The organism is Bacillus sp. (in: firmicutes) (assembly GCF_031983925.1).
Lineage (GTDB): Bacteria > Bacillota > Bacilli > Bacillales > Bacillaceae_G > Bacillus_A > Bacillus_A pacificus.
Genome location: NZ_DALYZR010000003.1, coordinates 1 through 230,686, shown reverse-complemented (window position 1 = coordinate 230,686; position 230,686 = coordinate 1). Strand labels below are relative to the sequence as shown.

Sequence of the window (230,686 nt, the reverse complement as noted above, 5' to 3'; positions counted from 1 at the left end):
TGTACCAACTTTAATTTTAATATCTTCTGAAGTACGTTCTCCAATTAATAGCTTATACTTACGTTTAATGTAGTTTAAGATCTCCATATCAAACTTATCGCCAGCCATTTTGATAGAGGAAGAGGTAACAATATCACCCATAGATAGTACAGCGATATCTGTTGTACCTCCACCAATATCAACAACCATGTTACCGCTTGGTTGGAAGATTTCCATACCAGCACCAACTGCGGCTACTTTTGGTTCTTCTTCTAAAAATACTGTTTTACCACCTGAACGTTCAGCAGCCTCACGAATTGCTTTTTGTTCTACTGATGTGATATTTGTTGGACAACAAATTAAAATGCGAGGTTTTGAAAAGAAGCTCTTTACGTCCAATTTGTTAATGAAATACTTTAACATTGCTTCTGTAATTTCGAAATCTGCGATTACACCATCTTTTAGTGGACGAATGGCTACAATATTACCAGGCGTACGTCCCACCATACTTCTTGCTTCTTCACCTACTGCTAATACTTTACCTGTGTTACGATCAATAGCAACAACAGATGGCTCATTTAATACAATACCCTTACCTTTAACATGGATTAATACGTTAGCCGTACCTAGGTCAATTCCGATATCTCGCGCAAACATTCCCGTTTTTTCCTCCTCGATATTCAAAATCAGGTTACACCCGAATTCTTTTACACCTAATTTCTGATTTTATCATAAATTTAACAGAAACGTAATATTCGCAAAAAGAATTCTTCTGAAAAATATTACCGAATTGAAACGGAATGTTTGCGATCGCATATTTATTGACGTACCGGCTTTTCTACATCTTCTTTTCTATACTTTTGTTTTGTTGCTTCTCCGCCTCTTAAATGACGAATAGACTTATGATAATCAAGAATTTCTTTCACTTCATTTGCGAGCTCTGGATTAATTTCTGGTAGACGTTCCGTTAAATCTTTATGGACTGTACTCTTTGATACCCCAAATTCCTTTGCAATGACACGCACTGTCTTTCTTGTCTCCACGATATACTTACCAATCTTGATAGTTCTCTCTTTGATGTAATCGTGCACACCACTCGCCTCCCTAAATTGGATGTGAGAAGGGTGAAATGAGCCTCGCTGCATACGACTAAGAAGTAAGTGTGAGTGCTGTTTGTAAGCGTTAAACATTCTTGGATTTATAATGAAATGATTCACGATTTCTCACCTCAAACACTCTCTTTGCTTTGGTTTATACCATTGTATTGCCCGCACTACTGATATATGCTACATGTTCACTATTTTTGCGGACTAAGTTAAGAAAAATTACATTTTTTTGTGAGAAATACGTTAACAGTGACTATTTTGGCGAAAAAAATGACACCTTGTATACAAGGCGTCATTCTTCTCCTTCTAATTCTTCTTCTAACAATTGATGGTGGGGAACCTCTTTCTTACTGGCAATGTAATAATATAAAGTGAATAAAACAAACAATAAAATAATAGCAGTCGACAGAACAAACAAAAATGACACAGTATCCCCTCCCTTTTGTAATATATATTCGAGAATCTCGTCATTTTTCCTTGTTATTGCAACTTTTTTCTCGAAATTGAGTATTTTTATATGAAAATAAAAAAATCAGCTCTCCTAGTGAGAACTGATTTTTTCACTTTCTTATTCTTGTGAAGAAGAACTGTTAGATGATTCTGTAGAACCATTTGTTGATTTTTCTTCTTTCTTCGGTTCTTCTTTTTTGTCACTAGTTGAACCGCTAGTTGATTTCTCTTCTTTTTGAGACTTGTCTTCTGTTTTACTTTCTGGTTTCGTGCTCGTTGACTTTTCTTCTTTTTGAGATTTGTCATCAGCTTTTTTACCAGAAGCGTTCGTTGCCTTTGCAGCACCTGCATCAGCTTTAATTTCTGCTACTGACTTATTTAAGTAGCGCTCAGGGTTCACAGCCACATTGTCTTTACGTACTTCAAAGTGAACGTGAGAACCTGCTTCTTTATTCATTGCACTTAGACCGGATTTTCCTAATACTTCACCTTGTACAACTCGTGCACCTTTTTCTACTTTCACACTGCCTAAGCTTTGATAAGAAGCTGCTACACCATTTCCGCTATCAACTGTTACAACATAACCAAGAAGTGAATCTTTTTCAGCTTTCGTTACTGTACCACTTAAAGCAGCTGTAACATTGAATTCTTTTCCATTCTTCGCAGCAATGTCAATTCCTTTGTTCGGGGAATATGTGTTGTTATAAAAGACAAGTGCTTTTTCTTGTTCCGCCTCAGTTGCTGCATCTTCATAGAACTTCTTCTGTACAACTACTTCCGCATTAGCAGGAGCTGGCATTTTCACTACTTCTGAAGACTTCGTTACTGGTACTGCTGGATCTTCCGTTTGTGTATACGGCGTTGCTTGATCTTGGTTCGGAGTCTTCTTCGGATTAGCTCCTTGGAACCATAGCGCAACCATTAAAATTACCGCTGCACAAGCAATGTATAGTGCCGGAAATACCCATCTTTTTTGAAATAAATGTACTACCTTTTGCGACTTTTTATTATTTCTTCCTCGCATTCCATCATCACCTCAGCAATCATTTTGAACAATATTCACGCATCCTATACAACCTATAACTAATTACTTTTCGACAAAATATGTAAAAATATGTATAAGAATTGTAAAATTTCCGAGGAAATGATAGAAAAAAGAAAAAACTGAGCGTTTTGGCTCAGTTTTTAGTCCATTTGTTTCTTTTTGTAAACTACAATACAAAGAATAATGGAAAGCACACACCAAATTATAATATTGATTAAATCACCACTAACAGTCGAAAATCCTTTTCCAGCCAGCAATTTCGGCATTGCGTCCGCAAGATGCTTCGTTGGAAGGAAATCGATTGCCTTTTTTACAAACTCACTTTTAATAAATCCGCCTAACATTGGAGCTAGAAAAAAAACAAATAGAATCGGCATACCTACTACTGATGTTGACGCCGTTGTTTTAGCTATTAATCCAATCCCCGTACCTAACATAAGGAAGAAAAATATACTAACAAGTAAAAATAGAGCAATTAAAACCATATTCCCCTTTATTACACCTAAAATCGCAAAGTTACTAATACAAATTACGAATGTAATAAGAGCTGTTAATGCGCTTTTTCCTAGCAATACTTCTAACGTTGATGCTGGAGATAACATCATTACACGTAGCGTTTGTTTTTCTTTTTCCTCCGCAATTAAAGCTGCTTGAACAAAGCTTCCTACCATTGTTAAAGCCATTAAAGTTACCATATTAGCGATTTGCTCTTTCGGTCCATCCATCTGTTGATAAACAAAAGAAAATACGAGTGGCAGTGCCGCCATTACGAGTACAGATGCATTTGCTTTAATATCCTGTACCTCTTTCCGAAAAATAGCTGAAAATCTTCTCATTGAAAATGTCATTATAATCCCCTCCCAGTAACTTCAATAAAGATATCGCCTAGCGTTGGTTCGTGTGAATGAATGGATAGTAATTCACCTTTTTTCATCCATTCTGAAATACGTTTTGCACCTAATTCATCTTTTTGCACCACTTCTTTTTGCTTATCTTTTAATACGACTTGTATTTGATCTTTCGCGTATTGTAAGCGAAGGTTCTCCGGTGTATCAAGCGCTACAATTTCTCCGCCACATAGAAAGGCGATGCGGTTACAAAGCGTCTCTGCTTCTTCCATATTGTGAGTCGTTAAGAAAATCGTCGTTCCTTCTTTATTTAAATCTTTTAAGACTTTATGAATGTTTTGTACGTTAACTGGATCGAGTGCAGATGTTGGTTCGTCTAAGAAGAGGATATCTGGTTTATGAAGGATTGCTCTAGCTAATGTAACGCGCTGCTTCATTCCCTTTGATAGTTTCTTTACTAATGTTTTTTTATCATCTAATAAGTTTACTTGCGCTAGTACTTCATCGATTCGTTCTTTTTTGCAATCGTATAAGTCACAAAATAATAGTAGATTATCATAAATGCTAAGTCTCTCATATAAACCGCTGTTGTCTGTTAAAATACCAATTCGTTTATAATCGATGCTGCTTGGCCCTGTAATATCTTTCCCTAATACTTTTACCGTTCCAACGCTATGAAGTAATTGAGAAGTTAAAATTTTTACTGTTGTCGTTTTCCCAGAGCCACTCGGTCCGAGGAATCCGAAAATCTCTCCTTGCTTCACCTCAATATTTACATTTCGAAGTGCTGTTTTTTCGTTGAAACTTTTCATTACATCTTTCATTTCAATTGCCAATGTCATCTCGTCATCCCCTTTGTTTTTTCTTTTATAGATGAAAGTCGCTTTAGCGCTTTTCGTTTGTTTGTTTCGCTTTTCTTGACTCAATCATATGAAAATCAAAGGGTTTACGCAGTAAAATACCGGTAAAAGGAGTATTTTTACCGGTGAATGGATCGTATTTTGAGCTTATTGGAGCACTTTTTATAGCCCAATTACACCTTTCAACTCATCCATTCGTCCTTTCGAAAGCGGAATTGAACTTTTTCTTTCGTCGTCTAAAATTAAGCTGAAACTGTTACGAGTCCAAGTAATTACTTCTCGTACTCTTTGCAAATTCACAAGATACGAGCGATGACATCTAAAGAAACCAAAACCTGTTAATCTTGATTCTAGTTCACTTAATGTTAATGCGCATACGAAATCACCTTCACGAACGTGAATATGGGTTACTCCGTTTTGCGTTTCAATGAAATGGATTTCCATTGGGTCTAATAAGATGATTTTATCGTTTACTTTCGCTGGTATTCTTTCTAACTTCATTTGCGGAATCAATTGAACGACTTTTTCTTCATCGACCTCTTCTGCTTCCTCTTGTTCAATTTCTACTTTTTTCACACCATCATTGTTTAATATGTATACATCTTCTGTTAACGAAAGAGCGTCCGATAGGAAAGATGATGTAATAAAAATCGCCTTTCCTTGCTCTTTCATTTTCATAATTGCTTTTCGAATCACAATCGTACTCTCTGTATCTACATTTTGCTCTGGTTCTTCCAAAATAACTAAATCCGGATTATGAATCATAACTCGCCCAATATGAAGACGACGTTTCTCTGAAAATGATAGTTTTTCTATTTTAACGTTTAATTTATCTAAAAGGCCGACATATTGTACAACTTCTTCTATACTCATATTCGATTCATAGAGCCCTATTAAAAACTTAAAGTATTCCTTCACCTTCAAACGATCATATGCCTCATCTTTCAAAAAACAAAAGCCGATGCGAGAATAGTTTTTCTTTCCAATCGACTCTCCCTCAAATAGCACATTGCCAGTTGAAGCTTCTTCCGCACCAATAATAATACGGTGTAACACTTTAGCTGTATGGTTATTACATTGCAAAACAACACATTGCCCCTTCTCAACCTTCAGTTCAACTGCCGGTAACTGGTTCGTCTTACCTAATTGTTTCAACTCCAGTAACGCCATTTTGTCTCCCCCAAATACTTTTTATCCTATTATACCAAACAATTAATGGAAAATTATGATATTTTAAACAAAAAGCAGGTGCCAGGAGACCCTGACACCTACTTCTTCACCATCAACTTACCTTCATAATCGTTCATCGTCTTTATTTCAACGCCTTTATAGTAATGAGCGACGATATCTGTATATTTCTTACCTTCCGCCGCCATGCCATTCGCGCCGTATTGGCTCATACCAACGCCGTGGCCGAAGCCTTTCGTCGTAACAATGATTTTATCTCCATCTTGTTTCCACGTGAAGTCAGAAGAGCGTAACTCCAATTTGTCACGTACATCTCTTCCGGTTAATGTTTTCCCTTGAAACGCTACTTCTTTTACACGTTTTCCTTCTGTACGCCCTTTAATATCACCAACTTTTCCGTCTGCTAGCACTTTCACACCGAGACGTTTTTGAAAATCAGCTACGGTAAAGGTTTGCTCGCTCGTAAATTTCGGAGAAGCTTGATCCCACGGGCTATCTACACTCTTTAAGTACGGATAATCATTTCCCCAGTAATCGGCTGCATTTTCTGTCCGGCCATTACTCGTTGAGAAGAATGATGCTGAGATTGGCTTTCCGTCATACGTTAAAACTTGTCCTGCGGTTTTCGAAACAGCTTCTTCGATTTTCTTCAAATTATTTTCGTAGTTATTGCCCCATTGTTTTTTCAATTCTTCTTTGCTTTTGTACACTTGATCTTTCACCGTATCTGTCACGTCCGCATTGTTTTTCTTACCTCCGCTTAGCATACGCTGCACGACAAATGTTCTCGCTGCTAATGCCTGCGCCTTTAGCGCCTCTATTTCAAAACTGGCATTCATCTCAGAAGCTACTACACCGGTCACATACTCCTCCATAGGTAATGACTCTACCTTCTTTTGTTTCTCGCGATATACAGCAACTTGAACCGCTGTATCCACTTTTCCTGGAGCTGGTATACTTTCTATCGCTGGAGGAGTTTTAGAAGCTGCTTTTCCCTCTACTTTTGCTTTCGCAAACGGAATCACAAGAGCAGCAGGTACAATGATAACGAGCGCTATGAGAAGCGCTACTGTAATAAAAAGTGGCTTTGAAAATTTCATCTTATTTCCCCCAATATAAAGTGAAACTTTAATCAGTGGGGGTTTCCTTCATCCCCCACTGATTATTAGTTGAACCAATCGGGCTTTTATGGGCAGTTGATCCCCCACCTAACTTCTTTGCTTTTGCTGAATTTTGAGGTGGGGGTCTTACTGCCCATTAAAGCGGGATAAAAAAAGCTTTACTCCATTCATTCTTATGGAACAACTCTTTCTTTTAGAACATACTTAAGGGGGCCAATTTAAAACAAAAATTTTCTAAATATTTTTACTGGTACGTGCATAAGTATAGAATTTCTTGACTATAACAGTAATAAGCCCAAAAAAATAGCCCCTATGTCAAAAGACATAGAGACTATTTCAATTAAGCATGAAGATCAGAAACTTCTTGTTCTTTCACTTCTTCTACTTTTTCGTTTACACGTTCAATAGTTGCACCTAATGCAGCTAATTTCTTATGGAAGTTTACATAGCCACGGTCAAGATGTTTTAACTCAGTTACACGAGTGTAACCTTCTGATACTAAACCAGCTAAGATTAATGCAGCTGCAGCACGTAAATCAGTTGCTGCTACTTCAGCACCTTGTAAGCTGTTTGGACCGTTCATAATAACAGAACGACCTTCGATTTTAATATCAGCATTCATACGACGGAATTCTTCAACGTGCATAAAGCGGTTTTCGAATACCGTTTCTGTAATCATACTTGTTCCATCAGCTTGTAGTAATAATGCCATCATTTGTGATTGCATGTCTGTTGGGAAACCTGGGTGAGGCATAGTTTTAATATCAACCGCTTTTAACTTATCTGGGCCGATAACACGTACACCTTCATTTTCCTCAATAATTTTAACACCCATTTCTTCCATTTTCGCTGTAATTGAGCGTAAATGTTCAGGCACAGCATTTTCAATTAAGATGTCTCCACCAGTAATTGCCGCTGCAACCATGAATGTTCCCGCTTCAATACGGTCAGGAATAATAGAGTGGTTTGCACCATATAATTTATCAACGCCTTCGATACGAATCGTTCCAGTTCCAGCTCCGCGTACTTTCGCTCCCATCGCATTTAAGAAGTTAGCTAAGTCAACGATTTCTGGTTCTTTCGCTGCGTTTTCAAGGATTGTTGTCCCTTTTGCTAATGTAGCTGCAGACATAATGTTTTCTGTCGCGCCCACGCTTGGGAAGTCTAAATAAATTTTAGCTCCTTTTAGTTCTCCCTCAACGTATGCCTCAACAAAACCGTTACCAACCTGTACTTTTGCTCCCATTGCTTCGAAGCCTTTTAAATGTTGGTCAATTGGACGTGAACCAATTGCACATCCACCAGGAAGTGCAATACGAGCACGACCGTTACGTGCTAATAAAGGTCCCATTACTTGAACAGATGCACGCATTTTACGTACATATTCAAATGGTGCTTCAATGTTTAGCTCTTTAGAAGCATCGATTGTTACTTGGTTATTTTCAAATACGACTTCAGCATTTAAATGACGTAATACCTCATTAATTGTGTATACATCAGACAAAACTGGTACTTCAGATAGTACATTCTTTCCATCACTCGCTAATAGGGCTGCAGCGATTATAGGTAATACAGCATTTTTTGCGCCCTCAACACGCACTGTGCCGTTTAACCGCTTTCCGCCACGGACGATGATCTTTTCCAAATTATTCCCCTCCGTGTCCTTTTTTCAGTATCTATTCACTCAATACTCAGAAGTTATGATCGGTGTGCCAACCACAATTGTATCTTTGTTGTCTGTAGAACGTATTGCTATTTGCACATTTATTTTCTCTCTATTTGTTGAAAGAGCGTCATCCCACTTTTTATTGTATGCGGAGACTGACACAAATGCTCTTTCTTCTATCTGTTCGATCGCTCTTGCTGAAAGATCTTTCAAAACCTGATTGGTTTTATTTTGCAAAACACCTTCAATCTTATCATTCAGTGCACCTTGAACACAAGTGTAAATTATAGGTTTTTCACTAAAAATTTTATTCGTTTTCTGAATGTACTTCGGGTCCCATTTTGCCCCGCTCACTTCAAAAATAATGAAAGTGTTTTCTTTAGTATTTTCCTTACTCCAAGTTACTACTACTCGTTCTTCATAAGAAGAAAACTTTTTATAGGATGTAGCTTTATATCCATCTGGAGATTGCTCTAATTCCCACTTTTGAATATTTGCCTTGTCCTTCACATCGTTTAACAACTTTTGAAACGTATGTATATTAGAAATCGTTTTTGTTTCTCGCGCTAGCCATGACCATTTCTCTACTTTAGCATCATTTTTCTCTACAGCTGCGATCATGCTCTCCATCTTCTGTTCATCGCTCATTGGTTTCATCTCTCTATACCCAACCAAAAATAAAACAACACTTAATGCAACAATAAGAATGGCTTTAAGCTTCAATTTCATCCCCTCCTATCCCCATTGTTAACGGAGATATGAGGTTCTATACACTTACTTTACTAAATACGTTAAACTCTTTGAATAGCCTAAATAATCAAGGAAAAAGTTACTTACAGATGTCCCAATTGCAATTGTAATTAAGATGAGTAATACTCTCGTCTGCATCACCTTTCCAGGCTTCATTAAACGCTCAATGTGAATACCTTGTAAGGCCCACCACGTAATGGTAATAAACAATAAATGCGAAACGATGGCAATCAGTGCTTGTTGCCCTAAAAGATGTGCCAAAAAACCGACTCCTTTTTACCTAGCTACTACTTACGAAATCATATAAAAACGATACCATAATAAGTAGGAGCCACACTTTTTCAAATACAAATAAGCATCTTACATTTTACATCGTAATTTTCTCTTTAAAAGCGTATACTTATATGCATTTTCAATCGTAGTTCACACAAAATAAAAAGCGCAGAGTAACGACTCCACACCTTTTATTTTCACTATTGTACCACGTTCCCTAAGAAGAAGAAATCTTTCATTAATGGAAAATATTCATAAAAGAAATTGTACCCAATCATCGGCATAATCCCTAGTATTACAATCGAAATTGCGCAAAGGCTCATCACAACCTTTATGTTGAGTGGCAAACGAATTTTCTCTTCTACTTCTCCTGTACGGAAAAACATTTGCTGTAAAATACGGAAATAATATACGAATGAAATGACTGTCGTCCCCATCATAATAGAAGCTAGTACGTAATGAGCTGGCTCTACATGAAGGGCCCCTAAAAAGATGTTAATTTTCCCAATGAAACCAGCTGTTCCTGGTATCCCCGCTAGCGATAAAATAAAAATCGTCATCACGATTGCTGTAAATGGCGACCTTTTATATAATCCGGTGAAAATGGTGATGTTTTCTTTGTCGCTTTGTAAGATTAAGCCGTGGATAATTGCAAACGCGCCTATATTCATAAGCATATACGCAAGCATGTAAAACCACATGCTATCCATCGTAAATGGTGATAATGCGACAAGCGGTACGAGTAAATATCCTGCATGCGCGATTCCTGAATAAGCAAATAGGCGTTTTACGTTATATTGCTTTAATGCGACTACATTTCCAATAATCATCGTAATACTAGCTAACACAGCGATGTATATGCTCATACGTCCGTATAGAGATTGCGTGTCTCCTTGCACCGATACACTTGCAAAAACCATGAGGAACAAACGAATAATGAGTAAGAACCCCGCAATTTTAGAAATCGTTCCAAGAAAAGCAGTAACAGGTGTAGCCGCTCCCTCATATACATCAGGCGCCCACATATGAAACGGCACTGTCGCAATTTTGAATGAGAGCCCAACGAGTAATAATAGAAATGCAAGAGCTAGCAATAACTGAATGCCACCAGCCAGTTCCCCAGCAAATACCTTTTGCATATCCACGATATTAGTTGATCCTGTAATGCCGTATAAATAACTCATTCCAAAGAGCGTAATTGCCGTTCCAATTCCTCCATTAATGACATATTTCATTGCTGCCTCATTTGATGTAAGGTTCTTTTTTCGTATTCCTACTAAAATGTAGGAAGAAAGTGAAAGCAATTCTAAACCGACGAAAAGTGTAATGAAATCAACGCTAGAAGCCATAAACATCGCCCCAAGAAGCGCCATTAAAAATAAATAATAATATTCTCCCTTATCTTCAATTGGATTTTTCTTATCATCGCTCATTGCGATGCATAAAATGAGGGCCGCCCCACCTAACAACAACGTTTTAAATCCTTTTGAAAATCCATCTAACACAAACGATCCATTTAAAATATCTCCCGTTGGTTCGCTATATAGCGTAATTAGCGACACGATTGCTAACACGACCGACGCGATTGCACCAAGTGCTACGTATCTATGGTTCAGCTTAAAAAACAAATCACATATGGAAAGAAGGATGGCAGCCCCGAGAATAATGAATTCTGGCACCATGAGATGCCACGATAAGCTAAGTAACGTATTCATATCCATCCTACTTCACCCCCAATGTTTTCAACGTATTTTGAAGCGGATCCCCTAGTATTTCTGGTATTACGCCAATTGCAATAATGCAAAAGATAAGTAGCAATATAGGAACATACTCCCAACCGTGTATATCAGCTTTCGCTTCCCACTCTTTCTTACCAAATGTTACTTGCAGCGTTGCTCTTAATACGTATACAGCGGTTAAAATGATGCCAAGTACTCCGGCCGCTGCAATAACTGGCTCTCCTTGGAATAAACCGAGAAAGGCAAGAAATTCGCTAACAAATCCGGACATCCCCGGCAATCCAAGCGATGCCATTCCTCCCGCTAAGAAGAATCCGCTAAGTACCGGTACACTTTTTGCAAGTCCGCCAAGCGCTGTAATATCCGACGTTCCAAAGCGTTGTTCTATAACACCAAGTAAGAAAAAGAGTAAGGCCGCAATTAAACCGTGCGAAACAACTTGGAATAGAGCGCCTTGTGTACCTGGTGCATTTAACGCCCCAAGGCCCATTAATACAATACCCATATGTGAAATACTAGAGTAAGCAAGCACCTTCCGGAAGTCCGTTTGAATGAGCGCTAAGAAGGCTCCGTACAATAAATTGATGACTCCTAAAATCGCAATGAGCGTTGCAAACTCGCGAAAGTATTCCGGGAATAGTCCCTGTCCGAAGCGGATTATACCGTATGCTCCAATCTTCAGTAAAACACCTGCATGAAGCATAACTACAGCCGGATGTGCTTCAATATGCACATTGACCATCCAGCGATGTAACGGGAAAACGGGTAGTTTAATCGCAAAAGCGATCATTATGCTAAGAAACAAGCCGAACTGTAAGCTATTTGGGACAGCCATTCCTCCGCCAGCACCTACACTCGTTAATATTTCTTTAAGCTCTGTAATATTGGTTGTACCTGTTTTCGCAAATAAAACCGAGAAAACGATGAGCAAAATCGCGGAGCCAATACCGTTATATATTAAATAACTATAAGCAGCCTTTTCACTCGACAATTTCCCCCACTTCCCAATTAATAAAAACATCGGTGGCAATGTAATTTCAAAGAAGATAAAGAACAACATTAAATTTTGAGCAGCGAAGACACCGAGCATCCCTATTTCTAACATGAGTAACAGCATATAAAATGCTTTCAAGTTTCTTTTAATAGTGAATGCTGCAATTGCTGCAAGCATCGCTAGAAGGGCCGTCAGTACCATCATAACGAGCGATAAACCATCAATACCGAGCTCGTAATAAATGGAAAACCACCTTTTATCCACCGCTGCAAAATCCCCAAATGTAATCCATTTCACTTTTTCATCAAATAGAGACAAACTCTTTCCAGAAGCATATGTACAAGCGAGGACGATAGCGATTCCGAATGGAAGCGCTGTTCCAAATAAACCGAGCGCTCGCACTGTACGCGATTCTTTTTTCGGTGTGAATGTAAGTAAGAGAATTCCTAAAAGCGGGGAAAAAATGAAGAACGTTAATAACAAATCATTCATCGTAAATCCCCTCCCGTATAGAGCAAAATAATGAAGAGTACTGCAAGTGAAACAGCTGTTACAGTCCCGTACACTTGTACATTTCCGTTTTGGAGTCTAGAGCCAATTGTACTTATCCCTTTCACTAAACTCCCTATTAAAATGGCAATTCCTTCGACTACATACACTTCAAATAGGCGAAGCACATGAGCGATTCCTTTCGTAATAGGGAGCACCGTCATATTGTATAGTTCATCCACATAATATTTTTCTTTCAAAAGTTTATAAAGAGGCGAGTCCTCGCCACCAGCCCAATCTCTAGAAATAGATTTCTTGCCATATATGACATATGCAAGAGCAATCCCTGTCAAAGAAACGAGCGTCGCAACAATCATAATCCAAACTGGCCCGTGCCCCTCTCGCACTTTAAACGCTACATCTTTCGTAAGCCAATCTCCGAGAAACGTTCCAAACCACGGTGTATTTATATAGCCTGCCACGACTGCAAGAACGCCAAGGACAATCATCGGATACGTCATGATGCGGGGCGATTCATGCACATCTTCCTTCGTCTTCGCTTCCCCCGTAAAGACAAGAAAGTATAGGCGGAACATGTAGAACGCTGTTAGGAATGCTGCAATTATCGCTAAGACGAATAAAACGTAATTGCCGTTCATCCAAGCTGCCGCTAAAATTTCATCTTTACTAAAGAAGCCGGAAAGGAGTGGCACACCACTAATTGCAAGTGTACCGATTAAAAATAAGGCACCCGTTACTTTCATCTTCTTCTGTAAGCCGCCCATTTTATTAATGTTTTGCGTATGCACTGCATGAATGACACTTCCTGCTGTCAAAAATAGTAATGCTTTAAAAAAAGCGTGTGTCGTTAAATGGAACACACCAGCTACATAACCGGCAGATCCTAGTGCAAGCATCATATACCCGAGCTGGCTAACTGTAGAATACGCAAGTACTCTCTTTATATCCGTTTGTACAAGACCGATGGAAGCTGCAAAGATTGCAGTGAAAGCTCCAACAATTGCTACCGTCTGCATCGCCACCGCACTTGCTGAAAATAGCGGAAACATCGTTGCCACTAAATATACGCCAGCTGCGACCATCGTCGCCGCATGAATAAGTGCCGAAACAGGCGTCGGCCCTTCCATCGCATCCGGTAACCACGTATGAAGCGGGAACTGACCTGATTTCCCCATAGCCCCGATAAAAATTAATATCGCCGTTATTGTAATCATTGTCGGAGTCAGATCACCCGTATGAATCGCTCTAAATATTGCGTCATATTCAAAACTACCTGCATGCCAGAAAATTAAGATCATCCCAATAAATAAACCGACATCTCCAATACGTGTCATAATAAAAGCTTTTTTCGCAGCAGCCTTCGCTTCTTCTTTAAAGAAATAAAAACCGATGAGTAAGAACGAACCAAGGCCGACTAACTCCCAAAATATATAAAGCTGTAATAAATTCGGTGATATAACAAGCCCGAGCATCGCAAATGTAAAGAGTCCTAAATAGGCATAAAAGGTTGGTAATCTTTCCTCACCTTTCATATACCCTTTCGAATACACGTGTACAAGTAAACTCACAAGTGTAACGATAAACAACATTAAAGCCCCTAATGCTGTCACTTCAAAGCCAAATGATATATCAATATCTCCAGCTCTAAGCCATACCCACTTATGCTTCACTGGTACTGTCGAAAACCGTTCTATTAATACAAGTACCGCAAATATAAAGGAGAGAAAGACGAAGAAAATACTAAGTACACTGCTTCCTTCTCTAATTTTCTTCCCGAATATAATTAATAACAAAAACGAAACAAGCGGGAAAAGCGGTATGAGCCATGCATAATCGATCATTGTTTCCTTCCCCCTTTTCGGTCACAATGTTATCCTTTAAGCGTATCCATTTCATCTACATGAACTGTCGTACGATTACGATATAAAGCAATTAAAATGGCGAGTCCTACCGCCGCCTCCGCTGCTGCTACGGCCATCGTAAACAGAGAGAAAATTTGCCCTGTTAAATTTGGGAACAAACCTAATTTACTAAACGCTACTAAATTTAAATTGGCTGCGTTCAGCATTAATTCAATACAAACTAATACAATCACTGTATTGCGCTTCGTTAAAGCTCCAAACAAACCGATGCAAAACAAAATAATCGCAAGCGTTAAATATGCAGAAGCAGGAACGCTACTCATTGGAATCCTCCTCTTTCTCATCCTTCTTCGCAAGAATAATTGCGCCAACAAGTGCTACAAGTAAAATAACTGAGGTTAGCTCAAATGGAATAATATATTTTGAATAGAGAAGTGTACCGATTTGAAGTGTGTTTTTTTCATGGAGAGGTAAACTTCCTTGTGTGCTTTCATTTGCAAAATCAATATTGTTAACAGCGAAATACATAACTGCCCCAAATGCTACAACCGCAAAGAAGATAATCCATTTTCGAAGAGTAAGACGTGATTCATTTTCTGCGTTATGTTTCGTTAACATAATGCCAAAAATCATAATAATTGTGATCGCACCCGAGTAAAGTAAAATTTGCGCAACCCCGATAAATTCAGCTGATAACAGAAAGTACAAACCTGCAATGCTGAGAAATGTTAGAACGAGAGCTAGCATCATATGCATGACCTTCGTTAAATTCAACATAAGAACGCCGCCGATAATTGCAGACAAGGATAGTATAAAGAATGCTATAAACTCGCCATTCATGCTTTATTCTCCTTCCTGACGTTTTCGTCGTTTTCATCAAGCCACTGCAAATTTTTGAATAAGTCATCCCGTGAATATTCCGCGAGTTCAAAGTTATTTGTCATAACGATCGCCTCTGTCGGACAAACTTCTGTACATAAATCACAAAGAATACAAATTTCAAAATTAATATCGTACGTATCGATAATTTTTCCTTTTTTCGTAGGATCCGGATGTTTTTTCCCCGTTAACTGAATACAGTCTGTCGGACAAATATTGGAGCACTGATTACAAACAATACACTTTTCTGGATAAAACTTTTGAATCCCTCGAAAACGATCTGGCAATGGCAACGGTTGATTAGGATAATCATACGTCACCTTCTTTTTACTCAAATTGCTTAATGTATATTTTAGTCCTTTAAATAGCCCTTTCATCTCTTACTGGCACCCCCCTCATAGATTAGAAGAATAACTCCTTAATCAATGCCGTTAAGAAAATATTTGCAAGTGCAATTGGCAATAATACTTTCCAGCCAAACTCCATTAACTGATCACCTCTTATACGCGGAAACGTAACGCGGAACCAAATTAATAGAAAAACTACACTGCTAAACTTTAAAGCAAACCATACGGCACCTGGGATGAATCCAAGGAACATAACTGGATTCCATCCGCCTAAAAAGAGCACAGTAATTAAAGATGCCATCCCGAAGAAATATACGTACTCTGAAAGCATGAAAAACGCCCAGCGAAACCCTGAGTATTCCGTATGATATCCAGAAACAAGCTCCGACTCAGCTTCTGGTAAATCAAACGGCGTCCTATTTAACTCTGCTACCGCTGCGATTAAAAATACGACGAAACCGATTGGCTGCACGAAAATGTACCAAACATTCTCCTGCGCTGCTACGATTTCATTTAAATTTAGGCTACCAGCTAACAAAACGATCCCGATTACACTCATTACGAGCGGAATTTCATAAGAAATCATTTGCGCCGCTGCACGCATCCCTCCTAAAAGGGAATATTTATTATTCGATGCCCATCCTCCGGTTACGACACCAATCGTCGTAATGCCAGAAACAGCAATGTAATACAGTAAGCCTACGCCAATATCTGCGAACTGAAATTTATCAGTAAACGGGATAACTGCAAGAACCATAAATGCTGGCGCAAATGCAATGACAGGCGCTAATATAAACAACGGTTTATCTGCCGCCTTCGGAATACTATCTTCTTTCAATAATAGTTTTAAAACATCGGCTACCGTTTGCAGTAAACCGAACCGGCCCCCGACTTGGTTTGGCCCAATCCGCCCCTGCATAAAACCCATCACTTTCCGCTCTGCCAAAATACCATATGTAACAAAGCCAAGGACCGCAAATAGTAGCAGCACCGCTAACCCGAAAAAAATGAAGAAATTCGTCCAGCTTGAAGGTGATTGTAAGAGCGTTTCAATCATCAGCCATCAACCTCCCCAAGTACAATATCAACTCCACCTAAAATCGTAATTAAATTGGCGATGTTTTCACCTTTCAATAACTTCGGTAAAATTTGCAAATTGTAAAAAGACGGCCTGCGAAACTTCAAGCGGTACGGCTCTTTCTTTCCGTCACTAGCAATATAGCAACCAATCTCTCCTCGCGGCGACTCTATACGGACGAATGCTTCCCCTTTAGGAGCCTTAATAATCTTCGGTACTTTCGCAAGTACTGCTCCTTCTTTCGGGAACTGCTGGACAGCTTGCTCGACAATTTTTAACGACTCCTCAATTTCCTTCATGCGGCAAACATAGCGATCCCAAGCATCCCCCACGCTCCCAACAGGAATATCGAAATCAAAACGGTCGTAAATGGAGTACGGTTCATCCTTGCGAAGATCCCAGTTTACTCCGGTGCACCGCAAATTCGCTCCGCTTAAAGAATACGAAATTGCATCTTCTTCGCTATATATACCAACGCCTTTTACACGATTTAAGAAAATCTCATTGCCACTAACGAGATCATGGTAACCCGCCAATTGCTCTCTCATATACGGAACAAATTCTTCCACTTTTTCAATCCAACCGTCCGGCGCATCCCACTTTACACCGCCGACTCTCATATAGTTAAAAGTAAGCCGGGCACCGCATAATTCGTTTAATAAATTAATAATCATCTCCCGCTCACGGAACGCGTATAAAAACGGGCTGACCGCTCCTATATCGAGAAGATTTGTCCCCCACCAAACGAGATGACTCGCAATCCTTCCAAGTTCCATTGCAAGTACTCGCAAGTATTCAGCTCGCTCTGGGATTTCAAGCCCCATCATCGTCTCTACAGCGTGGCAAATGACGTAATTATTCGTCATAGCCGATAAATAGTCCATCCGATCTGTATAAGGGATAATTTGCGTATACTGTAAGCTCTCTGCAATCTTTTCGGTCCCGCGATGCAAATATCCAATAACCGGTGTAGCTTCTTTAATAATTTCCCCGTCAATTTTAATAACAAGCCTGAACACACCGTGTGTACTCGGATGCTGAGGACCTACATTCAAAAGCATTTCTTCCGTACGGATCATTTAGCTACACCTCCACATCATACGGTTCATAATCTTTTCTAAGCGGATGTCCTATCCAATCATCGGGCATTAAAATACGCGATAAATTCGGATGTCCCTTAAATACAATGCCGAGCAAATCATACGCTTCCCGCTCTGGCCAGTCCGCCCCTTTCCAAAGCGGCGTCACCGATTCTACTTGCGGCGCTTCCCGATCCAGCTTCACCTTTACCGCTACTGACTGTTTCTTTCCATATGAAAATAAATGAACATACACTTCCATATGTGTCACAAAATCCGTCGCATGTAACTCTGACATATAATCAAATGCAAGTTCCTCATGGGATCGCAGTAACTCCATTACTTCATAATATTTTGAGGGCTCCACTACAAGAGTTGGTACATCTTTGGAAAGTTTATTAATGTAGCAATCTACTAAAGCATCCTCTCCTACTTTTCCCTTAATAACTTCAACATACTGATTTAAATACGGTTGATTCACGGATGGCTCTTCCTGCTTCGCTTCCTCTTCCTTCTTACCTTCAGCACCCTCCATCTTCGCCCTTGCAGCCGCTGCCGCTTTCGCCTTCGCTGCTGCAATTGCCTTCGCCTTTTCATCTCCCGAATCCCCATCACCTTGCGAAGCTTTCTGCTTTGCTAGCGCCGCTGCTTTTGCCTTTGCGGCCGCCACAGCCTTCGCTTTCGCCTTGGCCTTTTCTTCTTCTGTTCCTTCTTCCATTCCTTCTCTTTTTTGTTTTGCTAACGCCGCCGCTTTCGCTTTTGCGGCTGCTGCCGCCTTCGCCTTTGCTTTGGCCCTTTCCTCTTCCGTCACTTCTTCTGTTCCTTCTCTTTTTTGTTTTGCTAACGCCGCCGCTTTTGCTTTTGCGGCTGCTGCCGCCTTCGCCTTTGCTTTGGCCCTTTCCTCTTCCGTCACTTCTTCTGTTCCTTCTCTTTTTTGTTTTGCTAACGCCGCCGCTTTTGCTTTTGCGGCTGCTGCTGCCTTCGCCTTTGCTTTTGCCTTTTCTTCTTCTGTTCCTTCTTCCATTCCTTCTCTTTTTTGTTTCGCTAGCGCCGCCGCTTTTGCTTTTGCGGCTGCTGCTGCCTTCGCCTTCTCTTCTTCTGTTCCTTCTTCCATTCCTTCTCTTTTTTGTTTCGCTAGCGCCGCCGCTTTCGCTTTCGCGGCCGCTGCTGCCTTTGCTTTCGCCTTGGCCTTTTCTTCTTCTGTTCCTTCTCCTTTTTGTTTTGCTAGCACCGCCGCTTTCACTTTTGCGGCTGCTGCAGCACGGCGTTTCGCTTCTTCCACAGTCATACCATCATTTTTTGATAGCGCTTTCTCTTTTTCTTGATTTTCTTCCTCAAGTTTACTTATTTCCGCATTATGTTTCGCAACGAGACGCTTTCTCGCCTCTTCTTTCGCCCGCCTAGCCGCTTCTCTTTTCAAATCCTCTAAATCTTTGTTTGGATCACTCATTTATTCGTCACCTGCTTCCCCGTCTTTGCCTCGTAACGAATTTTTTCTTTTAATTTATTAATGCCATAAATTAAAGCAGCGGGATTTGGTGGGCAACCAGGGATATACACGTCAACTGGTACAATTTGATCTACACCTTTTACAACAGCATATGAATTTACATACGGGCCCCCTGCTGTCGCACAAGATCCCATTGCAATAACCCATTTCGGTTCAGGCATTTGATCATATAAGCGCCGAACAATAGGAGCCATCTTCTTCGTTACCGTTCCCGACACAATCATAACGTCCGATTGCCTTGGTGAAGTCCGAAAAAATGACCCAAATCGATCTAAATCATAATGTGATGAACCTACTCCCATCATTTCAATTGCGCAACATGCCAGTCCAAATGTCATTGGCCATAAAGAATTACTTCGCGCCCATCCCTTCAACTGTTCCAATGTAGAAAAAAAGATATTTCGTTCTAATTCCGCTCGCTCATTTGGATGTAATTCCTCAAAATTTATAACCATTGTAACACCTTCTTTTTCCAAGCATACGCTAACCCAACTAGCAACATTACAACAAAAATGAACATTTCAATCAGTGCAAATAAACCGAGCTTGTCATATGCAACAGCCCATGGATATAAAAATAAAGTTTCTACATCAAAGATGACAAACAATAAAGCAAAAATATAGTAACGAGCATGAAACCGAATATTTGCATCATGAAAAGGCTCAATCCCACTCTCATACGTCGTCGCTTTCGCTGCACTTGGTTTACTCGGGCGCAGCATCCTTCCTAATGTAAGAGCCACTACCGGAAGCAATATGCCTAATAGCAAGAAAATCAAAACGATCATATAACTATTTTCATATACACTTGCCATTGTGAAACCCTCCCCCCTAAATTAAGAACAAGTTCACTTAGTAAACAATATGTCCTAGTTGCAGTAATTATTATTTTTAAATTTTTCTAAATAATGCAACTATTTTAATCATTATAGCAAACTTCAAATTCCCATGTCGATATGTTGGGGACAGAAACGAGAATTATTAAAATCTATTTTTATAACTGGCTATACCTGTGCAAAATAAGTATAGAAACTATAAAAAATAAAAAGAGGAATTTATATGTATATACCGTGGGTGAGATAAATGAAAAAACAAACACATGTAAGCATTCTTATAAGCATTATATTGTTGTCTATAATGATTCATTACGTGACAATGCCTTTTCTATATGAATACTCATTTCCTTTTCAAATATTAATTGGTATGAGTACATTATTCATTGATATTATCGCTTGTAGTTATATACTTTATTTTTCAAACATGAAAGAAGGGTTACCTCGTTTATTTTGGACCATTTTATGTGTTGGAACCCTCTCTTATTTCATTGGCGATATCATCGTTGCCTATCAACGTTTAATTTTAAAGGACTACTATACATTCGTTGATCCGTCTGATTTTTTTTATCTACTTTTTTTAATTAGCTTTGCATTTGCCTTTCTATATGAAATCATTTATAACCGAGATTTATTAGAAAAGCTTTTTATGATATGTGATATTTGTATTATTGTTACAGCACAGTTCACTTTAAGTTACTACTTACTTATTGAACGAACCATTTACATTTCTTCAACATCCTATATCGACATATTTGTTCAACTTACCTATCCAATGACCGATTTACTCTTTTTTCTCATAGGAATTAACCTTTTATTCAAACCACTTTCCTTATTACCGAAAAAAGTCGGTGCGCTCCTTGGTAGTGCTTTAATTTTGTATGCGACTACAGATGCGATTTATGCTTATATCAAATACTTCACGCCCGAATATTCTATGTTTACAATTACTCCTCTCTATCAAGTAACTTTAGTGCTAGTAGCAATCGCCTGTATTCTTCATACAAAAGAACCTGAAAAACAAGAACAAGTGCTATTAACACCTAAACTTGGGGAAGCGATCAGATTATCATTACCTTATATTTCTGTCGTAATGCTTATTGTTTTCATATTAGTCGAATATGTTTTTGCACCTATTGTAGTAATCGGGCTTATGATAACTTTCTCCTTCGTTCTCATTCGCCATAGTTTAGTTCGAAAACAAAATAAAATATTATTATTAGCCCAAATGCAATTCAACTCAGAACTCGAAAAACAAATTGAACTGCGTACAGAAGATTTAGTAGAACAAAAAAATGAACTATATCATAACCAACAAATGTTTAAATCTTTATACGAGCATCATCCAGATCCCATTTTCACATTAGATTTATACGGTAATTTTCTTAAAGTGAATAACGCTGGTACGACTTTACTCGGTTATCAAACGAATGAATTATTAAATCAACCTTACTATTCACTTACGTATGAAGAAGATTTGGAAGAAATCATCAATGCCTTCCATCGCGTAAAAAAGGGGAAATCTATTTCTTTAGAAATACGGGCATATCATAAAAATAGAGATATTTACTACTTGCATGTGACAGCTGTTCCTATCTTTTTAAAGGATCATATTTCTGGAGTTTATTTAATGATTAAAGATATTACGGAAAGCAAACAACAACAGGAACAAATTAATTTTCTAGCATATCATGATACACTAACAGAGCTTGCAAATCGACGTGCATTTCATCAATATGTAGAACAAGCAATTGCGCGATCCAAAATATCAAAAATGCCTTTTGCTGTTATGTTTCTTGACCTAGATCGCTTTAAAGTTATTAACGATACCCTCGGTCATAGGGTAGGCGACCTTCTATTAATTGCAGTAGCAAAAAGACTCGAAAGTATAGCGACACCAAATATGAAGCTTGCCCGATTAGCTGGAGATGAGTTCACAATCCTTATCGAAAATTATAAAAAGAGGCCAGATGTAAAAAAAATAGCTGATACAATTGTAGCAGCCATGAACGAACCATTCGAAATTGAAAATCAACATTTACAAATCTCACCTAGCATCGGGATAGCAATATACCCTGAAGCAGGTGAAGATCCGTTATCGATTTTACAACATGCTGATATGGCCATGTACGAAGCAAAAAATAAAGGGAAAAATGGTAGCTCTCTGTACACGAAAGAATTGTATAAAAAAATGGAACGAAAAGCTCGAATTGAAAAAGATTTACCACTCGCTTTAGTAAACGAAGAATTTTATCTCGTCTATCAACCACAAATTGATATTACGAAGAAAAAGATCATTGGTGCCGAAGCATTGCTACGCTGGAAACACCCACTCCTAGGTGACATTCCGCCATGTGAGTTCATTCCAATTGTAGAGGAAACTCCCCAAGTCATTCCACTTGGTCATTGGGTATTAAATGAATCTTGTCGTCAGCTAAAAATATGGCATACTTTTGGCTACAAAGATTTAAAAATAAGTGTTAACTTATCAGCTAAAGAGTTCCAGCAAAATAATTTAATTGAGAACATTTTACAAATAATAACAGACGTTAAAGTCGATCCAAAAGATGTAACACTTGAGTTAACAGAACGAATTGCAATGATCGATGAAAAAGAAACGTTATCCAAGCTAAAGCAATTAAAGGAATATGGTATTCAAACGTCCATTGATGACTTCGGAACCGGCTATTCTTCTCTTGCTTATTTATCCATTTTCCCTATTGATACATTAAAAGTACCGAGAGAATTTACACAACTCGCCGATCATCGCCCTGAAGAAAGGGCCATCGTTTCCACTATCCTTTCTCTTGCAAATACGTTAAACCTATCTGTCGTTGCTGAAGGAATTGAAACAGAAAAACAACTTAAGTTTCTACAAAAGAACAACTGTAAATATATGCAAGGTTACTATTTCAGTAAACCACTTACTAGTCATCAATTTATAAAATTTCTACAAAAAACACCCAGTATGAATCAATAGCTCATACTGGGTGTTTTATAAAACGAATCATCAATGTGGGATGCCCCACTTTATAGTGTCGGAATTGTTTTCTCGTAATATTCCTCTGCAATCTCTTCATAAAAGGCTGCTGACGTCGTATAAAAATATGGAATTAGCCATAAGAATCCAATCCCGAGTGTAATACAACTTAATATAAACCAACCAATAAAGCTCAGACATAAAATGAAATACTCCATCTTATGCCCATCCATCATACGACGGCTTTCTGTAATCGCTTGATTTATAGAATACTCAGGGTGATCATTTATTATAAAGTACGTCATCGCATAAGAAAATGATTTAATAATGCCTGGGATAATGAACAGTAACGTCCATAAGAAAAGATAAAAATTTACTAATAAATATAATAAAAATGATTTTAAAAATCTCTTTCCCTCTGAAAACCAAATGAACACATTACCGATACTAGCTTGCTTTTCACGAAGGATATTTAAAGCAAGATAATATCCACCTAAAGTTAAAGGCCCAGTAACAAAAAATGTAATGATATTTATTGAAATTGAATTTTTCGTTTCTTTCCAATCAAAAATTGAAGAAAATACCCACTCAATACTAAAACTAAAGGTCGTAAGAAGAATCGAAATCAGTAATGTTGCCCCGACAGCTAATCCCCATTTCCCTTCTAATGAGTCCAGTGCTTCTCCTTTTAAATCACTAATCATGTTTAGCCTCGCCTCCTATACACAATAATTCTATTAGTATAGCATATTCCTACTGCAATTCACCCTTTGAAATGTAGCGATAAAAATGCGCTGTCGTTGTACTCACATACGGACTAAGCCATAGAAAACCTATTCCAAGTGTAAAAATTGCTAAAATAGCCCAACCGATAAAGCTTAGCCATAAAAGAAATAGATCTAATTTGTGCCCCTTCATCAGATTCTTACTTTCTTTCATTGCCTGCGAAACACTATATTCTGGTTTTTCAACCATCACATAATATGTCATCGAATATGAAAAATACAAAATAGCCATTACAACAAACGAAATAGCTAATAAAACAAAGAAAACGATTATGAATGATGGGTTTGCACTCTCATCAAAGAATCCTAATATCCCACATACAATCGTTCCTAGCATTGGAACCCATGTACCTGTATATAACAAAATTGCAAGCATAGCCCACATTGTTTTCATCATTCTTTTAAAACCACGAAACCCTTCAAATAAATAATCAACTCTAGCATCTTCTCGTTTACTTATTTGTAGAAACAAATTTGTATAACCGTATGAGGTAATGCCATAAGCCGCATAACTTAAAATTATCATAAGGCAGTAAAAAAGCCCAAACGTAATAGCAGCTCCAATTGCCATCGTGTCTTCTTCAATGGAACCAGTTGAAATAGACAATAAAAGAACTATTATAACTACTGGAATTAATAGTATAAGCATTACAGCCATTGAAACAACATAACTTAAAATAAAATATAAAATCGTTGATCCAACACCTAGTCCCCATTTTCCTTTTAAAGATTGCAATGCTTCTCGTTTCATTTCACCAATCATTTATTCATCTCCTTTATAAATTGTTGTACATTCTCTACTTATACGAGCGCTGATATAATTATACCATTTTTGTAAAATTATCCATAAAATCCACAAAAAAATTCGTAAAGGCAAAGCCTTTACGAATTTTTTATTTCATATCGGAAACGTTTAAACGGTTCACAGCACGTTGTAATGCCATTTCTGCACGTTTAAAGTCAACATGTGCTTGTTTATCTTGCAGACGTTGCTCAGCACGACGCTTCGCTTCATTTGCACGATGGATATCGATATGGTTTGCTTCTTCAGCAGATGATGATAATACAGTTACTTTATCTGGACGAACTTCGATAAAGCCACCACTTACTGCTACATAATCAGTGTGCCCACCATTTTTCAGACGAACTGCACTAATCTTTAATGGTGCAACAGTTGGAATGTGACCTGGTAAAATCCCCATTTCCCCACTCTCTGCTTTTACACTTACCATTTCTACTTCTTTTTCGTAAACCGGTCCATCAGGAGTTACAATACTGACTGGAAATGTCTTCATACTTCGTCCCTCCTAAGGCCTTACGCCATCATTTTCTTCGCGTTTTCAATAACTTCTTCAATGCCACCAACTAAGCGGAATGCATCTTCTGGAAGGTCATCATATTTTCCTTCTAGAATTTCTTTGAAACCACGAACTGTGTCTTTTACAGGTACGTAAGAACCTTTTTGACCTGTAAACTGCTCCGCTACGTGGAAGTTTTGAGATAAGAAGAATTGAATACGACGAGCACGATGTACAACTAACTTATCTTCTTCAGATAACTCATCCATACCTAAGATAGCGATGATATCTTGAAGCTCTTTGTAACGTTGTAAAGTTTGCTGTACTTGACGAGCCACTTCATAATGCTCTTCTCCTACGATTTCTGGAGAAAGTGCACGAGATGTAGATGCTAATGGATCTACGGCTGGGTAAATACCCATTTGTGTTAAACGACGCTCTAAGTTTGTTGTTGCATCTAAGTGAGCGAACGTTGTAGCTGGTGCTGGGTCAGTATAGTCATCGGCTGGTACATATACCGCTTGGATAGACGTGATAGACCCTTTATTTGTAGATGTAATACGCTCTTGTAATTGACCCATTTCTGTTGCAAGTGTTGGTTGGTAACCTACCGCAGATGGCATACGGCCAAGAAGGGCAGATACTTCAGAACCTGCTTGCGTGAAACGGAAGATATTATCGATGAACAGAAGTACGTCTTGTCCTTGCTCATCACGGAAATATTCAGCCATTGTTAAGCCTGTTAATGCAACACGTTGACGTGCTCCAGGTGGCTCGTTCATTTGTCCGAATACCATCGCAGTTTTCTTAATTACGCCAGAATCGCTCATTTCGTGGTATAAGTCATTACCCTCACGAGTACGCTCACCTACACCAGCGAATACAGAGATACCACCGTGCTCTTGTGCGATGTTGTTGATTAACTCCTGAATTAATACTGTTTTACCTACACCGGCACCACCGAATAGACCGATCTTACCACCCTTAATGTAAGGAGCAAGTAAGTCTACTACTTTAATACCAGTTTCAAGAATTTCTACTTTAGTAGATAACTCTTCGAATGCAGGTGCTTGACGGTGAATTGGATCACGGCGTACATCCGCAGGAACCTCACCATCTAAGTCAATAGCATCACCTAATACGTTAAATACGCGACCAAGTGTTGCATCACCAACTGGTACAGAGATTGCTTTACCAGTATCTTCTACTTCTGTGCCACGAACAAGTCCATCTGTGGAAGACATCGCAACTGTACGAACTGTATCATCACCTAAATGAAGTGCAACTTCAAATGTTAAGTTAAGTTCACCGTTTTCGTTGCTCTGTTTTACCGTAAGGGCGTTGTAGATTTCTGGTAGCTTTCCGCCATCAAACTTAACGTCTACAACCGGACCCATGATTTGCGTAACGCGCCCTTTATTCATCGGGTTCCCTCCTAGCTTTCTTTTAATTAGCCAACTTTCTACGAGCAGCTAGCTTTTAATTTTTTATTGGTTTATAAGCTTACGCGGCTCTTTTGAATGAGCCGCTTCCGCTTTTTATTGAATCGAGCTCCGGTGGCTAGAAGGGTCGGCCATTTCACTCCTTCCTACGAGGCAAAGAACGCCTCTTTGTCAGGAGTTCCAATGCCCTCCCCTTCTGGACAAGCCACCTACGCTTTTTATTACTACTCTAACGCTGCTGCTCCACCAACGATTTCCGTAATTTCTTGCGTAATCGCTGCCTGACGCGCACGGTTGAATGAAAGTGTAAGTGAATCGATAACTTCCATTGCGTTGTCTGTAGCACTCTTCATTGCTGTCATACGCGCTGCGTGCTCACTTGCTTTACCGTCTAGTAATGCACCGTACACTAAGCTTTCTGCGTATTGTGGCAATAGTACTTTTAAAATTTCTTCTTCAGAAGGTTCGAATTCATAAGCTGTCGTCGGTTTATCAGACGCCACATCAGTAAGCGGTAAAATTTTATTTTCCGTTACTTCTTGTGAAATTTTACTTACGTAATGGTTGTAGTAAATATACAGCTCATCATAAGCACCATCTGCGAACATCGCAATTGCTCGAGAAGCAAGGTCTTTAATATCAGTGAATGATGGGTGATCAGATAATCCAACTACTTCATCAATGATGTTAAAGCCGCGACGTTTTAAATAATCACGTCCTAGTCGTCCAAGCACAATAATTGAATATTGGTTTGAATCCATATTATGACGTTCACGAATTACGTTACTTACTGTACGTAATACGTTACTGTTATAACCACCTGCTAGTCCGCGATCAGATGTAATAACGATGTATCCTGTACGCTTTACAGGACGCGCATTTAGCATTGGATGATTAATTCCTTTACTTCCTTGCGCAATGCTCGCTACTACTTCTTGAATCTTTTCCATATACGGAACGAAAGATTTAGCATTTTGCTCTGCACGGTTTAACTTAGATGCAGATACCATCTCCATCGCTTTCGTAATTTGACTCGTTTTCTTTGTCGAGTTAATCTTCGCTTTTATATCGCGTAAAGATGCCACAGGTTTTCACCACCTTTTTTCCGGAAGTTGGCACGATTAGTAAGAATCCTCTTCCTAATCTACGTTGCAAGATATTCTTGCTCATGATTGAAGGAAAAGAATAGGTGCACCTACTCTTTTCCTTTCACAACCGTCGGCAATCCCAAAGCCCGAGATGCCTTTATATTATCTAGCTCCAGCGGCTTGAATGCTCGGTGGCTTCACTTCTTCCTACGAGGCAAAGACCGCCTCTTCGTCAGAAGCTCCATCCCCCTCACATTCAGGACGAGCCGCTTCCGCTTTTATTTATTATTCAGAAGCTACGAATACTTTTTTAAATCCATTAATTGCTGCTGCAAATTTGTCATCATCCGCAAGTTTCTTAGTTGTGCGGATTTCTTCTAATAAGTCAGTCGCATTAGAATCTAACCAAGCATGGAATTCTTCTTCGAAACGAGTGATATCTACTACTGGGATATCATCTAGGAATCCACGTGTTAAAGCGTAAAGAATGATAACTTGTTTCTCTACACGTAACGGTTTGTGTAATCCTTGTTTTAATACCTCAACAGTACGAGCACCACGGTTTAGTTTCGCTTGAGTTGCTTTATCTAGGTCAGAACCGAACTGAGCGAACGCTTCTAACTCACGGTAAGATGCAAGGTCAAGACGAAGTGTACCTGATACTTTACTCATTGCTTTAATCTGAGCAGATCCACCTACACGAGATACAGAAGTACCCGCATCGATCGCTGGACGTACGCCAGAGAAGAATAGGTCAGATTGTAAGAAGATTTGTCCATCCGTAATCGAGATTACGTTTGTTGGGATGTAAGCTGATACGTCCCCTGCTTGTGTTTCGATGAAAGGTAGTGCAGTTAAAGAACCGCCGCCTTTTGCATCACTTAATTTTGCTGCACGCTCTAATAAGCGAGAATGTAAGTAGAATACATCCCCTGGGTAAGCTTCACGACCTGGAGGACGACGTAATAGTAATGACAGCTCACGGTAAGCTGCTGCTTGTTTTGATAAGTCATCATATACTACTAATACGTGTTTACCATTGTACATGAACTCTTCACCCATTGTTACACCAGCGTAAGGAGCTAGGTATAATAATGGAGCTGGTTGAGAAGCAGATGCAGTTACAACGATTGTGTACTCTAATGCACCATGCTTACGTAGTGTTTCTACTACGTTACGTACAGTTGATTCTTTTTGTCCGATAGCTACGTAAATACAAATCATATCTTCATCTTTTTGGTTAATGATTGTATCTAGTGCAACTGCTGTTTTACCTGTTTGACGGTCACCGATGATTAACTCACGTTGACCACGGCCAATTGGTACAAGAGCGTCGATCGCTTTAATACCTGTTTGAAGTGGCTCATGAACAGATTTACGATCCATTACACCTGGTGCTGGACTTTCGATTGGACGAGTGTTTGTTGTATTGATTGGGCCTAAACCATCAACTGGTTGACCTAATGGGTTTACAACACGACCAATTAGTTCTTTTCCTACTGGTACTTGCATGATGCGACCAGTACGACGAACTTCGTCACCTTCACGGATTTCTGTGTAAGGTCCTAAAATGATAATACCTACGTTGTTTTCCTCTAAATTTTGTGCTAGTCCCATAACGCCGTTAGAGAACTCTACAAGTTCACCAGCCATAACGTTATCAAGACCATGAGCACGCGCGATACCGTCACCAACTTGGATAACTGTACCAACATCACTAACTTCGATTTCAGACTGATAGTTCTCGATTTGTTGCTTTATCAGTGCGCTAATTTCTTCAGCTCTGATGCTCATGTGCTTCACCCCTATCTATTCTTCATTAATTCACGCTGAATACGTGCTAATTTTCCTTGTAAACTTCCGTCATAAATGCGATTTCCAATACGTACTTTAATGCCGCCTAGTAAATCTTCATCTACAACATTTTTTACGCGAATTGCATCTTTTCCTGTTCTCTTTGCAAATGCTTCTGCAATGTTAAGCTTCTCTTCTTCTGATAGAAGACGAGTAGAATATACAGTTGCGTCCGCTACGTTACGTTCTTCATTAGCAAGAACAACATATTCATCTGCAATTTCAGGTAAGATATCAATGCGCTTGTTATCAATTAAAATATATAACGTATTTAAAATAGATTCAGAAACAGACCCGAATACGTTTGCAAGAAACGTTTTCTTTTGTTCCTTTGAAATGTTCGGTTGCGTTAAAAAGCTATGTAGTTCTCCGTTCTTTACATAAACGTTTTGTACAAGGCGTAATTCCTCTTCAAACATTTCTAATACGTGTTTTTCTTTAGCAATTTTAAAAAGAGCGACAGCATAACGTTTTGCTACAATCCCATTGCTCATCGCGCTTCTCCTACTTCTTTAATATAATCGCGAATTAACTTCACTTGATCTTCTTCTTTTAATTCTTTTTCAATTACTTTAGAAGCAATTTGAACAGATAAAGAAGCAACTTGTTCTTGTAAAGCAGCAATCGCTTGCTCTTTTTCGCGTTGAATTTCTTGTACAGCAGATGCTTTAATTGATTCTGCTTCTTCTTTCGCAGCAGCAACAATAGCATCTTTTTGATCTACAGCTTGTTTTTTCGCTCTTTCGATTAACTCTTGTGCTTCAACACGTGATTGTTTTAACATTTCACGTTGTTCTTCTACTAACTTCTTCGCTTCAGCGTTACTTCTTTCTGCAGCGTCGATTTCATTAGTAACATGCTCTTCACGTTCTTTCATAATCCCCATTAAAGGACCCCACGCGAATTTGCGTAGCATTACTAATAGAAGTAAGAAAATGAACAATGTATAAGCAATCGTTCCAAATGGAATGGCAGCCCCTAATAATAAAGTTGGCACAAGGATTCACTCCCTTCAAAATATCTAAATTGATCATATGAAAAAAAAAGACATACGTTTCGTTCATAAAGCAATGGCGAAGAAAGTTCGGAAAAACACTCTTCGCCATCTATGTAAGGGGAGTCTCCCTTATTTGTTCATTACGATGAATGCAATAACTACACCGATGATTGGAAGTGCCTCAACTAAAGCAACCCCGATGAACATAATTGTTTGAAGTGCGCCTTTTAATTCTGGTTGACGAGCAACACCTTCGATTGTACGTGATACGATAAGACCGTTACCAATACCTGCACCTAATGCTGATAAACCAATTGCAATTGCAGCTGCGATTACACCTAAACTCATTTAATTTGTCCTCCTTTGTATTATAAAAAAATAAATTTTTTCTTACTTAAATTATATTAATGGTCATGACTTACTTTATGAGCCATATAAACCATCGTTAACATAACGAAAATAAATGCTTGGATTGATCCAACGAATACACTGAATCCCATCCATGCTAACATCGGTACAAGTGCACCTAATGCTCCAAGGAATGATGCTCCGCCCAACTTAGCAAGTAATCCTAATAAGATCTCACCTGCATAAATGTTACCAAATAAACGAAGACCTAACGTTAATGTGTTAGCAAACTCCTCAATAACCTTTAATGGGAATAAGAATTTCATAGGTTGGAAATAACCTTTTACGTATTCTTTCGTACCCTTCATCTTAATTCCATAATAATGGGTGAGGGTAACTACCATCACGGCTAATGTTAATGTAACTGCTGGATCAGACGTTGGTGATCTCCACCATGCAATATGTTCGCCAGCTTCAGTTGCTGAATACATGAATGGTAAACCAAGGAAGTTCGATACGATGATAAACATGATAAGCGTAACGCCAAGCGTTAAGAAACGTCCACCTGTTTTCCAGTCCATCGTACTATTGATAATCCCTTTCACGAAGTCAAACACCCATTCCATGAAGTTTTGCATTCCTGTTGGGCGAAGGGCTAAGCTGCGAGTTCCGATAACAGCGATTAAGAAAACAATAACTGCTGCTACAGTAACCATCATAACTGATGACAAATCGAACGTTAAACCTAGAAATTCAACTAATTTACCGTGTTCCACTAGTAATTCACCTCTCTTCCCTGCTCTTATACTCTAAATAAAGAAAATCTATGATCATGACAAGGTATCCTGTCAGCAATCCTACACCTAAGCCCCACATCGCAATTAACTCTTGATATTTGGCTGCAAATAAAATTAATAACCCAATCGTGGCGAATCTTGAATATGTACTTACCGCTGTCGCCTTAAACTTCACGTTTTCTCCATTTGTCACGCGATCCAACAGCTTGTCTGTTCTACGTGCAATGATGCGCAAACTAAGAAAACTGAAAATCGTCCCGATAATCAGTCCAAGAAATACATCCTTGTAAGAGGTGAATCCCCATCCTAGCACTAGAAGCGCAAGCAAGTAGTACATATATTTCTTTTGTCTTTGGACAAGTCCATGTACGTCTATCATCATTGCTCTCCCGAATAGTAATGTCGAATGAGTCGAATCATTGCGTATACCCCTGTTCCTAATCCGAGTAATAACCCTATAATAAGAAACAATGGAAACGTTCCAACCTTATTATCAATCCACTGCCCACCAAAGATCCCAACAAGAATAGAACCGACTAACTGAGCAAGAATACCTGACATTAAAGCATAAGCTTTTATATGGCTGCGATCGTTTTTTTGCAAGGATTCATCCCTCCAATATGTAACCCTCATTCACGATGTGTTAATAATAACTCATTTTTTTGCATAAATCCTATACAAAATAAAAAGTTTACATTTTCGTCACGGAATAGATGTATTTTTGTCACTGAAAGCCCTACCATCTATCCCCGTTGTTAGCATACAATAGGGTATTAACAGTGTCAACGAGAAATCGTAAAAAATCAAAAAATTTGAGTATTAGTCATTTCCTCCCAAAAATGAAAACGTTCCCCTTCTAAATACTGGTTAGAGATATGCAATTTCTAACAGTTTTCTCTTTATAATAGAAGGAAATGTTCACAAGTTTGTCACTATTATATTTTTACGATATAACGCTTTCCTTCCATAATATAGTGCTCTTTAGACGTAAGACTTCTATATTATATGTGATGTGTATGCAACTTATGTTGTATATACTATGTATATTTATCCTCTCCCCTCCCCCTACTTGCTTACATCAAAAAAAGACGAGCTGAGGAATCCCCCTGCTCGTCAGTTGTCTTACTTCGTTCCGAATAAACGGTCACCAGCATCACCAAGACCTGGTACTACATATCCGTGGTCATTTAATTTCTCATCTAATGCTGCTACATAAATATCAACATCAGGATGTTCTTCTTGTACTACTTTTACTCCTTCTGGAGCTGCAACGATACACATTAATTTAATTTGTTTTGCGCCGCGCTTTTTCAGAGAGTTAATTGCTTCAGCTGCAGAACCACCTGTTGCTAGCATCGGATCTAGTACGATAAAGTCACGCTCTTCTACATCCGTTGGAAGTTTCACATAGTATTCTACCGGTTGCAATGTTTTAGGGTCGCGGTATAAGCCAACGTGTCCTACTTTTGCTGCTGGAATTAATTTCAGAATTCCATCAACCATTCCTAAACCTGCACGTAAAATCGGAATTAAACCAAGTTTTTTACCAGCGATCACTTTTGTTGTCGCTTTGCTTACAGGCGTCTCAATTTCAATGTCTTTAAGTGGAAGGTCGCGAGTAATTTCAAAAGCCATTAAGCTTGCTACTTCGTCCACTAATTCACGAAAATCTTTCGTACCTGTATTCTTGTCGCGAATATATGTAATCTTATGTTGAATTAACGGGTGATCAAATACATACAGTTTTCCCATGTGAATCTCTCCTTTAGATGATATTCATGCGTTTGCACGCTTTTTTACACTATTTACGATTGTAAAGAAAACGCTACTAATATTCAAGGGCAAATTTGGAAAAGTCATGATTTCCGATGAATCTATCTAGTATCTTTACCAATTATGGGAGCTGTATCCTTCATTATATCGCCAAAATTTATTCATCATTTGTATACATACTTAAAGAACAATATATGTCCACAAAAAAGACTGCTAAAACAATTACGTCTCAGCAGCCTTCTTCAATCTATTATAGATCTGTGTACATTGGGAATTTGCTCGTTAACGCTTCTACACGCTTACGTGCTTCTTCTAATGCAGCTTCATTTTCATGATTTTTTAATGTGTAAGCAATAAGTGACGCAATTTCATCCATTTCTTCTAAACCGAAACCACGAGATGTTACAGCTGCTGTACCGATACGTACACCACTTGTTACAAATGGGCTTGCTGTTTCAAATGGAATTGTATTTTTGTTCACTGTAATACCAACTTCGTCCAATACGTGCTCTGCTACTTTACCTGTGATTTCTAGGTTACGAACATCAATTAGGATTAAGTGATTGTCTGTTCCACCAGAAACAAGTGTAAGTCCTTCTTTTTGAAGACCTTCAGCTAAGCGGTTCGCATTGTTAATGATATTTTGTGCATATGTTTTGAAATCATCTTGAAGTGCCTCACCAAACGCAACAGCTTTTGCAGCGATTACGTGCATAAGTGGACCACCTTGAATACCAGGGAAGATTGATTTATCAATTTGTTTTGCAAATTGCTCTTCACATAAAATCATACCACCACGTGGACCACGTAATGTTTTATGTGTTGTTGTTGTAACGAAATGTGCATGTGGCACTGGATTTGGATGTAAACCAGCCGCTACTAAACCTGCGATATGTGCCATATCAACCATTAAGTATGCGCCCACTTCATCTGCAATCTCACGGAATCGTTTGAAATCGATAACACGAGGGTACGCACTTGCACCTGCAACGATTAATTTTGGTTTATGTTCTTTCGCTTTTGCTAATACATCATCGTAATTAATACGGTGAGATTCAGCATCCACGCCATATTCTACGAAATTATATTGTACTCCACTGAAGTTAACAGGGCTTCCGTGTGTTAAGTGACCACCATGAGATAAATTCATACCAAGTACTGTATCGCCTTGCTCTAAAATCGTGAAGTATACTGCCATGTTCGCTTGTGCACCAGAATGCGGTTGAACATTTACGTGCTCTGCGCCGAAAATTTCTTTCACGCGATCACGTGCGATATCTTCTACTACGTCTACATGTTCACAACCACCATAGTAACGTTTCCCAGGATATCCTTCAGCATACTTATTCGTTAAAACAGAACCTTGCGCCTCCATTACTGCTTCACTTACGAAGTTTTCCGAAGCAATTAACTCAATCTTCGAACGCTGTCTTCCTAGTTCTGCCTCAATTGCAGCAAATACCTTTTCATCTTGACGTTTTAAATGATCCACCAAAATCCCCCTTTTCTGAACGAATTACATCGATTCCCAACAGTTTTTTCTTATTTATTCAGAAAAAACGAAAATTCAGGTTGTAATTCTTTCGAACCTTCATGTTTTCAACTACATTCTAACATGACTTTCTATATCATAAAAGAAAAAAAAGACCGATTTTCGGTCTTTTCTTTCTTCTATAATAAAGTCAGACAACATACCTTATTCATAACTTTAACGGCAAGTGATAGTCTCTTCCTTCGCCGCATAAACAGCACGTGCTCCACCAATTAGCTTTCCACGTGTTGTTGCCATCGTTACATGTGCACTTCCAATTTCCTTCACACTAGTACGAACCGGAACAGCTACGTGCTTTAAATGCATACCGATAAATGTATCACCAATATCCATTCCCGCATCTGCTTTAATAAACTCAATTACTACCGGATCTTTCAAATTGTGATAAGCATATGTTGCTAATGCACCACCTGCTGATCTAACAGGCGTAACTGTTACAATTTCAAATTGATATTTCATCGCCAACTCTTTCTCAACTACTAAAGCACGGTTTAAATGCTCACAACATTGAAACGCCAACTCAATACCTGTTTGTTCTTGAAATTGTTTTAACTCAGAAAAAATCGCCTCTGCTACTTCCATCGTTCCTGATGTCCCAATTCTTTCTCCTAGCACTTCGCTCGTACTACACCCCACTACAAAAATTTGACCACTTTGTAATGAAGCTTGTTCTTGGAAATCAGAAAGCGAAATTTGTAGCTGTTCTCTTACCTTTACGATTTCTGTCATTACGCCTCTTCCTTTCACAGGTTGGTTCACCAAATTATATTTCCTACTGCTTCTAGTTAGAATCTATTACTTTGCTTCGTATGTTTTAATTTTTCCTACGCGGTTTTCGTGACGGCCGCCTTCAAATTCAGTTGTTAACCAAATTTTTGCGATGTCACGTGCTAGACCAGCCCCAATTACACGCTCGCCCATTGCTAACATGTTTGTATCGTTATGCTCTCTCGTTGCTCTCGCACTGAAAGTATCATGAACTAACGCACAACGAATACCATTTACTTTGTTTGCAGCAATTGACATACCGATGCCTGTCCCACAAACTAAAATACCACGATCTACTTCGCCATTTGCTACCATTTCCGCTGCTGGAAACGCAAAATCAGGGTAATCAACAGAACCAGCTTCACATTCACAACCTAAATCAATATATTCAATATTTAACTCTTCTAATAAACTTACAAGTTCTTTACGGATATTCATACCGCCGTGATCAGATGCTACTACTACTTTCATTTTTACCCCTCCAAAGTTTCAATCCATTATCTTCATTCTCACTTAATCCTTTAATGGGACGAAGTGATCTCCAATATCGTATTATACACGAAACATCAACCTTCTGAATGTTTTTTCAGTAAAGTTTGTACAAGTTTTTCCATCTCTTCTAATGTTTCTTTATAAATAGAGAGAGATCCGCCGAATGGATCTGAAATATCCTTACTCATCCCCTCAGTTAGTCCATATAATGTATCTACTTTCCCTTCAACACTCGGATAATGCCCAAGGATAATTTCCTTATGGTTTTCCGTCATTGTTACTATAATATCTGCCCAATCAATTAAGGCTTCGTTTACCTGCTGTGAAGCATGATCGATTGCAATTCCCTTTTCAGCTAAAGCTTCTTTTGCATGTACCGACGCATCACTTCCAGGATAGGCGAAAACACCAGCAGATTGCACTTCAAACTTACCTTCTCCATAATGGCGCAGTAACGCCTCAGCCATCGGACTACGGCATGTATTTCCAGTGCAAACAAATAATACTCGTTTCATCTAAACCCACCCCTTTTCTCTATTTCCTTCCTTTTATCATAGCGTACATTACAATAGAACAAAAGAAATGTGAATATACGAAAGGCGCATTTCTCTTATATTTTTTCTAAGAAAAATGCGCCTTATCCACATATATGTGAAACCCTATTTCCAAGTGCCCAAAGTATTTTACCATATATAAGGAACAGACTACAAAACAAAATAAGGAATCCATTTCATACGAAACGGATTCCTTTCATGTGATAATTATTTCATTGTAACTTTCATTACTTCTGTTGAACCTTTTGTAGCAGTTACACCTACAGTTGTCTTAATAGACTCAGCTGCATCTGTGTTTGTAATAACGATTGGAGTAATTGTGCTTTTCGCTTTTTCACGAATTAATTCTAAGTCGAATGAGATTAATTTATCTCCAGCTTTTACAGCTTGTCCTTCAGAAACGTGAGCTTCGAAACCTTCACCTTCCATTTTTACAGTTTCTAATCCAACGTGGATTAAAATTTCTGTACCGTTTTTCGCTTTAATTCCAATTGCATGTTTCGTGTGGAATAATTGTACGATTTCGCCATCAACTGGAGATACAACTACACCTTCAGTAGGATCGATTGCAACACCGTCACCCATCATACGACCAGCGAATACTGGATCTGGTACTTCTTCAATATTTTTCACTGCTCCAGTTAATGGAGCTACGATTGTTTCTTCATTTGTTTTTGAACCAAGACCGAATAATTTTTTAAACATAGGATAGTCCTCCTTATAATTTACCTAAAAGTTTATAGGGCAATCTCTATTAAAGATCAGAATAAACGTAAGACCTCATACTTCGAATATTATACTGTAAAAACGCTTTCGAAATAAATTACGTCATTACTACTAGACTCTTATTGTAGCGTCTCACAAAATTCCAGTCAATTCTGATTGTCTGAATAACAATAAGAAGTTAACTTCTACTTATATTTTCTCTTTTTTTACCCAACTTGTCTAGAGGTCTTTACTACATTTTATTTTTTGTTGTTAATTTGTAAAATTTTTTTCAAACTTTTTTCGAAATCCACTTGACTAAAGTAAGTAACTATTTTATTATTACTTACGTAAGGTAAGTTAATAACTTTTAGGAGGTTTTCAAAAATGATGGATTTCGGTCTTCTTATTATTCGTCTTATTATAGGTATTACATTCATGGGTCATGGTGCTCAAAAATTATTTGGTTGGTTCGGCGGTTACGGTTTAAAAGGAACAGGTGGCTGGATGGAATCAATCGGTTTACGCCCTGGTGTATTTATGGCATTTATGGCTGGCGCAACTGAATTATTAGGTGGTTTCTTATTCGCATCAGGTATTTTCACTGCAATCGGTTCATTATTTATCGTTGGAACAATGTTAATGGCGATATTCACTGTTCATGGAAAAAACGGTTACTGGGTAACTCAAAATGGATATGAATATAACTTAATGTTAATCGCTGTTGCTATCGGTGTAGCTTTAATCGGTCCTGGCGCATACGTTTTACTATAATTTTTATCTTGAATTCGAGATTATTTAGGTGGAACTTACTTCATTGTGGTTGAAGTAAGTTCTTTTTATGTAATAAAAATATTATTTTCAGCAGGAGTTTTCCACTAACATCTTGTAAACAAACAATAAGTCGTCATATTTAGAAAGGGGATTTCAATCATGTTATCCATTAATCCAAATGAACAATCGGAAAAAGAGAATTACAAATTATTAACGGGAAGTATCATCCCACGCCCTGTCGCATTTGTTACTTCTGTAACAAAAGACGGCGTATTAAACGGCGCACCATATAGTTACTTCAACATCGTTGCTGCAAATCCACCACTTATTTCAGTTTCTGTACAACGAAAAGCTGGAGAAAGAAAGGACACTTCCCGAAACGCAATTGAAAAAGGGGAATTTGTCGTACATATCTCTGATGAATCATACGTAGCGGCAATTAACGAAACAGCAGCTAATCTCCCTCCAAATGAAAGTGAAATTGAACTAGCAAAATTAACACCAATTGAAAGTGATGTCATCTCCGTTCCAGGTGTAAAAGAAGCAAATATTCGAATGGAATGCGTACTAGAACGCGCAATCCCTCTCGGCGGAACAGAAGACTCACCAGCTTGCGATTTACTAATCGGACGCGTCGTTCGTTTCCACGTCGCAGAACACCTATACGAAAATGGACGCATTCATGCAGAAGGACTAAAACCAGTAAGCCGCCTAGCAGGACACAACTACGCAAAACTAGGAGAACAATTTGAATTAGTAAGGCCAGTTTAAAAGCGGAAGCGGCTCGCTTAGAATCGCAGGACATTGGAACTCTCGACCTTGAAGCGCTTTTTGCTTCGAGCGAGAGAGTGGAATGGCCGGAGATTCTAGCCGCTGGAGCTGGATAATAGCTAAAAGTGGAGGCGACTCGTTCAGCTCTGACCAGTTAAGGTTCTTAGATGCGAAGATCTGGCCACTGGAACTGGATAGGAAGCGTCCCCTCAGAATGGAAGTAACAATAATATAAAAAGGTGTACCAAATTAATTTGGTACACCCCTTTCATAGAAGAAGAAAAATAATTTTTCAGTATTGGTCATCGACCTCTTTTACCATTATTGGTCATCGGTAAAAAGTAACAGTGTGATCGGTTATTGGATGATTGGTTGTCCTTTGGCCATCACAAATCTCATTTTTACAAAAGTGGTCTTCTTCTATGCCTTGAAGCAGAGTCTCACCACTTCAAGGTTTAAAAGTATTTTTCACCATCAAAGTCTAGTTCAATGGCATAGTTTTTCGCATTAATTAAGTTAGATAACCTATTAGCTTGTCTCTCTAACTCTAAACCTTTTACACGATATACTTCTGGATCAAACATGGCTACTTTTACAAGCGATGATGTTTCACCGTAAGAATATACATGTTCTTCTTTCTTACTCACGCCAAACTCTTTACACTTTCGAGCTTTTGCACGTAACTGCGTTGCAAGTTCTATCGCTTCAACAATCGTTATATTCTCTCCGTTGAAATTCACTTCATTTCGGATATTTGCTTCATACATTAATTTATCTAAAAGACGAAAATCAGCGCGAACTTCATCTAGTTCCTGTTCAACTTGTACCAATGTACGCGTCTGTTTTGGAAGTGTATCACCTTTTTCAATTTCAACAAATCCAATTTGGTTCATCTCTTCTTCTAATTCATGTATTCTTTTCGATAATACACTTTTTAATTTTACAGCTTCTGCCAAAGAAATGTTAGACATAGTATCCCCCTTATATCTCTTCTTTCTGCTCCTCTAAAGTAGGTACTTTCTCTTTTTTCGGTTTCCCAAGCTTAATTACGAAGAAGTAAAGGGAAAGCAATGTAATAAGAAAAACAATTAAAAACGGGTATGGAGAATAAAAAGCACGCGCTGCCTCCGTTTTCCCCGCAACAAACTTCAATGACTCAATATCTAAAAACTCAGCAAACATTTGTACACCGAGCATACTAAACCAAAAAACAAAAAAACTAATAATAACACCAAAAACTTGCTTCAACCTCGTCATCCATCTCATCCTTTCTATATTGTAATTTTTTAGCGCAATCAGTATAGTACAAACAAAACTATGCACAGAAAGGAACTATCCTATCATTCGCGAATTAATTTAATCCAACCTAAAACTGAAATTTGTAAAATAATACCCCAAATAATAAGCAGTCGTAACCATCTCGGAAAAAAAGTTACAAATCGAATATACCATTCCAATAACTTGTTCATAACGCCCTCCCCCTAAAATTATATAGGAAAAAGGAGATATAATCCAAATCCAACCAAAATGATACCACCTACTATCTCGCCATATGTACCGAGCATATCTTTCGCATGTCTCCCAATGAATAGACCAATCCACGCTAATAACATACTAACAAATCCAAAAAGTAATATCGTAATAATTGTCTGCGCCCCATAAATACCAAGACTAAGACCTACTGAAAAACTGTCTATACTAACCCCAAATGCAAATACGAATAAACTAATTCCAATAGGGGCCGTTCGAGTCTCTTCATTCTCCAAGATAGATGAATATACAATATAAAATCCTAATCCGATTAATAAAATAGCACCAGCAAAATGTGCAATGTCTCCATACTGTTCTGATAAAAAACGACCTAATACCATCCCTATAAATGGCATGATAATATGAAATATCCCTATCGTCACACCGATATACAGGATTTGTCTTATCTTTAAGGTCATCATTCCCATCCCAAGACTTACCGAGAACGCATCCATCCCTAAGGCGAATGCCATAATTATTAAAGGTATTAGCTGTTCAAACGTCATTCATGTCCCTCCTCGGACGTGCTACTTCAAAATATGCTTATCCGAGGAGAAATATTCTGTTTGCTAATCGTACCTTATCATTCGGTAATAATTTGATGTCCTGCCGCTTTTGTTAATCGATTCATAATAGCATTCCCTATTCCTTCATTCGGGAATGATTCACTAAAAATAACATCCACTTCACTTGCATCAAACGTTCTAAGTACATCATATAATTTAGTCGCAACGCTAGCTAAATCGCTTCGAACACCACAAGACAATACAACATCCGCGTTATATACGTGCTGATACTCTTCTGTCGTTAATACACCGACTTTGAATCCTTCTTCCTTCTTCTCATCCGCAAGGCGTTGAATAAATTCACGTGAACCTTCAACAATACTTAGCGGCGCTTTCGGTGCATAATGTGTATATTTCATTCCAGGTGATTTCGGTTTTTCCTTCTCATCCTTTAAAGCCGGATCTAAAGAAACCGTGCCGATTACCGATTCTAATTGTTCTTTCGTAATCCCACCTGGGCGTAATATCGTTGGAACAGCGCTCGTACAATCAATTACAGTCGATTCAACACCTACTCCGGTTGCACCACCATCTACAATACCTGCGATTTTCTCATTTAAATCTTCATATACGTGAGATGCTAACGTCGGACTTGGACGACCTGAACGATTTGCACTAGGTGCTGCAACAGGTACATTTGCCTCTTCAATAAGAGCAAGAGCTACTGGATGATCAGGCATTCTTACTCCAACCGTATTAAGTCCTGCCGTTACCTTCTCTGAAATCCCTTCTTTTCTAGGTAAAATAATTGTTAAAGGGCCCGGCCAAAAATGCTCCATTAACTTTTCTGCAACTGGCGGAATTTCCTTCACAATCCCATCTAACTGCGATTTTGTACCGATGTGGACAATAAGTGGATTATCACTCGGTCTTCCTTTCGCCTCAAAAATTTTCGCAATCGCTTCATCATTCATCGCGTTTGCACCTAGTCCATATACCGTTTCTGTAGGGAAGGCAATCGCCTCATTTTCCCTTAATAATTTTGCTGCTTCTTGTAACTGTGGATAATATTTTTTTCTTTCCACAACATTATCCACAACCCACATATTTGTATGCATTTTTTCCCACGTCCTTTTCTACCCTGAAATACTTGTCTATTTTTAGTTTACTATGAGATTTATCCAAAAGACAAACAAGGTTTATCCACAAAATGTGGATAAACCTAATTAATCCGTGGATAACTTTGTGAATAGCTGACAATTTAGTATTATTGCATTTGGCTCTTTTATATTTTTACAAAAGTGTTCTAACTGTCGAATTCCCTCTGGTACGTTCTCTTTCTCTATCGTAACAAAGTCAAAAAACTGAAAGATCGTTATAGATTGTGGATGATTTGTTAGTAAGTACAATTGTCGAATATTTTTTTCTTTCATATACTGCAAAAACATTTCAAAAAAATATAAGAAAGTCTGTTTATCCACATTAGGTGTGAATAAACAAGAACGAATAAGTGCGTTTTCTTCACTTTGTTCATATCCAATGACTGCCCGTATTTCTTCCGCCTCTTCCAAAATCATAAACTGCGCGTACAACTCATTTATTTTATCATCTTTTTTATTAGCTTGTCCGAAAAAAGAATGCAATCTTTCCACATCTGCCTTCGTCGCAAAATATACCTTCTTCATAATAAATCCCTCCTCTTTTTTATATATGAGAAGGGATTTACAAATAGTACTATTTAGAGAATAAAGATGTAAAAGCTTCTACAATAAATAACTTAACTTCCAGCTTCTCTTCTTCCTCCTCTACTTTTACATACTCATTTCGCTTTTCTTGTTTTTGTTCCACAGGTTTCTCCACTTTTTCCACAGCTTTTGTTTCCTCTTTACTTACAGGTTGTTCTTCTACTTTCGTTTCATTTTTTACTACTTTCTTTTCAGAAGCTGTTACTTTTTTTGCGACTTCCTGCTTTACAACTTTCTTTTCCTTCACCTCATCCCCTTTTTTCTCTTCTGCATTTACTACTTCTTCATCATCTATTTGTTTCACTTGCTCCTCTTCAGGAGATTCAGCCTTCACAACATGTTCTTCTTTCCTTACAGCTGTACCACTTGAAAAATCTAAGAAACACATCGGTGGAAATAGTACACACCACCAGTTTGCCCCTTCACCTTCCCCAATTGTAATTAAGACTGCTTCATATTCCCCTGCCGGATAAATAAAATTCCCATATACCTTTGTAGGAAACTTTACATTTTTACTGAATTTCACTTGAAATGAATCTTTACTTCCTTCTTTTTTCAACGTATTTGCTACTGTTTTTTCGATTTCTGGAATATGACTTTGAATGACCTTGCGTGCCTCTTCAAATGAAGTTAAATCAGCTACCCATCCATCAATTTGTGCTTTTACTTCATCACGCACTTTACGCTTTAACGCCTGGTCTTTATCTGAATCACTATTTGCTAAAATCCGTAATCGAACGGCCTCTTTCGGAATAACTGAAGGCCCTTTCGCATCAGCTTTCATATATCCAAACTGCACAAGTAACTGTGCACCAATTAATAATAGAAGAAGATAAGCAATAACTTGTTTTTTCATTTCCTCCACCGTCCCTTCTACAAACAGTGTGGACAGACTTTCATCTTTCTAAACTATTAAATTCAAAATCTATATGAATTTTTCCACAAAAAAATAGAGTAAGGTGTAAACCTTACTCCATCTCCGCAAATACCATACGATCTTTTCCATTAATATCAAAAACAACCTCAACATGAGCATGTGGAAATGCTTGTTGTAACAGCCCTTTCACGTCCTCACCTTGCCCTACTCCAATTTCAAATGCGACAATTGCTTTCTTCTGCAACACATTCGGCAACTCTTCCATAAAGCGGCGATAGAAATCTAGTCCGTCTTCACCACCAACAAGCGCTCTCTTTGGCTCATGCTCTTTCACCACGGGAGAAAGACCACGCCAATCTTCTTCCGGTATATATGGAGGATTTGAAACAACAACATCTAACTTTTGACCCGTTTCATAAAATGGTGATAATAAATCACCATGATAGAACGTTACTTCTGCGCCCAAAGTTTTCGCATTTTCTTGTGCAACTTCAATCGACTCCTGCGCAATATCTACCGTATACACATGAAGATTTTTATTTTCCAAAGCAAGCGTAATCGAAATCGCTCCACTACCTGTACCGATATCTGCTACATGTAGTTTCTCATCACCAAAATGACGCTCGATTCTTTCTAACACTCCTACTATAAGCTCTTCTGTTTCTGGTCTTGGTATTAATACTTCTTCATTCACAAAGAACGATCTTCCATAAAACATTTCATGACCAATCATATATTGAATAGGAATACCTTCTACATGCTTGTGGATAAACTCTGTAAAACTTTTTTCTTGTTCCGCAGTTATTTCTTCACGCATGTTCATCAATATTCCTGTTCTATTCGTCTTTAATACATGACAAAGGACAATTTCTCCCGCATTTTCATCTCGTCCATTCTCCTGTAAAAAAGAAGAAGCCCATTTCAGGGCTTCATAGACACGCATTACTCAGCTGCCTCCATCCTTTGAGCCTGATCTTCCATTACTAAGGCATTGATGAAATCATCTAACTTACCTTGTAAGATTTGATCTAACTTTTGAATCGTTAAACCGATTCGATGGTCTGTAACACGGTTTTGCGGGAAGTTATACGTACGAATACGCTCTGAACGATCACCCGTACCAACAGCTTGTTTACGGTTTTGATCATACTCAGCTTGTGCTTCTTGTCTAAACTTATCATAAACACGTGCGCGTAATACTTTCATCGCTTTTTCTTTATTCTTAATTTGTGATTTCTCATCCTGACATGATACAACTACACCAGTCGGTAAATGCGTTAAACGTACCGCTGACATCGTTGTATTAACGCTCTGTCCACCAGGTCCACTAGAAGCGAATGTATCAACACGAACATCTTTCTCATGAATATCAATTTCTACTTCTTCTGCCTCTGGTAATACAGCTACAGTTGCTGTAGATGTATGGATACGTCCACCAGATTCCGTTTCAGGAACACGTTGTACACGGTGAGCGCCATTCTCGAATTTCAGCTTCGCGAAAGCACCTTTACCGTTAATCATAAAGATAATCTCTTTATATCCACCTAACTCTGTATAGCTAGCCTCGATAATCTCCGTTTTCCAACCTTGCACCTCAGCGTAACGGCTATACATACGGTATAAGTCACCAGCAAATAAAGCGGCCTCGTCGCCACCAGCAGCTCCACGAACCTCAACGATAACGTTCTTATCATCGTTAGGGTCTTTTGGTACAAGTAAAATTTTCAGACGCTCTGATAATGTTTTTTCTTGTGATTCTAACTCAGAAACCTCTTCTTTTACCATTTCACGCATTTCTGCGTCTAACTTATCTTCTAACATTGCTTTCGCATCTTTTAATTGCTCACGAACATCCTTATACTCACGATACACCTCTACCGTTTCCTGTATATCAGACTGTTCCTTTGAATATTCACGAAGCTTATTTGAATCACTAATAATTGCTGGGTCGCTTAGCAATTCATTTAACTTCTCATAACGATTTTCTACAGCTTGCAAACGATCTAACACATCATTCACCTCTACATCCTAGTATCTAATACAAATAGTATATGGTACTTACTCAAAAAAACGCAAATTATATTTAAAAGCGTAAGCGGCTTGCTCAGAATTGTAGGCCATTGGAACTCTCAACCTTGAAGCGCTTTTTGCTTCAAGCGAGAGAGTGAAATGGCTGGAGATTCTAGCCGCTGGAGCTAGATATCACAACTTAAAGCGCAAGTGGCTCACACCACTCACACTCTCTATTCTGAAAAAAACCCGCCTTGCGCAGCGAGTTTTACTTATCTTTGTTTGTAGGAACTGCATGACAATGACGACAGCGTGGTTCATACGATTCTGAAGCACCAACTAAAATAATCGGATCATCAAATGCCGCTGGTTCTCCATCAATTAATCGTTGTGTACGACTTGCCGGAGATCCACATGCAGAACATACTGCTTGTAGTTTTGTTACATGTTCAGCAATCGCCATCAGCTGAGGAACTTGTCCAAATGGTAGACCACGGAAATCTTGGTCTAAACCAGCTACAATGACACGATAGCCACGATTTGCCAATACTTGCACCACTTCCACAATGTCCCCATCAAAGAATTGCACCTCATCGATTGCAATTACATCCATTTCTTCAGTGATATGTTCAAATATATCTTTTGAAGCTGAAACAGGAACTGCTTTTACCTTTAATCCGTTATGTGATACAACGTCTTCTTCACTATAGCGATTATCAATACATGGTTTAAATACAATTGCATGTTGTTTCGCAAATTGCGTACGACGCACACGGCGGATAAGCTCTTCTGATTTACCAGAAAACATACTACCGCAAATCACTTCAATCCAACCGTTCTGATTTATTAAGTACATGAAGCTCTCCTTTCATCTACTTTTTAATTAAAAGTAGGGTAAAGGTATAATATTTTCGCAAAAAAAACAGACAAGCGAATAGATACACTTGCCTGTTTTATGTTTTTATTACTTAAGACCGTATTTCTTATTGAAGCGGTCAACGCGTCCGTCTGCAGTAGCAAACTTCTGACGTCCAGTGTAGAATGGGTGAGAATCAGAACTGATCTCAACTTTTAGTAATGGATAAGTGTTACCATCTTCCCACTCAACAGTTTCGTTAGATCCTCTAGTAGATCCGCTTAAGAATTTGAAGCCTGTGTTTGTGTCCATGAATACAACTTTCTTGTAATCTGGGTGAATTCCTGCTTTCATTCTTTTCATCTCCTTCCGCCCTGAATCATTTTCGAAACAGAGTTTTTCATCTTCAGCTGCATACACAACTATATTGATGAAACACATATGATGAAATTATAACAAGGCTAACTTCATTTTGCAACTACCTGTTTTTGTCTTTTTAATTTTAAAAGCAGAAGCGGCTCGCTCAGAATCGCAGGGCATTGGAACTCTCGACCTTGAAGCGCTTTTTGCTTCGAGCGAGAGAGTGAAATGACCGGAGATTCTAGCCGCTGGAGCTGGATAACACCTTAAAGTGGAGGCAACTCATCCAACTAGAACTAACTAATGCCCTTCCACTCATCTCTCTTTAAGATCACCTAAAAAACATAAAAAACTCGCTTACCATAAAATAAGCGAGTCCCAATCTTTTCCCTTTACTTCGTTGTTACATATCTTTTCGAATCTGCAACAATGTTTTGTAAAAATTCTTCATTTGTCTTTGTTTGACGAAGTTTACGTAAGAAACCTTCAACAAAGTCTGGTGTATCACGCATTGTTTTACGAATACCCCATAGCTTGTCTAAATGTTCTTTCGGAATTAATAGATCCTCTTTACGTGTACCAGAACGGCGAATATCAATTGCCGGGAAGATACGACGCTCAGCTAATGAACGATCTAAGTGAAGTTCCATATTTCCAGTTCCTTTAAATTCTTCGTAAATTACATCGTCCATACGAGATCCTGTATCAACAAGCGCTGTTGCTAAAATTGTTAAGCTACCGCCTTCTTCAATATTACGTGCAGCTCCAAAGAAACGCTTCGGTCTATGGAAGGCAGCTGGGTCGATACCACCCGATAATGTTCTACCACTTGGCGGAATAACAAGGTTGTAAGCTCGCGCTAAACGGGTAATACTATCCATTAAAATGATAACATCTTTTTTGTGCTCTACAAGACGCATTGCACGTTCTAACACAAGTTCCGCCACTTTAATATGATTTTCTGGTACTTCATCAAAAGTAGAGCTTACAACATCTCCTTTAACAGAACGTTCAATATCTGTTACTTCCTCTGGACGCTCATCAATTAGAAGGACAATTAATTCAGCTTCCGGATGATTTGTTGTAACACTGTGTGCGATTTCTTTTAATAGACTAGTTTTACCAGCCTTTGGAGGCGCGACAATTAAACCACGTTGTCCAAATCCAACTGGTGCAATTAAATCCATGATGCGTGTCGGTAACTTTTTCGGTTCCGTTTCCAATTTCATTTGGCGATCTGGGTATAATGGTGTTAATGCAGGGAAATGCACACGCTCTTTTGCTGACTCTGGATCATCTCCGTTTACAGCTTCAACTTGTAATAATCCAAAGTAGCGTTCATTTTCTTTCGGAGGTCGTACTTTACCAGAAACCTTATCTCCATTACGTAAATCGAAACGACGAATTTGCGAAGCTGAGATATAAATATCTTCTGAGCTTGGAGAGTAGTTGATAGGACGTAGGAATCCAAATCCTTCTGATTGAATAATTTCTAATACGCCTTCCATGAAGAAGAAACCTTCTTTTTCTGCTCGAGCTTTTAAAATGGCGAAGATTAACTCTTTTTTCGTTAATTTGCTATAATACGAAATTTTAAATTCTTTCGCAAGCTCGTATAACTCTTTTAATTTCATGTTTTCTAATGCTGCAATTGACAAATTCATTCAGACACCACACTTTAACGTTATTCTCTTTTCACATGGGTAAAGGGAAAAAATACGGAAGGCAAATAATTAATAATGAAAGGCAATAAGTTCAAGTAGGGTAATATTCACTATTGTAACCCTTTTATCTAGTTTTAATCAATACGTTGAAACACAAATACAAGAAGCGAAGACAAGAAAATTTGTCTTCGCTTTTTATTTAATCTAGTTTCATCAGCTAGAATGGTCGGTGGCTTCACTTCTTCCCCCTCCCATTCTGAACGAGCCGCTTCCACTTTTTATTTAATAACCAAGTTCGGTTTTTTATTTAAGCTGTGACGTCCGTCTACGAAGCGTACTGTGCCTGATTTTGCGCGCATAACAAGGGATTGTGTTGTTCCTACGCTACCTTTAAATTGAACGCCGCGTAATAGTTCTCCGTCTGTTACACCTGTTGCTGCGAAGATTGCATCGTCACCTTTTACTAAGTCCTCCATGCGAAGGATGCGGTTGATGTCGTCTATGCCCATCTTTTTGCAACGCGCCAATTCAGCTTCGTTTTGTGGTAATAATTTCCCGTGAATTTCTCCACCTAAACATTTTAATGCAACTGCCGCTAACACACCCTCAGGCGCACCACCAGAGCCGAATAAAATATCTACACCTGTACGATCAAATGCTGTGTTGATTGCGCCAGCTACGTCTCCATCATTAATCAATTTAATGCGAGCACCAGCTTTACGAATTTCTTCAATAATTGCTTGATGACGTGGACGGTTTAAAACTGTCGCTACAACATCTTCAATATCTTTGTTTTTCGCTTTCGCAACTGCACGTAAGTTATCGATAATAGGCGCATCAATATCGACCGCCCCAACCGCTTCTGGGCCAACCGCGATTTTATCCATGTACATGTCAGGAGCATGTAACAAATTACCATGATCTGCAATTGCAATAACAGCAAGAGCATTCCATCCACCAGCTGCTACAATGTTTGTCCCTTCTAAAGGATCAACTGCAACGTCTACACGCGGACCATATCCTGTACCTAATTTTTCTCCGATATATAGCATTGGTGCTTCATCCATTTCACCTTCACCAATTACAACTGTACCTTTCATCGGAATTGTATCAAATACATCACGCATAGCTGATGTTGCTGCACCGTCTGCCTCATCCTTTTTCCCGCGTCCCATCCAACGCGCTGATGATAAAGCTGCAGCCTCTGTTACACGTACTAACTCCATAGATAAACTTCTTTCCACGATAATCCCTCTCCTTTAAGCCTTTATATTTCTGCCGTATTTTGTGAACCGTGTTTTTCTATAAAGTGTACTTCCGCAAGTAGTGATACTTCCCCCTCGCGGAAGTATCACTTATGCGTTCTTCATTTCTTCAATTTCTTGCTTTGTCATTTGTTCTCGCCAAATGTTTGCACCAAGCCCTTTAAGCTTGTCTACTATATTTTCATAGCCACGATCAATATGCTCAAGTCCGGTTACTTCTGTAATTCCATCCGCCATCAATCCTGCAATAACAAGGGCTGCTCCAGCTCGCAAATCACTCGCTTTCACTTTTGCACCTTGTAATAAAACAGGACCAGTTACGATAGCTGACCGACCTTCTACTTTAATTTGCGCATTCATGCGACGTAATTCATCAATATGTTTAAAACGTGCGCCATAAATCGTATCCGTTACAACACCCGTTCCATGCGCCTTTGTTAAAAGCGTTGTAAACGGCTGTTGTAAATCTGTTGGGAAACCTGGATATACAAGCGTTTTTATATCAACTACTTTTAATCTTCTATCACCGTTCACTGTAATTTGGTCATCATTCGTTTCAACTTGGACACCAGCTTCTCTTAATTTTGCGGTAACTGACTCCAAATGCTGAGGAATAACATTATCAACTGTTACTTCTCCTCCTGACGCAGCACCTAAAATCATATACGTACCCGCTTCAATACGATCTGGAATGATCGTATGATGACAACCGTGCAGTGAATCCACACCATCAATTCGGATTACATCTGTACCAGCACCTTTAATACGTGCTCCCATGCTAGTTAACAGTGTAGCTACATCAATAATCTCTGGTTCTTTCGCTGCGTTTTCAATAACAGTTCTACCTTTCGCTCGTACAGCTGCTAGCATAATATTAATCGTAGCTCCTACACTAACAACATCTAAATAAATACGTGCCCCGCGTAGTTCATCTGCTCTTAAATAGATAGCACCTTGTTCATTCGTAACATGTGCACCTAACGCTTCAAACCCTTTAATGTGCTGATCAATCGGCCTCGGTCCTAAGTGACATCCACCTGGAAGCCCAATAACAGCTTTTTTAAAACGGCCAAGCATCGCACCCATTAAATAATAAGAAGCACGCAATTTTTTCACTTTTCCATTTGGTAAAGGCATTGCAACCATGTTAGAAGGATCGACTACCATCTCTTCCTCCTGTCCATAAGTCACTCTCCCTCCAATTTCCTCTAGTAAGTCCCCTAACATTTTCACGTCCGAAATATTAGGGACACCACCAATAGTTACTGGAGTATCTGCTAAAATTGTCGCTGGAATTAGTGCAACGGCGCTGTTCTTTGCACCACTCACGCGAATTGTTCCATTTAAAGCTCTTCCGCCTTCAATTAGCAATTTTTCCATATTGAGCTCCCTTCTTGTGAATGTATTTACTTTCTATATTTTTATAGAAAGCTCCCCCTTAAGAATCTCAATTACTTTTCCATCCCAAAACTCAATAAATAGGAAACCATTATCTTCATTTCTCCTGTAATACAAAAAGATAAAGATTAACTATTTATCGAATTTACTTTATCAATTTAGATACGTTATCACATTTATTAATAGGACTATGCACATTATTTTCTATTTCAAAAACAAAATGATAAAATCTTTAGACTTGTTCACGCTTTCATTATACAACGAAAGGAAACCGTCTAAAAGAGTAGACGGTTTCCAAAACGGAATTTTATTCTTACGCTTTACCGTTAGAACCGAATTCGCGAATTTTACCAATAACAGTTGCTTTGATAGCGTCGCGGCCAGGTCCGATAAATTTACGAGGATCGTAAACTTCTTGGTCTTTGTTTAATACTTCACGAACAGCTTTTGTAAACTCAATTTGGTTCTCAGTGTTTACGTTGATTTTTGAAGTACCTAAAGAGATAGCTTTTTCGATATCAGCAGTTGGGATACCAGTACCACCGTGTAATACTAAAGGTACGCCAGTGAAGTCACGAACTTGTTCCATTTCAGCGAATCCTAAGTTAGGCTCACCTTTGTAAGGACCGTGTACAGAACCTAAAGCTGGAGCTAGGCAATCGATACCTGTTGCTTCAACAAGGTGCTTACACTCAGCTGGGTCAGCGTAAATTACGCCTTCAGCGATTACGTCGTCTTCTTGTCCGCCAACTGTTCCAAGCTCAGCTTCAACAGATACGTTACGAGCGTGTGCGTATTCTACTACTTTTTTAGTAGTTTCTACGTTTTCTTCGAATGGGTGGTGAGAAGCGTCGATCATTACAGATGTGAAACCTGCATCGATTGCTTCTTTACATTTTTCGAAGCTTGAACCATGGTCAAGGTGAATCGCTACAGGAACAGTGATGTTCATTTCTTCGATTAAAGCTTTAACCATAGCTACAACTGTTTTGAAACCAGTCATATGACGAGCTGCACCCTCAGATACACCTAGGATTACAGGAGATTTTTCTTCTTCCGCAGCAGCTAAGATAGCTTGAGTCCACTCTAAGTTGTTCATGTTGAATTGACCAACTGCGTATTTTCCTTCTAGTGCTTTGTTTAGCATTTCTTTCATAGAAACTAAAGGCATGGTGAATCCTCCTAAAAAACGTTTTTTGTATCCGATAAGTTCTTATCGCTGGTAGTATGACCAGAATAAGGTAAAATATGTATATCTACATACCGGACTTTTTTCTACACTCAATAGGATAACAACTTGTACTCAAAAACTCAACCGTATTCACCTGCACAATAGTCCATGTAAACGCTTTTTTCCATATTTTTTATAAAAAATTCATTTTTAAGCCTCTACAGCGAGCTCATTTCTCACCGCTTGACGAATTTCATCAATATCAAATGGTTTAGCAAAATGCATTAAAGCACCTAAATCTTTTGCTTCTTGGATCATATCAAGCTCTCCATAAGCAGTCATTAAAATCACTTTAATACTCTCATCAATTTCTTTTACATGCTTTAAAATCTCTATACCATCCATACCTGGAATTTTCATATCTAACACAACTAAATCTGGATTATCTTTTTTCACGATATCTAAAGCTTGAAATCCATTCGCTGCTTGGAATGTCTGATAACCTTCTTTTTGGAACACTTCATGTAATAACACACGAATGCCATATTGATCATCAACGATTAAAATTTTCCCTTCCATAACTCCCAACCTTTCTGTGTAAGTACAAGATTTAAAGCTTCTTATATCTTAACGATTAATTTTCGCTATTCTTTACCAAATTCCTTCCTATTTCTTTCTTATTTTACCGTTTCCCATTTTGTTATGCCACCTTCGATTTCACCTTTCTAAAAAAATAAACTATAATGAAAGCCGGTAAACACGTACGAAGGGAGTAACATTATGTTAAAAATTTTTTCAACCCAATTAAGCGGTTATTTCTCCAGAGTTTCTCAAAAAGAGGAAATGAATATAGAAGATAGCGCCCGTCTACTTGCTCAAGCATTAGTTGGCGAAGGTTTCATTTATTTACATGGTACAAATGAAATGGAGGGCGTTGTTGCTGAAGCGCTATTCGGTGCTGAACCAATGAAGCAAGCAAAACGACTATTTGAAAATGGTAAGGAAGTAGAAGTAACTTCTGCAGATCGTGTACTTCTTATTAGCCGTTTTTCAACAGATGAAGAAGTTGTAGCAATAGCAAAAAAACTTCAAGCAGATGGACACTCTATTGTCGGCATTTCTGCTATTCAAGAAGGCAATGAATCACTAGAACAATATACAGATGTACATATTGATACGAAATTGTTAAAAGGGCTTATTCCAGACGATGAAGGTAATCGCTACGGATTCCCAAGCTTAATGATAGCTTTATTTGCATATCACGGAATCAAATTTACAATCGATGAAATGTTAAATGAATATTAAAAAAAGCGCCCTATTTCAGGCGCTTTTTTATTACTTGCTCTCTTTATTCGTAATAGACGCTCTTACGAAGTCATGGAACAATGGTTGTGGACGGTTTGGACGAGAAACAAGTTCTGGGTGGAACTGTGCTGCTACGAACCAAGGGTGATCTTTCAATTCAACGATTTCAACTAAACGGCCGTCTGGGCTTGTACCAGAGAATACAAATCCTGCTTTTTCCATATCCGGACGGAATTGATTGTTGAACTCATAACGATGACGATGACGCTCATATACAACCGGCTCATTGTAAGCGTTGTAAGCATTTGTTTCTTCAGCAAGCTTACATGGGTATAGACCAAGACGAAGTGTACCACCTAAGTCTTCTACATCTTTTTGTTCTGGTAATAAGTCGATGATTGCATAAGGTGTGTCAGGATTGATTTCAGAAGAGTTAGCTCCTTCTAATCCTAATACGTTACGTGCGAATTCGATTGATGCAAGTTGCATACCTAAGCAAATTCCTAGGAATGGAACTTTGTTTTCACGAGCATATTGAATTGCAACGATTTTACCTTCTACACCACGATCACCGAAGCCACCTGGTACAAGGATACCATCTGTATCTCCTACTAATTCTTGTACGTTCTCTGCTGTTACGTGCTCAGCATTTACCCATTTCACTTCTACATCTGTGTCGAAAGAGTAACCTGCATGACGAAGTGCTTCTACAACAGAAATGTATGCATCTTGAAGCTCTACGTATTTACCAACAAGAGCGATTTTTGTTTTCTTAGAAAGGTTACGCACTTTTTCAACTAGCGCAGTCCACTCTGTCATATCTGCAGCTGGATTGTCTAATTTTAAGTGATCGCAAACGATTTGGTCCATATTTTGCTCTTGAAGAGATAATGGAACTGCATATAAAGTATCTGCATCGCGTGCTTCAATAACTGCTTTTGTATCAATGTCACAGAATAATGCAAGCTTGTCTTTCATATCTTGAGAAACAGGCATTTCTGTACGAACAACGATAATATTTGGTTGAATACCTAAACTGCGAAGCTCTTTAACGCTATGTTGCGTTGGTTTTGTTTTCATTTCACCCGCTGCTTTTAAGTACGGGATTAACGTACAGTGAATGTACATTACATTGTCACGACCGATGTCGCTCTTAATTTGACGGATTGCTTCTAAGAATGGTAGAGACTCAATGTCACCAACAGTTCCACCGATTTCTGTAATAACAACGTCCGCGTTTGTTTCGCGACCAGAACGGTATACGCGCTCTTTAATTTCGTTAGTAATGTGAGGAATAACTTGAACTGTTCCTCCTAGGTATTCACCACGACGCTCTTTTTGAAGAACTGAAGAGTAAATTTTACCTGTTGTTACGTTGCTGTATTTATTTAAATTGATGTCGATGAAACGCTCATAGTGACCAAGGTCTAAGTCAGTTTCTGCACCATCATCTGTTACGAATACCTCACCGTGTTGGTATGGGCTCATAGTCCCTGGGTCTACGTTAATGTATGGATCAAACTTTTGAATCGTTACGTTTAAACCACGATTTTTTAAAAGTCTTCCAAGAGATGCTGCTGTAATACCTTTTCCTAGAGACGACACTACACCGCCTGTTACAAAAATATACTTAGTCATGAAAAAGCTCCCTTCTATTTTGCTGTTATATAATCACCGTTGCAAAGCGCAACGTATGTAGATAACACTGTATCCATCTTATTGTTAGACTCTTTTTATTTTCTAAACAAAAAACAAAAAAGAAAATTGCTCCCCTCATCACATAAAGTAATAAGTAGGGAGCAATTTTCTTTTATATTTACACTTTAAAAGTATTATCGTCCTTTTTTAAAGAGCCCAAAAATGATTCTACATGGACGATAATGAAAAGTCAAGAACTACAGTTCTTCCTCTTCTTCTTCTTCAGTTTCATCATACTCAAGTTCTTCTTCAGCGAAGTCATCTTCATCTTCGTCTAAATCATCAAGATCATCGTCGTCTCCGTCTTCGTCTTCAAGAACCTTGTCCAAATCTTCTACATCATCATCTTCGTCTTCATTTCCATCTACATCATCAAAGTCATCTTCATCTTCGTCAATGTAGTCGTCAAAACCGTCTTCTTCAACTTTACGTTTCTTCTTCGGTTTTGGTTGAGGCAAGATTTCTTCATCAATTTGCTCGTATGGGTACCAGCTGCGTAGACCCCAACGATTTTCTCCTAAATTAATGAAACGTCCATCGATGTTTAAGTCTGTATAAAATTGTGCGATTTTCGCATTAACTTGCTCTTGAGATAGTCCCAGCACTTGAGCGATTTCTTGAACCAACTCGTTGAATGTCGTTGCTTGTTTTTTATCCCCTAAAACGCTATGTACAACTTCAATCATTGAACATTCTTTTAGCTCTTCTGGTGAATATTGCTTAAAATCCACTTATGCGGCACTTCCTTTCATCAAATATAACCTTATATATAACGGCCTGCTTAAAAAAATCCATACTATTCATTATAAACAAAAGTCGCACAAATATGCTACAAAAAAAACGGGAAACTTTTATAGGGTAGTATACATTCCTTATTTCGGAAGCATATGGGCCCCTTGTAATACATACCTAATTTGCATGTCTGTATATTCTTCGAGCGTATATAGCTTTTGCAGCGCCCAACGTCGAAATCCCCACATCTGTCCTTGTATAAAAATATTATGCGCAAGAAGCTGTATTTCTTTTTTATTTAATGTAAATGTTCCGTTTTCCGTACACTGTTCTAAAATATTCTCAAACATTCCTACCATTTGAAACTCCTTTTCTAATACGTACGGGAGTGATTCTTTCGGTAAGAAGCGTACCTCTTGATACATTATTAATACTTCTTCCTGCAATTCGTCCATCACTTTAAAATAATTCGTTATTGCTATCTTTAAACTTTCTACACTTCCTTTTTCCGTACAAACTACTTCCTCTAATCTTTCTTTTACATGTTCATAAATACTATCACAAACTAAATACAAAACATCATCTTTTGTACGAATGTATTCATAAAGCGTTCCAATACTAAATCCAGCTGCCTTTGCAATCTCTCTCGTTGTTGTACGCGGAAATCCTTTTTGTTTAAACAGTTGCACTGCACCTTTAATCATTTGTTCACGCCTTAACGCGACTAATTTTTCATCTTTCACTGATGCATGCACATTATGTTTAACCATCCCCTTCACCTCTCTATTATTTTTTGGAAGGAAAAAGCGTAGGAAAATACCTACGCCTTTGATCCTACTTCGTTAACATACGAGAAATTACGAGCCTTTGAATCTCTTGTGTTCCTTCATATATCTGTGTAATCTTTGCATCTCGCATGTATCGCTCTACCGGATAATCTTTCGTATAACCGTAACCACCAAATACTTGTACCGCTTCAGTCGTCACCTTCATCGCGGCATCGCCTGCAAATACTTTTGACATCGCCGACTCTTTCCCATAAGGAAGTCCTTCCGATTCCAGCCAAGCTGCTTGATATGTTAGAAGACGCGCCGCCTCCACATCCGTTGCCATATCTGCAAGTTTAAAGCCAATCCCTTGCTGCACCGCAATCGGCTTCCCAAACTGATGACGCTCTCTTGCATATTCTACGGAAGCATCTAAAGCCCCTTGTGCAATACCAACCGCTTGCGCCGCAATACCGTTACGGCCACCATCTAATGTTTGCATCGCTATCTTAAACCCTTGTCCTTCTTCCCCTAGTAAATTCTCTACAGGAATACGGCAATCTTCGAACATAATTTCAGTTGTTGGTGAAGAGCGAATCCCTAATTTACTCTCCTTCTTCCCAACTGAAAATCCTGGTGTATCACTTTCCACTATAAATGCACTCGTGCCACGCTGCTTCGATTCAGGATCAGTTAATGCGAAAACAACATAAATATCAGCAATACCACCATTAGTGATAAATATTTTTGATCCATTTAATACATAATGGTCTCCATCTCTTTTGGCGATCGTCTTCATTCCACCAGCATCCGATCCAGATCCTGGCTCCGTTAAGCCGTATGCACCAATTTTCTTTCCTTCAGCCATCGGTCGTAAAAATGTTTGCTTTTGCTCTTCTGTTCCAAATTTAAAAATTGGCCAACCAGCAAGTGAAGTATGTGCAGACAATGTTACACCTGTAGAAGCACATACGCGTGATAATTCTTCAATAGCAATTACATACGCCAAGTAATCGCTTCCAATTCCGCCGTATTCTTCAGGCCACGGAATTCCGGTTAAACCAAGCTCTGCCATTTGATCAAATAGCGCACGATCAAACCTCTCTTCTTCATCACGTTCAGCTGCTGTCGGTGCTACTTCGTTCTTAGCAAAGTCCCGAACCATTTTTCTTATCATTTCATGTTCTTCTGATAGTTTAAAATGCATGCCCGTCTCCCCCTTGTGCTTTTATAAAGCCCGGCTAATAACAAGTTTCTGTATTTCACTCGTTCCTTCATATATTTGCGTGATTTTCGCATCACGGAAAAATCTTTCTACTGGATAATCTTTCGTATAACCGTAACCACCAAATACTTGCACTGCTTCAATCGCAACTTCAACAGCCGTTTTAGAAGCGAATAATTTCGCAATAGATGCTTCTTTACCACATGGTAATCCTTGCGCTCTTAGCGATGCCGCCCTATATACAAGTAATCGCGCCGCTTCTACGCTAGTTGCCATATCTGCAAGTTTGAAGCCAATCCCTTGCTGCGCCGCAATTGGCTTTCCGAATTGCTCACGTTCTTTCGCATAATCAATCGCACATGCAAGCGCCGCTTCAGCAATACCTAATGCTTGCGCCCCAATTCCAATTCGTCCAACATCTAAATTCGCCATCGCTACCTTAAATCCTTGTCCTTCTTCACCAAGTAAATTCTCAGCCGGTACCTTCATATCCTCGAACGTAAGTTGTACAGTGCGAGAACCAAGCAGTCCCATTTTATGCTCATCTTTACCGATAATTAAGCCTGGTGTATCTTTCTCTACTATGAATGCAGAAATCCCACTCTTTCCTGCCTCTGGATTTGTAGAAGCGAATACAATATATGTACTTGCTTCACCACCATTTGTAATGAACACCTTCGATCCATTAATAATGTAATGATCGCCTTTCTTCACAGCTCTTGATTTCAAACTTCCTGCATCCGATCCTGCATTTGGTTCTGTTAGTGCAAATGCACCTAAATATTCACCAGTCGCAAGCTTAGAAACGTATTTCTCTTTCTGTTCTTCTGTTCCGAAATATAAAATCGGGTTCATTCCAACTGACGTATGTACAGCTAAAATTACACCAACCGTTGCGCTTACCTTTGAAATTTCTTCAATTGCTAAAATGTAAGAAATAAAATCCATTTCTGCACCACCGTATTTTGCAGGCGCTGGAATTCCCATTAATCCAAGCTCACCCATCTTCTGCAAAATCTCTTTTGGGAACACCCCTTGTTCCATACTAGGAACAAAGGGAGCAATTTCCTTCTGTGCAAAATCTCGAACCATTTTCCTCATCATTTGCTGCTCTTCATTAAAACGAAAGTTCATATACTCCGCCTCCATTTGCTATATAACCTTTTAACAATTTGGTAAGACCACTATTTTGTAACAAAGGGGGATTTATTCGTAAACGTAGAAACCACGACCTGTTTTACGTCCTAACCATCCTGCATTTACGTACTTACGTAGCAATGGACATGGGCGATATTTACTATCACCTAAACCTTCATGCAACACTTCCATAATGTATAAACATGTGTCTAAACCGATAAAATCAGCGAGCGTTAAAGGGCCCATCGGGTGATTCATACCAAGTTTCATTACTTCATCAATTGCTTCTTTCGTCGCTACACCTTCATATAACGTATAAATTGCTTCGTTAATCATCGGTAATAAAATACGGTTCGATACAAATCCTGGGAAATCATTTACTTCAACTGGTACTTTGCCAATTTTCTTCGTAATATCCTCAATTGTTTCGTATACCGCATCATCTGTAGCCAAACCACGAATAATTTCAACAAGTTTCATAACCGGAACTGGATTCATAAAGTGCATACCGATTACTTTTTCCGGACGTTTCGTTACCGCGGCAATTTCTGTAATTGGCAAAGATGACGTATTTGTCGCTAAAATTGCGTGTTCTGGAGCAATTTTATCTAAATTCGCAAAGATTTTCTTTTTAATATCCATTTTCTCGACAGCTGCTTCGATAATAAGATCCGCTTCCTTCACACAATCTAAATCAAGCGTTACTGCAAGACGGTTTAATGTCGCTTCCTTTTCTTCTTCCTTCATGCGCCCCTTTTCTACTTGGCGTGCTAAGTTTTTCGTAATAATAGCCAATCCTCTATCTAATTGCTCCTGTTTTAAATCTTGTACCTTCACATCGTATCCTGCCATTGCACATACTTGTGCAATTCCTGATCCCATTTGTCCTGCACCAATTACAACAATTTTTTGTACACTCATTTCTTCTTCCCCCTTAATTTCCAATAAACTATATACCGTCTAATCTTAATTAGTGAACTTCAATCATCACTGCATCACCTTGACCACCACCGCTACAAATCGAAGCAATTCCAATTCCGCCGCCGCGTTGCTTCAGTGCATGGATTAGTGTAACGATAATGCGCGCTCCGCTTGCTCCAATCGGATGCCCCATCGCCACTGCGCCGCCATTTACATTCAATTTTTCTGGATCAATTCCCGCAATCTCTGTACTTGCAATTGCTACTGCTGCAAATGCTTCATTAATCTCGAATAAATCGATGTCTTCAATTGTCTTTCCTGTTTTTTCAAGCAATGCGTTAATTGCATAACCTGGCGTTCTCGGGAAATCTTTAGACTCCACTGCAATTGCTGTATGTGCCAAAATTGTCGCTAACGGCTTTCTTCCTTCTTGCTTCGCTCTGTCTTCGCTCATTAATACAAGTGCAGCACCACCATCGTTTAAGCCTGGTGCATTACCAGCTGTCACTGTCGCTGTTTTATCAAATACAGGTTTTAATTTTGCTAACTTTTCAATTGTTGTATCCGCGCGTGGCGCCTCATCCTTTGCAACGACAATAGGATCGCCTTTTCTTTGCGGAATCGTTACTGGCACGATTTCCTCTTCAAAACGTCCTTCATTATGTGCTGAAACCGCACGTTGGTGGCTACGATATGCCCATTCATCTTGCGCTTCGCGAGAAATTCCATCTTCCTTCGCAACTTCTCCGCCATAAACACCCATGTGTATACCAGAAAATGCGCATGTTAAACCGTCAGCAATGTTTAAATCAACGACTTCGTTGTTGCCCATTCTGTATCCCCATCTTGCTCCTCGTAAAATGTAAGGACTGTTACTCATCGACTCCATACCACCAGCTACAATCAATGATTGATCGCCAGTACGAATAATTTGATCCGCTAACGTAACCGCACGAAGCCCCGACGCACAAACTTTATTCACTGTTTCCGTCTGCACTTCCCAAGGGATTCCAGCAGCCCTCGCCGCTTGGCGTGATGGAATTTGTCCCTGTCCACCTTGAATAACCGTTCCGAATATAACTTCCTCAACATCACTAGCAGAAACATTTGCTCTTTCAAGCGCCGCTTTAATTGCAATCCCTCCAAGTTCTGTTGCTTTTACATCTTTTAAAGACCCTCCAAATTTCCCAACCGGTGTTCTTGCAGCACTTAAAATAACTGTTTTACTCATGTTTCTTTCCCCCATTTCTTTTTATCACTGAGCGTGCGCTCGGTGTTCCTACGTTGAGAAGAGGTGCAATAATTGCACCTCTTTCTAAAGTTGTATGCATTCCTACAAACTAGATTGCTTCTTTCTTCTGTCCAATCACTGAGCGTTCTAAAATCTCTGTTACATCGAGAGTTTGAACTTTCTCTTCAACTTCTTTCGCTTTCGTCCCATCACTAATCATCGTTAAGCAATAAGGACATCCTGTACCGATAATGGATGGCTGTACAGCTAATGCTTGTTCTGTACGAGCAACGTTAATGCGTGAACCTGTTGTTTCCTCCATCCACATTAAGCCACCACCTGCTCCACAGCACATTCCCGTTTCACGGTTACGTGCCATTTCTACAAGGTTCACACCAGGAATCGCTTTCAAAATGTCTCGTGGCGCTTCGTATACTTCGTTGTATCTCCCTAAGTAGCAGGAATCATGGTACGTAACTGTTTCCTCAATAGCGTGAACCGGTTTTAAGCGTCCTTCTTTCACCCACTGAGCTAACAGTTCTGTATGATGATAGACTTCTGCCTGCAAGCCAAAGTCCGGATACTCATTTTTAAATGTGTTATAAGCATGAGGGTCAATCGTAACGATTTTCTTCACTCCTGCTTTTTCAAATTCCTCAATATTTTTTGTCGCCATCTCTTGGAAGACAAATTCATTTCCAAGGCGGCGCGGTGTATCTCCAGAGTTCTTCTCCTTATTACCGAGTATTGCAAATGAAATGCCTGCTTCGTTCATCAACTTCGCAAACGATATCGCAATCTTCTGACTACGATTATCATATGATCCCATTGAACCAACCCAGAATAAATATTCGAACTCCTCGCCAGCTTTCGATTTTTCTTTTACAGTTGGAACCGTTACTTCATCATCACCTTGGCGCCAAGTTTCACGCTCTTTACGGTTTAGACCCCACGGATTCCCTTGACGCTCGATGTTTGTCATCGCACGTTGCGCTTCCGCATCCATCTTTCCTTCTGTTAAAACGAGATAGCGGCGTAAATCAATAATTTTATCAACGTGCTCATTCATAACCGGACACTGATCCTCACAGTTACGACACGTTGTACAAGCCCAAATCTCTTCTTCTGTAATAACATCTCCAATTAAACTCGGATCGTAAGCGAGTGTTGTGGCTGCAGATTCTTGTTGTCCTTTCCCCGCTGCCATCATCGCTAACTGATTTCCTTGTGTATTATTAAAAGCAACTACCGGAACCCACGGTGCTTTTGATGTCACTGCAGCTCCTTTATCAGTTAAATGATCGCGAAGTTTTAAAATCAAATCCATCGGCGATAACATTTTCCCTGTTCCTGTTGCCGGACACATATTTGTACAACGACCACACTCTACGCAAGCGTATAAATCAATAAGCTGATTTTGTCTAAAGTCTTCGATTTTACCAACACCAAATGTTTCTTGTGTTTCATCTTCAAAGTCAATCTTTTCAAGTTTCCCTGGATTTGAAAGACGGCCGAAGAAAACGTTAGCTGGTCCCGCAATTAAATGCGCGTGTTTCGATTGTGGAACATAAACTAAAAACGTTAACAAAATTAGTAAATGCACCCACCAAGAGAAATAGAACACAGAAATGGCTGCGGTTTCATTTATCCCTGAGAAAACGTAAGCGATTGCAGAAGCGATTGGCTCACTCCATGAAAGCTCCTCGCCATGCCATATAATTCCCATCCCATTACCGAGTAGCACAGAAATCATTAAGCCACCGATGAAGATAAGAACAAGGCCTGATTTGAAATTACGTTTTAAACGAACTAGCTTCTCAACATAACGTCGATGAAAAGCCCAAAAGACTGCAATTAAAATAACAAGTGTGACAATTTCCTGGAAGAATGTAAATGCAGGGTATAGTGGTCCAAGTGGAAGATGTGATCCTGGTGCGAGTCCTTTCCAAACGAAGTCAATTGCTCCAAATTGGACAAGAATAAATCCGTAAAAGAACATAACGTGAATAATGCCGCTCTTTTTATCTTTCAGCAGCTTTTTCTGACCGAAAACATTGACCTTAAGGAGATCCCAACGCTCTTTAAAACGACGGTCAAATTCAATCTTTTTTCCTAACTGTATGTAGGCCATCCTCGTTCGTATAAGATACACAAACAAATATCCCGCATAAGCAATAACAGCAATGGCAGCCAGCCAATTCATGATCAGTAAGCTATTCATTTTTATGCTACCCCTCTCTTTGTAAGCCCTCTTTCTTTTTTAGAATCTTCAAAAACATATAATTTTCTGAATTTTATCCCCTACCTTCATTATATAATGAGTGAGCATTCAGTCAACAGTTTTTTGTTATACAACAACATATTTTTTAATAAAGCTGTTTATTTCGGTGAAACTATAAAGTGAAACTTTAATCAGTAGAAGTTATTTACTCCCTACTAATTATTAGCCCACAAATAACAGGATAAAATGAATGTTTGATTTATAAAAAACGAATGGTGAAAAGACCGTGAAGGAGGGAATTTACTCATGTTCTTCTTATCTCTCTTATTAATAGGTAGCACTCTCTGGATTGTAATTGATCTTTCTTATGGGAGAATTGTTCATTTAAAGCGTGTACGTTCTCGTTCTTTCCCTTTACGTCAAAGTGATTTTCACCTTTATACATACGGAAAAGATTTGTATGACGCTCTATTTACTGATATAAAACAGGCGAAACACCATGTGCACGTTTTGTTCTTCATTGTAAAAAACGATAAAATCAGCCGGGAATTTTTAAAGTTACTTATTGATAAGGCAAAGGAAGGAATTGAAGTAAGACTTCTACTCGATCGATTGGGAAGCCATCATTTATCAAATGAGGCCATTCGCTCCCTACAAAAACATGGTGTCTCTTTTTCATTTTGTCACAAAGTAAAGTTTCCCTTTCCTTTCTTTTCTGCAAATCAAAGAAACCATAGAAAAATTACAGTTATTGACGGGAAAATTGGTTATATTGGTGGATTTAATATTGGAGAAGAATATTTAGGACATAATCAAAAATTAGGATTATGGCGCGATTATCATTTACGTCTTACAGGAGAAGGAATACAAGATTTACAAAAGCAATTTTTACATGATTGGCTGGACGATACAGACCAAAATTTATTAGAGGCATCTCTTTATTTTCCTAAGCAACAACCAGGAACCATTCTGCATCGTTTTATCCCTACTGATGGGGCCTACTTGCAAAATACATTTTTATATTTAATTGAAAGCGCAGAAAAAGAACTCTTTATCGGTACACCATATTTCATTCCTGGAAGAAAAATTATGAATGCATTATTAGAAGCACGAAAACGCGGGGTTCAAATCACAATTCTCGTTCCAGAAAAAGCGGATCACCCCCTTGTTCGAGAAGCAAAATTCCCATATTGCCGAAAGTTAATACAAGCTGGCTGTAATATTTACGCATTTCAACAAGGTTTTTTTCACGCTAAAGTTATTATAGTTGATGACTACATCTGTGATATCGGAACTGCAAACTTTGATATGAGAAGTTTATATATTAACCATGAAATCAACTGCCTTTTATATGATGAACATTTTATACAAACAGTAAAAAATAAATTCCACGAAGATCTAGAAAATGCTTCATTACTTTCCTTGAAAGATGTTAGTCCGAATTCTCTCATTAATAGAGGCAAAGAATGGATAGGAACAATACTTGCTTTCTTTCTATAGGAAAGATAATGTATAAAGGAGATGTATTCATTATGATTATGCGTTTCGGATATGTCTCACATGCAATGGCACTCTGGGACTGTTCTCCGGCTAAAACGATGACATTTACAAGCTTTCAAAAGCTTAGTAAACAAGAACGAGAAGATAAATTATACGATGTTACGCGACAGAATCTTGAGCATACAATACGTATTCTTCATTACAATATAGCGCATGAAATTCCATTATATCGCTTATCTTCTTCCATCGTCCCACTTGCAACACATCCCGAAGTCGAGTTTGATTACATCGGGTTGTTCACACCGCTTTGGCGTAAAATTGGGGCATTAATTAAAGAACATAATTTACGAGTAAGTTTTCATCCAAATCAATTTACGCTATTTACAAGCGATAAGCCACACATTACAACTAACGCTATTACAGATATGACTTATCACTATAAAGTATTAGATGCAATAGGAATTGCAGATTCTTCTTATATTAACATCCATGTAGGTGGTGCCTACGGAAATAAAGAAAAAGCGGTTGAACGTTTCCATGAAAACATAAAAAAACTTCCTGCACATATAAAAAGGCAAATGACACTTGAAAATGATGATAAAACATATACAACTGCTGAAACTTTATCTATTTGCCAAAAAGAAAAGATTCCATTTGTATTTGATTATCATCATCATATGGCAAATCTTTGCGAAGAACCGTTAGAAGAGTTACTTCCTGCAATTTTTGAAACTTGGGCACATACAAATATCCTTCCTAAAGTTCATATTTCTTCCCCTAAATCAAAAAAAGAATTTAGGGCTCACGCGGAATATATTGATTTAGAGTTTATTAAACCTTTCTTACACGTTGCAAAAAAAGTCAATCATAATTTCGATATTATGATTGAAAGTAAACAGAAAGATTTAGCGATGCTGCAATTCATACATGAATTATCCGCTATAAGAGGAATAAAAAGAATAAATAGCTCAACATTACAATGGTAAATTGTAATGTTGAGCTATTTTTTTCAAAAAAAGTAATTTTTTTAGTAAAAAACACCCTATTTTATATGCTATGATTGGAATTAGCATTTTCCACCTGTGATTCAACTTTATTGAAACGGAGTCATAATATGATTAATCAAAAAAAATATGTACACTTTGTTATGATATATATAATTATATTTTCTCTTTGGATATTTCTTATTCCTAAGAACTTGAATATAAAAGAAATTGGAATTCTCTTCTTATTTTGTTTTGCTGCACTCTTTTCTTGCTATTGCTTATATAAAGCTATTAAGAAAATGAAGCGCGGTGATAAATTATTTTGGGTTTTATTACTATGCACTTGCCTATGTGGATTGACAATGGAGATAACTTTATTTCTTCATTCACTTTCTATATATGACCAAGTCATATTCTCATATACGGCATTACCCTTTTTTATCGTACAATATATTTTGCTCTTTTCTGGCTTTGCTATAAAGTTCATAAAACATTACTCTATTAGAGGCCTAGCTCAATTTTCATTCGATAGCATCTTTATCATTATTATGAATATTTATTTTACCTTAACTTTTATTTTAGACCGTTCAAGCTTTCGTATGTTAACAACAGATCATTGGGTTTTAATTGGATACTTTATTGCACAATCATTAGTCATTTACGCCGTTATTAGTCTATATAGACGAGAACAATATTCTGCTAGTAGAATCTCATTAATTATCGGCTTTACTATCATACTTGTATACGGATATATACATCTCTTTCAATTAAACGCAGGGATGAAAACTTCTTCTGAAGTCTCTTACTTAATACATACTGCTTCGATTTTATTAATTGGTTTGTCATCCATACTATATATTTTAGATAAACCAATGCAGCATGAAACGAAAACAAAATATTATCGGTTTGATTATGTGCGCTTTATATTACCTTATTTTAGTATAATCATTACTTTTTCTTTTATTATCTTTCAACCTTGGGATGATAAGTTCATGTTGATCGGTCTAGTATTATCTCTCATCTTATTGTTCTTACGACAACTTTATATGTGGAAAGATAATCAGGCACTAATCGATACATACGAGCAGTTGACTACACAACTAGAAGACAAAGTAGAAGAAGGTGCATCTGCGTTATCAAAAAGTGAACAACGTTATAAATCTTTATTCGAAGATCACCCGGATGCTGTTTTCTCTTTAAATATGTATGGTATTTTCCAACAGTCTAATACAGCTTGCGAAAGCTTATTTACTGCCTACTATTGTGAAGTAGAAAGCTATTCCCTTTTACACTTTATTGACTCAAAAGACCATGATTTACTAAAGAAAGCTTTACAACTAACGAAAAAAGGTAGACCACAAACTTTAGAAGTTCGCACAAAAGAAAAAGAAGGTTATTACTATTACCTTCACATTACGCTCATCCCTACTTTCATAAATAAAGAAGTTGTTGGGATGTTCGGCATAGCACGTGATATTACAACTTTATATGAAAAACAAAAACAAGTAGAGCATTTAGCCTTTCATGATGCACTTACTGGACTACCAAATCGCCGCAAGTTCGAAAAGGATTTAAAAAACATTTTAAATACAGCTCAAACTAGCGCAAGTGATGTTGCCGTCATGTTTCTTGATTTAGATCGATTCAAAAAAATTAACGATAGACTCGGTCATGACGTCGGAGACTTATTATTAATTGAAGTAGCAAAACGATTACGCAGTTGCCTACGTTCAAAGGATGTCGTTGCTCGTCAAGGCGGAGATGAGTTTACAATTCTATTACCAGATATGTACTCAGAAAAAAGTGCGGCTTTTATTGCTGAACAGATTTTAAATATTTTAAACAAACCATTCTTCATTCAAGGCGAAGAACTGTCTATTACACCGAGTATCGGAATTGCAATGTACCCTGATTATGGAACAGATGTAACAGCATTAATGAAAAATGCTGATATGGCTATGTATCGCGCGAAGGCAAATGGGAAAAATCGATTTGTTTTCTTCTCAAAAGAAATAAGTATTGCTCAAAATGAAATCCAATTTTTAGAAGGCGAACTTGCAAAAGCATTACAACAAAATGAATTTTTCCTTGAATACCAGCCGCAAGTAAGCACAAAAACAAAACAAATTATCGGTTTTGAAGCATTACTTCGTTGGAAACATCCAAAGCTTGGTATCGTATCCCCGGCCCAATTTATTCCTCTAGCCGAGGAAACTGGATTCATTATTGAACTTGGAAATTGGATTTTGCGTACCGCCTGCTTAGAAGCAAAAAGATGGCATAATCAAGGTTTTTCTCACTTAAAAGTCGGTGTAAATTTATCTGTTGTTCAATTTAACCATGCAAATTTAATACCTACTATTTCAAAGGTTTTAGAAGAAACAGAGTTAAAACCAGAGGCACTAGATATTGAAATTACAGAAAGTATCGCCATTAACCAAAATCAATCTGTAGTTGCAAAACTAGAACAGCTTCAAAATCTCGGTATTCAAATTTCAATTGATGACTTTGGAACTGGTTATAGTTCTTTAGCTTATTTAACAAAATATCCAATTAATACATTAAAAATTGCTCGAGAATTTATTTGCGGAATTACAACTAGTCCTTTAGAGGAAGCGATTATTTCTTCCATTATTACACTATCAAAAGAACTAAATTTAGAAGTTATCGCAGAAGGTGTAGAAACCGAAGAACAATGGAAGTTTTTATATGAGCAAAACTGTGACCACATTCAAGGATTCTTTATTAGTAAGCCCGTTTCTAGTAAAGACGTTTGGAGGTTACTCCACAAAAAAACAACCGTCTAAGTAAGACGGTTGTTTTTTTAATATTCAAAAGGTACATCTGAAGCTAATTGTACTTCTTGATCATTATGAGAAATTACTTGGTTTTTCTCTAAAGCTGTATCTCCTAATGAAATACCCCATGCCATTGCTAACGTTAACAGACTACCAATAAGTAGTTTTTTCATATTCCATCACCCGCATTTTTTTCTTTAAATATATCATGAAAATCCATCCGTATCTTATGCAATTATGCATATTTGCTTTTTAAATCTTTTTTATTTCTTCATTCTTTTTATAATTAATTCTTTTAATGTATGGTTTCCTAATATATCGAAAAAGAAGTAAGCTTTTTCGCAAGCATCTTCAATTTCTGCTCTATCACACTCTAGCTTTTCTAGGCATTCAACTTTTCGATAGTATAACTGTCCAATCAATGTCATACTATTAATTTGACACGATAATTCAATGGCTTTATTTGCATGACAAAGTGCTTCTTCGTATTGATTGTCCAAGTATAATGCTTTTGCATGATTATGTCTCACCTTTACATCAAACTCTTTATTATCATGTAATACTTCTAATTGTTTTAATATATTTTCATATAACTCAATACTCTTCTTAAAATGGCCATTTTCAGCGTAAATGTTTGCAATTGCGTTTTCAATATAAAGGTTCTGATATACGTCTATCCCTGCCAATTGTTGATTGAGCAATTTCTTTAATTCTGAAATACAATATTCGTAATCAATTTTTTTCAATATGTAAGCAGCTACATGATATTGCCATTGAAGAAACTGCTGAAGCTCAGGATGATATTCTTCCTTTTTCAACTCATTCCATACTTTATTATAAATTTCTTTATATTTCTTTTCCTTACAGAGCATAATAATTCGGTCTTTTAACTGCTTATTCCTTTCCATGTCAGAATAAATAAGTACCTCATAAAAATGGATAATGGGAACTTGTAACTTTGCTGCAATACCTTGCAATATATCCATACTTGGGTATACCGCGCCCGATTCAATTCGGCTCACTTCCGATTGGTGACATATATTCTCGGATAACTGTTTTTGTGTTAATCCCCGCATCACCCTAATTTTCTTAATTTCACTTCCTAATTTTTCTGCGTGCATACTTACTCACCATCCCACTATAACAATCTAATTTTTCGAGTTGTCATACCACTACAATAATGTGAATTCGACAATTTTTGATATGAAATAATGCATAATATATATAAAATTCGGCAAATTTTTCATGCAATTCATCTCACATCCAATAATAGATTAGGAGTATTATAGATAAATTACAGAAAACTTGCCCATACTTCCATTACACTCGGTCTTTTTTATCCTTTATCGGCAAAAACTATCCACACCCAAGAATTAGGAAAAATGAAGTAAAAGTTGAAATTGCTCAGCCTAGCTTAACAATTTGGAAATTAACACAACCTCAAAATGATATAAAAGAAAATATTGCAAAAAAGTATTTAAAAGGTGAGGTAACTGGGGCTAAGGCTCAACAAGAGCAAGTAACAACTGAAAAAATGTAGAATTTCAACCTACCGATAAAGAAAATCAAACCGAATTTCATCTTGCACAAACTTATAAAAACTATAAAGTATATGATCAAGATCTCATTATAAAAGTAGATAAAAATGGAGTAATCACAACTATTAGTGGTAAAGTTATCCAGAATTTAGACCGATAACCTAATCCTACTATAACAAATTTTTTGTCGAAAAATGAAGTAAAATCTATATGACGCAATCCCCCCCTAATTCCAGACTATATAACTGAGACGGAATTACAAAAAAAGAAGTTTACCATTCATAGGTAAACTTCTTTTCATATCCATCCCTTTTCTTCCGCAATTGTAATTGCCTCAATTCTATTTTTCGCATCAAGCTTCGTTAATACTTCAGAAATATAATTACGTACTGTACCTGGCGAAAGATAAAGTGCCTTCGCAATTTCATTTGCCGTCTTTCCTTCTTTCGCAAGTAGCAATACTTCTTTTTCGCGATCTGATAACGGATTTTGCTCCTGCCATAAGCCGAACATTAAATCTTGAGAGATCTCTCGTTTACCTTTCATTATGTTGCGAATCGATGCAGCTAAATCCTCGCTTGGGCTATCTTTTAATAAATATCCGTGCACACCAGCTTTCATTGCTCGTTCAAAATATCCAGGGCGCGCAAATGTTGTTAAAATCATTACTTTACATGCCGATTTTTCTTTCTTCAACGTTTCTGCAACATCTAATCCGCTTTGAATTGGCATTTCAATATCCATAATGCTTACATCAGGTTTTAATGATTCGATTAGTTTTAGCGCCTCTTCTCCGTTCGCTGCTTGCCCAATTACTTCAATATCATCTTCTAGATCAAGCAGGGCTCCTAACGCACCACGAAGCATTCGCTGATCTTCTGCAATAATAATTCGAATCATGCCTTCACCTCATCTTTTCCTGTTCTAATAACAACTGGAACTTTTACTGTTAATAGTGTTCCTGGATTAATCGTACCCAGTTCAACAAATCCATCAATAAGAGCGATTCGCTCCTTCATACCACGAATACCATTCCCATCGTGGTTTTGGTCCGCTAAACCGATTCCGTTATCTTCTACTGTCAAAATCAATTCACCTTGTGATTCTAGTACAGAAACTATGCAACGCGTCGCCTTACTATGCTTTACAACATTCGTAACAGCTTCGCGTAAACACATTCCTAAAATATTTTGTTCAATGGGTGATAGCGAACTTGCACTCGTTTCTTGTTTGATCTCTAATTCAACATTAGCAGCTTGTAAGATCGCTTTTATTTGCTCAAGCTCTTCTTCTACTGTAATCATGCGCATATCAGAAATTAACTCCCTTAGCTGTTTTAAAGCAGTTCGCGATGTTTGTGTAATCTCCTTCGCTTCCGCACTTGCGCGCTCGGGATTTTTTACAATTAACTTCTCCACGAGCTGACTTTTTAAAGTAATGAGTGATAGCGTATGCCCGAGCGTATCATGAAGATCTCTTGCAATTCGTTGCCGCTCCTCACGTTTCACCAAATCTTTAATTTGTTCGTTTGCTTCGTTTAATTGATTTCTTAACATCTTTTTTTGATTAAAATTACGCATTCCAAATGGTGTAAGCAGCATTAAAATAAACATCGGAACGATATTTACTAAACTTGTCGGTGTTAGTTGATTCATATTTATAAATACAAATACTCCAAGCATTACAACTAACAAACATAGTAATACCCGAAATGCTTTCTTACTTGGTGCAAATCCCATCGCACTTGCCGTGAAAAAGCCAAAAAATATCATGAAGGGATTATAAAATAAAGCAAATAAATAGATAAGCACCATCTGTATACATGCCCACAAAACAAACGTCTTCTGAACAAAATAAAGTTGACGGTATGTGATAATAAAAAGTATCAACATACCACTCCCTAGCACAAACTTCCATCCTGACACTTGCGCTAAATGGTAAATTGGAAATAATAAATACACAAGAAACATATACGGAAAGAATCCCATATGTTTCGGAAAAATCTCAATCCTCTTCTTCTCTATCATTTATACCGCTTCCTGTCTTTTTCTTATATATATTGATACTACAACAAATATAAGGAAATAGCCTCCTAATACCGCGATATTTTCCCAACCAATTGATTTTCCAGCTACAATATCCCATGCACCGCTTCCAAAATGATATGTTGGTGTCCATTCACTAATAGATCTTAATATTTTCGGGAATACTTCGATCGGCATCCATAGACCACCAAGAATTGCTAAACACATATTTAAAATATTCGCTAAGCCCGCAGCAGCATCCGCCTTCTTAATAGAACCTATTACTGTTCCTAACGCTAAAAATGGTGTCACACCTAACAACAACCATAATCCAGCACCAATCCATTGCCCTACTGTTAACTCAACATGATTAATTAATATTCCTGCGATAAAGATAACTAAGATTGAAAAAGCATTCACTACAGTTTGAGCGATAATCTTCGCTGTTATATACGCTCCCTCTGGAAGTGGTGTAATTTTTAAAAGATGTGTCCACCCCTGCCCTTTTTCTTGAGAAATTCTCACACCGAAACTAAAAAGTGCTGTCCCTACAATACTGAACGTTGCCATTGAGATTAAATAATGTGCTTTCCACGCATCTCCGTTTTGTGGCACTTGAACCACATTTGTGAAAATGTAATAAAACATAACTGGCATTAATAATGAGAAAAAGATAAACAATTTATTACGAAACGTACGTAAAATTTCTATTTTGCATTGCATCCATAAAGCTCTCATGCGATTTCCCCCTCCTGATTTGTGATAAATTTTTCAAATGCTTCATCAAGGCTTCCACGTTCAACAGAAACATCTGTTACAGGTAAGTTCTTTTCATAAATTGCTCTTAACGTTGCATCTGTATCTTCTGTTGCTAAAGTGAAGTGTCCTTCTTTTGATTGTACTTCTGTTACGTTTGGTAATTCTTTTAGTAATTTTGCAGGAATACTTTCCTTCGAATAAAACGTGATTGTTTTTCGTGAAATCGTCGCTTTCATCTCATCTGGCGTACCGTCTGCGATAACCTTTCCATTCGCAAACAATAAAATACGATTTGCTAATGCATCTGCTTCTTCTAAATAGTGCGTTGTTAAAATAATCGTTTTCCCTTCACTTGCTAACTTTCGAATTGTTTCCCAAAATGTTCTTCGAGACGTAATGTCCATTCCAACCGTCGGCTCATCTAAAAATAACAAATCTGGATTTCCTGCAAGTGCGAGTGCAAAATTTAACCTTCTCTTTTGACCTCCTGATAATTTCTCACATCTTTGCTTTCTCTCTGATTTTAAATTCGATAACTGTAGCAACGTTTCTTTCGCTATCGGATTCGTATAATAGCTACGGAATAACTCAATTGCCTCTTCCACTGTAATGCTATCGATGACACTTACTTCTTGTAACATCGCACCGAGGCTATTACGAACATCTCTATGCTTTGGACTCTTTCCGAATATAGAAACCGTTCCTTCCGTCGGATCCTTTAATCCAAGCATCATCGACATCGTCGTCGTTTTCCCTGCACCATTCGGTCCAAGCAATGCTACGATTTCTCCTTTATTCACATGAAATGAAACGTTATTTACTGCTTTTTTATGTTTAAATGTTTTAGAAACACTATTTACTTCAATAATCTTTTCCATCTCTCCACCCCCGCTGTTTCTTATATTTACATTGTATTAATTGGAAAACTTAGGAAACAGTATGATGCGTCATAACATCGATATGACAATTGTCATGTATTCTTTATGAGAGGAATCAATCCGCCATACTGCAAGCGAGTAGCAGGACGAAAATAAACATGATACAATCGGGTAAGATATATATTCGAGGAAGGACAGTGGTTTTCATGATTATTCGTAATGAACAAGATTTAGAAGGCTTACGAAAAATCGGCCGCATCGTTGCGCTTGCACGTGAAGAAATGAAAAAAGAAGCGAAGCCAGGCATGACAACGAAAGAGCTTGATTTGATCGGTAAAAAAGTATTAGATGAGCATGGTGCTATTTCTGCACCTGAAAAAGAATATGATTTCCCTGGCGTAACTTGCATCAGTGTAAACGAAGAAGTTGCTCACGGTATTCCAGGTGATCGTGTATTAAAAGAAGGCGACCTTGTAAATGTCGACGTATCTGCAGCACTTGATGGTTATTATGCAGATACAGGTATTTCATTTGTACTTGGAGAAGATGAAGCAAAAGAAAAGCTTTGCCAAGCAGCTGTTGATGCCTTTTGGGCAGCAATGAAAAAGGTGAAAGCTGGTTCAAAACAAAACCAAATTGGTCGTGCCGTTTCAAACTTTGCACATAAAAATGGATACAATGTTATTCAAAACTTAACTGGTCACGGTATTGGTCTTAGCTTACATGAAGCACCAAACCACATTTTAAGCTATTTTGATCCAATGGATAATGCGCTTCTAAAAGACGGTCTTGTTATCGCTGTAGAGCCATTTATTTCTATGAAAGCTGATCATATTATCGAACGTGGCGATGATGGTTGGACATTCGTTACACCTGATAAAAGCCTTGTTGCACAATGTGAACATACAGTTGTCGTAACACGCGGCGAACCGATAATTTTAACAGAAATATAAAAAGAACCGCTTCTTAATAGGGAGCGGTTCTTTTTACATACTATTTTGAAAAGAAGCAATACGGTTGAACTCTTTTTCATTTACGTATATAATTTTTAACGAAGGTTATTGATGATTATCTCTTATAGAAGATAATCAAGGGAGTACCTTCTTTTTTTATTTAATAACATCGATTAAAGTAATGCGTTCTATTTATTATAAAACGCTGTCTTCACTTTGATCTACGAATTGTATACTCTTTTAGATAGTACATATTTTCTTCATTCTGACCAAATTCAAGCTACATTTTATCACTACCTCAATACGAAAGAACTTTTTACAATGGGATACATTATTTTGGTTAGTATGTATCGTAAAACTCACCTTTATAACGATTCTTTACACATTACAAGAATACAAATCCTTATAAAATAGTTTAAGCATTTCACTGCATATTTTTTGTATGTACTTATTTTATAAAGAACCACATAACAACTCGTATTCTATAAAGGTCTGATATCATTCCTTATCAGCATTTCATTCGACATTTTTTGTCGAAATTTGTATATTCACTCCCTATATTATTAAAATATGCATTTGTTTTACGTTACAAGACATCGAATATGAACACTTTTCCTATAGGAGTATAAGTAGTAAAGGAGGCATCACGTAAAGCACATTGATCTATGACAAATAATCTCTTCATAAAGCATTGTTATGCAATAGAAGGATTCATAAAGGAGGCACAATGAAAAAACTTTTCAATATATGTTTAATTGTATTCGTACTATTTTCGCAACTTGCTAGTTTTCCATACAATCAAGTAAAAGCGGAAACCTTAACAGGGAATTCATTATTTGACACTGTTGAAATGAAAGATGCAACAAATCATATTATTGACGAAGCATTAAATCCTAAAAACTTAATACAAGTAGGATCAACCATTCACCTAGAATATGCTTGGTCAATAAAAGATCAACAAACAGACTCAGCAGTGCTCCAAATACCTAACGCATTAAAAGTAAAAAGTGACCAACAGGGAAATCTGATGGCAGAGCAACAAATTATTGGTCAATATTTTGTTAAAGCAAACGATAACAAAATGAAACTAGTATTTAACGACCAAGTAAAAGATTCCAAAGGTGCTAACGGAAAAATCAGTATTGATACAGTATTCAATCCAGATTTAAAATCTGGTGCAAAATCTGTTCAACTCTCTTTCCCTTTAGGTGCAACAGCTAAGTCTATTTCAGTTCCTGTTCAAGTAGATAACCCAGCTTCACCTACTACGGATAAGGATGCTGCTCAGCAACCGGCAGAAGAGCAAAAGAACGGTGAGGCTCAGCAACCGGCGGAAGAGCAAAAGAATGGTGAGGCTCAGCAACCGGCAGAAGAGCAAAAGAACGGTGAGGCTCAGCAACCGGCAGAAGAGCAAAAGAACGGTGAGGCTCAGCAACCGGCAGAAGAGCAAAAGAATGATGAGGCTCAGCAACCGGCGGGAGAGCAAAAGAATGGCGAGGCTCAGCAACCGGCGGAAGAGCAAAAGAATGGCGAGGCTCAACAACCGGCAGAAGAGCAAAAGAATGGTGAGGCTCAGCAACCTACGGATAATCCTGGTGATAACACAACAGAACAGCCTGTTGATAATCCAGATCCATCACCTAAGCAAATTACAGAAAATATTTTAACAGGTGTCACATTAACGGATAAAGACGGTAAACCATTTAATAATACGGATAATCGTCCAAATCCAGATTCTATTACCAAAATCGATTTTACATGGGAAGTTTTAGAGTCACTGAACGTCAAAAAAGATGATTACTTTATTTTCCAACTTCCAGAATACTTTATTGTCCACAATACCATTACAGAAGATTTAATAGATGGACAAGGAAACACGATTGGATCATTCGTTGTTACGCCTGATGGCAAAGTAACGATGACTTTTAACGAATATGTTGAAAATTACCCTAATATAGCTGGGCATTTAAACATTCGTACGGAGTTTAATGAAGTAAAAATTACAGGGACTACCGAAAAACAAATCCCATTCCCTATTAAAGAAAAAGACGTTATTGTTGAGCTTGATTTCAAGCCTAAAGTAAAAAAATCTATAGATAAAAAAGGTGTACCTGATAGACCAATTAATACGAATCAAATTAATTGGAAAGTAGAGATGAACAAGACAAAAGATAAGCTTACAAATGCCGTCTTTCAAGATGATATTCCAAATGGGGCTAGTCTCAACGAAGATTCTATTAAGGTTTACTATTTAGAAGTAGATATTAATGGGAAAACAACTCGTGGTGCAGAAGTTCCTAAAGAAGAATATGAATTTACTTCATCCTCTAATAAATTAAATATCGCTTTCAAAAAAGAAACGAATAAAGCATATGAAATTGAATATGCAACAAAGATTACAGATGAAAGTGTTACTAGTTTCAAAAATAACGCAAAAGTATCCAGCAAAAATCAAAAAGATGTATCTGCGAATGCAACTGTAACTGTTTCACGCGGTACACATCTAGCGAAAAATAGTAGATACAATCCAAAAACACAGACGATTGAATGGACGATTACTTTCAACGGGGACCAGAGAGATATTAAGAAAGCTGATGCGCTTTTAAAAGATGTTTTGGATAAATCTCATAAAGTTGATAAAAATTCTATCGTGGTAAAAAATGCTTCTTATGATGATGCAGGAAAACTTGTTACAGGTGACAACGCCACAAACTTTACTGTAAAGGAAACCGATGAGGGGTTTGATTTACAGTTTAACGAAGATATTAATAGTGCCTATGTGATTACGTATACATCGAAAGCTACGAATGATGTCATAAAAGATGGCGAAATCGAAAATAAAATTATTGCAGATGGTAAATGGAGTCAAACAAACAAAGTTACGTTAAAACAACAAAACATCATAAAGAAACATAATAAAAATGCAAACGATACAGATTACAATGCGAAAACAACAAAATGGACAATTATTGTCAATGATAACAACTACGTGTTAAATGATGCTGTTATCAAGGATACGTTTGACTATGGTGGCCTAACGTTACAGAAAGATAGTTTCAAAATTACAGACGGATCAAGAACGCTTGATCCAAAGTTTGATTACACACTTGATGTAACAGATACAGGATTTGAAGTGAAACTAACCGGTGATTATAAGTCTAATATGGATAAAACTTTAACTATCACATACACAACAGACTTTAATTACGAAAATCTATCCAAAGAGAAGAATAACAAATCATTCAAAAATACAGCAAATTTATCATGGATAGACATAAATGATAAAAAGAATAATAGCTCATCTGATGATACATTTGATCCTGATTACTACACAAAAGGAAATGGATTTAAATACGGCTCTTACAATGCCCAGACGAAAGAAATTAAATGGGACATAGGGTTTAACTATAATAATAGGCCGATTAAGGATCCTTCTATCGTTGATGTATTAAGAGATAACCAAAAATTAATACCGGAATCTATTGAAGTTCGACATATGAAATTAACTGGTGGTGCACATGGATTTGAAGTAGGCGATCCTGTTCCTCCTAACGAATATACGATAGAAAATCCAACAAAAGATAACAACAATACATTAACAGTTCATTTTAAAAACGAAATTAATTCTGCATATTATATTAGCTTTAAAACTTCACTTGCAGGTGAACAAATTAATAAGCGCTACGATAATTATGCCGATTTAAAAGATGGATCGAAAACTGTTACTACTATCCATGGTGCATTTGAGATTACAAACGGTGGTAGCGGTGTTACGAAGACAGCAAAGCAAAATGACAAGTATATTGATTGGAGTGTTTCTATTAACGCAAGTCAGTCAACTATTGAAAATGCTGTCGTAACAGACGAACCGACAGACAATCAAATTCTTGATGAAAAGTCCTTCCATCTATATCCGACAACAGTAGCCGTAGATGGAACTTTAACGAAAGATACAGCAAATGAATTAAAAGAAGGAACAGACTATAAACTCAAAGTAATAACAGACAACGATACAGGAAAACAACAATTTAAAGTTGAATTTCTTCATACCATTGACCGGGCTTATATTTTAGAATATCGCTCACTCATTAATGCAGACCATAATGAAAAGGTAAGTAATAAAGCGACGATTACTGGTCACCGTTTAACATTAACGAAAGTGGAAGATGTTAAGTTCGTTGAAGTTAAAGTATCTTCTGGATCTGGAGGTGGTTCTGCTAATAAAGGACGCGGAAGCCTTCAAATTATAAAGGTTGATGACAAAGATCAAACAGTAAGATTAGCTGGAGCAGAATTTACTTTATATGATCAAACAGGTACAACCGCTATTCGACCAATTACAACAGGTGATGACGGTGTCGCTAAGTTTAACAACTTACGACGTGATAAATATTTAATTAAAGAAACGAAAGCACCTACAGGTTATGTAATTAGTAAAGAATTAAGAGAAGGTATACTTGTTGAGCTAGGTTCTGAAGAAATCACAAAATATACTTTTACAAATAAAAAGTTTGTCGGGAAAGTAGTACTGACAAAGACTGATGCGAAGAGCAGGGAAAGACTTGAACATGCAGTTTTCTCTTTACTTGATCAAAACAAACAAGTTATTCCTGAACATAAAGAATTAACAACAAATGATAAAGGACAAATTACTGTAGATCATTTAAAACCAGGAACTTACTACTTACAAGAAATAAAGGCTCCTGAGCATTATAAATTAGATGATCGACTGATTGAGGTTAAAATCGCGGAAGATCAAACAACAGTAATAAACCGCACTGCAACAAACAGCTTGATTCCAGGTTCGGCCATTTTAACAAAAGTCGATAAAGATGGAAAAACTTTAGCCGGTGCGGAGTTCAGTGTACGAGATCGACATAACAATGTAATTCGTGGATATGAAAAATTAACGACAAATGATCAAGGACAAATTGAAGCAAAAGATTTACGCCCTGGAGACTATCAATTTGTCGAAGAAAAAGCACCGAAAGATTACGACATAGATAAAAAACCAATTGAGTTTACAATTGTAAAAAGTCAAAAGAAAGCAGTTACTGTTACTGCGACGAATCACCTCATTAAAGGTGGCGTCACTTTAACAAAAACTGATGATATCGATGGTACAGCTCTTGCAGGTGCTGTATTTAAAATTGTCGATGCTCATGATGAAAAGAAAGTCATTCGCGAAAATGTAAAAACTGGTGCTGACGGTAAAGTAACTGTTAAAGACTTAGAGCCTGGTACGTATAAATTTATTGAAACAGAAGCTCCTAAGGATTATGTGTTAAATACAAACCCTATCGAGTTTACAATCGATAAAAGCCAACAGTCTTTAGCTACCGTTACGGCAACAAACAGTTTAAAAACAGGCGAAGTTGAATTATTAAAAGTTGATGAATTTGGTGATAAAAAACCTCTACAAGGTGCCGTATTTAAAATTGTTGATGTAAATAATAATGATGTTCGTACTGACCTAACTACAGATGCTGATGGAAAAACAAAAGCTGATAAGTTACGTCCTGGTACGTATAAATTTATTGAAACAGCTGCTCCTGAACATTACGTTTTACGAGCAGAACCTATTGAATTTACAATCGATAGAAGTCAAAAAGAAACGCTACTTGTGAAAGCTGAAAATGCTTTAAAACCAGGAGATGTTGAATTAACGAAAGTTGATGATATCGATGGTACAGCTCTTGAAGGTGCTGTATTTAAAATTGTTGATGCTAATGATGAAAAGAAAGTCATTCGCGAAAATATAAAAACTGGTGCAGATGGTAAAGCTATCGCTACCGACTTACGCCCTGGCGATTATAAATTTATCGAAGTGACAGCACCGAAGTATTACGATAAAAATACAAATCCGATTAAATTTACGATCACAGAAAGTCAAACGACGTCGGCTACTGTTACCGCTAAAAACAGCTTAACAAAAGGCGGTATTGAATTAACAAAAGTGAATGCTGCAGATGAAAAGGAAACACTTGAAGGTGCTGTATTTAAAATTGTTAATAGAGATACGAATGAAGATGTTCGTACGGAACTTGTTACGAATAGTGAAGGAAAGTTAGTTGTAGACGACTTACGTCCTGGTAACTATAAACTTATCGAAACAAAGGCCCCAACTTATTACGATGTAAATGTAGAACCAATTGAATTTACAATCGAAAAAGGACAACAAAAACTTCTTCCACTTACATTTAAAAATAGTTTAACGAAAGGAAAAGTTAAACTTATTAAAGAAGATGATGTGGAAAGTAGTATCGCTCTTGCCGGCGCAGTGTTCACATTACAAGACGCAACTGGCAAAGAAATTGCGAAAGATTTAAAAACAAATGATTACGGAGTACTAGTTATTCCTGATTTAGCACCAGGCGATTATCAATTTATTGAAACATCAGCTCCTGAACATTATAAATTAGATCCAAAACCTATTAAGTTCACAATTAAAAAAGGTAGCAAGGATGATCTTCCAGTCCCTGTCACTGTAACAAATAGTTTACTTACAGGTGGCGTTACTTTAACAAAGGTTGATGACGTTGATGGGGCTACTCTTGAAGGCGCAGAATTTATCATTGTTGATGCTCATGATACGAAAAAGGTAGTTCGTAAAGGATTAACTACCGATGAACATGGTAAAGTTTCTGCTTCTGATTTACGTCCAGGTGACTATCAATTTATTGAAGTAAAAGCTCCAAAAGACTATGACTTAAGAAAAGATCCTATTCCGTTCACTATCGGAAAAAGTCAAAAAGAAAATATTAGCGTTACCGCTACTAACAGCTTAACGAAGGGTGGCGTCATTTTAACCAAAATCGATGACATCGATCGTACAATGCTGAAAGGTGCAATCTTTAAAGTTGTTGATATGAATGGTAACGAAGTTCGCACAAACCTTGTTACAGATGACAATGGTGAAATTTCTGTTTCTAATTTACGTCCAGGAGACTATCAGTTTATTGAAACAGCTGCTCCTGAACATTATGTGTTAGATGAGAAACCGATTCCATTTACAATTGAAAGAAGTCAAACAGAGAAAATTACTGTTACAGGTAAAAATACGTTAAAAAAAGGTAGCGTTGAATTAACAAAAATTGACGATATTGATACTGATACGAAGCTCGCTAATGCTGTATTTAATTTATTAGATGCAGACGGAGAGATAGTTGAAGAAGGCTTAAAAACAAATGATGAGGGAAAAATTGTTGTTGAAAACCTACGTCCTGGCACGTATCAATTCGTTGAGACAATAGCTCCTGAACATTACGATTTAAATAAAAAACCGATCAAATTTACAATTAAGAAAAGCCAAACTGAAACTCTTCATATTACGGCTAAAAATGCTCTAACAAAAGGTGGCGTTGAGCTTTCTAAAGTAGATGACATCGATGGTACTAAACTTGAAGGTGCAGTATTTAACATTGTTGATATGAACGGTACGGTAATTCATAAAGACCTTGTTACAAATAGTAAAGGGAACATCGAAATCGATGACCTACGTCCGGGTGATTATCAATTCATCGAAACGAAAGCTCCTAAGCATTACGTTTTAAATGAAACGCCAATCCATTTCACTATTGAAAAAGGACAGAAGAAAGCTATTTCTTTAACTGCTAAAAATAGTTTAAAACAAGGTAGTATCGAATTAATTAAAGTAGATGATTTAAACGATCAAACAAAACTTGCCGATGCTGTGTTTAATTTACTAGATCAAAACGGTACTGTAATTAAAACAGATTTAAAAACGAACGGTGAAGGAAAAATCACTGTTGAAAACTTACGTCCTGGTACGTATCAATTTGTCGAAACAACAGCTCCGAAACATTATGATTTAGATAAAAAACCAATTGTAGTTACAGTTGAAAAAAGCCAGAAAGATGTTGCTACTGTTACTATGACAAATAGTTTAACAAAAGGTGGCGTGGAACTTACTAAAGTAGACGACGTCGATGGTACTACACTTGAAGGCGCAGTATTTAACATTGTTGATATGAACGGTACGGTAATTCATAAAGACCTTGTTACAAATAGTAAAGGAAAAATTGAAATTAACGACCTACGTCCAGGTGATTATCAATTCATCGAGACAAAGGCTCCAAAACATTACGATTTAAATAAAGAACCAATTCCTTTCACTATCGAAAAAGGACAAGCTGAACCGATTTCTGTTACTGCTAAAAATAGTTTAACTAAAGGTGCGGTAGAACTTTCTAAAATGGATGATATCGACGGTACAGCTCTTGAAGGTGCGATATTTAAAATTGTTGATATGAACGGCAATGACGTTCGCACTGGCATTACGACAGATGCAAAAGGGAAAGTTTCTATTCCTGATTTACATCCTGGAGACTATCAATTTATTGAAACAACAGCTCCTAAGCACTATAAACTAGATGCTACACCAATTAAATTTACAATTGAGAAAAGCCAAGCAGAGAAGTTACAAGTCACTGCTAAGAACAGCTTAATTGAAGGTGCGGTAGAGTTAATTAAAGTGGATGATATAAATCAAGATACAAAACTTTCTGATGCAGTATTTAACATCATTGATGCGAAAGGTAAAGTTGTTCGCACAAATTTAACTACTGATAAAGACGGGAAAGTTTCTGCTTCTAATTTAAGACCAGGAGATTATCAATTCGTGGAAACGAAAGCTCCGAAAGATTATGATTTAAATAAAACACCGATTCCTTTCACTATCGAGAAAAGCCAAACAACTCACGTTTCTGTTACTGCTAAAAATGGCTTAACTAAGGGTGGCGTTGAATTAACGAAAGTTGACTCTTTAGATGCGAAAGAAACGCTAGAAGGTGCGGTATTTAAAATTACTGATATGAACGGTAATGATATTCGTACGAATTTAGTTACCAATAAAGACGGAAAAATCATCGCTAAAGACTTACAACCTGGAGACTATCAATTTATTGAAACGAAAGCTCCAAAACATTATGACTTAAATGAAGATCCTATTAAGTTCACAATTGAAAGAAGTCAGACAAAACATGTCTTCGTTACAGCTACTAACAGCTTAACGAAAGGTAGTGTGGAGTTAATTAAAGTGGATGATGTTGAAGAAAACACAACACTCGAGGGTGCGGTATTTAAAATTGTTAATAAGGATGGACACGACGTCCGTACTGATTTAACTACTGATAAAAACGGCCGCTTAGTTGTGGATGAATTACCACCAGGAGACTATGAGTTTATCGAAACAAAAGCTCCTACTCATTATGACTTAAACGAAACACCTATTAAGTTCACAGTTAAAAAAGGGCAAGAAAAAATTGCTTCCGTTACAGCTACTAATAGCTTAACGAAAGGTGCTGTGGAACTTTCTAAAGTAGATGACGTTGACGGTTCTGCTCTTAAAGATGCAGTATTTAAAATCGTTGATATGAACGGCAACAACGTTCGTTCTGATTTAACTACTAATAAAGATGGAAAAATTTCTGTTTCTGATTTACGTCCGGGTGACTATCAATTCGTTGAAACGAAGGCTCCTACTCATTACGACTTAAATCAAACTCCTATCAACTTTACTGTTGAAAAGAGTCAAACCGCTACAGCTTCTGTTATCGCTAAAAATAGCTTAACGAAGGGCGCTGTGGAATTAACAAAAGTTGATGACATCGACGGTGTTACTCTTGAAGGCGCAGTATTTAAAATCGTTGATATGAACGGCAATGACGTTCGTTCTGATTTAACTACTAATAAAGATGGAAAAATTTCTGTTTCTGATTTACGTCCGGGTGACTATCAGTTTATTGAAACGAAAGCTCCTACTGGATACGATTTAAACGCTAAGCCAATTCCTTTCACTATTACGAAAGGACAAGCTCAAGTTACTTCTGTGACTGCTTTAAATAGTTTAACAACAGGTTCAATGGAGTTAATGAAAGTTGATATGGATCACAATGGAACACTTGAGGGTGCCATCTTCAATATTTTAGATCAAGATGGAAAAGTAGTTCGAGAAGGCTTAAAAACAGATGGACATGGTAAATTAATCGTAAATGATTTGAAACCTGGTAATTATCAATTAGTGGAAACAACGGCTCCTACAGGCTATCAATTAGATGCATCACCAATAAGCTTTACAATTGAAAAAGCGCAAGCTACACCACTACAAATTACAGTTTCAAATAAAAAAATCGATTCTTCATCAGGTGGAGAGGATAAACCAGTTGCTCCTCCTAATAAAGAAGAGGAAACAGGAAAAGAAACTTCTGAAGAACTAGAAAAGGGAAATCCTGAAACACACGGTAAAGGAACTTCCGAAGAACTAGAAAAAGGTAACCCTGAAACACAAATAAACAAACAGCAAGATGACCGAAATACGGGTAAAGAACTTCCAAATACAGGTCACAAAAAAGATCCTACTCAAACAGTAGGTATCGTACTTCTACTAGCTGGATTGTTAAGTATTTTAGCTACAAAACGAAAAAAATATTATTAATAGTTTTTCACACCCCATCAAGTGAATATTTGATGGGGTGTTTTTTTATACAAAAAAGGACGATACATAGAGTATCGTCCTTTTAACGGGGTGAGGCTGTCCAAAAGTACGGAAAACCTTTGAACAGCCTCGTATTTTCATATGGATGCCTTACATATATCACTGATGATAATTATGAAATGCGGAAACATACTTATCATCACATGATTCAAACACGAGAAAAGAAACCCTACAGTGAATTCTTTTCTCTACATAATCTAAAGTTTGGGTACACTAGATTCATGCAATGTAGGAGCTTTCCAAGCAGAAAGCGAACCTTCATTTAAAATGATAGCATACATATCTCCGTCAAAAATATGTAAATATGCATATAACTTTTTTATTTCTCAATGTCAGAATATTGAAAAACTATAAAGGTAAAGGTAAAATGAAGTCGTTATCCGTCTTCTTTTGTCAGTCAGAGAGAATAGAAGAATAGGAGAGGAAGAAATGAAAAAATCTTTGAAACAAAAAATAGTAAGCTCTTTGCTTGCTGTATCACTCGCTGTTAGCTTAGCCCCGATTGGACAAGCCAAAGCTGATTCCACGTCAGAAATCACACAGACTTCATCTATTACAAAACAAGTTGATGCAAGCCGTGCTATCGAACACATCCGTTTCTTATCCGAAACAATTGGTCCTCGCCCCGGTGGAACAAAATCAGAGGAATGGGCTTCCCGCTACGTTGGTATGCAGCTTAAATCAATGGGCTATGAAGTAGAATATCAACCATTCCAAGTGCCGGATCAATACGTTGGATTTATTGAATCACCATTATCCACAAAACGTAATTGGCAAGCCGGTGCTGCCCCTAACGCACTAATTTCTACAGAGGCTGTTACAGCCCCTCTTATCTTTGTTCAAGGTGGGACAAAATTAGAGGATATCCCAAATGAAGTAAACGGAAAAATCGTTCTATTCGAAAGAGGAACAACAGTTGCAGACTATAATAAACAAGTTGAAAATGCTGTTAGCAAAGGAGCAAAAGGTGTTCTTTTATACAGCTTAATTGGTGGACGTGGAAATTACGGACAAACTTTCAATCCCCGCCTAACGAAAAAACAGTCTATCCCTGTCTTTGGTCTTGCTTATGCACAAGGAAATGCATTTAAAGAAGAAATCGCTAAAAAAGGGACAACAATCCTTTCCCTAAAAGCAAGACATGAATCTAATTTAACATCATTAAACGTCATTGCTAAAAAGAAACCAAAAAATAGTACAGGTAATGAAAAAGCTGTCGTTGTAAGTTCACACTATGATAGTGTCGTTGGAGCACCTGGAGCAAATGACAATGCTTCTGGTACAGGGTTAGTATTAGAGTTAGCACGCGCTTTTCAAAATGTAGAAACTGATAAAGAAATTCGTTTTATTGCTTTCGGTTCTGAAGAGACTGGCTTACTTGGCTCTGATCATTACGTTAATAGTCTATCCCAAAAAGAACGTGACCGGATTTTAGGTGTCTTTAACGCAGACATGGTTGCAACAAATTACGATAAGGCGAAGAATTTATATGCTATGACGCCTAACGGTTCTCCAAACCTTGTAACAGACGCGGCCTTACAAGCAGGTAAACAATTAAATAATGACCTCGTTCTTCAAGGGAAATTTGGCTCTAGTGATCACGTGCCATTTGCTGAAGTTGGGATTCCGGCCGCCCTATTCATCTGGATGGGTGTCGATAGTTGGAATCCATTAATCTATCATATTGAGAAGGTATACCATACACCTCAAGATAACGTATTGGAGAATATTTCACCTGAACGTATGAAAATGGCATTAGAAGTTATCGGAACTGGTGTTTATAACACTCTTCAAAAACCTGTTGCTCAAACCGAACAGAAAGCTGCTTAATCATTTAAAAGACCACTGATTTTTATCAGTGGTCTTTATTGAGAAAAAATATATATGCATAAAAGCATATTTTCTCCTACTCATTATCGTATACAATACTAACTGTAACGAAAATGATTACAACTAATAAGGAGGCTTTTTTACTATGAAAAAAATGATTTTAGCAGGTGCGTTAACTTTAGCAGGAATTACTGGTGCTACCGCGTTTATTGCTGAAACGAAAGTTGCTGCCGCAACTCAAGAACAGAGCTTTACAAAATTTTATTCTTTGCAAACTGGAGGTAGTTCTGAGCAAGAACCTATTTTCCTTCAAAAGGGACAAGAGCTAACAATTCAACCTAACAGCAAAACTCCTAGTTACAGTGTTTATGACTCAAATCGTAACCTTATTGGACGTTATTCTGATGGATACGGACGAATTTTCACTGCAAAAACAGATGGAAATATGTACGTTCAATTTCATGCACCTTACGTTTACTATAGTCCTGTTAGCTTTTCGGTTACGTATACAATCCGATAAAATAAAGGGCCTTTCTCATGGTCCTTTATTTTGTTTCCCAATTCACTTTTACAAAACCATCTTTTACTTTTAATCCACTTATATTCAATACATATTTTTCATTTGCTTTCAACGTAACTGTAAAAGTACCTTTTTTCGATTCACAGATCTCTTTTAACTCTCTTATACCTTCTCCTTGCCTTTCATACAAGCTAAAGCATAAATTCCCACGTTTTGCATCCGTCTCATAAGAAAATGTCACTTCTGTATCCTTTTCATACTCAAGTTCAATATCTTTCCCAGCAATATCCCATGATGAGAATTTTGCCTCGTAACTTGTCTCTCCTTGCTTCTCATTTTCTAAATATATATCTCCTGCTCTCCACGCATCATCTAACGTCTGTGCAAAAGTAAAGCCACTAAGTAATACAAACATCGTACTTGCCAATATCGCAACTAATGTTACCTTCTGCTTTTTAACAAAATTCATCCTATATTCTCCTTCAACTTTCTTTTTACTTCTTCTCACCATATATAATAAAAATCCAATAAAGAATGGTAATATAACTGCTAAAACACTCCACCCTTTACTCATTTGATGTGCTTTCGCATCTGTATATACCCATGATGCAACACATATTAAAAGTGCTATAAAAGCTAAAAGCATTGTCACTCCAGCTACTTCAAATATTACAAACGGATTAGCGAACTCTATCATGTAATTTATACTCCTTCTTTAAAAATGACTGTATGACAACATATATTGGAATGTATACGTGCATCATAATAACAACTGCTATAATAATTGGAATTTTGTTATCTAAATGAGTAACAAATTGTTCTATAACAACTGTTAATAAAACAATCCAAATGGCGTGAATACCAATCATCCACCTCTTCTCTAATTTTCGAGCATTTCGCACGCTCTGTTTCGTATGATTTATCAGCTCTTCGCTAGGAATCATCTCTCTCGCTAAACTACTTTTTATCTTTTGATTAAACTTATCTTCCTTCATAAACGAACCCCTCCAAATGTTCTCGCATTTGCTTTTTCGCATAATTAAGGCGGTATTTCACTGTACCAATCGGTATATTTAATATTTCACTCATTTCCTTATAAGAATATTGTTCATAATAGTAGAGTACGAGCACAGTTTTATACTTTTCATTCAATAACTGTATAACTTCCCGTATCATTTCTGCTTCCACTTTTTGAATAAATTCTTCTGATATATTCACTTCATCCGAGAAGTCTATTTCTCCACCATCTTCTTTATGAAACAAATCCAACATTCGATCTTTCCATCTATTTTTCTTACGATAAAAATCATAAAACGTACGAACACAAATTGTAGTAATCCACTTTTTATGATTCTCCACGTAAGAAAGTTGGTGCCGCGATGAAAAAACTTTTATCCACGTCTCTTGAAAAATATCTTCCGCGTCTTCTTTCGTCTTCGCTAATTTATAGCATAAGGAATATATTTGCCGCTTATATATATCAATTAGTTCTTCTACCTTTTCTTCCATCTTAAACCTCCTGTCATTTATATAAGACGACGCAAATTCTCCTTTTGTTTGATAAAATTTTATTTTTTATTATCTCCATACAAAAAGGCAATCACAACATCGTGTGATTGCCTTTTACTGAAAGCGAAAAATTGGCTCCGCTTTTCTCTATGTCTAGCTCTGCCTCCTAGCCCCTTCCGTCTAAGAACCTTCCCCACGAGAAGATAAAATGCATCTTCTGTGGGAAAGAACCTTAGCCTTCGGGACTAAACAGTCGGCTCCGCTTTTCTCTATTGTCCAGCTCCAGCGGCTAGAATACTCGGTGGCTTCGCGCCTTCCTCCGAGGCAAAATACGCCTCTCTGTCAGGAGCTCCATCCCCCTCCTATTCTGAACGAGCCGCTTCCGCTTTTCTTCATTACATTTTTTCTGGTGCAGATACTCCTACGATTGCTAATGCGTTTTGAAGTGTAGTGCGTACAGCTTTCATTAACTCGTAGCGAGCTTTACTTAATTCTAAGTTATCTTGGTTTAATACTTTTTCTGCATTGTAGAAGCTGTGTAATGCTGCTGCTAATTCAAATGCATAGTTTGTAATACGGTGTGGTAGACGTTTTTGTGCTGCATCCGCAACTACTGCTGGGAATTCACCAAGTTTTTTCAGTAACTCTACTTCTTTCTCAGAAGTAACAAGTTTGTAGTTCACGTCTCCGCCTGTAGCTAATCCTAATTCTTCACCTTGACGAAGGATACTGCATACGCGAGCGTGAGCGTATTGTGCATAGTATACTGGGTTTTCGTTAGATTTTGATACAGCTAAGTCCATATCGAAGTCTAAATGAGAATCACCACTACGCATTGCGAAGAAGTAACGCATTGCGTCCACGCCTACTTCTTCCATAAGCTCACGAAGTGTAACTGCTTTACCTGTACGCTTACTCATTTTCATTTTCTCACCATTTTGATACAGTTGTACCATTTGGATGATTTCTACTTCTAATGTTTCTTTATCGTAACCCAGCGCTTGAATAGCAGCTTTCATACGTGGAATGTAACCGTGGTGGTCAGCACCCCAAATGTTGATTAACTTATCGAAACCACGCTCTAATTTATCACGGTGATACGCGATATCTGGTGTTAAGTACGTGTAAGAACCGTCATTTTTAATTAATACACGGTTTTTATCATCACCGTAAGTCATTGAGCGGAACCAAGTTGCACCGTCTTCTTCAAAAATCTCGTCGCGCTCTTTTAATACAGCAAGAGCTTGATCGATTTTTCCGTTTTTGTATAATGATGTTTCTGAGAACCATACATCAAATTTAACACGGAAACTTTCTAAGTCTTTTTGAAGTTTTGCTAACTCATATTTTAAACCGTACTCACGGTAGAATTCATAACTTTCTTTTTCATCAGCTTTCGCATAACGATCGCCAAACTCTTCAGCTAAACGCTTACCAATTGCAATGATGTCCGCACCATGGTATCCGTCTTCTGGCATTTCTTTCTCTAAGCCTAAAGCTTGCATGTAACGAGCTTCAACAGAAAGAGCTAAGTTATGGATTTGGTTACCAGCATCATTAATGTAGTACTCACGAGATACATCGTATCCTGCTTTTGCTAATAAGTTACATAACGTGTCACCTACTGCTGCACCACGTGCATGTCCTAAGTGAAGGTCACCTGTTGGATTCGCAGATACGAACTCAACTTGTACTTTTTCACCTTTACCAGTACTCGTTTCACCGTAAGCTTCACCAGCATTAACGATCGTTGGGATTAAGTCTGTTAAGTAGCTATTATCCATGTAGAAGTTAATGAAACCAGGACCTGCGATTTCAATCTTTTCAATAGAAGCTTTTGCTTTATCGAAGTTTGCAACTAATTCTTCTGCGATCATACGAGGTGCTTTCTTTGCAACGCGTGCAAGTTGCATTGCCATATTTGTAGAGAAGTCACCATTTGTCTTATCTTTTGGAGATTCTAATACCACATTTGGAATCTGTTCTTCTGTCGCTAATTCTGCCTTTAATACAGCAGCTTGAATTTCTTCTTTAATTAATCCTTTTACTTGTTCTAAAGAATTCATTATTTTGCCTCCTTCAAATTAATCGTAATTGTATATCTGCCAGCTTCTTGTTCACTTAGAAGCAATGCGTACGTTAAGAAGAGTTGTCCTTTTTTCTTTTCATCCGACCATTTAAAAAGAACGTTATCAGTCTTTGTTTGCAATGCAAACGTACCAAGTTCACTCGTGTACGTACCAGTTGTCCATTCACCTTTCACATGCGTTTGACGCATAGAAACAGCACCTGAACGCATAATGAGAACTTGTTCATCTTGAATTTTAATAATTGTTTTCACTTCGCCTTGTTCGTTCGGCTCTTGGAATGTTACGTATGTACCTTGACCTTTTACATAGTATTGACCATTTGCTTCAAAAGCAACGGTTTCCTTCCTCGCCCCTTCACGGATTTCTGTTACGAAATGAACGTGTACCGGCAAGCCTGCAAGTTGTTTCTCCACGTCTTGCACACCTTTCAACTGTTATAGATATTAAATACTACTTATAATAAATCACTTTTCCTATCATATCAAAAAAAACCTCTGTCTGTCTGCTGAAAAATCAGGAAAACTCCATTTCAAAACATAATTCACTTTCACTTTATTTCATATGATAAAATATTTTTTAAATCTAAATATTCTTTCATTTAAAGGGGTGAATGAAGTGCTACCAACAAAATTGAAAAAAGGTGATGAAATTAGAGTGATATCACCATCTTGTAGTTTAAGTATTGTCTCAACTGAAAACAGGAAGCTTGCTATAAAAAAATTAAACAATATGGGCTTTCAAGTTACGTTCTCAAAACACGCTGAAGAGCTAGATCGCTTTGCTTCTTCTTCTATTTCTTCACGCGTTCAAGACCTTCACGAAGCATTTAGAGACCCGAATGTAAAAGCCATTTTGACGACACTTGGCGGATACAATTCTAATGGCTTATTAAAACATCTCGATTACGATTTAATTCGAAAAAATCCGAAATTTTTCTGTGGCTATTCAGATATTACTGCTTTAAATAATGCAATTTACACTAAAACAAGACTCGTTACATATTCAGGACCCCATTTCTCTTCATTTGGAATGGAGAAAGGTCTCGAGTATACGAACGATTACTTTTTACAATGCTTAACTTCTACTGAACCTATTGAAGTCCTACCATCTGAAACATGGAGTGATGATTCTTGGTACATTGATCAGGAAAATCGAGAGTTTATTAAGAATGAAGGATACGTTTCAATTCACGAGGGCGAAGCAACTGGAGAGATTATTGGTGGTAATATGAGCACCTTAAACTTGCTACAAGGTACACCATATATGCCAAACTTAAAGGATAAAATTTTATTTCTTGAAGAGGATAGTTTAACTGGGAGAGCTACTCTTAAAACTTTTGATCGATATTTACATTCTCTTATGCAGCAGCAAGATTTTGAACATGTAAAAGGCATCGTTATAGGAAAGATGCAAAAAGGTGCAGAATGTACGATAGAAGACATGCAAGAAATGATTGCTTCAAAGCCTGAGCTTGCACATATCCCTATCATTGCAAACGCAAGTTTCGGTCATACAACCCCGATTTTCACTTTTCCAATTGGCGGACGTGTAAAAATCATTTCTAACAAAGAAAAAACATCTATTACTATTTTAACGCACTAAAAAAGGAGCGAATGAGTCGCTCCTTTTATCGTTTTTCTATTTTTTCCAACGCTTTTTGCGGAATTGATTCTTTCGGGATTTCAGCCCATCCTTTTCCTTGCATACCTTTTGCATAAATTTTTATAAAAGCACCCGTATGCAATTCACGGTTCATCATTCTTTTAATAACCTGTAACTTTCCGTCTTCTGTATACCCTTTAAAAGTATACAAGTATTCTCCGTCTTTTTTCTCACCTTTATCTACTACCGCATAATAATCTTGTATTTCTTTATTTGAAAAGAAGTTGTCTACAAAAGCATGTACACCTTCTGTTTTTGTGTTCAAATAATACGCTGTTCCACCTAGAATAATGGCGAATACAGCTAAAACTTTAATTACCAATTTCATACATGAACCTCCTGTTTGCACTTCTTTTTCCCTAGTCATTATCTATACTTGTATTATACGAAAAATGGCATACTATACTCTATCTAAAAGTCTTACACTTTCCTTACATTATTGTAAGGGATTTTTTCTTACAGCAAGTTCCCAAGAAAAAATTTTTCCGTTTCATACACTTTTATATTATTATTGAATGATACGAATTTTTATTACAAAAATCAAAGGAGACAGTTTTCAAATGGCTATCTTGCAAGGTTTAGCACTATTACTTGTTGTACTTTGTCTATTTACACTTTTCAGTTACCGGGCGCCTTACGGAATGAAGGCGATGGGTGCTTTAGCTAATGCAGCAATCGCAAGTTTTCTTATTGAAGCATTTCATCGTTATATAGGTGGAGAAATGTTTCATAATGACTTTTTACAATCAGTAGGAGAAGCTTCCGGTAGTATGAGCGGTGTCGCAGCAGCGATTTTAGTCGCATTAGCAATCGGTGTTTCCCCCGTATATGCTGTTTTAATCGGTATCGCTACTAGTGGATTCGGTATTTTACCAGGATTTTTCGCTGGATACGTTTGTGCTTTTGTCGTGAAATTTCTCGAAAAGAAATTACCGGCTGGTGTAGAGTTTTTAGCAATTTTATTTATCGCTGCACCAATCTCACGCGGAATGGCAATGCTTATGGATCCGCTCGTTAACGCAACACTTGGTAAAATCGGTTCTATGATTTCAGTTGCAACTACAGAAAGCCCTATTATCATGGGTATTATGCTTGGTGGATTAATAACAGTTATTTCTACCTCTCCACTGAGTTCTATGGCACTCACTGCAATGCTTGGATTAACAGGTTTACCAATGGCAATTGGTAGTCTTGCCGTAGCAGCCTCAGCCCCAATGAACTTTATTTTCTTTAAACGACTAAAGATTTGTTCAAAGAAAGACACAATTGCTGTAGCAATCGAACCTTTAACACAAGCCGATGTTGTTTCAGCAAATCCAATTCCAATTTATGCGACAAACTTCGTTGGCGGTGCACTTGCTGGTATTATTACATCTCTGTTCCAGCTCGTTAATAATGCACCAGGAACAGCATCACCAATCCCAGGACTTCTTGTTTTATTCGGATTTAATGACGTTGTAAAAGTAACAATTGCTGCTATATTATGTGGAATCGTTACCACGATTGTTGGATACATCGGATCAATCGTGTTCCGTAAATATCCAATTCGCTCTGCTGATGACATTCGCGGCATTACTTCGGAAGAGAAGGTTGCATAAGAAAAAGAGCTATTCCCTTTGGTTGGGAATAGCTCTTTTTCATGTTACGTAATGGTAAATGAAATTATATCGACGATTCGACAAGACATATCGACTTACCGACACATAACGACAAAATAAGAGCCCCTAATCATATAGAGGGCTCTTATTTTATCCAGCTACAGCGGATTCCGCTTTTATTTCACCCAACCGAGCAGCATTTCCCGCACGAATTTGCTTGCTGCGACTGGTGTTTGATCACTATGGTCGTAGACAGGAGCTACTTCTACTAAGTCTGCTCCAACTACATTTATATTTGAATTTGCAATTGCTACGATGGAATCTAATAATTCTTTAGATGTGATACCACCAGCTTCTAACGTTCCTGTTCCTGGAGCGTGAGCTGGGTCTAATACATCAATGTCGATTGTGACATAGACTGGGCGTCCTGCAAGTTTCGGTAATACTTCTTTTAACGGTTCTAATACGTCAAATTTATATAAGTTCATACCTACTTCTTTTGCCCATTCAAATTCTTCCTTCATTCCAGAACGAATTCCGAAAGAATATACGTTTTCCGGACCAATTAAATCACACACTTTACGAATTGGTGTAGAGTGGGATAAAGGCTCCCCTTCATACGATTCACGTAAATCAGTATGAGCATCCATATGGATGATTGCTAAATCCGGATATTTTTTTGCCATTGCCTTAAAAATTGGCCAAGACACTAGGTGCTCACCGCCGAGACCTAGTGGAAACTTATCGGCATCTAAAAGTTTTGATACATATTCTTCAATCATGTCTAAGCTGCGCTGTGCGTTCCCGAATGGTAATGGGATATCACCCGCATCAAAATATTTTACCTCTTCTAGTTCACGATCTAAATACGGACTATATTCTTCAAGACCGATTGATACTTCACGAATACGTGCAGGGCCAAAACGAGATCCCGGACGGTAACTTACTGTCCAATCCATAGGCATCCCATAAATAACTACCTTCGACTCTTCAAAACTTGGATGACTTTTAATAAATACTTTACCTGAATAAGCTTCATCAAAACGCATATTCTTTTCCTCCTTATGTGGAACTTAAGGTATCCCAACCTTTCATTATTTCTCAAATTTGGAGCGAGTTGCTCCTCTTTCTCGATTTACCGGGTCTTCTGTTTCATAAAAAGAAGACAATTTTCTTTACAGAAGTGTAAATAGCTAGCATGTTCAAGTCTTCTGGACAAACACCTTAAATGAGCTACTTACACTTTATTTGTTCCGTGCGATTCTCTTACTTAATTAAATCACCAACAAATTTCGGTAATGCGAATGCTGCATTGTGTAATTCTTTTGTGTAGTATTTCGTTTCGATTTCGTGGAAACGCTCTTCACTTACTTCTAATGGATCATGTTTTTTAGATCCGATTGTGAACGTCCAAAGACCACTTGGGTAAGTTGGAATGTTCGCTGTGTATAAACGAGTAATTGGGAAAATCTCTTTTACGTCTTTAAACACAGTTGTAATTAGTTCTGGTGTGAACCAAGGGTTGTCCGTTTGTGCAACGAAAATACCATCTTCTTTTAACGCTTTTGAAATTCCAGCGTAGAAGCCTTTTGTAAATAAGTTTACTGCTGGTCCTACTGGCTCAGTAGAATCTACCATAATTACGTCATATTCATTTTCGCTTTCTGCGATATGTAGGAAACCGTCTCCTACTTTTACTTCTACACGCTCATTATCTAACGCGCCTGCAATTGATGGTAAGTACTGTTTAGAGTACTCAATTACTTTTCCATCGATTTCAACAAGAGTTGCTTTCTTTACGCTTGGGTGTTTTAACACTTCACGAATAACACCGCCATCGCCGCCACCTACAACTAATACGTTTTCAGGGTTTGGATGTGTAAATAAAGGTACGTGCGCTACCATTTCATGATAAACGAACTCATCTTTTTCTGTTGTCATAACCATGCCATCTAAAATAAGCATGTTTCCGAACTCTTCCGTTTCAACCATATCAAGTTTTTGGAATTCTGTTTGCTCCGTATGTAATGTGCGGTTAATACGCGCCGTAATCCCAAAATGTTTTGTTTGTTTTTCAGTGAACCATAGTTCCATCGTACAATCACGCCTTTCAATGCAAATTTATAATAGGGACATCATTAATGTCCCCTAACAAAAATAAAACAAAACATCCAAAAAGTATAGTTAAAAGTACAAAAATACCGAAAATATATTTTAGTCAGAGGGTTCTAACATATACAGATAAAGAAAACCCTTTCTTAAGAAAGGGCTTTTCTCTCTACTTCTACCGTTTTTCGAATCGGAATTAAAATCATTACACAACCAACTAATACAACAATCCCACCTACTAAAAATGGACTTTGCGGTGAAACAGTGTGGCCGATAATCCCTGATAAAATGGGGGCAATTGCGCCACCTAACCAACGAACGAAGTTATAAACACCAGATGTAACAGATCTTTCATAAGGTGAAATATCCATTACATAACTTGTAAATAATGCATTATTTAATCCTGATGCTAATCCTGATAGAACAATTAATACAATTTGTAACCACATAATTTTCACGAAGAATAGTGCAATTAAGAACAGCGCAAATACGAGTAAACTGCCTTTCAACAATGTTTTCGGCTCATATTTCCCTTCTAGCTTATGTGCTAAAATTGCAGAACCGTAAGCTAACGCGAGTCCCCATCCACAAAATACAAATCCTAATTGAATAGCAGATAAATGCATAATAAGTGGTGAATATGCTAACACAACGAAAAATCCGTAGTAGTATAACATTCCTGAAATGGCGCCTTGCATAAACGGTTTATACTTCACCAGGTTAAGTAATTCCCCTACGCCTGCCGCTTTACGCTTCACTTTTCGCTCTGGTTCTTTCACAAAGAAGAAAACTAAAATAAATGCTAAGAAAATTAAAATACTCGTCGCAAAAAATGGGTAACGCCAAGAATGTCCACCTAATATCCCGCCTAATAATGGTCCACCTGCCATTCCTAAACCGATAGCTGCTTCATATAATCCTACTGCTTCATGAACTTCTTTACTTAATGCAATCAATAAAGTCATCGCCGTTGCGAAGAACATCGCATTCCCTAATCCCCATCCAGCGCGGAAAAGAGATAACTGAGCAATCGTTTGCGATATACCGCATATAAACGCAAATACAGTCACGATCGCAAGACCGATTGTCATCATTCGTTTATCACCAAATCTCGATGCAAATATTCCAGCTGGTAACATCATAATTGCCATCGTCAAAATATATGCTGTAAATAACATCTCTACTTGCCAATGCGATGCACCAATCTTTTCAGCAATAATCGGCAAAATTGGGTCGACTACCCCTATACCTGAAAAGGCAAGGAAAGTAGCCAACACTGTAATCAATCTCCCTAGTTTTTGTTTGCTCTCCATTTTGATTACTCTCCTTTTGTATTCTCTAAAAATGTCACTGCACGATGTAAGCTGTCTTCAAGTTCTCCCTTTACACGCTGCATTTGCTCCATCTTCTCGTCTAGCGTTTGCACTTGTTTTTCAAGCATCTCTTTAATTTCTTGAATCACTTCACGATCACGGGGATTCTCACTATTTCTTCTTTGCTCCATTCTTTCTTTTAACGATAAGAAATGCTGCATTTCTTGAAGCGTAATCCCTAACACTTCTTTCGCTTCCACAATTCTTTTAATTCTAGCGATATCTTCGTCTGTATACAGGCGAATGTTCCCCTCACTACGTTCTGGGGGATGAATTAAACCAATTTCCTCATAATAACGAAGTGTACGTTTTGTTAAACCAACTTGCTTTGTAACTTCATCAATCTTATACATGTTTATTCCTCCCTTCACTCGATTATTACATTTTACGTTAACGTTAACTTTTGTGCAACTGTTAGACTTTTGTAAATGTTTGTCATATTAAATTGTATTTTTTCAAAAGCAGTTTCATAATGAAAGAAAAGACATGATAAGGAGAATTTCACATGAGTAAACCACTTATTTTCGCTCATCGCGGCGTAAAAGGAACACATCCAGAAAATACGATGATTGCCTTCCAAGAAGCTGAACGCATTGGCGCCCACGGGATTGAACTTGATGTCCACCTATCAAAAGATGGTGAACTTGTCGTGATTCACGATGAAACAGTCGATCGTACAACGAATGATGTAGGTCTTGTTTCTGAAAAAACGGTAGAAGAGTTACAAGCTTTAGATGCCGGCAGCTATAAAGATCCTTCTTTCCATGAAGCAAAAATCCCAACGTTACGAGAAGTATTTATTTGGTTATCTACAACAAGCTTACAACTCAATATTGAATTAAAAACAGACGTCATTCACTATCCAAACATTGAAGAAAAAGTTGTTGCTCTCGTTCGAGAATATCATCTTTCTAATCAAATTGTATTCTCTTCATTTAATCACGACTCTGTTTCATTATTAGCAGAAATTGCTCCTGAAATCCCAAGAGCAATTTTATATGATACACCACTTGCTGATCCTATCGCCGAAGCAAAAAATAGAGATGCAACTGGTTTACACCCAAACTTTCAACTACTAACAAAGGAATTTGTTCAACTCGCGCAAAAACAAGGGTATGTTTTCCGCCCTTATACAATTAACGAATACAAAGATTTACAAACTATGATTGATTATGGCGTGGATGTCATTATTACCGATTGGCCAGCACGTGCATTTGAGCTCCTTTCTTAATTGAAGGAGCTCTTTATTTTCGAAATTTCATTGTTTAAAATAATCGAAAACCCTCAATACTAATACAATAATGTTTGTATGAATGAGGGGCTGAAAAAGATGGATCAAACTATGAATCCGAAACTTAAAAAATATAAACGTCTTTTCTTCACCGTAATGTTTTCTTCTGTTCTTTTTTTCGTTTTTTCCTTTTTTGTTATTATTATAGTTGCAAAAATTATGGGACCTCCTCCTGTCGCTGTCCCGCAAACAAGTGTCTTTTATGCTAATGATGACACTGTTATAGGACAAAGTAATGAGATGCAAAAACGATACAATGTATCTCTCAATGAAATTTCTCCTTATGTAAAAGAGGCAACACTTTCTATCGAAGATCAAAGATTCTACAAACATCATGGCTTTGATATGAAGCGTATCGCTGGTGCCATTGTTGCTGATTTAAAAGCGATGGCAAAAGTCCAAGGCGCTAGTACGATTACACAACAGTATGCCCGTAACCTATACTTAGATCATGATAAAACGTGGAAACGTAAACTATTAGAAGCAATGTACACAATCCGTCTTGAAGTGAATTATAATAAAAATCATATTTTAGAAGGATATTTAAATACAATTTATTACGGGCATGGTGCTTATGGAATCGAAGCTGCGTCCCGTCTATATTTCGATAAAACAGCAAAAGAATTAACATTAGCGGAAGCTAGTATGCTCGCGGGTATACCAAAAGGACCTAGTGTTTACTCTCCCTTTTTAAAAAAAGATCGTGCGAAAGAACGACAATCTCTTATATTAGATGAAATGGTAGAACAAGGCTATATTACAAAGAAACAAGCAGCTTCAGCAAAGAAAGAATCACTAACTTTCGCTTCATTAGATACGAAAAAAGTCGCAGAGGTCGCGCCTTATTTCCAAGATGCTGTACAAGCTTCTCTTCTTCGTGATATCGGATTAGATGAGCAAGCCTTACAAAAAGGCGGCTTGCGTATTTATACAACGCTAGACCCGAAATTACAATCGGTTGCAGAGCAAGCTGTAAAAGACCACATACCTGACACGACAAACATACAAACTGCGCTCGTCTCTATGAATCCAAAAACAGGGGAAGTAGCTGCCCTTGTTGGTGGAACTGATTATAATACAAGTCAATTTAACAGGGCTACACAGGCCGCTCGCCAGCCTGGATCTACATTTAAGCCATTTCTATATTATGCGGCATTAGAACGAGGATTCACCCCTGCTACGCGCTTAAAAAGTGAATACACTGTGTTCACTTTAGGTGACGGTGTTTCAAAGTATAAACCGAAAAACTATAAAGACTATTATGCAGACGATTTTGTAACAATGGCGCAAGCTCTTGCGGTCTCTGATAACGTCTATGCCGTGAAAACCAATTTATTTTTAGGCGAAGACATTCTTACAAAAACGGCGAAGCAATTCGGCATTAAGAGTGCATTAAAAGACGTCCCTTCCCTTGCGCTTGGTACATCTCCTGTAAAACCAATTGAAATGGTTAACGCTTATAGCATGTTCGCAAACGGGGGAAAAGAAGTAAAACCTATTTTCATTCGCCGCATTATGGATCATGAAGGAAATATTTTATACGATGCTCATTTGGAGAGTAAACAAGTTCTTGATAAGAGCAAAGCATTTGTGATGGAAGAAATGATGACAGGCATGTTTAATAAAAAACTAAGCAGTTATGCTGCTGTAACTGGTCAATCAATGTTATCTAAACTATCAAGAACCTATGCCGGAAAATCTGGTTCTACTGAAACAGATAGTTGGATGATTGGGTTTACCCCGCAACTCGTAACGGGCGTATGGGTTGGATATGATCAACCTAAATCAATTTCAAACGTAGCAGAACAAGGCTATGCAAAAAGAATATGGACCGATACGATGGAGAAAGGCTTAGATGGACAACCTAAAAAAGAATTTAAACAACCAAGTGACGTCGTTGCAGTCGATATTAACCCTGAAAACGGGAAAATTGCTACAAAAAATTGCCCAATTTCAGTGAAAATGTATTTTGCAAAAGGTACAGAACCAACTGAATATTGTATGGATCACGTTGATGATAAAGAGGAATTTGAAAAGACAACTGAAGAAAAGAAAAAAACAAGTTGGTGGAAAAAATATCTTCCTTGGTAGAATATCCGGCTATTTCACTGAACGTGGAATAGCCTCCTAGTCGAATCGTTGATATATTTTCATACAACAAGTCAAAATAAAAAGGATGTCTCACTAGTCGATTGTTGACTAGTGAGACATCCTTTTCTTTTATTCACTTAATAAAGCACGGCGCAATTCTTCGCTAGATTCGTTCCAAATCGCTTCATTATGTTCTTTTAAGAATGTACCAAGTACTTTTTTAGATGATTCGTCCATATGGTCAACCATAATGTGTCGCTTCAATGATTTATCCATTTTGTTTACGTGCTCTGGAAGTGACTTATATCCGCGGCGAATTTCACGGTCAACTGTCATTTCACAAGCTGTTACACCTGCATAATACGCACCTGTTGCTGTTCTTTCAATCGTTACCCACACAAGCCAGTATGGTTTTCCGTTTGGAACTTCATCTTTATTTGTTAAAAACTTAATACCTTTTTCTACTGTACTACGTGCATGCATCGCACCAATATCAACAAATGCTGTTTTCTCTAGTACATCGACAAATACGGGTGAAATGTTTTCTAGGCTTAATGCCCCAACGCCAAAACCACCATGTCCATCCGTTGAATCATTTTTCACGATATTAAAACCGATTTTTTTCTTTTTCTCTGTCATATGTAAAGTCCTCCTCACTTAATGATTATAAAAGGCCAAAGATAGGCGCAATAATACTGTTTAAAAATGCAAATACATATGGAATGACAACACTAAAAATAGGTTGGATTGTGTAATTGCTAAGCGGTGTAATAACTAGAATTAACAAAGCAATTGCCCCGTATTTTTCATACTGTGTCATTTTCGCACGAATATTTGTTGGTGCTAAATCCTCCACTACGCGATATCCATCAAGTGGCGGGATTGGTAATAAGTTAAATACAAGTAAAACGATATTCAGCATAATAAAAATCTGGAAAAATTGAGCTAACGTATCTGCTACTGCAAATGGAATTGAGTCTAATACACCAAATGTTAATAAGCTATACCAAATAATTAAACCGATTGCACTTAAAATTAAGTTACTAATCGGTCCTGCAATTGAAACTAATATACCTGCAAGACGAGGTCTTTTAAAGTTATATGGGTTAACAGGAACTCGTCTCGCCCAACCAAAACCAAGAATTAATACAGCAATCATCCCGATAGGATCTAAATGTGCCATCGGCGATAAAGTTAAGCGCCCTTGTCTCTTTGCTGTATCGTCTCCAAATTTATATGCTACATATGCATGCGCAAATTCATGCACTGATAATGCGATAATAATGGCCATTGCTACCAAAGGAATTTGGTGCAACGGGTATCTAAATAACTGATCCATGCTTCATCTCCTCTTCCATATGTCAAAAAAAGAAATTATTTGTTTTTTCGATTGTTCTTCCCCATAATCCGCTATAATAAGATTGTAACTTACATAAAAGGAGCGATTATATATGCCATACGTAACAGTGAAAATGTTAGAAGGACGCACAGAGGAACAAAAGAAAGCTCTTGCTGAGAAAGTAACAGCAGCAGTAAGCGAAACAACTGGTGCTCCTGAAGAAAACATCGTTGTTTTCATCGAAGAAATGTCTAAAAACCATTATGCAGTTGGCGGAAAACGCTTAAGCGACAAATAATTTCAAGTTTTTTCATAAGAAGCAGCCATTAGCTGCTTCTTATTTTTTTCCTTCTAGTAACTCGATGATTCTCTCTTTATATTTTCCTTTTCTTCCATCTTCATAGATTAAATCATGCGGGTAGAATAGCTTTTGATCCCTTCTCTTCTTACCAGTAATCGCCTCAACAATATCCGATTCACGTGAGAGCTCTCTAAGCTCTCCATTTGGCATAAGAAGTAAGATTGGCAGACGTTCTTCTTCTTCACCAGCACGGTAAAAGTCGTACGGTAAGTCTGATGTTGAATCAACTACTAAATAGTATTCTGGATCGAGTCCAATCTTTTTAAATAAGCTACTTAATTCCATCCAATTATCTAAACCGTGCTTATCTGTAAACTCTACATATTTAAATAGGTTTCGATTCATAAAACGACGGCATAGATCGCTTAAAATTGGATCTTCTTCGTCCTGCCATACTTGGAAGTAATAATACATAACGTTCTCGTCTAACTTTAAATAATCCTCTACTGTCACTTCTTCTTCAAATAAAGAATAGAAATGAACAGGGTGATTTTTAAATGTATAATACTTCTCATGCAATGATTTTGCACGGTGTAAAATCTTCGTTAAAATAACTTCAGCACTGCGCGTTACCGGATGGAAATATACTTGCCAATACATTTGATAACGACTCATAATATAATGCTCAACAGCATGCATACCACTATTTTTAATAACTACTTGATTCCCGTACGGACGCATAACACGCAGTATACGTTCCATATCAAAGTTTCCGTATTTTACGCCAGTAAAGTACGCATCCCTTAATAAATAGTCCATGCGATCTGCATCAATTTGACTAGAAATCATGCTAATCGCTAATTTATTAGTAGATGTTTTCGCAATTACATCGGCTACCTTTTGTGGGAAATCTTTATCCACACGACTTAATACACGATTAATTTCCGTATCTCCAACGATAATCTTTTGCGTAAATTTCTCATGGTCTAATGAAAATACTTTTTCAAACGAATGAGAAAATGGACCGTGACCGACATCATGAAGCAATGCCGCACATAAACATAACAATCTATCTTCAGCATTCCAATTCGGTCTGCCATCAAACACATCATCAATCATACGACGAATAATTTCATATACACCTAACGAATGAGTAAAGCGACTATGCTCTGCACCGTGAAATGTAAAAAATGTCGTTCCAAGCTGCTTAATACGGCGCAAGCGTTGAAATTCTTTCGTTCCGATTAAATCCCAAATAACACGATCGCGCACGTGCACATATTTATGTACCGGGTCTTTAAACACTTTTGTTTCGCTGAGTTTGTCGTTTAAATATACCACTTTCCGACATCCCCCTTTCTTTACTGCATTCTTACTATATATTATAAACGAAATAGGAAACAGAAAGAAATGAAAGACTATATTAATTGCCCTTATATAAAGAAAAAAACCACTTTTACCGGAGTAAAAGTGATTTTTTTTACACATTATTTCCCTAAAACGAACTCAGCAACTTCATCTAAAATCATTTCTTTACCTAGCGGGAAGTAACCTTTGTTTAAGTCTTCGTTTTTAATTGTAAATACGTGGTTATTTTTAACAGCGTTCATATTTTTCCAAATTGATTCTTCTTGGAATTCTTTTAGACGCTGAGAACCGTCACCAGTCGTAAATACGAATAAGTAATCTGGGTTGTAATCAATTAAAGCTTCTTTTTGTACTTGTACTAACGCTTTATCAGTTGGTGTACCTTTAACCGCTGGTAATTTTAAATCTTTAAAGATTACGCTACCGTAACCGTAGTCACCATATACGCGGAAAGCGTTTGGATATGCAGCCATTTTCATGAATTTAGCATCGCCAGTTTTCGCAACGATTTTATCATGTAATTTGCTTGCTTTTTCATCATACTGTTTGAACCATTCTTTTGTTTCTTTCTCTTTACCGAAGATTTGGCCTACTTCTTCGAATTTTGGACGCCATTGGTCTAATGGAGTTTTTAACATAACTGTTGGTGCAATTTTAGATAATTGATCATAAATCTTTTCTTGACGATCGTTTACAAGAATTAAGTCTGGTTTTGCAGCAGCTACTGCTTCGATATTAATTTTATCGCCCCAAGCAGAGCCAACCGGTTTAACGTCTTTTAATTTATTTGCAATATGTGCATCAATTTTTTCTTGAGATGTATTAGCAGTAATAATTGGTTTCATACCAAAGATTAACAATTCCTCTGTTGAACCACTAAGGTCAGCAATTTTCTTTGGATTTGCAGGAATTTTAATTTCCCCTTTTGCATGTTGTACAGTGCGCTCTTCAGTCTTCGCATCTTTCGCATCTGCTTTTTTCTCTTCTTTGTTAGAACAAGCTGCAAATAGTACAGAAGTAACGACTAGTACCATTGCTAATAACGCCATTTTAAAATTCTTCATGTTTCCACTCCTTCTAGCTGTATTTCTCTTATAAGTTACAGTGAACTATAAGAAACAAGGTTAACAATTAATCAATATATATATATTGATTAATTGTTGTTTATGCCCCCGTTCTAACGGGTGTTCAACTTCCTATTTACTAATAAGAAGCTCAACATCCATTAGAAGCCCCCCTCTTTACGAGGGGGATTCTACTTATGCTTTTTTACGCAATTGATTACTAATCATCGCTAAATCATATGTTAAACAAATTGGTTTACAGTTTACTGGACATGGAACGATTTGAGCTTCAATCTCAAATACACTGCGAAGTGTTTCACTCGTCATCACTTCGTCTGGCGTTCCTTGTTTCATTAACTTACCAGCTTTTAATGCAATCATATGATCTGAGAAACGAGAAGCATGGTTTAAGTCATGGATAACCATAACAATCGTTCTACCTTCTTCTTCGTTTAACTTTTTCAATAAGTTTAATACTTCTAATTGATGAGCCATATCTAAGTACGTTGTCGGTTCATCTAATACAAGTAATTCTGTCCCTTGTGCAAGAGCCATCGCAATCCATACGCGTTGGCGTTGCCCACCTGATAACGCCTCTGCTGGACGATTTGCGAATTCTGTCATTCCCGTCACTTCAAGTGCCCAATGAATGTAGCGATAATCCTCTTCTTTCAACGTTCCAAATCCTTTTTGATGAGGAAAGCGCCCATATGAAACGAGTTCAAATACAGTAAGGCCAGTTGGCACTTCTGCAGTCTGTGGTAAAATTGCCATTTTCTTTGCGATTTCTTTCGTTGGTTGTTTCTCGATTGCTTTTCCGTCAAGATAAACAGTACCTTTTTTCGCCTTCAAAATACGAGAAGCCGTTTTTAATAATGTGGACTTCCCACAACCATTTGGTCCAATAATTGTTGTAATTTTCCCTTCCGGAATTTCAACTGTTAATCCATCAATAATTAACCCTTCATTATAGCCAACAGATACCGCATCAACCGCTAAAGTTGCCATACAAAAAGCCTCCCTTTATTTTGTCCTCATAAGTAAGTATATAAAATACGGTGCACCAATTACAGAAATAACAAGACCGACCGGTATTTCTGAAGTTGTTAACACACTTCTTGAAATTACGTCTGCGAATAAAAGTAAAAACGTCCCTATTAGTGCAGCCGTAGGCAGCATAATTTGATGTTTACCACCAACAAGGCGCCTCGCTAAATGCGGAGCCATTAAACCGATAAAACCAATTCCTCCGGCAACAGCAACAGATGCACCAGCTAAACAAACTGCAATAAATAATAATTTACGTCTTTCTTTTTCTACATTTACACCAAGGCCAACTGCTGTGGAGTCGCCTAGGTTCATTACGTTTAATATGTGAGCCTTACTAATAGCAAGTGGCAAGAAAATAACCATCCATGGAAGTACACTTAGTACAAACTTCCAATCTGTGCCCCATAGACTTCCTGCTAACCAAATCGTAGCAAAACGGAAATCGTTAGATGTCATCTTCATAGAAAAAATTAAACTAACAGCACCAAACCCGGCTGCAACAGCGATACCGACAAGTATTAATCTCGTTGATGAAACGCCGTCTTTCCATGCTAATAAATAAATAATAACAGCTGCTAATATCGCTCCAACTAGTGCGAAGAACGGAAGAATGAATACAGATAAAAATGTACCAGTTCCTACTTTACCGAAGAAAAAGTAGACAAAGATAACAACTGTTAATCCCGCTCCAGCGTTAATACCGATAATACCTGGATCAGCAAGTGGATTTCGTGATAACCCTTGCAAAATCGCACCTGACATCGCTAAAGCAGATCCAACTAGTATAGCAATGACCATACGTGGCATACGGAATTCAAATAAAATAACAGACTGATCTTCAGCCCCCAATCCAACCAATGACTTTAATACGTCCATTGGGGGTATTTTAAATGTCCCTGTATTTAAACTCACTAAAAATACAGTAACGATTAATCCTACTAAAATTGTTAAAACCGAAACGTTCTTTTTTGTTAAGACACTTGTCCTCACATTTTTCCTCTCCCTTCGTTACGTGCTAAGTAGAGGAAGAATGGAACCCCAATTAGTGCTGTAATTGCTCCAATTGGCGTTTCAAACGGCGGATTAATAACGCGAGATAACATATCTGCACATTCAATTAAAAGCCCGCCTAAGACCGCAGAACATGGAATAACCCATCTATAGTCTGAGCCTACAAGGAAACGAGTCATATGTGGGATGACAAGACCAACAAATCCAACCGATCCTGCCATAGAAACTGCCGAACCTGTTAACACAAGAACAAGTACTGTCCCGATAAATTTAATTAATGTCGTATTTTGACCAAGTCCAATCGCAATTTCTTCACCGAAGCTTAAAATTGTAATATACCTCGACATCATAATTGCAATGAAGAGACAAACTAGACCAATCGGTACTAACATATTAATACTTTCCCATTTCACGCCAGCAACTCCGCCTGCATTCCACATACTCACCTCTTGGGCAAGATTGAAATATAGCGCAATTCCAGATGAAATGGCCCCTAATAAAGCACTAATTGCTGCACCTGCTAAAGCTAATTTCACAGGTGTTAATCCACCTGGTGAAGAAGATCCAATTCCATATACAATGCTCGCTCCAAACGCAGCACCAATAAAAGATGCGATAACGAACATTAAATAAGGTGAATTAGGGAAGAATGCATACATAATTGCAATTCCAAATACAGCCCCATCTGTAATCCCCATTAACGATGGTGATGCAAGTGGATTTCGCGTCATACCTTGCATAATTGCTCCTGATACCGCTAAAAAGGCACCTGCAACTACGCCCCCTATTGCTCTAGGCATGCGAAGTTCTTGAATTACGTTATGATGCGTAATAGAACCGTCAAACTGAAATACAGCTTGCCATACAGTCTTTAAACTAATATCTGCAGCACCAAACGAAATAGACAATGCCATGCTTAAAGCTAACAAAATTGTACCTGCTACTAAAATAATAGAAGCAATGAGCGGCCTGCTCTTAATCTCTTTAACATTCACATCTTGCTGTTCTATACTCCTTGCGCTCGCTTCCATCCCTCAACCATCCTAACCAACAACATATGTTTAATTTAATGAAATGAAATTTATTCTCAAATAGCAATAAAAAAAATTAAATGAATGGCCCTTTTCTGATAATGATTCTCAGAATCAGACACCTTATATTCTACCTATCGCTTCAAAAGACTGTCAACCATTATTTTGAAATACAAATTCATATAGGTCGAGACCTTAATAAATAGATAATGCCTATCTGTCATGAACTATTATCATCACCAGTTAAGCTTTCTCAGAATAGATTCTTCCTCTTATGGGCATAAAAAAAGAAGAGTAATCTGTTCACTCTTCTTTTCCTTACTTATTTAACTTCGCTTCAATTTTTACAATTAATTCATCTTCTGTTGGCGCTGCAACTGGACGATTATTTACAAATGCGAATGATTTTTTACGGCCAGGGCCACAGTAAGACTGACATCCAACTTCAATCGTTGCACATGAATCTACTTTTTTTAGCTTTGGAATCAACGTTTTAACGTTCGTTGCCTGACAATCATCACACACACGAAATTCGTTTCCCATTATATAACACTTCCTCTATTTTAAACTTTTCTCAAGTACATTTAAAAATAAACACTAAATGGTATTTTACCGCTCTTTGAAGCTCGTTGCAAGTTTCCTTTCGACGCTCTTTCCTCATATAATGCTACATATTTATATGTTTTCCTACAGCAGCTTCCATCATTCTTGGCAAAATTTATCCCGCTTTAATGGGCAGTAAGATCCCCACCTCAAAATTCAGTGAAAGCAAAGAAGTTAGGTGGGGGATGAAGAACCTCCCCACTGATTAAAGTTTCACTTTATACCTCTCATCGAAATCTACCATATTTTTAAAAGCTTTGTATAAAAGCTCATTTTTTTGCCCATTATAAAAATAGGAAGTTCATAAAAAGAAAGGGAGTTGAATCTATGAAAGTAAGACAAGATGCTTGGACAGATGAGGATGATTTATTACTTGCTGAAACTGTACTTCGTCACGTTCGAGAAGGAAGTACCCAATTAAATGCATTTGAAGAAGTAGGAGACAGATTAAATCGTACATCGGCTGCCTGTGGTTTCCGTTGGAATGCTGTTGTTCGCTATAGCTATGAACAAGCTCTTCAACTAGCAAAAAAACATCGCAAAGATAAAATGCGTGCTGCAAGTGGTGAACAAGCGAAAAAACGTTTACTTTATACACCACCAGCTTCAGATTCGATAACTAATTATGAAGAGTTCGTACAAGAGGAATCAATTGTACAATATAAAGAAGCTACTCCATATCAAGAAACTACCGTTCCTGCTACAAAGGGCTCTATGACAATGCAAGATGTTATTTATTTTTTACAAACAGTCGGATCTTCAAATATAAAAGTGACAGCTCTTGAAAACGAGAATACGAGATTGAAACAAGAAATTAAATCACAAATCCTTCGAAATGAAGAACTAGAAAAGAAATTGGAAAAATTAGAAAAACAATCTCATACTGTACAAGAAGATTACGAAACACTCATGAATATTATGAACCGTGCTCGTAAGTTGGCAGTCATGGATGAAGAAGAACGTTCTCAAACATCTTTCCGAATGGACCGAAACGGTAATTTAGAAAAAATTGCAGAATAAAAAGGGTGCATATAATGCATCCTTTTTATTATTTCACCTTTAAACTTTCCCTTTATATGTGAGGAAACTCCATTCTTCATTTTTTGCTATAATAGAGATTGTCATTTTAAAGATAAGGGGTTAGTTATATGAGCAATTCCCGTTCCATTTTATCTCAGCCAGAGTGGCGTATTGTAGATCAGTCTAGTTTGGGACCAACATTCCATGCATTGCAGTCATTCGCAATGGACGACACATTATGCACAAGTATAGGAAATAGCCAATCAGCTACAACAATGCGCTCTTGGGTTCATCACAATACAATTGTTCTTGGCATTCAAGATTCACGCCTACCACACTTGGAACAAGGTATTTCCTTTTTAAAAGAAAACAACTTCAATGTTATCGTTCGTAATTCTGGCGGGCTTGCAGTCGTACTTGATGAAGGTGTGTTAAACGTATCACTTTTATTCCAAGAGACGGAAAAAGGTATCGATATTGATCTTGGATACGATACAATGTGGCATTTAATTCAGGAAATGTTAAAAGATTACGATGTTACAATTGAGGCAAAAGAAATCGTTGGTTCTTACTGTCCTGGTAGCTACGATTTAAGTATTCGCGATCAAAAATTTGCTGGTATTTCACAGCGCCGTATTCGCGGTGGTGTCGCTGTCCAAATTTATCTCTGTGCTACAGGAAGTGGCTCTGAACGTGCCACACTCGTTCGTGATTTCTACAACCTAGCCATTCAAGGAGAAGAAACACGCTTTACGTACCCTGAAATTGTACCGAGTACGATGGCTTCACTTTCAGAATTACTTGGCGAAACCATTACAGTACAAGATTTAATGATGCGCCTTTTAAAAACACTGCAACAATTCGCTCCAAAGTTAACACCATCTCAATTAACAATAGATGAAATACCTTTATATGAGACGAATTTACAACGTATTATTGATCGTAACAATAAAGCACTTGGCTTAGAAAAATAAAGACCGTCGCTATTTTAGCGACGGTCTTTATTTCAATTCGTTATAGAATTAAAGTGCTTGAGCTGCTGTAATTAAAGCTAACTTGTACACTTCTTCTTCGTTACATCCACGAGATAGGTCGTTTACAGGCATGTTTAAACCTTGTAAGATTGGTCCTACTGCTTCGAAGTTACCTAAACGTTGAGCGATTTTGTAGCCGATATTACCAGCTTCTAAGCTTGGGAATACGAATACGTTAGCATCACCTTTAATTGTAGAACCTGGAGCTTTTTTCTCAGCTACAGATGGTACAAATGCAGCATCGAATTGGAATTCTCCATCTAAAGTTAATTCTGGAGCCATTTCTTTTGCAATGCGAGTTGCTTCTACAACTTTTTCTGTTTCTGGAGATTTCGCAGAACCTTTTGTAGAGAAGCTTAACATAGCAACGCGTGGATCAATGCCGAATAGTTCAGCAGTTTTCGCACTTTCGATACCAATTTCAGCTAAATCTTGGCTATTTGGTGCAATGTTAATTGCGCAATCAGCGAATACATATTTCTCTTCTTCACGTACCATGATGAATACGCCAGAAGTTTTTGTAACGCCTGGTTTTGTTTTAATGATTTGAAGTGCTGGACGAACTGTATCAGCTGTAGAGTGAGCTGCACCACTTACTAAACCGTGTGCTTTGCCCATGTATACAAGCATTGTACCGAAGTAGTTTTCGTCTTTAAGGATTTTGCGAGCGTCTTCTTCAGTTGCTTTACCTTTACGGCGTTCAACGAAAGATGCTACCATTGCATCCATTTCTTCGTATGTAGCTGGATCGTAAATATCAACGCCTGCTAATGTTAAATTCATGCTAGCAGCTTTTGCGCTAATTTCTTCTTTATTACCAACTAAGATTGGTTTTACTAACTCTTCTTTTGCTAAACGCTCTGCAGCGCCTAAAATTCTTTCATCAGTTCCTTCAGGAAGTACGATAGAAATGCCTTTTCCTTGAACTTTTTCTTTTACTGTTGTAAATAAGTTGCTCACGAATAAACCCTCCTACATATGTTAAAAAAACTCTATCTTTAAGAATACTTCTTTTCCTCTATATTTTAAACTTATAGCTCCCAAAAAATAGATAAAATAAAAATGATTATATTTTCATAAAATTCAGCCGTTAAATTCACCTTGCTTAAACACTTAAATGTGACAATTTTATGCGCCAAGGTTTTATATAGATGATTTTAAAACTATATATGCTATAGTTAACGTGTAAAACTATCATTAACTGAGGTGAATAGAATGAGTGAAGCAACAACAACGTTAGATGGCTGGTATTGTTTACATGATTTACGTTCTATTGATTGGGCTGCATGGAAAACATTATCTAGCGACGAACGCGGACAAGCTGTGTCTGAATTTTTAAATGTCGTTGAAAAATGGAACGACGTAGCTGCTACAAAAAAGGGCAGTCACGCAATGTATACAGTTGTTGGCCAAAAAGCTGATATTATGCTTATGATTTTACGTCCAACAATGGAAGAGTTAAATGAAATTGAGACAGAATTGAATAAAACAACTTTAGCTGAATATATGGTTCCTGCATACTCTTACGTATCTGTTGTTGAACTAAGCAACTACCTTCCAGCTGATGAAGATCCATACCAAAATCCACAAATCTTAGCTCGCTTATATCCTGAGTTACCGAAAGCAAATCATATTTGCTTCTATCCAATGGACAAGCGTCGCCAAGGTGATGACAACTGGTACATGCTTCCGATGGAGGAACGTAAGAAAATGATGTACAGTCATAGTAAAATTGGTCGCCAGTACGCAGGTAAAGTACGCCAAGTTATTTCAGGATCTGTTGGATTCGACGATTTTGAGTGGGGCGTAACATTATTCGCTGACGATGTTCTTCAATTTAAAAAGCTTATATATGAAATGCGCTTCGATGAAGTAAGTGCTCGTTATGGTGAATTCGGAACATTTTTCGTTGGAAACATTTTACCAGACGAAAAAGTAGAGAAATTTTTACACATATAAATCGTGAAAAAGGAACGAAATTCGTTCCTTTTTTTATTCCTCTCTATATTTCTCCTCAAAAAAGTTCTTTTTTCCGCAAATTTGAACAAAAATCGACAAATTCCTTTTAAATACCTTACAAAATTGTAACCTTTCTATATCCAAATTTATGCTAAAATGGTACGAGCTATATGCTAATAACGATGCGAAGGTGATAATGTATATGAAGAAAATCTTGTCTATTTTACTAGTGTTTTTATTGTCAATTTCTTCCTTAGGAGTAACAACATCCCATGCAGAAGAAAAAATACACATTGAGGCAGCTGCTGCACTTCTATTTGATGCAGATACAGGAAAAATACTGCATGAACAAAATCCAGATGAATTACTAGCTATCGCTAGTATGTCAAAATTAATTGTTGTTTATGCTGTGTTAGAAGCAATTAAAGAAGGAAAAATCACTTGGGATACAAAGGTAAACATTTCCGATTACGCTTATGAAGTTTCACGTAATAATGAATTCTCTAACGTGCCGTTCGAAAAAGGACGTCAATATACTGTAAGAGAACTATATCATTCTATCGTTATCTTCTCTGCAAACGGATCTAGTATTGCCTTAGCAGAACTTCTTGCAGGAAGTGAGAAAAACTTCTTAAATCTTGCAAATGAACATGCAAAAAAACTAGGGTTAAAGAAATATAAATTTGTAAACGCTACTGGTTTAAATAACGCTGACTTAAAAGGAAAACATCCTGAGGGTACTGATCCAAATGCAGAAAACTCTATGTCAGCTCGCGATATGGGTATACTTTCAAAAGCAATGATTACAAAGTATCCAGAAATGCTAGAGGATACAAAACAAAGATTTAGAAACTTCCCAGATAATCATCCGAAACCAATTCGTATGGAAAACTGGAACTGGATGTTACCAGGAGCTGCTTTCGCTTATGAAGGTACTGATGGTTTAAAAACTGGAAGTTCTGATACAGCTGGATACGGATTTACTATTACTGCTAAACGTGGTGATGTACGTCTTATTTCAGTTATTATTAAAACAAAATCAATGGACGAGCGCTTCACAGAATCTCGTGAGTTAATCGAATACGGGTTTAATAACTTCGAAAAACAAAAACTAAAGGTCGATAAAAACAATACACTCTCTGTAGTACAAGGGAAAGAAGATCAAGTAACTGTTGCACCGGAAAAAGAAATAACCGTAATTGCAAAAAAAGGTAGCAAAGACCCTTATAAAGTTGGAACTGAAGCAGATAAATCACTTGCTGAAGATGGTCATTTAGTTGCTCCTATTAAGAAGGGTGCCAAAGTAGGCTCCATTACGTTAGAATCAACTGATAAATATGGTTTCTTAGACGGTAGTAAAAGTATGAAAGTTACTGCAAAAACGACAGAAGAAGTTGAAAAAGCAAATTGGTTTGTGTTAACAATGCGCTCTATCGGTGATTTCTTCTCAAACTTATGGTCTAAAGTTTTTTAATAAAAAAGCTGGCTCACGCTAGCTTTTTTTATTTTCTACTCCCAATGTAAAACTTCGTTTGGTTGTCATATCTGACTCTTTTTCCTCATACGTATGAACTAGTAATTGTTACACACTTCATCTAGAGATAAACCTCTTTCCAAAAGGTATTCCAAAAAGAGAGGTGACACATAATGGGCGTTATCGCGCATAACGAAGAAGATGTTAAATTATTAGCTAGATTGATGCGTGCTGAAGCTGAAGGAGAAGGGCAACAAGGAATGTTAATGGTTGGAAATGTTGGAGTAAATCGTGTCCGCGGGAATTGTTTAGACTTTAAAAATATTCGTAATTTACGTCAAATGGTTTATCAAAACCCTGGCGGTTTCGAAGCAACGCAAAAAGGATATTTTTATCAGCGTGCGCGTGAACAAGATATTGCTCTGGCAAGACGGACCATTCAAGGGCAGCGCTTTTGGCCTGCCAACTTTGCCTTATGGTTTTTTAGACCTGAAGGTGCATGTCCACCAACTTGGTATAACCAGCAAAACTCTGGTCGCTTCAAAAAGCACTGCTTCTTCCAGCCAAATGCTGGGGATTGCCCTAGCATATATTAAGTAATGAAAAATGAGGAGGGATTTTTGAATGGCACAGCAACAAAACCCGTATTACGGAACAGGTTTCTATCAACCATCTGGAACTTACGTACAACCGCAACAAATGACTCCACAGCAACAGCAACAACAGCAAGCAATGCAACAACAAGCTGCGCAAGCTCAATATGCTGTTTCTCAAGGTATGTTACCTCTAGAACAGTCATATATTGAAAATATTCTTCGCTTGAACAAGGGCAAGCAAGCCACAGTTGTAATGACTTATGAGCGTGGCAGTTCACTCGGTACACAATCCTATACAGGTATTATCGAAGCAGCTGGTCGTGATCATATTGTAATTAGTGAGCCAGAGTCAGGGAAACGTTATTTACTACTAATGATTTACTTAGATTATGTAGAATTCCCAGAAAGAATTACGTATTTGCCTGGTCAACAAGCAACTTATGCTCCAAGACCATAAAAAAAGCTGGCATATGCCAGCTTTTGTTTTTTATAATCCTTTTACAACTGCAGTTCCGACTAAGATCCATGCCACAATAAACGCTACACCACCAAGAGGTGTAATTGGACCAAAGAACTTAATACCCGTCGTACTTAATGCATACAAACTACCTGAAAACATAACAATCCCGGCTACCATAAGCCAGCCAGCAGTAGTTAAAAGTGATGATTGAATTTTATCCATCAATAAAGCAACTACAAATAGTCCACCTGCATGAAACATTTGATATGTAACACCTGTTTTCCAAACCTCTAACATTTTTGCAGAAACTTTATTTTCTAAACCGTGTGCTCCAAAAGCCCCTAACGCAACAGATAGCCCCGCTGCAATACAACCTAGTAAAAAGAAAATTTTCATCTTAATTCCCCTTTTTTACTTTTATCATAAGCAATTTTTTCATATAAGCCAAACGATTTATCCTCTAAAAATCAAATAAAGAATTACCGTTTGCATCACTTTCTTTTATATACACTGGCTCATCAGAAACCGGTGCAATTGGTTGCATCGTGATTGGTTGTGATCCAATTATTTGTGATTGAATTTGTGGCTCTCTATACGTAGAAGATTCAACTTGCTCATCTAATAATAAATCACATAAAGCACGCACAACTAATACATGTTCTTTTGATTTTTGTCCTTCACTACTTTTTGCCTTTGCAATTTCATTCGCCATTTTATTTAAAATTTTATCACTCGATATTTGCATTCCTCGTCACCTCTTACTTTGTAGTTCTTTCTCAAATTGTCCCAGCTTCTCTACTGAACCAAATACTATTATCATATCATGTTCTTGCAGTTTTTCCTGCCCCGTTGGATTATGTATAACATTCCCATTTCTCAAAATCGCTAAAATTGTTACATCAAATTGATTTCTCACATCACTCTCTAGTAATGATTTATTAGCTAAAATAGAGCCCTCGCCGACTGCAATTTCTTCAATTACAAATGACTGCTCCACACCATACAGTACTGTATCAATATAATGAACTGTTAACGGATTCGCAATACCTTGGTCATACATATAACTGCTATCCATAATTGCTTACGTGCATTCATATCATGTTTCAACTCTTTTCTCTATCTACAATCTTTGCCAGTGGAAATGAAATACATATATACTAGATACGGAATCTATGAAAGAGGTTGATATAATGAAAACATTTCTTTCCGCCTTACAATGGGCACTATTTATTTTAGCTGGGAGTCTTATTGTACCAATTAGCGTCGCAACTAGTTATGGTCTTGATGGCGCTGAAGCTATTGCATTCGTACAAAGAACATTATTTGTTCTTGGCTTTGCCGGTCTACTGCAAGCTATATTTGGACATAAACTTCCTATTCAAGAAGGTCCTGCTGGCCTTTGGTGGGGAATTTTCTCCCTGTATGCAAGTTTAGGTGTCGTATTATTTGGATCAAACAATGAGACACTTAAAGTTCTTCAATATGCTTTCTTATTAAGTGGTATCATTTGTATTATTCTTAGCGTTTTTGGACTTATTGATAAACTCGTTCGCTATTTTACACCGACAGTCATTGGAACGTACTTATTTCTTCTTGTTGCACAACTTAGTGGTTCCTTCTTAAAAGGAATGTTCGGTCTTGATGGAAAGCATACAGAAGTACAACCTAACGTATTTATTCTTTCACTCATTGTTATTTTACTATCCTTTTTCATCATGAAGCTACCTATTATCGGACAATATTCTGTTCTTTTCAGTATCGTTTGCGGCTGGATATTATTCGCATGCTTCGGATTATCTAATCCAATAACACCAGTGACAGACATAATCCGTTTTCCATCCTTATTTGTTTTCGGAATGCCTCGTGTTGAATGGAACATGGTAATTACGGTCATTTTCGTTACACTCTTACTTCTAACAAATATGTTAGCAAGTATTCGTGTTGTACAAAAGGTTGTCTCTAAATATGAAGAAAATGCTGCATCAGATCGTTTTAAACAGGCCGGTATTATAACGGGAATCAATCAATTACTAGGTGGCCTGTTTTCGGCTATCGGACCTGTCGCTATTTCTGGATCAGCAGGTTTTATTGCAACGACTAATATTTATAAACGCCTCCCATTTATATTAGGGTCAAGCTTTATTATTGTCGTTAGTATATTCCCAAAGATCACTTCATTCTTTGCGGCAATCCCAGTTGCAGTTGGTTATGCTGCCATTTATCCTGTATTTGCAAGCATGATCGGTCTCGCCTTTCGGGAATACGAAACGGTACAGGATAAAGAACGATTATTTAAAGTAGCGGGTCTGTCAATCTTCACAGGAATTGGGGTTATGTTCGTTCCAGCAGGAGCATATTCCACGCTTCCACCATTTCTAGCTTCATTCCTAAGTAATGGTCTCGTTCTTGGGGCTGTAATGGCAATCTTACTAGAAATACTATTTTCTCGTTCGACAGCAAAACAAGTATCGTAAATTGGAAAACTTCCATTATTGCACTCTACCTTTAGAGTTGTTACGATAAAATAAACATTTAATCATTGGGGTTTTGTCCATCCCCAATGATTATTAATTAATATGATGAGAAAAACACTCATAAAAATGAATCTACTTCTTTTTAAAGAGGTTCGATGTCTTACTATTATTCCTTACATCTCCATGAACATATATTTGATTTAAATAAAGAAAGGACTTTTCAATATGACTTATAAAATGATTGTTTTAGATTTAGATGATACTTTATTACGTGACGACCATACTATTTCACCTCGTACGAAAGAAGCTCTAATGACCGCACAAGAACAAGGTGTAAAAGTTGTACTTGCTTCCGGACGTCCAACGTTTGGTATGCGCAATGTAGCGAAAGAACTTCGTTTAGAAGAATACGGCAGTTTCATTCTATCTTTTAATGGCGCAAAAATTATTAACTGTAAAACAAACGAAGAAATCTTTAGTAGTACGCTATCTCCTGAAATCGTTCACAACCTATTTGAAATTAGTAAAACTGAAGATGTATGGATTCATACTTATATTGGCGATGATATCGTAACAGAAGAAAATAATCCTTATACTGAAATTGAGGGAGATATTACTGGTATGCCAATTGTTGTTGTAGATGACTTTAAAGCTGCTGTTAAAGAGCCAGTAGTAAAAGTATTAATGAATAAAGAAGCTGAACGCCTTGTTGAAGTAGAATCAAAACTACAAAAACAACTAGAAGGACAATTAAGCGTTATGCGTTCTAAACCATTCTTCTTAGAATTTACTGAAGCTGGTGTTACAAAAGGAACGAGCTTAAACCAACTGATTCAAAAACTTGGCATTAAGCGTGAAGAAGTTATCGCAATGGGCGATAGCTATAATGACCAAGCAATGATCGAATTCGCTGGTCTTGGTGTTGCAATGGGCAATGCACCTGATGATATTAAAGAAATTGCAAACTATGTAACAGATACAAATATGAACGATGGTGTAGCAAAGGTTGTAGAGAAGTTCGTACTAAAAAAAGAAGCACTTGTTTAATATTTTCATTCATAAAACCTATTTGAAGTCAAACACTTCAAATAGGTTTTTATTTAAATTACCATGCTTTTGTGACTATATTTTGAACTTTGCACTATTCTCGTAGTGTAAACTTTCTTTTTGTATATAATGAAACAAAATAGACTATTTTATTTTGAAAAAGAATACAAATTTACTATAAACAAGCATACGTTAAGGGAGGCCACTTTACATGTTATCTACACCAATCGGACGATTAAGAGCAATTGGACTTATTGAAGGGATTTCTTTCCTACTACTATTATTTGTAGCAATGCCATTAAAATATTTCGCAGGATTTGCAACAGCTGTTAAAATTACAGGCATGGCTCACGGTGTTTTATTTATTTTATTTATCTTCGCAGTAATTCAAGTAACAATCGTACATCGTAAATCAATTTTATGGGCACTTGGGGCATTCGTTTCATCGGTTATCCCATTTGGCACGTTTGTACTAGATGCAAAATTAAAGAACGAGCAACAATAATGAAAAGGTAGTTAACGACTGTTAACTACCTTTTTTATTTACAAATTTGGAATTTCCCAATCAATTTCCCTCTCGCCCATATTAGCTAAAATCGTATTTACTTTAGAGTATGGCTTACTTCCGAAGAAACCACGTCTTGCTGATAGTGGGCTTGGATGTACAGATTCGATAATGTGGTGCTTCGTATTTGTAATTAATTTTTTCTTCGCCTGTGCATGGCGTCCCCACAATATGAAAATAACTGGCTTTTCACGTTCATTTAATAGCTCAATTACGCGATCTGTGAAATGCTCCCATCCTTTTCCCTTATGAGAATTTGCTTCACCTTGTCGAACTGTTAATACAGTATTTAATAATAAAACGCCTTGCTCTGCCCACTTTACTAAATAACCGTTATTTGGAATATCATACCCATATTCATCTCGAAGTTCTTTATACATATTTAACAACGACGGTGGCGTTTTAATACCGGGTTGCACAGAAAAGCTTAAACCATGCGCTTGATTTGGTCCATGATATGGATCTTGTCCTAAAATAACGACCTTTGTATTTTCATAACTTGTATACTCTAGAGCGTTAAAAATATCTTCTTTCTTTGGGTAAACAACATGTGTACTGTACTCTTCTTTCAAAAAACCAGCTAGCTTACGATAATATTCTTTCTCAAATTCTGGTGCCAATAGTGGCCCCCAATCATTTTTTAAAACATTTTCCATGCTTTCACTTCCTGTCCAATTAATTCACCATATCCTGTTTTGTAAATACTACAAACGAAATAATAAGGGAAACAACTGCCCAAACCGTTAAATTCATTAAAGAAAACTCCATCGATAAACCTTGTAATGCAGGTAGTTTTCCTGATAAATAATCCGTTAATGATAAATTCACACTAAAAATATATTTCGCGCCTTCCCAAGATGTTGCGAACGAGCTTAAAATACCGCCTGCAATTAATGCAGCTAGCATAACGCCCATACCAGCTGGTGTATTACGAATTAAAACAGAGACCATAAATGATATAGTTCCGACAACGATAGCAACAAACCAAGCTAATCCATATGCCATCAAGATATATTGCCACTGCGGAATAAGATGTACAAAATTCGTATTTAACGTTTCCTTATCAATGACGAATCCTGTTAAAACAGGTAAATTCCATCCCGAGTATCCAAATACAAGCCCTGATAGTATGTAAGCAAACAAACCTACAAGAAACAGTATGAGCGAGATGAAAAATAACATCGTTACGTATTTACTAAGGAGTATTTTCCAGCGCCGAATCGGCCGCGTAAGTAACATCTTCATCGTCCCATCACTTCGTTCTCCTGAAACGATATCAATGGCGACAATCATTACGAGAAGCGGAATAAATAACGTAATCCCTTGTTCAATAAACGCTCTGACAAAAGTCGGTGCGCCCGGTGCCATCGGGTTAATATCATGATCTAAATAATATTGTTGCTGCTCAACTCTTACCTTTAACCAATCACGCCATTCTTCTGGCAACCTAGAATTGTTCAACCGGTTCTGAGAATCAACAATTTGCTGTTGTAATGAAACCTTCCAATCAGTTGTACCGAGCCTTTTCTGTGTCGTTTCTATTTCACGATACTGCGCGTACACAAAAAGTGGGATTAAAATTGCTAAAATAAGCATGACAACAAAAATACGTTTCTTGCGGTAAATCTTTTCTGATTCATTTAAAACTAGATTCGCAAATTCACGCATGCTGCTCCCCCCTTGTGAGTTCAATAAATAAATCTTCTAGCGTAAATACAAGTTCTTTAACGCTATGTACATCTATCTCGTTTTCTACAAAATGTTTATTCCAATTACTTATAGATGCGATATTCATACGGCATAGTAATCGATCACCTTCTATACTCACTTCTCTTACTTCCTCAGCATCTTCTAGCATATCTTTTGCTTTCCCAATCGGCGTAACAATCCATTCTACACGGTCACTTGCTGTTTTAATTAACTCTTCAACCTTGGCAACTGTTATCATCTTTCCTTTATGAATAATAGCAACGCGATCACATATCATTTGCACTTCACTTAGCAAATGACTGGAAATAAATACGCTCATATTTTCTTCTTTTACAAGCTTATGTATAAATTCCCTAAGCTCTCTAATTCCAGCTGGATCTAAACCGTTTGTCGGCTCATCTAATATGAGCAATTTAGGATTTCCAAGAAGCGCTTGTGCAATGCCAAGGCGCTGTTTCATACCGAGTGAGTATGTTTTTACCTTATCGTGAATTCTTTCATCCAAATGAACCATTTGAGCAATTTCCATAATACGTTCATCTGATATATCACCTAACATACGGGCAAATTGCTTTAAATTTTCCCATCCCGTTAAATATGTATACAACTCTGGGTTTTCAACGATACTCCCAATTTGACGCATCGCTTCTCTGAAATTTTCCTTAATCGAATAACCACCGATAGAAATTGTACCTTCTGTCGCCTTAATTAATCCGACTAACATTCGAATGGTAGTCGTCTTTCCAGCACCATTTGGTCCTAAGAAGCCGAACACTTCTCCTTGCGTTACATCAAAAGAAATATTCTCTACAAGAGTCTTATTTCCAATTACCTTCTTCACGTCTCGTACGGAAAGTATCGTCGTCATTTTACCCCTCCTTGTTCTAGTTTTAATTTACTTGCTACATTTTGAACTAATCGGTCCGCCATATATGTATACCCTATTTCATTCGGATGAAAATGATCGGAGTATAATAAATCTTTCCCACGGTTTTGGAACAAATCAAATGTCGGTGTAATATACACATTTTTATTATTTACCGCCAATTTTTCTAAAGATGCATTCCAGTCTATAACAATGTTTGAAGACCCCTTTAAATCTTCTACATCTTCAAAAGGATTATATAAACCTAGCCAAAAAATTGGGCTATCTGTATTTAACTTACGAATTTCTTCTATAATTTTCTTCGCTTCATTTTGGAATGTTTCCGTATCAGGACGATACGTTTCTAAATCTATCTTTCCAAGCGATTCCCAGCCTGGAAATAAATCATTTCCTCCAATCGTTAAAACGATTACATCTGCTTGTTTAATTGAATATTGAGCGCCACTACTCTCAATTTGTTTTAATAAGTCAGGCATTTTCGCACCACTAACAGCTAAGTTCGTTAAGGCAACCTTTTGCTTATAATCTTTTTGTAAATCTTCTTTCATCCGTCCAATATAGCCAATTCCTTCTTTATCACCAACACCGCGTGTTAATGAATCACCTAAACTAACGATTTGTAACGTTCCCGTTTTCTTTTTCTCCTTTGTCACTACATCGGTCTTTTTAATTAAATTTGAAGCTTTCGGATTTAATACATCATTTACACCTGAAACAAAGCCATATGCAAATAAACAGAAAGATGCAATTGTAATGAGTAGAATTACTTTAACTACTTTTGATCTCATATCAAAACCCCTTTTAGCCCTCATAGATTGTCCATAATTATACCAAACGCAATTTTGAAAAGCGATTTTCAAACCTTATCTATTATGTTGTTTCCCTATGTACTAATTGTGGCAATAACTCTACGTGCTTTATATCGATTTGCTTATCATTAATCTTTTCATATAATAATTCAAATGCCTTCACGCCAACATTTTTACTACAATATGAAATCGTCGTAATGCCTAAAATGTCTGCTACATCTTGATCATCACAACCGATAATCGTAATATCCTCTGGAATACGAATCCCTTGTTTTTTCGCTTCTGTTACCATCCCCGCTGCAATATGGTTGCAAGATACAAGAAACGCTGTTGGTTTTACTGACATAGAGGCCAATTCCCTAATTACATTACGCCCATCTTCCACCGTAAAACAGCCTTTAAACTTCCAAGCCTCTATCGGTGTTACAGCAATCTGTTGAAGCGAATCTTCATATGCTTGTTTTCTTCTTTGACTATTAATACTGTTACTTCTTCCAATGCAATACCCAATACTTGTATGGCCCGCATCTATTAAGCTCTTCATCCCGCGCGAAAACACTTTATAATAATCAATATGCACACTCGAAATGTAGTTCGAGTCTATTTCTTCACACATAACAATAGGACCAAATTTCGTATATTCTTCGAGCTTTTCCTTACTATTTGCCCGCGAACATATAATAACCCCATCAAGCTTTTTCATTTTTAACATATTCAAAATTTCTAATTCTCTTTCCTCGCTATAATTCGTCTGACAAAGCATCATATTATAATTATTCTTTGCTGTTTCCTTTGATATTCCCTCAATAATAGCACTATAATATTGGTCATTTACATGCGGTAATAAAACGCCAATGACATTCGTTTTCCCTTTCACTAAATGAATTGCATTCACATTTTGCGTATAGTTTAATTCTTCTATAATTGCTAAAATTTCTTTTCGCTTCTGTTCATTCACATATGGATGATTATTTAGTACACGTGAAACAGTTGAAACAGATACCCCAGCAAGTTCAGCAATCTTTCTTATATTCGTCATCTCATTTTCCCCTTCCCTGCAAAAATTCTCCCTTGACCTGGTAAGCTTTCCACAATATATCCTTTCCTAGCAAATACTTTTTGAAAGGATATACAACTATGCTTCGAGTCAAATTAGAACATATATTTTTCATTGGCGGTCTACTCATTCTCGCCATCGGCATTAATATGATGACGACAATTACTTCCTTTGGACTGAGCCCTTATGATTCCTTCTTTATTGCACTATATCAAAATTTTGGGATAAGTATCGGTTTTTGGATTTTCATGATTAACTTTGCTTTTACCCTTATCGTACTCTTTTGGAATAAAAAACAAATTACGATCGGTACAATTGTAACAATGGTTCTTATTTCTCTTTTTGTTGATTGGATCGGTTCCATTCCAACTATTATGGACGCTATCCGTTCTCTTCCAAAATATATAACACTTATTTGCGGAAATCTATTCGTTGGAGCTGGAATTGGTCTTTACGTCTCTACAAATCTTTGTGCAGCACCTCAGGAAGCTTTCGTTTTAACAGTTGCTGAGAAAAAGAAATGGACATTTAGAAGGACAGAAATTTCGTTAGCATTCTTATTTTTAACATTAAGCTTCTTATTAGATGGACCTATCTATTTTGGAACAATCATTTTATCCTTTACAACAGGCTGGATTATACAAGCATTTATTCAAGTTGGTACACAAATTTTAAATAGAAAAAAACCTATTAAGCAAGCTGCTTAATAGGTTTTTTTATTAGTAGAGATACTACTTAGCATCTCCTTCAATTCGGTAGTTTGCTTTCAAACAATCTATTTCTTCATACCCTTGCAACGTATGTAGAATATAATCATAATCAGCAAGAGAAGCACGATGCGTTACAATGACAATTTCAGCCTTTCCTTTCTCTTCAAGCGGCATTTGAATAATCTTTTCAAAGCTAACACCACGCTCAGAGAATAACGAAGTAATTTTTGCAAATACACCAATTTCATCTTTTACATGAAGTCTTAAAAATTTCTTTACAACAATTTCGTCTGGCTCTTTTAATACTTTTTGATATTGCGGGACTACAGCACTATTTCCTGTTACCCCTAATCTAATATTTTGCATTACAGCTACTAAATCAGAAACAACAGCTGTTGCTGTCGGTAAACTTCCTGCACCTGGTCCATAAAACATCGTTTCTCCAACTGCTTCACCATACACATATACAGCGTTATATTCGTTTTGCACGGCCGCAAGAGGATGTGTATTTGGGAGTAATGTCGGTTCAACTGTAACCTCTAATTTCTCACCATCTCGCTTCGCAAGACCGATTAATTTAATCGTGTATCCTAAACTCTTACTGTATTCAATATCTTCTTCTGTAATAGAAGTAATGCCTTTTACCTTCACATCTCCAAGCTCTACATTTGTAGAGAAACCAAGGGTAGCCAAAATTGTCATTTTTCTTGCTGCATCTAAACCTTCTACATCTGATGTTGGATCTGCTTCTGCAAATCCAAGTTGCTGAGCTTCTTTTAACACGTCGTTATATGCTCTCCCTTCATCTGACATTTTCGTCAAAATAAAATTTGTCGTTCCATTTACAATTCCCATTACTTTCGTAATAAGATCTGAAGAAAGTCCCTCTACGATACTTCGTAAAATCGGAATCCCTCCGGCTACACTTGCTTCATAAAACAAATCTGCTTTATTATCTTTTGCTACCGCTAACAGTTCCGCTCCATGTAACGCCATTAAATCTTTATTGGCAGTCACAACATGCTTCCCGCTTTGTAAAGCTTGTAAAATATGTGATTTTGCGTCATCAATGCCACCCATCACTTCGATGACAACATCAATATTTGGATTATCTAAAATTTCATTTGCATTTTGCGTTAATAGAGTAGAAGGTACCTCTACTTCTCTCTCTTTTTCAATATTTTGTACTAGCACTTTCGTTACTTTTACAGGACAACCTACTTGGTGTATCAGTCGCTCTTGGTGATCTGTAATGATACGAACCACACCGCTCCCAACTGTCCCAAGACCTAATAAGCCAACTTGAATTTCTTTCATAATACTGTCCACCCCTCAAAAATTGTGTTTAGATGAAATTATATGAGTAAAAAATCTGAAAAACAATGTTTTTAGAACATTCGAAAAAAATATAAGTTAACCATTGCAGAGAAAACGTTGCCACGTGTTACACAATCTTTTTTTATAATACATAAGGGGTTTCTTGATACACGTAATAATTTAGCCAATTAGAGAATAATAGATTTCCATGGCTTCTCCACCTTACAAGCGGCTTCTCATTTGGATTATCATGCTTAAAATAGTTTTTCGGCACATCAATATTTAACCCTTTGTCACGATCTCGTTCGTATTCTTGCTTTAACGTATCACAACTATATTCACTATGACCGAGCGCAAACACTTGTCTTCCTTCTTGCCCAATAACAAGATGAACACCCGCTTCCTCAGAGTTGGCTAATAACGTTAACTCCTTCACTTCTCTAATGTCACTCTCTCGTACTTCCGTATGACGAGAATGCGGGGCAAAAAATAATTCATCAAACCCTTGTAACAATTTCACATGTTGCTCACGAACTTCATGTTCAAATACACCAAACATTTTTTCCTTAAGAGGATACTTTTGAACACCATAATGATGATACAAACCAGCCTGTGCCCCCCAGCAAATATGAAGCGTAGATGTTACATTCGTTTTTGAATACTCCATAATACGTTTAAGCTCTTCCCAATAATCTACCTCTTCAAAAGAAAGGGTTTCAACTGGTGCTCCTGTAATAATGAGTCCATCAAATTTCTCATTCTCAATATCACGGAATGTTTTATAGAAACTCGTTAAATGTTCCTGTGCGACATTACGGGACAGGTGTGATTCCATATGAAGTAAATGTACATCTAATTGCAACGGTGTATTGCCAATTAAACGAAGTAATTGCGCTTCTGTTTCTTGCTTTGTAGGCATTAAGTTTAATATAGCAATTTTCAATGCCCGGATATCTTGTGTTTCTGCTCGCTCTTTTGTCATTACAAAAATATTTTCCTCCTGCAACACTTTGCGAGCTGGCAAATCTTTATCAATTATGATCGGCATGTTGTTTGCCTCCGACTAGCGCTGCTTCTAAATCTGCAATAATATCCGAAACATCTTCTATACCAACTGATAAACGAATTAAATCTGATGTGACGCCAGCTAAGCGCTGATCTTCGGCACTTAATTGTCTATGCGTTGTACTAGCAGGATGTATAACGCAAGTTCGCGCATCAGCCACATGCGTTACGAGAGTTGCTAGTTTTACATTTGCGATAAATTCTTTTGCTGCTTCTAATCCTCCCTTAATACCGAATGTTAAAACACCACTAGCACCTCTTTTCAAATACTTTTGTGCTAACGAGTAATTTTCATTACTATCTAATCCCGGATAGTTCACCCATTCAATACGTTCATGATCAGCAAGCCATTTAGCAACTGCAAGAGCATTTTCACTATGACGCTCCATTCGTAAATGCAATGTTTCTAAGCCGATATTGCTAATATACGCATTAAATGGGCTCATACAGTTTCCGTAGTCTCTTAATAATTGAACACGTGCCTTCACAATATAAGCTGCTGCACCAAAATTTTGAACGTAACTTACGCCGTGATAACTTGGATCCGGTTCAACTAGTTCAGGATATTTCCCGTTTGTCCAATCGAAGTTCCCTCCGTCAATAACAATGCCACCTAACGAACTTGCATGACCATCAATATATTTCGTCGTAGAATGAACGATAATATTTGCTCCATGTTCAAATGCTTGGCATAAATAAGGGGTTGCTAATGTATTATCCACGATAAAAGGTACTTCCAACTCTTTCGCTGCATCTGAAAGTTCTTTGAAATTTAAAACGTTCATCGCCGGATTTCCTAGCGATTCTGCATAAACGAGTTTCGTCTTATCATTAGCAAGGGCCACAATTTCATCAGCAGTTAAATTCGGATTAAAGAATGTAACATCGATACCAAGCTTACGCAAACTCACTCCAAATAAATTAAACGTCCCGCCATAAACTGTGGAAGAACAAAGCAAGTGGTCTCCGCTACTACAAATGTTTAAAACAGCAAGCATAATAGCAGCCTGCCCAGAAGCCGTTGCAACAGCTCCTACGCCACCCTCTAAATCTGCTAGCTTTTGCTCAAATGCAGCTAAAGTAGGATTTCCAATACGCGTATATATATATCCTTCTGCCTCTAAATTAAATAAGGCTGCTAAATCATCCGAAGTATCGTATTTATACGTTGTACTTTGATAAAGCGGTAAAACACGCGGTTCACCATTCTTTGGCGTATAGCCACCTTGCACGCAAATTGTTCCTTTCCCCCATGATTCTCCCATCTCTTATTCTCCTTTCTTTTATACAAAATAAAAAACTGCCCCTTTCCTGAAAACAAGAAAGGAGCAGTTTGAAAACACGCTCTAAAGGCTCTTTCTTATCTCTCAGGGTTTATTACCTGCAGGATTTGGCACAATTCCGTTATACGGCTGTTGCCAAGGTTTCATCGGGCCTGTCCCTCCACCTTTTCTTGATAAGACTATGCAATTACCGTTGATTTTATAGCAATAATTTCCTAATGTCAATCAGTTTTTCTGAATGTTCTAAATTAACTACAAGGAATTTAATGTACATAACAAAAGAAATATATTCTATATTCATTTGAAAAAGACCTTTTAAAACCTTCACTTAATTTACTATTACAAACGATTCGAGCAGGTGCTATCGGAAATGCATTTCTACTTCCAAAACATAATGAAACTACCAATAAAAAATAGGCAGTAGAGACGAAAGTTCCACTGCCTATTCTCATTACACATGTTGCTTCAATAACGCGTATAACTCTTCAAAATTTTGCACTTCATATGTTGGCACAATCTCGCTATTATTACATTTCTTTTCTGGATTAAACCAACAAGTATCAATTCCCGCTACATATCCACCTTTCATATCAGCGCTTAACGAATCCCCAATAATGAGCCCTTCTTCAGGAACAAAGTTAGGGATCCTTTCAAAAACATAATCAAAATACTCTTTCATCGGCTTTTGATAACCTGTATCTTCAGAAACGAAAATATCTTGAAACAAGGCATGTAACCCTGCATTACGTAATCGTTTATCTTGCGTCTTAGAAATACCGTTTGTCACTATATATAAATCGTACTCACTTTGAATTTGATTTATAAATTGTAAAGCACCTTCCATGAGCTGATTTCCTTCTTCTAAGTAACTGCGATAATTATTTTCGAATAATATCCCATCTACTTCTTCCCCGTATTCTTTAAACAAAATTGAAAATCGTGTATTTACAACTTCATCACGACTTATTTCACCTTCTTCAAAAGCAGTCCAAAGACTTTTATTAATTTTTTTATATTGCGCTTCAATTTCGCTAGTTAGAAACATCCCTTTCTCTTCAAAAAGCATACGTAATGCCGATTTTTCTGCCTTTTGAAAATCTAACAATGTATCATCTACATCGAATAATAATGTTTTATATTTTTTCATAAGCCCTTCACACTCTCTTTTCTACAAAAACAAATTTAAGTAAATCGTATCATTCTTTCTTGTAAAAATAATAGGAGATATCTCATACTAAACATGAGGTGAAAACATGAAAGTCAGCAGAAATAGCGAAGAAATCTCTCATTACATACAAACTTACAATTTCCATACTCTTTTTTCTTTTGATATCTTACCGTATGCTGAACTACATTCCTTTCAGAAAAGAGAAAAGATATGTAATGAAGGGGTCGATGTTCCTTATCTTTATTACTTAATTGCTGGGAAAGCAAAAATATATATGAGTCACAAAAACGGAAAGGTCTCCTTGATTAACTTTATTCAGGCACCTTCGTTCATTGGGGAATTAGGATTAATTGGCGTAGAATCTATTACGAAAACGGTGGAAGTAATTGAAGATTGTATATGCTTAGCGCTTCCTCTTAAGGATTGTCAGCATCTTTTGTTACAAGATGCTACCTTTCTACAGAAACTATGCAAATTTATCGGTGAGAAAACCATTACCCGAACAGAAAGTTATGCTAAAAATAATAGTTATCCGTTCGAAAATCGATTAGCGGCGTTTATTCTATTAACAGAACAAAATAACAGTTATATAGAAAAACATACCGAGGTTTCGGAATACTTAAATGTTAGCTACCGTCACCTTTTATATGTATTAAACCAATTTTGCCAACAAAATTACTTACGGAAAGATGGAAGAACCTATTACATACAAGATCGAATTCAGTTAGAAAAACTAGCTGACGAACTTAAAATATAAAAAAGTAGCATTAACGTTTATCTGTTAATGCTACTTTTTTGAGTGACGATTTTATTTTCAATTAAAATTTACTTGCTACTTTAGCTGCTTCTTCAAGACCAGCTGCAATGATTTCTTCTGCTTTATCTGGGAATTGATTATGTCCTTCAATAACTACTGTTTCCATGTTTGTTGCACCGAAGAAGCCCATCATGCTTGCTACATATTTAACAGCCATTTCTACTTCAGCTGCTGGACCTTCAGAATATACACCGCCGCGCGCGTTTAATAATGCAATCTTCTTATCACCAATTAAACCAACTGGGCCTTCTGGCGTATATTTAAATGTTTTACCAGCTCGGTTTAAATAGTCAATATATGTGTGTAATACTGCTGGAATCGTTAAGTTCCATAATGGGAAACCGAAAACGACTTTATCAGCTTCTAGGAATTGATTTAAATACTTATCAGCAACTGCTACTGCTTTTGCTTCCTCTTCAGTTAAATCAAATCCTTTACCTGCTTTGAATGTACCATTAATCATATCTACGCCTACATATGGTAATTCTTCTTTATATAAATCAAGTTCTACTACTGTATCATTTGGATGTGCTTCTTTATAGTTCGCTAAAAATGCCTCGTATAATTTCACACTAACTGCTTGTTCCGCTGGGCGGTTGTTTGCTTTTACAAATAAAACTGTTGCCATTGTTTTTCCTCCTACTACTCACTCTTATGTTGTTATATGCTTTTAAAAAGGTATCCCTTGTAATTGTTGTTTTGTTGCTTACAAACATATTTTATCTTTATATCAAGACAATTTCGTCCTCACATAGACGTATTTTTCCATAAAAAAAGTCCACCTTCTAAAGGCGAACTAGGTCTTACGACTTTCGTCTTATACAACTCCATTTTTCACTGCATATAATGCCGCTTGCGTACGATCAGATAAATTCAACTTACTCAAAATACTACTTACATGAGCTTTTACCGTTTTTTCTGTAATAACTAAAACAGAAGCGATTTCTTTATTACTCATCCCTTTCGCTAATAGCTGCAATACTTCATTTTCTCTCGCTGTTAGCACATCCACTTGAATCGAAGGCTCTTCTTCTTTTTCTTCTACAGGTAATGTTTGAGAGAGAAGAGCATTTGCTATATCAGGATGTAATTGAATATTACCTTTATATGCACTTCGAATAGCCTCAACAAGCTGATCCGGTTCTACATCTTTTAAAATATACCCGCTTGCTCCAGCCCTTAATGCTGGTAACACATGCGCCTGATCAGAAAAGCTAGTTAATACAATTACTTTCACATCAGGATATTCTTTTTTAATACATGCTGTCGCCTCAACACCATCCATTTCGGGCATATATAAATCCATTAGTACAACATCAGGATTCGTCTCCCCTACTTTTATTAGTGCCTCTTTCCCATTGCTTGCTTCTCCAACTAACTCTATATCTTCCTGTGTACTTAAGAAAAATGCTAATCCTTTTAAAACGACTGTATGATCATCCACTAACAATACTTTTATTTTCACAAACTTCCCTCATTTTCACATCATAATGGTACGTTTACTTTTACACTTGTTCTTTTTTTATCACTTACAACTTTAATTGTTCCACCGATTAATTCTACTCTTTCGCGCATCGTAGTCATGCCAAGTGATTTCTTCTCTTTTATATCCTTTTCTACAAAGCCGTTTCCTTGATCTACTATTTCTAATGATACATTCTTCTCCGTCACTTTGAAATAAATCGTCGCTTCTCTAACATTCGCATGCTTACTTACATTATTTAAAGCTTCTTGTCCAATTCTCCATAGCGCTTCCTCTACTACACGTGGTAAATCACGGACACCTGTAACTTGTTCCCGAATTTTCAATCCCAAACTTTCACCATATTGCTTTAAAGCTGGTAATAACCCTTTCTCTAAACCCGCTGGACGTAGTTGCCAAATTAACGTCCTCATTTCTTTTAAAGCTCCTTGCGCTAGTTCACGCATATCATGCAAAGATCGATCCACTTTTTCATTTTGACCTTTTAAAACTGCCTCAGCGCCTTTTGTCATAAAGGTTAACGAAAATAGCTTTTGTGAGACGGAATCATGTAAATCCCTTGCTAACCGATTTCTTTCTTCCATTCGTACAAGTTCACGCCGTTGCTCATTTAACCTTAAATTTTCTATCACGAAGGAAATATGATTTGTAATTGCTTGAAGTACATCTATCGTATTCACATCAAATTCACCATTATTTGAACTAACACATAAAACACCAAATATGTGAGTTTGAATCTGTATTGGTGTAGCAATAACCGTCCTATTAGAGGCTACCTTATGACTGACTTGATGATTTAATAACATAGGTTCACCTTTTTCTAATGCTTCTTTCGCTGCTTTTTTTATATCCTCTTGCAATTCTTCCTGGCAATAAGATGCCCGCAAGGATAATTCTTTCTCTTCCCTAATAAAGAATGCGACTTGATTCCACTGAAACACTTCACCTAATTGATCTACAACTTTTTCAGGCAATATATTAAATTGATGAATCGTTCTTAAAACTTGAATGAACCGTTCTAATTTCACATAATAATGTGCTCTTCGCTTTTCATTTTCATATAACTTTGCTCGTTTTAAAGCCGTTCCAATTTGGAAGGCAACTGATTGAAGCAATACTAATTCTTCTTCTGAAAAATGTGTTTTACCTGGGCTTGCCACATTTAACAAACCAAATTTTTCTCCTCCAGCCTTTAAAGGAACCGTAGCATGATGAAGAATTCCTTCTGTATCTCCCCAATTATATTCAATTGCATTATTAATTCTTTTACATTCAATAATATTAACAGCTCGTTCTAATTTTCCATCAACAAAGCCACGTAAACACCAACATTCCCCTTCACACATCGGACGTTTGTTTTCATATGTAAGTGCCTCTGGTAATTGATAATCAATTAATTTTGTATACCTACCATCTTCATCCGCAAGAAATATCCATCCTGTCGTTAAACCTGTTACACTCAGCAATTTTTCTAGTACTGCTTGCAATACATGATATGTATCATTTGATGTATTTAGTGTTTCTGCAATCTCTTTTAATATAACTAATTCATTTGTACGATTCTCTTGAAACATAATTCGTCTCCTACATACAAGATTTTACATAGTTCCTAACATAAATCATCTACTTTTCACTTTGTACTTATTCGTAACATTGATATAATGGTGAAAACATAGTTTTCATTATATCACCTGAGGGGGCTTTTCATAATGACATTAAATAAAGCACTTACTATCGCTGGTTCTGACACAAGTGGCGGTGCTGGTATACAAGCAGATTTAAAAACATTCCAAGAACTTGGTGTGTACGGAATGACATCTCTTACGACAATCGTAACGATGGATCCACATAACGGTTGGGCACATAACGTATTCCCAATCCCAGCTTCTACATTAAAACCACAATTAGAAACGACAATTGAGGGAGTTGGCGTAGATGCTTTAAAAACAGGTATGCTTGGATCAGTAGAAATTATTGAAATGGTTGCAGAAACAATCGAAAAACATAATTTCAAAAATGTAGTAGTTGACCCTGTTATGGTATGTAAAGGGGCTGATGAAGCATTACATCCTGAAACGAATGATTGCTTACGTGACGTTCTTGTTCCAAAGGCATTAGTTGTCACACCAAACTTATTTGAAGCTTACCAATTAAGTGGCGTAAAGATTAATTCTCTTGAAGACATGAAAGAAGCAGCGAAAAAAATCCATGCTTTAGGTGCGAAGTATGTCCTAATTAAAGGCGGTAGCAAGCTTGGTACCGAAACTGCAATCGACGTTCTATATGATGGAGAGACATTCGACATTCTAGAATCAGAAAAAATTGATACGACAAATACACACGGCGCAGGTTGCACATATTCTGCTGCAATTACAGCAGAACTTGCAAAAGGAAAACCTGTAAAAGAAGCAGTAAAAACTGCTAAAGAATTTATCACAGCTGCTATCCGTTATTCATTCAAGATCAACGAATACGTAGGCCCAACACATCACGGTGCATATCGTAAATTCGTTGCATCAAAAGAGCTTGTCTAACTTATAAATAAAAACACCCACAGAGTGTGTATTTCCCTCTCTGTGGGTGTTTTTATTTATAAGCTCTTCTGGTCATCCTATCTTTAAGATGCGGAACTAACCTGATTTCTACCATTTCTTTTGGAGTAATATAATGCATCATCGGCAGCTTGAATAAATTGCTCTGGTGATTCTTCATATACTGAAACGCCTACTGAAACTGTAATTTTTATTTTTGTTCCATTTAACAATTCGAATGAATGGTTTTCAACAGCTGTGCGAACTTTTTCCCCCGTATGCATTCCGTAAGCTAATCCCTTCTTTGGTATCAAAAGCGCGAACTCTTCTCCACCTTTTCGAAAGGACAAATTTGGGAACGGTGAAACTTCCCTTAAAATACTACCTATTTGTTTTAACACTTCATCTCCTGCAGGATGCCCATACGTATCATTTACACACTTAAAATGATCAATATCTATAAGTAGTAAACAAAGTGAATCATTTTTCATACGCTTATTACCAATATGATGATTCATTTCTAAATCAAACTGCCTTACATTTCCTAAACCTGTCAATGCATCTATCGTTGCATATTGCTTCATCTTTTGAAATAACTCATTGGATTGTAATACATAATTTGCGCTTATAAATGTTATATAGCCTGTAATAATACTAGAAACCAAATATAATCCCACTATGTGAATATCTTTGATTAACCATATATATAGTGAGGGAATTAGAATAGATAAAATATATGTATGTAACCATACCCATTTTTCTCCTAGAGAAAGTTTTAGACGCGAAATAAAGATACTACCTATCCCTATCGCAATAATTGTATAAAAAGCTACTTGAGAAGCTAATGAATAATCCATAAATACTAACCTAGTTACTAAAATCATACTAACAGCTATAGTACTCGCTATTGGGCCACCAATTATAACGGCCAGAATAACAGCTAAGTAGCGTAAATCCAATAGGATGGTACCAACATGAACACCGAAATACATTAGTAATATACCTAATATTCCAGTAAGAATACCTACTACACATTTCTGCCAAAAAGAGAACCCTTCTTCTAACGGTTTATCTCTTAAAAGCTGACCTCCAATAAAAATAAAGGAAAGAATAATGGTTGTGTTTACAAATAAGTCCTTTAACATAAAATAATCTCCCTACTTTTCTATCTATCCCTTTCCTTATTTTATTGTATACGAAATACCTATAATTCCCAAAGATTTTTATTTATTTTTTGCTGTTCCACGTGAAACAGCAAAAAATAAAAAGGACGAAAATTCGTCCTTTTCACTAACAACAGCGCGAGATTTTTCCGCCCTTTGCATTAAATCTTGCTTCTTGCGCTTCTGCAAAAAATTGTTTTTGACATACAACTTCTTCTTCTGGATGATGCTTTTTCATATGCTCTACATATGTTTCATAGCTTGGTACCCCAACAAGTAAGCTAATAAAGTGTTTCCTTTGTCCCCATACTTGCCGTAGTCTTTTAAGCATAGTTCCTCGACTCACTTTCATCTCTAGGGATATATGGTGCCTCTTTTAGCGGCATCGGCTTATTTCTTAATACTTGAATCCAAATTCGAATTGCAGAAATTAATACAGCGATTACAACGATCATAAAAATCCCACAAAGTGCCGCATCAATATAATCATTGAAAATAATTTGCTTCATTTGGGCAACATTTTTAGCTGGCGCTAACACTTTCCCTTCATCTAATGCTCCTTGAAACACCTTTGCGTGGGATAGAAATCCTATTTTAGGGTTTTCATGAAATAGTTTTTGATAACCCGCTGTCATCGTTACAATAAGCAATCCGACAGTTGGAATAAGCGTCACCCAAACATATACCTTTTTTCCCATTTTGAATAAAATTGTCGTTCCAAGTAATAATGCAATACCTGCTAACATTTGATTTGCAATACCGAAAAGTGGCCATAATGTATTAATTCCACCAAGTGGATCAACTACCCCTTGATATAAGAAATAACCCCATCCTAATACACATAACGTTGTAGCTATTACATTCGCGAATGTAGAATCCGTTTTCCCAAATGGCTTATACACATGCCCTAAAATATCTTGAATCATAAATCGGCCGACACGCGTTCCAGCATCAATTGTTGTTAAAATGAATAGTGCTTCAAAGAGAATCGCAAAATGATACCAAAATGCCATCATGGCCGTTCCACCTATTACTTGTGAGAAAATATATGCCATACCTATCGCTAACGTTGGTGCACCACCTGTACGTGATAAAATCGTTTGCTCTCCAACGTTTACAGCGAGATCTTTTAGTTCATTTGGTGTAATAGCAAATCCCCATGAGGAAATAACTTGAGCTGCCTGCGAGACATCTGTACCGATAAGTGCTGCAGGACTATTAATTGCAAAATACGTTCCCGGTGTTAATACACAAGCTGCAATCATCGCCATCGCCGCTACAAACGACTCCATTAACATTGCTCCATAACCGATTGGCTGTGCGTGTCCCTCTTGCTCAATCATCTTCGGCGTCGTACCTGATGAAACAAGAGCATGGAATCCAGACACTGCACCACAAGCAATAGTAATAAATAAGAACGGGAATAAGTTTCCAGAGAACACAGGACCAGTTCCATCAATAAATTTCGAAACTGCTGGCATTTGTAAATCTGGTGCTACAATTAAAATACCGATTGCTAATCCTACAATTGTTCCGACTTTTAAAAATGTACTTAAATAATCACGTGGTGCTAAAAGCATCCAAACTGGTAATGCCGATGCGATAAACCCATATACAATAAGCATTATAGCAATTGTTTCTCCGCTAAACGTGAACATGCTTGCAAGCGCTGGATTTTCCGCTACATACTGCCCTCCAATAAGAGACAGTATAAGTAGGATAATTCCAATTACTGACCCTTCACCAACCCGTCCAGGCCTAATGTAGCGCATATATACTCCCATTAAAATAGCAATAGGAATCGTCGCTGCTATCGTAAACATTCCCCAAGGGCTTCCGACAAGCGCCTTTACTACTACTAATGCTAATACTGCTAATAAAATAATCATAATGCCTAAAATACCAATCATTGCAATAAGTCCTGTAACAGGACCAATCTCATCTTTAATCATTTCACCGAGAGATTTACCATTACGTCTCATCGAAGCAAATAAAATGACAAAATCTTGCACAGCTCCAGCGACAACTACCCCTACAATAATCCATATTGTCCCTGGCAAATATCCCATTTGTGCCGCCAAAATCGGTCCTACTAAAGGCCCAGCCCCAGCGATTGCTGCAAAATGATGCCCAAATAATACCCATTTATTTGTCGGAACATAATCTTTTCCATCATTTAATGTATGAGCTGGCGTTTGCCGATTATTATCTAAACCGAATACCTTTCTCGCTATAAATTTACTATAAAAGCGATAAGCAACTGCATACACACATACCGCAGCTACTAAGAGCCATACAGCATTAATAGTTTCACCTTGTGATAAAGCTATTACACCAAAAGCACCGGCTCCTACTGCTGCAATAACTCCCCAAAGTAAAATTGACTTCACTGTTCTCACATACAATCCCCCCAATACTATTTCTTAGTGGGATTGTACTAAATTTTCTGAATATTTAATTTGAATCCTCCCTATCATGAAGGATTTTTAGTTTATCATGTTAAAAAATTCGCATTATCTGCTATAATTCAATTTTATTTCGAAGTCGTTTCACATAATTACGACTTACTGGAATCGGTTGCTCATCATATTTATCTAAATACAGATTATATGTGCCATTATAGTAAGGCTTTAACTCTTGTACATATGACATATTAATTAAATAACTTTTATGCACCCGTAAAAAATCATATGCATTTAGCTTATTTTCTAGCTCCTGGAGTGTATATGTTGAAATATACTGATTATTTGTTGTATAAATTGAAACTGTTTTGTTTTCCTTATTTTTGCTTACATATACAATATCTTCAGGGAAAATATACCGAATCCCCTCTTGACCTTCTATCGGTAGTTTACGCAAATAGCTCTTTGCTTTCTCACCTTGCTCTTTAGCCATTCTATATAAAAGGAATTGCAAATCTTCCTCGCGGAATGGGCGTAGTAAATAATAAACTGCTTGAAAACGAAATGCTGTAATGGACTCTTCTATATCTTCACCCATAAAAATAAATTTCGTATAACAATTTACTTCCCGTAATAAACTCGCATATTCAAAACCCGTTCCATCTAGTAATTTTGAATTTAAAAAAACAAAATCTGGTGTATGCTTCTTCATCATAAATAATGATTCTGTTCCTGTATTTGCTTCAAAACATTCTACATTCCTTATATTTTCAGTAAATTTTTCAGCTAAACTTCTTCGCTCTTCTGCATCTTCCATGATCAGTAAAATTTTCATTTCTTCAACCACCTAATTCTTTTGTCCGTATGTCCTGTTGTATACATTCGCTTTTATAAGGAACATTCCCTTTTTCTTACTATACCATTATTTATCTAAAAAAACAGAAAAAAGGGAACCATCATGGTTCCCCCTGCCCTTTTATTCCGTTATTTGTAGGCAGTAAAACCCACTGAATGAGAAAACATGAGCTCTTAGTTTTACTACTCTAAAACATAATTGGTACGGACCAATAATTGAGATCACTTACCGATTAAAGTTTAACCTTATACTAATTCTCGTTGTTTCGTTTCTTGCCCAAGTATAATTACAGCAAATACGCCTATTAAAATTGATCCACAGAAAATCGTAAATATTAGTGATAGTGAAGCCTGTGAAGCAACTAAATATCCTACTAATAGCGGTCCAAGAATACCACCAATACGACCGAATGCTGCCGCCATCCCTGCACCTGTACCACGAATAACTGTTGGGTATTGTTCAGGTGTATAAGCATATAATGCACCCCAAGCACCTAAATTAAAGAATGATAGTAACATGCCTGCTACGATTAATACCGTTAATGACTCTGCTACTCCAAATAAGTAAGCACTGCAAGCTGTACCAATTAAATACGTAACTAAAACAAACTTACGACCAAGACGTTCAATAAACCAAGCAGCTGTGAAATAACCTGGCAATTGAGCTAACGTCATAATAAGTACGTATTGGAAACTTTTTATTAAACTAAATCCTTTTAATACCATTACACTAGGTAACCAAAGGAACATGCCATAATAGGAGAAAACAACAGAAAACCATAAAATCCATAACATAATTGTTGCCTTACGATATTCCCCAGACCAAACTGACTTTATATTTTCGATAACGGATGGCCTTTTTTCAACCTTTTGGAATCTTGGAGAATCCGGTAAATTCCATCTTAAATATAAAGCATATAGCGCCGGAACCGCACTCAATATCATCGCAACTTCCCAACCATATTTCGGTATAACAAAATACGAGATAAGAGCTGCGATTAGCCATCCACCTGCCCAAAAACTTTCTAATAGCACAACTATTTTGCCACGTTCATGTGCTTCAACACTCTCCGATACTAATGTAGAAGCAACTGGAAGTTCTCCACCAAGCCCCATACCAATTAAAAATCGTAAAACAAGGAACATAGCAAGTGTCGTCGTTAAAGCCGTTAAACCACTACCGATAGAAAATAATAATAATGTAATAATAAAGACTGATTTTCGCCCTATTTTATCTGATAGTATTCCAAAAACGAGCGCCCCGACCGCCATACCAATTGAATTAATGCTGCCTATCCAGCCCATTTCTTGGGTACTTAATCCCCAATCTTTTTGCAGCGCTACCATTACAAATGAAAGCATTCCAACATCCATTGCATCAAATAACCATCCAAGCCCCGCTATACTAAGTAGCTTTCGCTTCGAAATTTCTTTCACCTTGCCCACAAGAAGTCCTCCTTACACAGCTGTCTTTACACATCATTTTACATGTGTGAATTGTATAAGTAAAATACTTTCGTGTAAAAAATTCTCCTTCATCATTCCCAAAAAGTAAAATACTTATCCGACTATTTGAGGGCAGTAAGACCCCTCACCTCAAAATTCAGCTGAAGCAAAGAGAGATAGATAAAAAAACCATGGCCATTAAACACCCGATTAGTGAGTGTCCGCAATCGGTAGTAGATGAATAAAAACGCACTTTATTAAAAATGGACAAATAAAAAAGTAGCGATAGAACGCTACTTTTTTGAACGCATGACTTCTTTTAAAAATTCCGCTAATACTAACTGACGACGCCAACGCGTTGGATTGCTACACAATCTATAAAACCACTCTAAATGGATCGCTTGAATCCATTTTGGTGCACGTTTTACCTCTCCAGCCCATACATCTAAACTTCCGCCTACTCCAACGGCCATTTTCGTTTCTAAACGATGCTTATTCGTTTGGATAAAGTTCTCTTGTCTCGGGAAACCAAGTGCAACAAGCAATAAGTCTGGTTTTGCCTTTTGAATACGAGAAACAATATTTTCTTCTTCTTCTTGTTTAAAATACCCATCTTGTATACCCACAATAGATACAGCTGAATACGTCTTCGTTAAATGATCTGCTGCAGCTTGTACAACATGCGGTTTTGCACCTAATAAGAAAACTGATACTGGTTTATTGTCTTCTGATAACGCCGCAAGTAAATTACACATTAAATCAAAACCTGCTACACGTTCCTTTACAGGTGTACCTAACATACCACTTGCTTTTACGACTCCAATACCATCAGGTGTAATTAAATCTGCATTTAATAATGTTTGATGGAATGCTTCATCCTTTTTTGCACACATAACAATTTCAGGATTTGCTGTTACTACCTGAAAAGTATGTGTTCGCTCCACTTCTAGTTGTTCTTTTAAATATTGGACCGTTTCATCCATTGTCATTGTAGAAAAAGGAACGCCTAGAATATCAACTGTTTGTACTGCCATAGTTAACTATCCTCTCTATCATTACAAGTTTTTCGCTATTAATTGCTTATATGTTTCCTTTGTATCTTCATATAGTTTTTGAAGTGAGAAGTTCATAATAGCATGCTCATAAATATGTTTCCCCATTGCTACTAATTCTCCAGTTTTCCACTTATCATACGCTTCTTCTAAAGCTAATGCTAATGCCCTTCCATCATCTGTTGGCACAATCCATCCGTACGTTTCATCTACAATTAATGGTTCAATTTCTCCAGCCCTAGTCACAATTGATGGTACGCGTTGATTTGCCGCTTCTAATAAAACTAGTGGGAACCCTTCACTATGGGAGGTTAATAAATTCACATGTGACGACGCAAATAATTGTTTTACATCTTGACGATGCCCTAAAAACTCAACTTTATTATTAATCCCTTTTTCAGTAGCCAATGACTTTAGATTTTCTTCTAACGGGCCATCGCCAACTAACAATACTTTAATTTTCTCTAATTTTGTTCGTTGTAACGCATCAAATAGAACTTCATGTCCTTTCACAGGATGCAATCGTGCTACTTGGATTGCCGTAAATACATCTTCATCAATATTGAACATTTCTTTTTTATTATAACCTTCTGCTTTTTCCTTATCGTATTCAATTCCATTATAAATAACATGCATCTTTTCATTAGAAATACCTAAAGCAGCTAAACTTTTCTTTAATCTATTTGTTACAACAAAAAATAAATCTACATTTTTTAAGGCTTTCAAATTTAATTTCGTAAAAATCCAACCTTTTAAGCCTTGTTTAGTAAAGTCTTCAAATGGATCACTATGAATAGTCGTTACCCATTTTGCCGTTATTCTCTTTTTCATTAAAGAAACATAGAAATTAGCCCTAGGACCATGCGTATGAACTATATCAAATTTTTCATTATTAATGAATTCGCTTATATTCTTTAAAATAGATAAATCATAGCGGGATTTTTGTGAAAACACATGGACTTTTATCCCTAACTCTCTTGCTTCTTTCGCAACAATTCCATCTTCAAATACCGCTAATTCTACTTCACCAGTTGGAAACTGATCGAGAAGTGAAATAATATGTGTTTTCCCTCCCCCATCTTCTGCTCCTGCATTCATATGCAATATCCTCATATTTTTTCCTCCTTTAAATCCTCGCTACATTTCCATCTATCTTTATTTTACTGTACTAAAAAATAAAAGCTAACAAAAGTTAGCTTTTATTTTGATCATTCAATTTCTAAGTCTACAATTAGATAAGCTAACACCACTACAAAATAAATCCCAACTCCTGGTGCTGTTAAAATATGTCCTGCAATATAAGCAATACCTAATGCTAACAATAAGCTTGCTGCAATCATTCCATATTTTATATTAAATATCTCTTTAAACCTTGTAATAAATACTAGTAGGATTCTTAAGCCGTAATAAATAAATGGAATCATTAGTAATGCAAAACCAATAATCCCAAAGTCATAAAACCAATCGTGGAAGTCCATTTCAATTAGCTTTGGATCTGGCTGCTTTTGTTCATTATATTTAAAATTACCTGCATAACCCATTCCTAATAACTTTTGTGACGTTGGCGCTTCTTTAAAGAACTGCTTATGTCTTTCTTCATATACTTGACGTCCGCTGAAAATAAGATTTTCTTGATTTTCTTTCTTTTGCTCTTTCTCAAGCTCTTTCTTAACTTCCTCTTCTATCTTTGCCTTTTCTTCTGGCTTTTCAACTTTATGATGATTTTCTTCTTTTGCTTTAAGTTCTTGCTCTTTTTTCAGCTTCTCTTTAATTTCTTTTTCTTTTTGACCTTGCTGTGCCACATTTTGCTCTGATAAATAGTTATTGTGAATGCCCATATTTTGTGCTAATGGCGTTTGTTTAAACGTTCCAACTACACCAGCTAATAGGACAATAGCAATTACTGCATTAAGCGCAAGGGATTTTTTGTTCGGATTTTTTCTATCAAATAATAATTGTAGTACAATGATCCCGATTGCTGCCGCTAACGTAGCACCAATTGAGCCCATTCCTACTTTCGTACCGACCTGAATTAATGAGTAAATCATTAAAAGCGATGGAATCCAATATAAAACGTGTTTCCAGCTCTTTGTTTTTTGAATAGAATATAGTACCACAATAGGGAAAATAATGGCTAAGATTGAACCTAGTTCATTCCCTGCATAGAACCAACCTCGAGAACCCACCTTCATCCATTCATAACTACCAAAGTCAGTAGATGTTGAAATAGAAATAACCATAATTGCGTTAATGATTAATGTAGAATATACAATACTATTTCGAACCTTATCACTAATATTAACTTTCTTTTTCAATGATTTTAAAGCTAAAATGTATGATCCCAGCATGATATATATATATAACGCTTTCGCAACGAATTTAACTTCTTCACCAAGTACAATAGGATTCTTAACTAGTTTGTTATTAATAAATCCTACCCCTAAAACTCCGGCTAGTAATATAAGATAAATTAAAAACTTTCTATTTCCCTTCTCTTTTGCCTGAATTAAAATGTAAATACTACCCACAGCCATAATAAGGAATCTTACTAAAATTCCAACGGTAGCACTTGACTTTAATAAAGTGATGCTAAGAGACGTTAATAAATCTAAAACAGGCTGTAAAATAATAAAAAAGAGCAAAAAACGCTCAAATCTAACCCTAGCTTGATTTGCTAACATTCCAAGACCTCCATACAAAATCTTAACATTATCTTTTAATCATAATTTTTTATCATTCAAACACACCTAGCAATTATAACATAACTCATATTCAAATCGAGAACTATTTTTCCAGCTAAAACTAGCCAGGACAAGTATTAATCAGTAATAGAAATTACTGTCCTTTCGCTATACTCCCTATTTTTACAAAGGCTATCTAACAACCATCCCCTTATTTTTGTCAGTATATACATATTTTTTTATCATTTTATATAGATGTAAACAACATACCTATAATTGTAACATTTTACCAAATAGGTAACGCCAAAAAAATGTAAAATTAATCTTTTCATATCTTTTTCAAATTACTTTATAGCTATTTTCCAAACATTTTCAAACGCTTTCTTTATGTATTTTATCCGTTTTTCTACATGTAGCGAAAAGTAATTGTTATTTCCAATACTTTAGTGTATATTTTTTCTCTGGAACATCTTTAAGAGGAAGGGATTAAGGCCATGTTATTAATCGATATATTTACGTTTCTTGGCATTATCGCCGCTGCCATTTCTGGTACATTAGTTGGTTTAAAAAAAGATTTAGATTTATTCGGTGTCCTTTGTTTAGCTGTAGCTACTGCGCTCGGCGGCGGTATTATTCGTGATATTATGATCGGTAACCTGCCTCCCGTCGCATTTGTTAAACCCATTTACTTTTTCGTAAGCGTATTATCAGCATTATTTACTTGTATGTTTTTTGAGCGTATCAATAAACTTCAAGTTGTTATTATGCTTTCTGATGCCGTTGGCTTAGGCGTTTTTACAGCTATTGGTGCAAATGCGGCAATGTCACATCATGTTGACGCCTCATTTTTAGTTGTTTCAATGGGAGTCATTACAGGTATTGGAGGCGGTATTTTGCGTGACATTTGCGCTCAAGATATCCCCTACGTATTCCGAAAAGAAATTTACGCCATCGCTTCTATTTTAGGGGCAATTAGTTTCCTAATCACATATGCAATGGGGGCACACGTATTGGCTTTCTATGTTTGTTTATTAGTAACATTCATTATTCGTGTTGTCACTGTCATATATAATGTACATTTCCCAGTTTTCTTTAAAACACATGCTAAAATTAATAAAGGTCATTAAGAGAATTCTATATGGAATTCTCTTAATTTATATACTATTCTACACACTAATATAGAGTAATTGTATATAAATATATATAATTATATTAGAACCAAAAATGAAAACGCTTTACAAACAGGGGGAAGAACGATGCTTGGGGTTTTTAAAAAACATAACAATACAACAAACGTAAGTATACTTGAATTAAGTAAGAATCAACAAATCACTTTTAACGTTCCTACTAATTCTGAACTGAAAATTCAAATGGATATGCTACATATTTCAAAAGAAGATTTACAAATCGTAAAGGTACTACAGCCTTTTATTTATGAAGAAATTGATTGGATTACTGAAAAATTCTATTCCAATATTACAAAACAGCCTAATTTAATTACGATTATCGAACGTTATAGCTCTATTCCAAAACTAAAGCAAACTTTAAAAACACATATAAAAGAATTATTTAGCGGAGATATGCATGAAAACTTTATTGAACAACGTGTTAGAATTGCAAAAAGACATGTACAAATTGGGTTACATAGAAAATGGTATACTGCCGCTTATCAAGAATTATTCCGCTCTATCATGAAGATTTTAAAAACGAAAATTACAACAATTGACGATTTTTCTTATTCTATAAACGTAATAAACAAATTACTTACTCTTGAACAAGAACTCGTTATTGCGTCTTATGAATCTGAATATGAAAGAATGCAAAAAGAACTTGAAAAAGAAAAAGAAATAACAGCTATGACCATTACGCATATTGCAACAGAACTAGCATCTGTATCTGAAAAAACAAGTGCTTCTATTCAGCAGTTAACCGCTAAATCTGAAACGATTGTAGAAATTGCTAAAATAGGTACGTCATTAGCTACAACATCAGAAGAAAAAGCAAATAAAGGTAAAGAACAATTAAATGAGCAAAATAAACGAATGGAATACATTCAAACGAACATGGAAACGATTATTACAGATACACATGAACTTCTCGATATTTCTAACAAAATTAACGAAATTATAGATATTGTAAAATCAATTGCCGAGCAAACAAATTTACTCGCACTAAACGCTGCAATTGAATCTGCGCGTGCTGGGGAATTTGGCAAAGGCTTTTCTGTTGTAGCTGGAGAAATTAGAAAGTTATCAGAGCAAACGAAAGAATCTATATTTAACGTTACAAAGCTCGTTGAAAAAACAAATGAACAGATTGTTCGTGTCTCTTCTTCCGTGAAACAAATTAGCTCTCTCGTATCTGAAGGAACTGATAGTATGTCTGCAACGGATCAATACTTCCAAGAAATCGTAAAAGACATGTCTAACTCAAAAGAACAGAATAAAAAAATTGAAAATGAGTTAGAAACCATTTCACAAGTAATGAAAGGAATTCAAGACGATTCCTCAAAAATGGCTCTAACAGCTGATAGTTTACAACTAGAACTGAACCGATAGAGCGATTACAGTAGAGATTTTTTATCTCTACTAGCTCTTAGTATTCATCTTCCATCAAAAAAAAGAATCCAATTTGGATTCTTTTTATTTTCTAAAGAATATTTTTTGACAATACACATAACTCATATAAACACCAAAGCTTTGCAAAATAAACAATGCTGGCACAATAAGATTATAATATGCCATATCGACTTGGAAGAGCTTTAACAATACGTACCCGCTAATTAACAATAAGAACAACATATATCCCTCGTTTTGTTGTTTCTTAATAAGGAAGTGTAATAGAGCTATAGTCATAAATAATGTTACCGCTATATATATCAGTTTTTCACATTTAAAAAGAATAGAATTTATTCCCTCATCTGAAAACTGATTTATCACCGGTTCTAAAAGTTTAAATCTTTCTCCCTCAATCTCTTTTAACTTTTGATCAATATGCTCTGTTACACTTTGATTTTTCGATACTTTTTCCTCACGTTGCGTTTTTCCAATTAAGACAGATTGAACATACGTCTCATTCGTAATCGTATATTGTGACAGTCCCATTGTCTTAATTCCATAATTCACACTAAAATGAGCACTATAAAACAGAATAAGTATCCCTATCGTCTTTAGTAACACTTTTTGTTTCGTTGCTGATTGAAACACTTCAATTAATAATACATATATCGTGATAAAAATAGGAAGAAATAATCCCATTGGGAAAATCATATTACTACATGCAAATAAAATCGCTGAAAACACCCACATATAAGGATGATCTAATCCTTTATATAAAAGTATGTAGCAAGCAAAATAAAATAAAAACATTGCAAGTGACTCAGGAGTTAATACGGAACTCATGAATATATTTGGAATATACAGAGCATAAAATGTGGAAGCAATACGACCGCATTCTTCTCCAAAAACCATTGCCGCAATACGATAAATAAAAAGTGCAGTTCCTGCGCAAAATAACACATTAAATAGTTGCAAAGCAAATAATGTATTACCAAATATACGAATAATTACTGACTCATATATAATAAACGGCAAATGAGTTACAGTCCCTATATTATTACCAATTGCAATCTCCTTTGCAGACTCATACATCACTTTCATATCACCAATTATTGGAGCGTCTACAAATAACAGCATACTAAGCCTCACAAGTATAGATACACTTATAAGAAAAATAAGAAATTGTTTGTCTGTAAAACGATATTGTAGAATTGATGCCACTAACAAAATGAGTATGACGAAAATTGCCAATATGATTGTTACACTTGTTGTACTTCCTCCAAAAAATTGCTTACTTGTCTCAAATGCTGTCCAACAACTATAAACAAAAAATGCGAGCATCGCACCAATCGTAATTTTATTGAAGAAAGATGAAAAATTTGTTTGTATATGATTCATATGTCCATTGCACCTCTATTTCCATTCATAACAAAACGATTCTATCATGAATGGGTACACGGCTGATAGGGAATTTCTATGACAAATATATAGTCATTACTTTTTACTTGCAATGTAAGCGAATCCTCTTTTACACTACATTTTAGATAAAATAAATTTTCTTTCAGTTACATGAATACAAATACAGAAGTTTAAATAATCCTCTTTTGGAATACGCTTTACTTTATTAAATATCTAATATGAGTAATCCACTTACACATATTATTCTGATTGAAAACAGACTATAGGGGCTGAATATATGGAAAAGAAATTCATGCGAGAATCAAAAGCAATTAAAACAACACGTGTTTTTCCTAACGATTTAAATAATCACCAAACACTTTTTGGAGGGAAATTATTAGCAGAAATTGATAGTATTGCTTCAATTGCGGCTGCAAGACATAGTCGTAAACATTGCGTAACAGCATCTATTGATTCAGTTGATTTTTTAACCCCAATTCACCAAGCTGATTCTGTTTGTTATGAAGCATTTGTATGTTATACAGGGAAATCTTCAATGGAAGTTTTCGTAAAAGTAATCGCAGAAAATTTATTAGCAGGCGAGCGTAGAATTGCCGCCACTTGCTTCATTACATTTGTGGCAATAAAAGATGGAAAACCTTCGTCCGTACCACAAGTACTTCCTGAAACTGAGGAAGAACATTGGTTACACACAACCGGTTCAGAACGCGCGGAAAATAGAAAAAAAGGACGTTTAAAAAGTAAAGAAATGGCTGAGGTTTTAACTTTAAATAAACCTTGGAATATTTAATACGATACTCTTCCATATACATGCATAGGTTCTTTCTTCCTTGCATGTATTTTTTATACAAAATATTCTCTCTTATCCTTTTATTCTCAATCTGTTCTCTTAAAACATGCACCAGCTTTTCCTTTATTTTGTTATACTGTTAATGGTATATTAAATAAAGTTCGTTTAAAAATAACCATAATATGATTAAGTATATAAGGGATGGTGCGGTAATGACTATTGAAGTACCAATTTCAATACCAAAAACGTTAATTATTATTCCAGCGTATAACGAGGAAGAAGCAATTGCAGATACATTAACAAGATTATTAAAACTAAAACAGCATTTTACTGGATTAAGCATTTGCGTTATTAATGATGGATCACACGATAAAACAGCTCAAATCGTAAAAGAATTTCCTGTTCACCTTGTGAATTTACCCTATAATCTAGGTATTGGCTCAGCTGTACAAACTGGATATAAATACGCATATGAGAATGGATATGATATTGCGATTCAGTTCGATGCTGATGGACAACATAACCCAGATGATTTATATAAAATTATAAAGCCTATCGCTGAAGATGAATGCGATATGGTACTAGGGTCACGTTTTACAGAAAAAACAGCATATAAAGGTAGTATTTCCAGAAGAATCGGTATTTTTTATTTTACTGCCCTATTGAAAGTACTAACAAAACAAACATTTATGGATCCAACTTCTGGATATCGTGCTATCAATCGAGAAGTAATTACAATTTTTGCACACAATTATCCAAAAGATTATCCAGAACCAGAAGTTCTTATTCATTTAAAAAAGAAAAAACTTCGCATTAATGAAATATCTGTAAATATGCAAGAGCGACAAGGTGGACAATCTTCTATCACACCTTTCAAATCTGCATATTACATGATTAAGGTAAGTCTTGCTATATTGATGCAAAAAATCGTGAAAGGTTGATAATAAATGCCTATAATTACCTTTTCATTCATCTTTATTTTATTATTATTATTATTAATTATTAATTCTATTCGTCGCGGAACTTTAGAAACGAAATATGCTGTTTTGTGGATTTTTGTTTGTATTGCAATGGCTATTTTAAGTTCTACCGATAAAATTATAAACTGGATTGGAAAACTATTAAAAGTAGAATATCCCCCTTCCATTTTATTTTTATTTGGATTATTATTCTGTTTCATCTTAATTTTTGACCTAACAAGAAAAATTTCTAAACAACATCATCAACTTGTAACATTAACGCAAGATTATGCGTTACTAAAGCAAAAATTAAATGCAACGGAGACAGAAAAAGAATAACCTATCATTTCAATTCTTAATACAAAAGCCTCTTACTTTCATATTAAGAATTGAAGGGCACTCCACTTGTTAGACATATTCTAACAAGTGGAGTGCATTTTTTATGGCTCAATTTTCTTCAACAGAAAAAATCCAAGTAGTGAAACAATATTTGGATGATACAGAAAGCGAAAAAATAATTGTTAAATCTATAGGAGTTACTCCATATAGCGATATAAATAATCAATAATTATATTTCTTAATCAACGCCTCCCATAATAGACTACCTATTATTCCAAGTATACAGCTCCAAACAGAATAACTACCTTTTATACACATTATAAATAATATAAAAAGTTGATTTACAAAGTTTATATGCGGTAAACTTATACAGATGTTCTTGTTCTTACTTTTAAAATTTTAGAATAAATATTTTGGTTCATTACAAAATTAAAAATATATTTAGAAGGGTTCTATTATGCAAAAATCAATTGCTAAAAATATTATATACAAAATTTTACTAAACATTTTCAATGTCATACTTCCAATTCTTGTTGGCCCCTATGCTTATCGTACACTAGGTGCCTCTTCGATGGGGAAAGTGAACTTCTCTGAAACAATTTTTACTTACTTCTTTATTTTTGCTGTATTTGGCATCCATCAATATGGATTAAGAGAAATTAGTGCCATTAAGGATAATAAAAAGAAATCTGAACAATTATTTACTAGTTTATTTATATTAAGTATCTTCACGAATTTATTAACATTTGGAGCATATTTACTATTTAGTTACTTCGGATATGCGGAAAAAGGTTTATTTTATATCCTCCTCATATTTGGATTTAACTTTATTGCAAATATTTTTTATGTAGAGTGGCTAAATGAAGCCTACGAAAATTTCGACTTTATTACATTAAAGACCATCATTGTAAAATTAATTTATGTCGTAATGCTTTTTATCTTTGTACAAACTGCTCAAGATTTTTATCAATTTACAGGACTATTAGTACTTTCTAATTTCTTAAATAATATTATTAGTTATATATATATAAGACGTACTGTAAAATTCGATTTTTCAAATATTACTATCAAAAAACATTTAAAACCATTATTATTAATCGCCATCTTCTCAAATGCGCATATACTTTATACTCACTTGGATCGCTTCTTCCTTGGAGAATACGTAGGCGAAAAATATGTTTCTTTCTATGTAATGGCTTTTCAAATTATGTCTATTATTAACTTACTCATGTTAAGCGTTATACAAGTAACCTTACCAAGGCTTTCTTACTTATCCGAAGGTGATGATGAAACAGCATATGATAAATTATTAAATACAATATCTCAACTTTATTTCATCACCTTATTCCCAGCAGCTATAGGAATTATCATTGTCTCGAATTTAATTGTTGTAATCTATGGCGGCGCACAATATGCTGCTGCTGGACCTACATTGGCTATTTTTTCTGTTTACATGGTTATATTAGGTATCCAATCCATTCTTGGAAATCAAATTATGTACATTAAACGTAAAGAACATATATTGGTACGTGCGCTATTAATATTTGGGGTTATAAATATTATACTTAAAGTAATACTGCTAAAGATCAATTTATTTACACCAACGACAGCAACTTTGACAACAACAATTGCAACGCTATTACTTGTTGTGTATATATATTTTTATATCAAAAAATATTTAAAGGTAAACTATCACCTATTTACGATGGCCAACTTTAAATATTTATTCTATTCCCTTACATTCTTTCCGATTTCTTATGCAGTTCAACTATACGTGTCAGGAACAATTCCTTTATTTCTAGCATTAGTTGTCACAAATGGACTTGCATATACTCTGTTGTTATTCCTGACAAAAGATGAAATCTTATTCATGGCTCTTTCTAAGTTAACATCTAAATTTAAAAAATCTTAAAGACGTAATAAAAAGAGACGTACCATTCACTTTTGAATAGCACGTCTCTTTTCTTATTTTTAAACTTATAAAAACTGTTCTCATTATAATATTTCAACATTGAGTTGATTCCAATTACTTCTTCAGTAAACTCTTCGCAATTATACGTGTCAGGAGGCCTTTATCCATCAATAAAATAGAACAAAATTTAGGAGAAAATAACATTTTTATATTCCATAAACCATGATTCGTTCCTTTAAGAATCATATCAAGCCATAGAAATTGGAATATTTGCTTAATATTTTTATCCTCTTTGTTAGCCTTATGATATTGTTCTTCTAATTGGCGTTTTACTTCTAATAATTCTTCTTTCGTTAATGTACCCCTTGCAAATGGTACGCGATTAAATTCAATTCCAATACGAGATAAAGCCTCTGTAGAAATCTTTGCGGCCATAACCTCTTGATCGGAGGCATTAAGACTACTTACACTTGTTTCTGACCAACGATAATTCAGTAGTGGCTCCTCTAAGTTAATTACTTTATACTTCTCACTTAATCTCTGGAACAACTCATAATCTTCAGCATGTAAGTAATTCAAATCATAATAAATGTTGTGTTCTTTTAAAAATTCCGTGCGCATCATCACAGATGGATGAATCATACAGCTTCGAACATACAAACAATTTCTTATTAATTCTGAAGAGCCTGAAATTTGCCACGGTTTTCGATTCTGACCTATAACTTTAACACCCGTTCCACAAACTGCAACATCAGGATGCTTCTCCATATACTGCAATTGAATTTCTAAACGTTTTGGATCTGCTATATCATCACAATCCATCCTAGCAATATATTCTCCTGTTGCTAAATCAATTCCCTTATTTAATGTTTTAATCAACCTTAAATTTACTTCATTTGTCACTATTCTTATTCGTGAATCACTATAAGAATTCAAAATCTCCATACTACTATCTGTTGATCCATCGTTTATAATTAATAATTCAAAATCTGTAAAAGTTTGGTTCAAAATACTATCAACAGACTCTCTTAAATATTTTTCACCATTATATACAGGCATTAGTACCGTAATTTTTGGCATTGTTGACCTCCATAAAAAGAATTTAAAATTGTTTCATATTATATAATAGATACTTTACATCATTCAAGAAAGGGCTCACCTTTCCATTTAAACCAGATCTGTCTATTTTCCACATATATAACGATATCCGGTAAAGCACTAATATAATTTTTTATTTTTTCTAGTGTATATTTCATAATTCTCTTCACTTAGTATAGCAGGTTCCCCTATTAAATATAGTACCTCTACAAATTATACAGTAACCTAATTAACTTCAACATATTTATACCTTAATTATCATTTGTTCATTTAAATTAAAAAACACCCAATAATATACATATAAAAACATAATAATCCATCCGATTTTCTGTATTTCATCTATAAAAATCCGGAAAATGAATAATGTACCTTTTTGAAATAATAGCATTATATCACAGAATTTAGTATCATGATTCAAGGTACTATTTCAAGTTGGACGGAGGATACTATGAGCTTATTAACAGTTGAAAAATTAGGACATACATTTGGCGATCGTACATTATTTAAAGATGTATCTATGCGATTACTAGCAGGTGAGCACGTTGGATTAGTTGGTGCAAACGGTGTTGGTAAATCAACATTCATGAATATCATTACTGGTCAGCTTATTCATGACCAAGGTCGTGTAGAATGGACACCGGGCACACATTACGGTTACTTAGATCAACATACGGTTTTAACGCCTGGACGTACAATTCGTGACATACTAGCGGATGCATTTTTACCGCTATTTGAAAAAGAAAAAGCTTTAAATGAAGTTACAGAAAAAATGGGAACTGCTACACCAGAAGAACTAGAAGAACTTCTTGAGCAAATGGCAGAAATACAAGATGCACTTGAAGCAGGTGGTTTCTATTTACTAGATATGAAAATTGAAGAGGCTGCACGTGGTCTTGGAATTGATGCAATTGGTTTAGATCGTGATGTTTCAGCACTAAGTGGTGGACAACGTACAAAAGTATTGCTTGCAAAGCTATTACTTGAACAACCAGAAGTATTATTACTTGATGAACCTACTAACTATTTAGACGTTGAACATATTCATTGGTTAACAAATTATTTAAAAGAATACCCACATGCATTCTTATTAATTTCTCATGATACGGAATTTATGAACAAATGTGTTGATGTTATTTTCCATCTAGAATTCACAAAAATGACACGCTATACAGCGACATATGAAAAATTCCTAGAACTAGCAGAAATCAATAAAAATCAACATATAAACGCTTATGAAAAGCAGCGCGAGTTTATCAAAAAGCAAGAAGATTTCATTGCAAAGAACAAAGCCCGTTATTCAACAACAGGTCGTGCAAAGAGTCGTCAAAAACAACTTGACCGCATGGAACTTATTGATCGCCCGGAAACAGCAATTAAACCTGAATTCTCATTTAAAGAAAGTCGTGCAAGTAGTCGCTTCGTCTTTGAAGGTGAAAATGTAGAAATTGGATATACACATCCACTACTACCAAAGCTATCAATGACAATTGAACGCGGTGAAAAAATTGCTATCGTTGGATGTAATGGTGTTGGTAAATCAACGTTACTAAAAACAATCTTAGGTAAAATTAAACCTTTAAGCGGTAAAACAAGCCTTGGGGACTTCTTAGAGCCTGCATACTTTGAGCAAGAGGTTAAAGCTGACAATATAACACCAATTGATGATGTATGGAATACATTCCCTGGCTTAGACCAGCATCAAATTCGTGCGATGTTAGCAAAATGCGGATTAAAAAATGAACATATTTCTCGCCCGTTAAGTCAATTAAGTGGTGGAGAACAAGCAAAAGTTCGTTTATGTAAACTAATGGGTGAAGAAAGTAACTGGCTACTATTTGATGAGCCGACAAACCATCTTGATGTTACAGCAAAAGCAGAACTTAAGAAGGCTATGAAAGCATATAAAGGAACAATCCTCCTTGTATGTCACGAACCAGACTTCTATGAAGATTGGATTACAAAAGTTTGGAATGTAGAAGAATGGTCTCAAAATAAAAATTAATAGATATAAGATTTTCATCCATATTTTATGCTATACTATACTTTGCGTGACAACATCTTGCTCTGTTGTCACGTTTTTTATAGAATAAGATTTTATTAATGCTGGGGGCTATATTATGCTTTTTAATTCTTTTGAATTTATGCTTTTATTCTTGCCTATAGCAGTAATTGGATATTTCCTATTGCAAAAAGTTAACAAAAATTTCGCGAAACTTTTTTTAGTAGGTATGTCCCTTTACTTTTATGCATATTTTGAGGTGAAATACCTATTGCTAATAGGAGTTTCATTATTTACAAACGCATTTATAGGCCAACAAATTATACAAAAAATCAATCAAAAAACCCGAAAAGTATTTTTAATAGTTGGTTTAGTATTTAACATCTCATTACTGGGATACTTTAAATACTCTGATTTCTTCTTAGATAATATAAATACCCTATTTGGAACTGATGTACCTTTATTAAAGTTATTACTGCCTTTAGGCATTAGTTTTATTACCTTCCAAAAGATAGGTTTTTTAGTAGATTGTTATAAGAGGGAATTAACAAAGTTTAATTTTATTGATTTTTGCTTGTTCGTAACGTTTTTCCCGCAACTTATTGCAGGACCCATTGTCCATCATAGTAAGGTCCTCCCTCAATTTCAAGATGAATCTAAAAGAAGGCCGAATATTGAAAACATTACAAAAGGACTTTACATATTCGGAATTGGTCTTACTAAAAAAGTAGTAATTGCTGATTCACTAGCACAATGGGCTGATTTTGGCTTTAGCAATGTAAATCAACTATCTACGACCGATGCATGGGTTTCATCACTTGCGTATACATTACAACTGTATTTTGATTTTAGTGGATATTGTGATATGGCAATAGGTGCAGCGTTGTTATTCAACATTATACTACCAATTAACTTCTTCTCTCCTTATAAATCTTTAAGTATTCAAGATTTTTGGAGACGTTGGCATATGACATTAGGACGATTTTTCACCCAATATGTATATATTCCATTGGGTGGGAGTCGAAAAGGGCAAATTCGTACTTATTTAAATTTATTTACAATTTTTCTTATAAGTGGAATTTGGCATGGCGCTGGATGGACGTTTGTTATTTGGGGCGTTTTACACGGATTAGCTATTGTAATACATCGATTATTTAAAAACTTAGGTGGAAAAATGCCTAAATTTATTGCTTGGATTTTAACAATGGGATTTGTACATGTAACATGGGTGTTCTTCAGAGCTACTTCTGTAGAAGATGCATTAACTATGTTAAATCGCATGTTCAACGTAAATTACTTACACATCCAAACAGCACTTATTCAATTCCGTCCAGAAACATTAACTGGTGTGTCTATAATGGATAATTTAATTTATTCAATTTGTAATTTATTCCCGTTCCAAGTGACTGGTGATCATTTTAACTTCCAAACTATTTTATACCTAGCAATTGGAATCGCTATTGTATTATTTACAAAAAATTCTATAGAAAAATTAGAATCTTTCCGTCCAAAACCGATTTATGCTCTTGCATTAGCTAGCATGTTTATACTTTCTTTGATGTATTTAAATCGTGTAAGTTCATTCTTATACTTTAATTTCTAATAACCGTAGGTGAAAAATATGTATAAACGTTTTATATGTTGGTTTATTATATTCCTTTTCATTTTATCTGGAATAGTTTGCTCTATTGTTTATAAGCTTGACCCATTGTATGTATATAAATTTAAGAAGAACGATTATTTTTATGCTACTGAACGCTATCAAATGCCTGGACTTATTAAACATATGGATTATGATACCTTATTTGTAGGAACTTCTATGGGAAGAAACTTCCTTGAACCTGACGCTAATAAATTACTTCATACTACCAGCTTTAATGGCTCTCTTCCAGGTTCAACAGCTAGGGAACAAAATATGACAGCCCAGTTAGCTACGCATTCAAAAACTGTTAAAAATATTATTTGGGAGCTTAATTTATATTCATTCTCTGGAAAACCTGAATGGGTATCAGAAGGTGCTTCACCATTTCCAACTTACATGTATGATACAAATAAGTTGAATGATATCCAATATTTAATTAGCCCGTATTCTCGAAAAATAGCATTGCAGAATATGAAGTTAAAACTAGATCCAACAAAATCTCCACAGGATCCCCACTGGCTATACAAATTTGGAGATGACGAGCCAAATTTCTCAGTAGATATAGCTAAAAGGGTTGTTGACGGAACACCTCATCAATCAATCAGCGATGGTTGGTATCATGAACAAATGCTTAAATCTTTTGATTCTAATATTATTGAATTTGTAAAACAAAACCCGGAAGTACAGTTTACATTTTTCTATGCGCCATATCCAGTAACATATCACGTAGTTATGGATAAAAACGACTCAAAGCATACAAAGGAAAATATGTTATTTAAAAAAGAAGTATACACTAAATTAGCACAACTAAAAAATGTAAAACTCTATGATTTCCAAGATCAAAAAGAAGTTACGTATAATCTTTCTAATTATATGTCTGACCAAACGCATTATTACAGATATATAAATGATTGGATTGTAAAACAATTAGCTACAACTGAACCGATTACTAATAAACGAGATTACGAACAAAGATTAACTAACTTCTCTAATGAAATACGGAATTTCGATACTTCTAAGCTAGTGAATTCAGATGAAAGACCTAAATAATAAAAAGGTAACAATGAAAACTATCATTGTTACCTTTTTATATTATAATAGCCCATAAGCCTCAAACGGAATTCTTTTAAAGTTGGATATGCCTCTAAATTGAACAACATCCCTTGGATAACCGGAATTCTTGGATTTTGCATCCTCATTTCTGCCTCCAAAACATCTAATGTAACAAGCAATTCCTCATCTTCTAATTGATCCGCTAAAGTACGTTTAAACACAATAATTTCTTTTAAAAAATGTTCCTTAACCTGCTCCTTAATAAGCTCTGATTTACAAAGAAATTCTCCAAGCCTTTCTTCATGTAACACAGGTTCTTCTGAAGATTTTACCAATCCATCTACTAAATGATCCACTCTTTTCAAAATAAAAGCCGAGACATAAGATAAGTCTATTTCTGGCGCTTGTAAAATAATTAGTTCTAAATATCCCCGGCATATGCCTTCTACCATAATGACTAAATCTAATAAATATGGCATAACCTTATCACCATAAATAGACAGTAAACTATTCCGATAAAATGCGTGAGACTCTAACTTCATCCGCATCATAAATTCTTCTACTTCTTTATTAAAAGGAATCGCATTTTCCCTTGCATGCATAATAATAAATTCTTTATGCTTTTGTATATCATTAAACTGGCAATGCAATTGTTTTGCAAATTTTTCACGTGGCAATAACGACTCTTTTTCAATATCCATCATTTTGTTTTGAATCTTGTCATAGTAATATCGAAGTGTCGCTAATAAAAGTTCCTCTTTTGATTTAAAGTATAAATAAAAGGCTCCCTTAGATATGCCACAAGCTGTCACAATTTCCTGCACTGATGTCGCATTTACACCCTTAGTCGCAAATAACTTCATAGCCATCTCTATAATTAAGCGCTCTTTTTCTTTCATATCATGTCTCTCCTAAATTTAATCTCGCATCTTATTATGAATGTATTATACCATCCCTTTTCATTGACGGCTGACCAATCAGTCAGTTATATTATGTATTAGACTGACCAGTTGGTCAATATAATACAAAGGGAGCGCAAACATGAACAAAATTATTAATTTTTCGTTAAAAAATAAGTTCGCAGTTTGGCTACTAACCATTATCGTTACCATTGCAGGTATTTATTCTGGGCTGAATATGAAGCTGGAAACAATTCCTGATATTACAACACCTGTTGTAACAGTAACCACGGTTTATCCTGGTGCTACACCAGAAGAAGTAGCTGATAAAGTTTCAAAACCGATGGAAGAGCAACTGCAAAATTTAAGTGGTGTAAACGTTGTTAGTTCATCATCTTTTCAAAATGCATCTTCCATTCAGGTAGAATATGATTTTGATAAAAATATGGAAAAGGCTGAAACAGAAATAAAAGAAGCTCTCGCAAATGTGAAACTGCCAGAAGGCGTAAAGGACCCGAAAGTTTCACGTGTGAACTTCAATGCCTTTCCTGTAATTTCATTAAGCGTAGCAAGTAAAAATGAATCTTTAGCTACCTTAACTGAAAATGTAGAAAAAAATGTTGTTCCAGGATTAAAAGGACTTGATGGGGTCGCATCTGTTCAAATTTCAGGTCAACAAGTAGATGAAGTACAACTTGTCTTCAAAAAAGATAAGATGAAAGAATTAGGTTTAAGTGAAGATACTGTAAAAAATGTAATTAAAGGATCGGACGTATCTTTACCACTTGGTTTATATACATTTAAAGACACAGAAAAGTCAGTTGTTGTAGATGGAAATATTACAACAATGAAAGCATTAAAAGAATTAAAAATCCCTGCTGTTCCTTCATCAGCAAGCGGTCAAGGTAGTCAAAATGCCGGAGCTGGTACACAAGTGCCGCAAATGAATCCAGCCGCTATGAACAACGGGATTTCGACAGTTACATTAGACGAAATTGCTGATATTAAAGAAGTCGGAAAAGCGGAATCTATTTCTCGAACAAATGGAAAAGAAGCAATTGGAATTCAAATTGTAAAAGCGGCTGACGCGAACACAGTTGATGTTGTAAATGCTGTTAAAGATAAAGTAAAAGAACTTGAGAAAAAATATAAAGACTTAGAGATTATTTCAACATTCGACCAAGGTGCACCTATTGAGAAATCAGTAGAAACAATGCTAAGTAAAGCCATTTTTGGTGCTATCTTTGCGATTGTTATTATTATGTTGTTCCTACGAAATATCCGAACAACATTAATCTCTGTCGTTTCCATACCACTTTCTTTATTAATTGCTGTATTAGTTATAAAACAAATGGATATTACGCTTAACATTATGACGCTCGGGGCAATGACAGTCGCTATCGGGCGCGTTGTGGATGACTCCATTGTTGTTATCGAAAATATTTACCGACGTATGTCGTTATCAGGAGAGAAACTACGCGGGAAAGATTTAATTCGTGAAGCTACAAAAGAAATGTTTATTCCGATTATGTCTTCTACCATTGTAACAATTGCTGTATTTTTACCGCTTGGACTAGTAAAAGGTATGATTGGTGAAATGTTCTTACCATTCGCTTTAACTATCGTCTTCGCTTTATTAGCATCGTTGCTAGTAGCAGTTACAATCGTACCGATGCTAGCTCACTCTTTATTTAAGAAAGAGAGCATGAGGGAAAAAGAAGTACATCATGAAGAAAAACCAAGTAAATTAGCAAATATTTACAAACACATACTTGCATGGGCTTTAAATCACAAAATTATTACATCAAGTATCGCTATCCTTCTATTAGTTGGTAGTCTTGCACTTGTGCCAATCATTGGTGTAAGTTTCTTACCATCTGAAGAAGAAAAAATGATCATTGCAACATACAACCCTGAACCTGGTCAAACGTTAGAAGACGTTGAAAAAATTGCAACGAAAGCTGAGAAGCACTTCCAAGATAATAAAAACGTCAAAACAATTCAATTCTCATTAGGTGGCGAAAACCCAATGAGTCCTGGTCAATCAAATCAAGCAATGTTCTTCGTACAATATGATAATGACACGAAAAACTTCGAAAAAGAGAAAGAACAAGTCGTTAAAGATTTACAGAAGATGTCTGGAAAAGGTGAATGGAAAAACCAAGACTTCGGGGCAAGTGGCGGTAGTAACGAAATCAAGTTATACGTTTACGGAGATAGCTCAGAAGACATTAAGCCTGTCGTAAAAGATATTCAAAACATAATGAAGAAAAACAAAGACTTAAAAGATATAGACTCTAGTATTGCAAAAACATACGCAGAATACACTTTAGTCGCAGATCAGGAAAAGCTAAGTAAAATGGGTCTAACGGCTGCACAAATTGGAATGGGACTTTCTAATCAACATGATCGCCCTGTTCTGACAACAATTAAAAAAGACGGTAAAGATATCAATGTATATGTAGAAGCTGAAAAACAAAATTATGAAACAATCGATGACTTAACAAATCGTAAAATTACAACGCCGCTTGGTAATGAAGTGGCTGTAAAAGATGTGATGACTGTAAAAGAAGGAGAAACTTCGAATACAGTGAAACACCGCGATGGCCGTGTTTATGCGGAAGTAAGTGCAAAACTAACATCTGATGACGTTTCAAAAGCATCAGCCGCAGTTCAAAAAGAAGTAGATAAAATGGATCTTCCTTCTGGCGTAGATGTTTCTATGGGAGGCGTTACAAAAGATATTGAAGAATCATTCAAGCAACTTGGCTTAGCGATGTTAGCTGCGATTGCTATTGTATACTTCGTTCTTGTCGTTACATTTGGCGGTGCTCTTGCACCATTCGCAATTTTATTCTCGCTACCATTTACAATCATTGGAGCTCTTGTTGCCTTATTAATCTCTGGTGAAACGTTAAGTGTCTCTGCAATGATCGGTGCCCTTATGTTAATCGGTATCGTTGTAACAAACGCAATCGTGCTTATCGACCGCGTTATTCATAAAGAAAATGAAGGTCTATCAACACGTGAAGCTTTATTAGAGGCTGGTGCAACACGCCTTCGCCCGATTTTAATGACTGCAATTGCAACAATCGGTGCTCTTATCCCGCTCGCATTAGGATTTGAAGGTAGCGGCTTAATTTCTAAAGGACTTGGTGTAACAGTAATTGGTGGATTAACAAGTTCAACATTATTAACACTTCTTATTGTTCCAATCGTTTATGAAGTATTAAGCAAGTTTAAAAAGAAAAAAGTAAAGTAACAAAAAAATAACCTCGCTAATTGCGAGGTTATTTTTTATTTCCAAACAAGATTAGGAAATCACCATAGCCTTCTTTTTCTAATTCCTCTTTTGGAATAAATCGAAGAGCTGCTGAATTTATACAATAGCGAAGTCCATTCGGTCCTGGGCCATCTGGAAATACGTGCCCGAGATGTGAATCTCCTTCCTTACTTCTCACTTCTGTACGCGTCATATTATGACTCACATCCATTTTTTCCTTCACACTAGCTGACATAACTGGCTTTGTAAAACTAGGCCATCCACATCCACTATCAAATTTATCTAGAGAAGTAAACAAAGGTTCACCTGAAACGATATCTACATAAAGACCTTCTTCTTTATGATTCCAATACTCATTTCGAAATGGTGGTTCTGTACCATTTTCCTGTGTTACATAAAATTGCATCTCATTCAGTTTTTCCTTTAAATGAGCATTATCCTTTGGCCAATGTTGCTTAATAAACGCATCTCGCCCTGAGCCCTTACGGTATAACTCGTAGCGGAATTCATTTTTCTTATGATATCCTTGGTGATATTCCTCTGCGGGATAAAACGTAGCAGCTGGCAATATTTTTGTCGCAATCGGCTTTGAAAAGCGCCCACTCCTTGCAAGCCCTTCTTTTGAAGCCTCTGCTTTTTTATGTTGTTCTTCATTATGATAAAAAATCACTGTTTCGTAAGACTGTCCGCGATCGTGGAATTGCCCACCTACATCAGTCGGATCAATTTGTCTCCAATATATATTTAATAACTCTTCATACGGCATTTTATTTGCATCAAATGTAATTTGTACTGCCTCATAATGTCCCGTCGTTTCTGAACATACTTCTTTATATGTTGGATTCTCTTTATGACCACCTGTATAGCCAGAAACAACCTTTATAATTCCTTCCATCTCTTCAAATGGCGAAACCATACACCAGAAGCACCCTCCAGCAAATGTAGCTAATTCTACCTTTTCATTTACAGCCATTCTTTCACCCCTATTCTATCTTCTCCTTACAGTATGGCATAAGAAACATCATGTTATAAAAGAAAAAGCATCGAACATCGATGCTTTTTTCTCTTCACTTTATTTTTTCCCAGCGTCCTTCTCCATTTCATCACTTGTCACATCTAAGACATCTAATAAGAAAATGAAGATTGGAATACCGATAATTAATCCCCATACACCTAAGAAGTGTTCCGAGAAGATTAATACCATAAACGTATAGAAAATTGGTAAGTTTGTTTTTTGCGACATAAACTTCGGATTTAACACGTAACTTTCAAGCGCATGAATGACTGTTACGATAACTAAAATATAAACAACGTACATAATACCACCGATATTGTAAGCAATCATACAAAGCGGGAATAACGAAATGATAACCCCAGCTACTGGAATTAAGCCAAGTAAGAAGATCATTAACGCTAAACCTAATAATTGTGGGAATCCTAATATCCATAATGCAATAACGGATAAAACGCAGTTAACAACTGCAATTAAAAATTGGGCTTCGATTACTTTTCCGAATGAACGTGCAAATTTCTTACCGAAGTACTCGATTTCAGTATAGAAAATTGCAAGTCTGCTCTCTTTAAATTTTGCAGTAAAAGCAACGATACGAGCTTTCTCCAATAAGAAAAATAAACTTAAAATTAAAGAAAGTAACACTTGAAGGCCAAATTTCCCAACATTCGTAATCGATTTATACAAAATGTCAACGCCTTGTCCTACATACTTCGAAAGTTCCATATGATTAACAGCATTAACTGCATACTTAATTAATTCACTGTCCGGTGGGTTTCTTAAAAATACGTTAAATTGATAAATCAATTGTGAAATTTGTATCGTTAATACTGGTAAATATTTAAATAGCGTAATAGCAATTCCGCCAATTAACATAACATATAGAAATGCTATAATGAGCTTTCGATTAATGGGCATAAAGTGGTCTAATTTGCGAGAAATAAACTTTTGGAATCGATCCATTAAATACGTAAGAATAAACGTAATTAATATTAAATTCAACATACTTTGCAGCCCATATAATACGAGAGCAAGTATTACTAATACGAGTAACCTCTGAAATCCTTTGCTTTGAAACAGGTTTTTTATTTGCATAATCGACGAGTACTCTCTCCTGTCCTATAAAGTAAAACGTTAATAAGTAGATTTTTCTCTCTTTTCTACTTTTAATTATTCATTCATATTAAGATTTTTATAAGCTCATTATACGCCTACCTTAGCAGATCTATAGTAGCTTACTTCTTATTTTACAATACAATGACCTAATTCAAAACGTATTCTACACAGTATTAATGAAGATTTAAGGAAACTTACATTTTTTCAAAATAGGTCTTACCACTACTGTAACATAAAAAGCAAGCTATCAGTAGAAATCTGTCCTACAAATAGCTTGCTTTTCTCATTTTTTAAGTAAGTTTTACTATCCAATGAATGGCATGAACATCGGTATGACAACTACCGTTACAACTCCAACTACTGTTACAGCAATACTTGCCATAGCTGCCTCTACTTCACCCATTTCAATTCCTACTGCCACTCCTAATGCATGACCTGCTGTTCCCAGTGCTAAACCTTTTGCAATTGGATGTTTCACTCTAAATGTTTTTAAGAATAACGCTCCTAATGCGTATACGATAACTGCGTTAAAGATTACTGCAAACGATGTAATTGCTGGTATACCACCAATACTTTCAGAGATGGGTAACGCAATTGCTGTTGTTGCCGCTTGTGGTAACATTGAATTCATTACTGCTGTATCTAGGCCAATTGCTTTTGCAACAATGAACACGACAATTACTGAACAAATAGATCCAACCACGATAGCTGATAAAATTTGCCACCAATATTTTTTCAACTTATCCACTTGTTTATATAATGGAATTGCAAACGCGATTGTTGCTGGCTCTAAGAAAAAGCTAATCATTTTTCCACCAGTATTATATTCTTCGAAAGTAAAGTTACCTACTTTTAAAAAGACAATCCCTAATACCATCGCTACGAATAATGGTGTGAATAAGAAGAACCCTTTTGAATGCTTGAATAATAATGTTCCGATTCCGTATGCGATTAATGAAACGACGATTCCGAAATATGGAGTCATTGTGCTTGCCATGTTCATTCCCTCCTAACAATATATACTAAAATGGTTACGCAACTTTTCCGTGCTTGCGTCCTTTATTTACTACTTTCAATTCTTTTGTATCTTCTGTTTCTTTTTCATCTTTTCCTAAAATAAATTGTGCAAATAATCCTGTTACAGCGAGTAAAATAACTGTCGCGACAACAATTACAGTTAAAATTTGTACAAAATATTGTCCCATTACACCAAGAGAATTAATAACCGAAATACCTGATGGGACGAAAAGGAATCCGATAATACCTGTTAAAGCTGTTCCAAGTGATTCAACTTGTTCCAATTTAATAACCTTTAAACATAATAGACTAAATAAAATGACTAACCCGATTACCGATGAAGGCATCGGAATTGGTAAATGTGTTGCAATAATATTAGAAATTAACATAATAGCTGAGAATATGAATGCTTGTGATAAGAAACTATATACTTTTTTCGTACTCATTTTGGCCACCTCTTTCGATTTGGTACCTTTATTGTATAGGATATACCCGCCTTGGTAAGCGTTTACATAACAGAACGTCAAATATACAGAATCAGTTACAAATATAAAAGGATGAAATACAAAAGCTGCTTCTTAAATACGAAGCAGCTTCTTGAGTTCTTTTGCATATGTACGACTAACAGGTACTTTTGATCCTTCTTTCATAATTAAATTATACGTAGAATTGAACCACGGCTGGATTTCAGTAATATGATTAATATTTGCAATAAAGCTACGATGTACACGCATAAAACTTGCTTGCGGCAACTTCTTTTCCAAAATCACAAGTGTATCGTGTGTTATATATGTGTCCCTCATTGTTTTTACTGTCACTTTTCCATCCACAAGCCCTACATATATAATATCTTCAATATTTACAAGTACAATTGATTCTTCAATTGGTAATGCTAATTTATGCATCTCTGCCGTTACATCTGCCCCTTTTATTTCTTGCTTCGTTTCTATTTGCGACTGCTTTTGTTTTTTATACTTCTTTAATGTTTGTACAATACGTTCTTCATCAAATGGCTTTAAAATATAGTCTAACGCATCTACTTCAAATGCTTGCAACGCGTATTGATCATAGGCAGTCGCAAATACAATGGCAGGTGGATTTTTCATCTTCTTTAATATATTCGCAATTTCAAATCCGTTATCATCAGATAACTGAATGTCTAGGAAAACAATATCTGGTTTGTTTTTCATTAGCTCTTCTAATGCATCCTCTACACAATCAGCCTCACCAATTATCTCAACTTCCTTCGTTCTTTCTAATAAATACTTTAGTTCATCGCGTGCTAACATTTCATCATCAACTACTAGTACTTTTAACAATCTGCTCTTCCTCCCCTACTTTTTTTGGGATAACAAAAGTAATCTCTGTCCCCTCATTTAATTTACTTTCGATATGAAGCATCGTTTCTTTTCCAAATAACCCAATAAGACGTTCATTAATATTATATAAAGCTGTTCCAGTCCCTTTCTTGGACGAAACTACCATCTTTCCTAATTGTTCTAAACGTTCTTCCTCAATTCCTTGCCCATTATCTTTTACTTCAAAATGAACCATACCCTCTTTTTCAAAAACATGCACTTCCACTTCGCACACTGGTTGCTTCTTCGGGAAAGCGTGTCGCAACGCATTTTCAACCAATAGTTGAAGAACAAATGGTGGTACTAAAGTTGTCTTTAGCTCATCCTCCATATACATCTTTACTTCATACTTATTTGGGAACCTTGCTTGTTCTAGCGATAGGTATGCATGTACATGGTTTAATTCTTGTTCTAGTGGAATCAGTAACTGACGTGCGCCTTGCAAATTACAACGGAAATACACGCTAAGTTGTAATAATAACTTCCTTGCCTTCTCTACATCTGTTCGGCATAAAGCTGATACTGTATTAATCGCATTAAATAAAAAGTGCGGGTTAATTTGTGCTTGTAATGCCTTTATTTCCGCATCTTGCAATAATTTACTTTGCAACTCGGCTTCCCCTAATTCAAGTTGTGTAGAGAATATTTTTGCTAATCCTTCTGCTAATTCCTCTTCCACACGACTTAACTGATTAGGATTTTTGAAATACAGTTTTAATGTCCCTATCGTATTTCCATGTGAAGTTAGCGGAATAACAATCGCCGCTTGCAAAGGGCATCCTTCATGTTGACAATTAATGACCTCACGTGATTTTGCTTTCATTATTTTCCCTGTTTGTAACACTTCTTTCGACAAACCAGTTATTAAACTATGTGAAGGAATATGGTGATCTGATGCTAATCCAACATGAGCTAATATTTTCTCTGTATCTGTTAAGGATACCGCATCTGTTCCTGTAAAACGGTGAATAATTTGTGCCACATGCTTACATGATTTTTCTGTTAAGCCTTGGCGAAAATACGGTAACGTTTTATCTGCAATACGTAATACCTTATGAGTCTGAAGTGCCTTTGCGTTCTCTTCCTGACGCAATATAGCTTGTATCATAGAGAGTAAAATAAAACTTCCAAAACTATTTACAAGGATCATTGGTATCGCAATTGTTTTCACAATACTCATTCCATCCTCTACAATTAATAAGATCATAATCATTTCTAAAGAAACGATAAACACACTTAAAACCGCTGAAAATTTAGGCGTAATTGTACGATTATACTTTTTGAAAATGTATCCAATATAACCTGTTATAACCCCCGCTAAAATTGAAGAGATTGCACAACTTAGTGCAGTCGTCCCGCCAAGCATATAACGGTGAATACCAGCAATTGATCCTACTCCAATTCCGACGATAGGGCCACCAAGCAAGCCACTAATTCCAACACCCATAATACGTGTATTCGCAATGGTACTCGATGATGAAACACCTTGTAACCAATTTTCATTCATAATCGTATTCCCAGCAATTTCAATTCCCGTGTAATTGCTTACAATTGTAAACACTGAAAAAATACAAATAAGCTTAAGCTTATCTACATACCCATCTTGCTTATGAAGAAGGCGCCTGAACGTTTTAATATGAGAAAGTAAAAACCCTAAAATAACAATAAGCCCGACACGTTCAATCATCATAAGTACTAAATTTAGCATCTGTGATTCATTCCTTTTTATATGAGTTAGTTTTATTATCGGAAAATAATGAAGTGGGCGTCAAGAAGAATGAAATATCTTTTGCAATATTTTACACATAACAATCCCCGCCCTATTTGACAATCTAATAGAAGAGTGCTAAAAATAAAGTAATATAATACAGTCCTTTAACCCAACCCCGTGAGGTTGAGAAGGAAGTCGGAATATACTATACGTATGACCTATTTTAGGAATACGTATGCTTTTTTGGCCTTCTCATCATATCAGGTGAGAAGGCCTTTTGTTATTCTTCCATAGCGACTGTAGAAGAAAATAAGGGGGAGTAATGATGGACGTCACTACTGATGTACAATCAACAACAGAGGAAACGAAAGAGAAAAGATATAAAACATTATTTGGGTCTGCGTTAGGATATGCAGCAGAAGGCTTAGATATGTTGCTCTTATCTTTCGTACTCGTCTACATTTTAAAAGAATTTCATTTAAGCCCTGTTGAAGGTGGAAACTTAACTTTAGCTACCACAATAGGAATGCTAATTGGGTCTTATTTATTTGGATTTATTGCTGATTTATTTGGGCGTATCCGTACGATGGCCTTCACAATCTTACTATTTTCACTCGCAACAGCACTTATTTATTTCGCAACAGATTATTGGCAATTATTAATTCTTCGCTTTTTAGTGGGGATGGGAGTTGGTGGTGAATTCGGGATTGGAATGGCCATCGTAACTGAAACATGGTCTAAAGAAATGCGTGCTAAGGCGACATCTGTTGTTGCACTTGGATGGCAATTTGGCGTACTAGTAGCTTCACTCCTTCCAGCATTTATCGTCCCACATTTTGGATGGAGAGCTGTTTTCCTATTTGGACTTATTCCCGCTTTATTAGCTGTTTATGTACGAAAAAGTTTAAGTGAACCGAAAATATGGGAACAAAAACAACGATACAAAAAAGAATTGTTACAAAAAGAGGTTGAAGGCAGTTTAACAACTACTGAGGCTGAACAACTAAAACAAATGAAAAAGTTCCCACTTCGAAAGCTATTTGCAAATAAAAAAGTAACAGTAACAACTATTGGCCTTATTATTATGTCATTCATCCAGAACTTCGGATATTATGGTATCTTTACATGGATGCCAACTATTTTAGCGAATAAATATAACTATACATTAGCAAAAGCTAGTGGTTGGATGTTCATCTCTACGATCGGTATGTTAATTGGAATTGCAATTTTTGGAATTCTAGCTGATAAAATTGGTCGCCGTCAAACTTTTACAATCTATTATGTCGGTGGTACTATATACTGTCTCATTTACTTCTTCTTATTCACAAATCCAACATTATTGTTATGGGGCAGCGCATTGCTTGGATTCTTCGCAAATGGCATGATGGGAGGATTCGGAGCAATTTTAGCTGAAAACTATCCTGCTGAAGCTCGCTCTACAGCAGAAAACTTTATTTTCGGTACAGGACGTGGTTTAGCTGGCTTTGGACCTGTTATTATCGGATTACTTGCTGCAGGTGGTAATTTAATGGGCGCATTATCTCTTATCTTCATTATCTATCCAATCGGTTTAATTACAATGCTACTATGTGTCCCAGAGACGAAAGATAAAGTATTAGAATAGATTGAAACTGTACAGAGTACTATCCACTTCGAGAAAAGTAGTTAAATAAATAATAAAGAGGAAGCATTTCAAATGAAATGCTTCCTCTTTTTATATAAATACAATTCTTTATTTTGATTTACTAGCTTTTTGGAACAAAAAGGAAGTTTTCTCTTCTTCTTTTACAATACCTTGTTTTAATGCTAATTCCCCTGCAACTTTAGGCGCTAGCCATAGCATTGGGAGTAACAGAATGGATACCGGGACAGCTGTTACTACGATGAATGATTGTAAGGCATTAATACTTCCCTCACCCATGTATAACAGAATTGCCGCAACTGCTCCCATAATAAGCGACCAAAAAATTCGTAAGCTAATTCTAGGATCTCCATCTCCAGTCACTGCCATCGAAATCGAATAAGCCATTGAATCTCCTGTTGTCACTACAAATAAAATTGTTAATAAAAGAAATGCCGGCCCAATAATATGAGAGAGTGGCAGTTGCTCTGTAATTGCAATCATAGCAGCTGGCATACCCGATTCACTTAATGCGCTTGAAATAGAACCAGGCTTCATTAATTCATAAAACACACCTGATCCTCCCAGAATTGTAAACCAAAATGTTGTAATAATAGGTGCAATAATTCCAATTGCAACGATGATTTCTCGAATCGTTCTTCCTCTTGAAATACGGCTCACTAAAATTGCCATCATCGGTCCATATCCAATAAACCATCCCCAGAAAAAGATTGTCCACGATCCTAACCAACCTGTATCACCGCGGTATGTGCTCATTGGAATAAATTCATTTATATAAAATCCAAACGAAGATACAAACGAATCAATAATAAATCCACCTGGTCCACATAATAATACAAATACCATTAATAAAATCGCTAATTTAACATTTAAATCGCTTATAATTTGAATCCCTTTATTAATTCCTGTTACTGCAGATATAGTAGAAACCGCAACTACACAAATAATAATTGCTAATTGAGTAGTAAAAACATCAGGAATATTAAACAATGCCTGTAGGCCATAACTTGCTTGTAAGCCTAAAAATCCGATCGGTCCAATCGTCCCTGCAGCTACCGCAATAATGGCAAATGCATCAATCATTGTTCCAAGCAAACTCTTTCGCAATTTCTCACCAAAAATAGGATATAAAAGTGTTCGAGGTTTTAACGGCATACCTTTATGATAATGCCCATACATCATAACTACCGCACTGATTGTACCTAAAATCGTCCAAGCCAAGAAACCCCAATGCATATAACTTTGTGCTAAAGCAGGCATTACTGCTTCTTTCGTTCCAGCAGATATACCTTCATGTATCGGCGGCACCGTCATCAAGTGGTACATTGGCTCTGCAGCTGCCCAAAAAACGCCACCTCCGGCAAGTAATGTCGACATAATAATAGCAAGCCACTTTGCCGTACTAATCTCAGGTTTTTCTAATCCCCCAAGTTTAACTCTTCCATATTTCGAGAATGCCATACACATTGCAACAATAAATGTACCAATTAATAAAACTTGCCAGAAGGCACCAAAATATTTAATTGAAGCTGCAAAACTGCTATTAATGACTCCCTCTACATAATTTTTATTTAAGAAAACCGCAATTACAAATAATAAAAGCGAACCACCACTAATAAGAAATACAGGCCAATCCGTTTTTCGACTCTTCATCCTCATTTACACTTCCTCCTTCCTCAGCAATCTAAAAAAACAACTTTATTATGTTTTATTGTTTACCCCCAAAACACAATGATTATATAAGTATAATAATTTATCTATTTCCTACACACTTATGTTGTCCCTAAAAATATGCTAAATCCCTTATTTAAAAGAAAATTTCTATTCCTCTTACATAAAAAAGCAAAATAAAAGACCTTATATTTCTATAAGGTCTTCGAAACAGAAATTTGATTATAACATAAGGAACTCCTTGGTTCAAAAAGCTCCTTCCAAAAATAACCGAGGGTAAAGGCTTCCATTTGCTACGTAACAGTAGTTAAAAAAAAATTATATTTTTACAGAAAATGCCCTATACTACAAACTATTTATGAAAAAAATTCGGCTTCAAAATTTCATTCGGATACGGTTTATGATAAATATGAGTGGTAGCTGGAGATAACGGCGGAATGAGCCACACCCAATTGCCCGTTACAACACGACCGCAAGCAGCTTCTTGCTTCTCAAATTGCTGAAATTGTTGCGCCGCAGTATGATGGTCAACAATACTAACTCCTTGTTTTTTAAAGGAATGTAAAACCGCCACGTTTAATTCAACTAATGCCTTATCTTTCCATAACGTACCGTTTCTCGATGTATCCAAATCCATCATTTCCGCAACTGCTGGAAGTAAATTATAGCGATCATGATCCGCTAAGTTACGTGCCCCAATCTCTGTTCCCATATACCATCCATTAAACGGAGCTGCTGTATAGGAAATACCGCCAATTTCTAAGCGCATATCTGAAATCATTGGAACTCCGTACCATTTTGCTCCAAGTGACGAAATTGGGTATTCTGGGTGTTCAATTGGCACCTCTTTTACTTCTTCTTTCGGAATTTCTTTATATATAGGCGCTTTTCCATCTATAGAAAACACAAGTGGCAATACATCGAAATTCGTACCTTCTCCTTGCCAGCCAAGTTCTTGACAAAAATCTGTAAACACAGCGGAATGAGAGTCACCAATCACTCCCATTTCTGTTTTATATCCTGCATACCGAATCAATTGGTGATTATAAATTCGTATATTATTTTCTTCACCTTGATATTGCTTAAAAATTGTAATGGTCGGTTTCACTTTTCCGTCGTTCGTTGCATATTTAATATGATGAATTAATGCATTATATACACCTTCCTCATCATTTACTTCACGTGCATCTAATATGTGCATCTTACTCCAAAATAGTCTTCCGATACATCGATTACTATTGCGCCATGCCATTCGCGATCCGTGAACAAGTTCTTCAAATGTATGTTCATACGTCCCCGTCTTCTCTATTTCAACTCGAATTTCTTTCATGCGTTCTTCTATGAATTGTTCTTTATTAAGCTCTTTATAGCAAATCGTAATAAAATGACTCGCTTCCTCTATTAATTGCTTCGTTTTACTCATAAGCGATCTCCTTCTATTTCAACAAAACGTTACTACTTTACAGTATAAGCAAAAAGAATAAGAGTCACAAACGAAAGTCGAAGTGTTACTTTTATTGTACTATCTTTCAGAAAATTAAGAGATTACTATTGACTTTCATGAAAAATAGGTGTATTTTTTACTCAGGTAAATTATTTTTACCTAGACCAACTTTTAGAGAGAAAGGAGGAAATGTCATGTCTTCATTTCAATTGCCAAAGCTTTCATATGACTATGATGAACTAGAGCCATATATCGATAGCAATACACTTTCTATTCATCATGGAAAGCACCATGCGACATACGTAAATAATTTGAATGCCGCATTAGAAAACTATTCGGAATTACATAATAAATCTTTAGAAGAGTTACTATGTAATTTAGAAGCTTTACCAAAGGAAATTGTTACAGCTGTCAGAAATAACGGTGGTGGACATTATTGTCATAGTCTTTTTTGGGAAGTAATGAGCCCACGGGGTGGCGGCGAGCCTAATGGAGACGTTGCAAAAGTAATTGATTATTATTTCAATACCTTTGACAACTTAAAAGATCAACTGTCTAAAGCAGCAATTAGCCGTTTTGGAAGTGGTTATGGATGGCTTGTCCTTGATGGTGAAGAACTTACTGTAATGAGTACACCTAATCAAGATACACCTTTGCAAGAAGGCAAAATTCCATTACTTGTCATTGATGTATGGGAACATGCCTATTATTTAAAGTACCAAAATCGTCGCCCAGAATTTGTTACCAACTGGTGGCATACAGTGAACTGGGACCGGGTAAATGAAAAGTATTTACAAGCAATTCAATCACAAAAACATTAGTCGTGCGTATAAGGTAAGTTTGGTAATGTAAAATTAGTATTGTCGAAATCCTCCAGAATCCCCCGGATTGCCACCGGGGGATTTATGATTATTTCATTGCATGTATGTAATAACATAATACTTTTTCTATTTCTATTTTCAACCCTCGGAACGGGAATCCTAATTCATTAGCTTTTCCATTATGTAATGTACAATTAGTCACTTCATTATAAGGTGCTACATGATCTCCTACTTCTTGAATGAGTGATTTTATTCCCGTATTTTCTTCTATAAAATGAATAATTTCCCGAGTAGAAACTACCCCGTTGCTACAAGCATTAATTGGCCCTTCTATGTCTTTCATCCCGCACCAAGCTAAAAATTCCCCAGCTTCTTCTTCATGTATAAACGACAATTTTCCATCTAGATGATTCACTGCGACAGGTTCTTCTCTCACAATATGTTCAACGTAAAATTGTAACCTTTTCGTATAATCGTTTTCTCCAATAACAACTGGAAAACGAACTGCAACAACTGGAAATGTTGCTTGTTGAAATACAACTGCTTCGGCTAACCTCTTTCCTTCACCATAATTGAAGTCATTCCTATCTCCATACGCAATTGCATACTCGTACGGATCGAAGTCCTCTTCTGATAAACTTAGTGCTGGTTCATAGACAGCCATTGAAGATGTCATAACGTATTTTGTCGTTTTCCCTCGTAACACTTCACATATTATCTTCGCTGCGTTTGAGCTATAGCATAAATTATCGTATACAATATCATAACTTTTATCTGCTAGACGCTCTGCTAGTTGTTTTTCATCTTCTCTATCTACAATAAGTCTTTTTACTCTACTCCCAAAAGAATCTTCCGTAATTCCTCTCGTCGCAATCGTTACATCGTGCCCATCTTGCAAAAGTGCTTCTACTAAATGTTTACCAAAAAATCTTGTTCCCCCTAGCACCAATACTTTTTTCAACTTTATCATCCCCATTTCGATAAATTGTAAAATACTACCTCTCTATTATAAATGCTAACATATAAAAAGCATGGAACTCGTTTAACGATTCCATGCTTTTCTACAAAAAATATATTAACGTACTCGATATTTATAAATACAATAACAGAAGTATAAAATAGAAATTACAGATACATAAACCCATAATTCATATACGAACCCCTCTCCCCATACTCCCATAAAATAAAAGAGTGAAGGTAACGTCAATGTTACCCATGATTGTACGAAGGCAATCCTTCCAAGATATTGATTGATGTTCTTTTTTTGTGTATTTAATACAAAGAATAAATACCAAAGTAATGCCCACATAAACCACGTTAACGCATTCACAACATCGTGGAATTGAACAAATGAAACAATCATATAAAATAAAGCAATAATTGCTACCCAAATACAAAACCAACCTAGACCGCTACTATCCATTCCTTTTATAAAAGTAACACCTACATATAAATAGGTTAATCCGAATAAAAAAGTAGCTGCATATGAATATACCGTCCAATTGCTTTGATCAGAAATCATGATTAAATAGAACGGAATAATAATTTGTAGTGCACCCACAAATAAATTAAAAACACCTGCACTTTTCATCTCTGCTTTTCCTAATATAACAAGACTATTTAAAAATAAAGCTGCACCCGAAAGTAATAATCCTACGTAACCCATATGTATTCGTGTGAAATTCTTTCTCTTTCACACTTTTAACCTCCCCACAATATAAAGTGATTCTTTATTATTTTTCTTCCTATTTCAAACTACATACATAATTTTTAATCTAAATAGGTCAGACTTCCTACCTTGAAGAACGCCAAATTTAAAACGCTTTCAATCATAAATAACCCTATCAGAACATTAATAGGATTCCTTGATTATAAACGTACTCTAACCATGACACAAGTATTGATGTTATTTTAAATATCACGTTTTTTATTTCTATAAAAATTAATAGGATAATGCACTTTTTCTATCTTATTCTACTAATTTCTAACATGGAATATTATAAAATGAGCTAGTCAGTAATACATTCATCTTTATAAGATAATCGTATACTGACCTAAACTTTCATAGTCAATATTGATAGTTTCTCATCCCTAATAATTGCTATTTATCATAAATATCATTCGGATTAATTGTAGGAATAAATCCATTTATAGAACTATATTTTTTAGATACGGTATTTGGAGTAACGGTAAACGTTACAATCTTATTACTTTGTTGTTTAAAATAGCGCATCCAATTTTGACTCCATTCATCTTTCGTAATAACTTGTTTATTGAAGTCCTCCCACAATACACCATGTATAAAATTCAAGGATGTATTTTTGATTGTGTCAAATCCCCAATTCTGTATAAGAAGCAAATCAGAATCAACACCTTTTATTTCTTTTAATAAATTTACATATGCTTCGCGAAATTTCCCTTGTGTAACTGGCTGATCATAAAAATAGTCATCAATATCACCAGCGGTATCTAAAAACACACCGTCTATTCCTTTTCCAATAACTTGCTGTTTCACTTTATTTACAACAATCCGCCGGTAATGTTCATCAGCTAAATTCATAATATATGTATCCCACTGCTCAATCTTCATTTTCTTACCGTCTCGATAATAATAGTCTGATTCAACTACTTGCGATTTATGCCACGATTCTAATTCTAAAACACTAACATACCCAAGGACTACTGTTCCGGATTTTTTTAATTGCTGAACTTGCTCTTTCGTAAATGCATATGGCTCTATAATGACCATGTCATACTTTGAAAGTCCCTCAATTACTTGCTCATTTGCTTCACCATAATAAATTTTATAACTTCGTACATTTTTTAAAACTGGTTCCACGACATTTGCTTGGGCGGATGTACTTGAGGAAAAAATAAAAGAAAATATAGCTAAAAAGTACATGGAACGTTTCCACTCCATAATAATATTACCCCCTATAAAACTGTAATTTTTTATCATTTTATATATTAATACAAGTATAGTAATACAATAACATTTTACATTTTTTCAAGCTCGATATTTAATAAAAAATCCCAATAAATACAATACATTAACAAAAATTAGAATTTATTTCACTTGAATTTACTACATCTCTGTTGATAAAATGATTTGGGCTTTATATATTTTAAAATAATTCTTTTAAATTATGTATTTTATTTCAGTGTACTATTCCTCAAAATTAAATTTGCAAACGAAAGAAGGGATTTTTTATGCACTATAGACAATCTAATTTATTACAAAAAATGATTGAACCTACGATTCTCTTTATTGCTCTATTTTTTCTCTCAATACTAACTGATTTTCTAACACCAACGTATGAATACTTCTTACTCTTATTTATTACATTAATTATTTCTAGCCGGTATGGCATATCTATCGCCCTTTTCACCTTTCTAGAAGCAATGATTTATATTTTTATAAGCGGTATATATAAAGAAGATGATATATTACTGTACTTTTATTCATTAGATTACTGGATTAATTGGATTTTCTTACTTGTTATTAGTTTATGTTGTGGACTAATGAGTACTGCACAAAAAGAACGGTATGAAGATGTACATATGATAAATAATGAGCTAAAAGCCGAAAATAAAGAATTAAAATATGTTGTGAAACAATTGGATGAAACACGTATTACACTACGTTCTCGTGTACTTGAATCAAATAATCACTTATCTAAAATGTATCATATGTTTAAAGCTTTAAATCATACACATCCTGAAATTGTACTCGATGAGGGAATAAATGTATTAAAAATGTATTTCGGAGCAAAAAAAATTGGTATCTATCACGTCGATAACAATAAACAATCACTTCGTATTAAATTAAGAGCAGAAACTGGTAAAAATACCTTACCTCAATCCATTTTTGTTAAAAATGCTTCGCTAGTCATCAAAAACGCTCTAGCGCATAATCGACCTTTTTTCCGTACAGAAGAGGATTTTCAAGACGCTCCACTTTTAGTTGGTCCCGTCCTATTCCAAGATGATGTACAATACGTCATTATATTAGACGAAATTGAATTTTCAAAAGTAACTTCTGAGCAATTCGAACTTTTCACATGGTATTTGCGCTGGATGGGTGATCGTTTACAAAACGCTTCTAATCTTTGGCTATCAAGTCAAGAGGATCGTACATTCCCTAAAACGAGTATTTATTATGAAGATGAATTTGAACATTTACTAAAAATAGAAAAGAAACGGTACGAAACATTATCTTATCCATATTCCTATTTTGAATTTACTGTTCCACAAGATTCTTTAGAAATGATAAATTCTATTTTAAAAGATCATTTGCGTGATATCGATATATTCGGTTATAGCACGACTAAACAAAAAGTTATGATTCTATTACCTGGCACTGAAGAAAAGTTTTTATTACCAGTCCAAACTCGTATACAAAACGCTCTTTCTTCTAAAGGAGTGGTATGCTAATGATTTTACTCCTTCTTTACTTTATTTATGCTATTTTGGTTTTTCTTTTATTTCGATTTACGAAAGGTTTGATTACTGAAGATAAGAAAGGAATTATTGAGTTTTGCTTGATTATCTCTCTCCTTTTCCCGCTTGTCGGACTTATTGTATCAGCAATCATGTTATTACTGAATATAAGACGCTCCAAGACCGAGTGGTTACAGCAATACTCTGAGTATGTTTCCTTTCAAGTTGATCATTATGAAGATATTTTGGCATCAGCAAAACAAGATATGGACCTAATTTCATTTTCTTCTGGATTAGAACTAGATAAGCCTGAATTACATAAACAACTCATTGTACAGTTAAGCTCCTCCCCTATTTCCAATGAAGGAGGCTTATTGAAAGAAGCCATTCATCATAAAGATCCTGAAACTGTACATTACGCAGCAACTACTATTAATTTACTAAATGAACGGTACGAAAAACAGATCGAATACTTAAATAAGCAATTTCTACAAAATCCACAAAATGAAATTGCAAAAGAGTTGGTTTCTAACTATTTAAGATATATAGACAGTGGTCTTCTTTCTAATCAGCAAAAGGAAAAAATAATCGCCGAATTTATGAATTTTATTACACAAAGTGTAGAACTATTCCCTACTGAACCTCTTTATCCTTTCCACCTTGGAAATCTGTTTCTACATACAAAACAATATGCAAAGTCTGAAGAACAATTTTTAAATCTTATTCATTTCTATCCTGAATCATATTACGGTTACGTTGGGTTACTTGAAATATATTATGAACAAAAGTTATGGGACGAGCTCTATAACTTAATCAATAATCTAGCATCTGCAAAAAGAGTTCATATACTACCGCGTAAATATCAATTATTTGTAAGGCAGTTTGGAGGCGCACACATTGAAAAAGGGGATTAATATATATATCGGAATTGTTAGTATCATTTTATTTCTCTTAATTATATCTATCCTTATATATCGAACAGAAAATTTCTATCAAAAGTTTTCTGTTCCTAAAACTAAAGAAACAGATACTGTTAAAACGCTCAAAGCAAAAGATGTAGCCCAAAATGGACAAAAAATGCAATTATACGTTTTAAAAACGGATAATACATTAGGGCAACAAGTCGAATTTAATACGAAAAAGGCAATGGATTACGCACACCTACACTATAAAGATATTACAGCTAATGAAATTAAGGGACTTACTCCCTCTCCCTATACAGGAATTATTATTACAGGTGAAATAATGGCGCAACTTCCACAAGCTGATATTCAAAATTTTGTACAAATGGGCGGAAGGATTATTATCGCAAACCGACTTGATTCAGATCCTTCCTGGAACACATTATTTGGTATTACAAAAAAAGAAGGCTTCAAAGATGTGAAAGGATTAACCTTTGAAGAAGTTTTATTCGCTGGTTATCCTGATCTCTCAAGTTCTTCTCCATTGTTCACTCATAGCTCAATGAATATTACGCTAGATGAGAATACAACTAATACTTGGATTACTGCAGAAGATACTCCCATCCTTTGGACCAATGACTACGGTGAAGGAAAAGTCTTATATTGGAATACAACAGCATTGAACGATAAATTAGGTAGAGGTATGTTCGTTCAATCACTGGGTACTATTTTCCCGACTTTCGCTACAGTACAACTTGGGGCGGAGATTATGTATATCGATGACTTCCCATCTCCAATTCCAAGTGGAGAACTAAAAAACTTAACAACAGAAAAAATTTCTGTTGAAGAATTTTATAAAAAACATTGGTGGAAAAATATGAAGGATATCTCTGAAGAGCTTGATATTAAATATACGGGGGTTGCAATTGGGACATACCAAAATAAAGTAACGCCACCTTTTGAAAATTTCACAGGCAAAAATAGAAATACCTATTTATTATTTGGGAGAGAATTATTAAGTCACGGTGGAGAAATCGGTATTCATGGCTATAACCATCAACCTTTATTATTACCACCAGACCCAGTAGATAAAGCACTTGAATATGTTCCATGGAATTCAAAAGAGGACATGGAGAGATCCTTAGATGCTTTACAAAAACTCGTGTATAACTTCTTTCCAAACGAAAAACTAAAAACCTATGTACCACCATCCAATATTATAAATACAACTGGATTAAGTGCATTAAACGACGCAGTTCCAACTATGGAAACAGTTGCTTCTCTATATGTGGGAAGTAAAAGTAACGGCAGTTTAATTCAAGAATTTGGACCAGACGAGCACAACAAAAATATTTATCACTTCCCACGTATTACGAGTGGCTATGCTATTTCAGATGAAGAACAATTTATTTTAGCTGATGTTACTGCAAATTTAGGGGTTATCTCACATTTCGTCCATCCAGATGATATCCTTGATGAAAAACGTTCGGGTAATTTAACGTGGGAAGAATTATTTAAAGCTTATAAAACGACAATTAAAGAAATACGAGAAAGATATCCTTATATAAAAAGTATGACACAAAGTGAAGCAACTGCTTCCATGAAAATTTATCAAACTGGTGATTTAGCTGTTTCTTATGAAGATGATGCTGTTCACATTGCATATAAAGGATTACCAAACCACACTGCAACGATTATACGTGTGGAAGAAGGGAAAAAATTGAAAACCGGTTCATTCCCATACGGCACAGTTACAAAGCTAGATTCACAAATTTATAGCGTTATATTAAAACAAGCTAACGCTACAATTCCAATTAAAGGGGTATAGCAGATGAGAATAGGTTTAGTCGTTGAAGGAAGTTATCCTTTTGTCAGTGGCGGAGTAGCAAGTTGGGTACAAATGATCATCCAACAATTTAAAGAACATGAATTCACCATTTTTGCGATCGTACCGCAAATAAAAACAGAAGAGGAATATCAATATGAAATTCCTAACAATGTAAAAGATATCATTATGATTCCCTTACAATCAGAAAGTGACTCAAAACATATAAAAACCAATTTAACGACTGATGAAGTACAAACACTTCAAAAATGGTTTACATTCCAAGCTAACGACACAGAAGCATTACAAATATTAGGGAACAAGCAAAAGCTAGGAACACTACATTCCTTCTTCGAAAGTCGTGAATTTTATGAAATAGTGAAAGAAAGCTATTTGTATGAAGAAAGTAGTGGTTCTTTCTTAAATTACTTTTGGATGTGGAGATCTATGTTCACACCAATCATTCAAATTTTACAAATTGATTTTCCTGAATTAGATCTTATCCATTCTGTATCTACAGGCTATGGTGGGCTTCTTGGAGCTGCAATTAGTGCCAAATCTGACATACCATTTATTCTAACAGAGCATGGTATTTATTCTCGGGAACGTGAAGAGGAAATACTCCAATCAACTTGGATACCAATCGAATACAAAAAAAGATGGGTTTCTTTCTTCCATCATTTATCTCACCAAGCATATGAACAAGCTGCTGATGTGATTACGTTATTCGGACGGAATAGTGCATATCAAAAAGAACTAGGAGCCCCGGCCCATAAACTAAAAATTGTTCCAAATGGTGTTACTTTATCTGACTATAAAGGGCTACGTAAGCCAAAACATAATTCAGATAAACTCATTATTTCTGCTATTATACGAGTTGTGCCAATTAAAGACGTAAAAACAATGATTTATGCAGCTAAATTATTATTAGAAAAAGATATTCCGTTTATCTTCTACTTATTAGGTCCTGATACAGAAGAACCAGAATATGCCCAAGAATGTCGTGATTTAATTCAGCAACTTGGATTAAAAGAACATGTAATAATGACTGGCAGAGTAAACATTAAAGATTACTTAAAACAAACGGATATTCTCGTATTAACTAGCATATCTGAAGGACAACCACTAGCTATGTTAGAAGGAATGGCATCGGGATTACCATGGGTTGTTACAGACGTTGGTTCTTGTAAGGAGTTAATTTATGGACAAGATGAAGATCCTTACGGCCAATGTGGCTTTGTTGTACCACCTGTATCTCCTGAACAAGTTGCCACCCACTTAGAATGGTATTATCGCCACCCTGAATCCATTCAACAATTCGGAAACAATGGGCGTAATCGTATTGAAGCATATTATCAATTATCAGGTGTTGTTGATAGTTATCGTAAGCTTTATTTAGAAAGGGGTGCGAAAACATGGCAGGTATAGGATTTCGATTACAAAAATTATTTCAGGAAGACTACTATTCTTCAAGGGTAAAAGCTTATGGATTTTCGTTATTTGTTACAGCTGGTCCTTGGTTAGTCGTTATTTTAGCAGTAACAACTATTCGATTCATTTTGAGTTTATTTCATTCTATTTCAATTGAAGAACAGCGCCTTTTCACTATTTCAATTTCATATTGCTTTATTTTTTCTCAAATTATTTACGGAGCATTGCAGCTCATTGTAACTAGATATGTAGCTGACCTTTTATACGAACAAAAAGCTGATAAAGTATTTTCTTCATTTTTAGGAATGACGAAGATCACACTTTTTTTAGCTATTATGTTATGGCTTTTGTTTGCATTTTTCACACCGTTAGCTTTATATTATAAAATCGTGATGCTATTTTTATTTTTAGCTTTAAATATCATCTGGATTCAGTCCATTTATTTAACAGCAGCTAAAGATTATCAATCAATTGCACTGGCATTTTTAATCGGATCCATTTTTTCCCTATTAGGAATTATCCTAGTAGCTTACTGGCACCCTACACTTGGGTTAGAACATGGATCTGCCCTATTGCTTTTAATTTCTTTTACACTCGGTACTTTCATTACACTAGTATGGTTAAGTATCGTTATTGTACGAATGTTTCCAAATAGTGATGCTACTGAACAATTTACCTTTCTGTCTTATTTAGATAAATATCCAGAATTATTTTGGTCAAGCCTCTTTTACAATGTGGGTATTTGGGTATGTAATTTTGTTATTTGGTTTGGAGACGGTCGGGGAAATATTGAAGACACATTTATTTATCATCAAATTTATGATACTTCTGTTTTCTGGGCGTATTTAAGTATTATCCCAACCTATATTTTCTTTGTAGTATCCATTGAAACGAGGTTTTATGAAAGATATAAAAAGTTCTTCGGTTCGGTAAACAATGGTGGAACATTACATACGCTTTTACAATTGAAAGATTCCATGAACTTTGTCTTAAAGCAGGAAATGGAACGTATACTTCGTAATCAAGGTATTTTTTCCTTACTTATTATTTTTATAATATGGATGTTTAGTTCGCAATCTGGAAAGACAACACTTAATTACTCTATTCTGCAATTAACTATAGTTGGTGCTTATGCAAATGGAATGGTGCTCGTTATTACATTACTACTCCTATACTTTGAGGATCGTAAAGGGGCATTTCGAACATCAGCTATTTTCTTTTTTGCAAACTTGTTATTAAGCCTTATCCTGCTTCCATTTGGATTCAATGGTTACGGCATTAGTTTCGCAGTTGGATCTTCTATTACATTCCTATATGCTATTTCTAGGCTCTTTACTTACATTAAAGATATTGATTATTATACATTTTGCCAGTCAAATATTCCTATAAAACAGCGGACCTTTTTTACCAAATTAGCTAATAAACTTAACGGGAAATAAATACAAAAATGCCCTTTGCTCATGCAAAGGGCATTTTTTGTATCTACATATTAAACTTCCAAATAGCCATTTTTATTATTTGATTGCCATCTCCAAGAATCTGCACACATTTCTTCTAATCCACGTTTTGCTTCCCATCCTAGTTCACGTTTTGCCTTTGATGCATCTGCAAAACATATTGCCACATCACCAGGACGACGCTCTGTAATTTTATAAGGAACTTTTTTTCCTGAAACCCTTTCAAATGCTTCAACCATCTCAAGTACACTATACCCTGTACCTGTGCCCAAATTATAAGCATCTACTCCTGTTGTATTCAGTACTTTCTCTAGCGCTTTTACGTGACCTTTTGCTAAGTCTACAACATGTATGTAGTCACGGATGCCTGTTCCATCTTTCGTTGGGTAGTCATTTCCAAATACACTTAATTCTTTTAACTTACCTACTGCCACTTGTGTAACATATGGCATTAAGTTATTTGGAATTCCATTTGGATCCTCTCCAATACGTCCACTTTCATGTGCACCAAATGGGTTGAAATAGCGAAGTAACGCGATACTCCATTCTCTATCTGCAAATGCTACATCACGCATAATTTGCTCAATCATTAATTTCGTTTGACCATATGGATTTGTTGCACTTAATGGAAACTCCTCTGTAATCGGTGACGTTTCCGGGATACCATATACAGTTGCGGATGAACTAAAAATCATCTTCTTTACATTATGTTTCTGCATTACTTCACATAGCACTAAAGTGCTCGTAATGTTGTTATGATAATATGTTAATGGAATTGCTACTGATTCCCCTACAGCTTTAAATCCTGCAAAGTGAATAACTGCTTCGATTGCATTTTCTTCAAAAATTGCGTCAAGTGCTTCTTGATTTAAAACATCTTCTTTATAAAACTTAAATTGTTTTCCTGTTATTTCTTTCACTCGATTTATAGATTCTACCGAGCTATTCGAAAGATTATCAACTACTATAATTTCGTAACCGCTATTTAGTAATTCTACACATGTATGACTACCAATATACCCTGCTCCACCTGTTACAAGTATTGCCATAATTATAGTCCTCCATATTTCATTCATTATAAACTTCTCAAAGTATATCACATATTTCTTATCCTATGTTTAATATGCGAACACATAAACTTACATTTTATCCCATAATAATTTTATAACATATACGATTCCAATCAAGTAATAAGAAAAATGCCACATAATTTTTGTTATGTGGCGTTTTTCTTATTAAATTACGTAACAATATACACTTAGAAAATGTGCAAGACTACCTAATAATACAAAAACGTGAAAAATTTCATGATGTCCCATATATTTAAACTCTAGCCATTTTGGCTTTGTTCCATAAATAAATCCACCAATTGTATAAAAAATGCCCCCAAGTACTAAGAAAACAATGCCTCCTGTACTTAAATTCTCAGCTAACGGTGCAAAGAATAAAACAATTAACCAACCCATCGTAATATAAATTGCTGTCGATAACCATCTTGGACAATTAAACCAAAACATTTTAAACACAATGCCACAAATCGCAGTTGCATAGACTAAACAAAATAATAACAAACCACTTGCTGAATTTAATGTAATTAAGCAAAAGGGTGCATATGTACCTGCAATTAATATAAAAATCATAGAATGATCTAGCTTCCTAAAGAAGTAAATAACACGTTCATTGGCCACAACACTATGATATACAGCTGATGCCGTATAAAGGACCATCATTCCAATCCCAAACAAAATAACAGCTGTAATTGCAGCAAATGATGGCATCTTGATAGAAACTTTCACAAGCATAGCTAATAAGGCAATAAATGATAATATCGCTCCACCTAAGTGAGTAAATGCATTAACTGGTTCCCTTACATAAGCATTCATAATAACACCCCTCATATAATTACATGTAGTTTCAATAACTACATGTAATTATATACACATTTCTTTTTAAGGTCAACATTTACAATTTATTTGTTTCGTAATACCATATTTAAGGATGTATTAGACATTAAGTTCCACTAAGTTATAAAAGTGAGGGATTCTACGTGGAAAATATAAATGAATTACTTGAGACATTGCATTTAGAAAAAAATATTAAACTTGAGGATATTCCAAATGTTGACTTATATGTAGATCAAGTTGTCCAACTATTTGAGAATACTTATGCAGATACAACGAGAACTGATGATGAAAAAGTATTAACAAAAACGATGATTAATAATTACGCAAAAGGGAAACTATTCATCCCTATCAAAAATAAAAAATATTCAAAAGAGCATATGATTTTAATTAGCCTAATTTATCAATTAAAAGGTGCTCTTTCCATTAACGACATAAAAAGTTCATTAGAAACTATAAATGACTCCTTATTAAATGATGATTCATTCGAATTAAATATGTTATACAAAAATTATCTTGCTCTTACTGAAAGCAATGTCGAAAGCTTTAAACAAGACGTAAATAACCGTGTTACAGAAGTAAATGAGATTTCTTCCTTAGAAGACACAAAGCTAGAAAAATTTCTACTACTAACATCCTTCGTGACTATGAGTAATATGTATAGACGTTTAGCGGAGCAACTAGTGGATGATTTAAAAGAATCATAAATAAAAAACTATCCACCTATTAAAGTGGATAGTTTTTATTTACTTAATTGCTTCATGAACTTTTAGTTGTTTCCCTTTAATCGTTGTAGTCTTCATGACTTTCAAGACAAGTGGTCCTTTTCCATTTAATATTTCGACGTAAGAAACATTATCTTGTATCGTAATAATACCTATATCTTCTGCTGTAACACCTTTAATTTTAGCAATTGTACCGACGAAATCTACCGCCCTAATTTTCTTTTTTTTCCCGCCATTAAAGTACAGCTTCATAATGCCTTTGTTGATGTCTGCATTTTTATCTTTCTTTATAATTGGTTTAGCATGTATCTTTTCTTCAAATGCAGCTTTCCCTTTCATAACTTCTTCTTTTGAAGGTCCAATTGCCTTTGGAATTTCAAAGCCAATATACTCCTCAATCTCTTCTAAAAATCTATTTTCATATGGTGTTATAAATGTAATAGCTTTTCCACTATTTCCAGCTCGTCCTGTTCTTCCAGTACGATGTACATAGCTTTCTTTTTCAAGTGGAATATCATAATTAATAACATGTGTAATATTATCAATATCAATTCCTCTCGCAGCTACGTCTGTTGCTACTAAATAACGGAATTTTCCTTTTCTAAAATCATCCATGACTTCAAAACGATCTTCTTGTACCATACCACCATGTATTTTGTCACAAGGATAGTTAGCTCGTTTTAATTGTCTATATACATGATCTACATTTTCTTGTGTACGGCAGAAAATAATACAGCTATCAGGATTCTCAATCGTTGTTACATCTTTAAGTAGTGAAAACTTCTCGTCTTCTATCGCCTCAAAAAGGGTATGTTCAATTTTATCCGTCGTAATCCCAGCCGCTTTAATTTCAATATGAGTTGGTGCATTCATATATGTACGTGATAACCTTTCAACATCTTCCGGTAAAGTTGCTGAAAATAACATTGTCATTCTATTTGTAGGTAATTCATCAATAATTGCCTCTACTTGATCGATAAAGCCCATGTTTAGCATTTCATCTGCTTCATCAATCACTAAATATTTTAATCGCTCTAAAGAAAGGGTCCCTTTTTCAATATGATCCAATACACGCCCTGGAGTCCCTACTACAATATGCGTCTTTTGCTTTAACTCTAATTTTTGACGTGCAAATGGGGACTTACCATAAATTGCGGCGGCTTTAATTCTTTTGAATCGCCCTATATTTGTAATATCTTCTTTCACCTGTACCGCAAGCTCTCTCGTTGGTGTTAAAACTAATGCTTGTGGTTTATTCTCTTCCCACTCCACCATCTCACAAAGTGGAATACCAAATGAAGCTGTTTTTCCACTTCCCGTCTGGGACTTCACAACAAGATCCTTCTTTTGTAATGCGACTGGAATAACCTCACCTTGTACTTCTGTTGGATGATCATACCCTAACCCAGTAAGTGCCCTTACAATTTCTTTACTTAATTTATACTCAAAAAACCCTTTTTTACTCATATATTAACCTCATTTTATTCTGTATTATTTTCTTTTTTATCTTTTGTATACGTTACTATCGCCCTACTTATTATACTTGAAACCTCACATAAAAAGATGGATTATGCCAGATTCATCTTTTTATATAGAAATAAACCTTATCATTTCATATATTGTTCAACTACTTGATAACATCTTTTGCTCGTATTGTTAGCATTAACCTTTTCATAGAATCCTACATCCACTCCAAAAAATAAAAAGAATACATACACCCTTGTATAATTATCTTAATTTTTCAACCTTTTTATAAACGAACAATACAAACAAAACAACGTTTTAAATTCGTTTTTAACGTTGTTTTTTAGATATAAAATCTACTTTTAAAAAAAACGTTAAGAAATCCTTTGACTTTTTAATGAAAACAATGTAAATTATCATATGGACGAACATTTTTGATTAATAAAAATAAAATATTCGTATTTTAGGGGTGTAAATGATGGAAAACGTATTCGACTATGAAGATATTCAATTAATTCCTGCAAAATGTATTGTGAACAGCCGCTCTGAATGTGATACAACTGTCACTTTAGGTAAACATAAATTTAAATTACCTGTCGTACCTGCAAATATGCAAACGATTATTGATGAAAGAATTGCAACTTATTTAGCTGAAAATAATTACTTCTATATCATGCATCGTTTCCAACCAGAGAAACGAATCTCATTCATTAGAGATATGCAATCACGTGGATTAATCGCTTCTATTAGCGTTGGTGTAAAAGCGGACGAGTATGAATTCGTACAACAGTTAGCTGCTGAACACCTTACACCTGAATACATCACGATTGATATCGCGCATGGACATTCTAATGCTGTAATCAACATGATTCAACATATTAAAAAGCATTTACCAGAAAGCTTCGTTATCGCTGGAAACGTTGGAACTCCAGAAGCGGTAAGAGAATTAGAAAACGCTGGTGCTGACGCAACAAAAGTTGGTATTGGACCTGGTAAAGTTTGTATTACTAAAATTAAAACAGGCTTTGGAACTGGTGGTTGGCAACTAGCTGCACTTCGCTGGTGTGCAAAAGCTGCAAGTAAACCAATTATCGCTGACGGTGGTATTCGTACACATGGCGACGTAGCTAAATCTATTCGATTTGGGGCGACTATGGTTATGATCGGTTCTCTATTCGCTGGTCATGAAGAGTCTCCAGGGGAAACAATCGAAAAAGACGGCAAACTTTATAAAGAGTACTTCGGTTCAGCTTCTGAATTCCAAAAAGGTGAGAAGAAAAACGTTGAAGGTAAGAAAATGTTCGTTGAGCATAAAGGTTCTTTAGAAGACACTTTAATCGAAATGGAACAAGATCTTCAATCTTCTATCTCTTACGCTGGTGGAACAAAATTAGACTCTATTCGTACTGTGGATTATGTAGTCGTGAAAAACTCTATTTTCAACGGTGATAAAGTATATTAATTTTTAAATTTAACTCGAAGGACAAGCAGTTTTATGCTTGTCCTTCTTTTTCATATATAGAAATGTAAAATATTTTCATTTTACTGAATTTTCTAGTATTATGTTTTTAAATACTTATAATAAGGGGGATATAGCAAATGAAAAAAACTATTGAGAAACGTCATATTCGTGCAGACGTTCCTACTGAATTAACATGGGACCTCTCTGATTTATACGAATCTGATAAAGAGTGGGAAACTGCATTACGTGTATTAACAGATGATATAAAAAAACTTGATGCGTTTAAAGGTCAATTACACACTAGTCCCACGACCTTATTACATTGCCTACTTTTAGAAGAAGAGCTTTTAATGAAGTTAACAAAATTATACTCCTACGCAAATTTAAAAGAATCTACCGACCGTACAAATCCAGTTGTTCAAGCGAACTCTTCCAAAATTTCCGCTTTATGGACGAAAGTACATACGGCGCTATCCTTTATTCATAATGAAATTCTCTCATTAGAAGAAGGAACAATTGAAAAATATTTAACTCAAGAAACAAAACTTGAACCTTTCCGTAAATCATTACTAGACATATTACAAAAAAGGCAGCACACGCTCTCTCCTGAAACTGAAGAAGCACTTGCTGCACTTGGTGAAGTACATAGTTCTCCATACAAAATTTACGGCATGACTAAATTAGCCGATATGGATTTTAATTCCATACAAGACGAACAAGGAAACGAACTCCCTGTCTCATTTGCATTATTTGAAAGTAAATATGAGTTTTCTCCAAGCGTAGACATACGCAGAAAGGCATACTCATCATTTGTATCCACCTTGAAGCGATATAAGAATACCGTGGCAACAACATATGCTACCGAGGTAAAAAAACAAGTAACACTCTCTCGTTTACGCAAATTTGAATCTGTTACTCATATGCTTTTAGAACCTCAAAAAGTTCCACTTGAAATGTATAACAATCAACTCGATATTATTTATAAAGAATTAGCACCTCATATGCGCCGTTTTGCAGATTTAAAAAAGAAAGTATTAGGACTCGATCAAATGCTGTTCTGTGACTTACATGCACCTTTAGATCCCGAATTTAATCCAGCAATTACTTACGAAGAAGCAGGAAAACTCATTCAAGAATCTTTACAAGTACTTGGCGATGAATATAGTGCCATTATCGAAAAAGGATTCAAAGAAAGATGGGTCGACCTTGCAGATAACGTAGGCAAATCAACTGGAGCATTTTGTTCAAGTCCATATGGTTCTCATCCATACATTTTAATTACATGGCAAAATACGATGCGTGGCTGCTTCACATTAGCTCATGAATTTGGGCATGCTGGTCATTTTTATTTAGCAAATAAAAACCAACGTATTATGAATGTACGTCCATCTATGTACTTCGTTGAAGCACCATCTACAATGAATGAATTACTATTAGCCCAGCATTTATTAGCGACGAATGACGATAAGAGAATGCGCAGATGGGTAATCCTGCAACTACTTGGCACATATTATCACAACTTTGTTACTCACTTACTTGAGGGAGAATATCAAAGAAGAGTATACAGCCTAGCAGAAGAAGGTGGAGCACTTACAGCTACAACTTTAACTGAAATAAAAGCAAATGTACTTTCAACATTCTGGGGAGACTCCGTAGAAATTGATGAAGGTGCTGGCTTAACCTGGATGCGTCAACCTCATTATTATATGGGCTTATATTCTTACACGTATTCCGCAGGCCTCACTGCATCTACTGCAGTAGCTCAAATGATTAAAGAAGAAGGACAACCTGCCGTTGATCGCTGGTTAGATGTACTTCGCGCTGGTGGTACGATGAAACCACTTGAATTAATGAAACATGCCGGAGTCGATATGTCAAAGCCAGACGCAATCCGCAGGGCTGTTTCTTACGTTGGTTCCTTAATTGATGAATTAGAGCGCTCTTATCAAGAATAAAAAATAAGCCCTCGCTTTATGAGGGCTTATTTCATATTTACTTTCCAAATCTTTTACGGTATCCACATTTTCTACATAGCTCTTCGACTGCCACTCTTCTCGAAAATCCATCAACAATGTTTGTTGCTCTTTCGCCTTCTATAATGTTAGAAAATGAATCATTATTAATATTTCCAAGGTTAATAATCCCTTCACCATCTAAACAACAAGGAATAACCGTTCCGTTCGCTAAAATACCTGCTTGATTTCGAAGCCCGTGACAGAATCCTTTTCCATCATCCTCTTCTTCATGTAATGCTGGCCACTGGAATTCATAGTCTTGATTAATAAAGACACGCTCCGCAATTTTTATACCTTTTCCTGGTGTAAGCTTCTCTTCAATTTGATAAGATAGATCAAACTCATTTTCAATGATGGATAATAACTCTCTATTCTTCTGAATTTCAGCATTCGTTTTATTATCCTGCGTTAAATTCCATAATCTTAGTGAAACAATTAAATCTGATTGACTTGTCGCCTCTCTAATGAAGGAAAGTATACTTCTTACATACCCCTCTTTATCTTGTGAACCTGGGTGCCCATCAAAACTATGCAGTGAAAAATTCATTTGTCTTAAAGCAGGCTTATTTAACAATCTATGCCTTCTCTTATTAATTAACGTTCCGTTCGTTGTAATATTAACTTTAAACCCTTTTTCATGGCTTAAATCTAACAATTGATCTATTTTTGGATGCAGCAACGGCTCACCCTTCACGTGCAAATAAATGTAGTCTGTGTGTGGTTTAATTTGGTCTAACCTTTTTGCAAAATCCTCCACAGAAATGAATTGCTTCTGTCTTTCCGTCGGCGGACAAAAGCTGCACGCAAGATTACATACACTCGTAATCTCCAAGTAAAATTTCTTAAACTTCTTCACCTTTAACTCCTCACTTCTATGACTACTTATACTTTTTCCTCTTCATATTACAGCATACTTTTTTAGAAATAGAAACATACTTATTTTAGGAAATATAGAAAACGGCCACATCTGTAGCCGTTTGAATGTACTATTACTATTTATGATACGGTTCCCCACGATTAATACGAAATGCTCTATACACTTGCTCAAGCAATACTAATCGCATTAATTGATGTGGTAATGTCATCTTTGAAAAAGAAAGAGATTCATTTGAACGCTTTATTACTTCTGAACTTAGTCCAAGTGATCCGCCAATTACAAAGGCAACTTTACTCTTTCCATATGTAGCAAGACGATCTAAGCTTACTGCAAATTCTTCTGATGATTTTTGCTTTCCTTCTATCGCTAACGCAATGACATGCGTATCATCAGAAATTTTATCTAGTATACGTATACCTTCTTTTTCTTTTACAATTAACATTTCTGCTTCACTTAAATTTTCTGGTGCCTTTTCATCTGGCAATTCAATTACTTCTACTTTTGCGTATGCAGATAATCGTTTTAAGTATTCTGCTATACCTTGTTTTAAATATTTTTCTTTTAATTTCCCAATTGAAATAATCGAGATATTCACACGTATTCCCCACCTTACAAACATGTTATCCACATAACTTATCCACATATCCACAATTGTTACCCACATATTGTGTGAGAATCTGTGTTCGATACAACATATGTCGCCTCATTTTGACAAAATTCACATGTTTTTTTCTCTTTTTCTGAGTTATCCACATTGTTAATAACCGGTGGCACTTCACACTCATCCACAATAATATCTAAAGCTAATTCAACATGTTCTAAACAACAAGGTAAGTTCATATTCTTCACCTCACTTTTCTACAATAGAAAACAGGAGGTAGGCCCTCCTGTTTTTAATACTTTTGAATGCCTAGTTTAACCGTTGTTGTTGCTCGTTTTGTACCACGATAAAACGTAAGAGTCATTTTATCATTAATTTTTTTATCATATAAGGCCGTACGGAATCCGATAATATCGCGAACTGGTTTCCCATCTACTGCTACAATCACATCGTGTTCTCGCAAACCAGCATCTGTACCTGGCGAAGGACTTTTCACATCTAAAATGCAAACTCCCTCTGTTACATTGCCTGGTAAATGCAATGTTTTTGACCAATAGTAGTTTGGAATTTCATTTAATGATCTCAGTTCAATTCCAACATACGGTCTTCTTACTTTTCCGTACTTCTCTAATTCATTCATAATTGGAACAGCTCTAGTAACAGGAATAGCTAGCCCAATTCCTTCTACTTCTTTTGCCGCAATTTTCATTGAGTTAATACCAATTAATTGACCCGCTGCATTTACAAGCGCACCACCACTATTACCCGGATTAATTGCTGCGTCTGTTTGCAACACTTCTACTTGCCAATCATAATGTCCATCTTGATCTAAATCTACAGGGACAATACGCTCATTAGCTGAAATAATACCTTGTGTGACAGTTCCAGAAAATTGGAGCCCGAGTGGGTTTCCAATCGCAATGACTGGTTCTCCTCTACGAACAGTATTAGAATCGCCAATCTCAATTACTTTTTTCACATGCTTTGCATCTATCTCTAGTACAGCCAAATCTGTGACTACATCGGTTCCTAATACCTTTCCTGGAACCTTCTTACCGTCACTTAAACTTACTTCAATACGATTTGCTCCAGCAACAACATGATTATTCGTTACAATATAAGCTTGACCATCTGTCTTCTTATAAATTACACCTGATCCCGTACCTGCTTCTGAATCTGCCTCTGAAAAATTATCTCGTTGAATATTAATAACTCCAACAACAGCTTCAGACGCACGATCAACAGCATCCACAAAACTAATCTGTTTAATGCCTTGAGCTTCCGCCATATTACTTCCACTTGCTTCAGCTTGCGGAAACGCGTCCGTATCATTTGAAAATAAAGGAGCTCCAAATGCAAATAACGAAGCTCCTACAATTGTTCCTGCTATGCTAGAAATAACAATACCTTTATGCTTCTTTTTCCTTGCACGTTTCATACGATAATTTTCTCCATCAATAAAGGACATATTTGTTCACCCATCTTCCTGAAAACAACTATATTCACCTTTATTGTTTACTAAAATGGAGAATTATACGTATTGAATTTTTGTAGGCATTTTTGGATCTGTATCGTGGATTTCAAAAGCTTCTCCCACTCCAAATCCCTTTTCCTCTAATACTTGCGATACTGACATTCGCGCCAGTTCTTTCATGTTATTATCTAAACTTAAATGGGCTAAATAAATATGCTTTGTCTCATCTGTAATTACATCCGCCATAGCCAATGCAGCATCTTCATTACAAACGTGCCCTACGTCACTTAAAATACGTCGCTTAATACTCCATGGATAGCGTCCCATACGAAGCATTTCCACGTCATGATTGCTTTCAAACACGAAAGCATTAGCCCCCTTAATAACACCTTTCATACGGTCACTCACGTATCCTGTATCTGTAATAAGAGCTAACTTTCTATTATTGTTATGAAAAGCATAGAACATCGGCTCTGCCGCGTCATGTGAAACTCCAAATGACTCGACCTCAATATCACCGAATGTTTTTACATCCCCAACTGAGAAAATAAACTTTTGCTCAGTTGGGATATTTCCTATTAAGTGTTCCATTGCATTCCATGTTTTCTCATTTGCATAAACAGGTAAATCATATTTACGTGCCAATACACCTAATCCTTTAATATGATCACTATGTTCATGTGTTACAAGAATACCCGATACATCGTTTATATTTAATTCTGCCTGTTTAAATAAAGCCTCAGTTGCTTTACCACTTAAACCTGCATCGACAAGTAACTTCTTTTCATCTGTTCCTACATATAGCATATTCCCTGTACTTCCACTTGCAAGTACGCTAAAATGCAATCCCATTCTTTCTCACTCCAGTATGTTCATCAACCACTTGATTTTCCTTTTCCCCTAATTCCATAACTTGTCCTTCAATTGCATTTACAAAGAAGTCCTGCTTCTGCTCCGTCTTTAAGTTCCACGTTGGAGCAAGTACTTGGTTATTAGAAGTAGATGCGGTAAGGTTGGCATAACCAATTTGCGCTTCTTTTACATGTGTATTCCCATGAATTTTATTTTTTAAATACAGATTTTCTAAAGCAGTTTGGGCAGTAATAATTTCTTGCTGTTTCGTTTTTTCACTTTCGCCCATTTCTTTTAAACCTGTTAGCATCGTCTGCGTGTACGACACAAGTTCATTTTTTTCATTTAATTCCACAACAATCATTGCCTGATCGTTATAGAAAATAGGCTTATCTTTATATTTTTGGAAGAAGTAAATTTTAGAGTCTTTCATCGCCCCAAACTCATACTTTTGTCCATCTAATACATAGTTCTTCAAAAAATCATTATACTTATCTTTGGATAAAGATTTTGTATTTAAAAAGGGCTCTTTTAGCTTACTTTCTATCTTGTACATATTTTGTATATGCGCCGTTTGATTTTTTAAAGACTGTACGTCTTCTTCTTTAAATGTCTTGTTTTCAGCCCTAATAAATGACTCTTTTTTCGGTTCTTTAGGAAAATTACCCATAGTAATTTTGTTTGCTTTTAATTCTTGATCTATCTTTGTTTCTGCAATAAGCTCCAATTGATTACTATCTTGCTTTTGAATGAATTGAAAAATGAGAAAGAGGTCCAAAACAAAAAAGGTCACAATAAATATGGTTTTAATCCGATCCCAATCCATTTAGTCCTCCCTCATTCCACTCATATATTTTTTGTTTGCCAGCTTCATCTTCAACAAACTTTACATACCAAATTGGCTGTAGTCGCGCTACTTGCCCATCTAGTGATAATTTGTATCCAATCCCAATATCTTTAATAGATCTTTTATCTACCGCGGCATTATTTTCTAAGGATGCTATTACAACATGACCTGACGGAAGAGTAACCTTCTGCTCTATACCTTTCGTATTTAAAGAAAGCAACGGTCTTTCATATTCCATTACTTCTTCCGATCCCCATACTTGTCTCAATTCAGCTAATCCATCTGTATTGAATACGGGATATCCATCTTCCTGTAAGCGGAATACTGTCTGTCCTTTATTCATATAGTCCAAACGATATGAATCCAAACTCCCACTGTGACCATTTACAAAATCAAAACTTTTTTGTAAAAGCATTAAATTATCTGGCTTTTTCTCACTTAAAACAGAAGAATTTTTATACTTTAGCATATGCTGATCGTTTTCAATCTCCATAGACCTAATACCATCTGTAAATATTTCTTTCGATCTCTCGATAATAGGGCTTAAATAACGTGGATCACTAAAAAGAGCATTCTTAAATGTATCAACCGCCAAATTAGATGAAATATATGTTATATTACTTAATTCTGTCGTTCCATCTGGTAAAAATAACTTTTTCATATCATTAATTTGATAGTCAAAATAAGGTTTCGCTGATACTATAAATTGATTTTGTGCATTTACAATATCTTTTAAATACACACCACTTAATTTTGCTTCATATATTCTAGAGTTATCACCATCAGAAACAAAATTAATTTTAATTTCTTGATCCCTACTTCTAGAAGGATCAAGAATAATTCGATTAAAGTGTTTAGGCTTAGCTATACTTTTTTCTTTCATACTAAACATAGATTTAACTGCATCAAATGGGATGTTGGTAGGGAAAATAAGTTCAATTTTCCCTTCACCATGAACATAAGAAAGGAAGTCAGCCTTAGCAATCGATATCTCTTTGAACTCATGTAATTCCCCTGCTTCCAAAGTTCTATAGATTGATTCTATATCTCCCTCTCTTTTGCTCCCGTAATGATTTTTATCTTTATGCACGATGATAGAAGTAGGGCGGACAACATCAGCGATTTTAGTTTGAGTATTTCCCTCATTCCCCTGTACAAATTTTGCATTTTGCATAGATGTGGAATCTGGCACATACGTCCATAAGTTAAAAGTAAGAAATAGACTAATTACAACTAAATTAATTAAAACTATCGTTTTAACATTCTCCATACTCATTCCCATTCGTCCTCTTCATCTGCTGCCATAGGCAATGTGAAATAAATCGTTGTCCCTTTTCCTTCCTCACTCTTTGCCCAAATCGAGCCACCATGTGCCTCAATCATTTCTTTCGCAATCGCTAATCCAAGTCCTGTACCGCCCATTTGTCTTGAACGTGCTTTATCTACGCGATAAAAACGTTCAAAGATTTTATCAACGTTTTCTTTCGGAATACCCATTCCTTGGTCACTTACACTAATCTCTAATAATTCTCCACGATCACGTAAACGATATGTTACGGTTCCACCTTCTGGCGAATACTTTAATGCATTCGAAATAATGTTATACAATACTTGCGTAATTTTATCCGTATCCATATCAATAAATCGAGATTTTTTAGAGAAAGATCGTTTGAAGCTTACGTTTTGCTCTTTAGACATTTCAAAACGATCAATAATGTTATTAAAGAAGTCAGTAAAGTCGATCCATTCTTTCATTAAACGATGTTCTGTACTATCGAGTTTAGATAGTTGCAATAACGCATTTACAAGTCTAATCATTCTTTCTGTTTCTTCTTGTGTAACTGTTAAAAATTGTGGTGCAATATTTGGATCTTGCCATGCACCGTCTGTAAGTGCCTCTAAGTAACTGCGCATTGTCGTTAATGGCGTTCTTAATTCATGAGAGACGTTTGCTACAAACTCGCGGCGTTCTCTTTCTATACGCTCCTGCTCAGTCACATCATATAATACGGCAATTAAACCATTTGCTTTCCCTGTCTCTTTTTGAATAACAGAGAAACTAGCGCGTAAAATATATGGCTCATTTCTCGTACTAAAATCTAATAAAACAGAATCCGGCTCTTCGTATAAATGATCGAGCGTAAATTCTTCTTGTATTCCCAATACTTCTAAAACAGATTGATCGAGCGCCGTTTCACGCGAAACATTTAGCATCTTTTCCGCAGGATCATTTAATAAAATAATGTCCCCTTTTCGATCAGTAGCAATTACTCCATCTGTCATATGTGATAATACGGATGACAATTTACGTCTTTCACTTTCTGTTGAAGAACGAGCTTGTTGTAATTTTTTTGATAAATTATTGAAAGATAATGCTAATTGTCCAATTTCATCATGGCTGTGCACTTTTACTTTTCTTGAATAGTTTCCTTTTGCCATTTCAATTGCTTGTCTTCGCATATCAGAGATTGGTCTCGTAATCGTTTGAGCTAACAAAATTCCAAGTACAGCTGTTACGAGTAATGCAATAACGGTTCCGGTCGCAAAGATTTGATTAATATCCTTCATCTGCTTATAAACATCTTCCATGGATGCAACAACGTAAATAGCACCAAGTGCATCTTTGTTGTTATCATCCATAATAGGAGTAATCATAACTTGTACACGGTGACCTGTACGACCATCCTTCTCAATTTTCACTTCTGGTTTTTTTTGTACCAATACCCGCTGAACAGCTATATCAGTTGACGTTCTATTTACCTTGTTTTGCTTTGACTCATCTGAAATAGCGAGCAGCTTTCTATTCGCATCAAATACACTTACCTCTTGAATATCCTTCTTTCGATCAGAGGCAAATTTTCGAATGGAAGTTTTAATCGTTTCACCTGTTGATTCTGTCTCTGCTTTTGTATAACTTTTTTTAAACTCTTGTTTCAAGTTATACGATAATAAGTTCGTTTGTTGCGTTAAAGAATCTCTAAAACCTTGTACAAGACTCTTTTCTAACTCTCTTACGAAATATACCCCAATAACTTGCATAGCTATCAATATTAATAGCATATATATGAGTACAAATTTTAAATGAATAGATTGAAAAAAACCGACTTTCTTCATATACTATTCCTGCTCTGGGTCACGCAAGTAATACCCTACTCCACGTCTAGTGACAATTAATGTAGGATGACTTGGATTATCTTCAATTTTTTCACGTAGACGACGTACTGTTACATCCACTGTACGTACATCTCCAAAATAGTCATAACCCCAAACTGTTTGCAATAAATGTTCACGTGTCATAACTTGTCCTAAATGTTTTGCTAAATAATGTAATAGCTCAAATTCACGGTGTGTAAGCTCAATATTTTCCTCACGTTTCGTTACACTATACGCATTTGGATTGATAACAATTGGTCCAATAACCATTTCCGTATTTTCTTCTTTTTCTGCCGCACCACCTTGCTGATGGCGACGTAAATTCGCCTTCACGCGAGCAAGTAATTCCCTCGTACTAAATGGCTTCGTTACATAATCATCTGCCCCAAGCTCAAGTCCTAATACTTTATCGATTTCAGAGTCCTTCGCTGTAAGCATAATAATCGGCATTTCTGAGCTTTTACGTATTTCACGGCAAACCTCTAAGCCATCCTTACCTGGTAGCATAATATCTAATAAAACCATATCTGGTTGTTCTTCAGTTGCTTTTTCAATTGCTTCATCACCATCATGCGCCATTACAATTTCAAAACCTTCTTTTTCTAGGTTGAACTTCAAAATATCTGCAATCGGCTTTTCATCATCAACTACTAAAATTTTCTTTCCCATCATCGTTTATTTCCTCCTTATAAAGTGAAGCTTTAATCAGCCCTCACCAATTGGGCTTTTACGGGCAGCCCTCCCTCCACCTAACTTCTTTGCTTTCGCTGAATTTTAAGATGGAGGCCTTACTGCCCATTAAATAGCGGGGTAAAAATATGGTCAATATCCCTAAACACATTGATGTCTACATAGTATGTCCCTATATGACCGCATCTTTTGCTTAAGTACTTTCTCCTCTATTCTCACAGACTCATGTATGATCCACTTTTACACGGAATCCTATACGATCTATAGAAAAACCTCTAGCTTCAACTGCTAGAGGCTCCTCATTCTATTTTAAAATAACTACTCAATTTTGTAAAATTACACAAATAAAAAGGATATTAAGTGGGCCCACTTAATATCCTGAGAGTGGCTCGGGACGGAATCGAACCGCCGACACGAGGATTTTCAGTCCTCTGCTCTACCGACTGAGCTACCGAGCCAAAACTATATATAAAACCACTAATGGTGGTATAAACAAAAGTGGCGGTCCCGACCGGGGTCGAACCGGCGATCTCCTGCGTGACAGGCAGGCATGTTAACCACTACACCACGGGACCAAAAATGAACATAAAAAAACATGACCCGTACGGGATTCGAACCCGTGTTACCGCCGTGAAAGGGCGGTGTCTTAACCACTTGACCAACGGGCCACGAAAAATAAAATGGTGAGCCATGAAGGACTCGAACCTTCGACCCTCTGATTAAAAGTCAGATGCTCTACCAACTGAGCTAATGGCTCATACTCACCAACGTCATATTTTCGTGACGACAAGATGTATCATAACATGCTTTATTTATTTTTTGCAATACCTTTTTTATTTTTTTATAAAAAATAAGAAAAAACTCATGCGGACATGAGTTTTTTCTTAAAAATATCAATTAAGCTTCGTATACGTTACGAACGATATTCGTTTGGTTACGATCTGGTCCAACTGAGAACATAGATAATTGAATTCCTGTTAACTCAGAAACACGTTCTACGTATTTTCTTGCATTCTCAGGAAGCTCGTCTAATGATCTTACACCAGTAATATCTTCTGTCCAACCTGGAAGCTCTTCGTATACAGGCTCACATTTCGCTAAAATGTTTAAGTTTGCTGGAACTTCATCGATAACTTCGCCATTGTATTTGTAAGCAACACAAATTTTAAGAGTTGAAATACCAGTTAGAACGTCGATAGAGTTTAATGATAAATCTGTTAAACCACTAACACGACGCGCATGTCTTACAACAACGCTATCAAACCAACCTACGCGGCGTGGACGACCAGTTGTCGTTCCATACTCACGACCAACTTCACGAATTTGATGACCAATTTCGTCATGAAGCTCAGTAGGGAATGGACCATCACCTACACGGCTTGTATATGCTTTACATACACCTACAACGCGAGTAACTTTTGCAGGACCAACTCCAGTTCCAACTGTTACACCACCAGCAATTGGGTTAGAAGATGTAACAAACGGATACGTACCGTGGTCGATATCAAGCATAACACCTTGTGCACCTTCAAATAATACACGGTGATTATTATCTAATGCATCATTTAATACAACAGACGTATCACACACATATTGCGCGATTTGTTGTCCGTACTCGAAGTACTCTTCGAAGATTTCTTCTACACTGAAACCTTCTGTATCGTACATTTTTTCAAACAAACGATTTTTTTGTGCTAAATTGCGCTCAAGCTTCTCTTTAAATGCTTCACGGTCTAAAAGATCAGCCATACGAATACCAATACGAGCAGCTTTGTCCATATATGCAGGACCGATACCTTTTTTCGTTGTACCGATTTTGTTATCACCTTTACTTGCTTCTTCTAACTCATCTTGTTTTAAGTGATAAGGCAAAATAACGTGCGCACGGTTACTTACGCGTAAATTATCAGTACTTACACCACGATCGTGTAAGTATTTTAACTCTTCAAGTAATGCTTTCGGATCTACTACTAAGCCGTTTCCGATTACACAAATTTTCTCTTTATAGAAAATACCAGATGGAATTAAGTGTAATTTATATTTAACTCCGCCAAAAACAATTGTATGTCCTGCGTTATTTCCACCTTGATATCTTGCAACTACTTCCGCATGCTCAGAAAGAAAATCAGTGATTTTACCTTTTCCTTCGTCGCCCCATTGTGTTCCTACAACTACTACTGAAGACATTATTAAAGCACCTCCGCAATTTTCAAACGATCTATTCAAACAATATAATTGTACCAAAACCGAAAAAGAAGTCAACCAAAAAACGAACATTTTTTTACCAAAAAACTTTTTCGTTCGTAAGAATTATATTTTCACACTATGAAAGCCTTATCTTTTCTATAAAAAAAAAGAAACACATCTTATTATAAGAAATGCGTTTCTTTTTTATACTATCGTTATGCCGGCGGCGCATGCCCATCTTCGAAGCGACGTTCTAAGTTAACGAACTTATTGAACTCTTTAACGAATGCGAGCTCTACTGAGCCTACTGGACCATTACGCTGCTTTGCAATAATAATTTCAATCGTATTTTTATTTTCCGTTTCTCGGTCATAGTAATCTTCACGATATAGAAAGGCTACGATATCGGCATCCTGCTCGATACTTCCCGATTCACGAATATCAGACATCATCGGACGTTTATCTTGACGAGATTCTACACCACGAGATAACTGTGACAAGGCAATAACAGGAACTTGTAATTCACGCGCAATCCCTTTTAGTGTACGAGAAATCTCAGATACTTCCTGCTGACGGTTCTCTCCTGATTTCCCACTTCCTTGAATAAGCTGTAAGTAGTCAATCAAGATCATACCAAGACCCTGTTCCTGTTTTAATCTACGACATTTTGCTCGAATCTCATTTACTTTAATCCCCGGCGTATCATCAATATAAATACCAGCATTAGAAAGGCTACCCATTGCCATCGTTAATTTCGCCCAATCATCAGAAGTTAACGATCCGGTACGAAGTCTTTGTGCATCAATATTCCCTTCTGCACAAAGCATACGCATAACAAGCTGATCAGCACCCATCTCTAGACTAAAAATCGCTACATTTTCATCCGTTTTCGTCGCTACGTTTTGTGCGATATTTAATGAAAATGCCGTTTTACCTACCGACGGACGTGCCGCCACGATGATTAAATCATTTCGTTGGAACCCTGCCGTCATCTTATCTAATTCAGTAAATCCAGTCGGTATCCCGGTCACTTCACCTTTTTGATTATGCAAAAGTTCGATTTTATCGTAAGCATCTACAAGAACGTCTTTAATATTTTGGAATGCTTTCGCATTCGTCTGATGAGATACTTCTAATATTTTTTTCTCAGCCTCATTTAAAAGACCATCCACATCATCTTCTCTCTCATATCCATCAGACACAATATGAGTCGCCGTTCGAATTAAACGACGTAACAGTGCTTTTTCAGCGATGATTCTTGCATAATACTCTACGTTAGCAGCAGTCGGAACAACTTCTGCTAATTCTGCTAAGTAAGAAACCCCACCAACTTCTTCTAGTAATCCTTGATCAGCCATCGCTGACGTCATCATTACTAAGTCAATTGGCTCCCCCTTATCAGATAGCCCAAGCATGACTTCAAAAATCTTTTGATGTTTCGTTCGATAAAATGAGTCAGGTACCAACAGTTCCGATGCTGAAGTTAATGCATCCTGATCAATCAATATAGCACCTAAGACTGCCTGCTCAGCTTCTATATTATGCGGAGGGGTACGATCAGCCATTACATCACTCATACGCAATCCTCCTTGCTTAACTTAGTTTTATTGTTCACTAACATGAACTTTTACTGTTGCTGTTACTTGCGGATGCAATTTCACAGTAACGTTTGTATAGCCTAACGCACGAATTGCATCATCCATTTCAAATTTACGCTTATCAAGTTTAATATTGTGAGATTTTTGCATTGCATCTACGATTTGTTTACTTGTGATTGAACCGAATAGACGGCCGCCTTCTCCAGATTTAGCCTTTAATTCTACAGTTAATTTCTCTAACGTTTCTTTTAATTGTTTTGCATTTTCAAGCTCTGCTGCTGCATCTTTTTCTTCTTTGCGCTTTTGAGCTTCTAAAGTTTTCATACTGCTATTTGTCGCTTCAGCAGCTAATCCCTGTTTTAGTAAGAAGTTATTTGCATAACCATCTGGTACGTTTTTTACTTCCCCTTTTTTCCCTTTACCTTTTACATCTTTTAGAAAAATTACTTTCATGATTGTGTGCCTCCCTGTAAATAGTCATCAATAACAAATCGAAGCTTCTCCTCAGCTTCATCTACTGTAACATTTTTCATTTGTGTGGCTGCATTCGTTAAATGCCCGCCACCACCTAAGTTTTCCATAATTAGCTGCACATTCACTTCACCTAAAGACCTGCCGCTAATTCCAATGAAATTCTCACCACGTTTTGCAATAACAAACGATGCAATAATTCCTGTCATTGTTAATAATGTGTCCGCTGATTGCGCAATAAGCACTTGATCGTAGTAATCATCGCTATCAACTTTTGCAATCGCAATTCCATTTGTATAAATGTACGCATTTTTAATAGCTTTTGCAACCCGTAAATACTGATTCATATCTTCTTTTAAAAGCTCTTGTACAAGTACAGTATCTGCACCGTGTGAGCGTAAATAAGAAGCCGCATCAAACGTACGAGCACCTGTCCGGAATGTAAAGCTTTTCGTATCAACAATAATACCTGCTAATAATGCTGTTGCTTCTAACATTGTCATTTTTAAATTTTTCGGTTGGTATTCAAGTAATTCCGTAACAAGCTCTGCCGTAGAAGAAGCATATGGCTCCATGTAAACAAGCAACGGATCCTCAATAAAGTCTTCTCCTCGGCGATGATGGTCAATCACAACTACATTTTCAATTTTGCGTAACAGCTTTTCTTCCATCACCATTGAAGGTTTATGCGTATCAACAACAACAAGTAAGGAATCATCATTTGCAAATTCCATCGCTTGTTCTGGTGTAATAAAGTGAGACCATAACTCTTCATTTTGTTTCACTTTATCCATTAAACGCTTAATTCCCTTATCAGAATCATTTTCATCGAGCACAATATATCCTTTGCGCTCATTTAATTGCGCTACCTTTAAAATACCAATCGCAGCACCAATTGCGTCCATATCAGGAGCCCTATGCCCCATTATAATGACATTGCTACTTTCTAATACTAAATCCTTTAATGCATGCGAAATCACTCTGGCACGTACACGAGTACGTTTTTCCACCGGATTTGTCTTACCACCATAAAACTTAACTTTACCTGTCGCTTGTTTAATAGCTACTTGATCTCCACCACGCCCAAGCGCAAGATCTAAACCTGATTGAGCCATTGCCCCAAGCTCGGATAAAGGTAAATCACCTGATCCAACACCTACACTTAATGTAAGTGGTATATTCCTTTTAGATGTTTCTTCACGTACTTGATCTAAAATGCTAAATTTCCCTTTCTCCATCTGCGCTAAAATACTTTCATTTAACACAACGAAGAATCTTTCTGAAGATGCACGTTTTAAATATGCCCCATACTTAACGGCCCACTCATTTAGTCTTGATGTTACAAGACTTGTTATATTCGTACGTAATTGATCATCCAACCCTTGTGTAACTTCATCATAATTATCTAAATAAATGACAGCTAAAACAGTACGTTGATCCTCGTACATCTTTTCAATCTCTGTTTGTTCTGTTACATCAAAGAAATAAATTAACTTTTCTTCTTTCCTTACAAAGACACGAAACTTTCGATTATTTAAAGAGACTATATCATCGGACGTTTCTCCCTTAATAAAAAGAAGTAACGTTTCTGATACATCATAAAGGTGCCATCCAGCTAATGCATGCTGCCCCAGACATGAAGATAAATAAGGATTTGCCCAATCAATCCCATAATCCTTATTGTATAACAAAATACCAATTGGCATCTGGTTAAATGCCTCATTACTCACTTTCTTTACCCTTGTAATCATATCTGTCGTATGTTTTTCAAAATTCTTTTGGAAAGTAAGTTCAAATCGTACAACAACAAAAAGGACGATACAAAAAATAAAGAAGGAGACTATCCCCATTAGTAAATGAAAATAACAGAGAATTAAAATGAGCACAAACACAAAAAATGCCAATACGTAAACAGGATATAAAAACCACTGTTTCTTATAAAATTCAGGCATGTATACAACTCCTATAAAGTAAAACTAACTTATCTTCCAGTTAGTTAAACAGATTAAAATAGTATAAGGAATATTATTTTATCCTCCTATTTTAGAACGCAATGAAATCCCTAAATCAATTATACCTAAGATTGTCACAAGAGGAAACAGCATCGGAATAAACATGCAGGCGATAAAACTAATAATAGGAACCCCTTTCGTAAAACCTTTGCTATGCGCTAGAAAAGTGATAAACGTCAGGCCTTGCAGCACTAGTAATAAAGCAAATATGACATATAGGTTAGAAAATACCATATGTAAATATGATGTCGGTTCTACTTTTATAAAAGTTGATAGCAAAATAAATATAACGTAATACCAAACAATACTCTTTGGTAATTGTATATCTTTGAACTTAGGCCAAGGTATAACATCATGCTTTAGCTTTTTTAAAGCACTACCTGATATTATTATGGTAATCCAAGAAAGACATACAGAAACCATCACAAGTATACTCGGGAATACCGTTTGTAATATATCATTCATTTGTACAAATAACTCTTTTTGCTCTTTACTAATCGGCATACCAGCAACACTTGCTATCTTTTCACTTTGCACTACGCTTTTATTAAACATATTTTGTATTTGCTTTATAAAATCTATGTTAAAAAACTTTATACTGGCAACATAAATGAGCATAATACTGATTAAGTATGCAAGTGAACCGGTTATTAAAATCTCCAATGGCTTTCTTTGTTTTTTATACATGCACCCTAAAACAATACCCATCAACCCAAATACGACCGTCTTTACTAGACCTATCGGCTGACTTACAAAAACAACAATTAAAAATGCAGCCGTAAAAATTACAAATGCATTCGATAATTTATATCTTATCGTTAACAATATAAATGGCAACGGCAATGCAAACGTTACAACTGTACCTAAAATCGGAACATACATAGATATAAACAATAACATTACATATATAGCCAACAACGCGGCTCCTTCAGTAATAAATCTCGCTTGCCTCACATTTTAACCTCTCTTTCAAAAAAGAAAAGCATAGCAAAATGCACAGTAGAGTCCGACTCTACTGTGCATTTCATACGCTATTATTCACCAACATATGGTAAAAGTGCCATTTGACGAGCACGTTTAATTGCAACTGTAAGTTTGCGTTGGTATTTTGCGCTTGTTCCTGTTACACGACGAGGTAAAATTTTACCACGCTCAGAAACGAAACGTTTTAATAAATCAACATCTTTATAATCGATGCGAGTGATGCCGTTAGCTGTGAAGAAACACACCTTACGACGTTTCGCACGTCCACCTTTGCGTCCTGCCATGTCTATTTCCCTCCATTCTTTGTTAAAACTAACAAATTTACTGTATTAGAACGGTAAATCGTCGTCGGAAATGTCGATCGGTTGACCTACATTTGAAAATGGATCGTCATTCTTCGTAAATCCAGAGTTACCTTGGTTACCTGAATTACTAGATTGACCAAATGGGTTAGAGCCTTGGTTACCGAAACCAGCTCCTGATGGTTGCTGATTAAATGAACCGCGTTGCTCCCCACCGCCATTACGCGGCTCTAAAAATTGTACGCTTTCCGCAAGAACTTCTGTTACGTATACACGTTTACCATCTTGTCCCTCGTAATTACGAGTTTGAAGACGTCCATCTACGCCTGCTAAGCTACCTTTTTTCAAATAATTTGCTACGTTTTCTGCTTGTTTACGCCATATTACACAATTAATAAAGTCAGCTTCACGCTCACCTTGTTGATTGGCAAATGCGCGATTCACAGCTAACGTAAAAGTAGCTACTGCAACACCATTGGGCGTGTAACGTAAGTCAGGGTCCTTAGTTAAACGACCAACGAGGATAACACGATTCATCAATCGAACCACTCTCCCTTATATATCAATTATTTTTCTTCTTCTTTAACAACGATATGACGAAGGATGTCTTCGTTGATCTTAGCTAAACGGTCGAATTCGTTAATCGCTTCTGCGTTAGATTTCACGTTTAAGATCATGTAGAAACCTTCACGTAAGTCGTTGATTTCGTAAGCTAAACGACGCTTACCCCACTCTTTCGTGTTAATGATTTCTGCACCATTGTTTGTTAAAACACCTGCAAAACGTTCAACTAAAGCTTTTTGAGCTTCTTCTTCAACGCCAGGACGAATGATGTACATAATTTCGTACTTTCTCATTACACTTTCACCTCCTTTTGGTCTAAACGGCCCATAATGGGCAAGGAGCAATTAATTTATAGTAATTACTCACGAGTTTAGATTATATCATAGTAAGTTAGATGAATCAACTCACCCATACATAAAAAACTTGGCAAACATATAATATATTTGCCAAGCTCATATCTTTATTTTTCCTAGGAAATATTAAATTAAACGTTAAAACGGAAGTGCATAACATCTCCGTCTTTTACGATATACTCTTTTCCTTCTAAACGAACTTTACCAGCTTCTTTTGCAGCTGTCATAGAACCATTTGTCATTAAGTCTTCGTAAGAAACTGTTTCTGCACGAATAAATCCACGCTCAAAGTCTGTATGAATTACACCAGCACATTGTGGTGCTTTCATACCTTGTTTGAATGTCCATGCACGTACTTCTTGTACACCAGCTGTGAAGTAAGTAGCAAGTCCTAATAAATCATATGCAGCACGAATTAATTGATCTAAACCAGATTCTTCAATGCCTAGTTCTTCAAGGAATACCTTTTTCTCTTCTTCGTCTAACTCAGCGATTTCTGATTCGATCTTTGCACATACAACGATTACTTCAGAGTTTTCATTCGCAGCAAATTCTTTTACCATTTGTACATATTTGTTTTCAGAAGGATCGATTACATCGTCCTCGCTTACGTTTGCTACATATAACATTTCTTTCGTTGTCAGTAAATGAAGGCCTTTAACAATCTTCATTTGTTCTTCTGTAAATTCAACAGTACGAGCCGGTTTTCCCTCTTCAAAAGCTTCTTTTAAACGAACTAAAATTTCATGCTCATATACTGCTTCTTTATCTTTTTGTCTTGCTAATTTCGCAACACGTTCGATACGTTTATCAACAGATTCTAAATCGGCTAAGATTAGTTCTAGGTTGATTGTTTCAATATCATCAATTGGATCTACTTTCCCTGAAACGTGCGTAATATTTTCGTCTTCAAAACAACGAACAACTTGGCAAATTGCATCTACTTGGCGAATGTGAGATAAGAATTTATTTCCTAAACCTTCGCCTTTACTAGCACCTTTTACGATACCTGCAATATCAGTAAACTCAAATACAGTCGGAACAGTTTTTTTCGGTTCTACTAATTCCGTTAATTTATTTAAACGCTCATCTGGTACTTCTACAATTCCTACGTTTGGATCAATTGTACAGAATGGATAGTTTGCAGATTCTGCTCCTGCTTGTGTAATTGCATTAAATAAAGTGGACTTCCCTACGTTAGGTAATCCAACAATCCCAGCCGTTAATCCCATATTTTTCACTCCTATGTCTCAATCTTTCATCATTATAGATAGTAACGAAAAAAATGACAAGTTTCCTCCAAACGAAAAAAAGTAACAGCTACCCACTGCAACTGTTACTTTCTCTCTATTCTTCGTGCTTCACAAGTATTTTTTTTACCTTACGATCAAACTCTCTTCGAGGAATCATTACTGAATGGTCACATCCCTCGCACTTAATGCGGATATCCATTCCCATACGAATAATCTTCCAACGATTCTCACCACATGGGTGGGCTTTCTTCATTTCCACAACATCATACAAGTTATACTGCTTTTGCTCCATTCTCCAAACCCCTCTCCATACTAAATTGCTTTTTCACTCACTAATTCTTCACGATTATATAAAACCATACGTGGATATGGAATTTCAATACCATGTAGATCTAGACGATTTTTAATTTCTTTACGAAGTGCTCTTGCAATAACTGCATGTTGCATTGGCTCTACTTCAGCAATAACACGTAATATCACTTCTGAAGCAGCTAATGTTTGTACACCTAACAATTGCGGTGTTGTTACCATTTTTTCGTACTTTGCAGGTAATTCTTGTAATAAGTCTTCAATGACTTGCTCTGCTTTCGCTATGTCAGCCTCATACGAAATAGATACATCAACAAATGCTACACTATTACTAACTGAATAGTTCGTAACTTGAATGATACTTCCATTTGGTAAAGTATGAATTTCACCTGTCCAACTTTTTACTTTTGTTGTACGAAGTCCAATCTCTAAAACGACTCCTTCAAACTGACCAATTTTTACGTAGTCACCGACTGAAAATTGATCTTCTAGCAAGATAAATAACCCTGTAATAACATCTTTTACTAAACTTTGAGCACCAAATCCGACTGCCAAACCAATTACCCCTGCACCGGCTAATAAACCTGATGCATTAATATCAAACACACCTAAAATCGCAATTAACATAATAAACATAACAACGTATGCCACAATATTTTCAAGTAACTTCGCTACTGTAACTGTACGACGTTCTGAAATTTGAATTGGCGAACGACTTCCCATACGAAACGCATTCCGTACAACCGCTCTTGCAATTCGTACTACAATTGCACCAATTGTTAAAATGATACATATTTTTAATGTCGCAATTCCAATATGAGCCCAACGATCAGCATCTAGTAAATACTGTTTCGTAGCATTAAACCACTTCGTTAATAAATCCATGTACCTCTACCTCTCCAGCCAAAATTTCTTTTTAGTTATCCTTCTTATTGTATCAGAAGTCTCCTAATTGCTGAAAAAATTTTATGACTTTAATTCCATTTGTTAACCTACATACAGGTATAAAATGGAACGAATATATATATACTAGTACTATTATTTCCGTTCTCACTTAAATTTTACAGCAAGTACGCACTTATAGTTTTCCATTTCACTCACCATATAACATATTTTGAAAATTTATTAAAAGGATGGGTGCTTCATGAATATTGGAAGTTTTCGCTTACCTTTTTTCGAAAAAGAAACTCAAAATGTTATGCACCAAGATTTAGAAGCCTCCGAGACAATTAGTAACTTCTTACTTTCCCATATCCCTATTAAAAACCATATACCAATTATTCTCGTTTGTATCGGAACAGATCGTTCTACAGGCGATGCACTCGGGCCATTAGTCGGTACGAAACTAGAACAAGTAGGAATTACAAACTTCCAAGTGTTCGGCACACTGGATGAACCAGTACATGCGCTAAACTTAGAAGAAAAAATTCAGAATATACAGAAAGATAATCCTGCTTCATTTATAATTGCGGTTGATGCTTGTTTAGGAAAATCTCAAAGTATCGGTTCCATCACTACCGGAATGGGACCTAGTAAACCCGGAGCTGCGATGAATAAGAAATTACCAGCAGTTGGTGACTTACATATTCATGGCATCGTAAATCTGAACGGTTTTATGGAGTTTTTCGTCCTGCAAAATACAAGATTAAGTTTAGTCATGAAAATGGCTGACGTAATTGCACAAAGCATAAAAGAAACAGACCAAAAATTATCTGTATTAAAAAAAGCAAACCATCTATAAATAATAAGATGGTTTGCTTTTTAGTTTTGCTGCGCTAATAATTCTAAAATACGATTTAAATCTTCTTTATTGAAAAATTCAATTTCGATTTTACCTTTTTCCTTTTTTGTTTCTTTAATTTTTACCTCTGTGCCAAACTTTTCTCTTAAGAACGTTTCGCGTTCTACGAAAAATATATTTCTCTCTTTTTTTACTTGTTTTGTTTCACGTGAAACGCGTTGATTAATCTCCTGAACAATTTTCTCTAATTGACGAACATTTAACCCTTCTTTTTCAATTCGTTTCAGTAAAGATTTCAACTGCTCTTCATCTTTTATCGTAAGTAAAGTTCTCCCATGAGCCATTGAAAGTTGACCATTTGCAATCATATCTTGCACAAAAGAAGGGAGGCTTAATAATCGCGTATAGTTTGCAATGTAAGGTCTACTCTTACCAAGACGTTTTGCTAATTGTTCTTGCGTCACATTTAGCTCATTCATTAACATTTGATATGCCATTGCTTCTTCCATTGGATTTAAATCTTCTCGTTGTAAGTTTTCAAGCAATGCAAACTCCATCATTTGCTGCTCATTTAATTGTCTTACAACGGCAGGTACTTTTTCGAGTCCCGCCTCTTTAGCAGCACGATATCTTCTTTCACCTGCAACAATTTCATATCCTTTAATACTCTTTCTAGCAATTAATGGTTGTAATATGCCGTGCTCTTTAATAGAGGCCGATAATTCCTGAATCGCCTCTTTATTAAAGTGTTTACGTGGTTGATATGGATTCGGTCTTAATTCAGTTATCGTAATCTCCTGAATTGTCTCTTCTTCTTTCACATCTAAATCAGGAAAAAACACATTGATTCCTCTTCCTAATCCTTTAGCCACCTGCAATCACTTCCTCTGCTAAATCTATATATACTTCTGCCCCTCTTGATTTAGCGTCATACTGCATAATTGGTTTCCCATGACTTGGTGCTTCACTCAAACGAACATTACGAGGGATAATCGAACGGTATACTTTATCTCTAAAGTATTTTTTCACTTCATCTATAACCTGAATCCCTAAATTTGTACGGGCATCTAACATTGTTAGCAATACGCCTTGAATTGCTAGATTTTTATTTAAGTGCTTTTGCACAAGTCGAACTGTATTTAATAGCTGACTTAACCCTTCTAGTGCGTAATATTCGCATTGAACAGGAATAATAACAGAATCTGCTGCAGTTAATGCATTAATCGTTAATAACCCTAAGGACGGGGGACAGTCGATAATAATATAATCATATTCATCACGAACTGGCTGTAATGCCCTTTGCAAACGTACTTCCCGGGAAATAGTCGGTACCAATTCAATTTCAGCGCCTGCTAATTGAATTGTAGCGGGTAGAACATCTAAGTTTTCAGTTGCGGTTTTCTGTATAACCCCTTGAACATCTGCATCTTCCACAAGAACATTGTAAATACATTGATCTAATTCGGATTTTTCAATTCCCACACCCGTCGTTGCATTTCCTTGAGCATCAATATCTACAAGAAGGACCTTTTTACCTACTTGTGCCAATCCAGCCCCTAAATTAACAGATGTTGTTGTTTTTCCAACGCCACCCTTTTGATTGGCTATAGCAATGATTTTTCCCATGATGTCACCTACTTTCAACCTTTCTATCTTATTCTAGTAACAATTACGTTTATTGTAACATGAAATAAAAGTTTTTCTTTTACGTCCTTATTAAACTTCAAAATTTATTTGTAAACTCCTTCTTCATCTAACAAGAAAATATAGTAAAAGAGACCTATCCAATAGGATCAGGTCTCTAACACGCCATTATTATTTTTTCTTTGGAATTTGAATTGTAATTTGATAGTACTCGTCAAACTCTTCTTCCTCAGAATTAACATTTAAACCACTGTCAGCAACCATTTGTAATGACTGCCTAATTGTATTCATGGCAATTCTCGTATCTCGACTTACTGCTTTTTGCTTTGCCTTACGCTTCGGTTTTGCTTCCTCTAGTAATTTCGCAATTCGTTCCTCTGTTTGCTTTACATTCAGTTGTTTCTCCACAATTTCCTGTAAAACCTTCAGTTGTAATTCCTCATTCTTTAAAGGGATGAGCGCACGGGCATGGCGTTCTGTAATACTTTTTTCTAATAACGCATTTTTTATTTCTTCAGGCAACTTTAACAATCGCAACTTATTTGCGATTGTGGATTGTCCTTTTCCGAGTCTTTGTGCCAATGCTTCTTGCGTTAAATTATGTAACTCAATTAGCTTTTGATATGCCACAGCTTCCTCGATTGCTGTTAATTCCTCACGTTGCAAGTTTTCAATTAAAGCCACAGAAGCTGTTTCTGTATCATTTAAGTTTTTTATAATTGCAGGAACCTTTTCCCACCCTAACTTTGTTGCTGCACGGAAACGCCTTTCTCCAGCAATAATCTCGTACTTATCATCCTCATATTGCCTCACAACAATTGGCTGAATAAGTCCGTGTGTACGAATCGTTAATGCTAGTTCCTCAATACGCGCGTCATCAAAAACTGTTCGTGGTTGATAACGGTTAGGGGTAATATTTACTATCGGAATTTCTTGTATTTCTTCATATACCTTTTTATCTATTTCTTCATGGCTTTCGTCTTGTAATTCGAATTCGCTCTCTTTATCTCCAAAGCCAAATAAACGAGAAAACGTATTTTTCATACATATTCCACCACCTTTAGGCCTATTGACTATTCTCCATAAAATGTTTCCTATGAAACATTTACGTTTTCATTTATATAATTTAATCTTACGTCTAATAAGATTTATTTTTCAATAGGTAATTTATTGGGTGTTCCCGGTTTGCGTGGATATTTCTTTGGTGTCTTGCGCTTTTTCTCGATTAATAAAATATTACGTTCACTTTCTTCAAACGGTAATTGGAACGTAGACATTTCTTTTAAATCCCCGCCTAGCACCTCTAAAGCATACTTGCCATTTTCAATTTCTTCGTTTGCTGCAGCACCTTTCATTGCAATGAATGTTCCCCCCACTTTTACAAGTGGTAAACACAGCTCACTTAATACTGAAAGACGTGCGACTGCACGTGCCATTACAATGTCGTACGCTTCACGTACACCTTCTTTTTTTCCAAATGTTTCAGCACGATCATGACAAAACGCGACGTCACTCAATTCCAACTTTTGTGCTAAATGATTTAAGAAATTAATACGTTTTTGCAATGAGTCTACAATCGTCACTTTTAAATGCGGGAAACAGATTTTTAAAGGAATACTTGGGAATCCAGCTCCTGCGCCAACATCACAAATTGAGAATGGTTTTGAAAAATCGTAATAAAAAGCAGCTGTAATGGAATCAAAAAAGTGTTTTAAATATACTTCCTCTTTTTCCGTAATAGCCGTTAAATTCATTTTTTCATTCCATTCTACTAATGTTTCGAAGTAGATTTCGAACTGCTCTAACTGTCTAGAAGAGAGGGTGATACCCTTCTCTTCTAGCATAGATTGAAATTGTTCTATGTTCATCTAACAATATCTCCTTACTATTTATTGGTTCGATACTCGCGCAATTTTTCCTTGTTCAATATACACAAGTAAAATGGAAATGTCCGCTGGATTTACGCCCGATATACGTGAAGCCTGCCCCACTGAAAGTGGACGAACATCTTTCAATTTCTGTCTAGCTTCTGATGCAAGGCTAGAAATCGCATCATAATCAATATCGACAGGAATTTTTTTACTTTCCATCTTCTTCATACGCTCTACTTGCTGTAAAGATTTTTCGATATATCCTTCGTACTTAATCTGAATTTCAACTTGTTCTGTAACTTCATCACTTAATTCTACTTCACTTGGTACTAAAAGATGGATATGCTCATATGTCATCTCTGGACGACGTAATAAGTCACTTGCACGTATTCCATCTTTCAATTCACTTCCACCAATATTGCGAATTAATTCTTGAACTTCAGGACGTGGTTTAATAATAATGCTACTTAAACGTTCCTTTTCCTGTTCAATTTGTAATTTTTTATTTGTAAATCGCTCATAGCGTTCTTCTTTAATTAATCCAATTTCATGACCAATTTCAGTTAAACGAAGATCCGCATTATCATGGCGTAATAATAGACGATACTCTGCACGAGACGTTAATAAACGATATGGTTCATTCGTCCCTTTCGTTACAAGATCATCAATTAAGACACCAATATAAGCATCCTCACGACCTAAAATAACTTCTTTTTTACCTAAAGAACGACATGCTGCATTAATTCCGGCCATAAGCCCTTGTCCTGCCGCCTCTTCGTAACCAGAAGTTCCGTTAATTTGTCCTGCTGTATATAAATTTTTAATTTTTTTCGTTTCAAGTGTTGGCCATAGTTGCGTTGGCACAATTGCATCATATTCAATTGCATAACCTGTACGCATCATTTCAACGTTTTCTAGACCAGGGATTGTTCTAAGCATATCACGCTGTACGTCTTCTGGTAAGCTTGTGGATAAACCTTGTACGTACACTTCTTGTGTGTTACGTCCTTCTGGCTCTAAGAAAATTTGATGACGTGGTTTATCATTAAATCTTACTACCTTGTCTTCAATTGAAGGACAATATCTAGGACCTGTTCCCTTAATCATACCAGAATACATAGCTGAGCGATGTAGGTTTTCATCTATTAAACGATGTGTTTCCGTACTCGTATACGTTAACCAACATGGAATTTGATCCATAATAAACTTTGTCGTTTCAAAAGAGAAAGCTCGTGGCTTATCATCACCTGGCTGAATTTCTGTTTTACTGTAATCAATCGTATTACTATTTACGCGCGGAGGTGTACCTGTTTTAAATCTAACAAGATCAAATCCAAGCTCCTCTAAATGTTCCGATAAAGTAATAGATGGTTGTTGATTATTTGGACCACTCGAATATTTTAAATCTCCCATAATAATCTCACCACGTAAAAACGTTCCAGTCGTAATTACGACTGTCTTTGCTGTATATTCAGCACCAGCTTGCGTAATTACCCCTTTACATTCGCCGTCTTCAACGATTAAACGCTCTACCATTCCTTGGAACAACGTTAAGTTTGGTGTTTCTTCAATTGTTTTCTTTAATTCATGCTGGTAAGAGAACTTATCTGCTTGTGCTCGAAGTGCACGTACAGCTGGCCCTTTACCTGTATTTAACATACGCATTTGAATATGCGTTTTATCAATGTTGCGTCCCATTTCTCCGCCTAATGCATCAATTTCACGAACAACAATCCCTTTTGCTGGTCCACCAACAGAAGGGTTACATGGCATAAACGCTACCATATCTAAGTTAATTGTTAACATTAATGTTTTGGAGCCCATTCGTGCTGCCGCAAGACCAGCTTCACATCCTGCATGACCTGCACCGATTACTATGACATCGTATGAACCGGCATTGTATCCCATTGTTTATTCCTCCTAATAATCTCTATCTTTCTGAAACATCACTATATTATTTTCCTAAACAAAATTGAGAGAACAACTGGTCAATTAAGCTTTCATGAACGGTGTCACCAGTAATTTCACCAAGTATTTCCCACGTTCTTGTTAAATCAATCTGCACCATATCAATTGGAACACCATTTTCTATCGCCTCAATTGCATCTCCAATTGTTTTTCCTGCTTGTGTTAATAATCCAATATGTCTCGCGTTAGAAACATATGTTACATCTGCAGAATCAATTGTTCCTTCAAAGAATAAATCAGCGATTGCCGTTTCAAGCTCATCTATCCCCTGTTCCTCAATTAACGACGTTGTAATAATACGATTCCCCGCTGCCAATTCTATAACACGTTCCATATCAATTGCTTGCGGTAAATCTGTCTTATTTACAATAACAATGAAATCTTTTCCTTGTACGGCACGGAATAGATCTTCATCCTCATTCGTTAAAGCTTCGCTATAATTAACGACAACTAACACTAAATCAGCTTGACTCATCATTTCTTTTGAACGCTCTACACCAATTCGTTCAACAACATCTTCTGTTTCACGAATTCCGGCTGTATCTATAAGTTTAAGTGGTACACCACGCACATTAACGTACTCTTCAATAACATCACGAGTTGTTCCTGCAATATCAGTTACAATTGCCTTTTTCTCCTGAACGAGACTATTTAATAGCGATGATTTCCCAACATTAGGTCTACCGATGATTGCAGTAGCAATACCTTCACGTAAAATCTTTCCTTGCTTCGATGTTTCTAATATTTTTGCAATTTCAGCACGAACATGTGTAGCTTTCTCAATTAAAATATTATGTGTCATTTCTTCCACGTCATCATATTCCGGGTAATCTATGTTTACCTCAACATGAGCTAACGTTTCTAATATGTCCTGACGCAAACGGCCGATTAATTTAGATAATCGACCTTCCATTTGATTAATTGCTACATTCATTGCACGATCTGTTTTTGCACGGATTAAGTCCATAACAGCTTCTGCTTGTGATAAATCAATACGGCCATTTAAAAAAGCACGTTTTGTAAATTCACCAGGTTCCGCCAATCGTACTCCTTGCGCTAAAATAAGCTGCAATACTTTATTTACTGAAACAAGTCCACCATGACAGTTAATTTCTACTATATTTTCACGTGTAAAAGTCCTTGGTGCACGCATAATGGACACCATTACTTCTTCAATAACCTGATTTGTATCTAAATCAACAATATGACCATAATGAATTGTATGAGAAGGAACCTCTGTTAAATCCTTCCCTTTAAAAATACGATTAACTTTTTCAACCGCATCATCCCCACTTACTCGAACAATGGCAATTGCACCCTCTCCAAGCGCTGTGGAAATCGCGGCAATTGTATCAAATTCCATGTCCTTTCACCTCACTTGCTTATTTATCTCTATTTCAACATGATTATTTTCTTCACTAAATTATTAGAATACCATAACGAACCTATCTACAAAAGAATAATAACTCATTTTATTATGTCCTCATGTAAAAAACACTAAACTTATTCACAGTGGATAAGTTTAGTGTTTTTAGTTATCCACACCTATTTTCCCCTCAAAAAAACCGGCACTCAATTGAGTAACCGGTCACTTGGAAGATATTACAACATGTCGATGTGGTTCTTTTCCTTCAGAAGTTGTAATGATATTTTGATGATTAGATAATGCTTGGTGGATAATCTTTCGTTCAAAAGATGGCATAGGCTCCAACACAACTCTTTTTTTCGTACTTACTACTTGTTTTGCTAATCGATAAGAAAGTGCTTCTAACGTAGCTTTTCTTTTACTACGATAATTTTCCACATCTAGTGTGATACCAATGTACTGCTTCGTATTACGATTCGCCACAAGTTTTGTTAAATACTGTAAAGAATTCAAGGTGTTTCCTCTTTTCCCAATCAAAACACCTACATTTTCGCCGTAAATTGTAAATTCAACTTCGCGTCCTTTTACAATTTTACTAATCTCAGCTTCCACACTCATATCGTGAATAACATTTTTTAAATATTCTTCACATTCTTGAATTGGATCTTTCTTCAATACAACTTCTACTACTGCAGGTCGGTTTCCAAATAAGCCTAAGAAACCTCTCTTACCCTCATCGATAATATTTATATCTACTCGGTCTTTTGAAGCATTTAATTGTCTTAAAGCATCCTCTACTGCCAGCTCGACTGTATGACCTTTAGCAGTGATTATACTCACTTGCCTGATCCCTCAGCCTTACTAGCCTTAATTTCTGGCCCTTTGATAAAATACATTTGAGCAATACCAAAGATATTACCAACAACCCAGTAAAGTGATAATGCAGCTGGGAAGTTAATTGCAAAGATTAAAATCATGATAGGCATAAGCCAAATCATCATTGCCATTTGCGGGTTTTGACCAGCAGTTCCTGCCATTGCAAGCTTTTGCTGAATAAATGTTGTGATTGCCGCAACAATCGGTAAGATATAGTACGGATCTGCATGTCCCAAATCAAACCATAAGAAACTATGCTGCTTAATTTCAGCCGTTCTCATAATCGCATGATAAAAAGCGAATAGAATTGGCATTTGAATGAAGATTGGTAAACAACCGGCTAATGGATTTACACCATTTTTTTGATATAACTGCATCATTTCCTGTTGTAATTTTTGCTGTGTCGCTTGATCTTTAGAACTATATTTCTCTTTTAACTTCACCATTTCTGGTTGTAACGATTGCATTGCTTTCGTACTCTTCGTTTGTTTAATCATTAACGGTAATAATGCAAAACGAATAATAAGAGTTGTAACAACGATTGCTAAACCGTAATTACTACCAAATAAGTTGGCAAAATACGTAATTAACTGAGAAAGCGGGTATACGAAATATTCATTCCAAATTCCAGTACTTTTCGGTGTAATCGGCTGATTGACTTCACTACAGCCAGTAGCAATTGCCATTAATGCAATAACCATGGCTAGTAAACCTATTTTCTTTTTCAAAGCCTGCTCCTCCTTGTTTCGGTATGTATATAGTGTAATTCATTTCCTTACGCTACTTTTTTATTCTTTTCATACCAGAGCGTTTAAAGACATGAATTAAGCTTTTCTTCAATTCTTCATATGTCATCTCTGCACAAGGCTTCCTTGCTATTATAACAAAATCTTTTCCAGAATCTATCTCATCTTTTAATTCTGTGATCGACTGGCGAATCATACGTTTAATTCGATTACGCACTACTGCATTTCCTATTTTCTTGCTGACAGATAGGCCAATACGAAAGTTTGGCTGTTCTTCTTTATCTAGTTGATAGACAACAAATTGACGATTTGCATTCGATTTTCCTTTTTGAAAAACCGTCTGGAATTCATCATTCTTTTTTATACGATGTTTTTTCTTCATATCAATTGACACTCCTGTAGTTCATCAGCGGAAATTCACTATTATTAGAAAAAAAGACCACTGAACGATCAGTGGTCTACGCAGATAATACTTTTCTTCCTTTACGACGACGAGCTGCTAGCACTTTACGTCCGTTCGCTGTGCTCATACGGCTGCGGAAACCATGTACTTTGCTGCGCTTACGTTTATTTGGTTGGTAAGTTCTTTTCATTATATGACACCTCCCTGAGGAATATCTGTTAAAGACAGTCTTATAAATTATAGTTAATCAACTAGGAAAATGTCAATGGTTCTAGAAATTTTCATCAAATATTCATTTTGAACCTATTCACATACTTTTTCACAGACGCTATATTTCCTTGTGGATAAATAATTTTTCTTGTTTTTTATATCCACAAACTCTTTTCGTACTTTTACACAGTATATCGTGTTGTGGACAAGTTTATTCCACAAGGTATTGATTTTGTGGATAACTTTCTTAATTTCATTGCTATAGCTACTTTTTTTTGATATTATAGTTGTGTTTTCACTTTGAATAAGTTTTCCACATCTTTATCTTATCCACAATTTGTGTATAACATGTGGACAGTTTTAATCACATGTGGGTAAATGATTATCCACATTCGCTTTTTTTGTCGAAAACCCTATCTCATATACAAACGACGTTTTTAGGTTTTAAAATACGTTTCGTATAAATATACATTTTATATTTATTTAGGTTGTACATTTGTTGCGCAACCTTATTCTTTTACCATCTTAGTAAAGGAGGGACACCTTTGGAAAACATCTCTGATTTATGGAACAGCGCCTTAAAAGAACTAGAAAAAAAGGTCAGTAAACCAAGCTATGAAACATGGTTAAAATCAACGACCGCACATAATTTAAAGAAAGATGTATTAACAATTACGGCTCCAAATGAATTCGCCCGCGATTGGCTAGAATCTCATTATTCAGAGCTAATTTCGGAAACACTTTATGATTTAACAGGGGCAAAACTAGCTATTCGCTTTATTATTCCCCAAAGTCAAGCTGAAGAGGAGATCGATCTTCCTCCTTCTAAACCGAATTCAGCACAAGATGATTCTAATCATTTACCACAGAGTATGCTAAATCCAAAATATACGTTTGATACGTTTGTTATTGGCTCTGGTAACCGTTTTGCTCACGCTGCTTCATTGGCCGTAGCCGAAGCGCCAGCTAAAGCATATAATCCCCTCTTTATTTATGGGGGAGTTGGACTTGGAAAGACCCATTTAATGCATGCAATTGGTCATTATGTAATTGAACATAACCCAAATGCCAAAGTTGTATATTTATCATCAGAAAAATTTACAAATGAATTTATTAATTCTATTCGTGATAATAAAGCAGTCGATTTTCGTAATAAATACCGCAATGTAGATGTTTTATTGATAGATGATATTCAATTTTTAGCGGGAAAAGAACAAACTCAAGAAGAGTTTTTCCATACATTCAATGCATTACACGAAGAAAGTAAACAAATTGTAATTTCCAGTGATCGGCCACCAAAAGAAATTCCAACTTTAGAAGATCGTCTTCGTTCTCGCTTTGAATGGGGACTCATTACGGATATTACGCCACCAGATTTAGAAACACGAATTGCAATTTTGCGCAAAAAAGCAAAGGCTGAAGGACTTGATATACCAAATGAGGTCATGCTTTATATTGCAAATCAAATCGATTCAAATATTCGTGAACTAGAAGGTGCACTCATCCGAGTTGTAGCTTATTCATCTTTAATTAATAAAGATATTAATGCTGATTTAGCAGCTGAAGCACTTAAAGATATTATTCCAAATTCTAAACCAAAAATTATCTCCATTTATGATATTCAAAAAGCTGTCGGAGATGTTTATCAAGTAAAATTGGAAGATTTCAAGGCGAAAAAGCGAACGAAATCAGTTGCCTTTCCTCGCCAAATTGCAATGTATTTATCACGTGAACTGACAGACTCCTCCTTACCTAAAATAGGTGAAGAATTCGGTGGACGCGATCATACAACCGTTATCCATGCTCATGAAAAAATTTCTAAGCTACTTAAGACGGACACGCAATTACAAAAGCAAGTTGAAGAAATTAACGATATTTTAAAGTAGTAGCTGAATAGTGTGAATAACTTTCCTTGTTTTACGCACAGTCTATCCACATGTAGATAGACTGTTTTTACATCCTTTAACGGGGTTATCCACATATCCACAAGCCCTATTACTATTACTACTATTTTTTATCTTTATTAATTAAATAAAATCTTATACTTACCGGAGGTTTTTCTTTATGCGTTTTACAATACAAAAAGACTATCTTGTAAGAAGTGTACAAGATGTAATGAAGGCAGTTTCTTCTCGTACAACAATTCCGATCCTTACGGGGATTAAAGTTGTCGCTACGGAAGAAGGAGTTACATTAACAGGAAGTGATGCTGATATTTCGATTGAATCTTTCATTCCAGTTGAAGAGAATGGAAAAGAAATCGTAGAAGTGAAACAATCAGGAAGTATTGTTTTACAGGCTAAATATTTTAGTGAAATTGTAAAAAAATTGCCTAAAGAAACTGTAGAAATTTCTGTGGAAAATCATTTGATGACAAAAATAACTTCTGGAAAATCAGAGTTTAATTTAAATGGTTTAGATTCTGCAGAATATCCATTGTTACCACAAATTGAAGAACATCATGTTTTTAAGATTCCAACGGATTTACTTAAACATATGATTAGACAAACTGTATTTGCAGTTTCCACTTCTGAAACAAGACCAATCTTGACAGGTGTAAACTGGAAGGTATATAACAGCGAACTAACTGGCATTGCTACAGATAGTCACAGACTAGCTCTTCGAAAAGCGAAAATCGAAGGCATTGCAGATGAGTTCCAAGCAAATGTTGTTATTCCAGGAAAAAGTTTAAATGAATTAAGTAAAATTCTAGATGAGTCTGAAGAAATGGTAGATATCGTTATTACGGAGTATCAAGTATTATTCCGTACAAAACATTTATTATTCTTCTCAAGATTGTTAGAAGGAAATTACCCTGATACAACTCGCTTAATTCCAGCGGAGAGCAAAACAGATATTTTTGTAAATACAAAAGAATTTTTACAAGCAATTGATCGTGCATCTCTTTTAGCAAGAGATGGTCGTAATAATGTTGTAAAATTATCAACTTTAGAGCAGGCAATGCTAGAAATTTCCTCGAATTCACCAGAAATCGGAAAAGTAGTAGAAGAAGTTCAATGTGAAAAAGTAGATGGGGAAGAGTTAAAAATCTCTTTTAGTGCAAAATATATGATGGATGCACTAAAAGCATTAGATAGTACTGAAATTAAGATTAGCTTTACTGGAGCAATGAGACCATTCTTAATTCGTACAGTAAATGATGAATCCATTATTCAATTAATTTTACCGGTTCGTACTTACTAAGTAAGAAATAAGGGTTGCTAGTTTTCAGATGCTAGTAGCCCTTATTTGATTTTTGGGTATTACTTTCCTAATGCTAGTTTATTTAGTACAATGAAAGAATGAACACTTTCAGAAAGTGAGCGATTTTATGAAACGTATTAAAATTTCAACAGAGTATATTACACTAGGGCAATTTTTAAAGTTAGCCGATGTAATTGATACAGGTGGCGCTGTAAAATGGTTTTTACAAGAATATGAAGTGTACGTGAATCAAGAACTTGAAAATAGAAGAGGTCGCAAACTATATGCGAACGATATTATTGAAATTCCAGGAAGCGGAAGTTTCCAAGTTCAGTCATAAAGGGGGAGCCTTTGTTTATTTCAGAAATACAATTAAAAAACTATCGCAATTATGAAAAGTTAGAGCTTTCCTTTGAAGATAAGGTAAATGTAATTATCGGCGAGAATGCGCAAGGGAAAACGAATTTGATGGAAGCTATTTATGTTTTAGCGATGGCGAAATCTCATAGAACCTCTAATGATCGCGAGCTTATCCGTTGGGATGAAGATTTCGGTCAAATTAAAGGAAAGCTACAAAAGAGAAATAGTTCTTTGTCTTTGGAATTAAATATCTCGAAAAAAGGTAAAAAGGCAAAATTAAATCAACTTGAACAACAAAAATTGAGTCAATATATTGGCGTGATGAATGTTGTCATGTTTGCCCCAGAAGATTTAAATCTTGTAAAAGGAAGCCCTCAAGTAAGAAGACGCTTTTTAGATATGGAATTAGGCCAAATAGCTCCGGTCTATTTGTATGAACTGAGTCAATATCAAAAGGTGCTCACACAACGAAATCACTTGCTAAAAAAGATGCAAGGGAATAGTAAGAATGAGGAAACGATGTTGGATGTATTTACACTTCAACTTATTGAGCATGGTACAAAAATTTTGCAAAAACGCTTTGAATTTTTGCATTTACTACAAGAATGGGCAGCTCCAATTCATCGTGGTATAAGCCGTGGGTTAGAAGAATTAGAAATTGTCTATAAACCGAGTGTAGATGTATCAGAATCAATGGATTTGTCGAAAATAAAAGAAGTATACTATGAAAGTTTTCAATCCGTGAAACAACGTGAAATTTTCCGTGGTACGACTTTAATTGGTCCTCATCGTGATGATTTACAATTCTTCGTTAATAGTAAAAATGTTCAAGTCTTTGGTTCGCAAGGACAACAACGAACGACCGCACTGTCCCTAAAATTAGCTGAAATTGAATTGATTTACTCAGAAGTTAAAGAATATCCGATTCTTCTATTAGATGATGTATTATCAGAATTAGATGATTATCGTCAATCGCATCTGTTAAATACAATTCAAGGAAAAGTGCAAACATTTGTGACAACGACGAGTGTCGACGGAATTGAACACGAAACATTAAAAGAAGCGAAAACAATTCATGTAACGAACGGCACGGTAGATTGTGAAATAGATAGGGCGTAATCCCTGTTTAAATGGAAAAGTAGGTGATCTTTGTGTCAATGGAACAAAAGCAAATGCAAGAAAATTCATATGATGAAAGTCAAATACAGGTACTTGAAGGACTAGAAGCAGTTCGAAAACGCCCTGGTATGTATATTGGATCTACAAGCGGAAAAGGACTTCACCATCTTGTATGGGAAATCGTCGATAATAGTATTGATGAGGCACTTGCAGGGTACTGTGATGAAATTAACGTTAGTATCGAAGAAGATAATAGTATTCGTGTAACGGATAATGGACGTGGTATTCCAGTTGGTATACAAGAAAAAATGGGACGTCCTGCTGTAGAAGTTATTATGACCGTTCTTCATGCTGGTGGTAAGTTTGGCGGCGGCGGTTATAAAGTTTCTGGTGGTTTGCATGGTGTTGGGGCATCTGTAGTAAATGCCCTATCAACAGAACTAGAGGTATTTGTACATCGTGAAGGTAAAATCCATTATCAAAAATACGAAAGAGGTATTCCGGTTGCGGATTTAAAAGTCATTGGTGACACAGATCAAACAGGAACGATAACTCGATTTAAACCAGATCCAGAAATTTTTCAGGAAACAACAGTATACGAATTTGATACGCTCGCAACTCGTATGCGTGAATTAGCATTTTTAAATCGTAATATTAAATTAACAATTGAAGATAAACGTGAACATAAGCAAAAGAAAGAATTCCATTATGAAGGTGGAATTAAATCATACGTCGAGCATTTAAATCGCTCAAAACAACCAATCCATGAAGAACCTGTATATGTAGAAGGATCAAAAGATGGTATTCAAGTTGAGGTTTCCTTACAGTATAACGAAGGATATACAAATAATATTTACTCATTTACGAATAACATTCATACGTATGAAGGTGGAACACATGAAGTAGGGTTTAAAACAGCTTTAACTCGTGTGATTAACGATTATGGACGTAAAAATAGTATTTTAAAAGATGCAGACAGTAACTTAACGGGTGAGGATGTTCGTGAAGGTTTAACTGCAATTGTATCAATTAAACATCCAAACCCACAATTTGAAGGACAAACGAAGACGAAACTTGGGAATAGTGAAGCAAGAACGATTACAGAGTCTGTGTTTTCAGAGGCATTTGAAAAGTTCTTACTAGAAAACCCGAATGTTGCACGAAAAATCGTAGAAAAAGGTACGATGGCAGCACGTGCACGTGTTGCAGCGAAAAAAGCGCGTGAATTGACACGCCGCAAGAGCGCATTAGAAGTTTCAAGTTTACCTGGTAAATTAGCAGATTGCTCTTCGAAAGATCCAGCAATTAGTGAAATTTACATTGTAGAGGGTGACTCTGCCGGTGGATCAGCAAAACAAGGGCGTGATCGTCACTTCCAAGCGATTTTACCGTTAAAAGGTAAAATTATTAATGTTGAAAAAGCAAGATTGGATAAAATTTTATCTAACGATGAAGTGCGTACAATTATTACTGCAATTGGTACGAACATTGGCGGCGATTTTGATATCGAGAAAGCTCGTTATCATAAAGTTATTATTATGACGGATGCCGACGTAGATGGTGCGCATATTCGTACCCTATTATTAACGTTCTTCTATCGTTATATGCGTCAAATTATTGAACATGGTTATATCTATATTGCACAGCCACCATTGTTTAAAATACAACAAGGTAAAAAAATTCAATATGCTTATAATGAAAAAGAGCTTGAAAAGATTTTAGCTGAATTACCAGCTCAACCTAAGCCTGGTATCCAACGTTACAAAGGTTTAGGAGAAATGAACCCAACCCAGCTTTGGGAAACGACAATGGACCCAGAAGTGCGTTCATTACTTCAAGTTTCCCTTCAAGATGCAATTGAAGCAGATGAAACATTTGAAATTTTAATGGGGGATAAAGTAGAGCCACGTCGTAACTTTATCCAAGAAAATGCAAAATACGTGAAAAACCTTGATATTTAAATGAGTAATGACAGGAATCTGAGTATTCCTGTCTTCTACATATAAATCAATGTATGTGTAACGGAAATGTAAGAGGAGGTGCTCGTTGATGTCAGACAATCAACAACAAGCACGAATTCGAGAAATTAATATTAGTCATGAAATGCGTACCTCATTTTTAGATTACGCAATGAGTGTTATCGTATCTCGTGCATTACCAGATGTTCGTGATGGATTAAAACCTGTGCATCGTAGGGTTTTATATGCGATGAATGATTTAGGAATTACGGCTGATAAAGCGTATAAGAAATCGGCACGTATTGTTGGTGAAGTAATCGGTAAGTATCACCCTCATGGTGATTCAGCTGTTTATGAAACAATGGTACGTATGGCGCAAGATTTCAGTCAACGTTATATGCTTGTTGATGGGCATGGTAACTTTGGATCTGTCGATGGAGATTCAGCGGCAGCAATGCGTTATACAGAAGCAAGAATGTCTAAAATCTCTATGGAATTAATACGAGATATTTCAAAAAATACGATTGATTATCAAGATAACTACGATGGTTCTGAAAGAGAGCCGATTGTATTACCAGCGCGTTTTCCTAACTTACTAGTAAATGGTACGACAGGTATTGCAGTTGGTATGGCAACGAATATTCCGCCGCATCAACTTGGCGAAGTAATTGATGGCGTATTGGCATTAAGTCATAATCCCGATATTACTATTGCAGAATTAATGGAGTGCATTCCAGGACCAGATTTCCCAACGGCAGGTTTAATTTTAGGAAGAAGTGGTATTCGTAGAGCTTATGAAACAGGACGCGGTTCTATTATACTTCGTGCTAAAGTTGAAATTGAAGAGAAGTCAAATGGCAAACAATCTATTATCGTAACGGAACTACCTTATCAAGTAAATAAGGCGCGATTAATTGAAAAAATTGCAGAATTAGTTCGCGATAAGAAAATTGAAGGTATTACAGATTTACGTGATGAATCAGATCGAAATGGTATGCGTATTGTTATGGAAGTACGTCGTGATGCCAATGCTAATGTATTATTAAATAACTTATATAAACATACAGCACTTCAAACAAGTTTCGGTATTAACATGCTGTCTCTTGTAAATGGAGAGCCGCAAGTACTGAACTTAAAACAAAATTTATATCATTACTTGGAACATCAAAAGGTAGTAATTCGTAGACGTACAGCTTATGAACTAGAAAAAGCAGAAGCGCGTGCTCATATTTTAGAAGGATTACGAATTGCCTTAGACCATCTGGATGAAGTTATTACATTAATTCGTAGTTCGAAAACAGCGGAAATTGCAAAGCAAGGTTTAATGGAACGTTTCGGCTTAAGTGAAAAACAAGCGCAAGCTATTTTAGATATGCGTTTGCAACGTTTAACAGGTTTAGAACGCGAAAAGATTGAACAAGAATATCAGGACTTAATGAAGTTAATCGCTGAATTAAAAGCAATCTTAGCAGATGAAGAAAAGGTTCTTGAGATTATTCGTGAAGAATTAACGGAAGTAAAAGAGCGCTTCAATGATAAGAGACGCACAGAAATTACAATTGGTGGTATGGAGTCTATTGAAGATGAAGACTTGATTCCAGAACAAAATATCGCCATTACGTTAACTCATAATGGTTATATTAAGAGGTTACCAGCTTCCACGTATAAAACACAGAACCGTGGTGGACGTGGTGTGCAAGGAATGGGGACAAATGATGATGATTTCGTAGAGCATTTATTAACTACTTCTACGCATGATCATATTCTATTCTTCACTAATAAGGGGAAAGTATACCGTACGAAAGGATATGAAATCCCAGAGTATAGTCGTACAGCGAAAGGTATACCTATTATTAACCTATTAGGTGTAGATAAGGGTGAATGGATTAACGCCATTATTCCAATTCGTGAATTTGGTGACGATGAATTCTTATTCTTCACAACAAAACAAGGTATCTCTAAGAGAACACCACTTTCATCATTTGCAAATATCCGTACAAATGGTTTGATTGCAATCTCTCTTCGTGAAGAGGATGAAGTAATATCTGTACGTTTAACATCTGGTGATAAGGATATTATTGTAGGAACAAGCAATGGTATGTTAATTCGTTTTAACGAGCAAGATGTGCGTTCTATGGGACGTAATGCGGCTGGTGTAAAAGCAATTACATTAGGTGAAGAGGATCAAGTTGTAGGTATGGAAATTGTCGAAGAGGATGTAAATGTTTTAATTGTAACGAAAAATGGTTATGGAAAACGTACGCCGATTGATGAGTACCGTCTACAAAGCCGTGGTGGTAAAGGTCTGAAGACTTGTAATATTACAGATAAAAACGGTAAATTAGTAGCTGTTAAATCTGTAACAGGTGAAGAAGATATCATGTTAATTACAGCGGCAGGTGTTATTATTCGTATGCCAGTTGATCAAATCTCTCAAATGGGACGTAATACACAAGGTGTTCGTCTAATTCGATTAGAGGATGAACAAGAGGTAGCGACAGTAGCAAAAGCACAAAAAGATGATGAGGAAGAAACGAGCGAAGAGGTTTCTTCAGAAGAATAAGAGGGGAGATATCTCCCCTCTTTATTTTTTTATAATAATACTTGCATAGGGAAGAGAAAGTCTATATAATAGGCAGAGTCAGCAAATGAGAGATACAAGTTATCGAAAAAACTTGTTGACGAAAATAATATACTATGATATATTATAAAAGTCGCTGAAACGCGATGTTGAACTTTGAAAACTAAACGAAACAAAC

214 protein-coding genes, 4 tRNA genes, 4 pseudogenes and 1 riboswitch (1 of these 223 cut by a window edge) are annotated in these 230,686 nt (G+C 36.2%); of the genes and pseudogenes, 58 read left to right on the top strand and 164 right to left on the bottom strand.

Going from position 1 to position 230,686, the window contains the following annotated elements; genetic code table 11:
* The 22 genes from mreB to nuoA all read right to left on the bottom strand — a co-directional run.
* On the bottom strand, positions 1-636 hold the 5' portion of the coding sequence (gene mreB, locus RTP99_RS12765) for a rod shape-determining protein (RefSeq protein ID WP_000457987.1). Its footprint begins 366 nt before the window's first position; 636 of the gene's 1,002 nt are visible here — the first part of the coding sequence; its start codon is at positions 634-636; its stop codon lies off the left edge, out of view.
* Between the two features lie 161 nt (positions 637-797).
* Positions 798-1,070, bottom strand: coding sequence for a sporulation transcriptional regulator SpoIIID (spoIIID, locus tag RTP99_RS12760; protein WP_000544012.1), 273 nt, complete (start codon positions 1,068-1,070; stop codon positions 798-800).
* 307 nt (positions 1,071-1,377) lie between these two features.
* Positions 1,378-1,512 (bottom strand): hypothetical protein, encoded by a 135-nt coding sequence (locus RTP99_RS12755; RefSeq protein ID WP_000008906.1) that lies wholly within the window; start codon positions 1,510-1,512, stop codon positions 1,378-1,380.
* A 141-nt stretch (positions 1,513-1,653) separates the two neighbouring features.
* A complete protein-coding gene (gene spoIIQ / locus RTP99_RS12750; RefSeq protein ID WP_001214941.1) occupies positions 1,654-2,559 on the bottom strand; it encodes a stage II sporulation protein SpoIIQ in 906 nt (301 codons plus the stop codon).
* Positions 2,560-2,720: 161 nt separating this feature from the next.
* Positions 2,721-3,428, bottom strand: coding sequence for an ABC transporter permease (locus tag RTP99_RS12745; protein WP_000144429.1), 708 nt, complete (start codon positions 3,426-3,428; stop codon positions 2,721-2,723).
* Entirely contained in the window at positions 3,428-4,270 is an 843-nt protein-coding gene (locus RTP99_RS12740; RefSeq protein WP_000170842.1) for an ABC transporter ATP-binding protein, read from the bottom strand. The genes RTP99_RS12745 and RTP99_RS12740 overlap by 1 nt, the downstream gene beginning before the upstream one ends.
* Before the next feature lie 180 nt (positions 4,271-4,450).
* Positions 4,451-5,458: a LytTR family transcriptional regulator DNA-binding domain-containing protein gene (locus RTP99_RS12735; RefSeq protein ID WP_001185946.1), complete on the bottom strand. Its 1,008-nt coding sequence runs from the start codon at positions 5,456-5,458 to the stop codon at positions 4,451-4,453.
* A gap of 98 nt (positions 5,459-5,556) precedes the next feature.
* Positions 5,557-6,576 carry a stage II sporulation protein D gene (spoIID, locus tag RTP99_RS12730; RefSeq protein ID WP_000672638.1) on the bottom strand — a complete coding sequence of 340 codons (1,020 nt, stop codon included), beginning with the start codon at positions 6,574-6,576 and terminating at the stop codon, positions 5,557-5,559.
* Between the two features lie 361 nt (positions 6,577-6,937).
* The gene (gene murA / locus RTP99_RS12725) at positions 6,938-8,242 is read right to left on the bottom strand and encodes a UDP-N-acetylglucosamine 1-carboxyvinyltransferase (protein WP_000411263.1); all 1,305 of its coding nucleotides are present in this window, start codon (positions 8,240-8,242) and stop codon (positions 6,938-6,940) included.
* A 39-nt stretch (positions 8,243-8,281) separates the two neighbouring features.
* On the bottom strand, positions 8,282-8,986 hold the full coding sequence (locus RTP99_RS12720; protein WP_373696331.1) for a YwmB family TATA-box binding protein: 705 nt from the start codon (positions 8,984-8,986) through the stop codon (positions 8,282-8,284).
* Between the two features lie 51 nt (positions 8,987-9,037).
* The gene (locus RTP99_RS12715) at positions 9,038-9,274 is read right to left on the bottom strand and encodes a DUF1146 family protein (RefSeq protein ID WP_000940742.1); all 237 of its coding nucleotides are present in this window, start codon (positions 9,272-9,274) and stop codon (positions 9,038-9,040) included.
* A gap of 212 nt (positions 9,275-9,486) precedes the next feature.
* Positions 9,487-11,001, bottom strand: a complete 1,515-nt coding sequence (gene nuoN, locus RTP99_RS12710) for an NADH-quinone oxidoreductase subunit NuoN (RefSeq protein WP_041184800.1) — start codon at positions 10,999-11,001, stop codon at positions 9,487-9,489.
* A 7-nt stretch (positions 11,002-11,008) separates the two neighbouring features.
* Positions 11,009-12,511, bottom strand: a complete 1,503-nt coding sequence (locus RTP99_RS12705) for an NADH-quinone oxidoreductase subunit M (protein WP_000998911.1) — start codon at positions 12,509-12,511, stop codon at positions 11,009-11,011.
* Positions 12,508-14,370: an NADH-quinone oxidoreductase subunit L gene (gene nuoL, locus RTP99_RS12700; RefSeq protein ID WP_000568203.1), complete on the bottom strand. Its 1,863-nt coding sequence runs from the start codon at positions 14,368-14,370 to the stop codon at positions 12,508-12,510. The genes RTP99_RS12705 and nuoL overlap by 4 nt, the downstream gene beginning before the upstream one ends.
* 29 nt (positions 14,371-14,399) lie before the next feature.
* On the bottom strand, positions 14,400-14,714 hold the full coding sequence (gene nuoK / locus RTP99_RS12695) for an NADH-quinone oxidoreductase subunit NuoK (protein WP_000100078.1): 315 nt from the start codon (positions 14,712-14,714) through the stop codon (positions 14,400-14,402).
* Positions 14,707-15,231, bottom strand: a complete 525-nt coding sequence (locus RTP99_RS12690; protein ID WP_001012803.1) for an NADH-quinone oxidoreductase subunit J — start codon at positions 15,229-15,231, stop codon at positions 14,707-14,709. The genes nuoK and RTP99_RS12690 overlap by 8 nt, the downstream gene beginning before the upstream one ends.
* Entirely contained in the window at positions 15,228-15,647 is a 420-nt protein-coding gene (nuoI, locus tag RTP99_RS12685) for an NADH-quinone oxidoreductase subunit NuoI (protein WP_000677191.1), read from the bottom strand. Before nuoI ends, RTP99_RS12690 begins: the two co-directional genes overlap by 4 nt.
* A gap of 25 nt (positions 15,648-15,672) precedes the next feature.
* Positions 15,673-16,674: an NADH-quinone oxidoreductase subunit NuoH gene (gene nuoH, locus RTP99_RS12680; RefSeq protein ID WP_000573430.1), complete on the bottom strand. Its 1,002-nt coding sequence runs from the start codon at positions 16,672-16,674 to the stop codon at positions 15,673-15,675.
* Positions 16,674-17,774 (bottom strand): NADH-quinone oxidoreductase subunit NuoD, encoded by a 1,101-nt coding sequence (gene nuoD, locus RTP99_RS12675; protein WP_000621448.1) that lies wholly within the window; start codon positions 17,772-17,774, stop codon positions 16,674-16,676. Before nuoD ends, nuoH begins: the two co-directional genes overlap by 1 nt.
* A gap of 4 nt (positions 17,775-17,778) precedes the next feature.
* Positions 17,779-19,224 (bottom strand): NADH-quinone oxidoreductase subunit C, encoded by a 1,446-nt coding sequence (locus tag RTP99_RS12670; RefSeq protein WP_001283215.1) that lies wholly within the window; start codon positions 19,222-19,224, stop codon positions 17,779-17,781.
* A complete protein-coding gene (gene nuoB, locus RTP99_RS12665) occupies positions 19,221-19,739 on the bottom strand; it encodes an NADH-quinone oxidoreductase subunit NuoB (RefSeq protein ID WP_000236331.1) in 519 nt (172 codons plus the stop codon). The genes RTP99_RS12670 and nuoB overlap by 4 nt, the downstream gene beginning before the upstream one ends.
* Positions 19,730-20,098, bottom strand: a complete 369-nt coding sequence (gene nuoA, locus RTP99_RS12660) for an NADH-quinone oxidoreductase subunit NuoA (RefSeq protein ID WP_000179276.1) — start codon at positions 20,096-20,098, stop codon at positions 19,730-19,732. The genes nuoB and nuoA overlap by 10 nt, the downstream gene beginning before the upstream one ends.
* 268 nt (positions 20,099-20,366) lie before the next feature.
* Between nuoA and RTP99_RS12655 the strand changes: the two genes are divergently transcribed.
* Positions 20,367-23,096 carry a putative bifunctional diguanylate cyclase/phosphodiesterase gene (locus RTP99_RS12655; protein WP_000744975.1) on the top strand — a complete coding sequence of 910 codons (2,730 nt, stop codon included), beginning with the start codon at positions 20,367-20,369 and terminating at the stop codon, positions 23,094-23,096.
* Between the two features lie 50 nt (positions 23,097-23,146).
* Here the strand turns inward: RTP99_RS12655 and RTP99_RS12650 are convergent, their stop codons facing one another.
* From RTP99_RS12650 to RTP99_RS12560, 19 genes are all read right to left on the bottom strand, one after another.
* Entirely contained in the window at positions 23,147-23,800 is a 654-nt protein-coding gene (locus tag RTP99_RS12650; RefSeq protein WP_000622475.1) for a DUF975 family protein, read from the bottom strand.
* 49 nt (positions 23,801-23,849) lie between these two features.
* Positions 23,850-24,644, bottom strand: coding sequence for a DUF975 family protein (locus RTP99_RS12645; protein ID WP_000578816.1), 795 nt, complete (start codon positions 24,642-24,644; stop codon positions 23,850-23,852).
* Positions 24,645-24,774: 130 nt separating this feature from the next.
* On the bottom strand, positions 24,775-25,176 hold the full coding sequence (atpC, locus tag RTP99_RS12640) for a F0F1 ATP synthase subunit epsilon (RefSeq protein WP_000847211.1): 402 nt from the start codon (positions 25,174-25,176) through the stop codon (positions 24,775-24,777).
* Positions 25,177-25,196: 20 nt separating this feature from the next.
* Positions 25,197-26,603 (bottom strand): F0F1 ATP synthase subunit beta, encoded by a 1,407-nt coding sequence (atpD, locus tag RTP99_RS12635; RefSeq protein ID WP_001032591.1) that lies wholly within the window; start codon positions 26,601-26,603, stop codon positions 25,197-25,199.
* A 242-nt stretch (positions 26,604-26,845) separates the two neighbouring features.
* Positions 26,846-27,706 carry a F0F1 ATP synthase subunit gamma gene (gene atpG, locus RTP99_RS12630; protein ID WP_000157696.1) on the bottom strand — a complete coding sequence of 287 codons (861 nt, stop codon included), beginning with the start codon at positions 27,704-27,706 and terminating at the stop codon, positions 26,846-26,848.
* Between the two features lie 288 nt (positions 27,707-27,994).
* Positions 27,995-29,503 carry a F0F1 ATP synthase subunit alpha gene (gene atpA / locus RTP99_RS12625; RefSeq protein ID WP_000027518.1) on the bottom strand — a complete coding sequence of 503 codons (1,509 nt, stop codon included), beginning with the start codon at positions 29,501-29,503 and terminating at the stop codon, positions 27,995-27,997.
* An 11-nt stretch (positions 29,504-29,514) separates the two neighbouring features.
* Entirely contained in the window at positions 29,515-30,057 is a 543-nt protein-coding gene (atpH, locus tag RTP99_RS12620; RefSeq protein ID WP_000064683.1) for a F0F1 ATP synthase subunit delta, read from the bottom strand.
* Complete coding sequence (gene atpF, locus RTP99_RS12615; RefSeq protein ID WP_001142617.1) at positions 30,054-30,560, bottom strand: F0F1 ATP synthase subunit B; 507 nt, start codon at positions 30,558-30,560, stop codon at positions 30,054-30,056. Before atpF ends, atpH begins: the two co-directional genes overlap by 4 nt.
* A 129-nt stretch (positions 30,561-30,689) precedes the next feature.
* Positions 30,690-30,908, bottom strand: coding sequence for a F0F1 ATP synthase subunit C (gene atpE, locus RTP99_RS12610; protein ID WP_000052064.1), 219 nt, complete (start codon positions 30,906-30,908; stop codon positions 30,690-30,692).
* 56 nt (positions 30,909-30,964) lie between these two features.
* On the bottom strand, positions 30,965-31,684 hold the full coding sequence (gene atpB / locus RTP99_RS12605; protein WP_000399870.1) for a F0F1 ATP synthase subunit A: 720 nt from the start codon (positions 31,682-31,684) through the stop codon (positions 30,965-30,967).
* A 7-nt stretch (positions 31,685-31,691) separates the two neighbouring features.
* Positions 31,692-32,084 carry an ATP synthase subunit I gene (locus RTP99_RS12600; RefSeq protein WP_000567600.1) on the bottom strand — a complete coding sequence of 131 codons (393 nt, stop codon included), beginning with the start codon at positions 32,082-32,084 and terminating at the stop codon, positions 31,692-31,694.
* Positions 32,084-32,308, bottom strand: coding sequence for an AtpZ/AtpI family protein (locus tag RTP99_RS12595; protein ID WP_001171223.1), 225 nt, complete (start codon positions 32,306-32,308; stop codon positions 32,084-32,086). The genes RTP99_RS12600 and RTP99_RS12595 overlap by 1 nt, the downstream gene beginning before the upstream one ends.
* Before the next feature lie 26 nt (positions 32,309-32,334).
* Positions 32,335-32,448, bottom strand: coding sequence for a DUF4024 domain-containing protein (locus RTP99_RS12590; protein ID WP_000232961.1), 114 nt, complete (start codon positions 32,446-32,448; stop codon positions 32,335-32,337).
* A gap of 379 nt (positions 32,449-32,827) precedes the next feature.
* Positions 32,828-33,457, bottom strand: a complete 630-nt coding sequence (gene upp, locus RTP99_RS12585) for a uracil phosphoribosyltransferase (protein WP_000517539.1) — start codon at positions 33,455-33,457, stop codon at positions 32,828-32,830.
* 271 nt (positions 33,458-33,728) lie between these two features.
* Positions 33,729-34,970 carry a serine hydroxymethyltransferase gene (gene glyA / locus RTP99_RS12580; protein ID WP_000349818.1) on the bottom strand — a complete coding sequence of 414 codons (1,242 nt, stop codon included), beginning with the start codon at positions 34,968-34,970 and terminating at the stop codon, positions 33,729-33,731.
* A 216-nt stretch (positions 34,971-35,186) separates the two neighbouring features.
* On the bottom strand, positions 35,187-35,759 hold the full coding sequence (locus RTP99_RS12575) for a TIGR01440 family protein (RefSeq protein WP_000136362.1): 573 nt from the start codon (positions 35,757-35,759) through the stop codon (positions 35,187-35,189).
* A gap of 66 nt (positions 35,760-35,825) precedes the next feature.
* Positions 35,826-36,269, bottom strand: coding sequence for a ribose 5-phosphate isomerase B (rpiB, locus tag RTP99_RS12570; protein WP_000869919.1), 444 nt, complete (start codon positions 36,267-36,269; stop codon positions 35,826-35,828).
* Between the two features lie 95 nt (positions 36,270-36,364).
* Positions 36,365-36,805, bottom strand: a complete 441-nt coding sequence (locus RTP99_RS12565) for a low molecular weight protein arginine phosphatase (RefSeq protein ID WP_000832382.1) — start codon at positions 36,803-36,805, stop codon at positions 36,365-36,367.
* Between the two features lie 246 nt (positions 36,806-37,051).
* Complete coding sequence (locus tag RTP99_RS12560) at positions 37,052-37,549, bottom strand: PTS sugar transporter subunit IIA (protein ID WP_000473666.1); 498 nt, start codon at positions 37,547-37,549, stop codon at positions 37,052-37,054.
* A gap of 387 nt (positions 37,550-37,936) precedes the next feature.
* Between RTP99_RS12560 and RTP99_RS12555 the strand changes: the two genes are divergently transcribed.
* Together RTP99_RS12555 and RTP99_RS12550 are read left to right on the top strand one after the other, a co-directional pair.
* On the top strand, positions 37,937-38,323 hold the full coding sequence (locus tag RTP99_RS12555; protein WP_000968618.1) for a DoxX family protein: 387 nt from the start codon (positions 37,937-37,939) through the stop codon (positions 38,321-38,323).
* A gap of 159 nt (positions 38,324-38,482) precedes the next feature.
* Positions 38,483-39,094, top strand: a complete 612-nt coding sequence (locus RTP99_RS12550) for a flavin reductase family protein (protein WP_000949041.1) — start codon at positions 38,483-38,485, stop codon at positions 39,092-39,094.
* Positions 39,095-39,549: 455 nt separating this feature from the next.
* On the opposite strand, the gene RTP99_RS12545 is transcribed toward RTP99_RS12550, so the two are convergent.
* From RTP99_RS12545 to spo0F, 16 genes are all read right to left on the bottom strand, one after another.
* Positions 39,550-40,065 carry a hypothetical protein gene (locus RTP99_RS12545; RefSeq protein ID WP_000065590.1) on the bottom strand — a complete coding sequence of 172 codons (516 nt, stop codon included), beginning with the start codon at positions 40,063-40,065 and terminating at the stop codon, positions 39,550-39,552.
* Between the two features lie 10 nt (positions 40,066-40,075).
* Positions 40,076-40,351 carry a DUF3935 domain-containing protein gene (locus RTP99_RS12540; RefSeq protein ID WP_000197488.1) on the bottom strand — a complete coding sequence of 92 codons (276 nt, stop codon included), beginning with the start codon at positions 40,349-40,351 and terminating at the stop codon, positions 40,076-40,078.
* A gap of 83 nt (positions 40,352-40,434) precedes the next feature.
* A complete protein-coding gene (locus RTP99_RS12535) occupies positions 40,435-40,563 on the bottom strand; it encodes a hypothetical protein (RefSeq protein WP_001037627.1) in 129 nt (42 codons plus the stop codon).
* An 18-nt stretch (positions 40,564-40,581) separates the two neighbouring features.
* Positions 40,582-41,130 carry a manganese efflux pump MntP gene (locus RTP99_RS12530; protein WP_000142479.1) on the bottom strand — a complete coding sequence of 183 codons (549 nt, stop codon included), beginning with the start codon at positions 41,128-41,130 and terminating at the stop codon, positions 40,582-40,584.
* A gap of 77 nt (positions 41,131-41,207) precedes the next feature.
* Positions 41,208-42,248: an L-threonylcarbamoyladenylate synthase gene (locus RTP99_RS12525; protein ID WP_000557342.1), complete on the bottom strand. Its 1,041-nt coding sequence runs from the start codon at positions 42,246-42,248 to the stop codon at positions 41,208-41,210.
* A 108-nt stretch (positions 42,249-42,356) separates the two neighbouring features.
* Positions 42,357-42,815 carry a GNAT family N-acetyltransferase gene (locus tag RTP99_RS12520; RefSeq protein ID WP_000758435.1) on the bottom strand — a complete coding sequence of 153 codons (459 nt, stop codon included), beginning with the start codon at positions 42,813-42,815 and terminating at the stop codon, positions 42,357-42,359.
* A 49-nt stretch (positions 42,816-42,864) separates the two neighbouring features.
* Positions 42,865-43,731, bottom strand: coding sequence for a stage II sporulation protein R (gene spoIIR / locus RTP99_RS12515; RefSeq protein ID WP_011040863.1), 867 nt, complete (start codon positions 43,729-43,731; stop codon positions 42,865-42,867).
* Positions 43,732-43,843: 112 nt separating this feature from the next.
* Complete coding sequence (prmC, locus tag RTP99_RS12510) at positions 43,844-44,695, bottom strand: peptide chain release factor N(5)-glutamine methyltransferase (RefSeq protein WP_001267029.1); 852 nt, start codon at positions 44,693-44,695, stop codon at positions 43,844-43,846.
* Complete coding sequence (prfA, locus tag RTP99_RS12505; RefSeq protein ID WP_000887065.1) at positions 44,695-45,762, bottom strand: peptide chain release factor 1; 1,068 nt, start codon at positions 45,760-45,762, stop codon at positions 44,695-44,697. The genes prmC and prfA overlap by 1 nt, the downstream gene beginning before the upstream one ends.
* A gap of 268 nt (positions 45,763-46,030) precedes the next feature.
* Positions 46,031-46,618, bottom strand: a complete 588-nt coding sequence (locus RTP99_RS12500; protein WP_000280862.1) for a thymidine kinase — start codon at positions 46,616-46,618, stop codon at positions 46,031-46,033.
* Between the two features lie 108 nt (positions 46,619-46,726).
* Positions 46,727-46,972 (bottom strand): type B 50S ribosomal protein L31, encoded by a 246-nt coding sequence (locus RTP99_RS12495; protein ID WP_000643437.1) that lies wholly within the window; start codon positions 46,970-46,972, stop codon positions 46,727-46,729.
* A gap of 398 nt (positions 46,973-47,370) precedes the next feature.
* Positions 47,371-48,642 carry a transcription termination factor Rho gene (gene rho / locus RTP99_RS12490; protein WP_001053898.1) on the bottom strand — a complete coding sequence of 424 codons (1,272 nt, stop codon included), beginning with the start codon at positions 48,640-48,642 and terminating at the stop codon, positions 47,371-47,373.
* A 278-nt stretch (positions 48,643-48,920) separates the two neighbouring features.
* The gene (glpX, locus tag RTP99_RS12485; RefSeq protein WP_000442334.1) at positions 48,921-49,886 is read right to left on the bottom strand and encodes a class II fructose-bisphosphatase; all 966 of its coding nucleotides are present in this window, start codon (positions 49,884-49,886) and stop codon (positions 48,921-48,923) included.
* 111 nt (positions 49,887-49,997) lie between these two features.
* Positions 49,998-51,287 carry a UDP-N-acetylglucosamine 1-carboxyvinyltransferase gene (gene murA, locus RTP99_RS12480; RefSeq protein WP_000413260.1) on the bottom strand — a complete coding sequence of 430 codons (1,290 nt, stop codon included), beginning with the start codon at positions 51,285-51,287 and terminating at the stop codon, positions 49,998-50,000.
* A gap of 331 nt (positions 51,288-51,618) precedes the next feature.
* Positions 51,619-52,476 carry a class II fructose-bisphosphate aldolase gene (locus RTP99_RS12475; RefSeq protein WP_001131850.1) on the bottom strand — a complete coding sequence of 286 codons (858 nt, stop codon included), beginning with the start codon at positions 52,474-52,476 and terminating at the stop codon, positions 51,619-51,621.
* 210 nt (positions 52,477-52,686) lie between these two features.
* On the bottom strand, positions 52,687-53,055 hold the full coding sequence (gene spo0F, locus RTP99_RS12470; RefSeq protein ID WP_000398594.1) for a sporulation initiation phosphotransferase Spo0F: 369 nt from the start codon (positions 53,053-53,055) through the stop codon (positions 52,687-52,689).
* 201 nt (positions 53,056-53,256) lie between these two features.
* Between spo0F and RTP99_RS12465 the strand changes: the two genes are divergently transcribed.
* Complete coding sequence (locus RTP99_RS12465) at positions 53,257-53,781, top strand: DUF2529 domain-containing protein (RefSeq protein ID WP_000912422.1); 525 nt, start codon at positions 53,257-53,259, stop codon at positions 53,779-53,781.
* A 30-nt stretch (positions 53,782-53,811) separates the two neighbouring features.
* On the opposite strand, the gene pyrG is transcribed toward RTP99_RS12465, so the two are convergent.
* From pyrG to RTP99_RS12425, 8 genes and pseudogenes are all read right to left on the bottom strand, one after another.
* Complete coding sequence (gene pyrG, locus RTP99_RS12460) at positions 53,812-55,419, bottom strand: CTP synthase (protein ID WP_000170453.1); 1,608 nt, start codon at positions 55,417-55,419, stop codon at positions 53,812-53,814.
* Between the two features lie 257 nt (positions 55,420-55,676).
* Positions 55,677-56,210, bottom strand: a complete 534-nt coding sequence (gene rpoE, locus RTP99_RS12455; RefSeq protein ID WP_000346275.1) for a DNA-directed RNA polymerase subunit delta — start codon at positions 56,208-56,210, stop codon at positions 55,677-55,679.
* A 141-nt stretch (positions 56,211-56,351) separates the two neighbouring features.
* A complete protein-coding gene (locus tag RTP99_RS12450; protein WP_000238604.1) occupies positions 56,352-56,981 on the bottom strand; it encodes a TetR/AcrR family transcriptional regulator in 630 nt (209 codons plus the stop codon).
* A 64-nt stretch (positions 56,982-57,045) separates the two neighbouring features.
* A complete protein-coding gene (gene acdA / locus RTP99_RS12445) occupies positions 57,046-58,185 on the bottom strand; it encodes an acyl-CoA dehydrogenase AcdA (RefSeq protein ID WP_000545534.1) in 1,140 nt (379 codons plus the stop codon).
* A 21-nt stretch (positions 58,186-58,206) separates the two neighbouring features.
* Positions 58,207-59,337, bottom strand: coding sequence for an acyl-CoA dehydrogenase (locus RTP99_RS12440; RefSeq protein ID WP_001011168.1), 1,131 nt, complete (start codon positions 59,335-59,337; stop codon positions 58,207-58,209).
* Positions 59,338-59,409: 72 nt separating this feature from the next.
* Positions 59,410-60,261 carry a 3-hydroxybutyryl-CoA dehydrogenase gene (locus tag RTP99_RS12435; protein ID WP_000116032.1) on the bottom strand — a complete coding sequence of 284 codons (852 nt, stop codon included), beginning with the start codon at positions 60,259-60,261 and terminating at the stop codon, positions 59,410-59,412.
* A gap of 49 nt (positions 60,262-60,310) precedes the next feature.
* Positions 60,311-61,592, bottom strand: a pseudogene (locus RTP99_RS12430) (acetyl-CoA C-acetyltransferase).
* A 9-nt stretch (positions 61,593-61,601) separates the two neighbouring features.
* Positions 61,602-63,713 carry a (Fe-S)-binding protein gene (locus tag RTP99_RS12425; RefSeq protein WP_001086788.1) on the bottom strand — a complete coding sequence of 704 codons (2,112 nt, stop codon included), beginning with the start codon at positions 63,711-63,713 and terminating at the stop codon, positions 61,602-61,604.
* A gap of 306 nt (positions 63,714-64,019) precedes the next feature.
* Between RTP99_RS12425 and cls the strand changes: the two genes are divergently transcribed.
* The 3 genes from cls to RTP99_RS12410 all read left to right on the top strand — a co-directional run bounded on the left by cls (position 64,020) and on the right by RTP99_RS12410 (position 69,006).
* Complete coding sequence (gene cls, locus RTP99_RS12420; RefSeq protein WP_000465820.1) at positions 64,020-65,213, top strand: cardiolipin synthase; 1,194 nt, start codon at positions 64,020-64,022, stop codon at positions 65,211-65,213.
* A 32-nt stretch (positions 65,214-65,245) separates the two neighbouring features.
* Complete coding sequence (uvsE, locus tag RTP99_RS12415; protein WP_000605888.1) at positions 65,246-66,199, top strand: UV DNA damage repair endonuclease UvsE; 954 nt, start codon at positions 65,246-65,248, stop codon at positions 66,197-66,199.
* 128 nt (positions 66,200-66,327) lie between these two features.
* Positions 66,328-69,006, top strand: coding sequence for a DUF4084 domain-containing protein (locus RTP99_RS12410; RefSeq protein ID WP_000609937.1), 2,679 nt, complete (start codon positions 66,328-66,330; stop codon positions 69,004-69,006).
* A 17-nt stretch (positions 69,007-69,023) separates the two neighbouring features.
* On the opposite strand, the gene papR is transcribed toward RTP99_RS12410, so the two are convergent.
* On the bottom strand, positions 69,024-69,170 hold the full coding sequence (gene papR / locus RTP99_RS12405) for a quorum-sensing peptide PapR (RefSeq protein WP_000734728.1): 147 nt from the start codon (positions 69,168-69,170) through the stop codon (positions 69,024-69,026).
* A 90-nt stretch (positions 69,171-69,260) separates the two neighbouring features.
* The gene (gene plcR / locus RTP99_RS12400) at positions 69,261-70,118 is read right to left on the bottom strand and encodes a transcriptional regulator PlcR (protein WP_000542932.1); all 858 of its coding nucleotides are present in this window, start codon (positions 70,116-70,118) and stop codon (positions 69,261-69,263) included.
* Positions 70,119-70,286: 168 nt separating this feature from the next.
* On the opposite strand from plcR, the pseudogene RTP99_RS12395 reads away from it, so the two are divergent.
* Positions 70,287-70,746: pseudogene (locus RTP99_RS12395) on the top strand (M4 family metallopeptidase); the annotation flags it as partial.
* An 86-nt stretch (positions 70,747-70,832) separates the two neighbouring features.
* On the opposite strand, the gene RTP99_RS12390 reads toward RTP99_RS12395, so the two are convergent.
* Genes RTP99_RS12390 through RTP99_RS12375 form a run of 4 tightly spaced genes read right to left on the bottom strand, consistent with a single transcriptional unit; the run spans position 70,833 to position 74,196 of the window.
* Positions 70,833-71,435 (bottom strand): response regulator transcription factor, encoded by a 603-nt coding sequence (locus RTP99_RS12390; protein WP_000619253.1) that lies wholly within the window; start codon positions 71,433-71,435, stop codon positions 70,833-70,835.
* Positions 71,432-72,562, bottom strand: a complete 1,131-nt coding sequence (locus tag RTP99_RS12385; protein WP_000570602.1) for a sensor histidine kinase — start codon at positions 72,560-72,562, stop codon at positions 71,432-71,434. The genes RTP99_RS12390 and RTP99_RS12385 overlap by 4 nt, the downstream gene beginning before the upstream one ends.
* On the bottom strand, positions 72,563-73,297 hold the full coding sequence (locus tag RTP99_RS12380; RefSeq protein ID WP_001202426.1) for an ABC transporter permease: 735 nt from the start codon (positions 73,295-73,297) through the stop codon (positions 72,563-72,565).
* Positions 73,294-74,196 (bottom strand): ABC transporter ATP-binding protein, encoded by a 903-nt coding sequence (locus RTP99_RS12375; protein WP_000411150.1) that lies wholly within the window; start codon positions 74,194-74,196, stop codon positions 73,294-73,296. Before RTP99_RS12375 ends, RTP99_RS12380 begins: the two co-directional genes overlap by 4 nt.
* Before the next feature lie 158 nt (positions 74,197-74,354).
* Here RTP99_RS12375 and map point away from each other — a divergent pair, with 158 nt between their 5' ends.
* The 4 genes from map (at position 74,355) to RTP99_RS12355 (ending at position 88,015) form a co-directional block, all read left to right on the top strand.
* Complete coding sequence (gene map / locus RTP99_RS12370) at positions 74,355-75,149, top strand: type I methionyl aminopeptidase (protein WP_002096176.1); 795 nt, start codon at positions 74,355-74,357, stop codon at positions 75,147-75,149.
* Positions 75,150-75,876: 727 nt separating this feature from the next.
* The gene (locus RTP99_RS12365) at positions 75,877-85,605 is read left to right on the top strand and encodes a SpaA isopeptide-forming pilin-related protein (protein WP_000732702.1); all 9,729 of its coding nucleotides are present in this window, start codon (positions 75,877-75,879) and stop codon (positions 85,603-85,605) included.
* Positions 85,606-86,094: 489 nt separating this feature from the next.
* The gene (locus tag RTP99_RS12360; protein WP_000749143.1) at positions 86,095-87,495 is read left to right on the top strand and encodes a M28 family metallopeptidase; all 1,401 of its coding nucleotides are present in this window, start codon (positions 86,095-86,097) and stop codon (positions 87,493-87,495) included.
* A gap of 145 nt (positions 87,496-87,640) precedes the next feature.
* Positions 87,641-88,015, top strand: coding sequence for a hypothetical protein (locus RTP99_RS12355; protein ID WP_000738213.1), 375 nt, complete (start codon positions 87,641-87,643; stop codon positions 88,013-88,015).
* Between the two features lie 25 nt (positions 88,016-88,040).
* Here RTP99_RS12355 and RTP99_RS12350 read toward each other — a convergent pair whose 3' ends face one another.
* From RTP99_RS12350 to RTP99_RS12330, 5 genes are all read right to left on the bottom strand, one after another.
* Positions 88,041-88,712, bottom strand: coding sequence for a hypothetical protein (locus RTP99_RS12350; RefSeq protein ID WP_000568888.1), 672 nt, complete (start codon positions 88,710-88,712; stop codon positions 88,041-88,043).
* On the bottom strand, positions 88,696-89,010 hold the full coding sequence (locus RTP99_RS12345; protein WP_000656692.1) for a hypothetical protein: 315 nt from the start codon (positions 89,008-89,010) through the stop codon (positions 88,696-88,698). The genes RTP99_RS12350 and RTP99_RS12345 overlap by 17 nt, the downstream gene beginning before the upstream one ends.
* Positions 88,997-89,524 carry an RNA polymerase sigma factor gene (locus RTP99_RS12340; protein ID WP_011040868.1) on the bottom strand — a complete coding sequence of 176 codons (528 nt, stop codon included), beginning with the start codon at positions 89,522-89,524 and terminating at the stop codon, positions 88,997-88,999. The genes RTP99_RS12345 and RTP99_RS12340 overlap by 14 nt, the downstream gene beginning before the upstream one ends.
* 395 nt (positions 89,525-89,919) lie before the next feature.
* Positions 89,920-91,590, bottom strand: a complete 1,671-nt coding sequence (gene argS / locus RTP99_RS12335) for an arginine--tRNA ligase (RefSeq protein WP_001086466.1) — start codon at positions 91,588-91,590, stop codon at positions 89,920-89,922.
* Positions 91,590-92,027 carry a YwiB family protein gene (locus RTP99_RS12330; RefSeq protein WP_000414867.1) on the bottom strand — a complete coding sequence of 146 codons (438 nt, stop codon included), beginning with the start codon at positions 92,025-92,027 and terminating at the stop codon, positions 91,590-91,592. The genes argS and RTP99_RS12330 overlap by 1 nt, the downstream gene beginning before the upstream one ends.
* 202 nt (positions 92,028-92,229) lie before the next feature.
* On the opposite strand from RTP99_RS12330, the gene RTP99_RS12325 reads away from it, so the two are divergent.
* Complete coding sequence (locus tag RTP99_RS12325) at positions 92,230-93,216, top strand: S66 family peptidase (RefSeq protein ID WP_000938059.1); 987 nt, start codon at positions 92,230-92,232, stop codon at positions 93,214-93,216.
* Between the two features lie 25 nt (positions 93,217-93,241).
* Here the strand turns inward: RTP99_RS12325 and RTP99_RS12320 are convergent, their stop codons facing one another.
* A complete protein-coding gene (locus tag RTP99_RS12320; RefSeq protein ID WP_000779929.1) occupies positions 93,242-93,604 on the bottom strand; it encodes a YxeA family protein in 363 nt (120 codons plus the stop codon).
* Positions 93,605-93,836: 232 nt separating this feature from the next.
* Here RTP99_RS12320 and RTP99_RS12315 point away from each other — a divergent pair, with 232 nt between their 5' ends.
* The gene (locus tag RTP99_RS12315; protein WP_000996317.1) at positions 93,837-94,874 is read left to right on the top strand and encodes a PTS sugar transporter subunit IIC; all 1,038 of its coding nucleotides are present in this window, start codon (positions 93,837-93,839) and stop codon (positions 94,872-94,874) included.
* Between the two features lie 176 nt (positions 94,875-95,050).
* Here RTP99_RS12315 and speB read toward each other — a convergent pair whose 3' ends face one another.
* The 4 genes from speB to RTP99_RS12295 form a co-directional block, all read right to left on the bottom strand.
* On the bottom strand, positions 95,051-95,923 hold the full coding sequence (gene speB / locus RTP99_RS12310) for an agmatinase (RefSeq protein ID WP_001209831.1): 873 nt from the start codon (positions 95,921-95,923) through the stop codon (positions 95,051-95,053).
* Positions 95,924-96,140: 217 nt separating this feature from the next.
* Positions 96,141-96,968 (bottom strand): polyamine aminopropyltransferase, encoded by an 828-nt coding sequence (speE, locus tag RTP99_RS12305; protein ID WP_000424696.1) that lies wholly within the window; start codon positions 96,966-96,968, stop codon positions 96,141-96,143.
* Between the two features lie 164 nt (positions 96,969-97,132).
* Entirely contained in the window at positions 97,133-98,296 is a 1,164-nt protein-coding gene (locus RTP99_RS12300) for an MFS transporter (protein ID WP_000444221.1), read from the bottom strand.
* A 5-nt stretch (positions 98,297-98,301) separates the two neighbouring features.
* Positions 98,302-98,709, bottom strand: coding sequence for a MerR family transcriptional regulator (locus RTP99_RS12295; protein ID WP_000276568.1), 408 nt, complete (start codon positions 98,707-98,709; stop codon positions 98,302-98,304).
* A gap of 152 nt (positions 98,710-98,861) precedes the next feature.
* Here RTP99_RS12295 and RTP99_RS12290 point away from each other — a divergent pair, with 152 nt between their 5' ends.
* Both RTP99_RS12290 and RTP99_RS12285 read left to right on the top strand, forming a co-directional pair.
* The gene (locus RTP99_RS12290) at positions 98,862-99,587 is read left to right on the top strand and encodes a glycerophosphodiester phosphodiesterase (RefSeq protein WP_000042762.1); all 726 of its coding nucleotides are present in this window, start codon (positions 98,862-98,864) and stop codon (positions 99,585-99,587) included.
* A gap of 99 nt (positions 99,588-99,686) precedes the next feature.
* Entirely contained in the window at positions 99,687-101,738 is a 2,052-nt protein-coding gene (locus RTP99_RS12285) for a transglycosylase domain-containing protein (RefSeq protein ID WP_000372977.1), read from the top strand.
* A gap of 129 nt (positions 101,739-101,867) precedes the next feature.
* On the opposite strand, the gene RTP99_RS12280 is transcribed toward RTP99_RS12285, so the two are convergent.
* Both RTP99_RS12280 and RTP99_RS12275 read right to left on the bottom strand, forming a co-directional pair.
* Positions 101,868-102,377, bottom strand: a complete 510-nt coding sequence (locus tag RTP99_RS12280) for a YwhD family protein (RefSeq protein WP_000136687.1) — start codon at positions 102,375-102,377, stop codon at positions 101,868-101,870.
* 25 nt (positions 102,378-102,402) lie between these two features.
* On the bottom strand, positions 102,403-103,077 hold the full coding sequence (locus RTP99_RS12275; RefSeq protein ID WP_000372464.1) for a site-2 protease family protein: 675 nt from the start codon (positions 103,075-103,077) through the stop codon (positions 102,403-102,405).
* A gap of 112 nt (positions 103,078-103,189) precedes the next feature.
* On the opposite strand from RTP99_RS12275, the gene RTP99_RS12270 reads away from it, so the two are divergent.
* Positions 103,190-103,375 (top strand): 2-hydroxymuconate tautomerase, encoded by a 186-nt coding sequence (locus tag RTP99_RS12270; RefSeq protein ID WP_001147171.1) that lies wholly within the window; start codon positions 103,190-103,192, stop codon positions 103,373-103,375.
* Positions 103,376-103,414: 39 nt separating this feature from the next.
* Here the strand turns inward: RTP99_RS12270 and RTP99_RS12265 are convergent, their stop codons facing one another.
* From RTP99_RS12265 to RTP99_RS12240, 6 genes are all read right to left on the bottom strand, one after another.
* Positions 103,415-104,719: an HD domain-containing protein gene (locus RTP99_RS12265; RefSeq protein ID WP_000262739.1), complete on the bottom strand. Its 1,305-nt coding sequence runs from the start codon at positions 104,717-104,719 to the stop codon at positions 103,415-103,417.
* A 146-nt stretch (positions 104,720-104,865) separates the two neighbouring features.
* Complete coding sequence (locus RTP99_RS12260) at positions 104,866-105,810, bottom strand: ABC transporter substrate-binding protein (RefSeq protein WP_000787735.1); 945 nt, start codon at positions 105,808-105,810, stop codon at positions 104,866-104,868.
* 195 nt (positions 105,811-106,005) lie between these two features.
* On the bottom strand, positions 106,006-106,818 hold the full coding sequence (locus tag RTP99_RS12255; protein ID WP_000212064.1) for an ABC transporter ATP-binding protein: 813 nt from the start codon (positions 106,816-106,818) through the stop codon (positions 106,006-106,008).
* Positions 106,819-106,833: 15 nt separating this feature from the next.
* Positions 106,834-107,850, bottom strand: a complete 1,017-nt coding sequence (locus RTP99_RS12250; protein ID WP_001260777.1) for a FecCD family ABC transporter permease — start codon at positions 107,848-107,850, stop codon at positions 106,834-106,836.
* Positions 107,847-108,902: a FecCD family ABC transporter permease gene (locus tag RTP99_RS12245; protein ID WP_000388276.1), complete on the bottom strand. Its 1,056-nt coding sequence runs from the start codon at positions 108,900-108,902 to the stop codon at positions 107,847-107,849. The genes RTP99_RS12250 and RTP99_RS12245 overlap by 4 nt, the downstream gene beginning before the upstream one ends.
* 318 nt (positions 108,903-109,220) lie before the next feature.
* Entirely contained in the window at positions 109,221-109,445 is a 225-nt protein-coding gene (locus RTP99_RS12240; RefSeq protein ID WP_000526077.1) for a YuzB family protein, read from the bottom strand.
* A 387-nt stretch (positions 109,446-109,832) separates the two neighbouring features.
* Here RTP99_RS12240 and RTP99_RS12235 point away from each other — a divergent pair, with 387 nt between their 5' ends.
* Positions 109,833-110,525: an RsfA family transcriptional regulator gene (locus RTP99_RS12235; RefSeq protein ID WP_000868373.1), complete on the top strand. Its 693-nt coding sequence runs from the start codon at positions 109,833-109,835 to the stop codon at positions 110,523-110,525.
* 128 nt (positions 110,526-110,653) lie between these two features.
* Complete coding sequence (lipL, locus tag RTP99_RS12230) at positions 110,654-111,499, top strand: octanoyl-[GcvH]:protein N-octanoyltransferase (RefSeq protein ID WP_000071961.1); 846 nt, start codon at positions 110,654-110,656, stop codon at positions 111,497-111,499.
* A gap of 48 nt (positions 111,500-111,547) precedes the next feature.
* On the opposite strand, the gene pta is transcribed toward lipL, so the two are convergent.
* Entirely contained in the window at positions 111,548-112,519 is a 972-nt protein-coding gene (gene pta / locus RTP99_RS12225) for a phosphate acetyltransferase (protein WP_000067215.1), read from the bottom strand.
* A 255-nt stretch (positions 112,520-112,774) separates the two neighbouring features.
* On the opposite strand from pta, the gene hemQ reads away from it, so the two are divergent.
* The 4 genes from hemQ to gerQ all read left to right on the top strand — a co-directional run bounded on the left by hemQ (position 112,775) and on the right by gerQ (position 116,045).
* A complete protein-coding gene (gene hemQ, locus RTP99_RS12220; RefSeq protein ID WP_001287588.1) occupies positions 112,775-113,518 on the top strand; it encodes a hydrogen peroxide-dependent heme synthase in 744 nt (247 codons plus the stop codon).
* 196 nt (positions 113,519-113,714) lie between these two features.
* Positions 113,715-114,992, top strand: coding sequence for a serine hydrolase (locus RTP99_RS12215; RefSeq protein WP_172656216.1), 1,278 nt, complete (start codon positions 113,715-113,717; stop codon positions 114,990-114,992).
* Positions 114,993-115,165: 173 nt separating this feature from the next.
* On the top strand, positions 115,166-115,588 hold the full coding sequence (gene cwlJ, locus RTP99_RS12210) for a cell wall hydrolase CwlJ (RefSeq protein ID WP_000538151.1): 423 nt from the start codon (positions 115,166-115,168) through the stop codon (positions 115,586-115,588).
* A gap of 28 nt (positions 115,589-115,616) precedes the next feature.
* On the top strand, positions 115,617-116,045 hold the full coding sequence (gene gerQ / locus RTP99_RS12205) for a spore coat protein GerQ (protein ID WP_000068646.1): 429 nt from the start codon (positions 115,617-115,619) through the stop codon (positions 116,043-116,045).
* A gap of 30 nt (positions 116,046-116,075) precedes the next feature.
* Here gerQ and RTP99_RS12200 read toward each other — a convergent pair whose 3' ends face one another.
* From RTP99_RS12200 to RTP99_RS12190, 3 genes and pseudogenes are all read right to left on the bottom strand, one after another.
* The gene (locus RTP99_RS12200; protein WP_000688323.1) at positions 116,076-116,444 is read right to left on the bottom strand and encodes a DUF423 domain-containing protein; all 369 of its coding nucleotides are present in this window, start codon (positions 116,442-116,444) and stop codon (positions 116,076-116,078) included.
* A gap of 64 nt (positions 116,445-116,508) precedes the next feature.
* Positions 116,509-116,793, bottom strand: a complete 285-nt coding sequence (locus RTP99_RS12195) for a YwdI family protein (RefSeq protein ID WP_001167353.1) — start codon at positions 116,791-116,793, stop codon at positions 116,509-116,511.
* A 6-nt stretch (positions 116,794-116,799) separates the two neighbouring features.
* A pseudogene (locus RTP99_RS12190) lies at positions 116,800-117,099 on the bottom strand (cation:proton antiporter regulatory subunit); the annotation flags it as partial.
* A 139-nt stretch (positions 117,100-117,238) separates the two neighbouring features.
* Between RTP99_RS12190 and RTP99_RS12185 the strand changes: the two are divergent.
* The 3 genes from RTP99_RS12185 (at position 117,239) to RTP99_RS12175 (ending at position 120,074) form a co-directional block, all read left to right on the top strand.
* A complete protein-coding gene (locus RTP99_RS12185; protein ID WP_000847022.1) occupies positions 117,239-118,522 on the top strand; it encodes a purine/pyrimidine permease in 1,284 nt (427 codons plus the stop codon).
* A gap of 225 nt (positions 118,523-118,747) precedes the next feature.
* Positions 118,748-119,569 (top strand): Cof-type HAD-IIB family hydrolase, encoded by an 822-nt coding sequence (locus RTP99_RS12180; RefSeq protein ID WP_000221377.1) that lies wholly within the window; start codon positions 118,748-118,750, stop codon positions 119,567-119,569.
* 211 nt (positions 119,570-119,780) lie between these two features.
* Positions 119,781-120,074, top strand: a complete 294-nt coding sequence (locus tag RTP99_RS12175; protein WP_000953390.1) for a DUF3817 domain-containing protein — start codon at positions 119,781-119,783, stop codon at positions 120,072-120,074.
* Positions 120,075-120,112: 38 nt separating this feature from the next.
* On the opposite strand, the gene RTP99_RS12170 is transcribed toward RTP99_RS12175, so the two are convergent.
* From RTP99_RS12170 to RTP99_RS12150, 5 genes are read right to left on the bottom strand one after another with little or no spacing between them, the layout of a single operon-like run.
* Entirely contained in the window at positions 120,113-120,790 is a 678-nt protein-coding gene (locus RTP99_RS12170; protein ID WP_000432538.1) for a uracil-DNA glycosylase, read from the bottom strand.
* Positions 120,791-120,809: 19 nt separating this feature from the next.
* The gene (locus RTP99_RS12165) at positions 120,810-121,802 is read right to left on the bottom strand and encodes an ABC transporter permease subunit (protein WP_001206473.1); all 993 of its coding nucleotides are present in this window, start codon (positions 121,800-121,802) and stop codon (positions 120,810-120,812) included.
* Positions 121,795-122,712: an ABC transporter ATP-binding protein gene (locus RTP99_RS12160; protein ID WP_000207752.1), complete on the bottom strand. Its 918-nt coding sequence runs from the start codon at positions 122,710-122,712 to the stop codon at positions 121,795-121,797. Before RTP99_RS12160 ends, RTP99_RS12165 begins: the two co-directional genes overlap by 8 nt.
* Complete coding sequence (locus tag RTP99_RS12155) at positions 122,709-123,590, bottom strand: SGNH/GDSL hydrolase family protein (RefSeq protein WP_116733336.1); 882 nt, start codon at positions 123,588-123,590, stop codon at positions 122,709-122,711. The genes RTP99_RS12160 and RTP99_RS12155 overlap by 4 nt, the downstream gene beginning before the upstream one ends.
* A 10-nt stretch (positions 123,591-123,600) precedes the next feature.
* Entirely contained in the window at positions 123,601-124,578 is a 978-nt protein-coding gene (locus tag RTP99_RS12150; RefSeq protein WP_000181973.1) for a LacI family DNA-binding transcriptional regulator, read from the bottom strand.
* Positions 124,579-124,676: 98 nt separating this feature from the next.
* Here RTP99_RS12150 and RTP99_RS12145 point away from each other — a divergent pair, with 98 nt between their 5' ends.
* Positions 124,677-125,303: a YczE/YyaS/YitT family protein gene (locus RTP99_RS12145; protein ID WP_000946664.1), complete on the top strand. Its 627-nt coding sequence runs from the start codon at positions 124,677-124,679 to the stop codon at positions 125,301-125,303.
* A gap of 24 nt (positions 125,304-125,327) precedes the next feature.
* Here the strand turns inward: RTP99_RS12145 and RTP99_RS12140 are convergent, their stop codons facing one another.
* From RTP99_RS12140 to RTP99_RS12125, 4 genes are all read right to left on the bottom strand, one after another.
* Positions 125,328-126,623 carry a homoserine dehydrogenase gene (locus tag RTP99_RS12140; RefSeq protein ID WP_000659115.1) on the bottom strand — a complete coding sequence of 432 codons (1,296 nt, stop codon included), beginning with the start codon at positions 126,621-126,623 and terminating at the stop codon, positions 125,328-125,330.
* A gap of 142 nt (positions 126,624-126,765) precedes the next feature.
* Positions 126,766-127,671 (bottom strand): homoserine O-acetyltransferase MetA, encoded by a 906-nt coding sequence (gene metA, locus RTP99_RS12135; protein WP_001121522.1) that lies wholly within the window; start codon positions 127,669-127,671, stop codon positions 126,766-126,768.
* Positions 127,655-128,953 (bottom strand): bifunctional O-acetylhomoserine aminocarboxypropyltransferase/cysteine synthase, encoded by a 1,299-nt coding sequence (locus RTP99_RS12130; protein ID WP_000504755.1) that lies wholly within the window; start codon positions 128,951-128,953, stop codon positions 127,655-127,657. Before RTP99_RS12130 ends, metA begins: the two co-directional genes overlap by 17 nt.
* A 92-nt stretch (positions 128,954-129,045) precedes the next feature.
* Positions 129,046-129,151, bottom strand: a riboswitch (SAM riboswitch).
* Positions 129,152-129,422: 271 nt separating this feature from the next.
* Positions 129,423-130,118 (bottom strand): YjjG family noncanonical pyrimidine nucleotidase, encoded by a 696-nt coding sequence (locus RTP99_RS12125; RefSeq protein WP_000760168.1) that lies wholly within the window; start codon positions 130,116-130,118, stop codon positions 129,423-129,425.
* A gap of 106 nt (positions 130,119-130,224) precedes the next feature.
* Between RTP99_RS12125 and RTP99_RS12120 the strand changes: the two genes are divergently transcribed.
* Positions 130,225-130,896, top strand: coding sequence for a transcriptional regulator YeiL (locus tag RTP99_RS12120; RefSeq protein ID WP_000868835.1), 672 nt, complete (start codon positions 130,225-130,227; stop codon positions 130,894-130,896).
* A 61-nt stretch (positions 130,897-130,957) separates the two neighbouring features.
* Here the strand turns inward: RTP99_RS12120 and RTP99_RS12115 are convergent, their stop codons facing one another.
* The 3 genes from RTP99_RS12115 to RTP99_RS12105 all read right to left on the bottom strand — a co-directional run bounded on the left by RTP99_RS12115 (position 130,958) and on the right by RTP99_RS12105 (position 134,013).
* Positions 130,958-131,584: an FMN-dependent NADH-azoreductase gene (locus RTP99_RS12115; protein ID WP_000246724.1), complete on the bottom strand. Its 627-nt coding sequence runs from the start codon at positions 131,582-131,584 to the stop codon at positions 130,958-130,960.
* Between the two features lie 189 nt (positions 131,585-131,773).
* Complete coding sequence (locus RTP99_RS12110; protein WP_000695782.1) at positions 131,774-132,421, bottom strand: response regulator; 648 nt, start codon at positions 132,419-132,421, stop codon at positions 131,774-131,776.
* A gap of 20 nt (positions 132,422-132,441) precedes the next feature.
* Positions 132,442-134,013 carry a GAF domain-containing sensor histidine kinase gene (locus RTP99_RS12105; protein WP_000485090.1) on the bottom strand — a complete coding sequence of 524 codons (1,572 nt, stop codon included), beginning with the start codon at positions 134,011-134,013 and terminating at the stop codon, positions 132,442-132,444.
* A 135-nt stretch (positions 134,014-134,148) separates the two neighbouring features.
* Between RTP99_RS12105 and pdxK the strand changes: the two genes are divergently transcribed.
* A complete protein-coding gene (gene pdxK, locus RTP99_RS12100) occupies positions 134,149-134,973 on the top strand; it encodes a pyridoxine/pyridoxal/pyridoxamine kinase (RefSeq protein WP_000174248.1) in 825 nt (274 codons plus the stop codon).
* An 83-nt stretch (positions 134,974-135,056) separates the two neighbouring features.
* Here pdxK and RTP99_RS12095 read toward each other — a convergent pair whose 3' ends face one another.
* The 8 genes from RTP99_RS12095 to RTP99_RS12060 all read right to left on the bottom strand — a co-directional run bounded on the left by RTP99_RS12095 (position 135,057) and on the right by RTP99_RS12060 (position 144,569).
* Entirely contained in the window at positions 135,057-136,115 is a 1,059-nt protein-coding gene (locus RTP99_RS12095) for a GGDEF domain-containing protein (protein ID WP_000910188.1), read from the bottom strand.
* A gap of 145 nt (positions 136,116-136,260) precedes the next feature.
* Positions 136,261-136,464: a YbdD/YjiX family protein gene (locus tag RTP99_RS12090; protein ID WP_000919824.1), complete on the bottom strand. Its 204-nt coding sequence runs from the start codon at positions 136,462-136,464 to the stop codon at positions 136,261-136,263.
* Complete coding sequence (gene cstA, locus RTP99_RS12085; protein ID WP_001261204.1) at positions 136,457-138,532, bottom strand: carbon starvation protein CstA; 2,076 nt, start codon at positions 138,530-138,532, stop codon at positions 136,457-136,459. Before cstA ends, RTP99_RS12090 begins: the two co-directional genes overlap by 8 nt.
* Positions 138,533-138,653: 121 nt before the next feature.
* Positions 138,654-139,370, bottom strand: coding sequence for a LytR/AlgR family response regulator transcription factor (locus tag RTP99_RS12080; protein ID WP_000698249.1), 717 nt, complete (start codon positions 139,368-139,370; stop codon positions 138,654-138,656).
* A gap of 266 nt (positions 139,371-139,636) precedes the next feature.
* Complete coding sequence (locus RTP99_RS12075) at positions 139,637-140,836, bottom strand: MFS transporter (protein WP_000521111.1); 1,200 nt, start codon at positions 140,834-140,836, stop codon at positions 139,637-139,639.
* A 293-nt stretch (positions 140,837-141,129) separates the two neighbouring features.
* Positions 141,130-141,870, bottom strand: coding sequence for a WecB/TagA/CpsF family glycosyltransferase (locus tag RTP99_RS12070; RefSeq protein WP_000290759.1), 741 nt, complete (start codon positions 141,868-141,870; stop codon positions 141,130-141,132).
* Between the two features lie 21 nt (positions 141,871-141,891).
* Complete coding sequence (locus RTP99_RS12065; RefSeq protein ID WP_001221235.1) at positions 141,892-143,001, bottom strand: glycosyltransferase family 4 protein; 1,110 nt, start codon at positions 142,999-143,001, stop codon at positions 141,892-141,894.
* 95 nt (positions 143,002-143,096) lie between these two features.
* Positions 143,097-144,569, bottom strand: a complete 1,473-nt coding sequence (locus RTP99_RS12060; protein WP_000880773.1) for an O-antigen ligase family protein — start codon at positions 144,567-144,569, stop codon at positions 143,097-143,099.
* A 494-nt stretch (positions 144,570-145,063) separates the two neighbouring features.
* On the opposite strand from RTP99_RS12060, the gene RTP99_RS12055 reads away from it, so the two are divergent.
* The 3 genes and pseudogenes from RTP99_RS12055 (at position 145,064) to RTP99_RS27845 (ending at position 147,127) form a co-directional block, all read left to right on the top strand.
* Positions 145,064-145,696: a trimeric intracellular cation channel family protein gene (locus tag RTP99_RS12055; protein WP_000924376.1), complete on the top strand. Its 633-nt coding sequence runs from the start codon at positions 145,064-145,066 to the stop codon at positions 145,694-145,696.
* Positions 145,697-145,825: 129 nt separating this feature from the next.
* Positions 145,826-146,323: pseudogene (locus RTP99_RS27850) on the top strand (protoglobin family protein); the annotation flags it as partial.
* Between the two features lie 63 nt (positions 146,324-146,386).
* Complete coding sequence (locus RTP99_RS27845; RefSeq protein ID WP_373696332.1) at positions 146,387-147,127, top strand: methyl-accepting chemotaxis protein; 741 nt, start codon at positions 146,387-146,389, stop codon at positions 147,125-147,127.
* 84 nt (positions 147,128-147,211) lie between these two features.
* Here RTP99_RS27845 and RTP99_RS12045 read toward each other — a convergent pair whose 3' ends face one another.
* Positions 147,212-148,525 carry an ArnT family glycosyltransferase gene (locus RTP99_RS12045; protein WP_001015644.1) on the bottom strand — a complete coding sequence of 438 codons (1,314 nt, stop codon included), beginning with the start codon at positions 148,523-148,525 and terminating at the stop codon, positions 147,212-147,214.
* A 298-nt stretch (positions 148,526-148,823) separates the two neighbouring features.
* On the opposite strand from RTP99_RS12045, the gene RTP99_RS12040 reads away from it, so the two are divergent.
* From RTP99_RS12040 to RTP99_RS12020, 5 genes are all read left to right on the top strand, one after another.
* Complete coding sequence (locus RTP99_RS12040) at positions 148,824-149,336, top strand: acyl-CoA thioesterase (RefSeq protein WP_000412121.1); 513 nt, start codon at positions 148,824-148,826, stop codon at positions 149,334-149,336.
* A gap of 212 nt (positions 149,337-149,548) precedes the next feature.
* Positions 149,549-150,277, top strand: a complete 729-nt coding sequence (locus tag RTP99_RS12035; protein ID WP_000151538.1) for a glycosyltransferase family 2 protein — start codon at positions 149,549-149,551, stop codon at positions 150,275-150,277.
* 6 nt (positions 150,278-150,283) lie between these two features.
* On the top strand, positions 150,284-150,634 hold the full coding sequence (locus tag RTP99_RS12030) for a DUF2304 domain-containing protein (protein WP_001121775.1): 351 nt from the start codon (positions 150,284-150,286) through the stop codon (positions 150,632-150,634).
* Between the two features lie 103 nt (positions 150,635-150,737).
* Positions 150,738-150,863 (top strand): hypothetical protein, encoded by a 126-nt coding sequence (locus RTP99_RS12025; protein ID WP_000046732.1) that lies wholly within the window; start codon positions 150,738-150,740, stop codon positions 150,861-150,863.
* Positions 150,864-151,091: 228 nt separating this feature from the next.
* Complete coding sequence (locus tag RTP99_RS12020; protein ID WP_001172389.1) at positions 151,092-152,546, top strand: oligosaccharide flippase family protein; 1,455 nt, start codon at positions 151,092-151,094, stop codon at positions 152,544-152,546.
* Between the two features lie 114 nt (positions 152,547-152,660).
* Here RTP99_RS12020 and RTP99_RS12015 read toward each other — a convergent pair whose 3' ends face one another.
* The gene (locus RTP99_RS12015) at positions 152,661-153,626 is read right to left on the bottom strand and encodes a glycosyltransferase family 2 protein (RefSeq protein ID WP_001124451.1); all 966 of its coding nucleotides are present in this window, start codon (positions 153,624-153,626) and stop codon (positions 152,661-152,663) included.
* Between the two features lie 466 nt (positions 153,627-154,092).
* Between RTP99_RS12015 and RTP99_RS12010 the strand changes: the two genes are divergently transcribed.
* The 3 genes from RTP99_RS12010 (at position 154,093) to RTP99_RS12000 (ending at position 158,335) form a co-directional block, all read left to right on the top strand.
* Positions 154,093-155,646 carry an ABC-F family ATP-binding cassette domain-containing protein gene (locus tag RTP99_RS12010; protein WP_000055406.1) on the top strand — a complete coding sequence of 518 codons (1,554 nt, stop codon included), beginning with the start codon at positions 154,093-154,095 and terminating at the stop codon, positions 155,644-155,646.
* 115 nt (positions 155,647-155,761) lie between these two features.
* Positions 155,762-157,246: an MBOAT family O-acyltransferase gene (locus tag RTP99_RS12005; protein ID WP_000898525.1), complete on the top strand. Its 1,485-nt coding sequence runs from the start codon at positions 155,762-155,764 to the stop codon at positions 157,244-157,246.
* 18 nt (positions 157,247-157,264) lie between these two features.
* Positions 157,265-158,335 (top strand): hypothetical protein, encoded by a 1,071-nt coding sequence (locus RTP99_RS12000; protein ID WP_000278073.1) that lies wholly within the window; start codon positions 157,265-157,267, stop codon positions 158,333-158,335.
* A gap of 29 nt (positions 158,336-158,364) precedes the next feature.
* Here the strand turns inward: RTP99_RS12000 and RTP99_RS11995 are convergent, their stop codons facing one another.
* Positions 158,365-159,237, bottom strand: coding sequence for a TetR/AcrR family transcriptional regulator (locus tag RTP99_RS11995; RefSeq protein ID WP_000659619.1), 873 nt, complete (start codon positions 159,235-159,237; stop codon positions 158,365-158,367).
* Positions 159,238-159,379: 142 nt separating this feature from the next.
* Between RTP99_RS11995 and RTP99_RS11990 the strand changes: the two genes are divergently transcribed.
* Entirely contained in the window at positions 159,380-162,499 is a 3,120-nt protein-coding gene (locus RTP99_RS11990; protein ID WP_001033530.1) for an efflux RND transporter permease subunit, read from the top strand.
* A 28-nt stretch (positions 162,500-162,527) separates the two neighbouring features.
* Here the strand turns inward: RTP99_RS11990 and msrB are convergent, their stop codons facing one another.
* The 6 genes from msrB to lytS form a co-directional block, all read right to left on the bottom strand.
* Complete coding sequence (gene msrB, locus RTP99_RS11985) at positions 162,528-163,493, bottom strand: peptide-methionine (R)-S-oxide reductase MsrB (protein ID WP_000290166.1); 966 nt, start codon at positions 163,491-163,493, stop codon at positions 162,528-162,530.
* A gap of 99 nt (positions 163,494-163,592) precedes the next feature.
* Positions 163,593-164,627, bottom strand: coding sequence for an AI-2E family transporter (locus RTP99_RS11980; RefSeq protein WP_001166015.1), 1,035 nt, complete (start codon positions 164,625-164,627; stop codon positions 163,593-163,595).
* 325 nt (positions 164,628-164,952) lie between these two features.
* Positions 164,953-165,645 (bottom strand): antiholin-like protein LrgB, encoded by a 693-nt coding sequence (gene lrgB, locus RTP99_RS11975; protein WP_000168869.1) that lies wholly within the window; start codon positions 165,643-165,645, stop codon positions 164,953-164,955.
* Between the two features lie 34 nt (positions 165,646-165,679).
* Positions 165,680-166,111 (bottom strand): antiholin-like murein hydrolase modulator LrgA, encoded by a 432-nt coding sequence (gene lrgA, locus RTP99_RS11970; protein ID WP_000104901.1) that lies wholly within the window; start codon positions 166,109-166,111, stop codon positions 165,680-165,682.
* Between the two features lie 132 nt (positions 166,112-166,243).
* The gene (locus RTP99_RS11965; RefSeq protein ID WP_000921835.1) at positions 166,244-166,984 is read right to left on the bottom strand and encodes a LytR/AlgR family response regulator transcription factor; all 741 of its coding nucleotides are present in this window, start codon (positions 166,982-166,984) and stop codon (positions 166,244-166,246) included.
* Positions 166,962-168,731: a two-component system sensor histidine kinase LytS gene (lytS, locus tag RTP99_RS11960; protein ID WP_000933581.1), complete on the bottom strand. Its 1,770-nt coding sequence runs from the start codon at positions 168,729-168,731 to the stop codon at positions 166,962-166,964. Before lytS ends, RTP99_RS11965 begins: the two co-directional genes overlap by 23 nt.
* A 328-nt stretch (positions 168,732-169,059) precedes the next feature.
* Here lytS and RTP99_RS11955 point away from each other — a divergent pair, with 328 nt between their 5' ends.
* Positions 169,060-170,358: an MFS transporter gene (locus tag RTP99_RS11955; protein WP_000383607.1), complete on the top strand. Its 1,299-nt coding sequence runs from the start codon at positions 169,060-169,062 to the stop codon at positions 170,356-170,358.
* A 108-nt stretch (positions 170,359-170,466) separates the two neighbouring features.
* Here RTP99_RS11955 and RTP99_RS11950 read toward each other — a convergent pair whose 3' ends face one another.
* Together RTP99_RS11950 and RTP99_RS11945 are read right to left on the bottom strand one after the other, a co-directional pair.
* Entirely contained in the window at positions 170,467-172,035 is a 1,569-nt protein-coding gene (locus RTP99_RS11950) for a BCCT family transporter (RefSeq protein ID WP_001242459.1), read from the bottom strand.
* 364 nt (positions 172,036-172,399) lie between these two features.
* Entirely contained in the window at positions 172,400-173,470 is a 1,071-nt protein-coding gene (locus tag RTP99_RS11945) for a nitric oxide synthase oxygenase (RefSeq protein WP_000047606.1), read from the bottom strand.
* A 215-nt stretch (positions 173,471-173,685) separates the two neighbouring features.
* On the opposite strand from RTP99_RS11945, the gene sodA reads away from it, so the two are divergent.
* Positions 173,686-174,312 carry a superoxide dismutase [Mn] gene (gene sodA, locus RTP99_RS11940; RefSeq protein WP_000094046.1) on the top strand — a complete coding sequence of 209 codons (627 nt, stop codon included), beginning with the start codon at positions 173,686-173,688 and terminating at the stop codon, positions 174,310-174,312.
* Positions 174,313-174,400: 88 nt separating this feature from the next.
* Here the strand turns inward: sodA and RTP99_RS11935 are convergent, their stop codons facing one another.
* The 3 genes from RTP99_RS11935 to RTP99_RS11925 all read right to left on the bottom strand — a co-directional run bounded on the left by RTP99_RS11935 (position 174,401) and on the right by RTP99_RS11925 (position 177,232).
* Positions 174,401-175,282 carry an NAD-dependent epimerase/dehydratase family protein gene (locus RTP99_RS11935; RefSeq protein WP_011040882.1) on the bottom strand — a complete coding sequence of 294 codons (882 nt, stop codon included), beginning with the start codon at positions 175,280-175,282 and terminating at the stop codon, positions 174,401-174,403.
* A gap of 105 nt (positions 175,283-175,387) precedes the next feature.
* Positions 175,388-175,978, bottom strand: a complete 591-nt coding sequence (locus RTP99_RS11930) for an AmiS/UreI family transporter (protein ID WP_000542562.1) — start codon at positions 175,976-175,978, stop codon at positions 175,388-175,390.
* 435 nt (positions 175,979-176,413) lie between these two features.
* Positions 176,414-177,232, bottom strand: a complete 819-nt coding sequence (locus tag RTP99_RS11925; RefSeq protein ID WP_000455000.1) for an endo alpha-1,4 polygalactosaminidase — start codon at positions 177,230-177,232, stop codon at positions 176,414-176,416.
* 290 nt (positions 177,233-177,522) lie between these two features.
* On the opposite strand from RTP99_RS11925, the gene RTP99_RS11920 reads away from it, so the two are divergent.
* Genes RTP99_RS11920 through pelG form a run of 5 tightly spaced genes read left to right on the top strand, consistent with a single transcriptional unit; the run spans position 177,523 to position 184,349 of the window.
* The gene (locus tag RTP99_RS11920; RefSeq protein ID WP_000559343.1) at positions 177,523-178,746 is read left to right on the top strand and encodes a GAF domain-containing protein; all 1,224 of its coding nucleotides are present in this window, start codon (positions 177,523-177,525) and stop codon (positions 178,744-178,746) included.
* On the top strand, positions 178,746-179,666 hold the full coding sequence (locus RTP99_RS11915; protein WP_000601985.1) for a tetratricopeptide repeat protein: 921 nt from the start codon (positions 178,746-178,748) through the stop codon (positions 179,664-179,666). The genes RTP99_RS11920 and RTP99_RS11915 overlap by 1 nt, the downstream gene beginning before the upstream one ends.
* The gene (locus RTP99_RS11910) at positions 179,650-181,482 is read left to right on the top strand and encodes a DUF2194 domain-containing protein (protein ID WP_000715313.1); all 1,833 of its coding nucleotides are present in this window, start codon (positions 179,650-179,652) and stop codon (positions 181,480-181,482) included. Before RTP99_RS11915 ends, RTP99_RS11910 begins: the two co-directional genes overlap by 17 nt.
* Before the next feature lie 3 nt (positions 181,483-181,485).
* Positions 181,486-182,907 (top strand): GT4 family glycosyltransferase PelF, encoded by a 1,422-nt coding sequence (gene pelF, locus RTP99_RS11905; RefSeq protein ID WP_001219499.1) that lies wholly within the window; start codon positions 181,486-181,488, stop codon positions 182,905-182,907.
* Positions 182,895-184,349, top strand: a complete 1,455-nt coding sequence (pelG, locus tag RTP99_RS11900; RefSeq protein WP_000907294.1) for an exopolysaccharide Pel transporter PelG — start codon at positions 182,895-182,897, stop codon at positions 184,347-184,349. The genes pelF and pelG overlap by 13 nt, the downstream gene beginning before the upstream one ends.
* Positions 184,350-184,399: 50 nt before the next feature.
* Here the strand turns inward: pelG and galE are convergent, their stop codons facing one another.
* Complete coding sequence (galE, locus tag RTP99_RS11895) at positions 184,400-185,416, bottom strand: UDP-glucose 4-epimerase GalE (RefSeq protein ID WP_000996533.1); 1,017 nt, start codon at positions 185,414-185,416, stop codon at positions 184,400-184,402.
* Between the two features lie 186 nt (positions 185,417-185,602).
* On the bottom strand, positions 185,603-186,250 hold the full coding sequence (gene trhA, locus RTP99_RS11890) for a PAQR family membrane homeostasis protein TrhA (RefSeq protein ID WP_000995364.1): 648 nt from the start codon (positions 186,248-186,250) through the stop codon (positions 185,603-185,605).
* A gap of 164 nt (positions 186,251-186,414) precedes the next feature.
* On the opposite strand from trhA, the gene RTP99_RS11885 reads away from it, so the two are divergent.
* Complete coding sequence (locus tag RTP99_RS11885; protein WP_000427878.1) at positions 186,415-186,975, top strand: DUF1836 domain-containing protein; 561 nt, start codon at positions 186,415-186,417, stop codon at positions 186,973-186,975.
* A gap of 39 nt (positions 186,976-187,014) precedes the next feature.
* On the opposite strand, the gene dbpA is transcribed toward RTP99_RS11885, so the two are convergent.
* Positions 187,015-188,460 carry an ATP-dependent RNA helicase DbpA gene (dbpA, locus tag RTP99_RS11880; RefSeq protein ID WP_000037422.1) on the bottom strand — a complete coding sequence of 482 codons (1,446 nt, stop codon included), beginning with the start codon at positions 188,458-188,460 and terminating at the stop codon, positions 187,015-187,017.
* 475 nt (positions 188,461-188,935) lie between these two features.
* Here dbpA and guaC point away from each other — a divergent pair, with 475 nt between their 5' ends.
* Together guaC and pepF are read left to right on the top strand one after the other, a co-directional pair.
* On the top strand, positions 188,936-189,919 hold the full coding sequence (gene guaC, locus RTP99_RS11875) for a GMP reductase (protein WP_000432432.1): 984 nt from the start codon (positions 188,936-188,938) through the stop codon (positions 189,917-189,919).
* Between the two features lie 137 nt (positions 189,920-190,056).
* Positions 190,057-191,874: an oligoendopeptidase F gene (pepF, locus tag RTP99_RS11870; protein ID WP_000750877.1), complete on the top strand. Its 1,818-nt coding sequence runs from the start codon at positions 190,057-190,059 to the stop codon at positions 191,872-191,874.
* Positions 191,875-191,911: 37 nt separating this feature from the next.
* Here the strand turns inward: pepF and RTP99_RS11865 are convergent, their stop codons facing one another.
* From RTP99_RS11865 to RTP99_RS11750, 24 genes are all read right to left on the bottom strand, one after another.
* Positions 191,912-192,790, bottom strand: coding sequence for a radical SAM/SPASM domain-containing protein (locus RTP99_RS11865; RefSeq protein WP_000713634.1), 879 nt, complete (start codon positions 192,788-192,790; stop codon positions 191,912-191,914).
* Between the two features lie 136 nt (positions 192,791-192,926).
* Positions 192,927-193,406 carry a 23S rRNA (pseudouridine(1915)-N(3))-methyltransferase RlmH gene (gene rlmH, locus RTP99_RS11860; RefSeq protein WP_001027001.1) on the bottom strand — a complete coding sequence of 160 codons (480 nt, stop codon included), beginning with the start codon at positions 193,404-193,406 and terminating at the stop codon, positions 192,927-192,929.
* A gap of 59 nt (positions 193,407-193,465) precedes the next feature.
* Entirely contained in the window at positions 193,466-193,651 is a 186-nt protein-coding gene (locus tag RTP99_RS11855) for a CxxH/CxxC protein (RefSeq protein ID WP_001052835.1), read from the bottom strand.
* Between the two features lie 53 nt (positions 193,652-193,704).
* Positions 193,705-194,880, bottom strand: coding sequence for a S1C family serine protease (locus tag RTP99_RS11850; protein WP_000008058.1), 1,176 nt, complete (start codon positions 194,878-194,880; stop codon positions 193,705-193,707).
* Positions 194,881-194,943: 63 nt separating this feature from the next.
* Positions 194,944-195,738 carry an MBL fold metallo-hydrolase gene (locus RTP99_RS11845; protein ID WP_000522836.1) on the bottom strand — a complete coding sequence of 265 codons (795 nt, stop codon included), beginning with the start codon at positions 195,736-195,738 and terminating at the stop codon, positions 194,944-194,946.
* Positions 195,722-196,564, bottom strand: coding sequence for a two-component system regulatory protein YycI (locus tag RTP99_RS11840; protein ID WP_000383736.1), 843 nt, complete (start codon positions 196,562-196,564; stop codon positions 195,722-195,724). Before RTP99_RS11840 ends, RTP99_RS11845 begins: the two co-directional genes overlap by 17 nt.
* Positions 196,545-197,861: a YycH family regulatory protein gene (locus RTP99_RS11835; protein ID WP_029141246.1), complete on the bottom strand. Its 1,317-nt coding sequence runs from the start codon at positions 197,859-197,861 to the stop codon at positions 196,545-196,547. Before RTP99_RS11835 ends, RTP99_RS11840 begins: the two co-directional genes overlap by 20 nt.
* Entirely contained in the window at positions 197,858-199,699 is a 1,842-nt protein-coding gene (gene walK / locus RTP99_RS11830; protein ID WP_000755379.1) for a cell wall metabolism sensor histidine kinase WalK, read from the bottom strand. The genes RTP99_RS11835 and walK overlap by 4 nt, the downstream gene beginning before the upstream one ends.
* A 3-nt stretch (positions 199,700-199,702) precedes the next feature.
* Positions 199,703-200,410 carry a cell wall metabolism DNA-binding response regulator WalR gene (gene walR / locus RTP99_RS11825; protein ID WP_000971872.1) on the bottom strand — a complete coding sequence of 236 codons (708 nt, stop codon included), beginning with the start codon at positions 200,408-200,410 and terminating at the stop codon, positions 199,703-199,705.
* Positions 200,411-200,813: 403 nt separating this feature from the next.
* Positions 200,814-200,886 (bottom strand) — tRNA-Phe (locus RTP99_RS11820).
* A 41-nt stretch (positions 200,887-200,927) separates the two neighbouring features.
* Positions 200,928-201,003, bottom strand: a tRNA-Asp gene (locus RTP99_RS11815).
* A gap of 21 nt (positions 201,004-201,024) precedes the next feature.
* Positions 201,025-201,096 (bottom strand) — tRNA-Glu (locus RTP99_RS11810).
* A gap of 13 nt (positions 201,097-201,109) precedes the next feature.
* A tRNA-Lys gene (locus RTP99_RS11805) sits at positions 201,110-201,185 on the bottom strand.
* 140 nt (positions 201,186-201,325) lie between these two features.
* Positions 201,326-202,615 (bottom strand): adenylosuccinate synthase, encoded by a 1,290-nt coding sequence (locus tag RTP99_RS11800; RefSeq protein WP_000100225.1) that lies wholly within the window; start codon positions 202,613-202,615, stop codon positions 201,326-201,328.
* Positions 202,616-202,830: 215 nt separating this feature from the next.
* Positions 202,831-204,192 (bottom strand): replicative DNA helicase, encoded by a 1,362-nt coding sequence (gene dnaB, locus RTP99_RS11795; RefSeq protein ID WP_001286244.1) that lies wholly within the window; start codon positions 204,190-204,192, stop codon positions 202,831-202,833.
* 27 nt (positions 204,193-204,219) lie between these two features.
* The gene (gene rplI / locus RTP99_RS11790) at positions 204,220-204,666 is read right to left on the bottom strand and encodes a 50S ribosomal protein L9 (RefSeq protein ID WP_000864231.1); all 447 of its coding nucleotides are present in this window, start codon (positions 204,664-204,666) and stop codon (positions 204,220-204,222) included.
* Positions 204,663-206,636, bottom strand: a complete 1,974-nt coding sequence (locus tag RTP99_RS11785; protein ID WP_001113892.1) for a DHH family phosphoesterase — start codon at positions 206,634-206,636, stop codon at positions 204,663-204,665. The genes rplI and RTP99_RS11785 overlap by 4 nt, the downstream gene beginning before the upstream one ends.
* 78 nt (positions 206,637-206,714) lie before the next feature.
* The gene (locus RTP99_RS11780; RefSeq protein WP_079995164.1) at positions 206,715-207,596 is read right to left on the bottom strand and encodes a YybS family protein; all 882 of its coding nucleotides are present in this window, start codon (positions 207,594-207,596) and stop codon (positions 206,715-206,717) included.
* A gap of 134 nt (positions 207,597-207,730) precedes the next feature.
* Positions 207,731-207,964, bottom strand: a complete 234-nt coding sequence (rpsR, locus tag RTP99_RS11775; protein WP_000918873.1) for a 30S ribosomal protein S18 — start codon at positions 207,962-207,964, stop codon at positions 207,731-207,733.
* Positions 207,965-208,009: 45 nt separating this feature from the next.
* Complete coding sequence (ssb, locus tag RTP99_RS11770; RefSeq protein ID WP_000981966.1) at positions 208,010-208,522, bottom strand: single-stranded DNA-binding protein; 513 nt, start codon at positions 208,520-208,522, stop codon at positions 208,010-208,012.
* A gap of 26 nt (positions 208,523-208,548) precedes the next feature.
* Positions 208,549-208,839, bottom strand: coding sequence for a 30S ribosomal protein S6 (rpsF, locus tag RTP99_RS11765; RefSeq protein ID WP_001233778.1), 291 nt, complete (start codon positions 208,837-208,839; stop codon positions 208,549-208,551).
* Positions 208,840-209,030: 191 nt separating this feature from the next.
* The gene (ychF, locus tag RTP99_RS11760; RefSeq protein ID WP_000524665.1) at positions 209,031-210,131 is read right to left on the bottom strand and encodes a redox-regulated ATPase YchF; all 1,101 of its coding nucleotides are present in this window, start codon (positions 210,129-210,131) and stop codon (positions 209,031-209,033) included.
* Positions 210,132-210,246: 115 nt separating this feature from the next.
* A complete protein-coding gene (locus RTP99_RS11755) occupies positions 210,247-210,444 on the bottom strand; it encodes a DUF951 domain-containing protein (protein WP_000436051.1) in 198 nt (65 codons plus the stop codon).
* A gap of 20 nt (positions 210,445-210,464) precedes the next feature.
* Positions 210,465-211,346: a mechanosensitive ion channel family protein gene (locus tag RTP99_RS11750; protein ID WP_000365102.1), complete on the bottom strand. Its 882-nt coding sequence runs from the start codon at positions 211,344-211,346 to the stop codon at positions 210,465-210,467.
* Positions 211,347-211,605: 259 nt separating this feature from the next.
* Here RTP99_RS11750 and yyaC point away from each other — a divergent pair, with 259 nt between their 5' ends.
* Positions 211,606-212,202: a spore protease YyaC gene (yyaC, locus tag RTP99_RS11745; RefSeq protein WP_001020717.1), complete on the top strand. Its 597-nt coding sequence runs from the start codon at positions 211,606-211,608 to the stop codon at positions 212,200-212,202.
* A gap of 20 nt (positions 212,203-212,222) precedes the next feature.
* Here the strand turns inward: yyaC and spo0J are convergent, their stop codons facing one another.
* The 10 genes from spo0J to rpmH all read right to left on the bottom strand — a co-directional run bounded on the left by spo0J (position 212,223) and on the right by rpmH (position 221,266).
* The gene (gene spo0J / locus RTP99_RS11740) at positions 212,223-213,074 is read right to left on the bottom strand and encodes a stage 0 sporulation protein Spo0J (RefSeq protein ID WP_001051838.1); all 852 of its coding nucleotides are present in this window, start codon (positions 213,072-213,074) and stop codon (positions 212,223-212,225) included.
* Positions 213,067-213,828, bottom strand: a complete 762-nt coding sequence (soj, locus tag RTP99_RS11735) for a sporulation initiation inhibitor protein Soj (protein ID WP_000516114.1) — start codon at positions 213,826-213,828, stop codon at positions 213,067-213,069. The genes spo0J and soj overlap by 8 nt, the downstream gene beginning before the upstream one ends.
* Before the next feature lie 189 nt (positions 213,829-214,017).
* The gene (gene noc / locus RTP99_RS11730; RefSeq protein WP_000799023.1) at positions 214,018-214,890 is read right to left on the bottom strand and encodes a nucleoid occlusion protein; all 873 of its coding nucleotides are present in this window, start codon (positions 214,888-214,890) and stop codon (positions 214,018-214,020) included.
* A gap of 104 nt (positions 214,891-214,994) precedes the next feature.
* Positions 214,995-215,714 carry a 16S rRNA (guanine(527)-N(7))-methyltransferase RsmG gene (rsmG, locus tag RTP99_RS11725; RefSeq protein ID WP_001019621.1) on the bottom strand — a complete coding sequence of 240 codons (720 nt, stop codon included), beginning with the start codon at positions 215,712-215,714 and terminating at the stop codon, positions 214,995-214,997.
* 21 nt (positions 215,715-215,735) lie between these two features.
* Positions 215,736-217,625: a tRNA uridine-5-carboxymethylaminomethyl(34) synthesis enzyme MnmG gene (gene mnmG, locus RTP99_RS11720; protein ID WP_000541033.1), complete on the bottom strand. Its 1,890-nt coding sequence runs from the start codon at positions 217,623-217,625 to the stop codon at positions 215,736-215,738.
* A gap of 46 nt (positions 217,626-217,671) precedes the next feature.
* Entirely contained in the window at positions 217,672-219,048 is a 1,377-nt protein-coding gene (gene mnmE, locus RTP99_RS11715; RefSeq protein ID WP_000393772.1) for a tRNA uridine-5-carboxymethylaminomethyl(34) synthesis GTPase MnmE, read from the bottom strand.
* A 225-nt stretch (positions 219,049-219,273) separates the two neighbouring features.
* Positions 219,274-219,891 (bottom strand): RNA-binding cell elongation regulator Jag/EloR, encoded by a 618-nt coding sequence (jag, locus tag RTP99_RS11710; RefSeq protein ID WP_000022791.1) that lies wholly within the window; start codon positions 219,889-219,891, stop codon positions 219,274-219,276.
* On the bottom strand, positions 219,888-220,655 hold the full coding sequence (spoIIIJ, locus tag RTP99_RS11705; protein ID WP_000726761.1) for a YidC family membrane integrase SpoIIIJ: 768 nt from the start codon (positions 220,653-220,655) through the stop codon (positions 219,888-219,890). Before spoIIIJ ends, jag begins: the two co-directional genes overlap by 4 nt.
* Before the next feature lie 52 nt (positions 220,656-220,707).
* Positions 220,708-221,055, bottom strand: coding sequence for a ribonuclease P protein component (rnpA, locus tag RTP99_RS11700; RefSeq protein ID WP_000726627.1), 348 nt, complete (start codon positions 221,053-221,055; stop codon positions 220,708-220,710).
* Between the two features lie 76 nt (positions 221,056-221,131).
* Positions 221,132-221,266 (bottom strand): 50S ribosomal protein L34, encoded by a 135-nt coding sequence (rpmH, locus tag RTP99_RS11695; RefSeq protein ID WP_000831901.1) that lies wholly within the window; start codon positions 221,264-221,266, stop codon positions 221,132-221,134.
* Between the two features lie 565 nt (positions 221,267-221,831).
* Between rpmH and dnaA the strand changes: the two genes are divergently transcribed.
* The 6 genes from dnaA to gyrA all read left to right on the top strand — a co-directional run bounded on the left by dnaA (position 221,832) and on the right by gyrA (position 230,490).
* The gene (gene dnaA / locus RTP99_RS11690) at positions 221,832-223,172 is read left to right on the top strand and encodes a chromosomal replication initiator protein DnaA (RefSeq protein ID WP_000428025.1); all 1,341 of its coding nucleotides are present in this window, start codon (positions 221,832-221,834) and stop codon (positions 223,170-223,172) included.
* 178 nt (positions 223,173-223,350) lie between these two features.
* On the top strand, positions 223,351-224,490 hold the full coding sequence (dnaN, locus tag RTP99_RS11685; RefSeq protein WP_001212895.1) for a DNA polymerase III subunit beta: 1,140 nt from the start codon (positions 223,351-223,353) through the stop codon (positions 224,488-224,490).
* Between the two features lie 127 nt (positions 224,491-224,617).
* Complete coding sequence (gene yaaA / locus RTP99_RS11680) at positions 224,618-224,830, top strand: S4 domain-containing protein YaaA (protein WP_000821367.1); 213 nt, start codon at positions 224,618-224,620, stop codon at positions 224,828-224,830.
* Between the two features lie 11 nt (positions 224,831-224,841).
* Complete coding sequence (recF, locus tag RTP99_RS11675) at positions 224,842-225,969, top strand: DNA replication/repair protein RecF (RefSeq protein WP_000470750.1); 1,128 nt, start codon at positions 224,842-224,844, stop codon at positions 225,967-225,969.
* A gap of 38 nt (positions 225,970-226,007) precedes the next feature.
* Positions 226,008-227,930 carry a DNA topoisomerase (ATP-hydrolyzing) subunit B gene (gyrB, locus tag RTP99_RS11670; RefSeq protein WP_000435991.1) on the top strand — a complete coding sequence of 641 codons (1,923 nt, stop codon included), beginning with the start codon at positions 226,008-226,010 and terminating at the stop codon, positions 227,928-227,930.
* Between the two features lie 88 nt (positions 227,931-228,018).
* The gene (gyrA, locus tag RTP99_RS11665) at positions 228,019-230,490 is read left to right on the top strand and encodes a DNA gyrase subunit A (protein ID WP_001282851.1); all 2,472 of its coding nucleotides are present in this window, start codon (positions 228,019-228,021) and stop codon (positions 230,488-230,490) included.
* The last annotated feature ends 196 nt before the right edge of the window (positions 230,491-230,686 follow it).

What these genes read in the sequence shown, in the direction of transcription:
- RTP99_RS12315 (WP_000996317.1), top strand. Translation starts at nt 93,837, where the DNA reads ATGGCTATCTTGCAAGGTTTAGCACTATTACTTGTTGTACTTTGTCTA.
- RTP99_RS12125 (WP_000760168.1), bottom strand. Translation starts at nt 130,118, where the DNA reads ATGAAAAAATATAAAACATTATTATTCGATGTAGATGATACATTGTTA.
- RTP99_RS12020 (WP_001172389.1), top strand. Translation starts at nt 151,092, where the DNA reads ATGCAAAAATCAATTGCTAAAAATATTATATACAAAATTTTACTAAAC.
- RTP99_RS12375 (WP_000411150.1), bottom strand. Translation starts at nt 74,196, where the DNA reads ATGGAAAAGATTATTGAAGTAAATAGTGTTTCTAAAACATTTAAACAT.
- RTP99_RS12060 (WP_000880773.1), bottom strand. Translation starts at nt 144,569, where the DNA reads ATGTTAGCAAATCAAGCTAGGGTTAGATTTGAGCGTTTTTTGCTCTTT.
- speE (WP_000424696.1), bottom strand. Translation starts at nt 96,968, where the DNA reads ATGGAACTATGGTTCACTGAAAAACAAACAAAACATTTTGGGATTACG.
- spoIIQ (WP_001214941.1), bottom strand. Translation starts at nt 2,559, where the DNA reads ATGCGAGGAAGAAATAATAAAAAGTCGCAAAAGGTAGTACATTTATTT.
- pdxK (WP_000174248.1), top strand. Translation starts at nt 134,149, where the DNA reads ATGACATTAAATAAAGCACTTACTATCGCTGGTTCTGACACAAGTGGC.
- RTP99_RS12175 (WP_000953390.1), top strand. Translation starts at nt 119,781, where the DNA reads ATGTTATCTACACCAATCGGACGATTAAGAGCAATTGGACTTATTGAA.
- RTP99_RS11955 (WP_000383607.1), top strand. Translation starts at nt 169,060, where the DNA reads ATGGACGTCACTACTGATGTACAATCAACAACAGAGGAAACGAAAGAG.
- RTP99_RS12245 (WP_000388276.1), bottom strand. Translation starts at nt 108,902, where the DNA reads ATGGAAGCGAGCGCAAGGAGTATAGAACAGCAAGATGTGAATGTTAAA.
- guaC (WP_000432432.1), top strand. Translation starts at nt 188,936, where the DNA reads ATGGAAAACGTATTCGACTATGAAGATATTCAATTAATTCCTGCAAAA.
- RTP99_RS11750 (WP_000365102.1), bottom strand. Translation starts at nt 211,346, where the DNA reads ATGGATTTATTAACGAAGTGGTTTAATGCTACGAAACAGTATTTACTA.
- argS (WP_001086466.1), bottom strand. Translation starts at nt 91,590, where the DNA reads ATGAATTCTTTAGAACAAGTAAAAGGATTAATTAAAGAAGAAATTCAA.
- nuoI (WP_000677191.1), bottom strand. Translation starts at nt 15,647, where the DNA reads ATGAAAGGGCTATTTAAAGGACTAAAATATACATTAAGCAATTTGAGT.
- RTP99_RS11930 (WP_000542562.1), bottom strand. Translation starts at nt 175,978, where the DNA reads ATGGGTTACGTAGGATTATTACTTTCGGGTGCAGCTTTATTTTTAAAT.
- papR (WP_000734728.1), bottom strand. Translation starts at nt 69,170, where the DNA reads ATGAAAAAACTACTTATTGGTAGTCTGTTAACGTTAGCAATGGCATGG.
- RTP99_RS12540 (WP_000197488.1), bottom strand. Translation starts at nt 40,351, where the DNA reads ATGACGAGGTTGAAGCAAGTTTTTGGTGTTATTATTAGTTTTTTTGTT.
- acdA (WP_000545534.1), bottom strand. Translation starts at nt 58,185, where the DNA reads ATGCATTTTAAACTATCAGAAGAACATGAAATGATAAGAAAAATGGTT.
- RTP99_RS12115 (WP_000246724.1), bottom strand. Translation starts at nt 131,584, where the DNA reads ATGGCAACAGTTTTATTTGTAAAAGCAAACAACCGCCCAGCGGAACAA.
- RTP99_RS12530 (WP_000142479.1), bottom strand. Translation starts at nt 41,130, where the DNA reads ATGACGTTTGAACAGCTAATACCTTTAATAATTATGGCATTCGCCTTA.
- RTP99_RS11850 (WP_000008058.1), bottom strand. Translation starts at nt 194,880, where the DNA reads ATGTCCTTTATTGATGGAGAAAATTATCGTATGAAACGTGCAAGGAAA.
- RTP99_RS12280 (WP_000136687.1), bottom strand. Translation starts at nt 102,377, where the DNA reads ATGACAGAGAAAAAGAAAAAAATCGGTTTTAATATCGTGAAAAATGAT.
- RTP99_RS12290 (WP_000042762.1), top strand. Translation starts at nt 98,862, where the DNA reads ATGAGTAAACCACTTATTTTCGCTCATCGCGGCGTAAAAGGAACACAT.
- RTP99_RS12030 (WP_001121775.1), top strand. Translation starts at nt 150,284, where the DNA reads ATGCCTATAATTACCTTTTCATTCATCTTTATTTTATTATTATTATTA.
- cls (WP_000465820.1), top strand. Translation starts at nt 64,020, where the DNA reads ATGTTCTTCTTATCTCTCTTATTAATAGGTAGCACTCTCTGGATTGTA.
- msrB (WP_000290166.1), bottom strand. Translation starts at nt 163,493, where the DNA reads ATGGCTGTAAATGAAAAGGTAGAATTAGCTACATTTGCTGGAGGGTGC.
- pepF (WP_000750877.1), top strand. Translation starts at nt 190,057, where the DNA reads ATGAAAAAAACTATTGAGAAACGTCATATTCGTGCAGACGTTCCTACT.
- RTP99_RS12690 (WP_001012803.1), bottom strand. Translation starts at nt 15,231, where the DNA reads ATGAATGGCGAGTTTATAGCATTCTTTATACTATCCTTGTCTGCAATT.
- murA (WP_000413260.1), bottom strand. Translation starts at nt 51,287, where the DNA reads ATGGAAAAATTGCTAATTGAAGGCGGAAGAGCTTTAAATGGAACAATT.
- pelG (WP_000907294.1), top strand. Translation starts at nt 182,895, where the DNA reads ATGGCAGGTATAGGATTTCGATTACAAAAATTATTTCAGGAAGACTAC.
- RTP99_RS11995 (WP_000659619.1), bottom strand. Translation starts at nt 159,237, where the DNA reads ATGAAAGAAAAAGAGCGCTTAATTATAGAGATGGCTATGAAGTTATTT.
- RTP99_RS12435 (WP_000116032.1), bottom strand. Translation starts at nt 60,261, where the DNA reads ATGAGTGTACAAAAAATTGTTGTAATTGGTGCAGGACAAATGGGATCA.
- RTP99_RS11980 (WP_001166015.1), bottom strand. Translation starts at nt 164,627, where the DNA reads ATGCAAATAAAAAACCTGTTTCAAAGCAAAGGATTTCAGAGGTTACTC.
- pelF (WP_001219499.1), top strand. Translation starts at nt 181,486, where the DNA reads ATGAGAATAGGTTTAGTCGTTGAAGGAAGTTATCCTTTTGTCAGTGGC.
- rpsR (WP_000918873.1), bottom strand. Translation starts at nt 207,964, where the DNA reads ATGGCAGGACGCAAAGGTGGACGTGCGAAACGTCGTAAGGTGTGTTTC.
- nuoB (WP_000236331.1), bottom strand. Translation starts at nt 19,739, where the DNA reads ATGGTTATAAATTTTGAGGAATTACATCCAAATGAGCGAGCGGAATTA.
- RTP99_RS12140 (WP_000659115.1), bottom strand. Translation starts at nt 126,623, where the DNA reads ATGAAAGAAATTCAAGTTGGCTTATTAGGTCTTGGGACAGTTGGGAGC.
- RTP99_RS12180 (WP_000221377.1), top strand. Translation starts at nt 118,748, where the DNA reads ATGACTTATAAAATGATTGTTTTAGATTTAGATGATACTTTATTACGT.
- RTP99_RS11925 (WP_000455000.1), bottom strand. Translation starts at nt 177,232, where the DNA reads ATGGAGTGGAAACGTTCCATGTACTTTTTAGCTATATTTTCTTTTATT.
- RTP99_RS12345 (WP_000656692.1), bottom strand. Translation starts at nt 89,010, where the DNA reads ATGAAGGAAGATAAGTTTAATCAAAAGATAAAAAGTAGTTTAGCGAGA.
- RTP99_RS12365 (WP_000732702.1), top strand. Translation starts at nt 75,877, where the DNA reads ATGAAAAAACTTTTCAATATATGTTTAATTGTATTCGTACTATTTTCG.
- RTP99_RS12040 (WP_000412121.1), top strand. Translation starts at nt 148,824, where the DNA reads ATGGAAAAGAAATTCATGCGAGAATCAAAAGCAATTAAAACAACACGT.
- RTP99_RS12575 (WP_000136362.1), bottom strand. Translation starts at nt 35,759, where the DNA reads ATGACAGAAATCGTAAAGGTAAGAGAACAGCTACAAATTTCGCTTTCT.
- RTP99_RS12065 (WP_001221235.1), bottom strand. Translation starts at nt 143,001, where the DNA reads ATGAGGATATTGCATATGAATGCAGGAGCAGAAGATGGGGGAGGGAAA.
- upp (WP_000517539.1), bottom strand. Translation starts at nt 33,457, where the DNA reads ATGGGAAAACTGTATGTATTTGATCACCCGTTAATTCAACATAAGATT.
- RTP99_RS12165 (WP_001206473.1), bottom strand. Translation starts at nt 121,802, where the DNA reads ATGCGTGAATTTGCGAATCTAGTTTTAAATGAATCAGAAAAGATTTAC.
- RTP99_RS12185 (WP_000847022.1), top strand. Translation starts at nt 117,239, where the DNA reads ATGAAAACATTTCTTTCCGCCTTACAATGGGCACTATTTATTTTAGCT.
- rpiB (WP_000869919.1), bottom strand. Translation starts at nt 36,269, where the DNA reads ATGAAAGTAGTAGTAGCATCTGATCACGGCGGTATGAATATCCGTAAA.
- RTP99_RS12285 (WP_000372977.1), top strand. Translation starts at nt 99,687, where the DNA reads ATGGATCAAACTATGAATCCGAAACTTAAAAAATATAAACGTCTTTTC.
- RTP99_RS12555 (WP_000968618.1), top strand. Translation starts at nt 37,937, where the DNA reads ATGATGGATTTCGGTCTTCTTATTATTCGTCTTATTATAGGTATTACA.
- RTP99_RS12705 (WP_000998911.1), bottom strand. Translation starts at nt 12,511, where the DNA reads ATGAATGATTTGTTATTAACGTTCTTCATTTTTTCCCCGCTTTTAGGA.
- RTP99_RS11855 (WP_001052835.1), bottom strand. Translation starts at nt 193,651, where the DNA reads ATGAACTTACCTTGTTGTTTAGAACATGTTGAATTAGCTTTAGATATT.
- nuoH (WP_000573430.1), bottom strand. Translation starts at nt 16,674, where the DNA reads ATGATTGAAACGCTCTTACAATCACCTTCAAGCTGGACGAATTTCTTC.
- plcR (WP_000542932.1), bottom strand. Translation starts at nt 70,118, where the DNA reads ATGCACGCAGAAAAATTAGGAAGTGAAATTAAGAAAATTAGGGTGATG.
- RTP99_RS12645 (WP_000578816.1), bottom strand. Translation starts at nt 24,644, where the DNA reads ATGATTGGTGAAATGAAACGAGAAGCATTGCAATCTTTAAAAGGAAAA.
- map (WP_002096176.1), top strand. Translation starts at nt 74,355, where the DNA reads ATGATACAATCGGGTAAGATATATATTCGAGGAAGGACAGTGGTTTTC.
- RTP99_RS12355 (WP_000738213.1), top strand. Translation starts at nt 87,641, where the DNA reads ATGAAAAAAATGATTTTAGCAGGTGCGTTAACTTTAGCAGGAATTACT.
- RTP99_RS12255 (WP_000212064.1), bottom strand. Translation starts at nt 106,818, where the DNA reads ATGGCAACTTTAGCGGTTGATGCGGTATCTGTTGGCTATAATGAAGGG.
- RTP99_RS12055 (WP_000924376.1), top strand. Translation starts at nt 145,064, where the DNA reads ATGTTATTAATCGATATATTTACGTTTCTTGGCATTATCGCCGCTGCC.
- RTP99_RS12350 (WP_000568888.1), bottom strand. Translation starts at nt 88,712, where the DNA reads ATGATAGAGTTCGCTAATCCGTTTGTAATATTTGAAGTAGCTGGAGTG.
- spoIIR (WP_011040863.1), bottom strand. Translation starts at nt 43,731, where the DNA reads ATGAAAAAACAAGTTATTGCTTATCTTCTTCTATTATTAATTGGTGCA.
- RTP99_RS11835 (WP_029141246.1), bottom strand. Translation starts at nt 197,861, where the DNA reads ATGAGTATGGAGAATGTTAAAACGATAGTTTTAATTAATTTAGTTGTA.
- speB (WP_001209831.1), bottom strand. Translation starts at nt 95,923, where the DNA reads ATGCGTTTTGATGAAGCTTATTCAGGTAAAGTATTTATTAAAAGTCAT.
- RTP99_RS12195 (WP_001167353.1), bottom strand. Translation starts at nt 116,793, where the DNA reads ATGCAAATATCGAGTGATAAAATTTTAAATAAAATGGCGAATGAAATT.
- RTP99_RS12655 (WP_000744975.1), top strand. Translation starts at nt 20,367, where the DNA reads ATGAAAAAACAAACACATGTAAGCATTCTTATAAGCATTATATTGTTG.
- nuoL (WP_000568203.1), bottom strand. Translation starts at nt 14,370, where the DNA reads ATGATCGATTATGCATGGCTCATACCGCTTTTCCCGCTTGTTTCGTTT.
- spo0F (WP_000398594.1), bottom strand. Translation starts at nt 53,055, where the DNA reads ATGGAAGGGAAAATTTTAATCGTTGATGATCAATATGGCATTCGTGTG.
- galE (WP_000996533.1), bottom strand. Translation starts at nt 185,416, where the DNA reads ATGGCAATACTTGTAACAGGTGGAGCAGGGTATATTGGTAGTCATACA.
- atpE (WP_000052064.1), bottom strand. Translation starts at nt 30,908, where the DNA reads ATGAGTTTAGGTGTAATCGCAGCTGCAATTGCAATTGGTTTATCAGCA.
- mnmG (WP_000541033.1), bottom strand. Translation starts at nt 217,625, where the DNA reads ATGGGATACAATGCCGGTTCATACGATGTCATAGTAATCGGTGCAGGT.
- rho (WP_001053898.1), bottom strand. Translation starts at nt 48,642, where the DNA reads ATGAATTTGTCAATTGCAGCATTAGAAAACATGAAATTAAAAGAGTTA.
- RTP99_RS12410 (WP_000609937.1), top strand. Translation starts at nt 66,328, where the DNA reads ATGATTAATCAAAAAAAATATGTACACTTTGTTATGATATATATAATT.
- RTP99_RS12015 (WP_001124451.1), bottom strand. Translation starts at nt 153,626, where the DNA reads ATGCCAAAAATTACGGTACTAATGCCTGTATATAATGGTGAAAAATAT.
- RTP99_RS12045 (WP_001015644.1), bottom strand. Translation starts at nt 148,525, where the DNA reads ATGAATCATATACAAACAAATTTTTCATCTTTCTTCAATAAAATTACG.
- RTP99_RS12360 (WP_000749143.1), top strand. Translation starts at nt 86,095, where the DNA reads ATGAAAAAATCTTTGAAACAAAAAATAGTAAGCTCTTTGCTTGCTGTA.
- RTP99_RS12095 (WP_000910188.1), bottom strand. Translation starts at nt 136,115, where the DNA reads ATGTTAAAGGACTTATTTGTAAACACAACCATTATTCTTTCCTTTATT.
- rpsF (WP_001233778.1), bottom strand. Translation starts at nt 208,839, where the DNA reads ATGAGAAAGTACGAAATTATGTACATCATTCGTCCTGGCGTTGAAGAA.
- RTP99_RS11915 (WP_000601985.1), top strand. Translation starts at nt 178,746, where the DNA reads ATGATTTTACTCCTTCTTTACTTTATTTATGCTATTTTGGTTTTTCTT.
- RTP99_RS11920 (WP_000559343.1), top strand. Translation starts at nt 177,523, where the DNA reads ATGCACTATAGACAATCTAATTTATTACAAAAAATGATTGAACCTACG.
- RTP99_RS12600 (WP_000567600.1), bottom strand. Translation starts at nt 32,084, where the DNA reads ATGATAGACGTACATGGACTTGTCCAAAGACAAAAGAAATATATGTAC.
- nuoA (WP_000179276.1), bottom strand. Translation starts at nt 20,098, where the DNA reads ATGGCAAGTGTATATGAAAATAGTTATATGATCGTTTTGATTTTCTTG.
- RTP99_RS11780 (WP_079995164.1), bottom strand. Translation starts at nt 207,596, where the DNA reads ATGTTATTGTTTATATCTATGTATGTTCCGATTTTAGGTACAGTTGTA.
- RTP99_RS12120 (WP_000868835.1), top strand. Translation starts at nt 130,225, where the DNA reads ATGAAAGTCAGCAGAAATAGCGAAGAAATCTCTCATTACATACAAACT.
- lipL (WP_000071961.1), top strand. Translation starts at nt 110,654, where the DNA reads ATGAGCAATTCCCGTTCCATTTTATCTCAGCCAGAGTGGCGTATTGTA.
- RTP99_RS12525 (WP_000557342.1), bottom strand. Translation starts at nt 42,248, where the DNA reads ATGCATACAAATATGTGGGTTGTGGATAATGTTGTGGAAAGAAAAAAA.
- RTP99_RS11990 (WP_001033530.1), top strand. Translation starts at nt 159,380, where the DNA reads ATGAACAAAATTATTAATTTTTCGTTAAAAAATAAGTTCGCAGTTTGG.
- RTP99_RS11755 (WP_000436051.1), bottom strand. Translation starts at nt 210,444, where the DNA reads ATGGAGCAAAAGCAGTATAACTTGTATGATGTTGTGGAAATGAAGAAA.
- rnpA (WP_000726627.1), bottom strand. Translation starts at nt 221,055, where the DNA reads ATGAAGAAAAAACATCGTATAAAAAAGAATGATGAATTCCAGACGGTT.
- gerQ (WP_000068646.1), top strand. Translation starts at nt 115,617, where the DNA reads ATGGCACAGCAACAAAACCCGTATTACGGAACAGGTTTCTATCAACCA.
- RTP99_RS12145 (WP_000946664.1), top strand. Translation starts at nt 124,677, where the DNA reads ATGCTTCGAGTCAAATTAGAACATATATTTTTCATTGGCGGTCTACTC.
- RTP99_RS11950 (WP_001242459.1), bottom strand. Translation starts at nt 172,035, where the DNA reads ATGAGGATGAAGAGTCGAAAAACGGATTGGCCTGTATTTCTTATTAGT.
- RTP99_RS12535 (WP_001037627.1), bottom strand. Translation starts at nt 40,563, where the DNA reads ATGAACAAGTTATTGGAATGGTATATTCGATTTGTAACTTTTTTTCCG.
- RTP99_RS12150 (WP_000181973.1), bottom strand. Translation starts at nt 124,578, where the DNA reads ATGACGAATATAAGAAAGATTGCTGAACTTGCTGGGGTATCTGTTTCA.
- RTP99_RS12260 (WP_000787735.1), bottom strand. Translation starts at nt 105,810, where the DNA reads ATGAAGAATTTTAAAATGGCGTTATTAGCAATGGTACTAGTCGTTACT.
- walR (WP_000971872.1), bottom strand. Translation starts at nt 200,410, where the DNA reads ATGATGGGAAAGAAAATTTTAGTAGTTGATGATGAAAAGCCGATTGCA.
- nuoD (WP_000621448.1), bottom strand. Translation starts at nt 17,774, where the DNA reads ATGATCCGTACGGAAGAAATGCTTTTGAATGTAGGTCCTCAGCATCCG.
- RTP99_RS12550 (WP_000949041.1), top strand. Translation starts at nt 38,483, where the DNA reads ATGTTATCCATTAATCCAAATGAACAATCGGAAAAAGAGAATTACAAA.
- prmC (WP_001267029.1), bottom strand. Translation starts at nt 44,695, where the DNA reads ATGCGTGTCTATGAAGCCCTGAAATGGGCTTCTTCTTTTTTACAGGAG.
- ychF (WP_000524665.1), bottom strand. Translation starts at nt 210,131, where the DNA reads ATGGGATTAACGGCTGGGATTGTTGGATTACCTAACGTAGGGAAGTCC.
- dnaB (WP_001286244.1), bottom strand. Translation starts at nt 204,192, where the DNA reads ATGAGTGATGTAATGGCTGATCGTACCCCTCCGCATAATATAGAAGCT.
- RTP99_RS12500 (WP_000280862.1), bottom strand. Translation starts at nt 46,618, where the DNA reads ATGTACTTAATAAATCAGAACGGTTGGATTGAAGTGATTTGCGGTAGT.
- RTP99_RS12590 (WP_000232961.1), bottom strand. Translation starts at nt 32,448, where the DNA reads ATGGTAGGGCTTTCAGTGACAAAAATACATCTATTCCGTGACGAAAAT.
- lrgB (WP_000168869.1), bottom strand. Translation starts at nt 165,645, where the DNA reads ATGGCAAGCACAATGACTCCATATTTCGGAATCGTCGTTTCATTAATC.
- RTP99_RS12425 (WP_001086788.1), bottom strand. Translation starts at nt 63,713, where the DNA reads ATGAATAGCTTACTGATCATGAATTGGCTGGCTGCCATTGCTGTTATT.
- RTP99_RS12560 (WP_000473666.1), bottom strand. Translation starts at nt 37,549, where the DNA reads ATGTTTAAAAAATTATTCGGTCTTGGTTCAAAAACAAATGAAGAAACA.
- RTP99_RS12275 (WP_000372464.1), bottom strand. Translation starts at nt 103,077, where the DNA reads ATGGATCAGTTATTTAGATACCCGTTGCACCAAATTCCTTTGGTAGCA.
- RTP99_RS12545 (WP_000065590.1), bottom strand. Translation starts at nt 40,065, where the DNA reads ATGTCTAACATTTCTTTGGCAGAAGCTGTAAAATTAAAAAGTGTATTA.
- rplI (WP_000864231.1), bottom strand. Translation starts at nt 204,666, where the DNA reads ATGAAAGTAATTTTTCTAAAAGATGTAAAAGGTAAAGGGAAAAAAGGG.
- uvsE (WP_000605888.1), top strand. Translation starts at nt 65,246, where the DNA reads ATGATTATGCGTTTCGGATATGTCTCACATGCAATGGCACTCTGGGAC.
- gyrA (WP_001282851.1), top strand. Translation starts at nt 228,019, where the DNA reads ATGTCAGACAATCAACAACAAGCACGAATTCGAGAAATTAATATTAGT.
- yaaA (WP_000821367.1), top strand. Translation starts at nt 224,618, where the DNA reads ATGAAACGTATTAAAATTTCAACAGAGTATATTACACTAGGGCAATTT.
- RTP99_RS27845 (WP_373696332.1), top strand. Translation starts at nt 146,387, where the DNA reads ATGCAAAAAGAACTTGAAAAAGAAAAAGAAATAACAGCTATGACCATT.
- RTP99_RS11935 (WP_011040882.1), bottom strand. Translation starts at nt 175,282, where the DNA reads ATGATAAAGTTGAAAAAAGTATTGGTGCTAGGGGGAACAAGATTTTTT.
- RTP99_RS12010 (WP_000055406.1), top strand. Translation starts at nt 154,093, where the DNA reads ATGAGCTTATTAACAGTTGAAAAATTAGGACATACATTTGGCGATCGT.
- RTP99_RS12735 (WP_001185946.1), bottom strand. Translation starts at nt 5,458, where the DNA reads ATGGCGTTACTGGAGTTGAAACAATTAGGTAAGACGAACCAGTTACCG.
- RTP99_RS12385 (WP_000570602.1), bottom strand. Translation starts at nt 72,562, where the DNA reads ATGATAGAGAAGAAGAGGATTGAGATTTTTCCGAAACATATGGGATTC.
- RTP99_RS12475 (WP_001131850.1), bottom strand. Translation starts at nt 52,476, where the DNA reads ATGCCTTTAGTTTCTATGAAAGAAATGCTAAACAAAGCACTAGAAGGA.
- atpH (WP_000064683.1), bottom strand. Translation starts at nt 30,057, where the DNA reads ATGAGCAATGGGATTGTAGCAAAACGTTATGCTGTCGCTCTTTTTAAA.
- noc (WP_000799023.1), bottom strand. Translation starts at nt 214,890, where the DNA reads ATGAAAAATACGTTTTCTCGTTTATTTGGCTTTGGAGATAAAGAGAGC.
- RTP99_RS12035 (WP_000151538.1), top strand. Translation starts at nt 149,549, where the DNA reads ATGACTATTGAAGTACCAATTTCAATACCAAAAACGTTAATTATTATT.
- RTP99_RS12380 (WP_001202426.1), bottom strand. Translation starts at nt 73,297, where the DNA reads ATGAGAGCTTTATGGATGCAATGCAAAATAGAAATTTTACGTACGTTT.
- RTP99_RS12200 (WP_000688323.1), bottom strand. Translation starts at nt 116,444, where the DNA reads ATGAAAATTTTCTTTTTACTAGGTTGTATTGCAGCGGGGCTATCTGTT.
- RTP99_RS12235 (WP_000868373.1), top strand. Translation starts at nt 109,833, where the DNA reads ATGAAAGTAAGACAAGATGCTTGGACAGATGAGGATGATTTATTACTT.
- lrgA (WP_000104901.1), bottom strand. Translation starts at nt 166,111, where the DNA reads ATGAGTACGAAAAAAGTATATAGTTTCTTATCACAAGCATTCATATTC.
- RTP99_RS12170 (WP_000432538.1), bottom strand. Translation starts at nt 120,790, where the DNA reads ATGGAAAATGTTTTAAAAAATGATTGGGGGCCACTATTGGCACCAGAA.
- RTP99_RS12390 (WP_000619253.1), bottom strand. Translation starts at nt 71,435, where the DNA reads ATGATTCGAATTATTATTGCAGAAGATCAGCGAATGCTTCGTGGTGCG.
- RTP99_RS12565 (WP_000832382.1), bottom strand. Translation starts at nt 36,805, where the DNA reads ATGAAACGAGTATTATTTGTTTGCACTGGAAATACATGCCGTAGTCCG.
- gyrB (WP_000435991.1), top strand. Translation starts at nt 226,008, where the DNA reads ATGGAACAAAAGCAAATGCAAGAAAATTCATATGATGAAAGTCAAATA.
- pyrG (WP_000170453.1), bottom strand. Translation starts at nt 55,419, where the DNA reads ATGACTAAGTATATTTTTGTAACAGGCGGTGTAGTGTCGTCTCTAGGA.
- RTP99_RS11945 (WP_000047606.1), bottom strand. Translation starts at nt 173,470, where the DNA reads ATGAGTAAAACGAAGCAATTAATAGAGGAAGCGAGTCATTTTATTACG.
- trhA (WP_000995364.1), bottom strand. Translation starts at nt 186,250, where the DNA reads ATGAATGCTTATGTAAGGGAACCAGTTAATGCATTTACTCACTTAGGT.
- RTP99_RS12670 (WP_001283215.1), bottom strand. Translation starts at nt 19,224, where the DNA reads ATGAGTGATCCAAACAAAGATTTAGAGGATTTGAAAAGAGAAGCGGCT.
- soj (WP_000516114.1), bottom strand. Translation starts at nt 213,828, where the DNA reads ATGGGAAAAATCATTGCTATAGCCAATCAAAAGGGTGGCGTTGGAAAA.
- RTP99_RS12070 (WP_000290759.1), bottom strand. Translation starts at nt 141,870, where the DNA reads ATGGCAGTACAAACAGTTGATATTCTAGGCGTTCCTTTTTCTACAATG.
- mnmE (WP_000393772.1), bottom strand. Translation starts at nt 219,048, where the DNA reads ATGGAATTTGATACAATTGCCGCGATTTCCACAGCGCTTGGAGAGGGT.
- RTP99_RS12090 (WP_000919824.1), bottom strand. Translation starts at nt 136,464, where the DNA reads ATGCTTAAAAGACTACGGCAAGTATGGGGACAAAGGAAACACTTTATT.
- hemQ (WP_001287588.1), top strand. Translation starts at nt 112,775, where the DNA reads ATGAGTGAAGCAACAACAACGTTAGATGGCTGGTATTGTTTACATGAT.
- RTP99_RS12160 (WP_000207752.1), bottom strand. Translation starts at nt 122,712, where the DNA reads ATGACGACGATACTTTCCGTACGAGACGTGAAGAAGGTAATTGGAAAT.
- RTP99_RS12300 (WP_000444221.1), bottom strand. Translation starts at nt 98,296, where the DNA reads ATGGAGAGCAAACAAAAACTAGGGAGATTGATTACAGTGTTGGCTACT.
- RTP99_RS12320 (WP_000779929.1), bottom strand. Translation starts at nt 93,604, where the DNA reads ATGAAATTGGTAATTAAAGTTTTAGCTGTATTCGCCATTATTCTAGGT.
- RTP99_RS11845 (WP_000522836.1), bottom strand. Translation starts at nt 195,738, where the DNA reads ATGGGATTGCATTTTAGCGTACTTGCAAGTGGAAGTACAGGGAATATG.
- sodA (WP_000094046.1), top strand. Translation starts at nt 173,686, where the DNA reads ATGTCTTCATTTCAATTGCCAAAGCTTTCATATGACTATGATGAACTA.
- RTP99_RS12215 (WP_172656216.1), top strand. Translation starts at nt 113,715, where the DNA reads ATGTATATGAAGAAAATCTTGTCTATTTTACTAGTGTTTTTATTGTCA.
- RTP99_RS12740 (WP_000170842.1), bottom strand. Translation starts at nt 4,270, where the DNA reads ATGACATTGGCAATTGAAATGAAAGATGTAATGAAAAGTTTCAACGAA.
- RTP99_RS11785 (WP_001113892.1), bottom strand. Translation starts at nt 206,636, where the DNA reads ATGCCTGAATTTTATAAGAAACAGTGGTTTTTATATCCTGTTTACGTA.
- RTP99_RS12130 (WP_000504755.1), bottom strand. Translation starts at nt 128,953, where the DNA reads ATGGGAGAATCATGGGGGAAAGGAACAATTTGCGTGCAAGGTGGCTAT.
- RTP99_RS12025 (WP_000046732.1), top strand. Translation starts at nt 150,738, where the DNA reads ATGGCTCAATTTTCTTCAACAGAAAAAATCCAAGTAGTGAAACAATAT.
- RTP99_RS12745 (WP_000144429.1), bottom strand. Translation starts at nt 3,428, where the DNA reads ATGACATTTTCAATGAGAAGATTTTCAGCTATTTTTCGGAAAGAGGTA.
- spoIID (WP_000672638.1), bottom strand. Translation starts at nt 6,576, where the DNA reads ATGAAATTTTCAAAGCCACTTTTTATTACAGTAGCGCTTCTCATAGCG.
- RTP99_RS12270 (WP_001147171.1), top strand. Translation starts at nt 103,190, where the DNA reads ATGCCATACGTAACAGTGAAAATGTTAGAAGGACGCACAGAGGAACAA.
- dbpA (WP_000037422.1), bottom strand. Translation starts at nt 188,460, where the DNA reads ATGAGTAAAAAAGGGTTTTTTGAGTATAAATTAAGTAAAGAAATTGTA.
- RTP99_RS12465 (WP_000912422.1), top strand. Translation starts at nt 53,257, where the DNA reads ATGTTAAAAATTTTTTCAACCCAATTAAGCGGTTATTTCTCCAGAGTT.
- dnaN (WP_001212895.1), top strand. Translation starts at nt 223,351, where the DNA reads ATGCGTTTTACAATACAAAAAGACTATCTTGTAAGAAGTGTACAAGAT.
- RTP99_RS12440 (WP_001011168.1), bottom strand. Translation starts at nt 59,337, where the DNA reads ATGAACTTTCGTTTTAATGAAGAGCAGCAAATGATGAGGAAAATGGTT.
- RTP99_RS12105 (WP_000485090.1), bottom strand. Translation starts at nt 134,013, where the DNA reads ATGTTTCAAGAGAATCGTACAAATGAATTAGTTATATTAAAAGAGATT.
- RTP99_RS12295 (WP_000276568.1), bottom strand. Translation starts at nt 98,709, where the DNA reads ATGTATAAGATTGATGAAGTTACAAAGCAAGTTGGTTTAACAAAACGT.
- RTP99_RS12080 (WP_000698249.1), bottom strand. Translation starts at nt 139,370, where the DNA reads ATGAAAATTTTACTGATCATGGAAGATGCAGAAGAGCGAAGAAGTTTA.
- RTP99_RS12495 (WP_000643437.1), bottom strand. Translation starts at nt 46,972, where the DNA reads ATGAAAGCAGGAATTCACCCAGATTACAAGAAAGTTGTATTCATGGAC.
- RTP99_RS12450 (WP_000238604.1), bottom strand. Translation starts at nt 56,981, where the DNA reads ATGGTTAAACATAATGTGCATGCATCAGTGAAAGATGAAAAATTAGTC.
- lytS (WP_000933581.1), bottom strand. Translation starts at nt 168,731, where the DNA reads ATGCTAAATTTAGTACTTATGATGATTGAACGTGTCGGGCTTATTGTT.
- RTP99_RS12520 (WP_000758435.1), bottom strand. Translation starts at nt 42,815, where the DNA reads ATGAAGAAGGTATATTTTGCGACGAAGGCAGATGTGGAAAGATTGCAT.
- RTP99_RS12005 (WP_000898525.1), top strand. Translation starts at nt 155,762, where the DNA reads ATGCTTTTTAATTCTTTTGAATTTATGCTTTTATTCTTGCCTATAGCA.
- RTP99_RS12650 (WP_000622475.1), bottom strand. Translation starts at nt 23,800, where the DNA reads ATGATTAGTGATTTAAAAGGAGAAGCACTGGACTCATTAGAAGGGAAA.
- atpC (WP_000847211.1), bottom strand. Translation starts at nt 25,176, where the DNA reads ATGAAGACATTTCCAGTCAGTATTGTAACTCCTGATGGACCGGTTTAC.
- RTP99_RS11840 (WP_000383736.1), bottom strand. Translation starts at nt 196,564, where the DNA reads ATGGATTGGGATCGGATTAAAACCATATTTATTGTGACCTTTTTTGTT.
- RTP99_RS11800 (WP_000100225.1), bottom strand. Translation starts at nt 202,615, where the DNA reads ATGTCTTCAGTAGTAGTTGTAGGAACACAATGGGGCGACGAAGGAAAA.
- atpD (WP_001032591.1), bottom strand. Translation starts at nt 26,603, where the DNA reads ATGAATAAAGGGCGCGTTACGCAAATCATGGGTCCGGTTGTAGACGTT.
- rpmH (WP_000831901.1), bottom strand. Translation starts at nt 221,266, where the DNA reads ATGAAAAGAACTTACCAACCAAATAAACGTAAGCGCAGCAAAGTACAT.
- metA (WP_001121522.1), bottom strand. Translation starts at nt 127,671, where the DNA reads ATGCCGATCATAATTGATAAAGATTTGCCAGCTCGCAAAGTGTTGCAG.
- RTP99_RS12000 (WP_000278073.1), top strand. Translation starts at nt 157,265, where the DNA reads ATGTATAAACGTTTTATATGTTGGTTTATTATATTCCTTTTCATTTTA.
- RTP99_RS12240 (WP_000526077.1), bottom strand. Translation starts at nt 109,445, where the DNA reads ATGGGAAACGAATTTCGTGTGTGTGATGATTGTCAGGCAACGAACGTT.
- walK (WP_000755379.1), bottom strand. Translation starts at nt 199,699, where the DNA reads ATGAAGAAAGTCGGTTTTTTTCAATCTATTCATTTAAAATTTGTACTC.
- RTP99_RS12340 (WP_011040868.1), bottom strand. Translation starts at nt 89,524, where the DNA reads ATGGAAGAAAAGGTAGAAGAACTAATTGATATATATAAGCGGCAAATA.
- nuoN (WP_041184800.1), bottom strand. Translation starts at nt 11,001, where the DNA reads ATGAATACGTTACTTAGCTTATCGTGGCATCTCATGGTGCCAGAATTC.
- yyaC (WP_001020717.1), top strand. Translation starts at nt 211,606, where the DNA reads ATGAATATTGGAAGTTTTCGCTTACCTTTTTTCGAAAAAGAAACTCAA.
- nuoK (WP_000100078.1), bottom strand. Translation starts at nt 14,714, where the DNA reads ATGAGTAGCGTTCCTGCTTCTGCATATTTAACGCTTGCGATTATTTTG.
- cwlJ (WP_000538151.1), top strand. Translation starts at nt 115,166, where the DNA reads ATGGGCGTTATCGCGCATAACGAAGAAGATGTTAAATTATTAGCTAGA.
- atpA (WP_000027518.1), bottom strand. Translation starts at nt 29,503, where the DNA reads ATGAGCATCAGAGCTGAAGAAATTAGCGCACTGATAAAGCAACAAATC.
- rsmG (WP_001019621.1), bottom strand. Translation starts at nt 215,714, where the DNA reads ATGAACATAGAACAATTTCAATCTATGCTAGAAGAGAAGGGTATCACC.